The sequence below is a fragment of the Vibrio splendidus genome, assembly GCF_024347615.1.
In the GTDB taxonomy this organism is placed as follows: Bacteria; Pseudomonadota; Gammaproteobacteria; order Enterobacterales; family Vibrionaceae; genus Vibrio; species Vibrio splendidus.
In genome coordinates, this window is the sequence record NZ_AP025509.1 from 1,441,787 (window position 1) to 1,672,472 (window position 230,686).

Here is a 230,686-nt window from a genome sequence, read left to right on the forward strand (position 1 = left end):
ATCTTCTTTTAAAAGAGGTACGACGGCGTACTCCATCACCAAAGCATCTTGAACAAACACGTTCGGTAATAGCTTTTTCAGTTTTTGGTTTATTAACTTATTAGACGCTTCGATCAAACTCGTCGCGGAATCACACTGTTCCAATGCATCCAATAATTCATCTTGCAACAAAATATCAATTACCTCATGAAGCAGTGGTGGCTGACTCGCCACCACAATAATGAACCATATTAAACGGTTAAGCTCACATCATAACATTCAAGTAGCGCTTTTTCTGCCAATTCATTCCAAACGTAATTATTGGCTTTCAAAATTTCATCAAGCTCCAGAAAGAATGGAGACTGCTCTGCCAGTGTATGGAATTGGTCAATCGCTGTCAGCGGTAAGTCGATATGTGGGTAAATCAATTTCTTGCCACCCGGAATATCTAACTGATTGAGAATAGTATGCGGTACCGCTTCTAGACCACCAACGTGTGTCAGCATAAATGAAGGGTTGATTCTATTCGCTTCTGAAAGCTCAATAGACTCGACCATATCACCCGTAGAGCCACCAGAAGTGCCAACAATGTGAGTCGCTTCGTAGTGAACGTTATAGAAGTTGAATGGTACTTTGAACTGCTTGTCCGTTGGGCCAGCAAAGAAATTTAAGCAACCATCATTGCCTAGCAACTCATCCGCTTGCTCAAGCACTTGTGCAACCGCGGCATACACCATGACATCATCATACCCCTTACCATCATTCAACTGCTTAAGGTGTGAGACAGGATCTTCTAACTTAGCGGTATTCACATAGAACAGTTCGATACCGTTTTCTGCTGCTTTTGATACAGAAATTAGGCTCTCAGCTCGCTCTAGGCGCGCTTCGTCAATATCGGTGACAACGATTCGACTTGGTTTGACTGGACCATTAATCGCGTAGTCAATTGCACCAATTCCCATAGGACCTGCACATGCTAACAATGCAAGAGAGCCGCCCTCTTTGATGCCCATTTGATGTTCATATACATAAGGCGTTGTATGGTAGCTTGCGTGGAACGCACCAATGATGCATGACATAGGTTCAGCTAAAGAGGCATTAGCGTAGTACGAACTCTTGTAAGGCAATACACAGTCCAAGTCGATTGCTACTTTAGGGATAATTGAGTACGTCGCATTGCCTCCGAACGTTTCATAGCTGTAGCCTGCTGAGTAGCCTGTTGGCAAACCCATTGCTGGCTGCAGTACAAATGGTTCGCCCGGCTTAAAACGGTCTTGTAAGTTAGCACCTACTTCTACAATTACACCTGCGTATTCATGGCCTGTCATTACAGGTACTTCAGCAATATTTCCCGGTACACGTTTATGGTTGCTGCCTAACAGTGCTGCTTTGTAAGTAGAAAGACAGATGCTGTTTGAGATATTTTTAACTAATAGTTCATCATCAGAAATTTTTGGAAGATCGAACGTTCTAAGTTGAACATCTTTTTCACCACGGATAACAGCAGCAGTTGTTTGAGTCATGATTTTCTCTCCGAAACTGGGACCACTTAGTGACCCCCAAAATTTAAATTAAGCTTGTTGACCTATGGTGTTCATTAGGTTGTCTAATGCAGGGTCATGTAAGAAGTTCTTGATAGTGACCACAGGTAAACCCGTTGCTTTAATCGCTCTATTCTCTAGGCTCTCGTGAGTCACCACCACATCGGCATCAGTTGGGACTTTTTCGATAGCAAAGTTTTTAACTTGAACATCGTAACCGGCTTTTTCTAGTTTGCGTTTGAAAGTCGATGCTCCCATAGCGCTTGAGCCCATTCCCGCATCACATGCAAAGGCAATAAATTTGATGTTCTTTACTTCTTTTGGCTGTTCTGTTGAAGCCTGAGCTGATGCTTTTGCTACCACACCTTCTGCTTTCATATCTTTCATGTCGGTTATCGACTGTTCAAACTCGTCTTCTGATTGTTCTTTCTTGCTCACTTTCAGGATTGCACTTGCGACAAGGAAAGACACAACCGTTGCTGAAGCCACACCTGCGATGGTTGCGAAGAAGCTTCCTTTTGGTGTGAGTGCTAAGTAAGAGAAAATCGAACCCGGACTAGGGCCAGCAACCAGACCACCATCAAGTAAGTTGAACGTTGCAATACCTGTCGCTGCACCAGCAATCATCGCAACAATCATGATTGGCTTCATTAGCACGTATGGGAAGTACAGCTCATGGATACCACCGAAAAAGTGAATGATGATTGCACTTGGTGCTGATTTCTTACTTAGACCTTGACCAAATTTCGCGTAAGCCAAAAGCATACCTAGACCAGGACCTGGGTTTGACGCCACCATAAAGAAGATCGATTTGCCCGTTTCCGCCGCCGCTTGTAGACCTAGTGGGTAGTAAATACCTTGGTCGATAGCGTTGTTTAGGAACAGTACTTTTGCGGGTTCATTAATAATGGCAAGTAACGGAAGAAAACCAGTTGCCACAAGCGCTTCGATACCCGACTTAACGAATAGGTTCGCAGCAGTCACAGCAGGACCAACAATCGCGTAAGCAAATAGACACATCAACATGCCGAAAATGCCTAGCGAGAAGTTGTTTACCACCATCTCAAAACCTGAAGGGATCTTGTCTTGTAAGCGTTTATCGATTTGAACGATCACCCAGCCACTCAATGGACCCATGATCATTGCGCCAACAAACATTGGAATCTCAGCGCCAGCGATAACACCCATAGTACCTATCGCACCAGCAACTGCACCACGCTTATCCCCGACAATTTGTCCACCGGTATAACCAATAAGCAGAGGAAGTAAATAAGTGATCATCGGACCAACTAATTCACCAAAATATTCGTTAGGCATCCAACCTGTTGGAATAAATAATGCAGTAATAAAGCCCCATGCAATGAAGGCTCCAATATTTGGCAATACCATCGCGGTCAGATGACCACCAAAAGATTGCACTCTTGCTCTTATATTTGTAGACACTGTATATTCCTTATTTTCAAAGGTTATTCTTAGTAGCTTTTAATAATTTCAAGTACGTCAGCTTTTGAAGATGAAGCCGCCAGCTTGGCAATATTTTCTTCATCAACTAACATTTCACTAAGTGCTTGAATAACCTCGATGTGTGTATCTGAATCCTTTGCAGCTAATGTTAATAAAACATTCGCTGGTCCCATTTCTGAACCGAAATCAACTGGGGTTGAAAAAACGTGGATACCCAACCCAGTCTTTAGTACACCTGCTTCTGGACGGGCATGAGGCATAGCAATACCTGGACAAAGAACATAATAAGGTCCATTATCATGCGTTGACTGAATGATCGCGTCTGCGTAGTTATTGGTAACGTAACCTTTATCTTGCAAATAACGAGTTGTTTCTTTAACTGCATCTTCCCACTTATATTCAGAGTGGTTAATGACATCAATTAAGTCGTGGTCAATAAGGTCATAAAGCATAATATATCCCAGTTATTCTTGTTCGTTGTTGTTGGGATTATTATCAATGGAAGTTGCCGAATAGAGAAATGGCAAAGAAACGTGACTTTAGTCACCTATAAATAACTGTCAATCGGATATTTCTGCGTTACCCCTCAAATTTAACCTGTAACTAAATAACAAATTTATAATTAAAAACAAGTCAATAGTTTAAGTTTGACATTGAACTCAATAACTAAAATTAATTTAAAACAACAAAATGAGATGTGAGTTCAATTTGGCCAGTTGACCATAAATTAATTGTGATAATGGTTATGTTTGCATTCGTAAAGCAAGGCATGTAACACGCTAAAATCAGTGACCGAGATCGCGTATGAAATCCAAGCACCATTCAACTGAAATTTTACGACATGACAAGCTGCTAACTCACTCATCCAGCCTCACGACATACAAACGACCTGCATAAAAAGTCAGACGAAACTCCAAATACGGAAAAGCCCAAAGTTATTAGCTTTGGGCTTTTCTTCTAGCGACTGTGGTTGATTACAACCGAGTGATACGACAACCGAGTCTTACAGCGTCAGATGCATAATTGGAAATGGTTTTCCCATGTCATCAATTGGAGATCGTGATTCAATTTTGAACCCCATGTGCTGATAGAAACCTACCGCTTGTGGGTTTTGCTCATTAACGTCAACTTTAGTGGCTGCTAACTGCTTAATGGCATGTTGCAACAACACCGTACCTACGCCTTGCCCTCGAACTTCATTTAAAACGAAAAGCATCTCTACTTTTGCATCATGGACACCCACGAAGCCAACAATCGAACCTCTTTCATTTTTAACGCATTTCAAAGAAACCGCAGGGAACGCATGTTCCATGATGATAGGTTTAAAAAACTCAATATCTTCTTCTGTAATAAAGTCATGAGTTGCTCGGACCGAATTCTCCCAAACCTTAAGCATTTCTGCATAATCTTCAGGAAGCACATTTTCTATAGTCATAATTTTCTCTAGATTAAACTGAATATAAACATGTGCAGCCGCGAGCCAGTAGTTTATCAATGGTTAGAAAAACAATACAACCGCATTCTCTATACCATTTACTCGCTTCGCTAGCCCTATCAATCAGGCATGACCACAATACCCATGGTTTCAAGCAGTTGCTCTTGTTGCCAAGCGACAATTTTAATCCCCGACGTGTCTACCTTGCGAGGGTCTAACCCTTCTAATTCAGCATGGCATAAATTAGCACCTTGCATACTGAATTGCCCCCATACGTCTTCCGAGAACACTCCTCGGCTGAGATCAGACTCTTTCAGAGACGCGCCGCCAAGGTAAGTGCCTATCCAACGGTTCTCAAACAGCTCGCACTTCTCTAAACAAGCTTGTTCAAAATTAGCGTAAGACAGGTTGCAACCCGTGATGTATGCCGAACAAAAATACATGCGATTGCTTACCTGATTGGCAAAATTCGCACGAGTGAAGTTCGCCCCTTTCAAATCGCATTCACGTAGCTCAATACCATAGCAATTCGCGTTACTAAAATTCGCCATCGCCAACTGGCAATTCTGGAAGCTTGCATCTCGTAAGTCGGCAATATCAAAGTGGCATCCCTCAATATCGCCTTGTTCGATGAACTTACAGTTAATAAACGTCGCATCACGCAAGTTCGAACGTCTGAAATCACAACGGATAAACGTGCAGGCTGTAAATGTAAGCTCTGATAAGTCTTGCTGAGCAAAACTGTGGTGATGATAAGTGCTGTTATTGGTGTCCATTTAGCCCCCTAAAGAAATTAAGCTAAGACTACCATTGCGATCTTAAGAAAACACCAAATTAAAAACCAACAAAAACAGCAACTTAAAACACCCTAATTTAGCCATTTTAAGGCACCAAACAAGCCCTTTAAGGTTGTTATTTTCGATTTATAGGATGTGCTTATCTTGAAAAAAGTTTTGTCGCTTAGAAGTACCAATAAGAGAAAAAGTTACTTTGACGAAACGAGTCAATTATTGACCGCGTCCTAACGCGCTAGACTGGACGGTTGGTATGTTGCTCGTTACACTATTCCTCATTCTCAGCATAAAGAGTAAGAACAATGAAAGACATGCGACAAGCTATGCTCGATGCAGGGTTTAGCCTTATCAATGAACACGGGTTTGCTGGTGTTGGCCTGATGAAAATCATCAACCAAGCGGAAGGCACGAAGGGTTCTTTTTACCATTACTTCAAATCCAAAGAACACTTTGGTGAGATCCTTCTTACTAACTACTTTGATGAGCATCTCGCTAAGCTAGACGACTTTTTAAGTGATGAGTCGCTTTCTCGTCGTGACCGCGTAAAAGCCTATTTCGAGTTTTGGTGTGCATCGAAACTGACTGAAGACTTCAATATCCAATGTCTTGTCGTAAAACTGGCGGGAGAAGTATCTGGGTCTGCTAACCCGTTACAGTCCACAATGGCAGTAGGCGCAGAAAAGATCATCCTGCGTATGGCGAAGCTATTTGAAGAAGGCAATGAGACCGGTGACTTCACGATCGCAGAGCCCGAATCGCTGTCTCGAATGCTTTATGGCCTATGGCTAGGCTCAACGCTCATGGCCGCTATGCAGCGTAACCGTTCGATTCTAAACAATGCCATGGATGAAACCATTCTTGCCATGAGCCCAGCCCAAGAATCGGCTGACTAGATATACCCGTTACCAGAAACCAAAAACCAAAAACCAAAAGGCTCGCATAATTTAGCGAGCCTTCTACTTATTGTAAATCTTGATTGAATTCATTCACGCCTACTCCGCTACCCCAGACGAGACGCAATATTATTGGCTTTGAGTAAGCCCTTAATAACCGGGTCGATATGCTTGAAGAAGCTCAGCCATCCTTCACAGAGATAATTTAACCCTGCCTCACCATCGCGGCTTTTGATGATGCGGTTTTTGGGGCACTCCCCATGGCATGCGAATTTAAACTCACAGGCTTGGCATTGTTTCGGCAGAGACTTCTGTTTGGCGAAGCCAAAACTCTGCTGCTTTGACGAAAAGGCTAAAGTTGAAAGTGCTTGTCCCTGAATATTACCCAGCTGAAATTCAGGAAAGACATAATGGTCACATGAATACACATCGCCATTGGGCTCAACCGCTAACCCTTTGCCGCAGATCTCACTCAAGGTGCACATGGTGCTTTCTCTGCCCATCCACACTCCGACAAAATTTTCAAAGTACGGCACTAATATTTGTCCAAAATCATGTTCGAACCACTCGTCAAAAATGGTAGTGAGGAATTCTCCCCATTGCACTGAATCGACACTCCAAGCTTCAACCTCGCCTGATACGGGAATGATCGCTTGTTGGTTGCTCAACCATTTATTGTTGGTGTGAGCTTCGCGCTTATCAACCACAGGAATAAACTGCAACTGCTTCGAACCCACTTCATCGCGTAGAAAGCGATAAACCTCTAGTGGATATTTACCTGTCACATCATTCACGCAGCTTAGGGTCGCGAACTCGACGTTATGTTGCTTCAAGTAGCGAATGCCACGCATTGTTTGAGAAAAAGTGCCTTTGCCTGCACGGTTGGTTCGGTAGTGATTATGTAAGTGCTCTGGTCCATCAATACTCACGCCAATGATAAAGTCATTGTTCTTGAAGAACTCACACCACGCATCATTCAATAAAGTGCCATTGGTTTGAAGGTCATTGCTGATCTTACTGTGGCTAGGGCAATATTTTTTCTGCAGGGCGACGACCTTTTGAAAGTACTCAATCCCCAACAAGGTAGGCTCTCCACCATGCCAAGAAAAGATGATTTCAGGTGTATTCTGCCCTTCTATATATTGCTTGATATAACGCTCTAACAGAGCTTCATCCATCGTATATTGAGAGCCTTTTGGGTATTCAAGCAGCTGTTGTTTTTCTAAGTAATAACAGTAGGTGCAACTGATATTACACACCGCACCAATCGGTTTTGCTAACGCCTGAAGTTTGCTGTGTGCTTTGCCATTGAACTGCGGAACTGAACTCAAATTTGATAGCGATAATGTCGTCATGAAGAGTGCCTCGATGTAAAAGTTATTGTATTAGCTAAAACAATTCGTAATTCCTTTACACGGTGTTCATCGGCCAACCAAGCTTGATGGCATTAGGTTGGCCGAGTGGTTTTTCCTCTATTTCACGTTTTCAAACGGGTTCCACGCTTCGTCAACCGGGACGATATTTTGCGCTTTTTCGTATTCTTGATATTCAGCGACCATTTCAAGGAACAGATCTGGCATTTCATTTCTCAAGTCATGTTGCTCAGCTGGATCTTTCTTGGTGTTGTATAAATGCCACTCACTGTCGCCGCCCATTCCCGTAGAAATTCGGATAATCTTATGATCACCTTTAAGCAGAATTCCGCTACCAAACAATTCAAATGGAATCGCATTGTTGGCACTGTGCACGTCTGCCGTTTCCCCTTTGAAGTAAGGCAACAAGCTCACACCACTCATCGGCGCTACTTCTCGACCTTGATATTCCGTTCCTGGATGCTCGACCTCTGCAATCTCAAGAATCGTGGCTGCAATGTCCTTCACTTGGGATAAGTCGTCTGTCTGAGTTCCCGGTTGCAACGCATCTTCACCGTCTAAAAGCGCTTTGACTGGCTTAACGATAAACGGCACACGGATACCGCCCTCTGCTGTATAAGCTTTGTACCAAGATAGGCCGCCAGTTGAAGCGCTTGCCCACTCAGGACCAAGTGACACACTGGAGTTCGCCTTACCCAAATTTTCAGTCGAATTATCGAAATGATGAGCAGTCCACGTTCGGATCAAATCACTGATATTTTCACCGGTAATATCCGCCGCTTCTGGGCCGTTATCCGCTAGGTACATGATGTAAGTATTATCGTATTCCCCGATTTCTTTCAGGTAATCGACTATCTGACCGACTTGTTGGTCCTGCATTTCCATCATGCCCATCGCGACAGCCATTTTCTTTCCGTACCACTTTTGTTCTTTCTCAGAGAGCGAGTCCCAAGGTCGGCTTAATGAGTTACGTTCTGAAATATCGGCGTCTTTTGGAATCACACCCATCTCTTTCATGCGTTCGAAACGGCCTTCTCGAACCGAGTCCCAACCATGCTCAACGTAGTAATCGACTTTATCTTGATAGGCAGACTCAGGCGCTTGCAGTGGCAGGTGAATACCGGTGAATGGGACGTAGGCGAAGAAAGGCTTGCCGTCGTCTTTTTTGCTGTCGATCATCTTGATGATCTCGTTGGTGTAAACTTGGTCTGAGTACTCGCCTTTGTATTTATCCTCAACCACCTCGCCGTTGCGGTAAGTTGGCTCAACTTCGACGCCGGGAATATCCCCTTTTTGCAGCGCATCCGCTGTCGCGGCATTTTTGGCCGGGAACATCATATCTCGATTAAAGTGATTAGAGCCGCCCGCTAATATACCGTAACTCTCACCAAAACCTCGATCGTCAGGTAAGAAGCCATCGTCGTGCCCCAAGTGCCATTTACCAGAGAGGTAAGTGTTATAGCCGCTCTCTTCAAGCAGCGTGGCGACCGTAACACCTTTCTTGGTGAGGTAACCTTCATAACCCGGCTTGCCAATCGCACCCGGATAGACAGCATAGTCGAAGGTGCCTAGCCCAACCTCGTGGCTATTTGCTCCGGTTAACATCATAGAGCGCGTTACCGATGAAGTTGGTGACGCGTGAAAATTAGTAAACTTAACCCCCTCTTCAGCCAGCGCCATTAGGTTTGGTGTATTGGCTTCTGAGCCATAAGGCTGAGTATCGGCAAAGCCAACATCATCGCCAACAATAACAACAATATTCGGTTTTTCTGATTCAGCCGCCAGAGCAGCACTGCTTGCCGCAGCCATTGCAGTGAAGACTAAAGATTTCTTGAATGTCTGCATAAGACGTTCTCCAATTTCTGTGATTAACTTGTTTCAGTAATTAACTTTTCTGCGAGTAACTTTTCTGCGAATAACTTTTTCTGAGGTTAACCTTTCTGTGATTAACCTGAGTTAGGATTTGAATTAATGCGCGGCTTGCGACATCCAATGTAATAAGTCGAGCGCAGGGTCATACTCTTGAGCTGCTGCCATGCCAATCCAGGTGACAGCCTCCGCTTGGCTGGCTTGAACGCCACTTCCAGAGATATACATCAACCCAAGCTGTGTTTGAGCTTCAGGGCTACCGTTATTGGCTGCGGTGACGAACCACTCCGCGGCTTTTTCATCATCCTGTTCTACGCCCTCTCCGCTCAGATATAAGTAAGCGACAGAGAGCTGGGCATCCAATTGCCCTTGATAAGCTTCATCCAACAGTTGCACGACGTCTTGATGCTGCTGCGATTGATCCATGGTGGCTTCATTCTCAAAGCTCTCGCTTCCAAAGCTTGCCTTGGCAAAAAACAGAACAACCAAAACACCCGCCAAAATCACGGTAGTTAAACGTTTATTGAGCATTTATTTCCTCCTCGGGAATAAAGGTCTCGACGTCCCTGTTGAATGAATTAGGTGAAAAGTAGGAATGGCGCGATGATGCACAAGCTTGATAGCAATACGTTTTCGATTTTCATAATTGGCTCTCGAGTAATGATTGTTGAGTGAATCAGGGACTGAATCATCGACTGAATTAAATGGTCATAAGATTCAGTCGATTAAGACAGAGACTTAAATCGCTTTCTCTATGATGGTTTCAATCGTCTGTTTCGAGATTGGGTAGAACTGAAAACAGATGTCTTTTTCAATCGCTTCTGCAATGTTGCTCTTCTCTTGCGCATCAAAGTCCCAGCTGCTGAAACGCTTCATCGCACCGACACTGGTTTGGAAGTTGTTTAAGAAATCCAACACTCTCTGGTAAACCATCTCATCGGTTCCCGTAGTGTCGACAGAGAAAGCTTGAGCTAACTTCCCCGCATTCGGCATATAGAATTCAGGCAGCGCTTCAATCACAACCGGCATCAGCACCGTGTTGGCATCGCCATGTGGAATGTGGCTAATCGCACCAAAGGCATGAGCACAGTTGTGAATCGGAATACCGCCCAAAGACGAATAAAATGCAGAGATCGCCATGGTGCTTGCTTGAAGAAGATTGCCACGTGCGGTTAGGTTTTCTGGCTCTTTCAATGCCAAGGGTAAGTTTTCAATAATCAGTTTTGCTGCCTGAATGCCGTAAGCGTCAGTGAATGCATTACTCATCGGTGACACAATCGCTTCAACAGCGTGTGTTAACGCATCCATGGCTGTAGAACGAGTAAGGTGAGCTGGCAGCTTAGTGGTCACCGTTGGATCAAGGATCGCGATATCGGCTTCCAATCCAGACGCGACTAGACTTGCTTTGATGTTTTCATGTTCATTGTAAAAAACAGCAATCGGAGAGGCTTCTGCGCCCGTACCAGCCGTTGTCGGAACCGCAATGTGGGGCACTCGAATATCTTCATTGTTTGGCCACACATCCATATGACCGCCACCCGCAATCACGGTGCGAATGTCATCTAGCTTCTTATGAAATGCGTATTTCACACCTTTAGAAGCATCAATTACGCTGCCGCCGCCAACAGACAAGATCGCATCAGCATTGACGCTGTTTGCAAACTCAATTGCTGCGTTGATGTTGTCGCAAGTCGCGTCTGGCGCGATATCGGTGTACACACCAACAAGCTGAACCGCTTGTTCATTGCCTGGCTGGTTCACCTTTTCGTTTACAAACAACGCCGAGAACTGCTCAACAAAGCCAAGAGACTCCAAGCCTTTATCAGAAAAGAGCACGACTCTTTGCGCACCTAAGCGACCAAAAAGAGAAGGGATATTTTCAATGCCATTCTCTTGAGCATGAACAATGGTTTTAAGTTGAAAGTTAAAATTATTGGTTGTCATGGTATTTACCTCATTTCTAGTTGATGACTAAACAATAACCAATACAAACCGGTCGGTCTAGAGTGTTAATGTCAAAGATATGTCAATTAAGATCTTTATGGATCATTGCCCCAAAACGAAAAAGCCCGCAAATGCGGGCTGTAGTAATAAGTGAGTGATCATTGAATAAGTGTCATTGAGTCACCATGAGCAACTTATTAACTATTAACTATTAACTATTAACTATTAACGAAGATGAGCTGGCACCTTGCTTTTGTCTCTAGTGAGGTAGTAATACAGGTAAACTAAAGAGTAGACAGTCACAAATCCATCGAGCGCAAACACACCGCTCCAACCATAAAACCACTCATAATCGTTGATACACACGTTGTATAAGAATATGCCCACAAACATCGACTTCTCAAATGCACTGTAAATCATGGTCGAAGTACGCAGCGATTTGTACTTCGCCGAGAACATCAACAACACACCAATACAGCCAACCATGACTCCCCAGTGTTGATAGGTACCCATAAGATACTCTTTGTTCACCATCATCGTATCGTTGTACGAGAACAGCGTTTGCATACTCCAATCAGGCGCAAGGAAAGTAGAGAAAGCGGTTGCGGTTAAGAATCCTGTAACCATCAAATACGCTTTCATCGTTCGTTCAAAAAATCGTTCCAACATAAAAATAACCTCTTAAAATAACGTCGTAAAAATAATTTCTTATAAATAACTTCTTGTAGATAAATTGGGTAATGACAGAAATGATTTACTTGCCAAGCATGCTCATCACTGCGGTCTTTAATTCGTTGTCTTCTTTTGAAAACAGATGCTTAACTCGATGATCTAAGCCCGTTTCCAAGACGGTTTTGGCATGGGAGAAAGTAAGGAAACCTTCTTTACCGTGATAATTGCCCTGCCCTGATTCACCAATGCCACCAAACGGTGCGTCATCAACCGCTAAATGGAAAACACAGTCATTGATACACATTCCGCCGGAATGAACTTGGTGTTTAACCTGAGCTTGTAAGCTCAAATCAAAGCTCATTAGATAAAGCGCTAACGGCCTTGGTTTGCTATTGATGACTTGGAACGCCTCTTCGATATTGCGATACGTAATCAAGGGTAATAGTGGGCCGAAAATCTCTTCGTTCATCACCTTGGATGACAGGCTTGGTTCAACAATCAGATGTGTCACCAGTCGTTGGCAATCTAAGTCCATCGCTTCGTCATGGCAGGCCACTGTTCGCGTTCCAGCTTGTCGTTCTTCATTCAACAAACCAACTATGCGGTCGCATTGACGAGGATTGATTAGGGACGTCAAACTCTCGGAATACACCCCTTCATCGAACAGCAATTGGTACTGTTTTTTATACTCTTGAATGAAAGATTCAACTTTCCCTTCAGGTAGCAATACATAGTCAGGAGCCACACACACCTGCCCGTTATTGAGGCTCTTACCATAAATGATTCGCTCAACCGCGATATCAATTGGCATGTCTTCTGCAACGATAACCGGTGACTTACCGCCTAGCTCTAGCGTGACTGGAGTTAGCGTGTCAGCCGCTGACCTCATCACTTGGCGACCCACTTGGGTTGACCCCGTAAACAGAAGATGATCAAACGGCAACGCCGAAAATGCGGCTGCGATTTCTACCTCACCTTCGACCAAGCACACCTCATCGGATTGAAAGACTTCCGCCAATAGCGCTCTTAATACTTGGTTCGTCGCTGGGGTAAATTCACTCATCTTGATCATGGCGCGATTGCCCGCAGCCAACGCCGAAATAAGCGGGCCGACGGATAACATAATCGGAAAGTTCCACGGAGCAATGATCCCGACAACGCCTTTGGGTTGATAAACCACTTCAACACGAGAGGTTGAAAGCAAAGGGCCGGAATGACGAATCGAAGATGTCGACCAATGAGGTAAACACTCAATGCTGTGATCAATATTTCCGATACAAGGCAATATGTCGGCCATCAAAGTGTCTTGTCGGCTGCGGTGACCATAGTCCTCACTCACGGCTGAACACAAACGATCTGTGTAATCGATAAGCGCAGATTTAAGTGCAAGCAACTGCTCAATTCTCACCGATACCGCTGGCATCGGGTTCTGTGCAAAAGCTCCCTGCATGTTGTTCAACGTCATGGTCATTTGTGTTGGCGTCAATTCGTATTTCATACATCACCTCGTGGTTAAGATGAGCACACAATAATACAAATCAGACCGGTCGGTCTACATCTTTATTGTCAGAGAATCGTCAATGCATTTTTGAATACAAATAAATAGGGTGATTACAACGTAGGGTTAAAACCCAGGGAGATTTAAAATAAAAGGGCGTAACGAACAGGCGGTATAACGAGAAATCTCACATGGTGAGATCAAAAATGGCCGCTTAATGCGACCATTTAATAACTCTTTAAATTTTTGTTTTAAATAGATAATTTAAAAATAACGTTAGCTTTTGGCTACGTTTGCAATGCCTTCAAGCTGAAGCACTGGAGCAGCGTCGATGTCTTCTGCGTTCATCATTGCTGATACACGCTGCATCGAAGAAAGCAGTAAGCTTTGCTCCCACGTCTCTAGGTTTTGGAATTTTTTCACGAAGTTATCTTGCAGCGGCGGTGGCGCATTGTTTAGCAACTCTTGACCTTTTTCAGTCAGGTTCGCGTGTACTTTGCGACGGTCCGATGAACTGCGTACTCGTTGTACATAGCCATTTAACTCTAGACGGTCGATGATCGTCGTCGTCGTTGCTTGGCTTACATTGGTCTGATTAGACAATTCTTTGATTGTCACATTACCCATTTCTTGGATTGCTCTCATTAAGATTAATTGAGGGCCAGTCAAACCATACTCTTTACTCAGCTTCTTCGAGTGTAAATCGATAGCGCGAATAATTTGGCGAATAGCGACCAGGATTTCGTCATGTTTGTCCAAGATGCAGACCTTTGTACTAATATACTGTGAATGGTTTTACAGCGTCGAAGCGATGAAATGTCTCGAGTGATTACGTCACGCGCGCTCGAATTACACTGTAAATTGATAAATTACTTCATTGATTTTTCCGCATTGTACTGATGTTCATACTATTCTCAATCTTTTCTATACCACTAAACTTGCGTGGTACGGCACTTTTGCTTAATGAAGGGGGAATGAAAGCTTCAATGAAGACAAAAATAATGAACCAGAGAATACAAACTCAAAGAATAATATATTTTAATAATCATAGAGGTAGAGAGATTTAATCCTCTCCACCCAATAAAAAACCAGCCTCAATAGCTAAGCTGAAAAACGAAATTTTACGCAGCGGTATTCATCTGAAAGTTACCCGTTAGCGCGTTGTAAAACTCGCTGTTATCCAAAATCCCTACCAATTGATTATTTTCAACCAACAGAATTGGGTGGTTACTGATCTGCTTAAGCTTAATCGCATCACGCATACCAATCTCCGGGCTTGTCACTACCACACTAGACGCGTTAATCGCGGTTAGGTCGTCAGACTCGCTCCACTCAACAAGCGCCAAGGTAGATTCACCTTTCACCGATAAAGCACCTTCATTCTGTTCAATCCAGAGATCTTTAGAATCGCAGATCTTCCAGCTTTCATTCTCTTGCGTCAGTGAATCAAGAGGCTGCATTAAAGAACGACCTTTAAGCACATTCAATGGATTGGTGTGAGCAACGAAGTCTTTTACGTATTCGGTTTTTGGCGTCAGTACGATCTCTTCAGGCTTACCGTGTTGAATCAGTTTGCCTGACTCCATGATCGCAATGTTATTACCAATCTTCAGCGCTTCGTCTAAATCATGACTCACGAACAAAATCGTTTTGTTAAGCTTGTTTTGCAATAAAATTAGCTCATCTTGCAACTGCGCACGAATCAGCGGATCAAGCGCTGAAAACGGTTCATCCATAAGAAGAATGTCGGTATCCATCGCAAAGGCACGCGCTAGACCAACACGTTGCTGCATACCGCCAGAAAGCTCATGCGGATACTTGGTTTCCCACTCTGCCAAACCCACCATTTCAAGTTGTTCACGCGCTTTAGCACGACGAACATCTTTGGCTACGCCTTGCATTTCTAGACCAAACGCCACGTTATCTAACACGTTTAACCAAGGCATTAGGGCAAATTTTTGGAACACCATAGAAACGCGGTGAGTACGAAGATGACGCAAGGTCGCTTCGTCGCACTGTTCACCTAAATCAACCTGCTTGTCTCCATCTTTGATCGCCAATGAGCCACGGCTGATCTCATTCAGGCCGTTAACTGCGCGAAGCAAAGATGATTTACCAGAACCAGACAACCCCATCAGCACACAAATCTCGCCTTCTTCAACGGTCAGCGACACATTGTCTACGCCGACAACTTGACCAGTTTCATCAATGATCTCTTGGCGAGTTTTACCTTGGTCGAGTAGCTCAAGCGCTTGTTTCGATTTATTACCAAACACAACATCGAGATTCTTAATGGTAATCGCGTCCATTGTCTTTTTTTCCTGAGAGTTAGACATGATTAAGCTTCCTTCTGGTTTGGTGTTTTGCACAAGCGGTCAAGGATGATTGCGACTAATACAATCGCTAATCCAGCTTCAAAACCTTGTGAGATGTTCACTGTGTTCAATGCACGAACAACAGGTTTACCAAGTCCGTCAGCACCGACAAGAGCGGCGATAACCACCATCGAAAGCGACAACATAATACATTGGGTTACACCCGCCATGATACTTGGTAGAGCCGCCGGTAATTCGACCTTCATCAGCAATTTCATGCGGCTGGCACCAAACGCTTTACCCGCTTCAATCAACTCTTCCGGCACTTTAGTGACGCCTAAGTAGGTTAAACGAATCGGTGCAGCTATCGCGAAAATAATGGTCGAGATTAAGCCAGGAACAATACCCAAGCCGAATAGAACCAGAGTTGGAATCAGATAAACGAAAGTTGGGACTGTCTGCATCAAATCAAGGATTGGACGCAAAACTGTATAGAGCCAAGGACGGTGAGCAGCCATGATGCCAACCGGTACGCCAATTAATACGGAAATCGTTGTCGCCGCAAAGACGAGAACAAAGGTTTCCAGCATTTCTTGCCAGTAGCCGAGGTTAAGAATAGTCAGCAGTGCCGCGACCACAAAGATCACTAGCGAAGGTTTACGGTGTAAGTACCATGCAATCGCAGCAGTCATCACGATTGGCAGTGCAGGCGGCATCCACTTAAATACATCGACTAAAAACATAATGACGGTTTCTAGAAAAATCGAAATAGCGTCAAAGAATCCTGCTGCATTGATTGTTAGCCAATCAACACCCGCTTCCATCCATTGTCCGACAGGGATTTTGTTTTCCGTAATAAAATTCACAATATTGCCTTTTATTATGGGTGGGCTACTTCAAACCAATCGATAAATTGGCAAGCCCACCTTTATTATTTATGTAGCTGTTGAGATAGGTAGAACTAAGCTTTAACTTGCTTTAGGTATTCAGTAACGGCTTGAGTCGCTGATTCACCTTTATGCGTTTTTACATTGTCTAACCAAGCTTCCACTTGTTGAGGGTTCTTGTTCAACCATTGTTGAGCCGCTTTTTCTGGCTTCACTTTTTGGTTAAGAATCTCTTCCATCAACTGGTTTTCCATCTCTAGAGTGAATTCTAGGTTTTGTAGAAGTTGACCGACATTTGCACACTCAGACAGGTAGTTTGAACGAACGTTAGTGTAAACATTCGCGCCACCGTAGTTAGGGCCAAAGAAGTCGTCACCACCTGATAGGTATTCCATTTCAACATTGCTGTTCATTGGGTGCAGAGCCCAACCAAGGTAAACGATCCACTGGCTACGACGAGCAGCGCGAGATACTTGCGATACCATGCCCGCTTCACTTGATTCCACTAGGCTGAAATCTTTCAAGCCAAACGCGTCAGAATCAATCATTGATTGGATTAAGCGGTTACCGTCGTTACCCGGCTCGATGCCGTAGATGCGGTCTTTAAATTTGTCGGCATGTTTTGCTAGGTCTGCGAAGCTTTTTACGCCAGAGTCGTACACGTATTTTGGTACGGCTAGCGTGTATTTTGCGCCTTCAAGGTTGGCACGAACGGTTTCAACCGTGCCCGCTTCACGGTACTTAGCAATATCGCCTTCCATGGTTGGCATCCAGTTACCTAGGAATACATCAATATCGCCGTTCGCCATTGAAGAGTAAGTCACCGGTACTGAAAGTAGGTCGGTTTTGGTTTTGTAACCAAGGCCTTTTAATAGTTCAGAAGTAACGGCGGTTGTTGCGGTAATGTCAGTCCAGCCTACATCAGCGAAGCGAACGTTTTCACATTGCTGTGGTTCAATAGAAGCGTTAGCACCAAATGCAAATGAACTAATGGCTAGTGCTGTTAACGTTTTTGTCGTCACGTTCTGAATATTTAGAGTCGTCATAATGGTTCCTTTTTATCTTTCCTTTTTCTGCTCGATATCAACACCGATAGAGAGCAGTTCTTCTGACTTTTGACTAATTTTTGTTGTTACTTTTTGCTTTTTCTATTTTTGAAATATTTTCTATTTTTTAACTAATAACAGAGGCTTACGCTTCTCTTACTGGTTTATTTATTCTTTGCTTCTCTTGCCACTCAGGTGCAATCCACACTGAAACGCCCTGCTCTTTGAGCATCGGCTTACCTAAAATCAAATCGGAAGCACGCTCAGCAACCATAATGGTCGGGGCGTTCAAATTACCGTTTGGAATGGTTGGGAAAACCGATGAGTCGACAACACGTAAATTATCGACACCGCGAACGCGACACTCTTCATCAAGCACTGCCATTGGATCATCATCTGAACCCATTTTGCAGCCACATGAAGGGTGATAAGCACTTTCAACGTTCTGCTTAACCCATTCATCAATTGCTTCATCGGAAGTAATATTTAGACCCGGCTGAATCTCTTTTCCTCGATACACATCCATCGCAGGTTGAGACAAAATCTCACGCGTCAGACGAATACAATCGCGCCAATCTTGGCGATCTTGTTCAGTCGAGATGTAGTTGAAAATGATCTCTGGCTTGGCATGCGGATCAGCAGAAGTGATCGCAACCGTACCGCGACTCTCTGGCTTGTTAGGCCCAACGTGTACTTGGAAACCGTGACCATCAAAGGCCGCTTGTCCGTCGTAACGCATCGCTGCTGGTAGGAAGTGATATTGAATGTTTGGCCACTTCAATCCTTTGCGAGAACGAATAAACGCGCACGATTCAAAGTGGTTAGTGGCACCAAGGCCTTTACGAGTCAAAATCCATTCTGCACCAATCATGCCTTTGCTGACTAAACCAAGCTTGCTGTTGAGCGTGATGGGTTCGTTGCAGTGATATTGGAAGTACACTTCTAGGTGATCTTGAAGGTTTTCACCTACGCCATTCAGCTCGTGTTTAAGCTCAACGCCTGCCTTTTCAAGCACGGCTTTCGGGCCGATACCAGAAAGCTGAAGCAGTTGAACAGAACCGATAGAACCCGCAGAAGAGATCACTTCTTTGTTCGCCACAGCCACTTGAGTATTGCCTGACTTTTCAAACTCGACACCGACGGCTTTCAAGCCTGATTGACCTTTTGATGACTGGTCTTTTACGTCGAGTGCTTCAAGTAAGAAACGACGCGCCACGATACCTTTCTTCAAGGTTAGGTTTGAACGCTTCAATGCTCGACGTAGATAAGCGTTAGAGGTTGAGGCTCTAACACCCTTGTCTACCGTCATATGCATGGTGCCGAAGCCTTCTTGCTGGTAGCCGTTGTAATCTTGTGTTTCTGGGTAACCGGCGTCTTTACCTGCATCGATGAACGCTTGGTAAAGCGGGTTAAGCTCCATATCGTTACCGTTACAAGTGCCGACAGGACCATTGTCACCACGGTATTCATCACCGCCTTTGTTCCATGATTCAGCGCGGCGGAAATAAGGCAGACATGCTTGGTAGTTCCAACCCGCAGCGCCCTCTTCTTCCCATTGGTCAAAATCACACGCGTGGCCACGAACATAAACCATGCCGTTAATTGATGAGCTGCCGCCTAAAACTTTGCCACGTGGGCAGTGCAGTTCACGTCCATCAAGGCCCGGTTCTTTCTCTGTTTCAAATTGCCAAGCGTACTTTTCAGTATTCATTGGGTAAGAAAGCGCGGTTGGCATTTGGATAAAAATACTCTTGTCCGTGCCACCAGCTTCCAGTAATAAAACGCTATGTTCACCGCTTTCCGTTAGCCTATCCGCTAACACACAGCCGGCCGAACCCGCGCCGACGATAATATAATCGTAGCGTTGTTCCATGTTTTGATTTCCCTGAGATGAGTCAGTAGGGCTAGCTCTGTTAAGCTAACCCATAAAATTGAGTGTTACGCGTTAGGCATAAGGGCTGGCGTAGTCGCCAAGTTCAATAAGAATGCTCTTAGTCTGCGTATAGTGAAGTAGGGTTTCTGGTCCATTTTCACGGCCAATACCTGAAAGCTTGTAACCACCAACAGGCATTTCTGCCGGTGAGTCGCCCCACGTGTTCACCCAACAAATACCTGCCTGCATTTGATGAATAACACGGTGAGCACGAGAAAGGTTTTGCGTGAACACGCCAGCCGCTAGGCCATATTTGGTGTCGTTAGCGCGGCGAATCACATCGTCTTCGTCCGTAAACTTCAACACTGACATTACAGGGCCGAAGATCTCTTGTTGAACGTGAGGCATGTTGTCTTCGCAATCCACAAACACGGTTGGGATAACAAAGTTGCCGTTCGCTAAGCCGTTGTCTGTCACTCGATAGCCGCCAGTCAGCAGAGTTGCCCCTGACTGTTTTGCCAGCTCAATCGCTTCGAGAACTTTTGAAAGGTGTTCTTTAGAAATCAACGCGCCGATCTGAGTCTCCATGTCCATTGGGTTACCAATGATCAGTTTCTCAGTGCGTATTTTAAGTTGGTCGATGAATGCGTTGTAGATGTTTTCGTGTACATAAACACGGGTACCGTTAGTACACACTTCGCCTTGGGTGTAGAAGTTAGCAACCATCGAAGCGGAAACTGCATCATCCAATTTCGCATCATCAAACACGATCATCGGTGACTTGCCGCCAAGTTCCATGGTGACTGATTTCAGCGTCTTAGCGCTGTCTGCCATTACCGCTTTACCGGTACCGGTTTCGCCCGTGAACGACACTTTCGCGATGTCTGGGTGCGCCGTTAGCATCTGACCAACACGGTAATCGCCCTGAACCACGTTAAACACGCCATCAGGAAGACCAGCTTCAGTAAAGATTTCTGCAAGCTTGAGCGCCGTTAGCGGCGTTTCTTCTGAAGGTTTGAAAATCATCGCGTTACCCGCGGCTAATGCCGGAGCCGATTTCCACATCGCGATTTGAATTGGGTAGTTCCACGCGCCAATGCCCGCACAAATGCCTAGCGGCTCGCGGCGAGTGTAGAAGAACTGAGATTCGCTCAGCGGTTGTTGGTCGCCTTGTAGCGTTGGAGCCAAGCCTGCAAAGTATTCAATAACATCAGCGCCAGACGCCACATCCACTTCAATCGCTTCTTGCAGCGGCTTGCCTGTATCAACAACCTCAAGGTTTGCAAGGTCATCATTTCGAGCTCTAAGTATTTCCACTGCCTTCAAAAGAATACGGCTGCGTTCCACAGCGGTCATTGCAGACCATACCGCAAATCCGCGTTTCGCAGATTCAATAGCACTGTCGACATCCGCTGAAGATGCTTGGCCTAACGTCGCGATAGGTTCACCGTTCGCAGGGTTAATGCTATCAAAGGTTTCACCAGAGGTTGCTTTAACCGCTGCGCCATCGATGTATAACGAGTTCATTTCCATTTGAGATTCTGACTTAATTATTGTTATTAGACTCTACTGGTCTATATGTGAGTATTGGGTGCGAATAGTGGTCGTTCTAGCTCTTGCTCTAGGTTTAGGTCTAGGTCTAGGTCTAACGCTACCACTGCGATCTATTTGCTGTGACACGAGTAGAACGTAAGTTGTTTATCTAGATAATCATTGATGATGGCACGCGCCTTTTGAGCATCGATACCATCTGGGTTTAATGTGCCTCTCAGCCACAAACCATCAATCAGAGACGCAATCCCGTGAGCAACGAGATCCGCTTGTTCATGATTCAAAATACCTTTCAACTCAAGACGTAAGTGTGAAATCAAACGTTTTTCATTCACACGTTGCAGTCTTTTCAGCTGCTCGTCATGCATTGAATATGACCAAAATGCCAACCACGCCTTCGCGACCTTATTTTCTGCTTGATAACCTTCGAAGTTGCCATCGATGATCGCGTTAATTCTCTGTTGGTGAGCATCAACAGGAAGTGCTTTTAGTGACGTGGTGATGGTATTGGAAAGTTGGCGAAGGATTTCACGCATGGTCTCTTCGAGCAGCCCATGCTTTCCACCAAAATAGTGATTAATAATGCCAGTGGAGACTCCCGCTTCTTTGCTGATCAACGCAATACTCGCGGCATGCAAACCCACTCGATCAATCACCGTCATGGTGGCTTGAACAAGCTGTGGTTTACGTATATCAGGCATCCCAACCTTCGGCATTTCTTAGTCCTTTTATTTTATATTGAACGTTCAGTTAAATATAAAATGACAGAAATTTAGTTAGGGTTCAAATGATTATTTAAAACAAACTCGTAACAATACAGCATTCAAAACAACAAAAACTATTATAAAACAATGAATTAAATATCATTTAGAGCACTAACGAAAACAATTAAAGATTTGAGGTGTGATAGTTATTGGTCAAATGTTTTTGCTCAACAAGGACAATATTTGAACAGAAAGAGAGATTCTTGAAACAAAGAGGCATTCGGAAATTAGAGGTATTTAAGTGTAAAAGATGACGAGGTATAGCGAAGTGAAAAAGAAAACCGAGCGTCCAACAAAGTGCTTGAACGCCCTCCTCTACCAGGATTCAAAATTATGACTAGATTCTAAGCGCAATTAGCCAATAATCGGCATCAACTGCCAAGATCTTTGATGCAGCATTTCGCAGCCAGATTCGGTGATGACGATGTTTTCCTCGTGTACCATCATGCGGTTTTTCGCAAACGCCATACCGGGCTCTAACGTTAACACCATGCCGGGTTTTAATATCACGTCACCATTTGGTACATGTGATGGCCACTCTGTTAGCTGCATGCCTAATCCATGCCCCATACGACCCACATCGTTGCCAAGCGCGCCGTTCTTTTCGAGCACCGACCACATGGCTTGCCACACGTCTCCGGTTGTTCGTCCCGGCTCTGCCATCGCGAGCCCCGCTTCTGTCGATTGATATACTGCGTCATAAGCCGCTATCGTATCTGGCTGCGCATGCCCAAACGCATAGTTCCGGTCAAAATCACTGAAATAGCCATCAAAGTTAGCCCCCGTATCGATGATCAGTACATCTCCTTCAGAGAGCATACGATCGGTTGGCCCCATGATGATGTTGTCATAGCCACCTTGGCCGGATGCCGAAATCAGATAAGGACACGCATCGGCGCCCAAACGCAGCATCTCCAAATGCATGGCTTTACACGCCTGTCGTTCCGTCATCCCTATCGCGAGGTTATGACGAAGATACTCAAAGCCCGCCGCTGTCACTTGGCAAGCGAAGCGTACTTTATCGATCTCCGCTTGAGACTTAACACTGCGCAGATCGCGAACCATGAATGACACATCAACCACACTATGTTGGCTCAACTTCTGCTGTAACAACGCATAGTTAGTGGCAGGCATACGTAGGTGTGTTTCCGGGCCAATCATCGAACCGATTCTGCGAGAACCTTTAGAGACTTCAGATAGCGTAGAAGCTAACAAAGAGATACCGTCATCTTCTGGCCTTGGCGACGGCCAACTGCGCACATCTTCAATCCATGTATCGTCGAAACCAGCCACACCGATCTCTGGTACTACCGCTATGGGCTTACCAACCGCTGGCACCACCAAAAACCACGGACGCGTTGGGCTTTCCCAAAACTGCGATTTGAAGCCACTGAAATACCGAAATTCTGGTTCGGTCGTAAAAAACGCAGCATCGATGTTTTGCGCGCGAAGACGTTGTTGCAACTCGACAGTACGTTGCTCGAGTTCTGCTGATTCAAACCCTCTCTGCGGAGGTGTTAACGGCAATATACTCATATCTCTATCCTTGATTGAATAAGGGTAACTCGACGGGTTAATTGAATAAGATGTCTCTTGGCAACAGAGCGATGCTTGGGAAGAAAATCAGCAACGCAGACATCAGCACCAAGATCAGGAAGAACGGCAGCGTCCCGCGAATCACTTCCATATAAGGCTTTTCAAAGATGGCGATAGCAGTAAAGATGTCGCACCCAAAAGGTGGTGTCGCTGAGCCAATGGCCATTTGCAATGTCACCATCACACCCACCAATATCGGGTCGATGCCTGCTGCATCAACAATCGGCATGAAAATCGGCGTCAAGATCAGCAAGACCACTAACGAATCCACAAACATACAGCCGACAAAGAAAGTCAGTGCGATGACAAACAATATGTACTCTGGAGAGGCACTCTCTAAGTCCAAAGGTGCTAATAGTTCTTGAGGGATTTGTTCGAAAGAGATGTACCAAGAAAAAGCCTGACCAACACCCACCAGCACAAATACAACTGCGGTAATCAAGCCAGTATTTAACGCCGCATCGCAGATGTCTTTAACGCCAAGTTTGCGATAGAAAATGCACTCAACTATGATCGCATACAGCACCGCAAACGAAGCGGCTTCTGTTGGCGTCACGACCCCAGAGTAGATACCGCCGATAATTAAAGCAGGGAAACCGAGAGGAAGAATCGCTTTCTTGATCGCTTCAATGCGTTCTGCGGTGTTGGCTTTTTCAACCAAAGTGATGGTATCGCTGTGTTTGACGCTGTAGGCATAGCTGTATAACGAGAACAAGCTCGCGAGCACTAAACCTGGGCCAATACCAGCAATGAACAATTCGCCCACACTGGCGTTGGCTAAGGTGCCATAAAGAATCAAACCAATACTTGGCGGAATAAGAAACGCGATGTCACTGGCATTGATGATCAGCGCCATCACAAAGCTGTCTTTGTACCCTGCTTGCAGCAACTTCGGGCGCATGATTTGGCCAACCGACACCACGGTCGCCTGAGTCGAACCGGAAACAGAACCGAATAAAGTACAGCTGATACACGTAGTAATCGGTAATCCACCACGCAGATGTCCGACAAACGCTTGAATCAGACCCAGCAAGTTATAGGCCGTGTGACCACGCGTCATAATATCCGCAGCTAAGATGAACATCGGCACCGCAATCAAGGCGTTCGGCGAAATGCCTGTCACCATTTGCTGAATCAGCACTCCCGGCTCAACCTGAGAGAAATGAATCAAGCCGATTAACGCGCCAACCGCTAACGGCACGATCATTGGGAAGCTCAAAAAGAGCAGAATCACCATCACAGAGACCAAAGTAAAAGTGATGACATAAATATCAAGTTCGCCGGCAATAATGTCCGAGAAAAATTGTGCAATATCACTCATTCGAATTCACCCACGTTGTTATGTTTATTCTCTATGACATCGAATGACACGTAGATTTCTTTATGCAGCAAGTTCATCAAAAAACTCATGCTGTATTGCAGCCCTGCTATGGCAAAGCCGATTGGAATAATGGAGTAGACCCAATACACCGGAAACTGCAGCGCTGGGCTAAGTCGGTTGATTGACTTCAACTCTTGGACATACAGGAAGGCGTGATAAGCGAGGTAAAACATCAACATCCCAGTCAACAATGCAATCACGGTGGTGAGCACCTTCTGGGCTTTGAAACTCAGTGAATCGTACACCGCAGTCATGCGGATATTTCGACCTTGGCGGACGGCATAGGCGAAGCCAATAAAGGTCACTGAGACAATAACAAATTGGTTAAGCTCTTCTGAGAAGAACAGGCTTTTATTGAAGGCATATCGCCCAATCGCATTGGCGGTGGAGTTGATCATCATCGCGAGAATAGCGGCTGTGATCAAAAAGCGTTCTAGCTTTTCTGTCGCGACGCTTATTTTATGTAGCAGTTTTTTCATAACAGGCAGTGCTCCATACTTCGTTCAGTGACAGGGGTCCATTGCCACAATTTGGAGAAGGTGGGGATAAGCTAACCGCTGCCAATAAACAGCGGATAGCATTCATCCTGACAACGCTTTCTATTGCGTCGCTGAAGCAGCCTTCACTTCATCTAGGATTTCTTCGAGAATGGTTTTCGCACCCTCACGCGCTTCACTTTGCTCACCGGCAGGGTAGGCATTTGCTACCACGTCATAGTAAGTCGTGTGCAGCTTTTGACTGAGGACCTTGAAGCGTTCACGCTCTTCCTCAGTTAACACAACCACTTGCATGTCTGGACGCTCTTTTAAGATCTTGTCCATGTTCTCTTTGTTGATGCGTACCTGATAGTCGTAAGCCGCTTGGTCTGCCGCTGTAATTGCTTTGTCGACCATCGCTTGCTTCTCTTTCGACAGGCCGTTGTACCACTTGCTATTGGTCGAAACCGTGCTCACATAGGGTTGCTGACCTGGGAACATTAGGTAGTCTTGAACCTCATGCCACTTCGCGTTGTAGATGAAGTAAATCGGGTTAACCATGCTATCGATGGTCTTAAGTTGTAATGAACCGTACACTTCACCCCAAGAAAGAGGAGTAGGTGTTGCACCAAACGCTTTGTAGGTTTCAACAGGAATGGTTGAAGTGAAAGTACGGATTTTCTGGTTCGCAAAATCTTCAGGTGTACGGATAGGTTTATTGCCGCCCCAAACCATTTCGCCTTCAGACATCATCGACAACAGCTTTAAGTTTACGCTCTCAAACTTAGGTGCCAGCTTGTTGTAGATGGTTGGACTTTCCGTTAAGACCTTATGCGTGATCGCTTCGTTAGTACCAAGAACATACGGTAAGCTCACCGCTTGAACTTCAGGTACGTAAGACCCTAAGTGACCCGCGCCTACCGACACAAATTGAATCGTGCCCTTAGCAGCCAGCTCTACGATGTCGTTTTCTGTACCCAGTTGACCGTAGTAATAGATGCGAACACGGATGTCGCCATCAGATTCCTTCTTGATTACTTCCGCAAATTTTTGCGCATAGATGTCTTGAACGTCTGTTTTGTCCTCTTCTGAAGCAAACTTCCATGTTTCGGCATGAACGCCAAAAACCATGCTCAAACTTAGCAGTGCTACGCCTAATCGTTTCATCCTGTCTTTCCTTTTATTATCCTAATTACACGCTGATGACCTTGGTCACTTCACGCGCTTCAGTTTTGGCTGTGTCGACAATAAACTCCGTTTAAAGTCAGCCATCTTGCAGTGCCAAATACGTCACTGCTGAATCTGTTTCTATACTTGTTACTTCAAATTGAGTTATTGCTTCTAATTGAGTTGTTACTTCTCATTGATTTACTTCTAATTCATTGTTTCTAAATAAGAATTTCTAAATTGGCCTTGCTAAACGATCGTTCACCAACTGAATCCAGTAACTCGCACCGAGATTTAAGATGCCGTCATTAAAGTCGTATTTCGGGTTATGCAGTGCGCAACCACCGACCGATTCCGTGCCATTACCCAACAGCACATAGCAGCCCGGTTTAACGCGCAACATGCTTGAGAAATCTTCCGAAATTGTCAGTGGGTCACAGGCCTCATTAACGTTCTCTACACCAAGCACCTTCTGCGCGGCGGCAACCGAATATTGGGTTTGTTGCTCGCTGTTGATGGTTGGGTAGAAGGTATTGATAAACTCGAAGTCGTAAGTCGCGCCTGCTGCCTGACAAATGCCCGCCACGATTCGCTCCATGCTTTGCTTGATTCGATCGAGGGAAGATTCAGTGAAGCAGCGACAATCGCCTTTAATGACTACTTGAGTCGGGATGACGTTGACCGTGCCATCGGTAATAAATTCGGTGGCAGAGACTACAGCCGTGTCGTGAATCGCACTGAGATTACGAGACACGATGGTTTGCAGACCAAGAATGACTTGCGAGCCAACGACGAGAGGATCGACCCCTTGATGCGGCAGAGCAGCATGTCCACCCACACCATTGATGGTGATCTCAAAGCTACTCTCACTGGCCATTAATGATCCGGGGCGAACCATCAATTCACCTTCCGCTAGACCGGGGAAGTTGTGAACCCCATACACCTCATCAATCGAGAATCGCTCAAACAAGCCATCGTCTATCATCGCTTGCGCGCCACAACCGTGCTCTTCATCGGGTTGAAAAATGAAATACACCGTGCCATCAAAAGTTGGGTTCTCGGCTAGATAACTTGCCGCACCAAGCAGCATTGCAGAGTGCCCATCGTGGCCACAAGCGTGCATCTTTCCGTCGTGTTGTGAGCAATGCGCAAAGCTGTTTTGTTCATGAATGTGCAAAGCATCCATGTCAGCTCTTAGGCCAATACTTGCCTCACTTGATCCGGAACGAAGTATCCCTACTAATCCTGTTTTACCGATGTTACGCACCACTTCAATGCCAAAGCTCTCAAGCTTACTGGCGATGAAATCAGAGGTGAGGTTGACGTCAAAGCCACACTCAGGGAAACGGTGTAAGTGTTGACGCCACTCCGTCATGCTTTGAATAAGCTGCGAAGACAGTTGGTCTGGTTTGATCGAGAAAGTAGACGGCATAGTAGTGATCCCAAAGTGTAATTCTTTGTATTAACGTTAAATGTAGAGTTAGCTTGGCTGCTGAAGTTAAACGCAAAGCGAGCAGCTTTAATCAAAGGTCGTTACAACGACTGCGACCTTCGGCAATTATCTGAGGATGGTTGGAGATGGTGCTCTAGCAGTGCACCAAACCCTTTAATGGGTATGGGGTAGTTCATCAACTGAAGCGAGTGCCAAGCCAACACCTGATTGCTGCTGACAACGGGCTTATCTAATTCCGCTTCAATGGATTCAATCACCGATGCTGCTCGCAACGCAGTGCAAGAGATAAACAGAAGATCCGCTTCAGGGTCACAGACTTGTATCGCGGCTTGTTTGATGTCCATTGGAGAAATAAACGTCATCGCAGTGTCATCTTCAAAACCAAAGCCTGCGATGCTCAACACCTCAATGCCTTGTGATTCAAAAAATGCCGCGACATCTTTATTCACGGCTTCGGTATAAGGCGTTAATACCGAGATGCGCTTAGCTTTAAAACTGTCGAAAGCCGCCAAGGCAGCGGTCACCGGATTCGTAACCGCAGCGTTTGGGCGAGACTGATGAATGAGCTGCGTAATGCGCTCGCTGCCAATCGCCACAGTGCCGGAGGTGCAAGCGTAAATCACCACATCCAATTCAGTGCCCGGTAGGATGGTATCGGCACAAGCGGCGATTCCCGGTTCCATCTTACGCAGGTTTTCTATCGTCAATGGATTGTAGTTTCTTAGGCGGCTGGTGAACGATTGCACATCGTTTGGATACAGGGCGTTTAAATCACGCTCAATATTGAAATCTGTCGCTAACGCAATCACACCGACGCGTCCTGCTGGTGCCAATTTTTCTAATTCAAACTGTAAAGTAGCGGTTGCAGATTTCATACTTTCCAACTCCTTGAGCGAGAGTTAACATCGCCCAAAGGATGTTAACAACATGTTTCATATAATTTTCAAACCCTGTCAATTTGATCTTTACATTTCGTTCACAAGATTAATAATGCACCGATAACTTTAAGGATTATCATTAAATAATTACCTTGTTGTGCAGAAATTCCGCATTTTTTCTGCGTTATAGTGGTTTTTTGTTCTCGTTCATTGAGGTCTAAATGTTAAGGCTAAATACCTTTAACTCGATCACACACTGGTTCAAAAGAAACAATTAATTTACAAACAGATATTGGGAAGTATGGGTATGACACAGCAACCTGCATTGGTGGTCGACAGTTTCGACAAGAAGATCCTCAACATCGTACAAGACTCAAACAGAGCTACCTCAGACAAGATTGCAGAAAAGGTCGGGCTCTCTCCTGCTGCTGTTCAGCGCCGTTTAAAACGCATGAGAGCGCAAGGTGTCATTCAAGCTGATGTCTCCGTTATCAACCCAAAGGCAGTCGGCCACGGAATGACGTTTATCGTTCAGGTAACGCTAGAGCGTGAGCGTGTGGATTTGATGCACAATTTCAAAAAAGAGATGAGTTCAAACCGCTCAGTACAGCAATGCTATTACGTAACCGGCAGTTCAGATTTCATCATGATTGTCACAGCAGCGGATATGGAGGGTTACGACAACTTTACTCGTGAAGCCTTCTTCGACAATGCCAATATCAAGAGCTTTCAAACCAATGTGGTGATGGATAACGTCAAGGTTGGGCTGACGATTCCAATTGATGAGCAGCGTGATTGATGACCAGCGCGATTAGAAAGCAAGGCGTGTCGTGAAATGAAGTCAGAAAAGAGAGGAAAAAAGACGGTATGAAGAAACCTTACATACCGCCAACCTTGGGGCTTACTTTATTATTCGTTGTTCGCGATTAGCTATTAACTATTAACTGCTAACTGCTAACTATGTACTTTTCGCTATTAGATTTTGTTGTCGATGATCTGTTGGTAGAGATCCGGGTCGGTTGCCCCTTCAGTACCAATCACTAGCACTCGACTGTCTTGAGTCAAATTCAATTTTTCAGCGAAGTTCGGATCTTGCTTGGCGATGATCGCTGCGGCAAATCCAGGAACTGCAGATTCCCCGCCCTCTATCGCTACTTCCGTTTGTTCGCCACTTGCCAACATGCGCATCGCTTGCGGAATGGCTTCTTCGCTCAACGTCATAAAGTCATCAGCACCATTTTGTAGAATCGTCCACGCTAAGCTTGAAACTTCACCACATGCCAAACCGGCCATCAGCGTCTCTAAGTCGCCCGTAACCACGATAGGTTTTCCAGCTTGAGCACTCTTCTGTAAGCAGTTAGCCTGCTCAGGTTCTATGATTACAAAACGTGGACGATCGACGCCCCATAGATCCCAGAAGTAACCACAGACAGCAGATGCCAAACCACCCACTCCCCCTTGTACAAAGACATGGGTTGGAATCTCGCCATTCAATTGCTCTACAATTTCAGCCAACATCACGGTATAGCCTAGAGCAACGTCTTTAGGGATTTCCATGTAGCCTTCGTAAGAGGTGTCCGAAACAATCACGCGATTTTGCGCTTTAGCTTCTGAGTCGGCCAAACGAACGGATTCATCGTAGTTACCAGTAATGCGTACTACTTCTGCACCGAACGCTTCCATCGCTTGCTTGCGGCCTTCCGAGACGTCACGGTGAATGTAGATAACACAACCACAACCAAACATTTGTGCGCCCCATGCGACGGAGCGACCATGATTTCCGTCTGTCGCACAGCTGACAACGATTTCAGCAACTTCTGATTTCCACTCCCCGTTGAGCAGCTCACTGATGGTAGGGTTCTTCCCATAGCGATTGGCGATTTCAATCTGAAGCTGACGAGCAACGGCATAAGCGCCGCCCAGTGCTTTAAAACTCTTCAGGCCAAAACGTTGCGATTCATCTTTGTACCAAAACTTGTTTACGCCGATCTCAGCAGAGATTGCATTCAGCTCGTGTAGAGGAGTAACAGAGTAGCCTGGCCATTGAGAGATATCTTTAATCGCCTGTTGAGAGTTCGCGACACTTAAAATGTCACGCTGCCCACTCGAGTATTCCAATTCAGGGCGTGCTTGAGGGTTAGCGTAGTGGGTCAGAGTGCCTGCCAGTAACTGCATAAATGATCGTCCTTATTAGTCATTCACATGCTCCTTACATCGTTAGATTATAGAAACCTAACGGCCCGTAAGGCTGCGGATAATAAATTCTATCGATAAAAAAGTGCCGTGATTACACATTCTTATCACACGATCTGCGGGAATTAATTGTTACATGAGTGTTAAATGAAGAATTTATTCACCAACGAACATCGGTACTCGACGACTCAATATGCCAGTACACTAAACAACAGATGCTCAAAGGGTTGGTGACAACAACGTCATCACCAACCCTTTCAAGTCGTTTCTAATTTTAATCCGAGCTTAAGCTACTCAATGCGAGTGATGAAGCCGTATTTATCTGAGTCGGTCTTAGTCACCCAGTGTTCACCATCAGATGGCGCAGAGTCTAAAGTGAAGATGTAAAAATCAATCCCTGTATCTCCCATCACCTTCTTAAAATACGTCGCTTGCTTACGGTGGCTCTCCTCAGTATACGGGAAATCTTTTGCGGTCTTATCGCCCGTCCCCCAACTGTGCACGCCGATTTGTTTGTTTAATTCAATGGCCTGCTTGGTGTTAGAGCGCTGTAAGATACGTGGATTACCAGCAGCAAATAGATCCGTACCACCCGAGAAAACCGAGCCCGTTGGAGTCACGATTGTCGTCATCTTGTTGTTCTTAATCATGCGCCCGGTGTACATGTTGATTTCATCATCAGCACTGCCACCGATATGGTTAGTGAACTTCAACGTCATCTCACTGCCTCGGTATAACTTCACGATATCAAAAAGCTGAGAATAGGTTGATGCGCCTAGAGTGGAAGTAATGCGCTCAACAGCGCCAGTCTCGTTGAGCACATCGCGGTAAAAAACGTTGAAGGCAAACGATGTGGTGATGGTGACTTTATTACCATTTTTGGATTTACTCAGAATCGTCGAACCTAGGCTCGTCACGTATTGCGACAACTCATTTTGGTATTCAAGCTTAACAGCAAGCTTTCTACCATTCGTTGTCGCTTGGATTAACGTCGTATCATTGCCAATTGAACGTTGAGCCGTACCACAATCAAACGAATCATAGTAATTGCCTTCGCTGTAAATACCGCAGTCATCGACGCCTGCATCAGGAAGATACAGATCAACACTCTGACCTAAGCGACTTGCTAGCCTAACCACCTTTTGCTCATCACTGAGCTCTTCAGCAAACAGAATTGTTTCATATTGCACACCATCGTAATCAAGCTTCATTGACTCTTGAAGCTCTTCTCGCTCTTGATACAACTTGCCTAATTTCACTGATGAGAATACATAATCCGCCTTAGGTTTCACTTGCGCTTTAGTGGCAGCGTTACCTGCCGATTTACCCGAGTTGGAGCTTGAGTTACAGCCAGCTAAAAGAATCAAAGGTAATGCCAATAACGTTTTTCTATAGCTATTCATATGGTAATTCCCAAAAATGTTTGATGGGAAAATTCTATTATTTAAAGAAGAAAACATCTGTCGTGCGAATGTATGAGAATGTATGTCTTTTTGAACATTGTTTTTTATTTTCGCACAAATTCAAAATCATCATTGAACTGGCGTGGAAAGTGTTTAATCATTCATGTCAGGTATTTTACGTAAAGCATGCAATTTAGAGATGCCACAATAGCTAACCACTAGGTAAGGCTCCCTCACGTAATCTCAATAAATGAAACGCACGACAAGGCTGATAATGGAATGACAAAACCTAAAATGATCATCGTGGAAGACGATTTGAAACTTCAGAAAATGCTGCAAGACTACTTTGTCGCGCAAGATTTTGATGTCACCGTATTGGACGATGGCAGCGATGCCGCACAGACCATCCTCGCGGAGCAACCTGACATCGTGCTATTGGATTTGATGCTTCCTGTAACTGATGGGCTTACAATCTGCCGACAGACGCGTACGCACTATAAAGGTAAAATCTTGATGCTCACCGCTAGCGATGACGACTTTGATCACGTCGCTGGTTTAGAGACAGGGGCTGATGACTATGTCACCAAGCCAATCAAACCAAGAGTTCTGCTGGCCAGAGTTCGTTCGCTATTACGCCGCCAAGACGCCAACACAGCTTCAGTCGATGACTCAGAAAACCTTCAGTTCGATCAACTCGTTCTGAAAAACACCTATAAGAAGTGTGAACTTTCAGGTGCAGTTTTGTCACTCACCGACAGTGAATTTGACCTACTTTGGTTGTTAGCGAGCAACCCTGATACGCCGTTATCACGTGACTATTTGACGCAAACATTACGTGGCATTGAGTACGACGGGATCGATCGGACGATAGACAACAAAGTCGTGCGTCTAAGAAAAATACTGGGCGACGACCACACACCAGCAGAAAAAATTCAGACCATTCGCGGTAAAGGCTATTTATTTGTTTCAACCGCCTGGCACTAACCTCGCTCAATACGAGCGTAATGAAAGAGATCAATTATGCGACGTATCTATTTGGAGTCCTTGTTAGGGCTATTAGTTTGCTTTATGACCGGCCTTGTCGCCTACGAGATCTGTGTCTATCAGCTCAACACCGACTACGAATATGTACTGCAAGATTACGAAGCGACGGCCCACCAGCAACTGATAGAAAACATCGCTAAGAATCAAGGTCTTGAAGCCGCTCATCAAGCGATAAACCAGTTTGTAGAAACCACACGAAATAAACTGGTCACATTCAGCCCAGACGATGAAATACCAGACCCAGTTTCAGAATTTTTCAGTACCAACCCAAATACCTTTATCTTTCACGATGATGAACGTGACCTATGGTTTCGATTAGCCAGCAGTGACGATACCTATCACTACCTACCCAACAGTGAAGCGTTCGTTAGGCAAAAGATAGAGCTAGAGGATGACCTCATTTGGTTGTTCTTTTTAGCAAGCTTTATCTTGTACGGCTTATGCCACCTGTTAATTATCTTCCGCCGAGTTAAAAAACTTGAATCTGCCACTCTGCGTTTTGCTGAAGGGGATCTCTCCTCGCGAGCCGAGACTTCAAGCGGCATTGCGATTGGTTCACTCAACAAATCCTTCAACCTAATGGCCGACCGAATTCACCGCTTAATCGAAAGTAATCGTTCACTCACTAATGCCGTCGCCCATGAACTGCGCACGCCAATATTCCGTATTCAATGGCAAGCTGAAATGCTCAAAGACACCCAGCTAAACGAAGATCAAGAGAGAACGATTGAGAGTATTGTCGAAGACACAGAAGAAATGGAAAAAATGGTTGATGAGCTATTGTATTACGCCAAACTCGATAGCACTGACCTAGAAAACTTACAAAAACCATTAGAGATTCGAGATTTTCTCGACCACGCAATGGCGCGTTGGAACAAAGACACTCAGCTCAACATCGACCTATCGCTACCAGAGCAACCTAGCTCAATAATGGCGGATGAAACGCTACTTAACCGAGCACTAGATAACCTAGTGCGTAACGCAATGAAATTCGCACGCTCACAAGTGTCGATTGCAGCGACCGTGCATCAAGATCAGCTACAAATCGCGGTACACGATGATGGTGATGGTGTGGCAAAGGAGCATCAAGCTCGCCTGTTTGAACCGTTTTACGTTGGCGACAAAGCGCGTAACAAAGCCAAAAGCGGCCATGGTTTAGGGCTTTCTATCGTCGAGAAGATCTGTGCTCAACACAACGCAACCGTGGAGGTAGGTCAGAGCCAAGCCTTAAAGGGTGCGGTATTCACCATTACCATTCAGCTGTGTAATGATTCAACTGACAAACCCATACAGTAACTACAAAACACCTCTGGAATAATGTTCAACATCGGTCGGGAGATGCTGTCTCCCATGAACTTATTGAATCTAGATAATCACGACACTGCCTTTATGGCTTGCCATCTCGATTCCAATCATTCTTAAGGTATTTTTATGAAAAAGTTATTAGTTGTTTTAGGCATTGTTTCTCTAGCCGGTTGTTCAGGTATTAACCACAATGAAGAAGTTTACACAGCGCACGCTGAGAGCTTCAACATTGTAGGCTTCCAAGTTCCGGGCAACACTCAAGATCGTGCAATGGAATTGGTTCCTGAAGGCGCAACCGTCGATACCGTTACATCAACAAATTCTGATACGACCTCTGTTTTGGGTGTTATCAACCGTATTATTGGTATTGAATATGTTCAAGTTGGCGGTAAAAAGCAGTAATTCGCTTTAGTCGCAAACCATAGCTAAGTGTATTAGTTACGTACCTTTAATCAGTAGCCTGCACAAACTAAGTTAATCTAAGCCAGTGACCCGTCGCTGGCTTTTTTCATCCAGCCGTTTTTGTGCTCTGTGCCAAATAAAGCCCCATTTGGCTAACTCTCTTGTAACTAACAATTCAGAAAATAAGCCCCAAAATCGTCAATTTATTATCAAAATTGCCTTTAAACTCGCTTAATAGTCTTTCGCTCAAACTGACACTTCCAAATCGTTGATCCTTCTATCAACCCAGAGCCCGCTAATTGAGGCACAGATCAATTTACCTAGAAATCTTAATTTCCAATAAAAAATAACACCTAATAAAATTGTCATGATTTTATAAATAAAACCTATGAGTGCGTTCAAAAATAAACAGAAACGATAACTATCTGTAAATACGAGAAATATAAGTTTCATGAATAAAAGAGATCATTGCCATGCTACTAATTAATCAGATCGAATGATGTAAATTCGTTGTGATAATTTTGTTACTTTTTCATGGATTTTACATGGAAAGAGAAAATAACAATGAAAATGAAAAAGCGTTTAGTTGCCGTTGCTATAGCGAGTGCTATGTCTTTATCAGTACATGCAAGTGAATCCGTTAACATCGATCAACCGATCAACTTTACTAGCTTTTCTGGGTTGAACTCTCAGTTAGGTGTCAGTAACGCCTCTAGCTTTAAGATGGTAAAGGAAGTTAACCTCAAAAAGCGTGGTATCTACAAAGTTAAGATCCAACAGAACATCTGGGGAACACCCGTTTGGGGGCATTACCTAAATGCCACCCAAAGTGTACAAGGTGGCGCACTTAAGTCTGTTCAAGGCAGCTACCTTAAAACGACAACCCTAGAGCGATCTTTTGTTAAGCCATCGATTAACAGCTCTCAAGCGGTTGAGCTTGCTAGTAAAGATCTCAAAGTTCAGGGCTTAACCAGCAAATCTTTAGACAACGTACAACATCAGCTGTTTATTTATCAGGGCGCATCTAAGCAAGGAGCTGATAAACAAGGCATTGGCTCACAAGGTGCAGATAAAACACGCCTAGTGTACGTTATCTCTTATCTTGTCGAAGGCAGCGAACAGCCGACTCGACCATTCACCATGCTAGACGCGCACACCGGCGAAGTCATCGACCGCTGGGAAGGTATTGCTCACGCACAGATCGGTACAGGCCCCGGTGGCAACGAAAAAACAGGCATGTACGAATACGGCACCGACTACCACTACCTTGATGTGGTAGAAAATGGCACAGAGTGCGTGATGGAGTCTGAAAATGTCGTTACCGTTGACCTGAATGGTGCGACAGACGGCGACACCACTTACAGCTACGAATGTCCTCGTAACGAGTACAAAGAAGTCAACGGCGCATTCTCACCACTCAACGATGCGCACTACTTCGGTAACATCGTATTCGACATGTATAAGAACTGGTTCGACACTGCGCCACTCTCTTTCAAACTCATGATGCGTGTTCACTACGGTAACAACTACGAGAATGCATTCTGGGATGGCAAGGCAATGACATTCGGCGATGGTGAAAGCTTCTTCTATCCACTTGTTAGCCTAGACGTATCAGCGCATGAAGTGAGCCACGGTTTCACTGAGCAAAACTCAGGTTTGGTTTACGCAAACCAATCCGGTGGTATGAACGAAGCTTTCTCTGATATGGCAGGTGAAGCGGCAGAATACTACATGAAAGGCACCAACGACTGGATGGTCGGCCGTAATATCTTTAAAGGCGACGGAGCTCTACGTTACATGGACGATCCATCACGTGATGGTTCTTCAATCAACAACGCATCTGAATACTACGATGGCTTGAACGTGCACTACAGCTCTGGTGTGTTTAACAAGGCCTTCTACCATCTTGCAACCACGCAAGGCTGGGATACTAAAAAAGCGTTCGAGCTTTTCGTGCTATCCAACCAAATCTACTGGTCAGAAAACAGTGACTTCTGGCAAGGTGCTTGTGGCGTGAAAAACTCGGCAACCGACCTTGGCTACAATGCCGATGACGTTGTTTCTGCGTTCGGTCTTGTGGGTGTTACCCCATGTGCAGAGCCACCACTGCCGCCAGAACCGGAATATCAACGCCTTGAAAACGGTGTTGAAGCCGCAGTTGCTGGTGAAACAGGCTCAAAAACTTACTTCGATATCGAAGTACCAGAAGGCCAAGACAAGCTAACGATTGATCTTGCTGTCTCTACTGGTGATCCGGATATGTATGTCGGTCTAGATTATGCGCCAAGCTCTCAAGAGAATATCTGTAAGAGTGAAAGCGTAACCGATGAAGTATGTGTAATTGAAAACCCAACAGCTGGTCGCTACACGGTGAACATTCTGGGTTACTCAGATTACGCAGGTGCAAACCTAAAAGCATCATACGAATCAGGCAACGCTAACGTACCGCCAGTCTCTTCTTTCGAACACACCATTGTCGGCAAAGAAGTAGAACTGCGCAGCACAAGTTCGGACAGCGATGGTCAGATCGTTTCTTACCAATGGAACCTAGGCGATGGCAACACACAAACAGGTGAAGTGACTCGCTATACCTACGCTGAAGCTGGCGACTACGTGGTTACTCTAACCGTGACAGACGATGCAGGCGTTGCAACATCAACAAGCAAGTCGATTACGATTGAAGGGGACTCAGCGGAAGGCTTCCCATTAAAACTGAAGTTTGGTAACAAAAACCCGAATGGCAAAGCTCGCGTTAAGCTGGCATGGGATTACGACACCAATGACTACTTCGTGATTAAGCGTAATGGCAAGAATGTTGGTGCTACAGACTTTAACTCATACGTCGACAAGTTCCGTCACAACGGCACAGTAGATGTTGAGTACCAAGTGTGTACCTCAAGCGATATCTGTTCAGAAACCAAGCACTACCGTTTCATTAAAACTCAATAATCGAAAGTAGATTCAGGGCTCCTTATGGGAGCCCTTTTCGCGATTGAGCTACTTGGCTAATGAGCTAATGAAACGCCTACATGAAAAAACCACGTATTACACAAAAATCACCCCCATCAACATAACAAGACTCACCATAAAAAGGACGACAAATGGCTATTCAAAAAAGCATGCTAGCTTTGGCTGTACTCGGAGGTTCTTTAGCCTTAATCAACAGTACTTCGGCTTACGCATCACTAGGCATCACACCACCAGCGAACGAAGAAGTTTGGATCACCACCGATGCTGACGCACAGCATATAATGACTCAGCATGGCGCAACGGTTTATCCAAGCGTGACTGGAAACAAGCATTCCATCGTCGCGAAAATCAACCAGAAAGAGCTGGCGAAACTCTCTAGCCACATGCACGAAGAAACCCACCGTTGTGGCGGCTACATGGTGCACGAAGACAAAGTAAGCGCACTCAAAGCCGCAGCGATGCCACTGACAATGAGCACCTTCGAAAAGCCGGTGATCAGCCATCAAGACACAGTGAACGACCTACTCGCTCAGGTCGAGCCGAACAACATGGTCACGACCATCGAAAATCTAACCAACTTCACCAACCGTTTTTATACTACTTCTACTGGTGTCGCTGCTTCAGATTGGCTTTTAGAACGTTGGGAGACGGAAATTAAAGATGTGCCTTATGCGTCTGCACGCCAGATCACGCATGCCGAATATCCGCAAAAATCCGTTGAAGTGACACTGCTTGGCGCTAAATATCCTGAAGAGATCGTCGTTGTTGGTGGACACCTTGATTCGACCGTTGGATCTTGGACAAGCGAAGGCACCATCTCACCGGGAGCCGATGATGATGCGTCTGGTATTGCGACCGTAACTGAGTCGCTTCGCCTGATGATCGCCAGTGGCATTCAGCCAGACAAGACCATCAAGTTTTATGGTTATGCGGCAGAAGAAGTGGGCCTACGTGGTTCTCAAGATGTCGCTAACGCTTTAAGAGATGAGCAAGCCAACGTTGTGTCGGTATTGCAATTAGACATGACCAACTACAACGGTTCGGCGCACGATATCACCTTCATCACAGACTATACCGACAGTAACCTCACCGCCTACTTAAGCGAGCTGATCGACACTTACGCTAGTGAGATCAGTTACGGCTTTGATGATTGTGGTTATGCCTGTTCTGATCACGCCTCTTGGCACAATGTTGGCTACCCAGCAGCCATGCCATTCGAGAGCATGTTCAATGATTACAACCCAAGTATTCATACAGAACACGACACGCTTGAGAATTCCGATCCAACGGCGACACACGCGACCAAGTTCGCCAAACTGGCGATTGCTTACCTTGTCGAAACCAGCCTTGACTCACCGGTTGCAGGCCCTAAAGAGCTGCAAAATGACGTGCCTGTTGAAGGACTTACTGCAGGATATGGTGAAGAGCAGTTCTTCACATTTACAACGGAAAGTGCAGGTCAGTTAACGGTAACATTAACAGGCCCTCGTAGTGGCGATGCCGATCTTTACGTGAAACACAACGGCACCGTATCGAAAGCGAGCTACGATTGCCGTCCATATCAGAACAGCAGCAACGAACAGTGTGTATTAGACATGCCTGCGGGGGAATTCAACATCATGGTGCGCGGCTACCGTAACTTTAACGATGTCACCATCGTCGCTAACTTTGTGCCGGGTTTGCAGTAACTAATCACTAGCAACTGGCAACCCAACGAGCCTTGGTGGTAGGTTTCAATTGAGCATCCACTAGGTTTACTCGGCCAACCAATTGGCTAACCACTTAGGCAAAAAACATAACGCAGCTTAACTGGCTGCGTTTTTTTCAGTGATAACGTAAGTGTATATGTAGATGAAAATAGTTACTTCACCAAAAGCTAATTAAGCATCCATGAATATAAATAAGAGATTATATTTTAATTAAGTAATTTGACCACCTTACCCCAATACGCCCACCTTATATTCAATTCTATAAATAACCAACACGAATAATAAAGCGATCACTTAATTAGTTAATGCTTATTCTATTGCTCTCTAACCACGAGAATATAATACCCACCACCTAAGTCTATAAACAATTTAAATATAATTACACAAACTTTCATTTAATGATTTATTTAAAGTAAGTCAACGCTATACACCTATTATAAATAAGGGTAAAACCAAGAAGTGAACTCAAGACAACAAATAAATAACCAATAAAAACAACAAGTAAGACCAGTTTAATTACGAGACACCGGTTCAATTAACATAGGCACTACATACGCTAAATAAATAGGACCTCAATGCATTTAATAAATATTGCATATATTAACTAGATGTATATTATCTATAAATAATCCAAACTTATATGTGCATTTTATAAGTGTTATATTATTCACATTCAGGAATAACCCTGAATTATAAAAATAATCAAACACTGCTTATATTGGAACTAGTTATGAGTGCTAAACTAAAAATAATGCTTTCTATTATGGGGCTGACTGTCATTTTGATCATGACGACAAGTTTCTTAAGCTGGAAGAACTTCGAAACATCATCGACGATAAGTTACAAAAAACAGTTAGGGTACAAGTCTCAACTTATCGCAGACACTATTGGACAGAAAATCAATCGTTACTTTGATGTTCTAACTTTGGTAAGCAATGAACTTTCGTTCACTGAGGATGGTCAAGTCGATACTTCGCGTGCAGTCAGAACACTCCAAAGCGCAATGCACTCAACAAATGTCATCAACGTCTACTTTTCATTAGTAGACGGAACCTCTTACTCATCAAAAACCAATGGCATCATCGAAAACTTTAATGCCAAAACCAAACAACGTGAATGGTTTTTGAAAGGTATGAGCGGCCAAGACAAGATCATTACTCGCCCTTATCTAGCGACAACAGGTGATCAGGTGATGTCCCTCGCCATGCCGATCTACAAACAAGGCAAAATTGTGGGTGTTGTCGCGCTTAACATCTTGGTTGAAGATCTCAGCAAGTTCACAGAACACCTCACCACGAACAACAAAATCTTTGTCACTCGTGAAGATGGTTTTATCTTAGCGGCACAAAGCTCATCCGTGGTAGGCAAAAACATCTTCAACGAAATTCCATCTTTCAAAAATCGAGATACCTCTCGTGAAGAAAGCTTTGAATATGTTTATCAAAACACTGAGTTCTTGGCATCAGCCGCTAACATCAAAGGCCTTGGTTGGAGTGTATGGGCGTGGGATAAAGAGACCAATGTTAATCAAGACTCACAAGATAACCTCACTGAAACGCTGATCACCTCTTTGACGCTATTGCTTATTTGCGCAGGCTGCGTTTACTACGTTGTCGAAGTATTGGTTTACCGCCCATTAGGGGGAGAGCCAAGCGAGATAGAAGCAACGGTTGCCAAGGTGGCTTCAGGTGATTTTACCGCGATTAACCAGCAACAAGGGAAAGCGATAGGTATCAATGCCGCAGTTAACGATATGGTCAATGAGCTGAGCACCACGATCGACATGATTCGTAGTTCATCAAACGACTTGTTTAAGTTTGCAGAAGGCATCACGACCGCCGCAGACAGTGTGAATTCGAGTTCCGCTTCCCAAATGGAGCAATTGGAACAAACCTCAACGGCAATGAATGAAATGTCGGTCGCCGTCGATGAAGTTGCACAGAACGCTCACCGAGCTTCAGAAGCTGCGATGCAAGCTGCTCAAGAGGCACAATCGGGCAACCAAACCTTCGATACTGTGAATATCAGTATTGTGAGCCTCTCTCAAGGGATTCAAGAAGTTTCCGACGTCATCAACACCGTAGGTGAGAAAACCTCAAGTATTGGCACCGTATTGGACGTGATCAAAGACATTGCAGACCAAACCAACCTGCTTGCCCTTAACGCTGCCATTGAAGCTGCACGAGCAGGTGAGCAAGGCCGAGGTTTCGCGGTTGTTGCTGACGAGGTTCGTAACCTAGCCAACCGCACTCAACAGAGCACCAATGAGATTCAAGAGGTGATTACTTCATTGCAGCATGAAGCCAATAGCTCTATCGATATGATGCAGATGAACCGAGAAGCATCAAATGTCACCATGGAGAATGCGAAACGAGCGCAGGCTTCACTCAATGAAATCTCGAGCTCTATCACCGTCATTGAAGACATGAATACACAGATAGCCACAGCGACTGAAGAGCAAACCCTTGTCGCAGGCGAAATCAACCAGAGTATCGTTGACGTCAATGACAAAGCCCGTGAGACACACAGCTTGTCTGCATCGAACCAAGAGAAAGCGTCGGAGCTTATTGCACTGTCTGAGAAGCTCACGCAAGCAGTCAGTACCTTTAAGCTAAACCATTAATCTCAGCAAGATTCAATAAAGACTGATTAGGGGAAACGGCTCCCCTAATCACAACACCATAGCTAAACCTCAAATCACCACCTGGGTGATTTGAGTAAACGATTTTTCGAAGTACCCCACACAACAACCTCTAGTTATCTCTTTTCCATCTCGGCAAGGAGAGGCTTTTTGCTTTCTAAATTAAGCATATAACTTCGCTAACAATAAGGATAAACCTATGAAGTTAAAAAGATTAGCACTCATTACTGCTATGATTTCATCAAACGTCAATGCCTTTCAGGTCTGTAACATCGGAGACGAATATAACGTCTTGGACAGCGAAAGCTTTCATCAGATCCGACAGAAAAACTATGATGCCTTCGGTGAAGGCATTACTCCTGAAAACCTGTTTCCATCATCGCCAGAGCACATTGTCGACTTAAAACCCTCTCTCTCTGAAGCCAGTGATGTTTTCCCAGAAACTGCCACATTGCTAGAAACAGGACCCGCCTCAGCTGTTACGCTAGCACCTGAGGAAGCAGCAAGGCTGATGGACACCTTGGGCCGTTCAACGACAGGGCTAGCGCAAGGAGCATTAGAAGCTCTGGGACCGATTGGCGACGCAGTTGCCGTTGGACTTTGGGCAAATGAGGTCGCAACTAGCTTCCAAGATGAATCACGTACCTCTTACGATCGATTTGCCACAGTAATGGGGCTCGTCGATTGGTTTGGCGTTTTAAAACTTCCCGCGAGGGAGATCGACCGCCAAATTTTGAGTAGTCGCTGGGATAGAATTGCAGCAGGTAACCATTACAGTTATCACGTTCATGAGGATCTCGTCACCCAGCAAGATTTAAGAGACAAAATTTATTGGGCCGAACTCGCCTCAGACCAGCAAGCAATGTGGAACGCCGTAGCACGCGGCTTTGCCACCGATCTTGCCCTCAAATACCAGCAGCATTATCAAGAAGTGGTAAAGGCTCAGACCATTATGGCGGAAGAGCTCATCACCGCGGTCGACCACGAGCTACGCAAAGCCATCTTTAGCCAACTGGCTCTCGACCATAAAGACTCTCGTCTGTTTGCATCAGATATTGCCGCTAGCTGTAACGAGGAAACTCGAGTGCTGGCAGACCTTTATCCTGAGCATGATGCTGAAGAGAGTAATTCCCTACCACCAGCATTACCTTCAAAACGCCAAGCGAACCGCGCACTGGCCAAACTTCAGCATTGTCAGCAGAATCTTCTAGATCAAGCAATTGCCAAACTGAATGAGTTACGAACAGGTCAAATTGAAGGACTTGACCAAGCTGCAGTTCAACAGCTTTATACACGCACACTTGCAGCCAAAACCCAGATCATTGAAACCGCGGACAACCATGTCAATTTGCTCAAGAGTAAGTTGCAAAAAGAGATGTTCACACAAGGTGAAATCGCCGTTGAACGACTATTCCGCTCAGGCTCTGTAGAGACCATGCATAATTTCTTCAAGGGACAAGCCGAGCGCAATGCCATTGACGAAATGACACGCAGTATTCTTGGCCGTCCTGCGACCACACAAGAAATACGCAACAAAGAGATTATTCTCCAAAGCGGCTACAGAAAGTGCGTTCGTATTGGTATTCTCGGAGGAGACCCGAATTTTCGTGGCTGTGTCGAATATGCTTGGATACCAGCGGAAACTCGCCCGTTTAATCCGTCTGAAGATACGGTTATTGCGCAAATCTACCCGCCGAATAAAGAAGCGGTGAAGCGAGTTCTTTTCGATACGTTAAGCACCTTAATTGCCGATGGCTGGAACTCAGAAGACGAGGAGCATTGGTTAGAGCAACAGATCTTGAATTTTTCTGCACAGCAGCGCCTAAAACAACAAGCCGAATTCGATAAACAACAGGTTTATCACTGGTTACTGGACTCAAGCGCAATGCTTGAAGGTGAATGTGGTGGCGGTAGCGCATGTGCTGGGTGGAGCTTGTCTTACCTTCAAAAAGAGAATCTTTCACGACAAGCGTCGCTGCATTACATCAACAATTGGCACGCAAACTACTCAGGCAAAGGCGCCTATGTGCACTCAAAGCGCTATCAAAAGCTTGGTGGCTTGATTACCGCTGCGCTAGAAAGCGAATGGCAAGCTAAGAGAGCTGTCGAATTTTATAGCTTCACTTACCCAGGTAGCATTGATCTTCAAAAAAATGCACCACTGATTTATTCCGCACTGAAATCATCCTCACTGGATCTTGCTCATCTGGAAGGCAACACGCTGCAACTCGCGAAAGGAATCGTAAAAACTCGTCTTGCTGAAGCGATCAGTGTCTCAGACAGCAACGGTGTTGAGTGGCTACATTCACAAGTGGCCCAATTCCAGCGCTATACGTCGATCATCCACTCTCAACATATCTCTACTGGGCACTACGCCTCTGGGGAAGGTGAAGTCACCGCTCTGTTTTCAGAGATGCTGCCTGCGCACCTGATGCGCTACCTGATTTCAGACATCATCCCTGATAGCTACGATGCCCGTATCGAGCGCTCTATTGACGCCATCTTTAACCCAACGTCTGAACTCAATCAACAGCTCGATAAATTAAGTAACACCAACGAAAACTTTACCGATAAACCGGGTCGCAGCTGCATAATTTACTACCCATACCTTAAGAGTGCACTGCTTGATGTTGCGGCTGATGATGACCTGTATTGGATTTCACCTATCTCAGAATGGTACGACGCAGTCACTCGACAACAACTCAATATGTTTGGTGCTCTGAAGTATGCCGTGATCAATCAGAACACTTTCGGCATTCCATGTGATTTAAGCCCTAACAGCTACCAATACCAATAAAGGGCGGACACTATGAATACTCGTTTTTTATTACTGCTCTGTTGTCTGAGCTTTACTGCCTTCTCTCAACCGTTTGATGCGATCAAACAGCCAAACCGTTCAGAGGAAGAGGTCACCCAGCTAGCAGAAGACTTCAACGACTGGTCAAAGGCTTCCAATGGTTGGCGCTACTCCTTCATAACTGCCAATGAAAAGGAAGCTGTGGAAGACTTTTCAATTTCCGGCTATCAGACCGCTAATGATTACCTAAGAGCAACTGACACCTCAACATGGGGTGTCGCGGGGGCGGATGCGAGGCAGTACATTCGCACGGTTAAATCGGCTCTCAACAAGCTGCCAAAATACAAAGGGACCGCCTATCGAGGGACTTGGGTAAAACTATCTCTGCTTAACAAGCTCGAAGAGGGGGACGTGTTGGTCGAGCCAGCATTTACTTCAACCTCTACTCTCCCAGAAGTCGCTAAGCGCTTTTCGGTAGTGCATCCCAACTCCCCACAAAGGCTCAAGCGAGTGCTGTTTGAAGTAAAGATCAATCAAGGGGGTCACACCATTGCAGGGCTTTCGGAATACAGCAAAGAAGCAGAGGTTCTATTTGCGCCAAATGCACACTTTCGAATCACCCAGATAGAGCGAACTTCTAACCATACCTACATCGGCGTTGAGACAGTGAAGGCGTCTGCCGTCAAAAATACTCAGAAATATAACCTCTATTCAGGCGAAGAAGTAGAAGCATCATTTTGGCACTCTCTCGTTTGCACATAAACTAAGGATCAAGCAATGAAAAAATTTATTGGAGTGCTTTGTCTCTCTTTAATGACAAGTTTTTCGGCACAAAGTGAGGAGTTTCCTGAGTTTAAAGGGCGTTCACTCTCCTATCAGGCGCAACAACAAATTGCGGATGACTTGATGGATTGGGCAACGACGCACCATGTAAAAGCAGAAAAAAAGATGGTGCCAGAAGAGTATTCCGCAATCAAAAACTATGGCCGAGTGGATCACGACGTGGTCAATGAATACATGAGGGCGGGAGAACCTGAAGGGTATTTGTCAGAAATGTTTGGTCGTACATTAAAGTCGCGAGTCTTTCATATGCGGAATGTGATGAATAAATTACCCAACTACAAGGGTACCGTTTATCGAGGTTCATCAATCAAGAACTCGCTACTGGAAAAGCTCAACATCGGTGACATTCTGCACGAGAAAGCGTTTTTATCGACTTCGACATTACCGAGTGTTGCCAAGAACTTTTCGTCTGCTGGCGTTTACGAAGGCGCCTCTGCAGCTCAATTCAAAATTGAGTTAAAGTCAGCAGGTCGAGCGATCAATGCTTACACGTTCAAACCGGATGAAGCTGAAATACTCGCTAAGCCCAACACTTACTATCGAGTAGAAGCGATTGAAAAAATATCGCCACACAGAAACTACATCAAGATGAGAGAGGTAAAAAACCCTAGTCGTTATCTGAAGGCTGAACCCGATATCCATATATACGACAGCTTTAATGGTGAAGAAGTCTCCCTTCGAAATCGCAGTTCCCTCTATTGCCTGTAGTGTGATGCACCGTCTTCTCAGGTTATGTTCTTAATGAACGATTAAATACAAAAAGACCATCATTATGATGGTCTTTTTTATTACTGAGATTCGCTAATCTAGCGCTATTAACTGGCGGTTTTACGCATCACCTTGCCACAAATATACTCACCAATCGGCATTGCCGAAGTCGCTGCTGGCGATGGCGCGTTACATACATGCAAGCTTCTTGGGCTTTCGGCAAACAGAAAATCATGCACCAAGGTGCCATCTTTGAGTACCGCTTGGGCACGAATGCCTGCTGGGTAAGGTTTGAAATCTGACACCGTAATGCTTGGGCAGTACTTATTAACCAACTTTAGATAGCCCGGCTTCCACCACGAGTTTTTAAACTCGACCAAACCGGTTTTTAGATTATTCGCAGTCACTTTCCAAAAGCCCGCAAAGCTCAGCATCTGCCAAGTGTCTTTGAAACTAAAGTTAAGCTTGCCATAACCTTCTCGCTTCCAGCCTTGAACTGCATTTGGCCCTACTGTTACGGAGCCATCAATCATGCGTGTTAAATGCACGCCCAAGAAAGGCAGTTCTGGGTCAGGGATAGGATAGATAAGATGATTCACCACTTGGTTGTGTTTAGCATCCAACTGATAATATTCACCGCGATATGGGACGATTTGGAAGTCGGTTTCAATGCCAAGCATGCTGGTCATTCTGTCGGCCATCAAACCAGAGCAAGTGATCAAGAATCGGCTGTTCAGTTGTAGAGTTTGACCATCTACTTTGCACGTTAACTGCACCTCATCTTCTTGCTCATCTGCCATAATCACCTCAGTACCAAGGCTAAGTTTGCCACCCGCTTCAACAAACTCTTGGGCCATCACTTCGGTGACTTTTTTGTAGTCGACGATACTGGTGGTTTTGACATAAATCGCGCCCAAGCCCGTAATGTTCGGCTCGGCAAGTTTCAGCTGCGCTTGATCTAAGAGGTCGACATCAATGTCGTTATCATGACAACGTTGATAGAGCTTGTTCATGCGCTCCACTTCCTGCTCATTGGTCGCGACCAACAGCTTGCCACAGTTTTCGACAGGGATATCGTGCTGACTGCAAAAGGCGATGGTGCGCTCTACGCCACGCTTACAAAAATCCGCCTTTAAACTGCCCGGAGCGTAGTAAACGCCAGCGTGAATCACACCACTGTTATGGCCCGTTTGGTGCTGCGCGAAGCCACGCTCCTTTTCGACTAAAAGGATACTTTTATCAGGGTGAGCTTGCTGTAATTGCCATGCCGTCGACACACCAACAATGCCACCACCAACGATAATATAGTCGTATGTTGAGTTCATAATATTCCTACATTCAATCCTTTTAATTATAGGGAAGACGCGACAGTGTCAGGTTCGGTTTGAGGCAAAGATTCTTGCTCATCTTCCGATTCCTTCTTCACTTGATTAGCATCGTATTGACGAGCCGTGTGAATAAAGAGACCAACGAAAAGTGCAACGCACACTAGGCGAATCACGACTGAAATATCAGGCCAAACTAATGCCACACCCAGCACGATTAACACAGCACGAGTCAGCAGATTAATTTTATTTTCTAGATAGCCTTCAATCGCAGCAACAAACGCGTAAGTACCAATAATAGCAAAACCACCCGTGACCAAAACGGAGGTCACATCCCAACTTACTAAGTTGGTGTAGGCAATCAACAATGGCACTAAGTACAAGCCTTTTGCGATCTTCCATGCCATTAAACCGGTTCTCATTGGTGGCGTTTTAGCAATGGTCGCGGCAGCAAATGCGGTTAAGCAAACTGGCGGGGTTACGTTGCTGTCTTGCGATAGCCAGAAAATGATCAAGTGTGCAGAAAGCAGTGCAAGGCTGATCGCTTCTAAGCCCAAGCTTTGCTCAAGCAGAGTTTCGACAAAATCAGCAGGGACTAACGCAATCATCTCTTTGGCGGTTTCGAGTGCCATTGGCGCATTCAGTAAATCTAATTTTTCTGGCGCCGCCAACATGAAGATAGCTTTCGCCTGTTCAGGTAACTGACCCGAAACCAACAAGTCTAGCAACTGGCTTTCAGCAATCAGTTTGTATAAGGCAGGAGCCGACAGAGTACCCAACACGATGTAAGCCGCGGTTACCGGTAAGCCCATACCCAGAATCAAAGATGCCAGTGCGATTAAGGCTATCATCACCAACAAATCACCGTTCGCCCAGCTGTTGATCATCAATGAGAAGGTGTTACCAATACCCGTCGTGCTGATCACGTTGATAACGAGGCCAATGCCCACCAACAACACCGCCGTGGTCGCCATGTTTTTCGCGCCTTGAGAAAGCGCTTCGATGATCGCCTTTGGACCCATTTTGTGATTTTTAGAGAACCATGAAGCCACGACGACAGACAGAATCGAGATACCCGCTGCGTAAGTCGGTGTGAAGCCCTTCACCAACAAAGTCACCAACACCGCTAATGGGATCAAGTTATGCCAGCCCGACAGCAAGACCTTCAATAGAGGTTCACAGCCAGAAGTGACTTTTTGCACGCCACTGCGTTTTGCTTCAATACGCACAAAAAAGGCCACCGACAAAAAGTAGATAAGCGCAGGTAAGAAGGATACTGCAATGATGTCGACATAAGGGATCTGCGTGTAAGACGCCATGATAAACGCACCTGCACCCATCACTGGTGGCATCAACTGCCCGCCCGTCGATGCGGCCGCTTCAACACCGGCCGCGAAACGCGAAGGGAAGCCGGCCTTTTGCATCAAAGGAATACTGATCACGCCCGTCGATACGGTGTTTGCTACGCTCGAACCGGACACCGAGCCCATCAAGCCTGAGCCAATTACCGCGATGAAGCCCGGGCCACCAATAACTTTGCCAGCCGCTGCGCGAGACACATCAATGATGTAATCACCGACACCCGAACGCACTAAGAATGCGCCAAATAGGATGAACATGAACACGAAGGTCCAGCTGATTCTTGAGATAGAACCGAACATCCCTTCTGATGAGTAAAAGCTTCGATAAAGCAGTGTTTCAAGGCTTAGACCCGGGAAGTGGAAGATGCCGCTAGTCCATTGCCCCCACAGCACCACATAGCTCAAACACACCAAGATAAGCACCGGAATAAACCAGCCCATGGTGCGGCGAATCAGCTCAATAACGATGGCAATCGCCAAGATAGAGAAGAACCAATCACTGGCGATAAACTTCACGCCTCGCTCATACAAAGCATCTTCCGCAAAGGGAATGTAGATAAGACAAGCCAGCGCTGCCAAGGCGATCCCAATATCGACCGCCAGCGCTATCTTGCTCTTTTTCAGCGAAATATGAGCGGGATACCAAAGCGCACAAATGATCGCAAAGCCAGCAAAGTGGGTCGCCGAGATCCAAAGCTCTGGCAAAGTTGATAAGGTGTTAAACCAAATGTGTAACAACGAGAGGATCACTCCCATTGTCGTTATCGCTTTGCCTACCCACGGAAAATCCGTTCGGGTCGGCAGTTCAAATTTTTTCAGTTCCTGCTGCAGCGAATCGCTCATAGAAAACTCCTGCTCTCCGCAGCAAACACGAAGAGAAAATCCATAAAGTGAGGAGGTGCACGAACACATTCTTGAGCGAACGTGCACCAAGCAATTAAGTCACGAAGGGGTTAGTTGATGGCAACAAACAGTTAGTTCACAGACCAATAGTTAGTTCACGAACCAATAATTAGTTAGCGACAAATCATTAGCTCACGAACCAATAGTCACCTGACAACAGATAAGCTAGTTAACGATCAACTCAGAAGGAACATCGATGCCCACTTCTTGGTAGTAACGTGCAGCGCCCGGGTGAAGTGGAACAGGCAGACCTGCGATCCCTTTCTCGAGAGCCATTGCTTTGGTTGCTTTGTGGATACCTTGTAGGAAAGGTAGGTTTTCATAGATAGCTTTGGTCAGCTGATACACGTCTTCTTCAGAAATGTCTTCACGAACCGCTAGGAAGTTGGGTTGAGCGATAGTGGTGATCGGCTTATCAACACCTGGATAAGTGTTTGCAGGGATCTCATATTTAGTCCAGATATTGTAATCGCCGTTCGCTTGTTTGATCTGCGCATCAGTAAACGACAGGATTTGAATGTCTTCACCCAAGGCTGCAAAGGCTTGAGTTACCGCACCAACAGGCACGCCAGCGGGCGTATTCATGCCATCGATAGTGCCATTTTGTAGTGCGCTGGCACTGCCGCCGTAACCCATAAAGGCGAGTTTAAATTGTTCTGGGTCAACCGACAGGCCTTGCATGATCTGGCGTCCTGAATTCTCTGTACCTGAGTTCTTCTTACCGATAGAGAATTTTTTGCCGTTTAGATTTTCTAAATCACTCATGGTGCCCGTTTCTGTCAGATCAGAGCGCACAATAAAGTGTTCAACGTTTTGCCATAGCATAGAGACTGAACGCAGTTGTTTTTGACTGCCTGACTTCTCATATGGACCAAGCCCTTGCCACGCCCACGCGCCATACAAACCTTGCAGAATGGCAAACTGTGCTTCGTTCTCATTGAGAAGTTTCACGTTCTCGCCCGATCCTGCAGAGCTGATAGCCGCCAAAGAAAAGTGCTGCTTTGGCGCAAGCTTAACTTTACTCAATGTCGCTAGAGCAACACCTACCGGATAGTAAGTCCCACCCGTTGAGGCCGTCGCTAAAATGTAGCTGCGGTCTTCTTGAGCTGAGGCGTTACTGATAAGGCCAATAGAGGCCATTGCGATTGCTAAAGTTTTAACTAGCTTGTTGTATTTCATTATTACTCTCCATGTAGAGTTATTCACGTTATATTTTTGTTAACAACAATTGCTAGATAGCAAGCACAATGCCAATTTTTAAATGACTGTTTTTATTGATATTTATTTCAAAATCCACCTAAAGTAAGCCATTTCTTGCTTATTTGACTACGAATCAATGAGCTATTTTTTGCTTATCCCAAACCGCGAATAACATCGGTTTAAAGGTAGCCAAGTCACACTGTGTTACATTTGCGTGATCAATGTTTATAAAATGATAAATATCTAATGAGCCATTTTTTGCTCATTGATTCCAGACAACACTTCTAATCTCATCATCAATTACGAATCGACATAATCGCTTCGGTTCAACGCATAACGCACCATCTTTTGGTTTAATGTTCGACGAGGTAAATCCAAATCTTGCATAACATCATTGATGCGCCCCTGATAACGCACTAGCGCATCATGAATCACTTTCCGCTCAAAGCTCTGCACTTGAACCGCCAACGGGATGCCTGCCGTTGTGGACTCTGTGACAGAGTTGGGGCGACACGCCAAGATATCGCCAACAGTCAGGCTTTCATCCAGTGCGAAACGAATCGCGACATTGCGCAGTTCACGCACATTGCCCGGCCATGCATACGACAACAACGCATAACGATCGGCCTCACTGGCAACTCGGGTTTCATTGTTCGCTTCTTGAGTGAAGTGTTCAAAAAGGATCAAAGCATCGTCTTCTCGTTCATTAAGGGGAGGTAAATGCAGTTGGGCAACGTTCAAGCGATAGAAAAGGTCTTGGCGAAAATCGGGGTGATTCAGTAGATCGCTTTTCGAGGCAGAGACCACTCGTAGATCAACATGTTGTTGCTGATTACCCCCTACGCGTTCGACGACATTATCTTGCAAGGTACGCAGCACTTTGACCTGCATCGACAGTGGCATGCTCTCTATTTCATCGAGAAACACCGTGCCTTTGTCGGCAAATTCAAGCTTACCAATACGTCGCTTGGCGGCACCAGTAAACGCACCTGCTTCGTGTCCAAACAGTTCGCTTTCAAAGAGATTTTCTGGAATCGCGCCACAGTTTAGCGGTACAAACGGATGGGTTTTACGCAAGCTAAACTCGTGCAAACAAGAAGCGACCAGCTCTTTACCGCAGCCGGTTTCACCATAAATGATCACATTAGTATCAATCGAGGCGACTTTTTGTATTTGCTCTCGCAATTCACACATCACTTTACTGCGCCCAATCAGCACCTGCTCAATGCCTTTCAGGTTATCCAGATAGTTCTGACGACTGTTTCTGTCTTGGCCACTTTGATGTTTGTCGACCGCTTCCGATACCGTTTGAGACAAACGTTCTGGGTCGAATGGCTTTTCAATGAAATCATACGCGCCTTGCTGTAACGCTTTCACCGCCATATCGACATCACCATGACCCGTGATCAAGATGACAGGCACGTCTGGCACAAGATGTTTAAAGCGCCCTAGCAGTTTAACACCATCAATATCTGGTAAACGCACATCACTAATGATGGTTTGGAAGTCACCCTGCTCTACCGCGTTTAACGCATCTTGCCCAACCTCAAATGCGGTGACATCGAAGCCCGCTAATTGTAACCACTGGCTGGTTGCTTGACGCACAATTGCATCATCTTCAATCAAAGCTATACGCTGCATAGTTTGGTTCCGCCACTTACATCAGAATAATATCGCCCACGGTATGTAAAAAATCCGCAGACGAAAAGGAGCTAGCTCCCACTTTGAATAACACTCCTTTAACAGTTTTATAATGTTTGTTAGCTTCAACTTGTCTCACTCTCCATTCGCTTAAAAAGCAAACATAAAACCTTCTCAAGTCACTAGTTTTAAAAGGATTTGATCAGCAATGATGAATAACAATCGATATTGGTTGTTCCTATGTGCCTGTTTATTAATTGGCTTGGTTCAGGTAACCACCAAAAGTGGCATAAGCCAATGGAAGCTCGAACAAGCCCAACGCTATGCAGAACAGCGCTTCCTCGGATACATTGCTGAAGCAAGGCGAACCCTGAAACGCTTCTATTATCTGCCCTACCTAGTGACGAACGATGAAACCAGTGTTCGTTTCATTGATGGTGAAGCCCGCCTAGAAAAACGCATTAAGAAACAGCTGATTCAATTGGATAAAGCCGCTAATACCAAAGGTTGGTATCTGCTTTCTGGCGAAGGTGATTTGTTGGTATCGAGTGTTGAAAGAAGCAAACTGAGCAAAAAGAACGCCAGCACGATTGTCTCTAAGATCCACCAGCAAGGCGGTGCGATTTCGGTAGTGACCAAAAATAAAGGCGTGACACCCGATTACTTTATTGCCGCGCCCGTTTATCGAGCCTCCGATGTGGTCGGTATTGTCGCGGTGCAAATCGATTTGTCATTGTTAACCGATCAATGGTTTGCTGATGGTGAAGCGGTCCTGTTCCAGAACCCTCGCGATCAGTTTTTTCTGTCGAGTGATAAACGACTGAGCGCAGACTGGTTCAACGACACCTTCAACTCACAACCAAGCACAACAAAACGCGAGCTGTACGACCAAACCCATATTCGCGTGTGGCGACTCCAGGATAAAGACTACCTTATCCAATCCATAAAGTTAGATGACCTCAATTGGCGTTTAACCTATCTAACACCATTAACCAGCCTCAACCAAACCACTAGCTGGATCAGCTGGAGTGTGGCGGTTGGCTGTCTTTTCATTCTGCTGTTGCTGGTTATTCTTTATCAAAGACGTCAGAAAAAGCTCAGTAATCTACGAATCCAAAAGCTCATCGAAGAGTCAGAAAAACGACTGTCTGGAATGATCAATAAAACCCATGTTGGGTTAATACTGATCGATGAACACGGTCGCATCCACGACATCAACCTGATGGCGAAGAACTACTTTTCTCTATCTGATTCAATGATCAGCAATATCAAGGCGTGGCAGCTATTTGAAGCAGGTAACCCTAATTCGACTACCTTGCAGCTTCTTAAGAACTTAGAACAGCACCAGGAACTGGCCGAGATAACCAGCGTCGAAACCATGGCAAGGCGCAGTGATGGCAGTTACTTCCCTGTTTTGTTCTCTATTAGCTCGTTCCCTTGGCATGCAACGCCTTATTACCTATGTACAGTGATCGACATCAGCAAGCGTAAGAAAGCGGAAATTGCGGTACAAAACGCCAATAAAACACTGCAACTTCGGGTAGAAGAGCGAACACAAGATCTCAAAGACGCGCAGCAAGAACTGGTGGAATCAAGTAAACTTGCCGCATTAGGGCGTATGTCGAGTGCGATCACTCATGAGCTCAATCAACCGCTTACTGGTCTAAAAACCCTGCTTTCAAGTAATCAATTGCTGATGGAAAGAGGCGAGACCAAGATGTTGAAAGCGAACATGGACTTAGTCATGAGCCTCATCGACAGAATGGCCAACATGACCAGTCAATTGAAGTCCTTCGCCTTTAAAAGGCTTGAGAAGCCCTATCCAGTTTCACTCACCGAGGCACTGCAAGAAACCCTACGAATTCACCAAGCCGAATTAGACAACGTCGATATTCGCGTGCGTGTCGCCTCTAATATTTCGATGGTGATGGGAGAAGAAGCACGACTTCGCCAAGTGCTTGGCAACCTAATCAGAAACGCCGTAGATGCGACTCAAAATCAAACACCCGCGACCATTGTTATCAGCGCACATACCGATCAACAACGTGTGATCATCAAGGTGCAAGATAATGGCTGTGGCGTGTCAGAAGACCAACTCGAAACCATTTTTGAACCCTTCCATACCAACAAAAAAATGGGCGAAGGTTTGGGTCTCGGCTTGGCCATCACAGCAAACAATGTACGGGATATGCAAGGTACCTTGATAGCCAAGAACAACCCAGACCAAGGTATGACATTCACGTTAACACTACAGAGTAATGATAGTGAGTAATCGCTTACATAGAGTTTAGAAAACACACTCTATTGAGAAGCTAAAACTAAAAAACCGCCCACAGAGGGCGGTTTTGATTCACTTATTGGCGTGTGACTTATTCGCTAATCCGTTAACGGCTTACTCCGCCACTGCTTCAACAAGAGCTCTGTCGGGCGAACAATCGCGATGATCGATTCGTCGTAGATCTTCGCTGAATCAGACAGTATCGCTTGATAGGCGTTTGCATCTGATGCTCGAACTTTTTCACCCGCTTGTGCTTTAGCAATCAAGGTTAACGCCAAGTCTGCGACTTCCGCGGTTTTCTCTGCGACAACCACAGTCTCTACCGAAGACACATTACCTGCGAAGACAGTCTCAGCAGCGAGTGCAGCCGCTTTTGCTTGTTGATAATGCTGAGCGAGTTGCTCAAGCGCTTGTTGATTACCCGTCGCAACTTCGTTGACCAAATCTTGCATCTCATACACGGCGTAGCTTTCGACTGGTAGTGCATCAACAAAGCGGTTTAAGCGCTCATATTGGCTGTATAAAGTGCCCTTAGGTTCAGTAGAGTTCCACTTCTCCCAGTTACGCGCGTAGTACTGTGCTGGCTCAGTGTATTTAGCAAGCACGCGTAGGTCGTGGATATCTTGTCCTTTCGCAATACGTTTTAACAGCATGTCCGCATCCGCATGATGACGTAGGCCAACCGACACTTCAGACCATATATCCATCGCTTTCATACGCTTGTACATGCTGCGCTCGTCAGTCAATTCAGCATCAGACCAAAAACGCTCTGCAATCGCATAGCTGCGTGGCCATAGATAGTTTTCAACGGTGTGGCTGTCTTTATTTTCTAGCCACATAGTGATTTCGCCACCTAGGATAAGTTCTTTTTCTTTGTCGGTTAATTCTGCTGGGTAACCGCCATTCGGTTCTGGAATCACACTGCCTTCAACATCGCTGCTCGCAATCACTTTACCTGTGGTTGGCCAACGCACGTTACCCACCAGTTGGTAACTGCCTTCTGCAAAACCCTTTGGATTTAGGTTTAGGTTGAATTCGGTGTACGACATGAAGTTATCGAAGTGGCCGACAAAGGTTTTGCCCGGCACGTAATCAAGGATGAAGATCTCTTCACGAGACTTACCGTTGTAATCACTGAATGCACGGAAAGTGCCGTCTTTAGCTTCAATGATAGTCAGTGTTCCCTTACGCGGGCCACCTTTTGAACGAGGCTTCTGCCATTGATAAGTGACAAACTTTTCGCCACTGTGCAGCTTATCGTCAACTGTGATGCCAGTTGGCATTGGGTCATTGCGATAGTGGTAGCTAGTCGGCTGAGGCTGGTCTAGGTAATAACCCGTAGAAAGAATACCTGGGTAGCCCTCTTTCGCCGCGCGACCAATGCTGTCGTGCCCTTGCCAGCTTTGAATCACGATTGAAGTCGGTAGGTCTTTATGCCAAATCTCATCCCAACCGGTCATCTTCTTACCGCGCTCTTCGAGCATCTTCTCAACTTTTACATTGAGGTAAGACTGCAGACCACGCTCGCCATCGATATTGTTTTCTTCAATGAACTGTTGGTGCTTTTCACTGTTTTTCCACTGTGCATAATTCGGCTCATCGCCACCAATGTGGAAGTACTCATCAGGGAACAGCTCGGTCACTTCATCAAACACATCACCAAGCATCTCATAGACTTCTGGGTTCAGTGGATCCATGAGCGGTTCAAACACACCCCACCCTCTTTCTTGCTCGTAGTTTTGCCCTTCACCGCCAGACATCAAGCGTGGGTAAGCGTGAGCAACCGCAGAAGAGTGACCCGGAAGAGACACCTCTGGAATCACACGAATACCAAGGTTACGGGCATATTCAACTAAGTAGCGAACTTGGTCTTTGGTGTAGTAATTACCATCAGCGGTTTCAGACCACAGACGTGGCCATGATTCGGTTTGAATACGAATGCCTTGGTCGTCCCAGAAGTGCCAATGGAACACATTCATCTTCGCCGACGCCATCGCATCTAACTGACGAATCAGCACATCGAATTCAATGAAGTGACGTGAAGTATCGTAAGAAACACCACGCCAGCGGAAGCGAGGCTCATCGACAATGGTTACGGCAGCGATATGGTAGCCAGTCGCCGTGGTTTCAACGAGCTGTAAAAGGGTTTCGATGCCGTGAATAGTGCCGTATGGGCTTGGAGAACTCAGCGTGATTTGTTCACCCTGAGTGGTAATTTTGTAGGACTCTACAGAGTCGATGTTCTGTACTTCAGACTTTGGCGCCGCGTCGATATCAATGATCAGGTTCGCTTGGTCTGCACTATCCACCTGCCAATTTAGAATCGGTACACCCGTCTGACGCTCAAGGCGATCAATAAAACGTTTCGCCGTGTACTCAACGCGATCAGAATTAAAGCCTTTGATGTAAACCTTGAAGTTACCGTCGACCTTCACTTGCCCAGCTTGCAGCTCGACCGTTTGTGGGTACGGCATTAAATTTAGATCGGTATTTGGAGCCATTGCTAACGCCATTGGGGACACTACTGAACCTGAAATCAATAGGGATAATATAGTTTTTTTCATTATTAGTTTTCCTATATAACGGGCGTTCTGTTTTGTTTATCGGAGGCAATTCACAAAACAGAACCATCAACCACTGCTGTTGTTTATCTTTATTCCAAACGCTTCTCGTTAGTTCACAAGAGCGACCGCTTCTCGAACTAACTCCGCGATCTCGTCCCACTGTTCGTTCTCGATCATCTTTGGAGAAACCATCCAAGTACCACCACAGCACACCACGCGATCCACTGCTAAGTAGTCATTGACGTTGTGTTTACCGATACCGCCTGTTGGCATTAAAGACACATCAACGTATGGCGCTAGCAGAGACTTCACCATGTTGATGCCACCAGACGCTTCTGCAGGGAAGAACTTCAAGAAGTTAAGGCCAAGCTCTAGCGCTTGCTCTACTTGGCTTGGGTTGTTTACGCCCGGAACGATCGGCATGCCGATTTCTTGGCAACGTTTTACGGTGTTTGGATTCAGGCCCGGAGCTACGATGAATTCGCTGCCCGACTCTTTCGCAAGGTCGATCTGCGCTGGCGTTAATACTGTGCCAGCACCGATACACATCTCTGGGTACGCATCGCGCATCGCACGAATCGCGTCTGCTGCCGCTTCAGTACGGAATGTTACTTCAGCAACTGGCAGGCCGTTTTCTACCAACACTTTTGCCAGTGGAATCGCGTGTTCAACCTTGTTGATTTGGATAACAGGGATAACTTTGAATTGCTTAAGTTTGTTGATCATTTCTTGAGACATAATAATTCCGCTTTTATTTTATTTTTTAATCAGTTGACTCATAGCGCTCACGGGGATGATTGCGCCAGAGTATTGAATAACGATGGAGGCCAGTTGGTGGCCAAGTTCGGCTGCGTCGGTGCCGATCTCACCTGTAAGGCGCGCGGCTAAATAACCCGCAGCGAATGAGTCGCCCGCAGCGCAGGTATCAACCACGTTAGAAACACGAGTCGCTGAGACATAATTCTCAACAATGTTGCCCTGTTCAACTTGAACAATCTTGCATGGCTCGCAGCCACGTTTGATAACGATCTCTTGGCAACCCAAACGAAGGCAGCGTTGTTGAACACTCTCGGAGTTCCCCCATACAAGCAGGTCGTCGTCTTCGGTAATCAAGGCGATGTCTACCAATGGCAGTAACTTGGCGTACCAATGTCGAGCTTGCTCAGTGCTCCAAAGTTGCGGGCGATAGTTGTTATCAAAAATCACCTTACCGCCTTGGTTTGAGAACACGCTCATGGCTTTGAATAAACGCTCGCGAGAGGCATCATCCAAGATCGCGATACTGATACCGCTAATGTAAACCGCGTCGACTTGCTTCTCTGTCAGAGCGATTTCAAGCTTATTCAGGTCATCAGCTTGCTTGTTTAAGTTATCGATTTGAAAGTAAGATTTTACTGCCGCATCGTTGCGCCAATAGTGAAAATGTCGCTCGCCTGTCTCGTCGGTTTCGACCATGTACAAACCGGGTAGCTTGTTTGGGATTCGTTCGACGAAATTGGTTTGAATACCTTCTAACTGCCAGCTATCAATCATATTTTGAGACAGTTCATCGCTACCAAGGCCCGTCGCATAGTGCACAGAGAGGTTTTGATGCTGGGTTAAGCGTGAAAGGTAAAGTGCGGTATTGAGCGTGTCACCGCCGAATTTTTTGGTTAATGGAGAGCCGCTGATTTCGACCATGCACTCGCCAAAGAACGCAATATTGAAGTTAGAAGATGCAGGCATAGCCGATCCTAAAATAGAGAGATAAATGGGGAAGAAGGCCCTACCGAGAAGCAGAGCCTGAGCTAGCTAAATCACTCCACAACTTGTTGTACTGAATTTGTTGTACTAACTAGCTGTGGAGCGTTTTAGATTAGCTTGTTTGATTAGCAGGACGTTGAGAAGACGCTTCTTCTTCAAGCACACCAGAGTCTGACAATTCCATTTCCATCAGAGCGCGCTCGTCATCAAGAATTGCTTTTGCCATTTCAGGTGTCACTTGGTTAGCCGGAGTACATAGGCTTACCAGCACACCAGCCGTTAGAGCCACTAGACAAGAAGGAATCACAGGGTTACCCCAGAAAGCAGTGTAGTCTGCGTTTAGCATTACAACAAATGAAGCCACAGATGCACCCGCTAGCGTAGCAAGCGCACCCTGCCAGTTGTAACGTTTCCAGAATCGACCCAACATACCGCACACAAACATGCCCGACATTACGGTTGAAATCATTTTCGTGATGTAGCCAATGATGTCGTTTGACGTTAGTGCGAACAACAGTGCAAAACCAATCACCACAATCAGTGCCAAGCGAGAATAGTTCACCATTGACTCTTTGTTTGGTACGCGGCCAGTGAACATCACGTAAACATCACGAAGTAGGATAGAAACACCGGCTATCGCATCTGAACTTGCGCTCGACATCGTTGCAGAAAGACCCGCGATAAGAACAATCATGCCAACGCCAACCGGAAGAACCGTTGCAGCAACATAAGGGAACGAGTAGTTCGCATTATCCAATGTTGGGTCAATGGCATGTGCTGCCATACCAATGATTGCAGGGATGATGGAGAAGAAAAGGTACAACACACCCGATGCAACAAATGAGCGACGAACGGTTGATACGTCTTTACCCGAGTAGATACGTTGACGGAATGAAGGCGTCGCAAGAACACCCACACCGATAACTACAGCCAGAGACACAGCAGGCAGAAGGCCCAGTTTATCGATTGCTAAAAAGCTTGTAGCAGCAGGGTCCATCGCAGCGTAAAGGTTATCCATGCCGCCGATGTAATCGACTGACATTACTGCCATCAAGATGAAGCCAGCAAAAAGAATGATCGCTTGAATGGTATCGGTCCACACAACCGCGGTGTAACCACCGATCACCACGTAAATAGTGAATGCTGCAGCAATAATGATTTTCGCTAGGTTGAGATCGATGTCTGCAATCCATGCTAAGTACATGCCGCCACCTAGAATGTGGGCGCCTAACCAACCAATTGAAGCGACAAAGATCAGTACACCTACAACGTTTTTCACGATGCGGTTAGCGCCAACATAGTAAGCCAGCTCTTCACTCATGGTCATGAAGTTCAATTTACGAACCGGAGCAAACCAAAGTGCAAGTAATAGGATGCCTATCGCACCACCAATGCCGTACAGAGCACCTGCCCAGCCATTTGCGTAGCCGAAGCCAACCGCCCCCATACTTGAACCCGTACCGACCATCGTCGCTACTGTTGTGCCAAGTACTAAGAACATAGGTAGGCCACGGCCACCTAATAAGAAATCTTCGCCAGATTTTTGATTACGCGAGACAAACCAGCCTAACCAAATTAAAAATAATACGTACACGCCGAAGCCTGTAAGAAAAAGTGTGCTGTTCATTTGACACCTCTCAGTGAAATATTGAGTTCATTCCTGAACTTTATTTATGATTCATTCATTTTATATTTCATATAATTACTTTATTGATTTTATCTTTTTAATTAAAGTAATTTTTATAAATGTAGGGTGAGAGTATTAAAGGATAATAACAGGGATGACTAACCCCTAATACTCTCTAAGTAGGTAATTGTGATTAGGTTATTACTATCCGCGATCGGCGCGGTAGCAAGTCACATCTACTTCAACCTTCACGTCTACAACTAAGTCGCAGACCATGCAGATTCGAGCCGGTGGGTTAGCACCGAAGAACTCTTTGAATACCTTATTAAAAGATTGGAAGTAACGAGAATCCGTTAGCACAACCTTTACGTGCATTACGTCTTCTAGGCCGTAGCCCGCTTCAGTCATGATATCGACACAGTTTTGGATCGCTAGGCGAGACTGGTCAACAATGCCACCCTCAACCACTTCACCATCTGTCATCGGTGTCTGGCCAGAAACGTATAGGAAACCACCTGCTTCAGTTGCACGTGCAAATGGTAAATGTTGTCCGCCTGTACCTGTACCGCCTTCAACACCGTAACGTTTAATAGTCATTTTTTAACTCCACTTATTTATAGATAATATTGGGTTTATAGATAACATTGGCTTTATAGATAAAACAGTTTCTATTCCAATATATTTAAATTAATTCGCCGTCTTTATAATTACCTGAATTTAATAAAAAATTTAAACTCTAGTTTCGGTAAATAAAAACGCCGGAACGATTATTTCTTACTTTTCCTTGCTGGTAAGTTAACTCACCATTTACAAATACACTTTCTATTCCTTCAGCAACTGAAATAGGATTTTCAAATGTTGCTGTGTCTTTAATATTCTTTGGATCAAATAAAACTAAATCGGCACAGGCACCACAGCGAACTTCGCCTCGGCCCGCTAAGTTGTAACGCTGAGCCGACATTCCAGTCATCTTGTGAATCGCTTCTGGCAACGAGAACAGTTTTTCGTCTCGGCAATAGTGACCTAGCACTTTCGGGAAGGTGCCCCACAATCTTGGGTGTGGATGCGGGTCATTAGGTAAACCGTCTGAACCGACCATGGTCAGTTTGTATTTCAATACGCGCTTTACGTCGTTCTCATCCATGCAGTGATAAACCGCGCCCGCTGGTTGAAGCGCTTTTGCTGCGTCCATCAGGGGGAGATTCATTTCATCAGCAATCTGCTTAAGCGTTTTGCCTGCATGTTCTGGTTTTGCTTCAGACCAAGTGATGAAGATGTCGAAATCGTCAGTCACTTGTTTCAAATCTAATGTTGAAGAGCTCGCTGAGTATGGGTAGCAGTCGCAAGACACATCTTGGTGCTCAGAAACCTTGTCCATTAAGTCGAGTACTTCAACGGTTCTACCCCAGTTCCCCGCACCTGCACATTTAAGGTGGGAGATAACAACAGGCACTTTCGCGTATTGTCCTGTCTCAAACGCCTCTTCCATCGCGCTTAAGATCTCTTCAAATTCGGTACGCATATGCGTGGTATAGATGCCGCCGTGACCAGAAAGCACTTTCGCTAACTGCATCACTTCGTTGGCATTCGCTTGTTTAGCGCTTGCGTAAGCCAAACCCGAGCTCAAACCTAATGCGCCTTGTTCCATCGCCAAATCAAGGTTGGTTTGCATCGCTGCGATTTCGTCTTCGCTTGCAGTGCGCTGCAGGTCGTCCATCACTTGGTTGCGCAATGTGGTATGGCCGACTAACGCTGCAACGTTTACTGCAGGTTGAGCTTGCTCCACCGCTTGTGCATACGCGGCGAAAGTTGGGTATTTGAAATCAGCCTGAGCGCCTAAAAGATTCATTGGGTCAGGTGGATCGCCAGCCAAAACGGTTGGTGATGCGCTGATACCACAGTTACCAACAATCACGGTTGTGACACCTTGGCTGATCTTAGGCAGGCAGTCTGGGTAACGAATTACATTGGTATCGTCATGTGTGTGTACATCGATAAATCCAGGAGCCAATGCTAAGCCTGCTCCCTCAACCAACTGGCCACAATCTTCGTGATCGATTTGACCAATTTCGGCTATTTTTCCATCTCGGATTGCTACATCGGCACAAAACGATTGTTCGCCGGTGCCATCAAACACCTCTACATTTTTAATTATCGTATCGAACAACATTTTTCACTCTCTCAATCCACTGTGTTGATGGAGCTATATTAGAAATTCAGCCGATTATTTTCAGTGACAAAACACACATAATATTTTAATTTGTGTGATAGTTTCTACCACAAAACAGATTGTGGATATATTTAGACATTAAATAACAATGACTTAAATCATGTTAGGAATCAGCAATGAAACATAACCCTGCACATAAAGATGTTATAAAGTATCAAAAAGATAGTTTTATCTTGACTGAAAAAGGCCAAAAAGGGAGAGCAATATCACAATCTGAGAACGGTATTTACCGACTGGTTGATGAAGATATTTCGCTCCCGGTAGCAATTATCAAACAATCCGCCTTAACCAATAACCTGAATTGGATGCAATCATTCGCCGATCACCATCAGGTTAAATTGTCGCCACATGGCAAAACCTCCATGACACCTGCTTTTTTCCGCCAACAGCTAGAAAATGGCGCTTGGGGCATAACAGTAGCCACGCCTGCACAGGCAGAAGTTGCCGCAATGGCGGGTGCGAAACGAATCATCATGGCCAACCAATTGGTGGGTAAAACCAACATGGCGATCGTTGAACAGCTGATCAGTGAGTTTGATATCGACTTTTACTGTTGTGTGGATTCTTCGGTAAACGTGCAGCAACTTAACCAATATTTCTCTAATACAAAACAGACACTAAAAGTACTGATCGAATTTGGTGTACCGGGCGGTCGCTGTGGTTGTCGTTCACCACAAGAAGTTCTAGAACTGGCTCAAACCATACAAGACACACCTGCCCTTTCGCTGGCAGGTATTGAGGTATATGAAGGTGTGATTCACGGTGACAATGCAGAACAAGACATTCGTACCTTCTTAAATCACGCGCTCACCTCGGTCGAAAGCCTCGCGTCAGATGGCCTAATTGCAGGGCAACCTATCATCACGGGCGCTGGTTCTGCTTGGTATGACGTGGTTGCAGAATGTTTGGCGAACCTAACTGATTACTTGGCGATCATCCGCCCGGGCTGTTATGCCATTCACGACACAGGTATTTACCTAGACGCTCAAAGCAAGGTGTTGCAACGCGCCCAAGTAAACCAAGGTTACGCGTGTGAATTGGGTGGCGATTTAGAATCGGCACTTGAGGTGTGGGCTTATGTAATCTCTCGTCCGGAACCAACGAAGTTAGTGGTTGGGCTAGGCAAGCGTGATGTGGCCTTTGATGCGGGTTTACCGATTGCCGAGCGCGGCTATCGCAATGGCAAAGCTATATCAGTGAAAGGCTTAACCTCTACTGCGGTGATGGATCAACATACCTTTGTGGAAACCGACGGTTCTTCTGAGATTGAAGTGGGCGACATGATTGCTTTCTCCACCTCACATCCGTGTTTAACCTTCGACAAATGGCGCTACATTGCCATCACCGATGACGACCATCAGGTAACAAACTGGGTGGAAACCTGTTTCTAGGTCGATTTTTCAATAAGCTAGAATCAACGAAACAATAAGATATACTAACGGGGCTAAGCTTTAGCGACCAATGACTAGGTATTAGCAAATAGCCCCATCAACAAAGGATCAGGATTCTTGAGTTTAGAAGTAGATATCATTTCACAGATAACAGAGCGTTTCCCTGTTCTTCGTGATGCAGAAAAGAAAGTCGCCAAGTTGATCATGGACGACATTGATTTTGCTGCCAATGCCAGCATTACAGAACTTGCTGAGGGTGCTCAAGTCAGTGAAGCCACCATCACACGTTTTGCTAAAGCGATCGGCTGTAACAACGTGCGTGATATGAAGATTAAGTTGGCTCAGACACTAACCGTTGGCCAGCGCTTTATCCTCGAACCTGTTGACCAAACTGGCTATCAAGGTATCTACGAATCGATCAAGCAGAGCCTAGACATCAACCGCACTCTGTTCAAAGAGCAAGACGTTGAAACCGCAGTCAGTTGGCTGCATAACGCCAGGCAGATCATTGCTATCGGCATGGGTGGCGGTTCAACCATTGCTTCTCAAGAGCTGCAACATCGACTGTTTCGTTTAGGCTACCCAGTGGTGTCGTACAACGATGGCTTGATGTCACGTATGGTAGCCGCCACGGCAGATGCCAATGACGTGATGGTGATGATTTCAGCGACAGGCTTTACGCCAGTGATCACCGAAACCGCCGAATTAGCCAAGCAGTACGGACTTAAGATCATCGCGATTACGCCACAAGACACGCCGTTAGCAAATATTGCGGATATCTTGTTACCCATCAAGCATATGGAAACCGATTTCATCTACAAACCATCGGCTTCTCGTTACGCAATGTTGGCACTAGTAGATGTGCTTTCGATGGGAATCGCAGTCAATCACAAGAACCGTTCGCGCGACAAACTGCGTCGCTTGAAAGTTGCGCTCGATTCTTACCGAGGCGGTGGCGACCGACAGCCTCTCGGTGATTAACGAATCAAGGATAGAATGAGCTTAAATTCACGCGCGCGGCAGTCCTTTACCAGTTCGTATAAGCTCATTTCCAATCCTGTGATTTCGATACCAGCATCCATTAGTCGACGGATTGCCAGATCTTTGTTGAGTGCCGTTCGTGAGCTAATACAGTCACCAACTACCTGAACCTTGTACCCAAGTTCCAACAACCCCATTGTGGTTTGATAAACACAAATGTGAGCCTCAATACCACACACTAACCAAGTATCCACGTCCTTGGCTTGCACCGCCTCAACAAACTTAGGCTCGTTACACGCGTTGAACGTAAATTTTGGTATCGGCTTAGCATCGCTCAGCAGGTCATTCAGCTCGTCGACCGTAGCACCTAACTTCTCAGGGTTCTGCTCCAAGCTAACAATTGGCAGACCCAAAACCTGCGCTCCTTGAGCTAACTTTCCGCAATTAGCAATCAGCGTATCGCTCTCATCAACAAGGCGTGCGAGCTTGCCTTGTACGTCCACAACCACCAAACCTGTATTTGCTCGGTTTAACATCCAACTCTCCTTGTCATGATTAGAATCAGCGTACTGCTTTGCTCTCAATAAATACCGAAATAAATACTACAATAGAACAAATGCAATATTTATTATGTTTTATTTTTCAATCAGTTAGATAAAACCAATTTCACTTCAATTTTAAAAAACATCGTTTTATTTAGCAAATTTAACCATTTGTCAATATATGAATTTTATTTATAAACAATATAACCAACAAATATTTCGTTAGCTCTTGATAAATCAAGGGGCGCAGGTAATCACGTTATCAATGAAAAAATAGGTTTCATTTGTGAGGGTTTTATAAATCAATCATCAGCGATACCGTGATTTGCATCACAGGATGAGTAAACAAGGTATTATCATGAAAAAATCAGCATTAGCACTCGGCTTAATCGGTTTAGTTTCACTTCCAACTTTTGCAGCAGGTATCGATGGTGGCGCATACGTAGGTGGCGGACTTAGTGCCTATCAAGGTTCCGATACGGATGGAGCACCAAGTCTGGATTCAGACGGAATGGGCTACAACCTATACGGCGGTTACCAATTCAACCGTATCGTTGGCGTGGAACTTGGCTACAACGACTATGCAGACTACAAGAACAGCACAGACAAACTTTCACCAACGTCTATCTCTGTATCAGCAAATGTCGGTTATACGTTCGACAACACCATTCGTCCATTTGTACTTGCTGGTTTGAGTTCCGTAGACCTCAATGCAAACAGCGGCGCTGGATACAATGATGATAGCGGCACCGGCTTCCACTTTGGTGTTGGTGTTGAATACACACCAGTTGAGCACTTAACACTTCGCCTAATTTCGCAAGCTGATGCGGTTAGTGTAGATGATTACTACATTGGAAATAATAGTTCATTCAAAACCGACGACCACACACTAGCGTTTAACAGTGTTAGCTTCGGTGGTTCATACGACTTCTAATATTCACCCCAAACGACTAAATCGTAAGTAAGTAAGTAGCTCAAATTCACTTTGCTACTCTGCCCTGTGATAAGGCAGCACAGTAAAGTGAATTTTTGTATCTATGTAACGATTCAGCTTACAAAGCCATACAGTAATGAGCAAAAGACTCAGGGATAATTGTCAACAACGGTCGAGAGGCCAAAAACCAACAACGATTAAAAATCGACAGTGACCGACAATCACATTTGAAGACATGACAGAGTGAGTAACAAAGATGAACAAGTTAACAAAATCAGCATTAGCACTGGGTTTAATCAGCGCAGTTTCTCTTCCTGCTTTAGCAGCAGGTACTGACGGCGGTGCGTACATTGGTGGCGGTCTTGGCATATACCAAGATTCTGACACCGATGGTCAAGGCAGTTTAGATTCAGACGGTATGGGCTACAACTTATATGGCGGCTATCAATTCAACCGCATCGTAGGTGTTGAACTTGGCTACAACGATTACGCAGACTACAAAAAAGGGACTGAAAAACTGTCTCCAACGTCTGTTTCTTTGTCAGCAAATCTTGGTTACACATTCGACAACACAATCCGCCCATTCGTTTTGGCTGGTTTAAGCTCTGTTGACCTAAACGCAAATACCGCAGCTCAGTATGCAGACGATAGCGGTACGGGTTTCCACTTTGGTGTTGGTGTAGAATACACGCCAATCGAACACCTAACATTGCGTCTGATTTCGCAAGCAGATGCAGTAAGCGTAGAGAACGATTACGGATCTAAGAAAGAAGACAAAACACTAGCATTCAGCAGCATTAGCTTCGGTGGCTCATACAACTTCTAATGTGATTGAACCAAATAAAATAAGCTGAACATACTAATTCACTTTGCTGTTCCACCTTGTCATGAAGGTCTCTCAGTAAAGTGAATTTTTTGTATCTACACACTTTAGCGTCATTTCACTTTAGCCAGTTTATCGCTCAGCGCCTTCTATTTGAGCTTTATGCATTGATATTAGAGCTTTCTTGGTAGCGAGACTAAAATAAAGGGATAAGTGACACAGGAAGACAAGACCTATGAATCTACCACGCTTAAACATGTCGATAAACAAACTCCCTTTCGTTTTGGCAGTGTATTACCTGCTTGTCATTAACTTGCCTATCTCACGCGAACTGTTCAATATTCTTAGTGCCTCACAAGCCGAAAGCATTGGGTTTATCATCTCGATCCCATTTTTCTTTCTCGCCGCATTCAACTTTATCTTTCAAGTATTCAACTGGCCGATATTCGCCAAAGCTTTTTTTATCTTGTTACTACTTACTTCCTCTTTAGTCAGCTACAGCATGTTCAACTACGGCATTTTTGTAGACTATGGAATGATAGAAAACGTCTTCGAAACCAACAGCGGAGAGGCTGCTAGCTACCTAAGCAGCTATTCTATTTTATGGTTTGTTCTGATGGGAGGAGTCCCGTCACTGCTGCTTTTATTTACGGATCTTGAAAGAGAATCGTGGAAAGATTTTGCTATTTGGAAGGCGATTGGATTGCTCTCTTCGCTGATTGTCATAGCGATTATTGCTGGACTGTTTTACAAAGATTATGTGTCGATTGGTCGTAATAACTCTCATCTTAAAAAGATGATCATTCCGACCGAATACGTCGCTTCAACCGCAAAATACATCAACAATACTTACATCAAAGAACCGATTCCTTACCAAGAAATCGGCTTAGATGCGCAGCTAAAACCAGAAGCTAAACAAGCTGAAAAACCAACCTTATTGGTGTTTGTTCTTGGTGAAACAGCACGTGTATATAACTACCAATATTATGGCTATGAGAAAGAAACCAATGCTCATACCAAACCCTATAATCCGATCTTTTTCTCTGATGTTCAGTCATGCGGAACAGCCACTGCGGTTTCTGTGCCGTGTATGTTTTCTAACATGAACCGAAGCAACTACGATCGCGACAAAGCCTACAACCAAGATAACGTGGTCGACATTATGAACCGCGCGGGCATTCACTCTATCTGGCGAGAGCACGATGGTGGAGACAAGGCGGTCGCACATCGAATCAAAGAGATGACTCTCGTCGCCAAAGACAGCGACCCGCTGTGTAATAAAGATGTGTGCTATGACACAGCCATGCTAGAGAACTTCGAACAAGATACTCAAGATCTTAAACAAGATAGCATCATTTTCTATCATATCTCCGGATCTCACGGCCCAACTTACTTTGAGCGATACCCAGAAGATCATAAGAAGTTTGTGCCAGACTGCCCACGTTCTGATATCGAAAACTGCACCAAAGAGCAAGTGGTCAACACCTACGACAACACCATCTTGTACACAGATTTCTTTCTATCACAGGCTATTCAGAAGCTAGAGAAACTCACCGATAAGTACAATGTCGCGCTGATGTACATTTCCGATCACGGAGAATCATTGGGAGAAAATGGCGTCTACTTACACGGCATGCCTTATTCATTGGCACCGAAAGAGCAAACCCATGTGCCTATGATCATGTGGATGTCTGATGGTTTCGCCGAGCAGAAAGGGATAAACCAGACCTGCTTAAGAAAGGCAGGCAAAGAACAGAGCTTCTCCCAAGATAACCTGTTCGACTCTTTACTCGGCCTAATGGATGTACAAACCAAAGAATACCGAGAAAACCAAGACATTTTTGCTGCGTGTCGGTAGCTTCAAAGGCCGACTCGCAAATATTCCAACCAAAGGGGCTCATTTATGAGTCCCTTTTTTGTACCTTTCAAAACTGTCGTTTTTATTCAATACCGGCCTCAAGCCGTCGCCTACAATTGCTGTTATTGAAACGTGGCTCAGCTAATCAATTACCTCATCGTCAATTGACGTACCTGAGAACAAGATGACGACCACGCACTCTACCGAATCAAAACAGCAGGAATTCAAGCGATGTTAGACATCAAGAAAATCTCAACACTTAGTGACTTAAGCGAACTTAAAACGGCTTACTTTGCTGAGTCAACAGCGCCACTTGATGGCATGTGGCACTTTGGCTTTGTGCCAATGTCTGACCATTTTGGTTTTTACGAAAACGGTAATCTTGTCGGTTATTGCGTATTAAATGGCGAAGGCTACTTACTTCAGTTCTATCTAGCACCAACAGCCAGCACTCATATTGAACACTTGTTCCCCTTAATCGTAGAGAACAACAGCTCTGTGATTGGTGAGGTGAAAGGCGCATTCGTGAGCACCGCTGAACCACAATATTTATCACTGTGTGTCGACAACTCAGAATCATTTAAAGTGAATACGATGATGTACCGCCAAAACTCTCAAGCCAGATCTGATTGTGATTCAGACCGCATTGAAGAGGTAGAGATGAGCCTCGCGACAGAAGAACAACTGGAGCAGTTCGTTGAGTTTGCTTCATCAGCGATTGGCGCGCCAAAAGAGTGGCTCACCGGTTACTACAGCAACTTAATTGCTCGCCAAGAGCTATGGGGCTACATGGAAAATAACCATGTTCTAGCAACCGGAGAGTGTCGTAAGTTCGATGAGCATCAAACACAGTTTGCCGACCTAGGTATGATTGTCGCACAACAAGAACGCGGTAAAGGCTTAGCGACGCGTGTTATTCACTTTCTAAAGCAACACGCTAATAGCCAAGGGTTAGAAGCTATGTGCTCTACAGAAAGCAGTAATATTGGCGCACAAAAGGCCATCACACGCGCTGGATTATCATCAAAGCATCGTATCTTGCAGTTTGATTTTAGCGAATTAAAGGAAACTGATTAGCCTTGATTCGGATTAACAAACATCAAGACTAAGTTCTAACAATTGATACTGATAAAAACTGTCACCTCCAACGATATCCACATATAGTTGGAGATGACAATCATCTGAAATAGAAGGTCTAATGATCAATTGGTTACAGTCTCCAAAATCCCCTGTAGTTGCTCAGTTCATTGATTGCTACTGGCTGATTGAAAAGACGCCCGACGCTCAAACTCATCAATTTCCGATACTCAATCCCGATCCATCGGCGCACCTGATCTTATCGCCAAGCGAGCAGGTATATCACTACACGATTGAGCAACAGGTCGATCAAGGCGTTGGCAGCCATCTGCTGTTACCACACCATAAAGCCATCGAATTGGATCACTCGAAGCCCTTTGTTCACTTGGGCATTAAATTCCATGTCGGTGCCTTGTATTCACTGGTTATCCCAGATTGCCCTCACCCTAGCTTGGACAGGGTTAGTCCAGTCAATCTCGCAGGTTTGCTAAACAATCCAAACGCCGATGCAACGCTACTGCTCAAGCTCGCTCAAACCGATGTTGAGGCCTGCTCTCAGCAGTTAGATGATTTGCTACTTCCTTGGCTATCGACAGCTAAAACGGATAGGCACAGCGAACTGACACGTAAGGTGTTGGGTGTGCTTGGTTCGACACCGATTGCAGAGCTTGGCGACAAGCTGTTTTGCTCGCAAAGAACACTGGAAAGAAGCTTCAACAAGGTAACTGGGCTGACATTAAAACAGTGCCAATCGATGAACAAACTCGAAGCGATACTGGAATACTTGTATAAGCGAAGTTTGGATGACATCGACTGGATGGACGTCGCCTTTCAATTTGGGTTTAGCGACCAACCGCACCTGATTCGTTACCTAAAGAAAACCATCGGTCTAACACCCAATACTTACGCTAAACAAGGCGGTTTAACTATTGATGTTTATGGTGGAGTGAGATCGGACTAACCCACCCTTTACCTTTACCTTTACCTTTACCTTTACCCATCAAGCACTCTCTGCCTTTTGTGTCCCATTAGTAGCAAGTTTTATTGAGTTTAGATTTGCGACTAAATATACTGGGGACATCATCAGACGGGGGACAAAAATGAATAATAAAAACAAACATATAGTTTTAATTCATGGTCTATATATGCCTGCGTTGATCATGCAATATCTGGATAGAAACTTTAAAAAACGCGGCTTTACAACGCACAAATTTGCCTACAACTCGCTGCGCTTCCCTTCGGCCGCCAAACGCCTCAATCGCTTCGTGAATGCTCGCTTTAATGAATACGATGAGGTCTATTTCTTCGGTCACTCACTCGGTGGCTTGCTGATTCGCCACTACTTTAAGTTCTACCAGCCCGACTTTGCAGACACCTGCATCATTACCGCAGGTACGCCGCACAATGGGGCAACCATCGCCAAAACGCTTTCGAATCATGGACTTGGATTTATATTTGGTTCGAGCAAAATGATCTTAAGCGATGGCCTGGGTGACTACGACATTGATGTGCCGATTGGCGTGATTACAGGCACTTACGACGCCGGAGTTGGACGTATTGTACTGGGAAAAAATCCGGGGGATGGCACGGTAACACTCGAAGACGCAAACCTGAGAGGGGCAACGGATACTTACGCTCTCAAACTCAACCACACGGCGCTTGTCTATTCCAAGGAAGTCGTGGCACTGTCAGCTCAATTCATCGAACACAGAGCTTTTAAGGACGCTTCATAGCTTTCGCGTTAGCTGTTTTCCGTTAACTTTTGTGCGCGTTAGCTTGTGTATTTAGCTCTGGTTCTCTTATTGCCGTTTTCTTACTTCTGGTAGACCGATACAAAGATAGATAAAAACAAAAATACCACTCTGCGATGAGAGTGGTATTCAAAGATTCATTGCTAAAGTGAGTGCTTGTTATACTTTCTATACTTGTTACAGACGATTCACTCGCGTTGGTAAAAACACCTCACCCAACATGCATCGCACCGAACCACCACCAATGTCTTCAATCGTTTTCACGTTAAATGGCAGCAACTTTCCGTGTGTCGAAAGCTGAGCTAATTGAGCTGGAGAAAATGCATCGTAAGCCGACTGAGACATCGCGATTACCTTATCGCCATTCACGGTTTCCAATTGCAGAATGTTGCCGCAGAATCGGTTCATCTGATCGATCGAGATCGAGATAACTTGCTTGTCTTTGGCAAGAGATTTCACCACAAAGCGGCGTTCAAACTCAGGAATCACTTCATCACAGATCACGCAGAAGTTATCACCAATCGCCATCATCACATTGGTGTGATAAATCGGCTGACCAGACGGTAATGCCGTTTGGAACGAAACCACGCGAGAATAACCAATACGCTTCGCATAATCTTCTAATACTTCACGGTCGCAACGCTGAGAAAGCGCCGCATAGATCGTCTTATTGATGTGATCGATAACCATCACACCGGTGCTCTCTAGATAAGAACCTTGAGCAACGTACGACTCCATAGACTCACTGTGGTTAACAATGCGACCAGACGCTTCCAACACTTCAATAAGAGCAGTAGGCTTAACTTCATGCTGACGGTTTTCACAGGCCATAGGGAAAGTGAATAAACTTCCATCACTACAAGTACTGAACCAGTTGTTTGGGAACACTGCGTCAGGGGTTTCGACACCCAACTCTGGGTAATCAAACTCTACAACTTGCACACCTTCTTTACGCAACGAAGCCACCATAGCCTTAAATTCGGCCATCGTTTCTAGCTTCACCTCAGCTTCGGTCAGGTTGACTCTGTGCTGAAACTCGTTATCACGTGCTGTTTCTTCGTTAAATCGAAACTCTTTTGGCGGAACCATAACAACGCAATTGGCGTTTTGAACATTAGTAATATGAAGTGATTTTTTGTGTAGGTTTAACATCTCAACCGTCCCTATCTTTTATTTACCTCAGAATTGTAAACAACTTGTTACGACAAGATTCACTGAAAATAATAATGATTTGAATATTTATCCCAAACAATCACTGCAGATCTTAGATTAATCGGTAATTTTTACTGCGAGATAACAGCACATCAGAAAGAACCAACTGTATGCATATTCGTTAAGTCGCTTTATGGATAAATATTCCGATTTCATTTTCTCGCTCACCACGAGTTTTGGTTACAATTCAATCCATTTAACGTTAGGATTATCATCGTTGCATAACCATCAATTACGTTTGAAATAAGCTTAACTTTTCCTGTCTAATTCAATCTAAAATAAGCGTCATGAAAGACACTCTTTGGATCTTTCCTTCGTCACTTAAACTAAGTAATTAACGTTAAAACTAAGCATTAACGTTGAAACTAAGCATTTAACGTTAAAACCAAGTGATTAAAGCCAAGTAGCTAAAGCTAAGCGCTTAAACCAAGTACTTAGATAAGAGCTAGAACAACACCCATCGAATGACTCAATGCTTATAAGAACCCATGGGCGCTTATATAATTTCAAACTAAGACGGTAAAATTTCAAATCAAGACTATAAAAACAAAGCTGCACCAACGATGCAGTCGCTTATAGATGCACTAGTTTATAAAGGGAAATCTATGTACAAGAAATTTGAAGGCTTTACTGAAGCCTTTCCAAAGGGAGAGCCGATACAACCTCCTACTGGAATACTGGCATTCTGCCGCCATTACACTCGAGGTTTCGAAAAGCCGTTGATCTTGCTCGGGTTGATGAGCATGACCATTGCGATCATCGAAGTCGCGCTGTTCGGCTACATGGGACAACTGGTTGACTGGCTATCAACAAGCAATCCCGAAACCTTCCTTGCTGATAATAAATCAACACTGATGGGGCTCGGCGTTCTACTGTTGGTCGTGATGCCAATCTTGATCAGCGTCTACTCGCTATTGCTTCACCAAACTTTGCTAGGCAACTACCCAATGTCGATTCGTTGGTTAGCGCACCGCTACCTTTTGAAGCAAAGCTTGTCGTTCTATCAAGATGACTTTGCCGGACGTGTCGCTACCAAGGTGATGCAAACCTCGCTCGCAGTACGTGAAACCGTGACAAAAATGGTCGATGTATTCGTCTATGTGACGGTCTACTTTACGGCAATGTTATTCATACTCGCAGAATCAGATTGGCGCTTGATGGCTCCGATGCTGGTTTGGTTGTTCATTTACGTCAGCATTCAGCTGCACTTCGTACCGAAACTCAAAGATGTGTCTTCTGAGCAAGCCGATGCTCGCTCGTTGATGACGGGTCGTATTGTGGATAGCTACACCAACATCGCAACGGTCAAACTGTTCTCACACAGCAAAAGAGAAACAGAATACGCCGAAGAAGGCATGGAAGGCTTCTTAGATACCGTCCATCGCCAAATGCGCTTAGTGACCGGCTTCAACATCTGCGTTGAGTTCGCTAACTACTTGTTGGTGTTCAGTATTGCCGGCATCTCTATCTACTTATGGCTAGACAACGCAATCACTGTTGGTGCAATTGCCATCGCAGTCAGCTTGGCTTTGCGTATTAACGGTATGTCGAAATGGATCATGTGGGAAATTGGTGGCTTGTTTGAAAACCTAGGCACCGTGATTGATGGCATTAAAACGCTGTCTAAGCCCATCGCTATTGAAGACAAAAAAGACGCTAAGCCTTTGGATGTGCCACAAGGTGGCATCAACTTCGATAACGTGAGCTTTAACTACGGCGAGAATAAGGGTGTAATTAACAACCTAAACCTCAACATCAAACCGGGTGAAAAAGTCGGCTTGGTTGGCCGTTCAGGTGCAGGTAAATCAACCTTGGTTAACTTGCTACTGCGCTTCCACGATGTAGAAAGCGGCCGCATCCTGATTGATGACCAAGTGATCTCAGATGTCACCCAAGACTCACTGCGCAGCAACATCGGCATGGTGACTCAAGACACCTCACTGCTTCATCGTTCAATCAAAGAGAACATCCTTTACGGTCGACCTGACGCGACAGATGAAGAAGTGTATGCCGCAACCCAACAAGCGCACGCGCACGAGTTCATTGAAACGCTCACCGACCCGTTTGGTAACATTGGTTACGATGCTCAAGTTGGTGAGAGAGGCGTTAAGCTTTCGGGTGGTCAGCGCCAACGTGTTGCTATCTCACGCGTACTTCTGAAGAATGCACCGCTGTTGGTTCTGGATGAAGCAACATCAGCACTTGATTCAGAAGTAGAAGCTGCAATTCAAGAAAGCTTAATAGAGTTGATGGAAGGTAAAACGGTTATTGCAATTGCACACCGTTTATCGACGATTGCAGCAATGGATCGCTTAATCGTACTCGACCAAGGCAATATCGTCGAAGAAGGCACTCACCAAGAGCTGATTACACAAAATGGCATCTATGCTCAATTGTGGAATCACCAGACCGGAGGCTTCATTGCCGATAATCTTGACCAAGCGTCGAGTGCTTAATTTATGTGCTACTTTAAAAGTGCGGCGTAATTCACACCAATTTGTTAATTAATGGTAAATTACACGTGGCAGAATGTTATGTCGTAATTATATAATGACATTAACACCAAAGACGCCTCGCTTGCGCGTTCTGGAATAAGGCTAGACTTCGGGGGGAGGCTAGCCTTTTTTATACCTGTTATTCTTCGCCCCTTTCTCATCTATTTTCGTCTGCCCCATAAACTTCATCGATCCTTTTGTTTTTTTCTTGGCGTTTTTTTCTTAAAATGCGCGCAGTATTCTTTCTAGAGATCAACCATGAACAAAAGTGTCTTAACTAACGTAATCGCGTTAGCACTGCTTGCTGGCGGCTATGCGACAGCAAACCAATACTTACTTTATGCAGGCCTATTCGCCTTTTCTGGTGCCATCACCAACTGGCTTGCGATTCACATGTTGTTCGAAAAAGTACCCGGCTTATACGGTTCTGGCGTTATTCCAGCTCGTTTCGAAGAGTTCAAGGCGGCTATTAAACAACTGATGATGGAACAATTCTTTACCGAAGGTAATATCGACCGCTTCCTAAGCAGCGAGATGAGCGGTAAGTCGCTCAACCTAGAACCCGTGATTAAGAAGATCGACTTCAACCCTGCATTCGATTCACTGGTGCATGTTATCGAGAACTCACAATTTGGTGGCATGTTAGCGATGGTTGGCGGCACAGAAGCATTACAGCCAATGAAAGCGCCATTCGTGGAGAAGATGCAAGAGTCTGTGATTGAAATCAGCAAGAGTGATTCTGTAAAAAATGCCATCAAGGATGAACTTGAATCGCCTGCAATGATGGATGAAATCAAAGAGAATATTGAAGCGATCATCGATCAGCGCTTGAATGAACTGACACCAAAGCTGGTTAAAGAGATGGTTCAAGCCATGATCAAGAAGCACCTTGGTTGGTTAGTGGTTTGGGGCGGAGTATTCGGTGGTGTGATTGGCTTAATTTCTGCGGCAATTACGCTGTAAGCGGTTTATCTGTTCTCACTCTAACTGATCTAACTTAATCTGATTGACCTTTTCTCGGGCACTCAATAAAAAATGGAAGCTTATCGGCTTCCATTTTTTATATCTAAATAACCTTGGTAAGGCGAAAGCAGGCACTATTTTAGGGTGGCCAACAACTCAGGGTTAACACCAAAGCCCTTCTTGTGCTCTTCAATCACCACTTCGCTGCGAGTCTGAATCACGCCCGGCAGTGTACCCAGCTTGGTTGACATAAACGCTTGGTATGCCTTCATGTCTTTCACTCGAACCTTGATCATGGTGTCAAAATCACCCGACAGCGAATAACACTCTTCCACCTCAGGCATCATTTCAACCGCTTGGGCGAATTTATCGAAAATCGAAAAGCTGGTCTGGTCGAGACGAATATGGATAAAGACCTGGACATCGAGTCCCAGCTTTTCTGAACAGAGCTCGGCATGGTAGCCCGTTATGTAGCCTTCTTTCTCCAATCGCTTCAATCTATCAGAACAAGGGGACGTCGTTAGGTTGACCTGCTTTGCCAACTCAACAACAGGCAAACGCCCTTTCATATGCAGAATTCTTAGTATCTCTTTATCGATACGATCGAGTTGATGCTGAGACATAACATTCCTTAAACATTCTAAATTCCGCTCAGTATATTCCATACCACGAACAATCGAAGAAAACCTCGCTCACACATTTAAAAAACTAAATATGCCTTTAGCATTCACATCAAATATAAATCAATATGGAACGATAAGACCCCTTATAAATCAATCTTTGACTATTAACAAATTATTATAGAAATGACCCAGATAACAAATAAGTTGAGCCAGAAACGAAAGAAAGGATATAGGCCAAAGTGAATAATGGGATTATCAAAGAGAAAGGATAACTCTATTATGAAGACACAAGAACTCGCGTACAAACCATACGGTATTGGCTCATGGACACACGTAACAGTATCAAAAGATGTTGCTGAAGCACTCGCAAGTGAATACTCGAACTATGGATGGGAAGTGAAGATTGATGGCAACGCCATTGACACAAAACTTGCACTCAAAGCCGCATAGAAACGAAAAAACCTCCATAAAGGAGGTTTTTTTATCTAGGTTGGTAAGCACTTACTATAAGTTAAGCCATTCCAACTTGGGGAACTGTACTTCCTGTTTCACAACGACAATTACACGTTCGACAGAAGTGCTGAGTTTCCATATCGTAATACAAGTTTCCACTAAATAGCTTTGACGTCCATTGCATCATACGGCCAGAGGTTGTCTCGGGCTCAGATTCACAACGTTTCATTATAGACTTATGTAGTGTTGTTTTTTTACATCCTTTGCAATAGAGATCAGGCATACCTTTGTCCTATAGGTCTTTAGTGGTTACTGACAATTGACACATCATGTCGAATTTGGTTGCACTATTCACCGAGCTAATCACAAAAGTGAGCGCCAAGTTCAAAAAATAGCCATTTTTCTCTTTCGTTTTTTGACATCAAACGCCATCAAGATCCTTCTTCTTCCATTTATCCTCCCTCGTTCATGCGGTTTCGATTTACATTGTAAAACCCCATAACGACAGTACTTCCCCCGTCTTAGCCACCAAATTGATCGATAAAAAAACGGCACTTCCTCTGAGAAAGTACCGCTTAAGCAAACCATGTTTGGTTAAATTTAGCTCACATTTTAAAAGCCAAATTTACCATTGGCATTTTTCCACTCTGAACGAGCAGGAATGGTTTCAATGGTATCCCAGTGCTCTACTATTTTTCCGTTATCAACACGGAATAGATCATAAAAAGCAACGTGATTATTCATGAACTGGCCTTCACTGATCGACAACACAAAGTTACCTTGACCCAAGATCTTATGGCTAGCGGTATAAACCATTGGCATGCCCGCTTCCGCTAACGCACCCAAAGCTTCACCCAAACCGCTTAGACCATCGGCTACTCCTGGGTTGTGCTGTAAGTAAGCACTGTCTTCATTATCGATATAGTTATTAATCTTCGCCATATCACCGCCGATCAGGATGTCTTTAACGAAACCACTGACCAACTGCTTATTTTTGTCCGTTTGATCGAGATCTACGACTTTAGTCGTGCCATCTAATTGAGTTCGTCCACTTGCGTTTGGCTTGGCAATTTCTTGCAGGTTGTCCCAATGCTCAACTATCTGTCCATCTTCAAAGCGGAACACATCAAAGCCGACTTTCGGGCCAAAGAAGTTATATTCGGTATGAGTGACAACATAGTCGCCATCTTGAAATGAGCGCGTCACTTGCGCTTTCGCCGAGCCTTCAGGCAGCATTTGTAGCACTTCACCAAAGCCCGCTAAGCCATCGCCAACTGCTAGGTTATGTTGAATGTACTTTTCAGGGTTAATGTAGCTCACCGCTTTTGCGTCGCCCGTTTCAATGCTCGAAATAACCGCTACCGCTTTTTCTTGAATTGACAGCTCTTGTGCTGCAACCGTGCCGGTAATCATAGAGGCTGCGAGTACGCTTGCCGTGAGTAGTGTTGATTTGAATGTGTTAGTTATTGTTTTCATTATTAAGTCCTCTCGTTGGCTTGGAAACTATATTAGTCAACGAGAGAGGCTCACGACAGAGTGGATTTAGGCAGAAAAATGGTAGATATCGAACCTTAGATGATTCATGCCGACCCATTCACTATTCAGAGAGGGAAGGCTTGGAATATTTCTTTTGAAACTCGCTAGGCGTCATTTGAGTATGATTTTTAAAGTACTTAACGAAATTACTGGCGTCTTCAAAACCAAAATCCGACGCCATTTTTTGAGACGTAATATTGGTTACCACCAGCTGACGCTTCATTTCTAAAACGGTAAAAGAATCGATGATCTGCTTGGCAGTTAACCCCGTTGCGACTTTGCACGCTTGGTTCAACGTCTTGTAGGTGGTGTTAATTTGATTGGCGTACCAGTTTGCATCACGCACGCGCAGGTAGTTGTTTTGAAGAGGCTCGAAGTAACGAGCAAACTTGATATTCTGCTGCAAGCTCAAGGCATCCTGCTTCACTTCAGGTCGAAGACGATGAAGAATCAGCGCCAATGCCGAGAACAGATACATCACGATCAAGGGATCAGATTCGGGTTGATTCAGTTCCATCGTAATTTGCTGTAACAGGCTCTGCGTTCGATCTTGGTGGGATTCGTCTAGTGACAACAGTGCCGAATGTGCCTTGTTCAAATGAGTAGGCGTGTAGTTCGGCAACTTCATGTTAGCGTGAATGCTGTCTAAGAACGCTTGAGTAAACAAAACCGCAGTGCCTTGTGGCTTGTTACTAAAATCAAAGGCGTGCACCTGCTCTCTTTGAATGAACAACACGCTCCCTTGGCTAAAAGGGTAGTCCTCAAAGTCGACCATGTGTGTGCCTGAGCCTTGCTCGATAAACAGAATCAGGAAGAAGCTGACACGATGTGGCAGTTGAGGGTCGTGACTAATATTGCTTTCTGAATAGAGCCGAGACAAGGGCACCAACTCCAGCTCAGCTTGCGCCGTTTTTTCATGGTTAAAGCCAATATTCGGGATTACTTGAGGCACTACTACCTTCCTATTCATTTACTTAACTGCGCTTAGCAAGAGTAATGTATCCCAGTGGGAACTGAAATGTTCCGAGCCTAGAAGTATGACTTAGCCAGCGTCACCAACAAGGTAAACATGCTCAATACACTCAACTTGCCAGATGCAACAAAGGTCGAAAGGTCAAAGCATTGGGGTATAGTCAAAAAAATAGAGCCACCGAAGTGACTCTATTATTTTTATTTTTCAATTTCTTTTTACAATTGCTTTTTAGCTAATGTTCTTTGCTAATTCACATATGTTTTACAATGTAAATTAGTCTAGCTCAACTAGGTTCTTCTCGAACTCAGCGTGTTGCTTCTTAACTTCGTCTTCAGGCTCGCCAGTAATTAGGCTCACGATAACGATAGAAAGAGTCGATAGGATGATTCCCGGTACGATTTCGTACACATCGAACCAACCGCCCGTGAACTGCTTCCAAAGAACAATCGTAACACCACCAACCACGATACCCGCTAGAGCGCCGTTACGGTTCATACGAGGCCAGTAAAGGCTCAATACGATAGCTGGACCAAACGCAGCACCGAAACCAGCCCATGCGTAAGATACAAGGCCAAGAACTGAACTGTCCGGCGTCATCGCTAGCACAAGAGCAATCAGAGAAATTAGGATAACCGCGAAACGGCCAACACGAACAATCTCTTCTGACGTTGCGTCTTTCTTCAGAATTTGCTTGTACAAGTCTTCTGCCATTGCAGATGAAGAAACAAGAAGTTGTGAATCAGCAGTACTCATGATTGCCGCTAGGATTGCAGCAAGTAGGATACCGGCGATGACTGGGTGGAACATTGCGTTAACAAGAAGCATGAAGATCTTCTCGCCATCGTCTAGTTTAGGCGCGCCAGAGTTAGTCACGTAGATTAGACCAACAAGACCCACTAGCATTGCACCAACCATAGACAATGCAGTCCAGATAACCGCAATGCGGCGTGCTGTCACAAGATCTTTGTTTGAACGAGTTGCTTTAAAACGAGCCAAGATGTGTGGTTGACCGAAGTAACCCAAGCCCCATGCCGCTAGCGAGATGATCGCAATAGCAGACAGTGGTTCACCTTTCGCATCATTCCATAGCGTTAGAAGTTCTGGGTTGATGTTGTGCAGGTCGCTAGATAGCTGACCAAGGCCACCGTTCATTGCCGCGATTGGTACAATCAATAGCGCAGCAGACATTAGCAGGCCTTGAACTAAGTCAGTCCAAGATACCGCTAGGAAGCCACCAAACAGGGTGTACGAAACCACACATACCGTGCCGATGATTACCGCAGTTGTGTAATCTAGGCCGAATACCGTTTCAAACAATTTACCACCTGCTACCAAGCCTGAACTTGTGTAGAAAAGGAAGAATAAAAGGATAAAGAAAGCAGAAATTGTTTGGATCAGCTTAGAATTATCGTTGAAGCGACGAGATAGGAATTCAGGCAGCGTCAGTGATTCAGTCGTAATGCTGTAAGTACGTAGACGTTTTGCACTGATTAACCAGTTTGCCCAAGTACCAACAAGTAGGCCACCAGCAAGCCAAAATGCTTCAAAGCCAGCAGCGTAAGCGTAACCAGGCAGGCCAAGTAGCAACCAACCACTCATGTCTGATGCACCAGCAGAAAGTGCAGCAGGCCATGGGCCTAACGAACGACCACCTAGGAAGTAGTCAGTTGAGTTAGATGTACGTTTGTAAGCAATAACACCGATCGCTAGCATCATAATTAGATACGCAATGAACGTCGTCGTTATTGCAAAACTGTTTTCTATCATTTGATAGTCCTCATTTTGTAGAAAGCCTTCCATGCCTAATTCAATGCAAGGTACTCACCGTAAAGGCAAGCAAGTGCATTGAGTTAGGTATTGAGGCTCCAAAGCACTCAGGGAGTAAACCAAAAATGGGAAAACCCAAAAATGGAGAAAACCAAAAGTCTTTAGAGCCAATTTTACTGAAGGTTAGTGAGCTTCGCTTCCAAGTTCGAGCAAGGTCGCGTTACCGCCCACGGCTGTTATATTTATAGTTCGCGTACGCTCGGTAATGAAGCGCAGCGATAGGTGTGGATCATTGGCAACATTCATTGTCGCCAGATCCGTTTCAGCTACTAAACCGACGATTGCACCGTCACGCTTAGCAAGCTGTAAATTGATAGCTTGTGCCGTTTGTGAATTACCTACGTAACCCGCGCTTCGCACATCGCAAGACAACAACTGTTGAGCAGCGTCGTACGAGGCAACCTGCACCAGGTTGGTTGGTAGATTCGCTTGTTTCGCGGCATCTGCAATTAAGGTATTGAACTGCACGTCATCACTGCACAATTGAACGCTGTTACCTGCCAATAGTGCTGCAGTAATCATCGCTGTTGCGGTTTGCAGTGCGGGCACTTTCTCTTCGCAATCATCAACAATCACCAAAGCCACACCGCGGCCTGCGGCATACAACTCATTGGTTTCGCCCGTAGGACCTGCCATTAAGTGATGTTCAGAAAGCAGCACAGACGCTTGCTCTAGATGATAAGTTGCCACTGCAGCCAAAGGCACAGATTGACTTTCGATCTCTGATTTCAGCGCAAGTACCTGAGCACTCTTGTAATCAAAGTCGGTAAGATTCCATTGTTCCCACGCTAGCAAAGCATCAGAAAAACCTGTCACTTGATGAACCATGATACTGCTCCTTATGCCTTGTCTTGTGATTGAGAGAAATGAACATCTGTAAAACGGTATAGGTAGTGAGGACCACCCGCTTTAGGGCCAGTACCTGACAAGCCTTGACCACCAAATGGTTGAACCCCAACAACGGCGCCCACTTGGTCACGGTTGATGTAGCAGTTACCCACACGAACGTGTTTTTCGATCCAACGGTAAGTTGTCTCGTTACGGCTGTGGATACCCATGGTTAGGCCAAAGCCCGTTTGGTTAATTTGATCGACCACTTGCGCCAACTCACTCGCTTTGAAGCGAACAATGTGCAGCACAGGGCCAAACTGTTCTTCTTTCAAGCAGCTGATGTCATCAATTTCAAAAGCACTTGGTGGAACAAAATCACCATGTTCACAATCCGTACCTAGAGAAAGTTGAGCCACCTTCTTCTGGGTATTGGTCATGTTTTCTAAGTGCGCCAACAACTTCTGTTTCGCATTTTGGTCGATAACAGGGCCAACATCCGTTTTATGAAGATGTGGGATACCCACACTCAATTCGTCCATTGCACCGTGAATCAATGCAACCACGCGGTCTGCGATGTCTTCTTGAATGTAAAGCACACGCAGCGCAGAACAACGTTGACCTGCTGAAGCGAATGCAGAACGAATAACATCACGAACTACCTGTTCAGGCAGTGCGGTACTGTCGACGATCATCGCGTTTTGGCCACCTGTTTCCGCAATAAACGGAACAGGCTTAGCGTTACGACTTGCCAATGAAACGTTGATGCGTTGTGCCGTTGGTGTTGAACCCGTAAAAGCAACGCCAGCAATTGCATCATGGCTGGTTAGTGCACTGCCGATCTCAGCGCCACGACCCGGTAGTAACTGAATGGTACCAGCAGGGAAACCCGCTTCATTCATCAGTTCCACTGCGCGAGCTGCAATCAAGCTTGTTTGCTCGGCTGGCTTAGCCACAACCGTGTTACCCGCAACCAAAGCTGCTGTAATTTGGCCAAGGAAGATAGCTAGAGGGAAGTTCCAAGGGCTAATACAAACGAACACACCACGACCTTGTCGTGAAGCGATTCGTGTTTGGCCATCAAAACCTTTTAGTTCGAAACCTTGTAGGTTATCCGCTTGTTTTGCGTAGTAACGACAGAAGTCGACCGCTTCACGCACTTCATCAACGCTGTCGTGAATCGTTTTACCTGCTTCTTGATGACAAATTGCCACCAGCTCAGCAAGGTTGTCTTCCATCAGGTCAGCCAACTTATCAAGCGCCGCCGCTTTGGTTTCAACTGAGGTTGCGTTCCAATCAGCGAATGCAGCATCCGCGCCAGTGATCGCTGCGGAAACATGATCAAGGTTAGCGAAAGCCACCTGACCGACATTAATACGACGATCGTAAGGTGCAGTCACTTGCTCAACATTCTGATCAGCCTTGATCATGCTTTCGGCAAGAGATTCACCGTTGATCACAGGGCCCGCAGTCCATTGATTGTTAAGGAAAGCTTTAACCTGCTCTTCAAACTGATGCGCTTCACTTTCAATATCGATGTTCACACCGTAAGAGTTTTTACGCTCAGGGAATACCGCTGGAGGCAGAGGAATCTTAGTGTTGTGCAGCGTATCGAATGCAAGAAGCATATCGACAGGGTGTTGTGTCAGCTCTTCCACAGGGCAACGAGCATCAACTAAACGGTGTACAAACGAGCTGTTTGCGCCGTTTTCTAGCAAGCGACGTACTAGGTATGGCAGTAAGTCTTTATGGCTACCAACCGGTGCGTAGATACGTACCGACTGTTGGTAAGCTTCCATCGCGTGGTTGTACAGAGAATCACCCATGCCGTGTAAGCGTTGGAATTCAAAGTCTTTATGCTCTGTCATTACGGCAATAGCTGAAACCGTATGAGCATTGTGGCTCGCAAACTGCGGGAAGATATTGCCGCGAACACTTGGGCTCAATAGATAACGCGCACAAGCAAGGTAAGCTACGTCAGTCGCTTCTTTACGAGTGTAAACTGGGTAATCAGTGAAACCAGCCTGCTGTGACCATTTGATTTCGCTGTCCCAGTACGCGCCCTTCACTAGGCGAAGCGGGATTAAATCACCCTGCTCTTTCGCTAGGCGGTTTAGCCATACTAAAACCGGTAGTGCACGCTTTGAGTATGCTTGAATAACCAGACCAAATTTACCCCAACCTTTTACAAGGTCAGTGCGGTACAGTTTTTCGAATAATTTAAGAGAAAGCTCTAGGCGATCCGCTTCTTCCGCATCAATCGTAATTGCAACATCGAGCTCTACTGCACGGCGCAATAGCTGCTCTAGCGTGTCGCAAAGTTCCGTCAATACGCGGTCTTCGTTCGCCACTTCATAACGTGGGTGAAGCGCAGAAAGCTTGATAGATACCGATGGCGCAGGGCTCGATTTTGAAGAGACATATGTGTCTCGACCTACGGCTTCAATCGCCATTAGGTAATCTTTGAAGTATTTGTTTGCGTCTGCAGTAGTCAGTGCCGCTTCACCTAGCATGTCGTATGAGTAGGTAAAGCCTTTATCACGCATAGACTTACCGTTCTTTTGAGCTTCAGCAATGCTGCGGCCAAGAACGAATTGGTGACCCATCACCTTCATTGCTTGGTGCATCGCTTTACGAATCACCGGCTCAGAAAGCTTGTTCACTAAGCGATTAACGGCTTGACCCGCACTCTGCTCGTTAGATGAAAGTCCAACAACCTTGCCTGTTAGCATTAGGCCCCAAGTGGATGCGTTAACAAACACTGAGTCAGAATTCTTTAGGTGAGATTTCCAATCCGCAACGCTGAGTTTGTCACGAATCAGTGCATCAGCGGTTGCTGAATCAGGAATACGCATCAAGGCTTCCGCCAGACACATCAGCAAGATGCCCTCTTGAGTATCTAGACTGTATTCAAGCAACAGTGCATCGATCATCTGGATAGAAGTCTTATCCGCGCGGATAGCTTCAATCAATGATGTCGTTTTGTCTGTGATTTGCTGCTTTTCAGACTCAGAAGGGGTAGCTAGCGGCAGAAGTTGCTCTAGCCATTGGGTTTCATCCACCATATATAATGGTGAGATAAGCGTCCAAAGATCAGCAAGCGACTGCTCGTTGAATTCTGGCTTTAACACATCAGTAGCTGTAAACATGCGTTTTCCTTAATCTCACACCCGAAAAGAGTTCGGGATCTCTACAATGGCTGCAGTGTATTTAGAGTATATAAGGATTACTTGTCAAAAACTCCGAGTTTTTTGCTAAAAACTCGCTTTATTAACAAAACAAACACAAGGTCACATATGAAACTTTAATATAATATGCCGTTTTGTTTTTTTATTTAACAGAAATTTGCTTTTTGTATTGAGATGGTGACATGCCTTGAAGGCGAGAAAAGGTGTGAGTAAAGGAGGATTGACCGGAAAAACCAGCAAGTTCTGCGACCTGACCAAGGCTTAGATTACCTTGTTCAATAAGGCGTCGAGAGCGGTCGATACGCTTTCCTAAAACATATTGGTGAGGGGTAATGCCCATTTGATCTTTGAATAGCATGTGGAATTGGCTTTCGCCCAAGAACACACTGCCTGCAAGCTGCGCGACTGAGATCTTATTAGCCAAGTGTTGTTCGATGTAGCGATCCAACGACTCAAGATCGAAACGCGAATCTTTAATCGAGGTTTCAAATGCCGAGATGTGTCTTTGCATCAACGCAATCACCGTGTCATTACAAGCTCGACTCAACAACAGATCATCAGGACTGGCCTGCATCTCTTGCACCAACATATGGATAAGCTTTTGAATTTGCGCATCTAATTGGAAGTAGACGTTCGAGGATTCTAACTGGTTAATCTTCTCTAGCATCAGAGGGTCATCATCGGTTGGCATAGGCATGTTGAGTACGAGAATATCCGACTGACCAACCACTCCACCGAAAGCATGATCAGAGCGAGCCGTGACTACACAGCCTTGCCCTGGACCGACAAGATTACCTTTACCGCTCACTTCAAATTCCGCCTGACCTTTTAAACCAATGACTACCTGCGAATAATGGTGATCGTGACAATCCATATGCGAAGGCAAAGTAATGATCTCCGCAGGGCGAGGGCCAGTAAGGCTTAGCGGGGACAAGTCAAAGTTCGGAAAGGGTAACGGTTTAGGCATAACATCAAAATACTCAGGTCGACATAGTAAGAATAATACTCTGAAATCTGCATAAGATGAATTTGTAAATGATCATGAGAGTCATTTCCTCGCCTTAAACAAAAGATCATTATCGAGATCGTCTTGATCATGCCTCCGGAAAGATGATCAAGAGTGCACAAACTACGGGCATTGTAAAACCAATCGTTCCGGTGAGTTTAGGGGCTTCACAAGCAATCACACCGACAAGCAAACCATGCCACCAATAAATACTTTGTCGCCCCAACATAATGAATAAATTTTCTTATATAGCTCAAATAATTGGCGATAAACCTGCAAAAAGTGTATCCGAAGTACCGAAACTTGGCTTTTGAGTAGATTGGATAGCAATAAAACGGTATAAAGACGGGTACTGTGTTAATTGCTAATAACTAGTGACTCACAACTAGGAAGTAGACACTTTATTAACGAGCCAATTTTCAATCTACAAGTTGCAGGGACCTATGACTAACTTTCGAATTTCAGCGCTTTTACTCGCGCTATCCCCACTTTGGGTATCTGCATCGGTATCCGCTGAAGAACTGAATCAAGTCGATCCCGTTTCAGCTATCGATGCAAAGCTAACAGAGAAAAACTCAGATATTGAGCGTATTTCAGCAACCAAAGTATCGGCGACTGAAAACCTAAAACAACTTCAAAATAAGAACAGCAAGTTGTTACGCGAAGGTGAAGAACTTAAGGCAAAACGTAACAGAGCCAAGTCTGTACTCGACAAACAGTACAGTCGCTTGCTTGAAGATCCAGAAACGGATTTGGTCTCTTTCCAGAAAAGTTACCAAGACGCTTGGGCTGCGGTTAAAGAGAATCAATCGTCTCAGCTAGATAACGAACAAGCGATGAACGAGAGCGAAATTCACCTTTCTCAAATCAAGCAAAAGCAAGCTCGCCTGAATAATGAGCTAGCTAACTTGAGAGAGTCGAAAGTTGAAGCTCGCGTTAAACGTATTGCATCAGAACTTCGCGAAAGTGCCGTTCTTGAAACCAGCTACACCACCACATGTTCATCAACGATGACATTGGGTGAATGTACTGCTCAAGGTAAACACCTGACCAATCAAAAAGCGGTGAAAACGTTCAAGAGCCAATTACTTGAGCAGCTCACGGAAAGTTCATTAGCAAAACAGAACTTGCAAGGTGTTCAACTGAACATCCATGTTCAAGACAGCCAAGCGATCAAGAGTGGCTTTTCTGGTAACAACTCTTACTTCATGCAGATGCAGGCTCAGCTTCAAGCAAAACCTGAAGCGGTTGCAGCATGTAACTTATTGAACGTTTCAACGCGCTACTGTTTAACGGGCAGTGACGCGGCAGTCGTTAAGAAGAGTGACAAACAATGGGCTAACGTGACGGTACGTTCTGATCAGTACAATGACTCAGTGACCATCAACGGCATTAAGTATGGCAGCACCCCTCTTGAGGTTGCGCTACCAAGTGGTCGTCACCAAGTAACCATTTCAAAACAAGGTTACGAGTCTTACAACCGCACAGTTACCATCAACGGTAGCGACACTATTTGGGTTAAGCTTCTTCCTAGCAAGGAAAGCTAAGTCCAGTATGAATAGCTCAGCGCTCTAATTAAGATAGCCGTGCCTATTTCACAAAGCTGAATGAAAACTCGCCATTTTGTTGATAGTTATAAACTGTATGATCGTTATAAACAGTAGCTGCAGACGAAATGGCGTTTTCGTTTAGAATATTCGATTAACCTAAATTACGATTGAAGTAGCCCATCATGCGCCAAGGTCTTCCTACTCTATTATTTGCACTTGCTCCCTGCTTAATGACGCCAGCTGTTTTTGCTGAGGCAACACCACCAGCGATCGCGTCTTCTGTCACCGACATTGAAAGCTCACTTTTCGAAAAGCATGCCGACTTAACGGCTGTTGAGAAGAAATTGGCTGACAAACAAAACGAAGTCGACAATCAGGCGCAGCAAACGGCACGTCTAGCTGAGTTATCGGCTCAAGCAGAGCAAACACTCGCAAAGGCAAAAGCCAGCCTAGAGCAAGATTACTCGCGCATGATTGATGAGCCCGATTTCGATATCTCGCCTGCTCAAAACCGCTTCCAAGACGCTTGGAAAACCGTAAAAGAGGGCAAGCTTGCGATTTCAGACTCAGAGCTGAAGCAACAAGGCTTGGTGATGGAGCTTGAGGCTATCCAAGCCGAGAAAGCAGCGGCAGAAGCTTCAATCGCTAATCTGAACCAAAATAAGCTAAGAGCAAGAGCTGAGCGACTCAGAAACGAGATCACTCAGACGGAAGAGCAAACCGTTAGCTTTACGAACCGTTGCAGCAGCGATATGACACTGGCGCAATGTTCAGAGCAAACGGTGACCTTGGCACTTCAAAAAGCGGTAAAACAATTCCAGCATAGCCTTGTAGACAACGCGACCGAATCGAAAACAGTGAAAGAGCACCTTGCGTCTGCTTCATTGAATATTCACGTTCTGCAACACAAAGTGAAATCCTCGGGCTTCTCTGAAGATAACCGTTACCGAGCGGTGATTGCGGCGAACCTAGAAACTCGTCCAGATAAGAACACACCTTGTCGTCTGCTTGGTATTCAGTCATCAAACTGTTTCATTCAAAGCGAGCAACAAGCCAACGACCAGCAAAAAGAAGTCGCTTGGGTTAACTTGGTGGTTCGTTCAAATCAATACAACGACAAGGTTTCTATCAACGGCGTGAACTATGGCAGCACACCCGTTGAAGTGATGTTACCAACAGGCCAGCACATGGTCACGATTGAGAAAGAGGGTTACCTTTCTTTCCACCAAGAGCTGAAGATAGCCCGCGATCACAACCTACGAGCCGTATTACAGGCCAAGCAGAACTCATTGAATGTCGGTACCAAGTTTGCAGACCCGATGGGAAACAACATTCAGAGCCCTGAAATGATTGTTGTCGGCTCAGGTCGCTACCTACTCGGTGAAAACAACGCACAACAAGTGACGATCAAACAGCCGTTTGCATTAGCCGCAACACCAACCCGTGTTCAAGACTTCAAAGCATTCGTAAAAAGCACAGGCTACCAGACAGACGCTGAGCTGATGAACACCTGCGATACGTTCGTGAATGCAGAGATCACAACCGTTTCAGACAATGACTGGCAGAGCCCTGGCTTTGAACAAGCAGATAACTCACCCGTTGTATGTGTCAGCCAAAATGATGCAAAAGCGTATACTCGTTGGTTATCTCAAAATACAGGCTTCACTTACCGTTTACCTACACCACAAGAGTGGGAAGCTGCAGCAAGAGCAGGTCAAGACACCAACTTCTGGTGGGGTAACGAGTTCCGCTCAGGTAAGGCCAACACTGGCTGGGCGGGTACGCCTTGGTCAAACGTTAGCACATCTCCAGTTAAATCATTCCTGCCAACACCAACAGGCTTCTACGACATGGTGGGTAACGTATGGGAATGGACAACCATTCAGAAAGGTTTAGCGAAAGGTGGTGCGTGGAGCTTCTCTCCAGAAGAGGCAAAAGTGTTTAACGAACTGTACGTACCGCCTTCAACGGCAGCGAACTATCTAGGATTCCGAGTCGTGCGAGAGCTGTAGGCTTTCAATCACTGACTCAGCATCTCAAATATTTACTCTAAGTTCTCAATTATCACATTGAGCAGCATTTATAGGGGAATTCCCCCCTTATGCATAAGCATTCCTAGGAGTAGATTCGTCGATAGAGTAGTAAGTCACTCTGGGTATCAAATTGATGCCTCAGTTTAATTTACCTGACCCTCGTAAATTAAGCTGAAAATCTTCTACATGTCGACAAGGCATATCTTGTCTTTAGCCAGCCCCTCTTCAGGCTGGCTTTTTTTTGCCTGTTTATCATCCTTTCTGACCACCTATTCCCCGTGATTGAAGCAGTTAATCAACAATCCGTTTAACTGTCATTCACCGCCCTAATTTTCGAGCAGAGTACAAACTCTAATTGCCATTGCAGCGCTATAAGAAACTGATATTATTGCTATACCTCTGCTTACGAGATAAAACCTTGCCAGATTCATTCAACTCCATACATCGTTCTTTATTTGAACAACTTCCAGGTTGCTGGGGCTGCAAAGATACTGATTCGGTCTTCGTGTACGCAAACCTTGCCTACAACAAACTGATTGGCTTAAAACCCGATGAGACTTGTACTGGTTTGACCGACTTCGACATGCCCAGTCAAACCATTGAGTGCGCGCAAGATTTCAGAGCTCAAGACAAACATGTGATGGATACACGCAGTACCCTTAAAATCCTCGATATTCACCCCTATCCAGACGGACGCTGGCACGCCCATATCTTTACCAAAACCCCTTGGCTTGATGATAACGACAATGTCCAAGGCACTATCTTCTATGGGCAAGAGCTCACTGATACTGCGATCTTAGAAGTCGGCCACTGGGTTTGTCAGGCAACAGGAGCGAAAGGTAATCAAGCATCACTTGCGGGATCAGAGCCGCGCGTGTCTAAGCTGCAAAAGCGGCTGACTTCGCGAGAATCAGAGGTGTTGTTCTTACTGCTTTTCGGCAAGAAGCCTCAATACATTGCGTCTACGTTAGACATTTCAATCAAAACGGTCGAAGGTCATGTCGCAAGATTGAAACAGAAGTTCGATGCGCGCAGCAAAAGTCAATTAATTGAGTATGCACTGGACTCGGGCTTAGGCTCCGTGATCCCAGAAACTCTGCTCAATAAACAGATCTCCGTTGTGCTGCACAGTGATAAATGAGTTGAATGACCAACTCGTCGATGAATCTGGGAATGCACAGATAAAAAAATACCGCTGCTTGATGTTTCTAATCACTAAGTCAGCGGTATTTTTGTATGTTCTATTCGGTGTAGACCACTTAAGATCCGTAAGCCTAAGGCGCTAGGCGATCAATATCCCAGCTGTTGTCTTGTCGTGAGAACAAGAAACGGTCATGCAAGCGGTGTTCACCACCCTGCCAAAACTCAATGCTATCCACGCGAACTCGGAAGCCACCCCAGAAAGAAGGCACCGGAATCTCTCCTTTAGCAAACTTCTGTTTAAGCTCTAGGTACTTACCTTCTAAAATGCCACGAGCTGAGATACGGCTACTCTGCTTACTTGCAATCGCGGCCAATTGGCTCTCTTTTGGGCGTGACGAGAAGTACTTCATGTTTTCCATTGCTGTCAGCTTTTCAGCGGTGCCAGTAATGTGAACTTGTCGCTCTAGAGGATGCCAAGGGAAATGCAGGCTTATCTTACTGTTGTGCTCAAGTTGGTGCGCTTTACGGCTACCTAAGTTGGTGTAAAAAACGAAACCGTCTTTATCAACATTCTTTAGCAAAACAATTCGTTGGAATGGCTGACCATTTTCATCAACCGTGGCAACTGTCATGGCAGTAGGGTCAGTCATCTTAGCTTCGATGGCTTGTTCTAACCATAGATTGAATTGCTCAATAGGGTCTGCGGCTAAGTCTTTACGTCTCAATCCACCCTTAGCGTATTCACGACGAATATCTGTCAGTTCCATTTCGTTGCTCCTTTCAATTTTTTGTGATTTTGCGCTGTAATCCTTTGAAACACAAGTCTAAGCCATGGTTTTGTCTCACAGAAGGTGTTCGGTGTTAACAAGATCTCGGTACTCAATCAATCATATTGATAATCTTTATACAAACCGATTACACGCTGAGATCCAAGTGACCAAGATACTGCCTAACCTAATGACGCCCTTTGTTTTATTCTCATTGTTACTGGGAGCTTCAGGGCTGACTGCAACCCACTTTATGGCAGTACAATTCCAAGAAAAAATCGTCACTCAGCAACTCAATGAAGCGGCTAATAAAGCCAATCTACAAATCGATTCTGAACTGGATAAGTTCAAACAGATCCCGGATTTACTCAGCCATGACCCGCGTCTGCTCTCTTATTTTGACTCATCACCACAAACAGACAAGATTTCCGCTGCGCAGCTCAATCAATTGCTGTTTGAATGGTCAAACCAAAGCCAAGCCGACACCATCTATATTCATGACCCGAGCGGCACTGTGGTCGCTTCCAGCAATTACCAAAAGCCTCGTACTTTTGTGGGTGAGAACTTCTCGTTTCGTCCCTACTTTGCTTCAGCCATTCAAGGCAACAATACACAATATGTCGCGCTAGGCGCTCGCTCGAATGTACGCGGTTATTTTTTATCTTCACCACTGTATGTTGAGAATGACATTGTTGGTGTTATCACCGTAAAGGTGAGTTTAGAGAACCTCGAAAACATCCTAACCAGCGACGACTTCGAGATCGTGGTACTCGATTCAAACCAAGTAGTCTTTCTATCAAGCCAAGCTCCATGGCTTTACCATTCATTATTGCCATTAACTCAGCAACAACAAACGGATATCGCACTTCAACGCCAATACGGTCAAAGCGAAATTTCGATCATCGAAGCCTTTCGTTCTTCAAGCTCTCAGTCAGAAGCGAGCAACGCCAATCAATCTAAGAACCTTCAATCCAATGAAATCCGAAAAGAACTCACCGCTAACCAGCTATTCAAGCTTGGTGCTTTTAATCTTTACCCTGCAACGGTCAGCAACAACCAGTACCAAGTCGTCGCCCTAAAAGAGACCAGAGCTGAGCTTATAAAAGTTTTGCAGATCGATGTCATCTTCGTGGTGATTTACAGCTTGGTGGTGCTCATCGCTTGGTCGTGGCGCCAGACTTATCTCGCGAAAGTGGCGTTGACCCGACTCAACCAAAACCTAGAGCAAACCGTTGATAAACGCACTCACTACTTGAAGCAATCCAATCAACAGCTGCAACAAACCCTTTTTCAATACCAAGAGTCGCAGTCGAAGTTGAAACAGACAGAACAAGAGCTGACACAAACCGCAAAATTAGCGGTACTCGGTGAGCTGTCAGCCAGCATTAACCACGAAATCAACCAACCACTTGCAGCGCTACGAACATACAGTGAGAACAGCTTAAAGCTGCTTGAAATGGAACGGACTGACTTGGTCAAAAGCAATCTCGATAAAATGATTGCTTTGAATACCTCAATTACCGACATCATCGCGCGTCTTAAAGTCTTCACTCGCAAGGTCACCAAGCAAGAACATCACGTCGCAAACCTGCATCAATCGATCAACAACGCGACCAGTATTCTTAGTGCGCTAATGATCAAACAAGGCATCACGCTAAGGTTAAGCACAGTGCCAGACGACATTAACATTGCGATTCACCCAACCGAGCTGGAACAAGTACTGGTTAACCTGATTCACAACGCGACTCAAGCGCTTCAACAACAAGTTCTTGAACAGAAAGTCTTGCAGGAGCAACAAAACCTGGAAAACGTAGACCAACAGGCTAGCCCCCAGATAGGCATCGAATGGCAACTGCATCATGACTCTTGTCAGGTGATCATTTGGGATAACGGAATTGGCATGCAGGACGACAAATTAGAAAAATTGTTCGACCCGTTTTTTACCACTAAACCGGAAGGCTTAGGGCTAGGGCTCTCAATATCGAAACGGATTATTGAGGCGTATCACGGCACGATCAGCGCGAACCGATTAGAGCCTTCAGGCATGGTATTCTCGCTAAACATCCCGTTATATAACGATAAGGGCTAACGTGCCGTTGTTATTGTTGATTAGAAAACGAATGTTACATACTGCTAATGTTACATATTGCTAATCTGACATACAGCAAATCACATACTGTTAAGGACTCGACTTTTGCACTCTATGCCTAAACTCTATTTTGTCGACGATGAACCCGCAATCCGAGACTCCGTAGAACAAGCCATGCTCATTGAAGGCATCGATATCGTCTGCTTTCCTAATGCTATTGAGGCTGTCCCGTCCTGAAATGTGTTTACACATTGAGGACTAATGATGACCATTCCAAATAAACACTACGTTAAGCGCACTCAGCGTGATTACACACTAGGCTTTAAATTGCAGGTTGTAGACGCCATCGAAAAAGGCGACATGACCTATAAACAAGCCCAATCAATTTACGGCATACAAGGTCGTTCGACTGTTCTTACTTGGTTAAGAAAGCATGGCAAAATGGATTGGACTACCAACCCAAGGAAGAACACGATGCCTAAATCACCGAGAGCGAATGAAACGCCTGCCCAAAAAATAAAACGACTTGAACAAGAGCTCGAAGATGAACGTCTCAGATGCCTTCTTCTCAATAGGGTTGTTGATATTCTTGATGCTGAGCACGGGATGTCGCTAAGAAAAAAGTATATAGCGAAGGAGCAAGAAGCCTTCAAAAAGAGAAGAAAGTAAGCTTAAGTAAAGCTTGTTCATTGCTCAATATATCTCGTCAGTGTGTCTATCAGAGAGAAAAGCGTGAGACCACTCGTCAGGCTGAGCTTGCTCCTGTGAAAGGGATGGTGCTTGAGCTAAGACGATTCATGCCTCGGCTGGGAGCTCGTAAGCTCTATTTCTTACTGAAGCCGAAGTTGATAGCTAAGGGAATAAAACTTGGCCGTGATGCTTTGTTTAATTACCTCAGAGAAGAGCGCTTACTCGTTAAGCCGAAACGAAGTTACACCAAAACAACGAACAGCAGACACTGGATGAAAAAACATCCGAACTTGCTAAAAGAAGTCGTTCCGTCAAAACCAGAAGAAGTTCTGGTGAGCGACATCACTTATGTTCAGTCAAACGAGGGCGTTCACTACTTGTCATTGGTTACCGATGCCTTCAGCCGTAAAATCATGGGGTATGAAGTTAGCAATGAAATGAAAGCGAGCGATGTTGTGAAGGCTTTAGATATGACGGTAAAAACTCGATGTTATTGTCATGCGACAATCCATCACTCAGATAGAGGGCTTCAGTATTGCTCAAACCTCTATCAAGAGAAACTTAAAAAGCATGGTATAACTCCATCAATGACGGATGGTTATGACTGTTACCAAAACGCGTTAGCTGAGCGGGTCAATGGTATCCTCAAGCAAGAGTTCTTGCTTACTCAGTGCAAAGATCTTCGCGAGTTGAAAACACTTGTTGAAGAGTCAATATATACGTACAACGAAATGAGGCCACATCTCAGCCTAGGTATGAATACGCCAAATAAGATGCATGAAAAAAGCCAGCAACTTGCGTTACTGGCTAACTAAAATCGTCAACGTATTTTAGGACGAGACAGGCATTAAAGAAAATAGATACCGCGCAAGCTGGAATTGTCATCACCGATATTCACATGCCAGTGATGGATGGCATTCAATTGACACAAAAGTTGCTGAGCCAAAATCCTCATTTTCAGATCATCGTCCTTACTGGGCATGGTGACGTGCAAACAGCGGTGTCGGCAATGAAAGCCGGCGCTTACGATTTTCTGGAAAAGCCATTTGTGGTCGATGCCCTACTCACCGCGGTAAAAAAAGCCGCAGATAAACTCGCACTGGTTGAAGAGAACAACTTATTACGTAAAGAGTTGGCGATGCAGAATCAGGTGGGACCAAAACTGATTGGTCAATCGCCATCCATGCAGGCATTACGCCGAGAACTGATCACCTTAGATACCAAAACTCACCCTCTTCTACTGTTTGTCGGCGCTCTAGGGACAGGTAAAAGGGTCACGGCGCAGTACACGCACGATCTACACAGCCATCAATCCGGAGAACTTTGCCCTGTCGCTGCGTTCAATTTACCACGCAATGACCAAGCTACGTTTGATCAGTTTGTCGTGCAATTATTCAGGAAACATCAGGGCGGAACACTTTATATCCATGAAACAGAAGCATTAACTTCACAACAATGGCGTTGGTTGGCGGCTCTAAAACCCACTCTACTTCGTGAAAACTCATGCAAGACCAATGCAACTTGTATCATTATCGCAACCACAATAGTTCCAACTACAATTGTAGGTGAGTTCCGCCGATTTGATTTGCTAACCTTGGCGCAACGAACCGAAGATATTGGCTCCTTGTTTAAGCATTTTGCTCGTGGTGCGGCAAGTCGATATCAGCTGCCGCCACCCGTCATTACAGAAAAAGAGATTCAACGACTCATTGCGACTCATTGGACGGAAAACATTCGTCAGCTTCGCCAACATGCCGAACTCAGAGTGCTGACTCAAATTAAGCAGCCGTCGCTCGACGGTGATATTGGTGAGCAAAGTGACGCGGATGAGCGTGACGTGAGCATTGAGGAGCAGCAACAGTCGTTGAACCAACGCACTGATAGCTTTGAACAAATTATCTTAATTGAGGCACTACATCGCCATCAAGGACGTTTAAAAGAAGTACAACAAGAGCTGCAAGTGTCGCGAAAGACACTGTATGACAAGCTGAGAAAACACCAATTGGATAAAACAGATTTCAAGAACCGATAAGTCTTAAAAAATATATAAATTCAAAGATTTAAAGGAGCAAAATCTTAACATTTATCAAAAGTAAGAATACACTCAATAGGCTTGCACTTTTATTTAGCAAACAAGGACTGTCATGAGCCAGAAGAATTACAGCAAATTGAACGAAACCGAACTTGAGTACGTCGATGATAAAACAGCGGCACTACTACTCAATACGCCCACCAGTGCGCGTATTATGTTATGGGTGATCGTTCTGTTTTTTATTGCTGCTATAGGGTGGTCCGCTTGGGCTGAGATCGATAAAGTCACCGTTGGCCAAGGCAAAGTCATTCCCTCTTCCCAAATCCAAGTAGTGCAAAACCTTGAAGGCGGCCTCGTAAAAGAGATATTAGTAAGGGAAGGTCAACGCGTTCAAAAAGGTCAACAGCTGCTGTTGATCGATGACACTCGATTCCGTTCTGACTTCCGAGAGCGCGAACAACAAGTGGCAAACTTAACTGCCAGCGTGTTGATGCTTTCAGCTTCCTTTAACAGCGTGGTCATCAACGAAGAGTTCTCCGTCGAAAACTGGAAACAAAGTGTGTTACTCGACTACGGCAAACTCGCCTTCCCACCAAAGCTATACGAACTTCAACCTAAACTGGTTAATCGCCAAAAAGCCGAATATCGTCAAGACCTAAACAACCTAAGAAACCAACTTTCCGTTTTTGATCAACAAGTTGAACAGAAGCAACAAGACCTTGTTGAAATAAAATCGCGCGTCAATAACTTAAGACAAAGTTACAAATTCGCCCGCCAAGAGTTAGATATAACAAAACCGCTTGCCGATGAAGGCGTTGTGCCAAGAATTGAACTCCTCAAGCTTCAAAGACAAGTGAATGACACTCGCCGAGAAATGACCTCGAGCGAACTCAAAATCCCTCTCCTTCGTTCCGCAATCAAAGAATCTATGTTAAGCCGTATTGATGCTGCATTGAGCTTCCGCTCGGAACAACAAGAAAAGCTGAACCAAGCACAAGACAAGCTCTCTGCAATGACCGAATCTTCGGTTGGCCTTGAAGACAGAGTAAACCGTACCATCGTGGTCTCTCCCGTAACGGGCACAGTCAAAACGCTCGGTATTAATACCGTGGGTGGTGTTATTCAGCCGGGTATGGACATTGTTGAGATTGTACCGACTGAAGACTCGCTATTGGTTGAAGCTAAAATCGCTCCGCAAGATATCGCATTCCTACGCCCAGAACTGACCGCCATTGTTAAATTTAGTGCCTATGACTTCACAAAATATGGCGGTTTGGAAGGTGTGTTAGAACACATCAGCGCCGATACCACTCAAGATGAAGAAGGCAATAGCTTCTACATCGTGCGTGTACGTACCGATAAATACAGTTTTGGACACAACGAAGAGTTGCCGATCATTCCTGGTATGACAGCCTCTGTCGATATCATCACGGGCAAGAGAACCGTACTTGAGTACATGTTGAAGCCACTATTAAGCGCTCAAAACAACGCATTAAAAGAATAAGGACGCTTGATGCTTGATAGCGCCTTTCAATACACAGTGAACAGACAAGAGCAGAGGCTATGAAATCTCGGATTTCGTTATTGTTGCTGGTCCTCACCTCTTTTACCTCAGTGGCGCTCAACAAGAGCGACCAAAGATGGATAGACGCGGTTACTGCAACTTATGGGGAAAGAGCCGGAAAACGAGTGGCAACATGGCGCTCCAGTATGACGTCGTACGAAGGGCTAAGTGAAACGGAAAAGCTCAATTCGGTAAACCAATTCTTTAACCAAATGTACTTTGTCGATGACAACATACTGTGGGGAAAGAATGACTACTGGGCGACACCACTGGAGTTTTTAGGCAGCAACGCGGGTGATTGCGAAGACTTCACTATCGCAAAATACTTCTCTTTACTTGAACTCGGCGTCCCAGATAAAAAATTACGATTGGTGTACGTAAAAGCACTTGAGCTAAACCAATTCCATATGGTGTTGGCGTACTACTCAACACCCAGTGCAGAACCACTAATTTTGGATAACTTAAACCCTGAAATAAAACGCGGTTCTAAACGCGGAGACCTGCGACCGATATACAGTTTCAATGGTAAAAACCTTTGGTTAATTAAGTCGGCAGCAGGCAGCGGTAAGTTGGCAGGGAAATCTTCAAGATTGAGCTTATGGAACGACCTACGTTCTCGTGAGCGCTCTCTCAATTTAAACAAACCCATTATCAATTACGATGAGTAGGTACAATGACTTTATATAAACAGCTTGTGGTCGGGATGGTTGCGGTATTCATACTGCTGATGACGTCAGTTTTTATGATCGAATTCAATACCACCCGTGGATACTTAGAGGAGCAGCAACGCTCTGAGGTAAGTAATACCATTAATACTGTTGGACTGGCTCTCGCCCCTTACCTAGAAGAAAAGGACAAGGTGGCAGTGGAGTCTGTTATCAACGCCCTATTTGATGGCAGTTCTTATTCCGTCGTGCGATTGATTTTCCTAGACACCGGAGATGACATTCTCCGTTCATACCCTGTAAAGCCAACCGGCGTACCAGAGTGGTTTACTAACCTTAACCTATTTGAGCCTGTTCATGACCGCCGCGTAATTACCAGTGGCTGGATGCAACTGGCAGAAGTCGAGATCGTAAGTCACCCTGGTCCTGCCTACGATCAGCTTTGGCAAGCGTTCATCCGCTTACTGAGCATCTTTGGCACGATCTTCTTGCTCGGTTTAGTGTCTATCTCTTGGATCCTTAAGCGTGCTTTACGCCCGCTCTCGTTGATCATTACCAAGATGGATCAGATCGCCAAGAATCAGTTTGGAGAACCACTGGCTCGTCCAAAGACAAAAGATCTCACCTTGGTTGTCGATGGTATCAACCACATGTCGACCCAAGTTGAACTGGCCTTTAAAAACCAAGCGAAAGAAGCTCAAAAGCTGCGTGAAAGAGCGTATATCGACCCTGTATCTCAGCTAGGCAACCGCGCTTACTACATGTCTCAATTAACTCAATGGTTAGAAGAGTCGAGTTTAGGTGGTTTAGCGGTACTTAAAGCTGAGTTTATTAGTGAAGAGTACGACGAAAAAGGCTATCAAGAAGGTGATGCCTTGGTTCATCAACTGGCTGAACAGCTGCAAGCTTCAATCTCATCGCCAGATATCACCATTGCTCGTATTTCTAGTGACGAATTCGGTTTCATCATGCCGAACATTGATGAAAGCGAACTTAAACTTGTTGCTGGCAGCATCGTAAACTGCATTCAAAACCTAGGTTCAGACCCAACAGGTACGGCGAATCCACACATCGCGCTAGGTGTTACATACAGCAACACGCGAAAAACCAGTACCGAAATTATGTCGTTGGTCGATAACGCACTCTCAAGTGCGAAGGCGAACCGTGAACTGACTTACGGCTACGTAACGGCAGACGATCATGGTGCTGTAATGGGCAAACAACAATGGCGTATGTTGGTTGAAGAAGCGATCATCAACGACCTTGTCACCTTCCGTCTGCAAGCTGCAAACAATAGCTTTGGCAAAACGTATCACCAAGAAGTGTTCTCTGCGATTGAAAAAGAGGGAGTTCGTTACGGTGCAAACCAATATCTATACGCACTAGAACAGTTAGAAATGAGCCACATTCTCGACCAATACGTTATCGAGAAGATGATTGAGAAACTGAATGCGAAAGAAGTCACGAGCCCCGTTGCTATCAATATTTCGCCAAGCAGTATTTCTCAGCCAAGCTTCATCCGTTGGATTGGTAAAACTCTTGAACACAATGCCTCAATTGCTCACCTGTTACATTTTGAGATTCCAGAAAATTGTTTCATCAATGTTCCGCACTACACGGCGCTGCTGTGTAACACCATTCGTAACGCTGAGTCCGTATTCGGGGTTGATAACTACGGACGTAATTTCCAATCATTGGATTACATCAACGAGTACCGCCCAAGCTATGTGAAGTTGGATTACTTGTTTACGCACAACCTTGATGATGAAAAACAGAAATTCACCTTAACGTCGATCTCTAGAACCGCTCACAACCTAGGCATAACCACCATTGCGTCTCGAATAGAAACTCAGACTCAGCTAGATATCCTGTCTGATAACTACGTAGAAGTGTTCCAAGGCTTCATTGTTGATAAATAGTTGTAAGGGTTATATCGCATGCAAGATCCACTATTAAACTCACTGATCTACGTTAGTCGGTATTACGGGTTAGCTAACTCGCCCGAAGCGTTGATCAATGGGCTACCACTATCCGATGGAAAGCTAACCCCTTTCCTATTCCCTCGTTCTGCTGAACGAGCGGGATTAGTGGCGAAAGAAAACCGTTCCGAGTTAGAAAGTATTCCTCACCTAATTCTGCCTGCTATTCTACTTCTCAAACAGGGCGAAGCATGTGTTCTAAATAGTATCGATTTAGAAAAACAAGAAGCAGAGATCATCACCGCAGAAAGCGGGATGGTGCCTATCGTCATTACAATCGATGAACTCAAAGAACAATTCATCGGCCGCTACTTCTTGGTAAAAAAACAATTCCGTTATGATGAACGTTCACCAGAGGTTCTAAAAACACGCAAAGGTCACTGGTTTTGGAGCACCATTTGGGAATCTAAAAACATCTATCGTGATGTGTTGATTGCATCCATTCTGATCAATATCTTCGCCATTGCCGCGCCAATGTTTACTCGTTTGGTGTACGACAAAGTAGTCCCCAACCTCGCTTTTGAAACCCTGTGGGTGTTGGCGAGTGGTATTTTCGTTGTCTTCCTGTTCGATCTGCTTCTCAAGTTAATGCGCAGTTACTTCATTGATGTCGCGGGGAAAAAATCCGATATCCTCATTTCCTCTAAATTGTTCAGTAAAGTTCTGGGGATTCGCATGGAAGCAAAGCCTGCCTCTGTAGGCGCTTTCGCGAAAAACCTGCAAGAATTTGAATCAATCCGAGAGTTCTTTACCTCAGCAACCATTGGCTCGTTAATCGACTTACCATTCGCGCTGATGTTCTTGGCGTTAATTTGGCTGATGGCCGGAAACCTTGTGTTTGTTCCTGTCGTCGGAGTGGTCATTTTGATCATCTATGCACTGTTAATCCAAGGGCCACTACGTCGTACGATTGAAGAAGGCTCTCGACTTGCTTCTCAGAAGTATGCGAACTTAATTGAGAGTTTGGCTGGGTTAGAGACAGTTAAATTGTTCAGCGCGCAAAGTCAGTTCCAATTCCGTTGGGAAGAAGCGGTTGCGCACATGGCAAACTGGAATATCAAAAGTCGCCGCATCACCGACAGCATCCAAAACACAGCAGGCTTTGTTCAACAAAGTACCAATGTAGGTATGATCATTTTTGGTGTATACCTCATCGCAGAAGGTGAACTCACTATGGGTGGCTTGATTGCCGCGACCATGTTGAGCGGCCGTGCAATTGGCCCTCTTGTTCAACTGTCTTTGCTTTCTACACGTTACAACCAAGCAAAGTCTTCGATGACCTTGATTGAACAAGTAATGTCGATGCCTGATGAACAGGAAGAAGGTAAGCGCTACATCCACCGTCCGATTATTCAGGGTCATATTGCGCTAGATAAAGTGACGTTCCACTACCCAGACTCGCCTGTCGCTTCTATCAGAGACCTAACCCTTAATATCAAACCCGGAGAAAAAGTAGCGATCATTGGCCGGATTGGTTCAGGCAAGACCACGCTAGAACGTTTGATTATGGGCCTATACAAGCCCACAGAAGGTCATGTGCGCATTGATGACACTGACATGGAACAACTGCATCATGTCGACGTACGACGCAATATAGGCTGTGTACCGCAAGACAGTAACCTGTTCTACGGCTCAGTAAGAGACAACATTACCTTAGGTCGCCCGTTGGTCGATGACCGTGATGTGATGGACGCAGCCAACCGTGCAGGAGTGACCGCTTTTACTCAGCAAGATCCAGCAGGCTTAGAACGCCAAGTGGGCGAAGGTGGTGCTTTGCTATCTGGTGGTCAACGTCAGTCGATTGCCATAGCGAGAGCCTTCTTAGGACGTCCACCCGTGCTTTTGATGGATGAACCGACCAGTGCGATGGATAATCGCTCAGAGATGCACATCAAACATCAACTCAACCAGTTATTGCCAAGCGAGACATTGATTCTTATCACCCACAAAACATCGATGTTGGATATTGTAGATAGAGTGATTGTGATGGAGAGAGGCAGCATTATTGCCGACGGCCCGAAAGCACAAGTTCTGTCAGACTTGAAGCAAGGCAAGGTAAGAGCAGCAAGTTAAAGCGCTCATGTGACTTAAAGAATCTAACTAAATCAATATCAGCAAAAGCAAAGGGGGAGCATCAGCTCCCCCTTTTTTTGTTTGTTCTAATGAGTAGAAAATAGCCCGAGCCGCTCTATTCAGAGTCGGTCAATTTCAAAGTATTTCAATTACAACGAGATATCTTCTTGTTCCATTTTGAATGAACATTGAATCTCGTATTGGTTGAACGAGAAAACACTGCCGCCATGAGTTCGCTTGGTGGTGACTGTCTCATCACCAAATTGAATCGTCACTCGGGTATACACCTTTTCATGCGCCTCAACTGTGCACTCGGCAAGGTTGGTTTCAAATTCAGCTTCGAGTGTATCCAACTGCGACTTAGTATTTTCAATCGCGAGATTGTTCTTTTCTCTTTGCTGCTCAATTTCTAGCGCTTGCTCTTCGCTGCGTTCCGCTTTTGGTCGCTTCTTAAATTCGAGCTCTTGGCGAATCACATCCATGGTCTGCTCTTGAGCGTGCTTATAAGTTTCTTTCAGATCGGCTATCTTTTGTCGGTAACCATCGTAACGTGCAAATCCGTGTACCTTGGTTGCGGTATCTCCTTCTACGCCTAAAAAGACACACTCCACTTTCCCACCGACTCTAGCTTCGCCGCCACTGAGCGTACCGTGCTTCTTCAAACTATCCATCACGATAAGGTTGTTACCACAACGAATATCATTACTCATGCTGTGCACACCCAGTCGAAGGTCGGTGGCGGTTTGGAGTTCGGCGTTCTGCGCGTAGCTTGCTGTGATAGAACCTTTGCTAAACACCTTGCAGCTTTTCGGCTCACCCTCTTTAGTCGTATGACCGATAATCCCCTTCGCGACTTTTATGTCACCCTGAGCTTGGACTTCTGCCGATTCAATAAAGCCACCAACCGTGACACTTCCAGTCGCCTTGACGATCATCCCCGGCTCGATGTTGCCAGAGACAAATACATTGCCTTTGAATTTAACGTGTCCGGTTGATACATCTACGTTGCTAACACACAAGGCGTCATCTACTTCAATAGTTCTATCTTTGATTATGGGTAATCCAGGAAATGAAGCGAGTAATAAATTGGGGTCGTCAGGGGAGATGTAGGTGCCCTTTCCAGGCTTAATTAAACTGTCTTGTCCAGGAAGCGGTGGGATAATTCGACCTTGGACGGTAAAGCCAGCGATGCCTTTGGTCGCGGGAGTACGCTTCATCAAGTGATCATTTTGACCAACAGTAATGGTTTGCCCCAAGTCTCGCATATCAATCTTGCCTTCGTCTTTACTGCGAGGCTTCAAGACTTGGCGAGTAATGTCTTCAACCAAGGCGGCAAACTTAGCATCTTTGCCCTTTACTGGCTGCGTCCCTTTCGCGACGGGTTGAGTAAACTTTTCACCGGGTTTAAGCTTGTTACTCATCATCAGCACTTTTCTGAGCGCTAACTTATTAATTCCCTTTGTTATGTGGGCTTGGGCTAAACAGTGAATAATGTCGCTCCCGCGCAGTGCGTGTCCATGATGTGGTCCCGTCACCACCAGACTCGCGAGCATCTCGTCATCAGACAGTTCGACAGCAACGCTTGCGTTACGAACTTCGGCAATCAAGACTCCTTCGTAAGCTTCCCCTTTACCTTCTTTGGCAAGAGTGACGAAGCGCAACACCTCTTCTTCAAAAAGAAAATAGTTTGATGCGTCCAAAGCTTCCAAGGTTGGTGGCAACGTCGTGTTATCAAAGCTTGCTTCAACCACAAACCCCGACGGCAGACATGCCATCACTTGTTGCTTGTCTTCTGACAATGTAACAATGTTATCCCACATTCGAATTGAGTATCCCTAATGACTCAGTTGTTATTCAGTCTATATAATTCGTTCTGCGCTGAGTATCACATTATTAGAATAATCAGCGTCACATCACTTACTTTCGATTCTGCAAACATGACTCATAAATAAGACTTACACATTTTATGATCTACTTCGCCTTTACAAATACATAGGGAAATTTTTCAGAATATTTCGTGTGATTGAATGTCGATTCGATATTAGAGCAAGATAGTAAAGGCGAATAGCTTTAGATGATTAAAGGCTGTTGTGGAGAGGTGGAACAGAAGTGATGAAGCTGATAATCAGGGTAAAAACGGATTTCAATATGGAGCTTCAGTTTACAGTGTAAATCCAAGATTCTAATTTACACTGTAAATCTAATTTGTAACGGTCAGTCTATTTAAATGATGGCTTGTCTATTTACACTGTAAATTTGCTAGCAAAACATCGACGTCTTTACGAAACTGAATCTCTGCTTGTTTGCGACCAACAAGATTAAACTGTTCAACACAAGTCCCCCACTCTTTCTGCTGAACGACCTTTGCGATGAGTAAGTCAGAAATACCTATGTTTCGATCGTTACCAAGTAGAATCAAGTTCAGTACGCTGAAGCTAATCGCATCGTAACTGTTGCCACCGTTCGCGTAATTTCTAACTATCTGAGTTTCAAACTCGCTAACGGTATCGACACTCTTTGGCAGCAGTACGCGCGCCATTTCGGTTTCAAGTGAAACCAAAGAACCTGAAACAAGAAAGCAGTAGCTACGCTCGAAGTGACTTAGAGCTTGGTTAATCCAGCTTTGGGAGTTTGAGGTAAGCGCCTTAACCATCAATACCGAGTGGCAACCACTTGCCTGATCCCGCTGGTGGCCAATATGGACAGGTACAAAATCGTTATCGCGCCAGAATGAAATCAACTCACTAGTCGCACCGAAGCTTGTCGCCAGATAATCCGCTTGGCTGGTTTGCTCTGATAACTTAGCCAACATCCAACCACCAATGCCCAAACCTTGATGACGAGTTGAAACTGCAATGCGCATCACTCGAAGGCAGCGACTGGTCGCCGCTTCTGTACAGCCAAGTTGGTTTGCCAGTAACACAGGAGCAAGGTGTCCTTGAGGTCTGCGTTTTCCAATTTGAATCTGAGCAATCAAATCTTTATCTAAGCCACCCTCTTCAATGACCAACATACAACCTAAGCATTCATCTTGATTCCAGGCGGCGTACAAACGGATTGCTGAATTGTTGAGGAACTGCATTAAATCGTTGGGTGACGTCTGATAATGAGCATCGACAAGTAGAGAAAAACATCGTTGTAACTTGTTTGGATTAGCCAAGCAATCTGCTTTTGACAGTTCAACTAAATTCAATTGATTGATTGTCTGATCAGAAAAGTTATCTAACTCATGAATCGCCGAGTCACTTAGCGACGCATCGTTACCAAGCAGGAAGCAATCAAACAACCAAGCTTCTAGTGGGTCGTTGTTGTTCCAACGAATCGGTTGTTCGAGCTTAAAGCCTTTCCAACCGGGGCGGTGTACAGAAAGCCAAGATTCAAACTTAATACCAAACCCTCGTCCACTGCCCTCGTAACCGTGTACCGTGGTTGAAAAAACCAAACGATGATAAATGCCGACCATGGACTTGAGCATAGGGATTGGAATAGCAGCCGCTTCATCAACCAATAGCAGGTCGCAATCAGGCTTAGATTTAAGTAAGTCATCCGGAGCTACGAATCTTAAACTTCCCCCTTGATGGCGAATGTGTGTAGCGTTAACCACTTCGATGACTTCGAGTCGCTGTATTGCATGGAAAAATACAGGCACGATTGCTTTCACTGAAGGCGCAGTCACAATAATATCTAATCCATGACGTTCAACCAGAAGCTGTGCTGCGGCAATCCCCAACGTCGAGCTTTTACCGCGACCTCTATCTGCGGTGAGAATCAAAGGACGTTTGCGATGCCCAGACAACACCTTTTTGACCAACTCAACTGCCACGTTTTGCTGTTCAAATCTATCCAATCCGATTTCAGCATTTTGTTTTGGGGGGAATGCGTTACTCGCTTGAGTAACATCGCCAGCTTCATTAGCTTGCGAAACAGAAATGAGTTTATCGAAATGCCCCTTTAACCAACGTTGGCCAAAGCCAGAACTCCCCCCCTCTTCAGCTTCATTGACGTTTGGCGGCAACACCAACAACAAACCGCCACCGACTAACGACCCCAGTGCTGCACTGAAACAATTCGCGTCAAACTGATCTCTAAAATCACAAACAAGAATCTGGCATTCACGACCCAGAAGTTGCTGCCCCTTCTTGACCGGTGCATGCGTCACATCGTCGAATGGGACACCGCCAATCTGAAAAATGGATTTAACGTTCTTATCTTGAAGGAAGGTTGAAATAACCTTGTTTTGCCAATCGACATCACCGTTAAAAACCACGCCGTAACGGTGATCATTATGTTGAGCAACATCAGAAAGTGTATGCAGAAAAGTGTTGGTTGGGTTTGTCATAGTTAGCGTCCAGATTCATCTAGACACAGTTTATCACAGCCAAATAAAAAGCCGCATAATGCGGCTTTAGAGTCGTAATGGAAAGTTGTCGACTTAGTCGAGCTTCGATTGAACGAAGGCTAAAATCTCTTCCATTGTCGCATCATCCACTTTCTTAAGGTTCAACGCCAAGTTTGAACCCTTACGGCTGTATGAAGCGCGGCCTTTAATAAGCTCAACTTTTGGAGAAGCTTTCTTCGCTGGCGCAGGTGCCAATTCAAGAATCCAACCTTCCAAAGTTTCAGTAACGTCTTTAGTTAAACGCGTAACACCTTGTGCTTCGCTACGCTGCCATACAAAACCTTCAGAAGCATCACACTTAGTCAGTAATGTTTGCTGTTGTTCGCCAGTCAGGCCACCAAATTGTTTGTGTAGCTTAACAATGGTTGGGCGACCAAGATCGCTCACATTTGGGTAAGCTTGTAGCAGTTCAAGAGGCAAAGCCGCCGCTTTCAACGCGCCACTCACCAAAGCTTCACTGCACTGGAACATTTTCGCTAGTGCTTTCTGGTCTTCAGCTTCGCCTTTATCTAGCTTCGCTTGCATCTCTTTACCCTTCTCGTAAAGAGAAAGCGGTTTATGAGCGTTAGCGACATCAGATAGGAACTTAGCATGTTCGCCGTTGATGTTTTCAGCAACATAGATAAGGAACTCTTTGTCAGCCAAAATACACGACATACGACGACGGCTACCATCGAGAACTTCAATCTTACCGTCTTTGTTTTTACGACCAACCGCTGGGTATTGCTGGCCACGTTCTTTCAATGTTGTAAGAACATCAGAAAGCGCGTGCTCGTTTAAGAAAGATTGCTCACGAGCATTTTCTTCGAAAACAACCGTTTGAGTTGCTACGTCAGCCGCCGGGATTCGAACTAGTTCAAATGAAACCAATTCTTCGCCTGCAACAGAAAGCTCGATCACTTGAGCCTGTTCTTTAGCCGCTGTTTGAGCTTCTTGTGGCGTAGCTACGCGACGTTTGTTTGCTTTACCAAATAGCTTTGCATTTAAGTCAGATGTTTTAATTGCCATTCTTGTTATCCCTGATTAAGTGAAGGCCAGTTGCTATGTAATACACGCTCTAATTCTAGAGCACTTTTTTGTACTGCGTCTTGAGCGACAGCCAGAGTTTTCTTACCACCCTCAAAGTCGCTCACCGTTAGATCGAAAACCGTGCTGTAAGTATCTGCACAGGTTTCAAAAGCGCGGCTTCTTGGAATAGTTGCCATCATTACTTGGTCATTCAACAGGTAGTTCATCTCAGTTAATACTGATACCTGCTTCTTGTTGTCGTCTTCAAACATGGTTGGCATTAGACGAACAAATTCGAGCCCTTTCCAGTCGTCCGGGAACATCTCGTACACGGTTGGTAAATGCTGGAAGAAGTTAACCGTTGAAGCCCAATCCAAACGCTTGGCAGCACATGGAATCAGAAGAGCGTTCGATGCGTACATTGCGTTCCACACTAGAGGGTCTACGTGCGGGCCGGTATCAATCATAATCACATCAAAATCATCAGCAATTTTGTCGATAAGCTTCTCTTTTAAAAGACGAACAATATCAAGTGACTGATCTTGAGATAGGCTTTGCCACGCTTCAGCGTTAAACATCGCGTCTTCTGGGAACGCCGAAATCGTCTTTAGATTCGGATACTGTGTTGGTAAAAGTACGTTCTTACGCAAGAATTCAAGATCAACATCTTGGCCTTCTGGCACGTTGTCCAACATGATATCAACAGCAGAATAGATACTGTCGTGCTCTGCACCACTAATTTGTGGGTTCAAGAACAGACGCAAAGAACCTTGTGGATCCAAGTCAATTAAGCAGATACGGTAGCGCTTATCTAAGTTCAAAGACAGACAAGCCGCTAGGTGAACCGCAGTCATTGATTTACCCGTACCGCCCTTTTGGTTCTGTACGTTAATAACCCATGGCTTATTGTCTACATGCTGCTTACGTTGGTGGAACTTCGGCACTTCAGCTGCGTCCATCAGCATGTGAGCTTCAGTCAATGAAATCGAGTAATGATTGGCGTTGTTCTTTGTAAACTGATGACCATCCGCTTCAAGCTTGTTGATAGCCTCATCCAATTTTCGACGAGTTAAGCCTGAACGCGTCTCCATCATAGCTTTAGACATTGGAGGGAAATGTTCATCACTTCGCTCTTCCAGAATAATCTCAATTCGGTCAGCCTGAACTTGTTGAGTTTGTTCGGCTAGCTGATAGAGCTTATCAATCGTTTGTTCTCTTTTCATTGCCAGTTTCCGTAATGATTAACCTAGAACAAATTGTACAGCGATTAACAACAAACACAACAAAAACATGAACATACATTTATGAGTAAAATCACATAAAATAGACTGTATTTTTACAGTTTGATGAAAAATAGGCTTAGATGAACACAAAAACGTCTATTTTTATCACCGCTAACGGTGCTATTTCCGGCTTACTTTTTAAATGTTACATCGTCACTTATTTACAATGTAAATGTAATTACAGAAAATAAACTTCGGAACGATTGAAATACAACCATAGATTACGGTTGGTGTGATTTGCATTCGAATTTGTCAGATTTTCAATAGAAAGTAACCAAACAGACTAAATAGACAAAAAATTCAAAGTCGAAGTAAAAATCGAGTGTAATAAAACAAAAGAGAATTGGAACCTATCCGGAAGAATGATCATGGAGTACATCGACAGTTAGATAATTGATAAGGCCAAATTATGAAGCATGATCAAGGCCTAAACTCACCAATATTGATCGGAGTAAGTGCATGTTAGAAATGATCAACTCACGGAAAAATGATCAAGTAAATATCGTTCCGGAAGCATATAAATATAGAGCTAACTTACGGACAAATGCTTTTGCAATGGGGATTCAAGCTCTATAAGGCCTCATTGCTTGGAAATTCAATCGACACGGATTACAAATACAGAAACATGACAATTTCATGATCATGCTTCCTGATTTATGATGTATCGAGCTAAAAGCCCCCAACCAGTGATTATGGAACCAATACCGATTGAATTTTGAACGCCAAAGGGGGAGAACGATGTAAAAGGGGCATTACTTGATCATTGTTCCGATGAATTGGCTGTCAAAAATATCCACATCGGTGACTTAGAAGCCGCTTAATACAACTTGATCAATTACGGACTGTGGATAAGCTGTATAAGCATAATGATCATGCTTTCGAACCGATAATGATCATGCTTACAATGACTTAATGATCATCGTTCTGAGGTTCTGTGATCATGCTTTCTTTAATTTAATGATCATCGTTTCGAGTTCTTTATGATCATGCTTTCCAATCGAATTTTTTTTAACACTTATAATTCATGCACTTAAAAGCAAACTCACAGCCAGATCATTAGATCACTTAATCATTTAAGATCATATTAATCAAAAAGATCAGTTATTTAAAAGCCAATAAATTCTCTTTATTTATGATCATTCTTTCTTTATCATTCAGGAACTATAGTGAAATTACGGTTAGTGTGATACGGATCAAAAATGAAACCAGAAGAGAAATTGTTAATTAAGGCACGAAGCCACAAAGATGGTCATTTATTTGAGGTATCTGAAACAGCCGTTGAATGGATAGAACAATATCAACACTTCAAAGGGGTCACCAAAAGCATCGTTGAGCTTCTTAACCTAATTTCACTACGTGGGTTTAGCAGCAAAGATGGATACGTCTCCACCACCGAGATTATTGAATCAACTGATGGTCAAGTGACTCGCGCCGCCTTGCAACAAAGGCTGAGAGCCGCTGTAAGTATTGGTCTGTTCAAACAAATCCCAGTTCGTTTTGAAGAAGGCCTTGCGGGTAAAACCATGTTGCATCGCTTTGTGAACCCAAACCAATTGATATCGGTACTGGGTGCCACCAGTTTAGTGACAGAAAGCGTCAAGCAAAATGAAAAGCAGAAGCGTTCTAAAGCACTAGCTCAAACCAAAGTAAACAAGCGCTTACTGAATGAACACGGACTGAATACACCACCGACGATGAAAGACGAAGCGGATCAATTCATTGTTTCTCCAACCAATTGGGCGGGGATTATTGATCAAGCGTTGGCGCCACCTAGAACACGTAAGAGCTACCAGAAATCTATGGTTTCGATCTCTGGCACTCGAGCGGTGATCGAGACACGATCTTCTAAAAACATCATGACGGTTGACGATCTGATGACGCTGTTCGCGTTATTCACGCTTACTGTTCAATATCATGATCACCACCAAGATGATTATCATCTCGACGCGAAACACACACCGAACAAAACACCACTCTACATCACTGATATTTTGTCTTTGCGTGGCAAGAAAGACAGCGGTCCTGCACGCGATTCGATCCGTGACAGTATTGATCGTATCGAATTTACGGATTTCCAACTGCACGAGCTCACGGGCCGTTGGCTTAGCGAGAACATGCCAGAAGGCTTCAAGAGTGATCGTTTCCGATTCTTAGCTAGAACCATTACGGCATCAGAAGAAGCGCCTACAGAGGGCTCTGATGGCGAAATTCGCATTAAACCGAACCTGTATATCCTTGTCTGGGAACCTTCGTTCTACGAAGAGCTGCTGACGCGTGATTATTTCTTCCTATTTCCGCCAGAAATCCTGAAACAACATACCTTGGTCTTCCAAATGTATTCGTACTTTAGAAGCCGTATGGCACGTCGCCACTCAGATTGTATGTTACTGAGCGAGCTGAACCAGAAGTTGGCTCGTAATATCGATTGGCGTCGCTTCTCGATGGATTTGATCCGCGAACTCAGAAAATTGGGCGAAGTAGGGGATCAAGAAGATACTTTCCTGGTAAATCTTTGGGGTTATCACTTGACGATCACGGCGTTGATCGAAAAAGGCAAAACCACCGATTATCAGGTTGATATTAAATGTAATGTCGAAGAGGTGTTGCGTTATTCAAGAGCGCGTACCACCAACGCCGGTAAGCGTAATATGGCACCGACGTTACCGAACCCGCTGCGTAACGAGATGGTGTCTAAGCAGAAGCTGGAAGAGCTGTCTGAGATTATCGATGGTGAGTTTGAGCCAATTCAGCGTAAAGCTCCGTCGCCAAGAGGCAAATTGGGACGTCGAGTTAAGCAGCGTAAACACTCTGTTGAGATCAACGCTGATGAGATCATGATTACTCTCTCTAAATATACCTCCACAGAGGCTCTAGAACGCAGTATAACGGCTTTATCTGCTATGACCGGGCACTCACATGCCTCAATCAAAGAAGAGTGCTCAGAGCTCATTGAGAAGCTTGATTGGTTGAGAGTAGGGGAGGATGTTATCCCATACGAAACACTGAGTCGCTTAATTGAGCTGTACAACGACCGTGACAGCACCAGCAATCGACACCTGTCCATTGAACGTTTGATTTCTGGTTTGGCTGTGCGTCGTAAAGTGTGTAAACAAGTTCACGAAGGTCATTTGGACGAGAATGTGTTTCTAGCGCTCGATGAAATGGCGATTGGCCATTAATCACGAGGGCGTGTTGATCTTTCGAGCTGATTTTTGCAATAGAAATACCCAGTACCAAGAAGCCCGAATTTACGGTCGATGAATGGATAGTTTGAACACATTAGGTGCTGATTAAAATCGCACCTAACGCTGACAAAGTTCTGACAATGTAACGCATCCAGTTGATTATTATTTATCCCGAATAGACAACCTTTGTCCTTTCTTATGATTAATAGATTGGCTCATATTTTGTTACATCATACTGAATAGATTTTTGCGAGTTCCTAAGGGACTCGCTTTTTTTTTGCCTGAAATTCGTATAATTATTAAAATTCAATAACTTATATGTAACTAGTAACTGCTGACCCTGAAGCATGATCAAGGCTAGATCATGCTTTTTACGGATCCTATTTGTGAAGGGATTCTGCTTTGGTGTTTGATCGTTCAGGGTTAAATCGTGGAGTGGATCAGTGGCGTTGACGTAGAGCTGCACCTTGATCATCGTTCTGGTGTTGGCTTGCCATAAAACGCACATGCGATTCGATCAATTTTTCTGATTCTTCTTTCCAGCGAGGTTCTTGTTGTTGGTTAGTAAATTCCAAAGCCAGTACACATAAATGCTGGAGCCGCTGTGTGCACCACTCTTGCAAGTCAGGCTCTGATTTTGGGTTGCATGACACGGCCTGCAGCTTGCTATAAGCAAACATCAGGTATTGATAGGCCTTTTCTTGATTGTGCGAACCACCAGCCTCGTTTGAGAGCGATGATACGCTTGGTGCTGCAAACTTTGTCGATGTCGTCAGCGTTACGTCTTTATGTCGATAAAACGTAAAGATTCTCAGGCATCCGTCTAGCCAACATGCGATGCCTTTGCTCTGCTCATCCGTGATCAATGGCCCCCAGAGCGCGTCTGGAGGCGTTAAGATCAAAGGTTCTAACCGGTCCACTTGATCATGCTTTCGGTCTTTGTACCAATCTCCGATCCGCTCTAACCAAGTGTCTAGTTCATTCATGCAACGTTATTCCACTGTTTTACAAAGTGATTATCAGAAACTTGCTTGATTGCATGCTGTATTTCACAGCTCTGCTCTCGAATTCGATCTGCGTTTATTGAATAGTTTGGCTCATTTTTGACGAGTTCGCCAAATGGCAGATCGGGATCGGGAACGGCAGAGATCAACAGCTTAGTGTACGGGTGTTGTGGATTGGTTAAGATCGACTGTGTTGATCCCCATTCGACGATCTGCCCTTTGTACATCACCGCCGTCTCTTCCGCGATGTAATGTGCAGTGGCAAGATCGTGGGTTATGTACAAAAATCCAATCCCCAATTCTTTCTTCATTTTTTGCATCAGGTTTAACACGCCAAGTCGTATTGAAACATCCAACATTGAGGTAGGTTCATCGGCAAGGATAACCTCAGCACCCACTGCGAGCGCTCTTGCTAAATTAACCCGCTGTCTTTGGCCACCACTGAGCTCATGAGGGTATTTGGTGAGAGTTTCAATGGGTAACTCCACCAGCGTTAATAACTCTTTGAGACGCTCTGTGAGAGCCTGTTTCGTGGCTACTTGCTTATGGATTTTAAGCGGGCGCGTTAAGTGGTGCTCAATGGTGTGAGTTGGATTAAGTGAGCCAAATGGGTCTTGAAATATCATTTGTACACGGCTGCGGTAATCCAAGATATCTTTGCGGCTTTTTAGGGTAGAAATCTCTCTGCCATTGAACAGTATCTCTCCCTCTGTCGCAGGGTAAACCTTGGTCATCAATCGTGCGCAGGTGCTTTTCCCGCAGCCAGATTCGCCAACCAGTGCCAGTGTTTTGCCTGCATGTAAGTCAAAACTCACACCATGCAGTGCTCTAAAGATCGCTTCTTTGCCAAATCCACCGCTAACGGTGAACTCTTTAACGAGGTTTTTCACTTGAAAAATAGGTTGTGACATAGAGCTCTCCTAGCACGTAGTCGCGTGCGCATGTTCGTGAATGTTAGGGAAAGAACTCCATAGCTTTTGGGTGTAGGAGTGCTGAGGGTTGTTACGAATCTCATAGGCTTGGTTGATTTCAACGATCTGGCCGTGGCGCATGATGGCAATGCGGTCACATAGCTGGCTCATTAGTGCGAGGTCATGGGTGATGAACAATATCGAAAACCCAAACTCTTCTCTGAGTTGGTGTATTTGCTGCAGAATTTCGCGTTGTACAACCACATCAAGCGCCGTTGTCGGCTCGTCCATGATGATCAATTTGGGATTGAGGGCGAGCGCGATGGCGATGACTAAGCGTTGACGCATCCCTCCGCTGAACTGATGCGGATATTCGGTGAGGCGGTTACGAGGAATGTTTACAAGGTCGAGGAGCTTCTCTGCGCGGTCTTTAGCTTGTTCGTTGGTCATCCCTTTGTGGTGACGTAAAACATCAGCGAACTGCTCTTCAATGGTCAGTACGGGATTGAGTGAGTTCATCGCACTTTGGAATACCATGGCGATTTCGCTCCAACGCAAGGTGTTCAAGTGGTCGTCAGATAAACCGAGCAGATCTTGCCCGTCGAACAGTATCTTCCCTCCAGAGATGAAAGCAGGCGGCTTGTGTAAACGGTTAATGGCAAACGCGATGGTACTTTTTCCGCACCCTGATTCGCCAGCCAAACCAAAAATCTCGCCTTGGCCTATGCTAAAGCTTACGGATTTTACAGCATTAAAATCGCCGTCATCGGTGATGTAATCGACACATAGATTCTTCACTTCGAGAAGTGGTTTATCTGAATTTTCCCTAGACATGATAAATCCTCAGTTATGATATTGATAACTATTATCATTAACATGAAGTGAATTTAGTGAAAGCGATGAGCACAAAAAGAATGAAGTGCCTCGAAATTTATCTTGGGTTATTTCACGAAGTTTCAGTGGGGAAACAAGAAATGAGAACGGGGAAAATGAGAGGTGGATCAAACCACATTTCTTATGGGGAATCTTGTAAATGTAATTGCAGAAAATGGCTTTGGCAAAGTTTAAATGAGGCATTTATTAATTAGCTTTGTGAAGCGTCGGAATCATCACATTTCAGTACAGAATGTCTTAACAAGTGAAATAGCATTTGCTACAGATTACCTGTCCATTACATGGTGCTTTTCGGAGGAAAACATGTCCATTAATTCTATCAACCATGATGAAATGACAAATATTGCAAACAAGTGGGATGCTGAAGAAGAAGTATCTTTCAAGCCAGAAAAGAAAATGAAGTCCGCTGAAGCTCGTCGTCGTATTGAAGCTCTAAGAGAAATTAGAGAAAGCGGTTTTAGTCTGGAAGAAGCGAGGGAACTAGGTCTTATTCACTAAGGACCCCTATTGCATTTAAGAGGGTGGCGCACCGCCACCCTTTGATTTATATAACTTTTTAAAAGGGCTATGAGTTTTTTATAAGTAAACCATGTTCCTTGTCTCCCACCATTTAAATCCATTGTCCTGCCTTTAGATTACTTGTTCCCGACTAAAAACATGCTCATGGCATACTCTTGAACTAAGTTGTTTGACAGTAATATGCAACGCCACTAATTTTAAAGTTAAAGCAAAAATATGAGATGTCGTTGGTAAGGAGAAGGCTATGTCTAATTCTGTGGCGAAAGCCAAAGAAGTGCTGTTTTATGAACCTGAAGATCCAAACGGATACCTGTCAAATTTTGCAGCTTGTCCCATTAAGGTTAACGATCAAGTTTGGGCAACCAGCGAACATTATTATCAAGCGATGAAATTTGCTTCTGAAGCGTTACGCAATACTATTTTGGAAGCCAGTACCCCTGCTGAAGCGTTCTCTTTAAGTCGTGATTATGAAGACCAAGTTCGAGAAGATTGGTATGACATTCGTGTTGAAGTGATGCAGTTCATTGTGACTGAGAAGTTCAGACAGAACCCGCAGTTTGCGCTGTTTCTGACTAACACCGGAGATTCGGTGATCAAAGAGCATTCTCATAAAGACCATTTTTGGGGCGATGGTGGTGATGGAACTGGTGAGAACCGTTTAGGTGAAATTTTGATGGCGGTGCGACAACAGCTTCGTAATCAACAACTGCATTTGATTGCTTCGCACTAACCTATCGAGTACAAGTTCAAAGATAGTTTCCCTAAACGTTAAATTTTAAAGGCCGCTCTGCAATTTAGTATTAAGCAGAGCGGCCTTTTCGTTGCAAGTCGAGCTAAGGTGACTAAGAGTAGAAAAGTGCTCTACAACGTCAACTAGGCGCTATTACAGATAAACGAAGGGTCTATAAGTACCCTTGCACGATGTCATCGATCTGACCATCGTCTTTCATTTGGTCGAGACGTTGGTTGATGAAGCTTTGCAGCTTAGGATCCATCTCAGGGTCAAACGCCAAATGGATAGGGTAGTTATTGATCACTGAACCAAACTCTTGCATCTGGTAATCATCAATACTTAACTTCTGCTCATTTAGGTTGTATTTGATTCTCGATTCCATCTCAACAAAAACGGTATCACCAGGCGTTCGGTTTAATACACGAAAAGCCGCGCTGTAATCTTTAACTCGAATCTCGTTGAGCTTACCTTGTTTGATGTAAGGCTCTAGGTTTGGATATTCGAACCCCACCAGCAAGACCACCGCTTTTCCGTTTAAATCGTCGATAGTATTGAACTCAAATGGTTCCTTGCCACTGCTGAGTAACACGTGTTTTACATTGTAAATCGGATCTTTAGACAGGTTTACAGATTGGATATTTCCCCAACTAGGACTGCCGTAGGTTATCCAGTTTGGATTCTCTCTCGCGTCGAGCTTGTCAATCATACGGTTGAAAGGGTAGGTGTGGTAATCGATCTCGTATTGGCTGTCATCAAATACGGCCTCAACAATATCCGAAACCATTCCTCTGTGAGATGACCCGTCAGTTTCGATCTGAAAAGGTTGCGCTTGGCTCGCAATAATGTAGTAGTGAACAGGTTCGCTTGCAAAAGCATAACTGCTTGAAAACAAACTGACTATGGATGCAAATATAAGATGTTTTTTCATAACCTTCCCTAGTTATTTGATGAATGACTACTATTATACTAGTTGAGTAATTGTAGTTTGCTAGGATAACAATAATGGTAATTTGTGTATGGTGACAAAAGGAAAACGCTATATTGGACTCTCCCGACAGTTGATCGGGACTATCATAGCAATCAGCACCTTATTCACGGTTATAGTGACAGGTCTAGGGTTGTATGTGGAGTACCAAAGTCGAGTTTCTTTTATCAGTTCTCAAATCGAACAGGTTAAGGCTGGCTATCTTTCGGGTTTAACGTCCAGTTTGTGGGTTGAAGATCGAGAGCAACTGTTTGTGCAAGCCGAAGGTATCTCCCGCCTACCCTCGGTTAGTTACCTTCTTATCGAAAGTCCCGATGAAAAAATTCTAGAATTAGGTCAAAAGACCTCAGGTCAGTCTTATTCCCAGTCTTGGGAAATGGTGCACCAGATGGGGGGGACAGATTTCCCATTAGCGACGCTCACGGTGCAATCTGATTTGAGCATGATCCTCAACGACTTTGAAGAACGAGTTGTACTATTACTCGCCTTCGAAGCCGTTAAAATCTTCTTATTGTCTCTGGTTTGCTTAACGATCGTCTATCGCCTCGTGGTCAAACGCTTAATGACTATGTCTTCCCAGATCAACCAGCAACAGGTCGAAGACAACAAACCACGCTTCATAACGCCAACCGATTCTACTTACAAAGACGAGATCTCGACACTAGAGAGTAGCTATAACCAGTCGGTTGAACGTATTCGTCAACAATACCAAGAACTGGAAAAAGCCAAAGATGTCGCTGAGGTTGCCAACCGCAACAAAAGTGAATTTCTTGCCAACATGAGCCACGAGATCCGCACCCCGATGAACGGGATTATCGGACTGTCGTCTCTGCTCTCAGAAATGGATATGCCGAAAGAGCAAAAAGAGTATGTCGATATGCTCAATACCTCTTCGCTTACTCTACTCGACTTAATCAATGACATTCTCGACTACTCGAAGATAGAAGCGGGTCGTCTAGAACTGCAACAAGAACCAATGAAGATGATGGGTATTGCTGCCGATGTTGAATCGACGTTTAGAGTTAAAGCCGAACAGAAAGGGCTCAGATTCCAACTGGCGATTGATCCTAAGATCCCAACCATGGTGATTGGCGATGGCACCCAGCTAAGACAAGTGCTGAATAACCTAGTCGGCAACGCCATCAAATTTACCGATCATGGTCATGTCACACTCTCACTTCGCTTGGAAGAAGTCATAGAGCCAGAACAAAAGCTCAGAGTGAAATTTGAGGTGACTGACAGCGGTATTGGTATTGCTGAAGACAAGCAACAATCGGTGTTCGATAAGTTTCAACAAGCCGACGGCAGCACCACCCGTATTTACGGAGGCACCGGGCTTGGTCTGACGATATGCGATAAGATCGTGACCTTAATGGGCAGCAAGCTTGAGCTAACCAGTGTCGTAGGCAAGGGGAGTACATTCTACTTTACCGCTGACTTTGACCCGAGCCTGGACGTTGACGAAAGCAATATCGATTTTAATAAAGTCTCGGTGCTTCTGGTTGATGATAGTCAGCTGAATATGCGTATTACCTCAACACAGCTTCAATCATTCGGCGTTAAGTCCGAGTGTTGTGAAACCGCCACCCAAGCGTTAGAGCTTGTTTCGGAGTCTGTGGCGAAGTCATCGCCTTATGATCTGGTGCTGATTGATAAAGTGATGCCGTCTATTGATGGGTTCCAGTTAGCAAGAAGTTTGATTGAGCGTTTTGACAAAGCGTGTCCTAAGCTGGTGATGATCTCTGCCGACCTACGCAAGCAAGATGAAGCGCGCGCTAAACAAGTGGGTTTTGTTGCCTACATAGCTCGTCCTTATCAAGATAACCAACTTAAATGGACGTTGAGTGAAGTCCTCGCGAGAGCTGCTGATACCTCGACCTTTACCTATCCGAACAGAGGCGAGGTTGCGTTCAAAGATAATGAACCAGTACCATTAACCAACCCCGCGGGTTCTGTTGAAGCTACACCAACGGCTTCTGTCACAACCACACAAACGGACAAACAAGCTCCAATCAAAGAAGAGCTAAAACCAGTGGCCGCTTCGTTTAGTGGCAAAGTATTGGTCGTTGAAGACTCTCGAGTAAACCAGCAAGTTGCCAAGATGATGCTCAAGAAGCTTGGCTTTGAGGTTGATATTGCCGACAACGGTGAAATTGGTGTCGAGAAATTCCAGGCCAACGAATACGAGATGATTTTTATGGATTGCCAGATGCCGGTTCTTGATGGCTTCGAAGCCACTAAACAGATCAGAGCGTTAGAAGAGGGCTCTTCACAACATATTCCAATCGTCGCACTGACGGCCAACGTCGTGCAACGAGACAAGCATTTGTGTTTTGATGTGGGTATGGATGAGTTTTTACCAAAACCGGTTAATCAAGGAAAGCTTAGAGAGATCGTTGCCAGTTTTTTATCTAAAGAAACCGATTCGACCAAAGAAGAAGATGAGCAAAAGATTGTTTAGTTAGTGCCTCATTAAACGTAACCGTTGAAAATAAAAACTCCGACTGAATCAGTCGGAGTTTTTGTATGTGCTCGCTTTTTCTTCCTAAGCCAAAGCTTAAACCTAGGCCTAGGCAAATGGTTACGTGACGCTAACCAATACTATCAATATGAATCACTACAGAATCGGGTCGCCAGTATTCCAACTCGCAATCCATTAGTTCACCGTCCTGTTTGTAGTTCACTCGGCAGATCTTAAGAACAGGCTGCCCCTCTGCCAAATTCAGCGCCTTGGCGACATGCGCAGGGGCAGAGGTGGGTATCACATCAAAGCGCGATCGTTGGGTCTCGTAGCCGTATTTTTCTCGGTAGATGCCTGTCAGCGACATGGTGAGGTTTTCTGACAACACCTTCTCAAACAACGGCGCTTTTAAGACGTTTTCAACAAACAGCACCGCTCTGCCATCAATAAAGCGTAATCGCTCAATCACGTGTATCGGCGTTATCTGTTCTATCTCTAATGCTTTGGCGTAATCGCCCGCGGCCATCTCTGTACGGGTGCTCAGCAGCCTTGTTTCTGCTATGCGGTGTTGTTCGCGAATCATTTGATGAAAGTGAGAACGAGACAGCGGGTTGTAGCGGATACGTTCGGGTGACACATACCAGCCACGGCGCTCTTCTCGGTATATCAAACCTTCGGTTTCCAGAGACACCAACGCATCTTTGAGCGTGATTCGTGTGGTGGAAAACAGTTCGCTCAGGTTTCTTTCTGATGGCAGTTTTTGCCCTTCAATGAAGATACCTGATTGAAGCTGCTCTCGAATACTCGCCTTAATTCTTCCTAACTGTGTCCCTGATTGCCCGGTGCCCAATGTTCTCATTACTGATCTAGTCCATAAGTTCGTGTGCTTAATAAGGTAAACCATGGAGTTAACAGGAATGTGACAGTAAACAATGGCTTATTGTCATATGAGTGAAATATAACTGCCACGTAAATGCACTCGAACTGTCAAATAACTTACGGTAAACCGTCACATTCCGGCTATAGCATACAAAACGAACTTACTGACCTAGTCCAGAAGGATAGAGACAATGAAAACTTTGCTTAGCCGTTCAACTGTATCGCCAAGAAAATTGATGGGTTCACCTACAAAGCTAATAGGCACAACCGCTAAATTGATTGGTGTAACAGGACTTACGGCAACACTTTCAATGCCAGCGATGGCGAAGGATGCTGATCTTGAGTCACTGATTGAAGCCGCTCAAAAAGAGGGTGCTGTTTACAGTGTGGGTATGCCAGACAGTTGGGCAAACTGGAAAGGCACATGGACTGACCTGAAAGCAAACTACGGTTTGAAGCATCAGGATACCGATATGAGCTCGGCGCAAGAGATCTCGAAATTTGAAGCAGAGAAGAAAAACGCAACCGCTGATATTGGTGATGTGGGTTTTGCATTTGCACGTGTCGCTGTGAAGAAAAACGTCACTCAGCCATACAAACCAACCACTTGGAATGACATTCCAGACTGGGCAAAAGACAAAGATGGTCACTGGGCTCTGGCTTACACAGGTACTATCTCGTTCATTTCAAACAATAACCTTGTTGAAGATGCACCAAAATCTTGGAGTGACCTACTAGAAGGTGACTACAAAGTCACAGTCGGTGATGTAGGTGTAGCAGCACAAGCAAACAACGCAATTCTAGCGGCTGCATTTGCTAACGGCGGTGACGAGTCGAACCTAAAACCAGCGATTAAATTCTTTGGTGAATTAGCGAAGCAAGGCCGTCTGTCTTACACTGACCCAAGCATCGCTAACCTTGAAAAAGGCGAAGTGGAAGTGGCAATCATGTGGGATTTCAACGCACTGAACTACCGCGACAAGATCGACCGTGAGCGCTTTACCGTCAGCATTCCACAAGATGGCTCAGTGATTTCTGGTTACACCACCATCATTAACAAATACGCACAAAACCCGAACGCGGCGAAGTTGGCTCGTGAATACATCTTCAGCGACCAAGGCCAAATCAACCTAGCAGAAGGTTACGCACGTCCAATCCGCAGCAACATTACGCTACCTCAATCAGTACAAGACAAGCTGATCTCGAACGATGAATACAGCAATGTTCACCCAGTGACTGACTTCTCAGCATGGGAAAAATCAGCACGTCGCCTGCCACGTCAATGGCAAGAAAGCGTATTGATTCACCAGCAATAACCCCGCTTAACACGCCACCTTCAATAGGTGGCTTTTAGAAACAAGCAATAGAGAATAGACCATGAGCAATAAGGTTATCCTTGTTGTTCTAGATGGACTGAACTATCAGGTAGCCCGTGATTGTATGGGCTACCTGAACGGTCTTCTAGAACTAAGTGATATGCAGACAAAACAGGGCGATTCGTACAGTAAACAGGGCACTTCGCAGAGCACGCAAAAAAATAAGCTGCGCGCCACGCTTTACCCTGTGCAGTGCGAGCTGCCGTCTATGTCACGTCCACTGTATGAGTGCATCCTGACCGGTGTTCGCCCTGTTGAGAGTGGCATCGTCAACAACCAAATCGTGCGTTTGTCGAATCACGAGTCGGTATTTAGCTTGGCGAAGTCGCAGAACAAAGTGACGGCAGCTGCGGCTTACCATTGGGTGAGCGAGTTATATAACCGAGCGCCATTTGATGCAGTACGCGACCGTTTCACCAACGATGAGACCATGAACATTCAACACGGTTGTTTCTACCACTGGGATCACTACCCAGATGAAGCCTTGTTCTTGGATGCAGAGCACTTGCGCGTGACTCATCAGCCTGATTTCTTGCTGATTCACCCAATGAACATTGACGACATGGGACACAAGCATGGGCTGGATTCTCGCCAGTACCGTAATAGTGCTCGTGGCGCGGATATCTACCTATCGAACTACCTTGAGAAATGGGTAAATGATGGTTATCAAGTGATCATCACCAGTGATCATGGCATGAACAATGACTTGTCTCATGGTGGCATTCTGCCTGAAGAGCGTGAAGTGCCTTTCTTTGTGATTGGCGATAAGTTTACACACCAAGAATGTTCAGTGAAACAGACCGACATCTGCGGCAGCGTGTGTCAGCTACTCAACCTTGAACACGATAAATCTTACACTCAGGAATTGTTGGCCCTATGAGCAGTTCTGTAATCACGCAGACCGATGGCTCTGCGCTTAAACCCAAAACCAAATCTTTTTTTCAACGCTTCAAGCCCGCTTTGTGGCTTGCGCCTTTCGCGCTGTTCTTCTACCTATTCCAACTGGCACCTATGGTTTGGGTGCTGATCAACAGCTTCTTCTATGACGATGAGCTCTCTCTCGAAAACTATTCTGAAATATTCGATTCTGCTTTCATGATGCAGGCTTTTGGCAACAGTTTATGGTTGTCGATTTGGTCGAGCATTGTTGGCTTGGCGATTGCGACTCTGTTGGTCTCTTCATTGCGCCGTGTTGATTCTAAAATCCGCGATGCGGTGATCGCATTTACCAATATGAGCAGCAATTTCTCTGGTGTGCCTCTGTCGTTCGCATTCATCATCATCCTTGGTACTAATGGTGCGATCACCTTATTGCTTAAGCAGTACGGTTTACTGGGCGATTTTGACTTGTACGGCAAGTGGGGTTTGCTGGCGATTTACATCTACTTCCAGATCCCATTAGCGGTGTTGTTGCTGTATCCAGCGTTCGATGCCTTGAGTGACGACTGGCAAGCCGCCTCAGCACTGCTTGGTGCAAAAACCTGGCAGTACTGGACCAAAATCGCGCTGCCTGTGCTATCTCCGGCTTTGTTCGGCACCTTCATCATCTTGATTGCCAATGCGATTGGTGCGTATGCGAGCGTGTATGCGTTGACCTCGGGCAACTACAACGTGATTACGATTCGAATTGCGAGCTTGGTATCGGGCGACCTGTTCCTAGAACCCAACCTAGCTGCCGCAATTTCCGTGATTCTGATGGCGATGCTGGCCTTCATCACCGTGATTAACCAATGGCTGATCAGTAAAAGCTACGCAGGGAAGAGAAAGTAATGAACACCGTAAATACTCGCTTTCATAAAACGGTTGTCTATTCGATTGTCGGCATCATGATGATTCCGATCTTAGCGACCTTTATCTACTCGATCTCCTCGCGTTGGGGCGCCACTATCCTGCCGGATGGCTTCACGTTAGATTGGTACATCAACCTGCTGACGGATCCTCGCTTCTTGCAAGCCTTTGGTCGCTCACTGTTTATCTGTGTGGCAGCGCTGTCATTGAGTGTGGTGTTGGTTCTGCCTGCGATTTTCGTGGTGTTTTACTATTTCCCGAAACTCGACAAAGTGATGAATATCCTGATTTTATTGCCGTTCGCAGTACCGCCAGTAGTTTCGTCAGTCGGCTTACTTCAGTTGTATGCCGATAGTGAGATTTCTTTGATAGGCACACCGTGGATCTTGATTGGTACTTACTTCACCATCGCGCTGCCATTCATGTACCGCGCGATTGCCAACAGCTTTGAAGCAATCAACCTGCATGACCTGATGGACGCGGCACACCTGCTTGGCGCGAGTACCACCAAGGCATTCTTGCTGATTATTTTGCCAAACCTTAAGAAAGGCTTAATGGCGTCACTGTTCTTGTCGTTCTCGTTCCTATTGGGCGAGTTCGTGTTCGCCAACATCTTGGTAGGAACACGCTACGAGACACTGCAAATCTACCTATACAACATGCGTCAAACCAGCGGCCACTTCACGTCAGCCCTTGTGATGACGTACTTCCTGTTTATTTTCTTACTGACTTGGTTGGCAAGTCGTTTCAGCCAGGGAACAAAATAATGAGCTATGTAAATGCGAAAAACCTCACCAAGCGCTTTGGTGACAACACAGTGTTTGAAGACATTGAATTTTCCATCGAGAAGGGCGAATTCATTACTCTGCTTGGCCCGAGTGGCTGTGGTAAATCGACTCTGCTGCGCAGCTTGGCTGGCCTGAATCCTGTCGATGGTGGCGAGATCTGGGTCAACGGTGAAGAGATTACTCACCAAGTGCCACAACAGCGTGGCATCGGCATGGTGTTTCAATCTTATGCGCTGTTCCCAAACATGACGGTTGAAGGCAACATTGCGTTTGGCCTTAAGATGAAAAAGCTTGCCGCCGATGAGATTAAGCGCGAAGTCGCGAAAGTGATTGGGCTGGTGGACTTAACGGGCAAAGAAAAGTTCTACCCGCATCAGTTATCGGGCGGTCAACGCCAGCGTGTGGCCTTGGCAAGAGCCTTGGTGGTCAAGCCGCGTATTCTATTGCTCGATGAACCGCTTTCGGCGCTGGATGCGAAGATCCGAAAGCACCTACGCCAACAGATCCGAGATATTCAGAAAGAGATGAACCTGACCACGATCTTCGTGACTCATGATCAAGAAGAAGCGATGATCATGTCTGACCGCATCTTCTTGATGAATAAAGGTGAGATCGTCCAAGCAGGCACACCCGAAGAGATCTACACTCAACCTGCCAATGAGTTTGTTGCTGGGTTCATGGGGCACTACAATCTGGTGCAAGCGAACAAGGCCAAGCAACTTTTCAACATTGAAACCGAGTGGAAGGTGGCGATTCGTCCTGAATCTATCTACGTTAAAGAGCAAGGCCGACAGTATGGCGAGCATATCTCCGCGCCGAAAACGGGCACCATTCGCAACCACCAGCTGCTGGGTAACGTGATTCGATACCAAGTGGACGTTGATGAATGTGAATTAACGGTCGACTTGTTAAACCGTTCCTCTGAGCGACTGTTGGCAAACGGCAGCCAACTTGAACTCCTGTTTAACCTTAACGAAATTCAACCAGTGAGAGCCTAAGATGTTCAAACCTTTGTATGTATTTGATATGGATGAAACGCTGATCAATGCTGATGCAGCAATGCTTTGGAATGAGTTCTTGGTTGAAAAGGGCATTGTCACCGCGCCCAACTTTATTGAAGAAGATAAGCGCTTAATGGGCTTGTATTCGGAAGGCAAATTGAACATGGAAGATTACCTCACGTTCGCTATGCAGCCACTCGCGGACATGCCAATAGAGCAAGTCACAGCATTGGTCGAAGAGTGTGTTGAACAGCATATTTTGCCTAAACAGTTCAAGCAGTCGAAACCTTTGATTGAGCAGCTTGAGAATGATGATATCGATATGTTGATCATCTCTGCCAGCGTGACTTTCTTAGTGGAAGCGGTGGGTCGTAAGATTGGTATCGAGAATGCACTCGGTATTGATTTGATTGAAAACCAAGGCCGTTTTACGTCTCAAATATCAGGCGTACCAAGCTATCGTGAAGGCAAAGTGACGCGTTTAAAAGAGTGGTTAGACAATCAAGAAACTAACTACTCAGACATTCACTTTTATACGGATTCAATCAACGACTTACCTTTGTGTGAACACGCCGATTTTGCCTATCTGGTGAACCCATGTCCGCGTTTAAAAGCGTTAGCCGATCAACCGAACTGGTCGATTCTCGACTGGGATTAACGCGAATCTTATATTCGAATTAGGTTCTTTCTAGAGCTCATCAAGCCGCTGACTACAGCGGCTTTTTTGTACATCAGGCTAATGTTTGATTTATCATCTTAGCTGACAAAAGCACGCATGTAACAATTCAATAACATCTATTCCTCGGCTGTAAATCAAACCACCATCTTTCAATCCCTTGATAGCACTCACTTTCCTGTTTTAGTGATTTGCGTGTAACAAATATTTTACAATTTGACGGGTTTTTAGCGTTATTGCCCATTTCCTTCCATCCATTCCATTATTTCCGCTTGTGGGCCAAATTTAATTAAGGACAAAAACCACGTAATACAAAACCAATAGGTACAAGGAGAAAGTTCATGGTGGATACATACAACCCGCTTGGTACGGATGGATTCGAGTTTGTTGAATACACGGCCGTTGACCACAAGGGAATTGAGCAACTTAAAGCACTGTTTGTGTCACTTGGTTTTGCTGAGGTCGCCAAGCATCGCTCAAAAGAGGCTTGGCTGTATCGACAAGGTGACATCAACTTCATCGTTAATGAACAGCCGCACAGCCAAGCGGAAGCGTTCGCCAAGGTGCATGGGCCATCGGTGTGCGGCATGGCTTTTCGTGTCAACGAAGCGACAGCTGCAATGGAGCAAGCATTCAAGGGCGGTGGTGAGGAGTACAAAACAGAAATAGGGCCGATGGAGCTGAGCATTCCTGCCATTTACGGCATCGGTGAAAGCCTGCTCTATTTTGTGGATCGTTATGGCAAGCAGAGCATCTACGATGTCGATTTCCGATTCTATGACGATGCGGAACAGCGCATGGCCGAAGCCAATGTTGGCTTGTATGAAATCGATCACCTCACGCACAACGTGAAACAAGGCAATATGGATGTATGGTCTGGTTTTTATGAGCGTATCGGTAACTTCCGTGAGATTCGCTACTTCGATATCGAAGGTAAGCTGACAGGCCTTGTGAGCCGCGCCATGACCTCACCATGTGGCAAGATTCGCATCCCAATCAATGAGTCTTCCGACGACAAATCACAAATCGAAGAGTTCATTCGCGAATACAACGGCGAAGGCATCCAACATATCGCACTCGCTACGGATGACATCTACAAAACGGTGAAAACCCTGCGTGATCGCGGTATGGACTTTATGCCAACTCCTGACACCTACTATGAGAAAGTTGACGATCGTGTGAAAGGCCACGGGGAAGATACCGATTTGCTGCGTGACCTACGCGTTCTGATTGATGGCGCGCCGACCAAAGACGGCATCTTGCTGCAAATTTTCACACAGACAGTAATCGGGCCTGTGTTCTTTGAAATCATTCAGCGTAAAGGCAACGAAGGCTTTGGTGAAGGTAACTTCAAGGCGCTGTTTGAATCGATTGAAGAGGACCAGATTCGTCGAGGAGTATTAGACGATGCATAAATGGATCTCGTTTCCTCATCGGGAGGGGGTGTGTTCTAAACAAGCGCACGCCGATTTTCCCGAAGAGGCAATTTATGAGCGAGAAGCTGGCCGGAGTGGTTTCTTCGGCCCTGCGGCTCACTTTCATCACCAACACGCCCCAACAGGTTGGTCGGAGTGGGAGGGCGATCTGCGCCCTCGCGCTTTTGATTTTACGCTGGTGGAAAAAGCCAGCCAGATAACCCCTTGGGCGGTGCCTCATCTTTTACACAATGCGGACTGCAAAATCCGCGTGTGGCGAATGGATGAGAAGATGGATTTCTTGGTGCGTAATTCTGATGGTGATGAGCTGCTGTTCATTCATCAAGGCAGCGCCGATCTCTATTGTGACTATGGTCATCTAGAGGTGAGTGAAGGGGATTACGTGATGATCCCGCGCTCGACCAACTGGCGTTTAGAGCCAAGCGAGCCGATGTTTATCTTGATGATTGAGAACACAGACGCGGCTTACTCCTTGCCAGAGAAAGGCATGGTCGGTAATCACGCGGTGTTTGATCCGGCGGTGCTCGACATCCCTTCAATCAACGATCAATTCCGCGCTCAGTATTCAGAAAGCCAGACTCAGGTTCAGGTAAAACGTCACGACAAAGTCAGTGTGATCACCTATCCGTTCAATCCATTGGATGCAATTGGCTGGCATGGCGACTTAGCGGTGGTGAAAGTGAATTGGCGAGATATCAGACCGCTGATGTCACATCGCTACCACTTGCCACCTTCTGCGCATACGACGTTTGTTGGCGCAGGCTTTGTGGTGTGCACCTTTGTACCGCGCCCGATTGAGAGCGATCCAGGTGCATTGAAAGTGCCGTTCTACCACAACAATGACGATTATGACGAAGTGCTGTTCTATCACGCAGGTGACTTCTTTAGCCGCGATAATATTGAAGCGGGTATGGTGACTTTCCACCCGGCGGGCTTCACTCATGGGCCTCATCCTAAAGCCTTTAAGGCTGGGCAAGCGCATAAGAAAAAGTTCACCGATGAAGTCGCGGTGATGATCGATACTCGCCATGCGCTGCAGTTCTCTGATGAACTCGATAGCGTTGAGAACAAAGAATATGTCTACAGTTGGCAAGACACGGGTTTGCAAGAGACAGGTTCTCAAACCATGGCTGACGATAAGAAGTAAGGGACAAGGATGAAATTAGCAACCAAGAAAAATGGCACTCGCGACGGTCTATTGATGGTCGTAAGTAAAGATCTTAAACAATGTGTATCTGCCACCGAAATCTTCCATGCGATGCATCTGGCGCCAACCATGCAGGTAGCATTGGATAACTGGGACAGCGTGGCTTCTCAGTTAGAAGAGTTATACACCTCGTTAAACAACGGGCATGTGACTGGCAGTGAAGTGTTTGCACCTCAGTACTGTGAATCACCTCTACCACGCGCATATCAATGGGCTGATGGCAGCGCGTATGTAAACCACGTTGAACTGGTGCGTAAAGCGCGTGGTGCTGAAATGCCAGAAAGCTTCTGGGTCGATCCACTCATGTATCAAGGCGGCTCAGACGCGTTTATCGGTCCTCGTGACAACATCGAATTTGCCAGCGACGAGTGGGGCATCGATTTCGAAGGTGAGGTCGCGATTGTGACCGGTGATGTGCCTATGGGTGCCAGTGCTAAACAAGCGCACGATTCGATTCGCTTGCTGATGTTGGTGAATGATGTGTCGCTGCGTGGTTTGATTCCGGCTGAACTCGCTAAGGGTTTTGGTTTCTTCCAGTCTAAACCGTCTTCGGCGTTCTCTCCGGTTGCCGTTACACCTGATGAGCTAGGTGAACAGTGGAAAGGCAGCAAGGTGCATCTGCCACTGACTTCAACCTACAACGACCAGCCTTTTGGTTGTCCGAATGCTGGCGTAGATATGACTTTCAACTTTGCTGAACTAGTAGTCCATGCTGCGAAAACTCGCCCACTATCGGCGGGTGCAATCATAGGTTCAGGTACGGTATCGAATAAGCAAGGCACTGACCATGGCACCTCAATTGCCGAGGGCGGAGTGGGTTATTCATGTATTGCCGAAGTGCGAATGATTGAGACGATTCGTGATGGTAAACCGTCGACTCAATTCATGTCGTTTGGCGATTCGATCAAGCTTGAGATGTTTGATGCAGCTGGTGACTCCATTTTTGGTGCGATTGACCAAAAAGTGAGCCAGTATCGAGCGCTATAATCCACGTAATAGGATTTCTGTATGAGCGAGAACATCGTGAACAAGAACATTATACTTTACGGTTATTGGCGCTCTTCGGCTGCCTATCGAGTACGTATTGGGTTGAACCTAAAACAACTCAACTATGAGTCTAAATCGGTGCACTTGGTGCGTAATGGCGGCGAGCAGCATGACCCACAATATCGTGAGCTCAACGCCAGTGAATTAGTGCCGGTGCTGGTGGATGGTGAAGTTCAACTCAATCAGTCACTGGCTATTCTTCAATATCTCGATGAACACTATTTGTGTGAGAGCAGCCCTGACTCCTCGCTCATTCCAGAGCAAACACCACTGCGCTATCAAGCACTGGCGATGGCTCAGGATATTGCGATGGAAATTCATCCTCTTAATAACCTGCGCGTGTTGCAATATTTGGAGAGAGAATTATCTTGCGAACAAGAGGTGAAAATGGATTGGCTTCACTATTGGATGAGCCAAGGTTTCTGTGCTCTAGAAGAGAAGTTGGCAAAGCACAGAAAAGCACATGGCGACTCGATGTATAGCCTCACGGATTCACCATGCATTGTCGATATCTGCTTGGTGCCGCAGGTGTATAACGCGCTGCGCTTTGGCGTTGATATGTCACCTTATCCGCTGATTAACTCGATAGTCGAAGCGTGTAACCAGTTGCCCGCTTTTATTGAGGCGATGCCAGAGAACCAAGCGGATGCGAATGCACCGATGTGAACGTATTGAATTCTTTTCAATGAACTGGAAACGTTATTTGGATTAAATCACGTTATAATTACGATTTGGTATATTTAAAGATATTATGTATTCATTATTTTCAGGTTTAATTTCCAATTTTATGAATATTTATCTCGTCTAGTATTAAACGGTCCGAATAAAATAAGCCTCATTATTATTAAATAAGAGGCCTGTTTAATGGATTTATATTAGTGATGGTTATCTCTCGATAACTTTAGTAATAAACAATACCTTCGCCTTTTGTAATCAGAGTACCAGCTTCATTGGTAATTATTTTATCTAAATCAAATAATGAACCAATCGCCGCATTACCCAATCCAGCTTCAACGAACTTACAAACGGCATCAATTTTTGGGCCCATAGAACCAGCAGGGAATGAAAATTCTGCTAAACCAGCAGGTGTTGCTTGCTTCATTTCTGCTTGGTCTTCTTTACCATAGTTACGGAAAATTGAACCATCGGTTAAGATAATAAATAGGTCAGCATGGATTTTTTCAGCCAGTAATTCAGCCGTAAGATCTTTGTCAATGACGCACTCTACGCCAGTACTCTTACCCTGTTCAATACTCACGGGAACACCGCCGCCGCCACAAGCGATAACAAGATTTTCTGTATCTAGAAGAGTTTCAATTTGCTGAATTTCAACAATACTTTTTGGCATAGGAGAAGGCACAACGCGTCGGTAGTACTCGCCATCAGCTTTAAACTGCATTGTGCTTTGAGCCATCAACTCTTTAGCTCGTTGCTCTGTATATACAGGGCCAACAAATTTAGTTGGGTTAGCAAACGCCGGGTCTTTTTTGCATACTTCAGTTTGCGTGACTAGCGTCGCTACGTCTAATTCAGGGTCAATGTTTCTGAGCTCTTGTTGTAACATGTAGCCCACCATGCCACAGGTTTGAGAGCCGAGTACATCCATTGGGTATGGTGTCGTCTCTGGCGAATATTCGCTATAAGCCGCGTTTTGTTCCATCAACAAACCTACTTGTGGGCCATTACCATGAACGATAACAATCTCATGCTCGTGTGCTATCGCAGCAATACTCGCCGCTGATTTGATTATATTTTCACGTTGGTTCTCAGCCGTTAATGCTTGGCCTCTTGCTAAAAGAGCGTTACCGCCTAAAGCTAATACTATGCGCATGATAATGTCTCCGATCATTTAATAATGATTTTATTTATTTTACGTAGGGATTAACCGCTTGTTTCTAATTAAATTCAAGCTTATTAATAACAATGACTAGGTTTTTAATTACTCTTAAGTAATTAACATGCCGAGATAGTATGGGAAAATAACCGTCCTAAATGTGATAGCTATCAAATTATTATTTCACTAGAAATGGAGCTGTGGAAATGGGAGTTATTGCAATTCGATTAAATATCCATAAGCTTGGATACAATCCAGTGGTGGACTCTTTTTTCGTATAAATGATTCGTCTTTAGTGAATATTATCTCTGGCTATAAAATGATTAATTTTCAAATTTTGTTCTAAATATGACGTTCAGATCGCATTAAGATCTTTAGAAAAGGTACCGGGCCAAACTGATGAGAGGGTTCATGAGCTTAAATAGTGGCTTCGATTCGGTTTTCAATCGGCTGCCTTTACTCCAGATGTTATCTGACAGCCAAGTGAAAAGTGGAGATAGCTTGCTACGTTCTAGGCCTAATAGCTAAAGCGAAACAACGCGCTTTATCTCTTCCAAGACCTCGGCGTTAGCGATTGCTCCGAGGTTTTCTACATCTTTGCCATTCACGACCTGTTTCACTGCTAGCTCCACAAGCTTGCCCGACCGTGTTTTTGGCACATCGCTGATCGCAAATATCTGGCTTGGCACATGCCTTGGTGAACAAGATGACTTGAGTTTACTCTTGATGGCGGCCAATAGCGTTTCATTTAGAATCACACCTTGCTGCAGTTGAACAAACAGCCAAATCTGCTCATTGCGGTCGACATCTTTACCGACTGCGATGGAATCGATGATGCCCTCAATGGTGTTCACTTGCTGATAGATCTCGGCAGTACCAATTCGCACACCACCAGGGTTGAGCGTGGTGTCGCCTCGCCCGTAGAACAGGTAGCCACAATGCACGCTCTGTGCGACTTCATCACCGTGATGCCACACATTATCGAACTTGTCCCAGTAAGTGCTGTGGTAGCGCTCTCCGGTGTCATTCCAGAAGCCAACAGGGAAGTTGGGTAGGGAGTTTGTACACACCAGTTCGCCACGTTCTTGGTTGACCTTGTTGCCAGACGAATTGAACACCTTGATGTCGACGCCAAGCCCGGCCTGTTGGCACTCGCCGCGATACACTGGCGAGATAGGATTACCCAACACAAAACAGCCACAAATATCCGTACCACCAGAAATAGACGCTAAATGCAGGTCTTGTTTGATGTGCTTGTAGACATAATCGAACTGCTCCGGGTAAAGCACAGAACCCGTCGAGCACAGTGTTCTTAAGTGAGGAAGAGAGTGACTGTCGATCGGCGAGAGTTCTGCCTTCTCAATCGCTTCTAGATACTTGGCTGAGGTGCCAAATGTCGATACATCAGCTCGCTGCGCTAAATCCCACAGAACGTTAGGTTGCGGATAAACTGGGCTGCCATCAAAGATGACCAAACAAGCCCCACTGGCGAGCGCAGAGACGTGCCAGTTCCACATCATCCAACCACAAGTGGTGTAGTAGAACACGCGATCTTTCGGTTTAATATCGCAGTGAAGTTGATGCTCTTTTAGGTGATTGATGATGGTGCCGCCAACAGAATGCACAATGCACTTTGGCTTGCCTGTCGTACCGGAAGAGTAGAGCACAAACAGTGGTTCATTGAAGCCGACACGAATGAATCGAAGAGGTTTTGGCTGATAGTGATTAATGATGCTTTGCCAGCTTTGGAGCGACACATCATGTTCAACTTTGTTTTTCTTTAAATCGCTCTTCTCTAAATCGCTCTTATCTAAATCATTGTTCGGTTTCAAATAACCGATCTCACACACCTGTTTTAATTCGTTTAAGTGCTCGATGATTTGACGGTTCTTGTCCGTCATATCGAACGTTTTTCCATTGAAGGTATAACCGTCACAGGTGAAAAGCACCTTAGGTTTCACTTGGCCAAATCGCTCAATCACACTCTCTACGCCAAAATCAGGCGAAGTCGATGTCCAAATCGCACCTAAGCTGGTGGTCGCCAACATCGCTATCACGGTTTGCGGTAGATAAGGGGTATAAGCAGCAACCACATCACCTTGTTGAACGCCGCTATCGACAAGCCATTGTTGAACGCTAGAGACTGCTTCACACAGGGTTTTCCATGTATAACTCTGTTGTTCGCCACGCTCGTTCTCAAACCAAATTGCACGTTCATCCGGCATCTCTTGCGCCAAACGCAGTAAGTTCTCGGCGTAGTTAACTTGAGCATTCGGGAACCACACCGCATCGCGATTTGATTTCGGCTGTTGCCAGCGGCTCTCACCTTGGGTTTTGATGAGCTCGCCTTGTGCCTTATCAAGACTGTCCTGCGAGCCCACCATTCCACAAAACTGCCATACGTTTTGCCAAAACGACTCGGGATGTTCCACAGACCATTGATGAAGCTCCGCGTAGTTTTTCAATTCCCGCTCGAGTATGCCCTGTTGATCAAGGCTATCCATGAATCGGGTCATGTTGGCTTGTGCTATACGCTGCTCACTAGGTTGCCAAATTGGCTTATTGCTTTCGTGCATTCCTTTACCTTTAACAAAAAGTTAACGATTTCAGTCTGGTATTTAGGTTTTACAAAGTCAAAAGATCAGCAAAATAAGGGGTTGTCGGAATTGTGTAAATAAAATGTTACACGATTGCCTGTTTCGAAAAATCGCGCAAATTGGCGGATATAAGGAGTGGAGATAGGCTTAAAGGGAGACATTCGAAAGGAGGTATGTAATGACTCAATATCATTCTAAGCCCGTGAGCCAAGAGGGATGGGTTGAGTGGAGCCTCGAAGAAGACGCCATTTGGCACGACTTAGTGAAAAGGCAACTGGACGTCATTAATGACCGCGCATGCGATGCCTATTTACACGGTTTGACCCTGCTGGATTTGCCATTAGACAGAGTTCCCCAGCTTCCAGAGATAAACAAAGTGCTAATGGAAACAACAGGTTGGCAGGTACAGCCTGTGCCTGCGCTGATCGATTTCGACCGTTTCTTTGATTTACTCGCCAATAAGAAATTCCCAGTGGCGACATTTCTGAGAACGCGAGACGAGTTCGATTATTTACAAGAACCTGATTTCTTTCATGAAATTTTCGGTCACTGTGCCATGCTCACCAATACCGATTTTGCGACATTCACTGAGCACTACGGAAAACTAGGCCAAGCAGCCACACCTAAACAACGCGCGTATCTTGCCCGTTTGTATTGGTTTACGGTCGAGTTCGGTTTAGTAAAAGAAGGTCATAGACTGAAAATCTATGGCGGTGGCATTCTTTCGTCTCCGGCGGAAACCATGTATGCGTTGGGAGGGGATTTGGCCGTTCGTGAGCGGTTCGATCTGCAAACGGTTTTAAGAACCCCTTATCGCATCGACATCATACAACCGAAATATTACGTGATTGATGAGCTGTCTGAGCTCTTCAAAATCAGTCAGGAAAACCTATTGCAGCAAGCTGATCTCGCGATAGACGAGGGATTACTACCACCACTTTTTGAACCTAAGGAACCAACACATGTTGAATGAACAAAAATGCGAAGCCTGCAGTATCGATGCAATTTCGCTTAATAAAGATGACCAACAATCTTTACTGTTGGAGTTGTCTGATTGGCAGATCATCGAAAGAGACGGCATCCCACAACTTGAGAAGGTGTTTAAGTTTAAGAACTACAAACAAGCATGGGCATTCAGCAATAAAGTGTCAGAGTTGGCAGAAGAAGAATTCCACCACCCTTCGATTTTATTGGAGTGGGGTAAAGTCACCGTCACTTGGTGGAGCCACTCAATCAAAGGCCTACACAAGAATGACTTCATCTGCGCCTCACGTTGCGATGTGTTCGTGGTGAGTGAATAGTCTTTCTGGCTGGAGAGGTACTTCTCCAGCCTCTGTGATTCGAACATCTCATTATTCGACTCATATTATGATTTGAATAATGAGATTAAACGGCTCATAATGTGATTAGAATAAGTGTAACTTTCGCATCATGAGGCGTATTATGTGGATTTGGCAACAAGATAATTGGCCAAACTTTGTTTGGGATAATCAGAAAATAGGCGTGAGGTTAAGAGAAGTACGGCTTAATCAAGGCATCCTATTGGGCAAGATAACCTCTCAATCCGCAGACCAAACGCAAACAATGCTCGATACTTTGCTAGCGAACATTGTCCATTCTAGTGCGATCGAAGGAGAAAAACTCAACGCCTTCTCGGTTCGTTCTTCTTTAGCCAACAAGCTTGGCGTGAGTGAAGAGCGCGCTTTTCCTACGACAGAACAAACCGATGGCCTAGCCGAAATTATGTTGGATGCCGTGCAGAACCTCACTGAGCCACTAGCGCTTGATAGGGTTTTGCATTGGCACGATAGGCTGTTTCCTCAAGGTTACACCATGTTTAACCCTGTGATCGGAGGTCAGCTAAGAGGTGATGCTCCCATGCAAGTGGTATCGGGAAGAATTGACCGCCCGACCGTACATTTTGAAGCGCCTAGCCGAGATATTCTTGATGCTGAGTTAGATGCGTTTATCACATGGTTTAATGGTTCACTTACCGATGAGTCACTCGATCCTTTACTTAGAGCTGCGATAACTCACCTTTGGTTTATCACCTTACACCCATTAGATGACGGTAATGGCCGTATTACTCGATTGTTGACTGACTTGGCATTAGCACAGGCAGAAAAGCAGTCGGTACGTTTCTATGCGATGTCGGTGGGGATTCTCGCTAACCGTAAGCATTACTACGAGATATTGGAGCGAACCCAGAAAGGGGGACTCGATATTAGCGAATGGTTGATGTGGTTCTTAGATACGTTAGACGAGACGTTTACAGGTGTTTTTGCTGAGGTCGATCAAACGGTTTATAAGACCAATTATTGGCGATGTGTTGATCAAACCAAGCTTACGGCAGAGCAAGTAAAAGTGTTGAATAGGATGCTCGATGGTGATTTTTCAGAAGGTATAAATGCTAGTCAATATAAAAAGGTAGCAAAGGTAAGTAGTGCCACTGCAACACGTCATTTGAACGCTTTGATTGAGTATGGCTGCTTAGTCAAATCTGGTTCTGGTGGCAGAAGCACGCGCTATCTGTTGCCGGAGTAGGGTTTATACACTCATACTTCAACTTATATGCCTCTAGTGACCGGATTTCAGTGGTATTCTAATCTTCAATTACAAACCAACATTCAGTCAACTAAACATACATGAACCGAGACAGTAGGACTTTGATGAAAGCACCTTTAAAATCGAGTGGCGAAAAAGGTATCTTCAATAAATTTGATTGGGTTAAAGAGGCAGATAGCAAACTCATTAGTGCGAAATTACTTAGAGAAAGCGGCAATCAGAAAACATTAGAACTTGAATCATTAATGAAGACTACCTCTTACACATCAAGTGATGTTTTTGAGGTCTTAACTATCAAAGATGCTGCTTACAAATCGAGTGTTTTGATGTTGGGATATGCACTTGAGTTGTTACTTAAATCAGGGGTTGTGTCATTACTCATATCTGCGCCTAAAGATTTACTTGAAAAAAAGGTCAGAGCTTATAGCCATAACCTAGTAAGTGTTGCTTTGGACTTAGGTATGAAACTGTCTAAGAGCGAGACTGAGCTGTTAAAAACTTTAAGTAGTTACATTATTAATGAGACACGGTATCCAGTTACTCCTGAATCAGTTGAGGATTATTGTAATAAAACTAACGAAATCAATGGTTTTATTGCTAATGATAAATGTTTTTGTGATGGACTAGAGTTTTATAGCAAGCTTAAGAAGATTATAAATGATATTGATGGAACTCCTGACAATATGAAAATCTACTCTCGTATGGAATTGGAACGAGATGGATACATCATATTTCGAGTTGGTGGCTCTCTTCCTCCTGTCATTATTGTTAAATACTGTCAGACTCAGATTGATGCCAACACAAACACATTGGGCACGATTAAAGAGTTACTTATAAATAAGAATAAACAAAATATGTCTATCTATTCTCATTTGATGGAGTCTTCGTGGGATGCCGCTTTGTTTTTCTATGTGAGTAATAAGCAGGGCTTAACGCGCGTTCCCACTGGTAGTGAGAAATAAACAGGAGCAAAGTCATTGAGGCTCAGTGTTCTCCTGATTCATTTTATATTTAGCTTTCGAAAATATAACCTTTCGGTTTTTATATGAGATCTGGCTCATAGCGTGCAAACTTGTTGGTGCTTTGAGCTAAACGTACTTTCCCAAACTAGCTTGACCTGCATCAGCGACTTGCTGCTTTCTCGTCCGACAGCCCTCACTATTGCTCATAGTATTGGTTTTATGAGGCTGCTCTATGATATATTTCTTGGCCAAGCGTATTACAGACGAAGGCTAATAATGTCTATCAACCTTTCACTCCTTCCACCCAGTGAGAAAAATAAAATCGAACTGGATAAGCAAGCATCGTTTCTTGTATGGAAACTGAAGCAAGCGAAATGTGGCCCTGAAGCCATTGTTGAAGAAGCAATGAAGCTAGGTGATCCAGAAGAAAAGGCTTGGTTTGATCAGTCTGTTGAAAAATACAAACGAGTAATGGGTGTCGCATAAACGCAGACAAACCTTACCCAGCAAAGCTGTTGAATTGAAATGACGCAGTAATTTGCTAGAATTTGCACCGTTAATTGAATCAGAGAGAAGATCCCGATGGGAAGAAGTTTTGAAGTGCGCAAGGCCTCAATGGCGAAAACTGCAGGCGCAAAAATTAAAGTTTATTCTAAATACGGTAAAGAGATTTACGTACTGGCTAAGAACGGTAGCTCTGACCCAGACATGAACTTACCTCTTAAGCACCTGATTGCTAAAGCGAAGAAAGACCAAGTACCCGCTCACGTTATTGACAAAGCGATCGATAAAGCGAACGGCGGCGGCGGTGAAGACTTCCAACCAGCTCGTTACGAAGGTTTTGGCCCAGGTGGCACAAGCGTAATCGTTGACTGTTTAACAGATAACGGCAACCGTACTTTCCAAGACGTTCGCCAATGTTTCGTTAAAACTGGCGCGAAAATCGGTGTTGAAGGTACTGTTTCTCACATGTTCGCTCACCAAGCTGTATTCCAGTTTGCTGGTGAAGATGACGAGATCATCCTAGAAACGCTAATGATGGAAGATGTAGACGTGACTGACGTTGAGCTAGAAGACGGTGTTATCACTGTATTCGCTCCAACGACTGAGTTCTTCAAAACGAAGACTGCATTACACACTGCGTTCCCTGAGCTAACGCTAGACGTTGAGGAAATCACTTTCGTTCCTCAAACAACTACGCCAGTAGCTGAAGAAGATTCTGAGAAGTTCCAGAAGTTCTTAGACATGCTTGACGACTGTGATGACGTTCAGCAGGTTTACCACAACGCTGAGCTGTAATATCAATCAATAATTGATAGCTTTGCTCTTGTGAGTAGAATGTAGAATACAAAAAACCGAGCCTAGTGCTCGGTTTTTTTATGGGGGTAATTCAGGCATTTATCTGTGAACATAGCTTTTTTATCGTAGCGCTTTGATCGCAGCTTCTAGATCATAAGCCCTTGATCATCGTTCCGTGATCTCTGGTACGCAAAGCGTTCTCGGGCGACAAATCCATGCTGAGAGTTTTCTGATCAAAGGGAGCACGGTGAGGTTGAGCGTGATGGCACACGGCCAAGCAATCAAAAAGCTTTGCAGCCAGATTGGCGGCCATTCGTGGCTGAATCCCATTTTGTAGCCAGAAATTAACCCAGACATGATGGTCGCCATGGTCAGGGAGGATAAAATCGCGGTTACCCAAAATTGTTTGTTGTTCATACAGTGTTCTCCCGTGATTTTCTGTTGTTGATGAGATAAGGTTACATCTATCCATTAGTGAGAAAAATAGGCACATATAGAAGCATGAATTCCATATTTGGAAACATTGATGATCTGTTCTTATTCTGTGCAGTGGTTGAAGAGGGCTCTTTGCTATCGGCCTCTAAACGGCTGCAATTGCCTGTGTCGACCATGTCGCGTCGGTTAACCGCATTGGAAGATCGCCTGAATATCCGACTTTTAGAAAAGAAAGGTCGTGAGCTGGTGGCCACTAAAGACGGTGAGGCGGCCTTTGCTGCACTGAGCAGTGGCATGGAGTCTATCCATCAAGGCTTTAATAGCTTGTTGGAAGAGCGTGATGCTATCCAAGGTAAGATTAAGCTCGCAGTGCCTCATAACTTCTATAGTGGCTTTCTAGGGGCGACAGTAGAGCAATTCCTCACTCAATATCCGAACGTTCAGCTCGACCTAACCCTGAGCCAGCAGCAGCTTATTCCTCAGACCGATCGTGACTTACTGATTACGTTTAAGATCTCGGATATGGAAGGCATGATTGCTCGGCCACTTTTCAAAGCCAAGCACGGATTTTTCGCAAGCCAAGAATATTTAGATTCGCGTGAGACAATTGAAAAACCGGACGACTTAGAGCATCAAGACTGGATTAACGTCGACGATGTGTTTGATATGCCGCTCTACAAGTCCGACCGCTTAGAACAGATGATCACGATTAAACCCAAGTTCATCGTCAACGATATTCATGCGGTGGCGGCCGCAGCGCAAAAAGGCTTGGGGCTCGCTTCATTGCCTTTTCGTCATGTATCCCCTGAGATGAATTTGATTCAAGTGCTCCCTGAGTATCATCGGGGTGATCGCCAAGCGTATTTAGTGTACAAAGAAAGAAAATATCAGCCAAAGGCTTTGACCCTGCTTATTGATGCATTGATTGAGAGTGTTCGATCTTTTCATAGCGATGACTTGGTCAAATAAAAGGAGAAAGAAATGAAAGTAAGTTTTATCGGGCTAGGCGTTATGGGCTTCCCAATGGCAGGCCACCTAGTCAAAGCCGGTTTTGAAGTAACGGTATTTAACCGCACTCACAGCAAAGCGCTAGACTGGGCTGATAAACACCAAGGTAAAGCGGCAGAATCTGTGTCTGAGTGTGTCGTGGAAGCTGACGTGGTATTAGTTTGTGTGGGCAACGATGACGATGTACGCAGCATGACAACCAGCGAAACAGGCGCACTGGCTGCAATGAAGCCAAACGCGATTCTTGTCGACCACACCACAACGTCTGCTGTTCTGTCTGAAGAGTTTGAAGTGGCAGCTAAGCAAGCCGGTATTCGCTTTATGGATGCACCTGTGTCTGGTGGCCAAGCGGGCGCAGAAAACGGCGTGTTAACCATCATGTGTGGTGGCGAACAAGCGCTTTTCAACGACCTCCAACCTGTGTTCGAAGCTTACGGAAAATCGTCAGTTCTGATGGGTAAAGTCGGTCAAGGCCAACGCGCGAAAATGGTTAACCAGATCTGCATTGCAGGTGTATTGAACGGTTTATCTGAAGGCTTGGTACTTGCTGAAAAATCAGGTTTGGATATCCCAACTCTGGTTGATTGCCTTAAAAACGGCGCAGCAGGTTCATGGCAGATGGAAAACCGCGCGACCACAATGGCGCAAGACAAGTTCGATTTCGGCTTCGCCATTGATTGGATGATCAAAGACTTAGGCTTCTGTCTAGATGAAGCAGAGCGCCAAGGCATCCAACTTCCTTTGACGGAAAAAACCAACAACGCATACAAGGCACTGTCTGCCCAAGGACAAGGCCGTATGGATACCTCGGTATTGATGAAAGCCGTGGTTGAAGAGACAAAGAAGTAGAAAGAGTAATAGAAACTTCGTTTAGATAATTAAAAATAGCCGCTCACTAGCGGCTATTTTTGTTTGGCTTGTGTTAGCTAACTTTATTTAGAACTTTCAGGTGTGTTGGTGGCTTTAATCCCCAAATGTGCCAAAGGCAGCAGTAGCTCATTTGACATCACGTTGTGATAGTTACCTTTATGAACCAAATCTTCATCACTCTCATCAAGAACCAGTTCGATATTGCTTGCTAGATCCGGAAGTAATAAACGATATGTGTATTCCTTTACACGACTTAAGAAATCAGCCCCTAATTGCGTCAGTTCATCACCAATCACCACTAAATCAGGGTTTAATTGGTTAATGTTATTCACTAAGCCATGTGCCAAGCACTTAGCTAAGTAATCAACCGCGTTTATCGCAGCAGATTCTCTGTCATGAAATGCATTAACTACCATTTCAAAGTCCGCGGATACTAGTGACGCCTCTTGCTTGTAGCGTTCCACTAAAGCCGTCGTCGAGCTATACAGCTCAAGGCAACCTAGATTGCCACACTTACATTGCGGCCCTTGAAAATTGATCGATGTGTGGCCAATCTCCCCAGCAGTACCTAAACTGCCGTGATAAACCTGCCCTTCAATCACTAAGCCCGAACCTACACCCTGCCCAAGAGAGACATACAGTAAAACGCTTGCTTCATAGGTGCTTTGTAGCTGGCGCCAAACCGCGAGTGCTGCCAGTTTTGCATCATGGCCAGCATAAATTGGATAGTCTGGAAATTGTTCTCGCATGTGGGAAATGAAATCAATATCTTGCCAATTTTTAGCATCAGTCATCAGCATGATTTTATTATCTTGCTCTAAGAATGGACCGGGCATCGCCACTGCAATCCCCAAAACATCACATTCCTGCTCTTTCAGAACATCGCTCACTTGCTTAGTCAAATACTCGATCAGCTCTTCTGGGCTATTATCAGTATTAATGGGTTTGACTACGTTGGTTAGCGAAACACCATTGAGATCGTAGGTATCAATTGAGAAGTTAGTACGCTGTATTCGAACGGACACAATTCGTAGATGTTGGGTATTGAACCCCAGATAGATAGAGCTTCGACCACGTGCCGCTTTTCGCACACCCGTTTCAACAATAAGCCCTTGTTCTATTAAAGGTTTTATCGCTCTCGTCACCGTCGCTTGGTCAAGTCCAACCAATTGGCTGATCTCTTTTCTGGAGCAACTACCACTATTGTGAAGTGCATTAAGAATGACGCGCTTATTATGATTTTGTACATCATCTAACGAAACGCCCAGTCCGCTTCTCATAGGCTTATTCATAGTTCTCCCGACCAATTTGATCTGCAATAACGTTCCAATGGATCTACACAATATATAGAAAAAGTTAAGATTCAATAAAATCATATAGTTAGAAATTGAGCCTACTTTACTTATGTGAGCGCAATCTCAAGTTCATCATACTATATTTGTTAGCTGCAATTAAATGAAATATATTTGATTGCAGGTTGCAATTAAATATATTTCGATAACATTGGAGGTCCTTGTGGTATTCGATAAGAAGAAGCATCAGGCAATTATTGATCAAGTTGAAGAATACATCGCTGAGCATAAAGATACGGTTAAGCAGCACCATTGGCGTGAGCATTACCATTACCAAGCACCGGTAGGCTGGATTAATGACCCGCATGGATTGATTCAATATCAGGGTAAATATCACCTTTTCTATCAACACCATCCTTTCACTGGCAAGTGGGGAACCATGCACTGGGGACACGCAGTCAGCGAAGATCTCATTCACTGGGAAACACTGCCAGAAGCTTTAGCACCAAGTGAAGAATATGACGGCTGGGATGGCGGAGGTATTTTTACTGGTAGTGCTGTGAACAATGATGGTGTGATGACACTTTTCTACACTGGGTGTGCTCAAGCTCGCCAAGTTCAATGCATGGCAACATCGACTGATGGCATTAACTTTGACAAGTACGACGGTAATCCAATCTTATCTGATCCGCCAGAGGGAATTAACCTGCATGACTTCCGCGATCCAAAGGTTTGGAAACACGATGGGTCATGGTACATGGTGACGGGTGTTACAGATGGCGTGAGCGATCTAATTAACCCATCAAACTACGAGACCAACGGTTTCGGTAAAGTATGTCTACACCGCTCGGAAAACTTAACCGATTGGGAATTCGTAGGGTACTGTGTAGAGAGTATGGGTGAATTAGGCACAATGCTTGAGTGTCCAAATATTTTCAAATTGGGTGACAAGCACGTACTCATGTATTCACCTATGGGTATGCAGCAACGTCAGGTGGTCTACCTTGTTGGTGACCTTGATTACCAAACAGGCAAATTCCATTGGTCAACAATGGGCTCATTAGATTGGGGCTTTGACTACTATGCACCACAAGTATTCGATGATGAAAATGGGCGTACTCTAATCCAAGCATGGATTGGTTCATGGCCGTTCATGCCATGGTGTGATGGAACTTACGACACCAGTGAACTTGGTTGGTACGGGAGCATCTCTCTGGCTCGTGAAGTATCTTTATGTCATGACGGAAAACTGAAATTCACACCTGTACAAGAAGTTGAAAAATTGCGTCATTCACCAAAAAGGCATACTGAACTCAAGTTAAACGATGGTGAAAAATTCGCATTTGAAGCAGGTGATAATGTTCACTGTGAAATCATTGCTGACATCGATCTAGCCGCAAGCGACTGTGATAGCATTGTATTTGAAATTCGCAGTAAAGGTGAGCAGAAAACACTGATTGAGTTGGATCTAAAGAAAGGCGAACTGGCCTTTGATCGTACTCAATCGGGCAGTCGTTCAGCCTTACGTAGAACATGCCCACTAGAGTGTGCGAGTAAAGATCGAGCAAACATCCGTATCTTTATGGACAGTATTTCTGTGGAAGTCTTTACCGATGGAGGTCGTACTGTGATGACCAATAACATCTTCTCTGATGAAGACAGTGCAGGTCTCTATGTATACGCTAAGAACGGCAATGCTAGAATTGAGACACTAAAAACATTCGGTATGAAAAGTGTTGCCGAATAACTGATTCAGCTTTCCCCTTCTTCTTTTTAGCCCAGCTTATTGCTGGGCTTTTTTGTTCATCAAAAAGTATCCCCATGAAAAAAAGTCCTTTTTATCCAACTCAAATAACGATCCTCAAAACAAAAACACGATCCTTTTCACATTCTACATTTCATTTAATTGCCAGCTGCAATTAAATGAAATAGATTTAATTGCAAGAAACAATTAAACCTAAATTGGAGAAGAAAATGGCTATCGTTACACTAAGACAACTACTGGATCACGCAGCAGAAAATGGTTATGCAGTTCCAGCTTTCAACATCAGCAACATGGAGCAAGGACTTGCCATTGTTCGCGCTGCAGCAAAATGTAATTCAGGTGTCATCCTACAGGCGAGTATCAATGCTCGTAAAAGCTACGCAGGTGATGTGATGCTTTACAAGATGGTTTGTGCACTTGCTGAAATGTTCCCGAAAACACCAATCGTTCTTCATCAAGATCATGGCAATAGCGAAGAAACATGTCTGTCAGCAATTCGCCACGGCTTTACATCGGTCATGATGGATGGCTCATTGGAGCGTGATGCATCAACACCAAGCAGCTACGACTACAATGTAGATATTACTTCTCGTATCGCTCAATCTGCGCACTGGGTTGGTGCTTCAGTTGAAGGTGAGTTGGGTTGTATTGGCTCTTTAGAAACCGGTGAAGCTGAAGCTGAAGATGGCGTTGGTGCTGTTGGTATCCTTGAAAAGAGCCAGCTGCTAACAGACCCAGATCAAGCCGTTGATTTTGTTAAAAGAACAAAGGTTGACGCATTAGCGATCGCTTGTGGCACAAGCCATGGTGCTTACAAGTTCACTCGCAAACCTGATGGCGATATCTTAGCGATGAACGTAATCGAAGAAATTCACTCGAAGCTCCCAACGACTCACCTAGTTATGCATGGAGCTTCATCGGTTCCTCAATACTTACAAGATATGATCAATGAGAATGGCGGTGAAATGCCTCAAACATATGGTGTGCCAATCGAAGAAATCGAGCGCGGTATCAAACATGGTGTTCGCAAGGTAAACATCGATACTGATTGCCGTATGGCGATGTCTGGTCGCTTCCGAGAATTAGCGATGAAAAATCCGCAAGAGTTTGACCCTCGTAAGTTCCTATTAGCAGGAATGGATGAACTAACGACACTTTGTTTAAACCGATTTGAACGATTTGGTTGTGCTGGTCACGGTGACAAGATTACACCAATTTCTATGGATGATATGGCTGCACGCTACGCTAGCGGTGAGCTGTAATTCAAAGGAGTTCTATGTATGGGAAATTGTGTATTTATAGGCAGAAGCACGATTGATTTGATGAGCTTTGTTGAAGTGATGCCTGATCCTGATCAAAAGGTGAATGCGATTGCTGATTTTATTGGTGGTGGTGGGTCTGCACTCAATGCTGCCATTGCATGCAACGCATTAGGCTCTGATGTACACCTTTGGACATGTTTAGGTAAAGAGCACCTCTATAAATCGATAGTGACAGCAGAGCTTAATGAACACGAAATTTCGGTTGTGGATTTAAGTTTAGACGATGAATACCAGCTACCACTATCGAACATTATCTCTGCAAAGCAAACTGCATCTAGGCTCATCGTTAACGCCAGTCAGCCTGATTGCGAAAAGGTGATGAGTTTAGACCCTAAGTGGCTAGATAATGCAAAGCTCGTATTACTTGATCAATATGAGCATCCGTTTATTAGCGCAAACGTGCAAGCTTTGGCTGAGTTTACTGGGGATATTGTGTTAGACGCTGGTACTTGGAAATCGCACAGCGAACAGTTTTTATCTCTCTGTACTATTCCTATTGTTTCGGAGGAATTCACCAATGGTGACAAAGATAAAATGCAGGCACTTTGCGACCAATACGGGATCAAAAAGTGGGCAATGACGCTGGGTGACAAAGGTGTTTTTTATAGTGATGAGTCAAGTAGCGGGGTAATTCCTGCACCTAAAGTTGACGCTATCGATACGCTAGGTGCCGGGGATATTTTCCATGGAGCTTTTTGTCACTACTACTCGGAGAGTCAAGATTTTCGTGACTCTCTAAAGAAAGCCAGTCACATAGCGGCATTATCATGTACCGAATTAGGAACCAGATCATGGCTAAAACATATTCGCTAACGGGTGATGACATTGCAAGCGTTCCTCAACTGGTCGCCAACACCTACCAAGAGTCTGGGAAACAGGTTCTTGTCATTGGTATCTCTGGTGCACCAGCGACGGGTAAATCAACGTTGTCTGAATCCCTACTATCTGGACTGTCACAGTTAGGATTTAAAGCCCAACTGTGTCCAATGGACGGCTTTCACTACCCCAACTCAGTACTGAAAGAGAAAGGACTGACGTCAGTCAAAGGTAGCATCGAAACATTTGATGTAACCTCGTTGGCACATTTGCTTTCCGAAGCGGTGACGCCAAACACTGACGCATTCTTTTGGCCGAAATACTGTCGTGAGTTACACGATCCAATTGTTGAAGGTTTTTTAATTGAGCCGGACACTCAAATTATTTTACTCGAAGGCAATTACATCTACTCAACCGATGAAGACTGGCGACCTGTCAGTGATTTAATTGACTTAAAGATCTTTCTCACAGCAAGTGAGGAAGTACTCAGAGAGCGATTAATCTCAAGACACTTGGCTGGTGGAAAGTCGAAACAAGAGGCGCTCGATAAAACCGAGCGCGTGGATCTAGTCAATGCGTTAAAAATAAAACAATACGAATCAAACGCAGACTACGTAATCCAGACGCACTAGAACAGCGTCCCATGTACCCTACAATTCTCATGGAGAGATCAAATGATTCTTAGTGAAAGCAATAAGAAAATGTTCTTTTTGACATTCATTTGCGCCGCGGCAACGATTGGTGGATTCCTATTTGGAATGGACACCATAGTTATTGGCGGCACGATTACACAAATCACACAACAGTTTGAGTTATCGTCCTTACAACAGGGCTGGTATGTATCTTCAGCGCTCGTTGGCTGCCTATTTGGTAGTATAATTGCTGGCCCTATTGCGGACTATGCTGGGCGTAAAAAACCTCTGATGCTAGGTGCTATATTAGCTATCGTATCAGTGCTTGGTTGTATGTACGCAGACTCATTCAACTTACTGATCTGGGCTCGTATCATAGGTGGCTTTGGTATTGGTATCGCAACTGTAGTTTGCCCGATGTACATTGCAGAAGTTGCTCCAGCAAGACATAGAGGAAAACTCAGTAACTTATTTCAAGTTGCCATCGTTATCGGTTTAACGTGTTCGGTTGTTACCAACACACTTATTGTTGATTACAGCCAATCTGCCGTTGTCACTGGTCATTACCTGGATCACTTCTTTATTACTGAAAATTGGCGTGGCATGTTCTCTGTTGAGTTTTTGCCAGCAGTCATCTTCCTTGCTTTGGTCGTGTTTTTTCCAGAGTCCCCTCGTTGGTTGATATCTAAATCGAGAGAGAAAGAAGCCGCTAACATTCTCAAAAAACTCCTAACCAAAGGTGAAGCGGAAGAAGCGATCATTGAATGTCGACAGGTAATTCGCTCTGAAAAAGCAGGTTCGTACAAACAATTAGTAAAAAATCCTGTAATGCGCTTTGGCTTGATGACCGGTGTACTACTGGCCATCTGGTCTGAATGGTCTGGTGTGACTGTTGTTATGTACTACGGTCCAGTCATGCTAGAAGAAATTATGGGAAGTCAGGGGTCAGCACTTGGCGGATTTGGTTGGATTTGTCTAGTAAGTGTCATCTTCACCTCACTTTCAATGGTATTCATTGATAAAGTAGGCCGCAGAAAAATGCTGATAACTTCTGCACTTGGTTGTTTCGTTTGTCTTATCGGCCTAGCGATATTCTTCGACAGACCGGATACTCCACCGATGTTGATTGTTGGACTAATGGCGTTCTTTGTTGCTTTCACAGCACTAGGTTTAGGTCCTCTGAAGTTCACGATTTCAGCTGAGATTTTACCAACTTCAGTCCGTGGCCGCGCGGTCTCAATAACAACGGCAGCAATCTGGATTCAAGGTGTTATCTTGAACTCATTTACACCAGCTTTTAGAGAATCATTTGGAACATCGGCACTGTTCATCATGTTCGCGATTATCTTGCTTGGCCAAGTTTGGTTTGCCATCAAAATCCTTCCTGAGACAGCAAATCGCAGTTTAGAAAGCATCGAGAAAGAGTTAAAGCAACGATTTGATATAAAAGAGGTCGAAGGTAAAGAACTTCAACCAAAGCAAGTATAGCGATTTAATTAATACTGTTATGAGTAGAGCCTCCACCATATAGGGGGCTCTTTATTTTCAAAAAACTCACCACATACATTCCCCACTCCCGTCCCAACTCCAACATTCACTCCTCATTATTACCATTCGTCATATTGATAAAACGGCGTGACAGTTTGTGGCTAACCTCTCAACTTCAACCTTTGAAAGGGATTAGAAATCGCGAGTATTTGGGCTGTTATTTTCCTCATCCCAATCACACTTAATTGTTCCATCGTTTTCACCTATTGAATCTATCGTTATTTCCCATTAAACAAATGTAAACATTGAAGTTATATTCTTGGTGGGCAGAAAAGAGCTTTTGAATATCCATTAACCACTCGACTGGTTTAATGGTTAGCACGCATTGGAGAGCAACCATGCAGATGTCAAAAAGCTTTTTATTAATTACAGTTGGCTTAGCCAGCACATCTCTACAGGCTCAAACCCTGACCAGAGACAACGGCGCACCAGTAGGTGATAACCAAAATTCCATAACAGCAGGTGAGAATGGCGGTGTATTGCTGCAAGACGTCCATCTGATCCAAAAATTGCAGCGTTTTGCCAGAGAGCGTATTCCTGAGCGTGTTGTTCATGCTCGTGGTACGGGCGCACATGGTGAATTCGTCGCTTCTGGTAATTTTAGTGATTTAACGGTTTCCGACCCTTTTACTAATAAAGGTAAGGTGACTCCTGTTTTCGTTCGTTTTTCGACCGTTATTCACTCTAAAGGATCACCAGAAACACTTCGCGACCCGCGTGGTTTCGCCACCAAATTTTATACTGAACAGGGTAACTGGGATCTGGTAGGGAATAATCTGCCTGTGTTCTTTATCCGTGATTCGATTAAGTTTCCGGATATGGTGCACTCTCTAAAACCGTCTCCAGTCACCAACGTTCAGGATCCAAACCGATTCTTCGACTTCTTTAGCAGTGAGCCGGGTGCGACCAACATGTTGACTTGGGTGTACAGCAATTTAGGTACGCCTGCGAGCTATCGCACCATGGATGGCTTTGGGGTTCATGCTTATAAGTGGATCAATAAGCAAGGCGACGTGAACTATGTGAAGTTCCAATGGAAGAGTCAGCAAGGCGTTAAAAGCCTTCGCCCAGATCAAGTCACTGATATACAAGGTAAAGAGTTCAACCATCTTACCAATGACCTTTATGCTGAAATTGGCTTAGGGAATTACCCTAAATGGGACCTTTACGTGAAGGTATTGTCTCCTGAGGCATTGAGAAAACTTGACTACAACGGACTCGATGCAACCAAAGTATGGCTGAATGTGCCAGATCAAAAAGTCGGCACTATGACGCTGAATCGTCTACCTGAAAACTTCTTTTTAGACACCGAACAGTCGGCATTTTCGCCTTCGAATCTGATTCCTGGTATCGAGCCGTCGGAAGACCGTTTGTTGCAAGGTCGTTTGTTTGCTTATTCAGATACGCAGCTTTACCGTTTGGGCGCTAACCTGTTTCAACTGCCAGTAAATCGTCCGTTAACGCCAGTGAGCAATCATAACCAAAATGGCTTTAGTAATAATGCATCGTTAACAAACGGTGATATTAACTATGAGCCAAGCCGAAAACTAGAGTTGGCAGAAGATGTTCAATTCAAAGCCGTAGAAACCAAGCTTGTTGGTACGGTGCAACAAAAAGCGATCAGCAATCCACGAAATTTCTATCAAGCGGGTGTGCAGTACCGCAGCATGAATGAACAAGACAAAAGTGATTTGATTGCTAACCTCGCTGGTGACTTGAATAAGGTTATGGATAAAGACGTTAAGGAAATAATGGTGAGCTACTTCTATCGTGCAGACAAACAGTATGGAACGCGTTTGGCCAAAGCAACTGGCATAAGTATGTCACGAGTGGAAAAACTCTCGCAAGTGAACAATTAAGCAGCAATGTAAGACGTAAAGTTTTGGCCTGCAGGAGATTTATCTGCTCTTTTCTGCCCGAAAATCAGGGCTCCTGTAGGCCATTCTCTAATCACGTTAGTTAGGGGGAATAAATGAAAATCGTATTTTTACTCAGCTCCGTTTTTTTCTCTTTGCTCTTCTCGCTCAGCTTATTGGCTGCTGACGACAAACTGGAAGAGGAATACCAATCTCTGGTTGGGTTGTTCTTTGATGCCGCTCGTCTTGGTAACAATGAAGTGGTCGATGCATTTGTTTCTCAAGGCTTCCCCGTTGATCAACGCAATAACCAAAGTTACACCGCACTCATGGTGGCCGCTTATCAAGGAAACAGAGAAACCGTGGGGCTTTTACTCGATTCGGGTGCCAATGCTTGCCTGCAAGACAAACGTGGAAACACCGCTTTGATGGGAGCATTGATTAAACGTGAAATCAGTATTGCGAAAGACTTGTACCAAGCGGAGTGTTCCCCAGAATTGCGTAATAAAGCAGGACTTAATTTGAAAGAATTTGCCGAAATCTATGGTCAATCCAATGTGCTGAAATCCCTTTCGCACTAAATGAAGTGTGCTAATAACAATAAAAAGGACGTAATAATATGAACAAAACAACATGGCTTGCTGCACTCGCCCTTATCTCTTCTCCTGTTTTTGCTGAAGTAGTGAATGTTGAAATGATCGATCTTGGCTCGGGTCAGTCAACCGGAACTGTAATGATAAGCTCAAGTGAATACGGAGCTGTTTTTACGCCGGAATTGAAAGACTTACCCGTTGGTACGCATGGCTTCCATGTGCATGCGAACGGTTCGTGCGATAGCATCACCAAAGATGGCAAAATCATACTCGGTGGAGCCGCTGGCGGACATTATGACCCAGAGAAAACGGGCAAGCATGGTTTCCTTTGGACGGATGATAATCACCTTGGCGATTTACCACCGCTTTACGTCAATGCTCATGGTGTAGCTGACCAGCCAGTAATGGCGCCAAGAGTGACGTTAGATGACGTGAAAGGTAGAGCGTTGATGATCCACGCTGGCGGTGACAACCATTCAGACCATCCGGCTAAACTTGGCGGCGGTGGTGCACGCATTGTCTGTGGGGTGATTAAGTAATCTCTTCTTTAAGAGTTACAAAAAGCGCTCCAACTTATTTGGGGCGCTTTTTGTATTTAGGGATGACACTTATCTCTAACGCAGAACTCTCATTAATCACTTAGGCTTTTGTTGGCTAAAACAGAGCGTTAAGGCATTTACTTCCACTGACTGAAAAGGCCAGTAACGTTGACTAGGCACTGTCTGCATCGAAATCGAAGCAGATTGCTAGCTCTGAGGTTCTCAATTGGGCAAACATGCTTACTTAAGGTTTGTCGGCATTACAATTCAGAGACATCCGCAAAGATTTTATATTGATGTATCAACCCCTGCTTAAAAGATAAGAAAGTCGCGAACTTAGCGGCATGCGCGCTGCCATTTAGGCGCACGTAATCCACCTGACCCTCACACGCAACCGTATCATCGTTTACGTAGATCCCAGAAAACGTATGTGTCATTGATTCAATTGATCCAAAGAACGCTGCGTTGACCGCTTCGACCGCTGGCTTTCCTACTACTGGTGCGGCGTTCGAAAAATGAAACGACACGTCATCATGCAGTAGTGCCATTAGGGCGTAGACATCCTTTTGGTCGACGATTTGATATAGATGTTTTGTCTGTTCGATTAATGGTGACATAGCAATTGCTCCTTTGAATTTGAACTAATTTGGATTTGAACGAGATTAAGATTTAGCGTGATTAAATAAGTACAGGCTTATCAGCAACAGTATTACGGCTGCGATCAATTGCAGCGTTAATGGCTCGCCATACCACGTGATCCCAATGGAAACGCCGACGACGGTCACCACATTTCCCACTTGGCTAAAGCCCAGCCCATCGGTGATTCGCTGAAAACGAAACGTCAGTAAGTAACTGAGTGCTGATAAGCTTGCCATGAGCGCGAGTACGCCAGCTCCGTTTGGAATGAATTCACCATCGACCGCATGAGTAAACGGAAGCCATATCATGCTCTGTAGTGTCAGCATGCCAGCGGCTAGAACTATTGGATTGGCAAGAGGGGGGAACGCGCGACTGCGATAGACATTGCCAGCAGCCAAAAATATGGGTACGAGTAGCGCAATGGCTAGTGCTGACCAAGGGGATGAAGTGTTCATTTGTGGTGACAAAGTCACAGAGAGTGCGGCAACGACCCCAACCATGATCCCGAGTACTTTTCGCCAGGTTAACGAGGAGCCTTGGAAAGGTAAGGTGAATAACAAGGTAAAGATGGGCGACAAAGTGACGAGTACACTGAACGTACTGGTATTGAGAGATTGTAGGGCATAGGTTGACGCCAGATTAGGGATTGCGACGCCCAGTAAACCAGCCCAAAGATAATAACGGTAATGCACCAATGCCGTTCGGTTGAGCTGACCTTGTATTACCAATAACGTCATCAACAATAAAGCTGCACCTGCCATCGGTATAATCGCGACATCAATCGGTGGAATGCCAATGGTCACAGCATATTTGGCTAACGCAAAATTCACGGCGACAAGACTGCCAATGCTGACCACGTATAGCGGAGACTGGAATTGCCGACCGATACCATTAACGTGCCTTTTTTCCGATGCCGGTTTTATCAATGATTTCATGTCTTACTCTATTGTTGAAGTCGATGAAATCAGCATAAAAGACCTAGATTGATTAGAGAATAGGCTCTACACTCTCCACACTGTATCCAAATTGGCGACAATCATGCAGCACTTAGACGCTATTCCTTATTTCCTTGCGGTGGTAAAACAATCGAGCTTTGCGGGCGCAGCGCGTGAACTGGGCGTGTCACGTTCGGCGGTTAACAAGCGGGTGATCCAACTAGAGTCGAGCCTTGGAGTGCGTTTGCTGCATCGTACTACGCGCCAAGTATCGCTTACTGAATCTGGTGAGCAGTTTTATGATCACCTCACCAAAGCCAATTATTGGCTGCAGAAAGCTGAAGATGCAGCAACCAGTCAGCAAAATCAGGCAATTGGCACATTGCGGGTTAGTGCGCCAATGTCTTTTGGTCGTCTGGTATTAGCCCCTCTCATCCCACAATTTCTTAAACGCTACCCTCATATTCACATCGACATGACGATGGACGATGGTTACGTCGATATTGTCGAAGGAGGATATGACGTTGCGATTCGAGCTGGGGATTTAAATGACTCGAGTTTAGTGGCGAAGCGGTTAACCAGCGTCCGTAGCGTTATCTGCGCCTCGCCTACGTATTTTGATGAGAATGGTTTGTCGATCCCAACCGAGATCTGCGAACTCAGTGCACACAACGCTTTGCTCTATCGTCATACATCTGAGAGCGCCGAGTGGTTTTTTGGTCACCAAGATCAGGTGACCAGCGTTGTAGTGAAAGGCAATTACCGAGTCAACAACAGCGAAGCATTACTGTGTGCGACTATGGCAGGGCTTGGGATCGCTAGGCTTCCCGACTTTATTGCTAATGCACCCATTCAGTCTGGGGAATTGCTGCCCTTGCTACCTAGCTATCTGATGCCAGAGAAGAATGTCTATGCATTGTTTCCTGAGCGAGATCCAATGCCACTCAAACTACGATTGTTTATCGATTTCCTTGCAGATTCGCTCAATGATCGTTAAAAGTTTATGAAGTTGATAAGAGGCTTTAGGCGTACCTAGCCTTTTTATTCTTTGCACTACTCGTGGTTTTTCCTCACCTCACGCCCTAACTCAACCATTCACGCCTTGTTATTACCATTCGTCGCATTGATGAACGCGCTTCAAAGGTTCTAACTTCTCAACTAAGAAATTAATAAACAAACGGATATGAGGTCTTGGGTATTGAGTATTTTTATATATAGCGAATATTTCACCACTCCCTTGCTCATTGTGCATTGATGTCCACTGAGGAAGTAACTCCCGTAGCTGTCCATTTTCCAAGTACGGCTTTAACATCCAGTCAGACAACAAAAGCACGCCAACCCCGTTAAGTGCGGCATGTAAAAGAGGTGAGCCACCTTTTGATATCAAATTGCCTGTGACTAGCACTTTTTTGTTAACTGCACTCTTCTTAAAGTACCAATAGTTTCTTTGCCGTTCATGGCTTATCAACAAACAGTTGTGATCTTGTAACCCTTCGGGTTTATCGATAGTTCCGTACTTTTCAATATACGACGGAGCTGCAACCAATGATGTGTTATTTGTGAGTAGGTGACGAGCTTTGAGTCGACTGTCTTGTGGTGTACCAATGCGGATAGCGACATCAATATTCTCACTATTTAAATCGACCACGTTGTTATCCAGCTCTAACTCAACTTGTATCTTAGGGTATCGCTCAAGGAACTCTGGAATTAATGGAGTAAGACACAAATTACCAAAGCTTTCAAAAACCGAAACTCGCAGTAACCCTTCTGGAATACCTTGATTTCCTTGCATTTCTTCTAAAAGGCTATTGCTATCTTGTAAGATTTTGGCTGATTTTTGGTAAAAATATTGACCTTCTTCAGTCAGTATTAACTGTCGTGTACTGCGTTTAAAAAGCGAAGATTTAATCTTACTTTCGAGGTTATCTATATTTCTTGCGACCGAAGATGGAGCCATATTGAGAGCCTGAGCTGCCTTAGAAAAACTTCCAGATTCCACGACTTGGTCAAATATTTTGATTAGATCTAACACATGCTCACCTTTGCGTTTTGTGCATAACTGATTCATATAATATGTGTATTCTGCTTATATTTCGAATTGTGCACAATAACGTTGTCGCATTGATAGCGATATCCATCAATCAAATTAGGGTGCCCAAATGTTAAAACGTATCGATCTCGCGCAAGTTCAACCTGACGCTTTAAATGCAATGCTGTCTATCGAAGGTTATTTATCTGACGTGGAGTTATCTAGTGAGCTAAAAGAGATGATCAAAATCAGAGCATCTATTATCAACAAATGTGCTTACTGTATTCAAATGCACACAGATGAAGCATTTAAGATCGATATTTCACAGCAGAAACTGTTTGCTCTTTCAGCATGGCAAGAGTCACCATTATTTAGTGACACTGAGCGGGCCATCTTGACCCTAACGGATGAAATGACGCTGATTTCGAATGCGGGGGTTTCGGATGCTACTTATCAGCAATGTCTAAGCCTATTAGGAGAAGAGTTACTCGCACAGTCTATGATGCAAATAATCATGATTAATGCTTGGAATCGATTTGCACTTGCAACAAAGATGACCCATGGATAAAAACTAAAAGCAGAGCAAATCTATATCACTATAATGTCAAAAGGTTACAGGCTCTTTGAGCTTGTAATCTTCTTATTTAGGTCGATTCTTCGTGATTTGTAGTTGGCATTAGGATTCAAAAGCCTTTAATCGACAACTGACTTGCGTCCTGATTTATCTGTTTTCTGGATATCGCTTGTTGCCGTAAACAAGCTCTTTATTCTCTCTAGACTTCTGTTCCCCATTCACACCTCAACTCAACCATTCACTCCTCGTAATTACCATTCGTCGCATTGGTAAAACTGCATGACAAATTCTAGTTAACCTTTCAACGTCAACATTTGAAAGGGATTAGAAATCATGACTACTTCACACTCATTTAATTCAGGCTCTACCACTTCTGTGCTTAAGCGTTCATTGCTGATTGCTCTTGTTTCATTCGCACCCACTTTGGCGCAGGCCAACCCAAGTTCAGACGTTCTTGATATCTACAATCAAGCCGCGCAAGGCAATGAAGATCTGGTTGAGGTGGCTTATGAACGCCTTAATGACACGCTGCAACAAGACGGTGCGACACCACTGACCTTGGTTTACCTCGGAAGCACAGAAACCCTGATGGGGCGTGATGCGTTCTTACCTTGGAACAAGATGAAGTATGTGGAAAAGGGCTTATCCACCATTAATAAATCACTGGTGCTGCTTAAAGACGAAGACCAACCGATTCATGAGCAACCTCGTGTTCAAGGGCTGCCAGATTCTTACCTAACTCGCGCAATGGCCGCCGTTACTTACACCTCTCTGCCAGACATGTTTAACCATTTCGATCGTGGTTATGACCTGTTCCTCTCGTTACTTGCGGAAGATGATTTCCAGCAACAACATTTCGCTGCAACCTCGTGGATTTACCGTTATGCCATTACCGCATCGATTCGTGCTGAAGACTTCGAGCAAGCGCAGGTGTGGCTTGAAAAAATGGAAAGTACCGATGCTGGCAACATCGAGACCATGACGGCGAAAGCCCTAATAGCGAAAGCCAAATAACAGCTGCGAATGCTAAATAGCGTTTTACTAAAGCTAATTAACAACAGCGAACGCTTAAAAATTATGGGTCAGCGGAGGACAAAGGAATGATTGAATTTAAAGATATCGGCAAAGCATATGTCACGGGCGGTCAACGTGTTGATGCATTAAACGGGGTCGATGGACATATCCAACGTGGTGAAATGGTGGCGTTATGTGGGCCATCAGGTTCTGGCAAAAGCACACTTTTGAATATTTTGGGTTTGTTGGATATGGACTATCGAGGGCAGATCAACATTGATGGCCAGCCGTATCCGACAGAGCAAATCGCCGCTGCACGTTTTCGTCGTCAGTCGTTGGGTTTTGTCTTTCAGCGCTTCAATCTAGTTCCTGTGATGACAGCGCTTGAAAACGTCGCTTATCCATTGATGTTGAACCAATGCTCTAAGCAAGAACAGCAGACCAGAGCACAAGACATGTTAGAGCGTGTTGGGCTAGGGGATTACGTTCATCACCGCCCAGACAATCTTTCAGGCGGTCAGCAGCAACGTGTTGCGATAGCCAGAGCCCTTATCCATAACCCAAGCTTGGTGATTGCCGATGAGCCGACCGCTAGCTTAGACAGCCACACCGCCAACCTTGTGATCGACATTATGAAAGAGCTCGGCCACGAAATGGGCACGACTTTTATTGTCGCAACGCATGATCCAAGAATGGCGCAGCGTTGTGACCGAGTGATTGAGTTAATCGATGGTCAACTGGCGCCACAAGCTGCAATCACGGAGGCGATCTCATGGGCAAGTTAACACAAAGAATGAGCACGTTTTTACTTCCTACTTCGGTGCGTTTGGCGTGGCTCAATTTACTAAGAAACGGTCGACGCAGCCTGCTTTCGGTGTTGATCATCGCCATTGCGGTATTTGCACTCACCAGTGCGGGTGGTTATGGGCTTTACACCTACGAATCCTTAAGGGAATCGACCGCGCGCGATACTGGTCATCTCACTTTGAGCACGCCGGGCTATTTTGAACAAGACGAAGACATGCCATTGAGCAATGGTCTAGACAACGTTCAAGCGCTAACCAAGAGCATCATTGGTGACAGTGACGTGCGTGGCGTACAGCCGCGAGTCTATTTTAGTGGCTTGGTGTCTAACGGCAGCAAATCGACCATCTTTATGGGAACGGGCGTCAATGAGCGTGAGTTCGACATGAAAGGGCCGTTTCTTGATGTGCGCAGCGGGCAAACTCTGTCGGATGTGAAATCCCCAAGATACGACAGCCAAGAACCACAAGTCATGCTGGGAACTGATCTGGCTCGTAACCTCAAAGTTGTGGTTGGCGATTGGGTGACACTGCTTGCAACCACCAGTGACGGTGCTTTGAACGCGTTTGATTTTAAGGTGCAGGGTATCTATTCGACGGGTGTGCCTGAGCTGGATAAGCGTCAGCTGTATGTTCATATCACGACCGCTCAAGAGCTTTTGGCTTCAGACAAAGTGAGCACCTTGTCGGTATTCCTTTTTGAAACCAGCAAGACCTCGACCGTTCAACAGCGTATTCAAACGGCTTTGGATCGAAATAGCGCGAGCCAAAGCGAACAAGGTACAGAGATCACCCCATGGTAAGATCGTGCGTTTTTCTACACCAAGGTTAAAGATCTTTACGACCGGATCTTCGGCATCATGGGCGCAGTGATGGCGTTGGTGGTGTTCGTGTCTTTGTTTAACACCATGACCATGTCGGTGACGGAGCGCACTCGTGAAATTGGTACCTTGTCGGCACTCGGGAGTTACCCCTCTGAAATCGTAGCGAGCTTCTTAAAAGAGGCGGGATTGCTGGCTGTGATTGGCAGCGCGATCGGTGCGTTAGTGAGTGGTTTAGTGTCGCTGTTATTGCTGGTCGTTGATATACAGATGCCGCCACCTCCCGGCAGAACCGAGGGTTACCCACTCAACATTTACTTCTCATTGGAATTGGTTGGTTACGCCACTTTGGGTGTGCTGACGATATGTTTGCTGGCTGCTTATTTCTCTGCTCGCAAGGGCGTGAATAAGCCAATCACGGAGGCGCTGGTTTATGTATAAATTTACTCGTTTACTCACTGTTTTAGGTTCTGTATTGGTTCTGGTTTTAGTATCGACACCAAGCTGGTCGGTTGATTCACAACAAGTCACTGAGATGATTGCCAAGGCAGACAGCTATCGTTTGAACAGCGCACAAGCCTCTAAGGTAGTGTCTTTGGTGGCGCTGTATCAAGACGAGCAACTGGACAAAACCCGTGAATACAACGTCTACACAAGGCCAAACCGAGAGTCATTAGTGGTCTTTAAATCAGCCGTTGAGGCTGGTCAAAAGATGCTGATGATAGAAGATAATTATTGGCTACTGATGCCGAAATCTCGTCGCCCAATTCGTATCACACCGATGCAAAAGCTATTGGGTGAAGCTTCTGTGGGGGATATCTCGACGCTCACTTGGAGCGAAGATTACCAAGGTGAGTGGGTTGCCGAGCAACAAGTTGAGATGCCGACGGGCGAGACACTCGATACCCATCACTTAAAGCTCGCGGCGAAAACCAAGGGTGCGAGTTATCAGTCGATTGATCTGTGGTTAACAGCAGACCGAGCGTTTCCAGTTAAAGCGGATCTGTATCTGCGTTCAGGAAAACTGGCGAAACAAGCATGGTTTACCGAAGGCGTGCGAGATGGATTACCAACCGTTGTGTCGATGACCCTGCTCGATAAGATTCAACCAAGCAAGAAAACCGTGATTGAGTACCGCGAAGTGATTGAACAAAGCTTGGAAGACAAATACTACAACCCTGCCTACCTATCGCGTAACAGCGTGTCTGGACTTTAGGTGAGCGTCATGAAAGCTTCCAATCGCCGATTCCACATCAAGTATTCAGCCGTTACTTTGCTTGCTTTGTCTTGTGTGAGTAACACGATTCAAGCGGACGATCTGAACTTGGCGTGGGATTGGCAACTCAGTGCAGAAGCCGTTGAATCGCGAGAGTCGCCATTCAGCCCCTTACCATCTGATAATCGTCAGTCATTCAATGGCTTGCTGGATCTTGAGGTTGGATATGGCAATTGGCTTGGTCTGTTCGCAGTGAAAGCCAACGATATTCTAAGCAATAACCCTCAACAACAAGACGCGAGCTTTGAGTCTGAATTCATTGTGCGTGAGTTGTTTTGGCAAGGTGGGATTGAACTGTCCAATTCACTCGTTGGTGATCACTACCTCGATGTGACACTCGGCAAGGTTCGTTTGGATTGGGGCGTGGGTTATGGCTATCGACCGTTAGACATCATCAAGCCTTATCGACAAAACCCGGTGGGCATTGTCGCAGAAGAGGGCGCGGGTGTGGCCTCGGCGTCACTGTTCGATATGACGGGAGAATGGACACTGCTTTACAGCGATTCGTCATGGACTTCTCAAGACGTAAATGAATTCGAAAAGCAGAACCAACAACAAGGCTTTGGGCTGCGTCGTTATAACCTGGTGGGCGATCACGAATATCAATGGGTCGCTTATTATGACGATGTACGTCACGGCTTGCTTGGGGCGAGTTTAGTGTCGGTGTTGAACCTCGCTTGGGAGTTTCATGGCTCGGTGGTCTATCAACGACAAAGCCTTGGCTATAGTCAGCCTAACTTACTGCTTAAACCGGTTTATCTTGAAGAGCAGGGCGAAGCTTATCAAGCGTTGGCAGGACTAACATGGGCCAATGACACGGGTCACAATGTGGTCTTGGAATATTGGTTTGATAGCCGCGCTTGGAGCAATTCTGAATGGCAAAGTGCAATAGAAAGTGCTGAGTCTTTGTCGGTTAATTCGATGACATCTTCGTTGGCCGGTTCTTATGCTCAAGGTTATCAGCACGCCAATTTGGTTCAACACAACATCATGTTTCATTGGTCTCTGGATTCGACACATGGCTGGCTTGAAGATATCACGCCAACATTCGATGTGATGTTGTCTCCTCAAGACGGCGGCTTTATTGCGACCCAGTGGCTCAACTATCAGGCTTTAGATAATGGCAATTCATCGTTGGATTTGGAACTTGCTGCACGCTTTCTAGGCGGTAAAAGTGATTCTGCTTACGCCAACTTACCCGATAGTCATATGATTCTCTTAAATATCAAAGGACGATTTTAATGGACACTTTTTCAAACAGTCAGTTTCCATGGATTAAAAGCTTCACGCTGACCACTCTGTTTTGTTTCGTCATCGCCATCACCACTCAAACGATTTGGGGCGGAGACCTTGTGGTCAATCTCGCGATAAGCTTTGGTTTTGGTTACAGCGCGGTGGGTTCTTCTTTCATCTTAGTGAAGTTGTTTAAGAGGACATCCCGAACGCTTGAAGTGGGTATCTCAATGGTGATCGCGATGACCTTTGGTACCTTGAACGCGCACTATTGGTTGAACGGGTATTTTGGGGCCAATATCTCGGACCTTAAATCTGTCGTGTTGCTCGGTGTGATCTTCTGTTCGGTTTGCTATTACTATTTCTACTCAAGAGAGAAGCAGCTCCGTGCCGATAATGAATTGGAAGTGGCCAAGCGTCGTCAGGCCGACCAAGAAAAGGTGGTGGTGCTCAGTCAGCTTAAACAACTGCAAAGCCAAATTGAACCGCACTTCTTGTTCAACACGCTTGCGACCATCAATGTATTGATTGAGAGTGACAGCGCGAAAGCCAAGTTGATGCTCGAAAAACTCACCGACTTGCTGCGTGTGACTTTGAAAAACAGCCGCACCGAGCAATCGACCATCGCACAAGAGGTCGACTTGTTAGACGCTTATCTTAATATCCAAAAGATACGTTTGGGTGAGCGCTTAGCGTTTTCGATTGAAACACACGAAATTAGCGATTTGCAGGTGATTCCACCGTTCTTGATTCAACCCTTGGTCGAGAATGCACTTACACACGGCATCGAGCCCAAAGCGGCGGGTGGCCAAGTGAATATTCGTATTACTCAACAAGCCCAGCAGCTAAAAATTGAAGTGGCTGATAATGGCGCAGGGCTGAAAATGCCTTCTGCGAATACGGGTCACGGTGTTGGGTTAAGCAATATTCGTCAAAGAATTGAAACCCTTTATGGTGATAAGGCGAGCCTAACGATTACTGAACAAGCTAAAGGCGGGGTAGTCTCGACGATTTTGTTACCGCTGACTGACGCAGCCGCTTAGAATTACAGACCAGAAAGCACAGAACAGTGACGAAAAATAGACGATTTACAGTGTGAATTTAAAGGACTAACCATGAACAACCCAGCAGTACAGCCGAGCGTAACGGCGATTATCGCAGACGATGAAGCACTGTTAAGGCACCACTTAGACAAGAGCCTTGCTGAGGTTTGGCCGGAACTCGAGATCGTTAGCAAGGCACAAAACGGTTTGGAGGCAATGCAGAGTATTCAGCAGCTTAAGCCCGACGTGGCTTTTCTCGATATCCGTATGCCAGAGCTGGATGGTATCTCACTAGCGAAACAACTCAACAAGCTAGATTCACCGCCATTGATTGTGTTCATTACGGCTTATGACGAATACGCAGTCAAAGCTTTTGAACATAATGCGATGGATTACCTACTTAAGCCAATCAACGAAGAGCGCTTACTGGCCACATGTCAGAAGGTGCAAGCGCGTTTGTCGAGCAGCCAAACGCAAACAGGTAATCCCCTTGAACAACCTGATATCACGGCGTTAATGGCTCAGCTTCAACAGCTATCACAATCGACGTCACAGCAAACGCAGCCTCCTTATCTATCGCAGCCCCTTTATCAACAGCAGAAGAAACATCTCACGTGGCTCAAAGCCAGTGTCGGAGAAGACATTCACTTAATCGCAGTCGATGATGTGGCTTACTTCAAAGCGGAAGACAAGTACGTGTCTATATTCAAAAAAGGCCAAGGCAGTTTGCTAGAGGAATTTATTCTTCGCGTGTCTCTAAAAGAGCTGATTGCGCAGCTTAACCCAGATGAGTTTTGGCAGATCCATCGCTCGGTGGTGGTTAAAGTGTCGGCCATTGATAAGGTGAAGAAAGGGCTCTCAGGTCAGATGTCGGCGTATGTTTCTGGAGAAAAATTACCGATCAGCCGTGCTTCGCAAGCGCTCTTTAAGGGGATGTAGCGAACAAGCTTAAAGGTATGTAGCCATTGATTTTAAATGGATGTAGTTAGCGAGTTTAAAAGGATGTATTAGGCTCTATCAAAACGCTGCTTTAAACGAGCACAGTCGATCTTACATAACGTATGGTGATTTATAAAATAAAGATCTAGATCACAAAGGTACTCATCCGGTTCAATATTAAATAATAATCGTTAACTCAATCTGTATATTGTCGATGAATGACATTAAGAGGTTGTTATGAAAACATATTATTTAGCGGCGGCTGTATGCCTCACCTTGGTTGGCTGTAGTTCAACATCAAGTATCACCGAAACCTTAATCCAGCCGGATCCGGCATGGACATCAGGCCAGCTAGAAAATGGCCTTACCTACCATGTTTATCCAGATCATGAAGAATCCGTATCTGTTCGTTTAGTCGTGCACGCGGGTTCGTTCCAAGAGACTGACCAACAAGAAGGTTATGCGCACTTTTTGGAGCACATGGCATTCAATGGCAGTAAAAATTTCTCTCAAAATGACGTGATTCGTCTATTCGAAGATGCAGGCGCTAGCTTTGGTGCTGATATCAATGCCTACACTTCTTACCAAGAAACTGTGTATCAATTAGATTTACCTGACAATGTCCAATTACAGTCTGCCCTGACGTGGATGCGAGACATTGGTGATGCTCTGGATCTATCAAGTTCAGAAGTCGAAAAAGAGAAAGGTGTGATTCTTGGTGAGTTCCGTTATGCACGCTTAGACGACAAGCCATTCGCAGAACAGTTTTTAGACCACTTCATTGAGGGTGGTCAGTATGAAGGCCAAGATGCACTTGGTACTAAAGAGTCTGTACTCAGCGCGACTTCCCAAGGGCTAAATAACTTTTATCAGACTTGGTATCAACCTCAGAACGTTGAGGTGATTGTCTCCGGTGACATTGACATAAAAACCGTCATTCCATTAATTGAACAGAAGTTTTCAGATTGGCAGCGAGGACAAACTCCCAAGCCAGTAAAACAAAGAATTACCACCTTTAATGAAGGTGATTATATTGAGTATGCAGAATCGGAAGCGCCAAGTATCTCTTTGATGATCAACCGAGGGGCAAGTGCGGTAGACACTCGCGCGCAACAGCATCAACTTTGGCTTGATGAGACAGCACAGCAACTGATCAGGCAGCGACTTAATACCAAGTTCAATGATGCGGCTTTGCCAACTCAATGGATAAGTTCCAAACATTATTCTATGGAATATCAGCGCTATTCATTGGTGGATGTTGGCTTTCCTGTCGGCGCTCGTGAGGTGACTCAAAAGGAGCTAATCGCGACATTGGCATCTCTGCGTGATTATGGCGTATCTGAAAATGAGATAATTAGCGAACAGCATTATTATCAAGACTTACTCGATAATGTTGAGATCGATTGGGACAATATGGACAGCGTACAGCACGCTAACCAGAAAGCGACGGCTTTAGTGAACGAACAAATCGTGCAATCACAACGAGACTATGAAGCGAGCCTTGAAGAGTTTGTCGCAAACCTCGATCTTGATGCGATTAATGCCAATATTAAGGCTTTGCTTTCTAGCGACTATTTCGTAGTGGTTGGTATGAATGAAAGTGAAGATAAAGTTGCGGTTACCCAAGCCATCGAGAACTTGAAAGCAACTTATAGCGAAAAGGGTGCCAAACCGTTGTTTTCGGTGACCAGCAGTGCTTTTGCTGTTCCTAGTTCGCAAGGCGATATTGAGTTAGTGGAACAGATGTATGTAGACCCATATGTTCAAAAGTGGACGCTTAGCAATGGTATCGATATGTGGTATATGCGTGACTATCTTGCAGGCGATGACATAGGTATTTATTACACAAGCTTAGGTGGTAAGGCAGCACTCGATCCTAAGTTATATCCAGCGTCAGAGTTAGCTCTTGCTGCTATCGGTAGAAGTGGTGTTGGCAGTTTTTCAGGAACGGAGCTTAATGCGCATTTGGATCGTGAAGATATTCAGGTTTATCCGTTTATCGATTTTACTCACCATGGCGTCGAATTTAAGCTCACCAGTAATGGCTTAGCGGAAACTTTTGCTGCACTCAACGCGATCGTTACATCAGTCAAGGTATCGCCAGAGCAACTGGAGGCGGTTAAGCTAGAATTCATTCAAAATCGAGATTCTTACTTAGCAAGCCCTACTGGTCAGTTCGGATATGCAATGAACCAAAATACCTATCAAGCGGACAGTGATCATGTGTTGCTCGATAGTAAAAGTGTGGAAACGGTTTCTGTTGAAGAGATAAAGAGCGTTCATCAGCAGTTGTTTGGTCAATTCCGAAATAATCAGCTGGTTATTGTGGGCGACATTGATCCAAGTGAACTGAAACCTCTGGTTCGCCAGTACTTGGCTTCTATTCCATTGGAAAAAGCCGTTGTGCCTGACTTTAACGTCGCGTACAAGCATCCATCTAAAGCGCGTATTGATTTGTCGGTCAACACGGCTAATAGCACTGAGTACATGCTAAGAGTCATTGCGGAGCCTTCCGAGCAAACTGGAATAGTAAGAGGGCAAACGGCGAAAGATATCTTTATGGAAGACATGCTGCAACGCCTGCTTGTTACTCGTTTAGACGCGTACATACGTGAAGATTTAAGTCTAGATTACTCACCTTATGCTTACTATGCATCTCAAGATGGTGATACAAGCCATGACTGGTTTATTGGTGCGATGATCGACCCTAAAAATGCCGATAAGATAGAAATCGCGATTGATAAAGTGATTGGAGACCTTCTGAAGGGCGTCTCAAATGATGAGATTAGAGCGGCAGGCAAGCAACTAGAAGCGGACTTTACGCCTTTAGATACTAGCGTTGTGGACCAAGCATGGTTCGTATCTCGTTATCTTCTACACGACTATGGTGTAGAAGCCTTGTTTAACGTGAAAGCGACGGTTAACTCGATTTCTCGTGAAGACATGAATCAACTTGTCCAACGCATCTTTGGTGAAAATAGCCGTAAGGTTAAGAACATCATGCGTCCTAAAGCCTAAAGCCTAAAGCCTAAAGCCTAAAGCAGACATAAACACTTAACCCAAAGCCAAGCGCACACCGCTTGGCTTTCTTGTTTTTACACCATTCATAATATCTATGCACCAAGCTTTGTTGAGCTCTTTTGGAGGTATATAAATCTAAATGTCGTGAGTGCCTAATCGGTTGCATCGTATCATTTTCTAAAAAAATGTTTTAAATCAAGACAGCGTTTCATTTGTATTGTAGATTGACGATCTACGAGAATGTTGTTTGGATATTAGATTGCTTAAATTAGGTACCCGATTAGTCTTAATGTTGTTTTTACTGAGCTTTGGCTTAGTGAACTCTAACGGCTATTCGTTCCCTTCTAAGCCATTTCAAATATACTCTGCTCAAGAGCAATCTTCGCAGACTAATCTTTGTAAACAGGTAACTGCGGATAATCCGTCGAGCTACTTAGAGTGCGATAAGGCTCAGTTTGGCACCGATCCTTCTGGTGACAGTTCCAACTATCACGACACAGAGTCGAGCCTCCAAGCTGCAAACTTCAGACGTATGCTCAGTAACGAGCAAGAAAGCGTGGCCGATCTTGAGCCTGCTTATCATCTACTGATTGACTTCTCTCCCCCCTCAATACTGGCTTCCCTGCTCTTCAACACGCCGTTGTTGGATTCCAAGCTGCACTGGACCAGTATTGTGAGTTCTCCGTCTTCCCGGCTTTCGGGGTGGAAAGAGGGCAACATCCAATACTCGCATTTCCGAGAACTTCTTAGCTAATCGTTTGACCCTAAATTGGTCGTATCGATGGTCGCCTAGTGCCCATTGAACTCGCCAGTTAACCAAGACAAACATAGCGACATCAGCTTTAGCATCACTACCGTTCAATCAGCTTGTTCTGGTTCCAGCTATCGATCGTGTTCGCAAAACATTAGTTATACCAATCGTAGTAAATAACTGGTCAACCTAGCCGGTTAAAATGCTCGTTCACTGCTTTTTTCCGGTGCTATTTTTGAGCACGTATTTACGGTGATTGGTAAAAAGAAGAGATCTTGACTGTGAAAAAACGCATTCCAAGAAAACAAATCAACCACTATTCAAAGTGGAAATACGCGGTGCTTATCGCCACCATTATCATCATGGTTCTGAGTGCTTTACCTTCTTGGTATGGCGAGAATGCATCGGTTCAAATCAGCAATCGCTCTGAGCAGACAATCGATGCGACTCAAATTACTCAATACCTTGCGAGCGAAGGCATCCAAGCCAAATCTGCATTTCAAAAAGACAAACGTTTAGTCGTGATCTTAGAAGATGCTGAACAACAAGCGAAAGCCAAAGAGGTGCTGAATGAGCGCCTATTGGATAACGCGACGGTTGCGCTAGCGATGGAACCAGCAGCCCCAAAATGGTTGACTGACATGGGTTTTGCGCCGATTCAGTTAGGCCTTGATTTGCGTGGTGGTGTGCAGTTCTTATTAGAAGTGGATATGGAGCCGGTTTATCACGCGCAAGCTCAAGCGATGGTCGACGAGATCACCAGCGAAGTGCGTTACGCGCGCGGTAAAGTGGTGAACAACCAAGTTCAGTTTGATTTCCGTACCGACGCCGATTTCGAAAAAGCACAGAAGCTGATTCGTCAAGAGTTCCCACAATGGCTGCGTAACCGCTCAGACAAGTCGCTAACTTTAACTCAGTCTGAAGAAGAACAAAGAACGCTACGCAACCTTACGGTTCAACAAAACCTGCAAATCATGCGCAGCCGTATTGAAGAGCTAGGCATCACTGAGGCATCGATTCAACGCCAAGGTGAAAGCCGTATCCGTATTGAGTTGCCGGGTGTACAAGACCCTGCAGCAGCGAAAGACGTGATTGGTGCTACTGCTTCATTGGCGTTCTATTCGGTGTACGACAATGCCACTCGCAGTACTCAAACCCTGAAAGATTCAGACGGCAACCGTGTGGTCGTCGACCGCAAGGCTGTGTTGAGTGGCGAACACATTATTGATGCTCGCAGTGGCATTGGTGAGATGGGCAGTGCAGAAGTCAACATTACGCTGGATTCTTCTGGTGGTAAGAAAATGTCCGAGTTCTCACGTCATAACATCGGTAAGCCAATGGCAACGGTGTACAGCGAATACAGCCGTGATAGAGCGGGCAACAGCAAGCAAGACAGCGAAGTGATTAGTGTGGCAAACATCCAATCTCAACTGGGTAGCCGCTTCAGAATCACTGGCGCAGGCAGTTTGGCAGACGCACAAGAGCTTGCGTTACTGTTGCGTGCGGGGTCATTGACTGCGCCTGTGACCATCATTGAAGAACGTACTATTGGCCCATCTTTGGGGGCTGAAAATGTAACCAACGGCTTTGCTGCTTTGGCACTTGGTCTTGGCCTTACGCTAACGTTTATGGCGCTATGGTACCGCCGCTTAGGTTGGGTCGCGAACTGTGCATTGGTGGTTAACATGACCACATTGTTTGGTTTGATTGCGCTGCTACCGGGTGCGGTATTAACTCTGCCGGGTATTGCGGGTCTAGTACTGACCGTTGGTATGGCGGTGGACACTAACGTGCTTATCTTCGAGCGTATTCGAGACAAGATGAAAGAAGGGCGCAGCTTTGCTAGCTCTATCGATCGTGGTTTCGATAGCGCATTCTCGTCAATTTTCGATGCTAACGTCACTACCATGATCGTTGCTGTGGCTCTATATACCATTGGTAATGGACCGATTCAGGGCTTCGCTCTGACACTGGGCTTAGGTCTTCTAACCAGTATGTTTACGGGCATTTTTGCTTCACGAGCGATCATCAATTTGGTTTGGGGGCGTGACCAACGCCACGATGTAAGGATTTAAGCATGAGTACTTCAAAAATGACTATTTCAAACAGCAATATTTCAGACCGCTATTTTTCAAATAGCAATATGACTCGCCTTCGTAAGGTGATGTCTGTGATTTCTATTGTGCTGTTCATGAGCTCTGTGATGCTGGTGGCAGTGAAAGGTTTTAACTGGGGTTTGGACTTTACTGGCGGTGTGGTTGCCGAGGTTCAACTCTCTGATCAAGTAACCAAAGATGCGTTAAAAACCAAGCTCGATACGGCTTTTCAACAAGACGTTCAAGTGGTTGGTATGGCAGAGCAGGATCGCTGGACGATTCGTTACAGCCAACTGACAGACGCTCCACAGCCAAACTTAGTGGATGCTTTGTCTTCTGTAAGTGACCAAGTAAAAGTGCTGAACAGCAGCGTGGTTGGCCCTCAGGTGGGTCAAGACATGGTTGATCAAGGTGGCTTGGCGGTATTGGTGTGTTTCTTGATGATCATGCTGTACCTGAGTGTGCGATTTGAATGGCGTTTGGCTCTGGGTGCGCTTGCCGCGATCATCTATGACGTGACGCTTATCTTGGGTCTGTTCGCTTTTACTCAGTTTGAGTTCAACCTGACCGTATTGGCGGCCGTGCTAGCGATTCTCGGTTACTCATTGAATGACTCGATCATCATCGCCGACCGTGTACGCGAAATGCTGCGCGGCAATCCAAACGGTGATACTGATAACCTGCTTAACGAATCGGTTAAAGCGACCTTCTCACGCACCATGGTGACTTCAGGAACAACGCTAATCACCGTATCAGCGCTTTGGCTACTGGGTGGCGCTGCGCTGCAAGGTTTCGCTATTGCACTGGTTGTAGGTATTGTCAGCGGTACGTGGTCTTCAGTGTCTGTCGGCATCACACTGCCTAAGTTACTTGGCTTACAGCCTTGTCACTACCAAGTGAAAGCGCCAGTAGAAGTTGAGGGTGAGTACCTTTAGTCAAGCTAAGCTAGCGTATGCACGATAGGCCGATTTACTTACGCTATTAACCTAAACCAATAATGAAAGCCCTTGAACTCACTTAGCCCCCTAAGTAAGTTCAGGGGCTTTATTTTTTATAAGAGTCAACTGGTTAGAGAAAAGAGAGCCTATTTCAAAAAACGATGGATTGAGCAGGCAAGCACTCATGATATGAAGTATGTTTAGATGACGTTAGTAGAAATGAGGCAAGGGAATGGAATATCGACATCAATGTCATGTAGGCGACCATGGTGATGCACTGAAGCATCCAGTATTGAGTGCACTTGTTCAGTCATTAATGCAGCAGCATTCACGCCTCAACGTTATCGACACGCACTCAGGTACAGGGTGTTATGACCTCACCACCGCACCAAGTAATCACGCCGGTGAGTTTGCTGAAGGGGTCGGGTACTTGTGGCGCAATAAGGCTTATCTTCCTCCGGCATTCGCTTCTTTTATGTCGGTACTGGAATACTACAATCCGAATCAACTTATCTCTTTGTATCCGGGTTCTGCCGCCATCACTTACCAACAAGGTCGCAGCCAAGATAGCTTCTATTTTTCAGACATTCAGCAAGATGAAGCTGATTTACTGCAAACCAATATTGAGAAGTTACAATGTAACCTGGATATTTCAAGCAAGCTTACGATTAGCGCAGGTGATGGGCTTAAAGCGTTACCTGATGACGTTGCTAAACATGACAACCACCATCTGATTGTTATCGATCCACCCTATGAAACCGATTCAGAATATCTCGCGGTGATTGATGCCTTAGTTAAGGCGTATCAGCAATCTGAGAAGGTATCTGCACTAATTTGGTACCCGCTCTACACGGATGACAAGAGCTCACTGATTTTGAACCACTGTGTGACCGCAGTGAAAGATGGTTTGCTGCCAAGTCCGATTAAGTCGGAGCTTCGCCTTCGAGATCCTAAGGGTGATGATCGCCTGATCGGTAGTGGTTTACTGTTGTTCAATCCACCACAAGGCATTGCTGGAACGGTCGCGGATACGCTTGATTATTTACACAGCCAACTCGCGACTAACGGTGAAGGGTATTGGCAAATGAGAAGTCTATAAATCTGATTTCTATGGATTTTATGATGATTTTCTAGACGTCGTTCACTAAATCACTGTTATTTATGTGGTTTAAATTGACCAAACGCTAACTTTTATCGATTGATTAATTGCAGTGAATCATTTAAAAATAGAATATCAATGCGCACAAGTGCATAATGGCTCATAAGTTAAATAATTAATCTTAAGATTAAACTAGATTGTGGTTTACCCCCTAAACTGCATAAGGCTCGCACTAGTCATGCGAGCCTTTCTTTTGCCTGTCGGAAATTTTTACAACAGTTGCTCTTCAATCTTTAGTGCTTTCTCGATGAGTTTTGCATTGAAATCGGCAGCTCCCACTGAGTAGTGCGCTTCACGATGACAAGTCGGACAAAGTGCAATCACATTTTCGGGGCAATCAGCGCCGCCATCAGCTAACCGTGTCAGGTGATGCACTTCTAGGTAAGGGCCTGACTTGGTCTCAAAAGGTGAGGGTACTCCACAACCTTCACAGATACCATTTGCCCTCTTTTTTGCGTAGAGCTTAATGGCTTCACTACGATACTTCACGTGAGTGAGTTGTTCTTTAGGGTCAGCTTGAAGTGGCGTTGAAGCTAAAGCGATGTCTCGTAATTGCTTCAAGGATTTACTTTTAGTTGGCTTCGTTAGATATGAAGCTTTTGGTGTTTGAATGGTATTGCTGACACTTTGTGGGACGATATCTAGATGGAAAACTATTGCATCACGAAGTTGATCGTTCTTGTCGGGGCGTTGCTCAATGTGATGACAGATGTAGTTGCAAACTCCGACGAATCTAACAAAACCAGTTGAGACAGATTCAAACAAGAGAATCTCTTTAAGGTTGTTTTGGTGTTTAAAGATGGCCAAGTTTCCTTTAACCATTTTCATATCACCTTCTTGGCCTTCTCCTGTATATCGGAAAGTGCCGTCTGCACTAAAACCATCAGAGTAGCCAAATTCTTCACCAGCATCGCTAGTGAAGATAAATACATATGGGTGGGCTGCAGGCGTAGCTATACCACCATATTGCTGACCTTTGTAGCGACCGTGTATATCTGTGCGTCGATTGTAAACCTGTCCTACGTTGAACAATGGAGAGTCCTCGTTTCAATTCTAATTATTATTGATATTTTTATAATTTAAATTTGATTTAAAGTTCAAATATAACAGTGGTTTAGGTTAAAATATGCAAGTGAATTTTTGAGTGTGAAAAGGTATCGAATCGGTCACGTTTCTAAAGAGGCAAGCCTGCGGGACTCATGCAGGCTTGGTGTTTATTTAATGTTTTACCACTACAATGCCGGATAATCGGTATAGCCTTTTTCGTTGCCGCCGAACAGAGTGGCGCCATCAAGATCGGATAGTTCACTGCCGCTTTGTAAGCGTGATACGAGATCTGGGTTTGCTACAAATGGGCGACCAAATGCGACAAGGTCAGCGTAGCCTTTGCTTAACACTTCTTCGGCGCGTTCTGGTGTGTAGCTGCCAGCGACGATGATTGTGTTGGAGAATAGTTCTCTTAGCTCTACACGGAAGCTTTCAGGTATCACAGGTGCGTCATCCCAATCGGCTTCTGATAGATGCAGATAAGCGATATTACGAGCTTGCAGTTCCTTTGACGCTTCTAAAATCGTTGGCACGATGTCTGGGCAGTTCATGTCTTTGAAGGTGATGAACGGAGCTAAACGAACGCCCACCTTATCGGCACCAATTGCATCAATCACTGCATCCACCACTTCGATTAGAAAGCGAAGTCGGTTCTCACGACTGCCACCATAGTTGTCGGTACGCTTGTTTGAGTTGGTTCTTAGGAACTGGTCAATCAGGTAACCATTGCCGCCATGGATTTCCACGCCATTGAACCCTGCCTCGACCGCTTTTTTTGCTGATTCAGCAAAATCTTGAACCACACGATCAATATCGGCTTGGGTCATTTCTCTTGGTTGGATGCAATCCACCATGTTGCCGTTTCCATTCTCATCAGAGATCCAAACCTGAGTTTCTACCGGAGCCAGTGCCGAAGGCGCGATTGGTAGTTCACCTTTTTGGAAGGTTGGATGAGACACGCGCCCCACATGCCATAGTTGGCAGAATATCGCTGCGCCTTGTTCTTTAGCGGCAGAGGTGACACCTTGCCAACCTTCCACTTGTTCGCTTGTGTAAACGCCGGGTGTGAATGAGTACCCTTGAGAGTCATCTGAGATTTGTGTCGCTTCAGTGATGATGAGTCCTGCACTTGCTCGTTGTTGGTAGTAAGTCGCCATCATTTCATTTGGCACGTTTCCAGGCTGGCTTGTACGAGCGCGCGTCATGGGAGCCATAACCACACGGTTTTGTAGTTCTAGATCTTTGAGTTCTGCTGTTTCGAATAATTTGCTCATGGTATTTACCTTGTGTCGGTCATGTGTTGATTGATTTAGCGTGCGGTGGTCATTACTTCGATTCCGCAGGGCTGAAGATAGAGTCGTTTTGTGGCTTTTCAGCTCGGTTGGCTTTCGTAATAAGCAGCAACCCAATCACAGGGACAACAACGGCCGCGAATGGAATCATGCCTGCGCCTAGTTGGCTGTCGAGTACCATGCCGCCTAGGAAACCACCGAAAGCATTGGCTAAATTAAAGGCTGAGATATTCGCGGTTGCTGCTAGTTCTTGGCCTTCGCCACCGTGGTTCATTACTCGAAGCTGCATAGCAGGAACGTTCGCAAATGATGCAATACCAAAGACAAATGCAGCTGCAACGAAGAGGATTTTGTTGTCTACCACAAGGCCAACCACCACCAATGACACGATCATTGCGACAGCCCAAAACATTGAAGCTTTGCCTAGGTTTTTATCTGAAGAGCGTCCGCCCAAGGTGTTACCGATGATTAAGCCGACACCAACAATCACTAAGATCCAAGTTACTGATTCTTGACCGTAACCCGTGATGTGCATGGCGATTGGCGCAAGGTAGCCGTAAAGCGTCATGAAGCCAGACCAAGCAAAAGCGGTGATTGCTAAGCTGATCAGTAACATTGGATTTTTGAACGCTAGAAGCTGAGTTTTGATGTCCTTCGCTTCACTGTGACCGGTCGATTTAATCGAAGTCAGAATGGCAAGCATCGCGATAGTGCCAAGTGCTGCCACGGTAAAGAAAGTAGTGTGCCAGCCGAATTGTAAGCTGACCCATGTACCCGCTGGAACGCCAAGAACGTTAGCGAGTGTTAAGCCTGCGAACATTTGGCCAACGGCACGACCTGCCATTTTTTCAGACACTAAGTTGGTTGCAACAACCGCACCGATACCATAAAAAGGGCCTTGCACTAAACCTGCGATAACACGGCTGGCAAGTAGAAGTGGGTAGCTAGGAGCAAGGGCTGATAAGACATTACCGATGATGAACAGTGCCATTAAGCCAATAAGCACCATCTTCTTGTTAAAGCGAGCAAGGTAGATGGTTAAGATCGGTCCACCGATAACGATAGCCAACGCGTAAGCACTGATAAGGTAGCCAGCTTGGCCTTCTGTGATTGAAAGTGATGTGGCGATCTGTGGAAGAATGCCTGCGATAACAAACTCAGCCGTGCCGATTGCAAATGCAGCGAGTGTCAGTATCCAAACTTGGAATGGAATCTTTTCTTTATGGGTAGTTTCTTTATGGATAGTTTCTTGGTTGACGGTTTCTTGTTTCATGATGATCTACCTATGTAAATTCTTGTTTGTTAGGACGTGAGATACACGCCCTAACGATTGTTCTTTATGTCTTTGCTTCTTTGCTTCTTTGCGGAGTGTTAGCCGAGTAGAGCGCCGCCATCGATGTCGATGATTGACCCTGTGACGTATGGGTTATTAATTGCGAACAGGTAACCCATGGCTATCTCTGAAGGCTCGCCAACCTTACCTGCGGGTAGGTTGTTTTTGGCGTTGTCGTACATGTTTGCACGAGCGGAATCGTCCATGTTTTTGTAGGCTTCTGTCATGGTCAGGCCGGGGCTAACTGCATTGACTCGAATGGGGGATAGCTCTTTCGCCAGTATTTTGGTTACGCTTTCTAGTGCGGCGTTGATGGCGGTTTTTACGTAAGTGCCTGCCACAACCTTGCGTGACAACATGCCAGTTGTGAAGGTGATAGACCCGTTTGGTGTCATGTAACGAGCGGCATGTTTGGCTACGTTTAAGCTGCCCCAAAACTTAGTGTTAAAAGCTGTCTTAGCGTCTGCGGTTGCTACGTCTGTTACTTTTCCTGCGGGAGCGGATGAGCCAGCGGTTACGACTAAGTGGTCAAACACGCCAATCGATTCGAAGTATTCACAAATCGACTTTTCATCGGTGATATCAACGCCTGTGTGTCGGCTGGCAATATGTACCGTGTTGTTCTCGTTTCTTAGTTGCATCGCTAGTGCTTTGCCGATACCTGATGTGCCACCAATGATGACGAAAGTGTGTTTCTCTTGTTTAGTCGATTCGTTAGTCATGCTCTGAATTCCTGCGTTGTTCTGTTGATGTTTGCCATTATATTTATTCGACTAAATTTGATAATTGGTTAAAATATAAATTCATTATTCGGTTAATCTGAATAGTGTGACTGAGTATTCAAATCGAGCATTAAGATCGAGAAGTAAGACGAAGAGGTGGAAGCGAGAATCGTATGGATAAGTTTTCAGATATGGCGATGTTCGTCAGTATTGTTAAGCATCACGGGTTAGCGGCGGCGGGGCGAGAGTTAGGGCTTTCTCCTGCGACCATGACAGCAAGGCTTCAGGCGTTGGAAGAGCGTTATGGTGTGAAGCTGCTGAATCGAAGCACAAGACATGTGTCTTTAACTGACTCTGGGGAGCTGTATCACAAGGCGTGTCTGGAGATATTGGATAACGTCAGTGAGGCCGAAAATCTGATTCAAAATGGCGTCAAAGAGGTCAAAGGCTCGTTAAAAATCGCCGCGCCAAAAGACATCGGAAAACAGTACATTCTTCCTATTCTTTCGGAATTTTGTCAGCAGTATCCGGACGTTATTCCTTACCTATATTTGAACGATAACCTCTCGAACATTGCCGAATCTGGCATGGATATCGTGATTCGTTATGGTGAACTGGTCGACAGTAGTTTGATATCCAGACGTTTGTCGCCAAGCCGCCGTGTGCTGTGTGCTTCCCCTGAATACCTCGCTAAACATGGAACACCGTTAACACCACAAGACTTGGTTGAGCACGACTGCTTGGCGATGCTGCGCAGTAATGAAGAGCTCAAGACATGGCACTTCCAAGATAATGATATGAAGAAGTCGGTGACGGTTGTGCCGAAGCGATTTTCAGATGATGGTGAAGTGATTCGGTACTGGGCATTAAAAGGTGAGGGTATTGCGCTTAAATCGGTGCTGGATGTACAAGACGACATCAATAACCAACGCCTTGTGACTCTGCTTAATGGCTACATGAAAAACTTCAATACCGCGATGTCGGTGTCGAGTGCCGACTTGAATGTGGTGTACATCAGCAAGAAATATCAGCCGAAGCGTATCCGACTGTTTTTGGATTATCTTCTTGAGCACTTCAGTGGTTTGGTCGAGAGGTCAGGCTGAGAACAATTATTGTTAATTTATCAATAGTGAAGCCCCAATGATGGCCAGCTTTGTCTGGCGGCAAATGTTTATGATGAGAGGTCTGTCAGTGAAAAGACCTCTTCATCGTAGATGACACCATTCTTCTCTGTTCGTCACGCGATCGTGTTTCATCCACATTGAACACAGTAGCGCATGTATGCCCCCTTTTAACCGCTGAAAATTGAAGTTGGAAGGAAAGGTCAAGTTGTCTTCTCTCAAGTTTAGGTGAGAGATCGCCCTGCTTTATAAAATATTAATAATCAATATGTTAGTAAGGCAGCCTTTGAATCGTTATTTGAGCTTTTTATGATTTAAAGCGTATGTAATTACTTAGGTTTATCAATCCCCTCATCCAGAACCTAAATAAATCACGATATCAAATAAATTCGCGTAGCTCTCTTTTTCTACCCAACTGGTCATTTGTTGTCTTTTTTATCTATTTAACCCTCTAATATTTATCAGTTTTTTATTTTTCGACGCCTTTCCTATCAATGGTGCATCTCTCACAGAATTAAAATACATAAGCCAATAGTTGTGACATCGAATTTGAGATAGATTCTCGTTTGGGAACATTCCCGCTAATAAATATAATAATGGAGAAATATAATGAAAAACGTTCTTGGCTTCGTGACCCTTCTTGCTGCTTCTTTTGTTCACGCCGAAGACGCTATAACTTTCCCAACTCAACAAGCTACTGAGGTGAATGAGGCGATTGTCTTTCCGACCGTTCAGCATCCAATCGCGTTAGTTGGTGGGTACGAAATAGAAAATGGTATTTTGCATTCTCGCACTTACGATTGCGGAATTAATATCAGTGATCTAAACCTATCGGCACAACTTGTCTGGGAGGGGGCGACACCGAAAGTGATGATTGTTGGGGATGATCTAATTATGTGTCGTTCACTGGCTAATAGTCCGTTTGAGTTAGACATCAACCCGGTATTAAATCAGCTTCCGAATCACGACCTATATCGTTTAGAACTCGCGAATCATGTCATCTTTAACCGATAGTTTAAGGAGAAAACATGACCTGTCATTATGTAAATGAGAGTGAAAGTGAGGTCGGTGCTAGCACCGGCCCCACGCGGGCCAAAGTTGCCATTTTCGGTGCTGGGATTTCTGGCTTAGCAGTGGCTCATAATTGTGTAAAACAAGGCTTCGATGTGGCTGTTTACGATAAGGAGCTCTACACCGGAGGAAAATGTGTCGGAACGGTGGATGAGGGAGGCGTGGTTCATGAGCTTACTCATCGACAGTTTTTCGCCAAAAACTACAACTTGATAAACTTCCTTAAAGAGGTTCCTAGTGAGTCTGGCAATTGTTTAGATTCACTATATCCCCAGAATATGGTTCAGTTTTCTTGGGCGCAAAATAATAAGACGATACAGTTTCAACGCGGGTACTTTTCCCGTTTTGAAAAGCTATGGGACGACGCAAAGTCTGCTTATTCAATGCTTTATGCTCAAGTACCCATAAAGGACACGCTTTGGTTCAAGCAAAGGCTACAGAAACCGTATTCTATGGAGGAGTTGCTGGGGGTTCCTGTTAGTGAGTTTTTTGCTTATGAGTCTAGGCCTAGACTTGCCGATTTCCTTCGTTCGGTCTTATTAGGTTGGATTGGAGCTACCGATGATACGCCAGCATTGGCAATTTTGGATTTGCTCAACAATAAAGATGGAGGACTGCATGCCTCTGCCCCCGACGCGTACAGTTTGGGAATGAAAGAACCGATTAGTGATGCGCTTATTAATCCGTTGACTCACCATCTTAAAAAGCAAGGCGTTAAATTTCACTTAGGCTACAAAGTCAAAGCCATTTATCCCAATAAAAAACGAACTCGGATTGATAGTGTGCAGCTACATAATGATTGTCGTGTCTTAGCTGATTATTACGTCTTCGCGCTTCCCGCTCACGTTATCAAATCTTTATTCTCAGAGATCAGTTCAGTATTAAATTATGAGTATGTACTGAGCCACGGGTTTCAGTTCTATTTCTCTCAAGTCCCTTCGGTATTGAAGAATAGGACGGTGGGATTAGTTCTCGATTCTCCTTGGGGATTGAGTTATCACGTGACGACTCGAAGTACGTCTGAAGGAGAGGTGACATGCCTATCGGTAACAGCGACCGATCTTGATAAGGCGCTCGGCCTCCTTTACCAAAAGCCGATGTTGTCTTGTACAGAGAAGCAGGTAAAAGATGAATTACTGTTCCAGCTTTTTGGGCAATTAGATTTACTCGATCATTCTGCTTATCAAGGTTTCAGAGTTGGCCTTGGTGCGAAAATGGTGACACCTCAAGAATTGGAAACCTTATATTCTGATTACTTTTGTGGTGATGTGGTGACCAATGAGCGTGGGCAATCCCGTTATTGGATCCTGCAACACGCATTAACTCAGCCAACAGCTCAGAATTCGCTATCAACAACGATGAATAACTTTTCTAACGTCTTTTTTAGCGGTGAGTATCTGTCTGATCCAAGACAAACTTGGCGAGTCCCCGTCACGCTGGAACGATGCATTGAAACTGCCAATCTATGTGCTGCAGATCTGGTTGAGCGTGTCTCTTCTGAACGCGAGGAGCGTCGATGAAATCAAGTGTCTATTCACCTTTATCATCCGGGCTATTTTTACTTATTTTCCTAGTGTACGGCAGTGGCTTCTATCTGCTTGTGCAAAGCTCGATTTGGCTTGCACTAGCTCTGACTTTAGTTTTGCCTGTGTTGTTCTGGCCGTTGACAAAACCAGTCGAAAACGCCAGTGAGATAAAGCGAATCCTTGGTCTCGAAATGGGGTTTAACCTACTGTGTTTTATGGTGGTGAGTCAGTGGGTGAGTGTCGAGTATGTCGATAAAGGTTTGGTCGTGTTTTTTGGCGTCCAGTCTGTTGGTTTTGTATTGGTGCAACTCAAAAAACAGGCCTACCTGTCGATGTTTATCTCGATGGTGCTTACGGCGACAATTGCGTATTGGGTATATACGGGTGAACAAACCTTGCTGTTAGGAGAGGGCAAGATTCTCTTATTTGGTGAAGTGGTTCCTTGGCAATTAAAAGTGATTTATGGCTTTTGGTTAATTCAATTGCTGTTGGTGGAGTATCGCTCAGTTTTGCCGAAACTTACTCTCGCTATCTGCCATATTGCATCCTTTATGATAGCGATGGGTGCGGAGGATTTTTTCCATGCTCGTATCGTGACAGCCTGCCACCTTCTGTTTCTCAGCTTATGTTTCGATTTTAAGCGTTTAGATTGGGGAGGGAGGGACTTTGCTGTATCAAATCGATTGAGCGGATTTATTCAATTGCCAATAATTAGTAAGACGCTCTCTGGACTGATTCTGGGTGTCGTTGTTATCACTTATCTCGGAATTTTCTTTATGTAAATTGGTTCCGTTTTTCAATATGGAATGACGTGGGTGTTTAACTTGCCTCAAACTCTCCACGCCATTCCGAGGCACCTCTCTCAACCCATGACGTATCTCTCGAACTCAACACCCGGCTACGGACAGAGAACATTGAACTGGTTATGATACGACCAACATAAGGATGTGATTGGAGATAGAAATGAAAGTCGTCGGTAACACGGTTATCAAACCTTTTCACAAGGCAACCTGCCATTGTGGTGCAGTTGAATTAGAGCTCAGCTTACCTAACGGGATAGAAAAACCACGTCGTTGTGATTGTTCTATTTGCCGTCGTAGAGGGGCGATTGTGGGCTCTGTTGCGCTGGATGGCATCAAGATCCTCAAAGGTGCGGAGCATCTTAAGCTTTATCAATTCAATACCAACACCGCGAAGCATTACTTCTGCTCAAACTGCGGTATCTATACCCATCACCAACGCCGCTCAAGTCCAAATGAATACGGTTTTAACATCGGTTGCTTGGAAGGGGTGAACCCGTTTGATATTGGCGATGTGGTGACCAATGATGGCGTTAATCACCCTGCTGATCGCTAAGTCGTTACACAATATAAAAGGGATTAATTATGTCTGAATATGGAGCGGTCATTCGCTGGCAAAAAGCGGAAGATGAAGCCTTTAGCGACAACCAATACAGTCGCGGTCATACGTGGGAGTTCGATGGTGGTGTCACTGTACCTGCTTCGTCTTCTCCTCATGTTGTGCCACTGCCGTTTTCGGTGGAAGCGAATGTTGACCCGGAAGAAGCCTTTATCGCGGCACTTTCTAGCTGCCATATGCTGACGTTTTTGGGCATTGCTGCAAAGCAGAAGTACGTGATCGACTCTTACGTGGATGATGCGATTGGTGTACTGGAAGAAGATGAATCCGGTCGCTCATCTGTCACTAAGGTGACTCTGCGACCTGACATTGTGTTTTCGGGCATTAAGATACCAACTGCTAAACAACTCGACAAACTGCATCATTTGGCGCACAAAAACTGCTTTATCGCGAACTCGGTCAAGACTGAGATAAAGGTCGAGATGCGAGATTAATTTAAATTAGTCACAAGATTTCTTTGGAAGCTTCGTCTTTTGAGCCTTGTCATCGTCTTAAGGGTATTCAGGCAATCCAGTTGATTGCAAAAGAACCAAGCACACTATTTGAGGAACCCTCCATGACAGCGTTTAACAGTGCATCGAATTACGGTGAACATGCGTTTATCAAAAGCAAACCAGAGATGCTAGAGAGCATTTACAATACTGTCGATGTATTTCCTTACTGGGTAGCCGACATGGATTTTCAGGTAGCCGAACCGATCACTCAAGAGCTGAGTCGTTTGGTTGAGCGTGGAGTGTACTCGTATGAGTTCAATGAACAGGCGGTGTTTGAGGCGCTATCTCAATGGTATTCAAAGCGTCATGGTTTAAGCCTGTCTTCTGACAAGTTCGTACAGGTTCCGGGAGTGTTACCAGGCATCGCGTTGTTACTGCGCCAGTTTACTAATGAGGGTGATGGTGTGCTTATTCATACGCCGGCTTACCATCAGTTCGCTAATTTGGTGAACAAAGCAGGTCGTCAGGTCGTGAATAGCCCGTTGATTAATGACGGACAGAGTTATCAGATTGATTTTGCTGGTATGGAGCAACAGATCATCGACCAACAAGTGAAGACGATGATTTTCTGCAATCCGCACAACCCAACTGGACGAGTGTGGACACCTCAAGAAATTGAACAAGTCATCGAAATCGCCAAGCGCCACGATGTGTTGATCATCAGCGACGAAGTCCACTCCGACATTATTTTTGAAGGTCATTCTTTTACGAGCTTAACCAGCTTTGATTACGACAAGGTCATTGCCTTGATTGGCTCTCCGGCGAAAACCTTCGGTATGCACAGCATCTCAAATGGCTATGTGTACACCAACGATCATGAGTTATTTGAAGCGTTCAAAACCAATGTGGTGGCGATGTATCTGGATCATGGTAATGCGTTCAGTACGTTTGCAACCGTGGCGGCCTTTGAGAAAGGTGGAGAGTGGCTAGATGGCATGTTGGTGTATTTGCAAGACACGGTGAAATGGATCACTGAGTTTGCGGAGCAGCGCATTCCTCAGTTAAAAGTCTTCCAGCCGCAAGGCACTTACCAAGTGTGGTTTGATTTCTCAGGCTTGGATTTTTCGGAAGAAGAGCTAAAAAATGTGGTGTTTGAGCAGGCTAAAATGGGCTTAACCCCAGGAGGTTGGTTTGGTGCGCAAAGCCCTAACTTCATGCGAATGAACATCGCGACGTCACGCGATAATATCGAGCAATCATTTACGGCTTTAGCGGACGCGATTGATGGTTTTGAGCGAGGAAGTCAGACTCGTTCAGCTTGTTGTGATAGCGGCGCTTCAAAAAGCTGCTGCTGATATCGAGCGTTAGGCTCTAAAGAACGAAAAACCGCGAGGCTGCTTAGTGCATCACTGGCGGTTTTTTTATGTCTGTGTAATCCTACGTATGGTTTTATTGAGTGACAGTTAGAAAGTACTGAGAGATAGGTAGCGATCTCTTGAATGGTAGGAATAGATTGGTTAGCAGAGAGTTATGTTTAGCGTCCCACTGAATAGTTTTGTACATCGTGTGAGTGATAAAAGCCAAGTGATGGCGCATGCTGCAGAATGTGGATGCCAGTTGAAGCGAGTTCGTCGTTCGCGCAATTGGCTGTTGGTCGCTCAAGAGCATCAACTCGTTGAATTTAAAACGATGTTAACTCACGAAAAAGACGGTTGGATAGCAATCGCAATCGACAAAGTGCTGCCTAAACCTGTGGTGTGTTTGGCATCTCTGCTGGCCGCGACACCCTCCATGACCGTCGCTCAACTGGTGATGGAATCTGGATGTTCAATGGTAGAGGCAAGGTGTGCCATTGATGAGCATGAAGGGTTGTAAGTGTAAACTATAAGTGAGTCGGTCGTGTTGTGAAAAGAGAATCGCGAGCAGCAAAAAACCCGTAACGATATTACGTTTTTCAGCGCAATATCGTTACGGGCTTTATCATCTGTGCTTGTGCTGCTTAAGCTAAGCCATGTGGCTTATAAAGCGTTTACTCGATTAAGAGTTAGCTACTTTTACACGAATCGTGTTTTTGCCAAGCTTTGACAAGTTCAGCTTGTTTAGTGCCGCTTTAGCTTCTTCGTGCTCTGGCATTTCAACAAATGCAAAGCCTTTAGATTCGCCAGTTTCTTGGTCTAAAACTAGGCTGCACTCTTTTACTGAGCCGAACTCAGAAAATAGAACACGGATGTCTTGCTCTGCAGTAGAGCGCGATAGGTTACGAACTAGAAGTTTCATAATAAACCTTGAATATGAATTTACGCTGAGCATTGTCGCACACTTTCGTGCTCACCCTCACAAATAATTAGCGGAATAGCTCGGTTTACCTGTTCGCTGCTCTCATTAGCCGTTAACCGCGGTTTATCGTGATATCTGACACATATCCATGCTCGGTGCTGGTTAACGCCTGCTGCAGCATTTGAGCGGCTTCTTGAGCGGTCATAAAGCTTGAAGTATCCATTGCTTTGCCGCTGGTTCCCCAAAACTCGGTTGCCATTCCTCCGGGATAAACCGCAACGATTTTCATCGGGTGACCTTTGAGCTCCAACCTGACCGATTCGATAAAGCCTTTTACTGCCCATTTGGCTGCGCAGTAAGTAGACTCTTCTGCTTTAGCGCCTTGAGCCGCGGTCGACATCACAACAGCAATGGTGACGGGTTGATCTTTGTAGCGCTGCACAAGCTCGCGAATCAAAAAGATGGAAGACTCGATGTTGTTTTTCAGCATGTAGCTGATGGCGGCGGGATCTTGTTGTTCAATTTTACCGAAGTACCCACTGCCTGCGCTATGAACCACCAGCTTTGGTGTTTCAGGCAACGCATCCAATAACTCGCTCACTGATTGTGGATCACACAAGTCACAGGCTTGGCTAACAGTATTCGCTGGCAGGCTTTTTGCTAATTCAGCTAAACGTTGGGAGCTGCGGCCAGTGATCATTAAGCGCTGACGGCTGTTCGATGTGTTCGCATATTGCTTGGCTAAAGCTGCGCCTAAACCGCTGCTTGATCCGGTGATTAAAATCATGGTGACTCGGAATTATTGAATTGAATCGAGATAGTAAGGCTTTGAATACCTGTTTGCTGAGATCTAAGACCAAGATGCAGAGATCCATGAGCAAGATCGATAAAACAGAGGTTTGAGAAAGTCGTAGGAAGATAGGAAGATAACAAGATAACAAGATAAGCAGAAAGGAAAAAATGCCTAAAGGTAAAGCGCATAAAGGTAAAAGCGCCGGCATAGAGCCAGCGCTTTTGAAATCAGATTACTCTTCGTCGAACTGTTTGGTCGTGAATGAGTCTTCGATTCTGTTGAGTTCTTCTTGATCTTTCACTCGCTGTTCTTCTTGGCGAATGACTTTTGCTTCATTGAAGCGTTTCTTTTCCGACTTAGTCAGAAATTTTACAGCTTTCTTGTTAGTCAGTGCGTAAGCAACTACGTCTTCGCCTTTTTCTCTGCGGTCGTTTACACGTTGTGAGAAACGTTCATTGTCGCGAGCTTTACGCTCCGCTGAGGTCAACTTGCTCATGCTTTAAAGCCTTTTCAATTATTCATGGTAGGGAATCTACGCTTAGCGAAACAACGGGGAAGTGCTCTGAATTGGTGGAACTGTGTATCACATCCGCTCAACTGAGTTTAGCCCATTTGTATGCTGGTGGCGCATCTTAGCACAAAGGCTTGAGCATGCAGGTATGCTATTCGAGGGATTAAGCAGAGCAACCCACAATTTTCTGTTGTGGGTTGAGATTGCATTGTGGGCTGAGATTGTTTGCGGGATGAGATTATATGGTGGGCTGAAAGTGTCTTTCGGGGTAACGGTTACCGCTGATGAAAATGGGAACAGGAAAGAGAGGTTAAATTAAATCTTCTCGATATATAAGATCACTTCGCCTACTTTAAACCCAAATTTAGACATCTCAGTTTTGTTGAACAAGCGTTTGTCGTCCATCAAGAACATCCAGTCGTCTAATACGACCTCATAGGTGCTGCCGTCGACTTCGATTTCTAAGTCATATTTCCAATACAGAGCAGAACCTAGAGTCTCGCCATAAGCGGTACCGACTACATCATTAGCTGTGCCCGAATAGGTGTTTTCGCCGGTTTTTATTAGGTTCCAAACACGTGTTGAGCGCTCGCCATCAGCAAAAGAGAACCACTCTTTGATTTCTCCTTTGTCACCGTCCCAAGTCGCGACAAGCTTAGCGTCAAAACGGCGTAATAGGTTACCAGAGCGGTCGAGTACCATCCCGTAAGCCATTAGCTCGCCATTGAAAAAGGTTTCAAGCTTGAGCTCTGGCGTAGTATCTACGTGGTTTTCTAAACTTGCAGAGCCACAACCCGCTAGCCAAGTGAGTGAAAACAGTGCCAAAGCAAATTTTGTTATTGTTGTTTTTGGATTCATTTGTTCAAACCTAATAGTTGTTTGCGTAGACCGGGCTCAGATGTGTTTTCAGATAACCAAATCGCGAGAAAGGCTTCACCAAATTGCTTGTCTTGGATGGTGCCGATGGGTTGCTCATCGAAATAGAAGCGACTTACGTTGTCTTCAGCAACTCGGATAGTCAGCGTGCTGCCTTCCTCAACGTTGGGCCACATTGCGTACAAAGGCTTCAACCAACGCTGGATATTGTTGTTGGAGTAACCAAGTTTGCTCCACTGGTCTTTGGTTGCGTCTACAAGGTCTTTGCTGTCAATTGCTCGGTAGTACTCAAGTTTCAAAGCACGCTCAGAGTTAGATGGAGTGGTGTAGAACTCTGCAGAATACAAAGTCCAAAATAAGTAACTCATCTCACCTTGGCCACGCTTGTTTAAATCATCGACAGCAGAAGCGTTGGCATTCCCGGTAAAAAGGAGTGCTGCGCAAATAAGGGTTAGGGTGACTAAGCTAAATAGTCGGTTTCTTGATTGCTCGCTTGTTTGAGTGCGAACGCGACTAACATCGCTCTCAGATTTGAACGCTTGCGTAGGGTTGCGTGGAAAAGCCATAAGTCACCTCGTTGTTGCCATTTTGGGTTGTACTAAGTTGGAGTAAGCGGCCACCAGTAAGGGCAACAAAATCCCCCAACTTATTGCAAGGGCAGCTAACACCGATGCGTCTGGCCAAGTTGTCAGAAGGGCGCCTGCTTTGATGCCTCCCCAATAACTACTAGTACCTGCTACGAACCCTATGACAAACAAGATCACTTTCGAGCATTTTAAAAGCCAATTTAGGCTGTGGTTAAAACTGATTAAGAACATGATCCACAGGCAAACAAGCCACACCGGGAACCACGATTGATTAGCAATTTCAGAGTCGGCGGCAAACACGCCGAAGTGCAGTAAGAGGCTATCAAGCAATAGCCCCAAAGGTAATAAAATGAGTATTTTCAGATCGCTACTGCGAGTAGGGGAGAGAAGGAAGTGAACGGCCACAATCAGTGGCGCCACGAACGGGGCTTGCGCGGTAAAGAACGCGCTGCAAACCCAGGTCGCTTGAAACAGAACGAGATTAATAATCCAAAACCGTTTCATCTTTTGCTCCAAAGTAACGAGGTTTTCTAGCAACTAAGTGATGAGTACTGATCACGCGCTCTTTGAATGCACCTTCACAGTAGCAGAAATAAAAGATCCACAAGCGCTTAAACTCTTCTGAATAGCCGAGAGACTCTAACTCTTCCCAACTGTTTTCAAAGGCAACGTTCCAGTCGTTAAGAGTACGAGCATAGTGTAGACCGATGTCATCGATTTCTTGAACCACAAGGTCAGTGCTGGTGGCAAGGTGTTGAGTCATCACGGCTACCGAAGGTAAACAACCACCGGGGAAGATGTACTTCTGAATAAAGTCGACGCCTTTGCGGTATTTATCATAACGACTGTCGGCAATGGTAATCGCTTGAATCAGCATTTTGCCTGATGGTTTCAACAGTGAAGAACATTTCTCAAAGAAGGTCTGTAGATACTCATGCCCAACCGCTTCTATCATCTCGATAGACACCAACTTGTCGTATTGGCCTGACAGATTTCGGTAATCTTCTTTAAGCAAAGTGATCTTGTCGGTTAAGCCGAGCGCTTTGACTCGCTGTTCTGCCAGCTCGTGCTGAGCATCTGAAATGGTCGTGGTCGTAACGTGGCACCCGTAGTGCTGTGCCATGAATATCGCTAATCCGCCCCAGCCTGTGCCTATCTCGACCACGTTATCGTTCTCTGACAACTCTAATCGCTCACAGATGGTTTTCATTTTGTTTTGCTGAGCTTTGGATAGGGTTTCTGCTTCTTCGCTGTAGATAGCGGAAGAGTATTGCATCGAGCTGTCTAAGAAGCGCTCGTACAGTTCGTTGCCAATATCGTAGTGAGCAAGAATATTTCGCTTAGAGCCTTGCTCGGTGTTGGCATTCTTACGACGCAGCAATAGGTTTTTGATGCGAGAAATCCATTGTGTTTTATCGTCAAGCTCGTCGAGTTGAGATTGATTTCGAGCCATTATTTGAATCACTTTGGTGAGGTCTGGGCTTGTCCATTTGCCGTCAATGTAGGCTTCGGAAGCTCCAATACTGCCGTCAATCACGACATCTCTAAAAAAGGTTGCATCGTGAATCACGATTCTACCTTTCAAGTCTGCTTCTCGATCGCCGAACACCGAATGCTGATCGCGCTCAATAATCTCAAGCGTCGCGAATTGCAGGCTTTCTAGAACCTTAAAGATTAAAGCTCGATATTTACAGTTGCTTGAAACAGCAACGGATTTAGCTTGTTGTTCAATGTTGTTGTTTTGTTTGGCAAGCTGTTCCATGTAAACCTCGCTGATAACTCATTCTAATATTTTGTGCCAACTAAGCTGGGTTGTGCCCCTTAGTTGGAGCGAACCCAAGCTTGGGTCGAGTTCTATTATTTAGTTGCTGTGAAGACACTTAAGATGTTGAGTCTGGATGCCCCACAAACGGTACTTTTTTCAGGAATAATTTGAGAGCCTGATAATAAATGCCCATCACGACTTTCATCGTCATCGCCGGAATCTTAAATACCGTTCGTCTAATGTTTGTCTTGGTTACTGACTGTTTCGTCAGAGCCAGTGTCGCATCGAAAAGCTTGTCGTCTCGGCGGCTTTCGATATGAACTAACGTGCGTTTCGCTGGTGGCTTAATCTTCCAAAAATAAGTCATATTCAAATCCATGAATGGCGAAACGTGAAACTCTTTCTTAACCTTTAATTCTTGGTGCATGTCGATCAGGTAGTAATGTCGTTGGCGCCAAGGCGTGTTACTCACTTCTGCCAACATGTACTTACAATCTCCAGTTTCGTCGTAACAGAAGAAACAGTTGATTGGGCTGAAGTAGATGCCTAAACAGCGGCACTGAGCCAGCATCATCACACGGTTTGAATCAGGCCAAACCCCACCAAGTTGTTGCACTTTGGAAGCTATACGTTGCTTAAGTGATTTTGGTTCATACGTGGTGACATTTTCTTTTTTTTCAGCGAGATAATCCGATTCGACAAACCGAATCGGGTTGTACCATCGAGTTCCGAACAGCGCACTACGCGCTGTGGTTTGGGGCAGTTCATCAAGATCCAACCCCATCATATACAGCTGATAGCTAAACTCATGAGTGATGTCGCCAAAGCGGCGGTGTCTGACGTTGCCCCAATAGATACCGCTGAGCTCTTCACTCTTTTCGGATGCGATCTCCATTTCGGATGTCAGGGTTTGACTGTTCATAGCGCTGAACTCGTACTCAAATCTAAACCGAAGCGTTTGGTCACATCGAGTGCACTGTGGACACCGTCTTCATGGAAGCCGTTGTACCAGTACGCGCCGGCGAAGTGCGTCTGGTTTTTGCCACAAATCTGCTCACGCTTGTGCTGAGCTTCGACTGTGTTCGAGTCAAGTACCGGGTGATGATAAACAAAGCTGCGAATGATTTTTTCTGGGTCGATGGCTTCGCTTTGATTCAAGGTGACACAGAAGGTGTCTTGGCTTTCGATGCCTTGCAGAATGTTCATGTTGTAAGTCACACAGGCAGGTCGTTTACTGTCGCCATCCAACATGTAGTTCCAACTTGCCCATGCAAGCTTTCTGTCTGGTAACAATCGGGTATCAGTGTGCAGAACCACTTCATTGCGGCTGTATGGGATTTCGCCTAGAACCTGTTGCTCTTGCTCGGTCGCATCGCCGAGTAAACGTAACGCTTGGTCTGAGTGACAAGCAAATATCACTTCGTCGAAGTCTTGTGTAGCGCCATCTTCAAATTCAATCGTGATGCCCGCTTCATGGCGAGTGACTTGTTTGATCGATGTGTTCAAAGCGACGGATTTGTTCAAACCTGAAAGGATAATTTCAACGTAAGAACGCGACCCTTTAGGAATTACATACCATTGTGGACGGTTCGCGATGTCGAGTAGCCCGTGGTTGTAGAAGAATTGAATAAAGAATTTAAGCTCAAATTCTTCCATCTCCTCTAGGCTTGTCGACCAAATTGCTGCGCCCATCGGTAGGATGTAATGCTGGCTGAAAAAGTCGGAAAACTGGTTTTCACGTAGGAAATTGCCAAGGGTTACGTCTGGTGTGAATTCATTACTTTCAAACTGAGCCTTACACAGTTTGTTGAACTTTAGAATGTCAGAGACTAAAGACCAAAATTGAGGTTTGAAAATATTACTTCGTTGAGCAAACAGAGAGTTGATGCTGTGGCCGTTGTATTCGAATTTAGTGGTGGTGTTGTGGACGCTGAAACTCATCTCAGTCGGTTGCCTTTCGACACCGAGTTGTTCTAGAAGCTGATTGAAATTCGGGTAGGTTCGATCGTTGAATACGATGAAACCTGTATCTATCGAAAACGCCGAGCCTTGATGTTCAATATCAACGGTGGCGGTGTGCCCCCCAACATAATCGTTCTTTTCGAATACGGTCACGTCGTGGTGCTTATCTAATATGTGTGCGCAAGTGAGTCCAGAGATACCTGACCCAATAATGGCGATTTTCTTCATTGTTATACCATCCTTGAAGCGAGTTTTTGCCAAACTGGAGTTGGAAGCATTCTTAGTAGCTTCATCAACATGATGAATCGTCTTGGGAAATCGATTTCACTCTTTCCTTGAGCAATCCCGTTTACGATTCGCTGAGTTGCGGCCTCACTACTAATAATCATAGGCATAGAGAAAGTATTTCGCTCGGTTAATGGCGTTTCAACAAAGCCTGGGTGCACAATTGAGACATGAATATTGTGCTCGGCCAGATCAACCGACAGTGTTCTGCCCAAGTAGGTGAGGGCTGCCTTTGAAGCGCCATAAGCCTCGGCTCTTGGCAAAGGTAAAAAGCTGGCGCTGGAGCTTACTAAAACCAAACGGCCGCCGGGCTTGATGTTTTTTAGCCAGGCTTTAAGGGCGTAGCCAATTGAAATTAGATTGATGTTGATGACGCGCTCGAAAAGCTCAGCATCAAAATTCACTGGGTCGTTGATGTATTCACAATCACCCGCATTTAAAATCAGCAGATCGAGCGGCTTGTCTTGGTCGAGCTCTGGGAAGTTGTGGTAATCGGTTAAGTCGAAACAGAGCGGCGTAATGGATGAATGCGCGATGTCTGTCTCGTGAGAATCAACCAAGGCTTGCAGTTTGTCTGGGTTACGGCCACACGCAATTACCTGATGCCCTTGTTGAGCGTAATCGATAGCGAGTGATTGGCCGATACCTGAGGTCGCGCCTGTGATCATAATACGCATTATTGGCTCGCTCTCTTTTTGATGGATTTGATGGCGCAGCCCAGAACTGGAATGTGTTCGTACAACATAGAGCCGACATCAAGATAGTCTCTGTGATAGACCACTTGACCGTCGAGCATCTTGAGGTGGCTGTGTCCTTGCACTTCGATCGGCTTTTGACCGTTCAGCTGCTTATGAGAAAATTGCATCGTCCAATACACCGAAGCTTCGTCTTTCACTTCGAAAGTGTGCTCGATATGGAAGTAACAGCTCGTTACCTGGGTGTAGAGGTTCTCAAAGTAGTGCGTAAGCGCCGAAATACCGCTGACATGATGCAGCGGGTCTTGGAATTCAATATCAGGGTGATAAACCGTCTTAAGCACGTCGAAATTGTCGGTTCCGAGTTCTCGATACATGTTGAGAAAGTTATCAAGCCATAGAGAGTTATCCATAATATTCACTCTAATTATTTGAAGAAGGCTAAGGCTCTCAATCGTGCTTCTTTGTGCTCAACGATGGGTTGCCAGTATTCGCTGTCTATTCCGTTTTTAGCGATAAAGTCATGTGGGAAATGAACATGTTTATCTGGGATGTTTTGCAGCTCTGGTATGTACTTACGAATAAAAATTCCTTTTGGATCAAACTTTTCACTCTGAGTGATTGGATTGAAAATTCGAAAGTAAGGTTGAGCATCACAGCCAGTACTTGAGGCCCACTGCCAGCCACCATTATTCGCGCTGAAATCACCATCGATAAGGTGCGACATAAAGAAACGCTCACCCCAACGCCAATCGATCAGCAGGTGCTTGGTTAGGAAGCTTGCCACCACCATTCTTAGCCTGTTGTGCATCCAGCCTGTCTCAACCAATTGACGCATTGCTGCATCAACCAATGGATATCCGGTTTTTCCTTCGCACCACGCCTTGAAGCTAGGGTTGTCGTGATACCAATCTAAGCCGTTGTATTTCTGCTGAAAGTTCGCACCTTTAACCAGTTTAGGATGATGGAACATCAAATGCTTATAAAAATCTCGCCAAATCAATTCATTAAGCCAAGAAAAGGCTGGCAGTTGTGTGTCAAACAACAAATCGGGTTGTTGCTGTATCAACTGAATCGCTAACCAACGTGGGCTTACAGCGCCAATCGCCAAATAAGGGGATAGTCCAGACGTGCCTTTTATCGAGGGAATGTCTCTAAGGCGAGAATAATCGTTAACTTTATTGGCTAAGAAATTGGGGATCACGCTCTCAAGGACGTCTTGGCTTAGTGGCCAACGCTCTGAATCGGTACGCGGAAAGTCGAAATCGTACTCGCCAGAAAAACCACTTAACGATTGATTCAGTGGTGACGGGTTCTGAGGTGATAGGTTCTGAAGCGAATCCGTTTCAGATGAACCTGCTTGCGCTGATCCTATTGAATGCACTGGAGCGTGGCTGCAAATGATACCTTTCACCTGAACTTCTTTTAACCATGCGTTTTTGAAAGGTGTGAAAACCTTGAACATCTCACCTTGTTTATTCAGCACGCTACCTAATGGCAGAATCGTATCGCAGTCGGTTATCTTCAGTTTTATACCGCTAGCGATTAAGCGTTTGTCTCTTAACTGCTCATCCACTTCAGGCTCAGAATTAGCGTAAACACACGTCGCATCAAGCTGTTTGTATAGATGAGTGAGTTGTGCGGCTTGGTCGTCAAAATCGCGGGCTTTGAGGTGCAAAAGATTGATCCCAAATTCAGCGAGTTGGGATTCAAGTTGCTGCAGGTGACGATAGATTAAATCGGCTTTGATTGGCGCAAGGTGGTGTTGCTGCCATTGCTGTGGCGTTGAAATAAAAACGGCGATAGAGACGCCGTTTTCAACTGCCGCGACGAGCGCTGGGTTATCGTGAATCCTCAGGTCTCGTCTTATCCATAGAATGTCGCTCAATATCCGTATCTCAGCTTAAGTTCTTGTGGGTGCGGGTTTAGGTAAACCTGTGATTCAAGGTACTCGTTTGGATATTCCATCAAGTAGTGGTTAATCAGTGTTAGTGGAACTAACAGAGGAACAAGACCTTCTCTGAATGATGAAATCTGATTGGTAAGCTCTTGCTTGTGCGCGCTACTCAATTGTTTCTTAAAGTAACCTTGCAAATGATGCAGAGTATTGGCGTGGCTACCACGGTTCGCGTGGTGAGATAATGCCGTCATCAAGCCTTCAATATATTGTTTTGCCAACTCATCGATTTCAAGATCGTTGCTTGCTAATAATTTCCCAAGTTTCTTATAGCCTTCAATGTGGTGACACATTACCAAGTACTTGTGAGCGCTGTGGAATTGAATCAGCTTGTGTTTAGTTACGCCTTCGTCAACAAGGTTTAGCCACTTCTGATAAGTGAAGACACGTGTCATGAAGTTTTCGCGCAAAATAGGGTCATTGAGGCGACCATTCTCTTCAACAGGAAGTAATGGGTTGCCTTCCATCACTTGTTTGGTGAACAAGCCAACGCCTGTCGATTCAGAGCCACGTCCATGGTGGTGGTAAATTTTTACTCGCTCCATGCCACAGGTTGGGCTTTTCTGACACACAATAAAGCCAGCGATGTGTTGGTTGTTCTTTGAATAATTTTGACCGAACTCGATCAGTTCATCGGTGACATCGCCAGAACCATCTGGGCGAGAAACATGGATGATATCGTCTAACATTCTTGTTTGACGGATGGTTGGTCGAGGCGTTGGAAGACCAATGCCCATCTCTGGGCAAACAGGTTCCAACTCTACGTAATCTGCAAGATCGTCGGTGCAGAAGCGCGAACGTTTATGACCAGTATCGAACCGAACTTTATGACCGGCGACACATGCACTAATGCCTATTTTTATTTTTTTATCCATTGGTCAATTCCTTACGCTCATTGCTCGTTGTTATTCTTATGTTGTGTGTTTTGTTGCTTATTAAACATTACTTTAGTTCGGTTTTTACTTTGCTTACTAGCCAACTCTATGAGTCTTGTGAGGTACCCGGTAAATCTTTTCAATCTAATAAATGTATTTACCCAGTGGGTTGAATAACTGGCTCACACCTTTTGTGAAGTAAAGCGCATCACTTGAAACAGTTAAACACACACAACCTTCTTTGGTGGCTGGTTGGTGGGTGTGGTCACCATCTAACCAGATGAAGTCGCCTTTGTTGTAGACGCCCATTTCGTCTTCGAAACTGCCTTCTAAAAGAAGCGTAATCTCAAAGCCTTTGTGGGTGTGGCAAGGCACTTGTCCATCTTTGTCGATGTGCAGCAAGCTGGTGTGATGAGCTTCGTCATCAAAATCGAGTCGCGCTCGCGAAATTTTGCCTAAGTTCATCCAGTCTTTTCTCGCCACTGAGTTCAACGCGCGAGGAATAGTGAACGTGGTGTCTGCAACCGTAACTTGCTGAACTTCGGGTGTCACTTCGATAGCTTGAGATGAATCAGCAGTGATCTGGTCGATAGCGTCAAAATCAAATTCTTCGTCATCGGATAGGAGCGCATCCATTTCGCTGTCAGACAGTTTTAGCCTTGCTGTGTCGTTTTCAAAGGCAGATGTATCGCTTTCAAAGACAGTGTCAGCAGCTTGCGCCGTCAGCATGCTTACTTGTTGTTGGCAGTGTTCACACAGTTCTACATGGCTAGAGACAATCAAAGAAACTGAGTCTGCAAGTGTGCCATCGACAAAATCTTTCAAAATTGCGGCATTTGGGTGGTGTTTAATCATGATCTTGTTCCCCCATGTGAACCTTAAGTTTGGCTAAAGCGAGTCTTAGACGTGATTTCACGGTTCCAAGTGGGACGCCAAGTTGTTGAGCGAGTTGCTCTTGTGACAACTCCTGAAAGTAAACGCCTTTAACAATCGTTTTCTGAGCCAAAGGCAACTTCTCTATTTGAGTCATTACATGGCGGCTCATCAAATGATCACCAAACGGTAATTCATCACTTTGAGATTCCGCGACCATTGCATCTATTGGCCAAATGTCGTCAGCGATGGTTTGCTCTGCTTTAGCTTTTACCTTTCTTAGCATGTCGAAAGCAGCGTTTCGCATCACGGTGTAGACCCAAGTAGTCCCAGCGCCTTTCTCTTCGTTGTAGAGATGCGCTTTCTTCCAAACGTTAGTCATTGTGTCTTGAACTAGCTCGTTTGCAGCAGCCTCGCTGCCCAATTTGCTGATTCCAAAACGCTTGATCTTAGGTGCGAAGAACTTGAACAAACAGGTGAAGGCTTGTTTGTCTCGGTCTGAACCAACCAAAATCAACCAGCTTGAGAGCTCTGTAGGTACCTTAATTTCATTAGGTAGTTTGTTGTCGGGGATAATGACATGCTCCTTGCCGTTCCCTGAACTTCTGCTTTCGACTTGCATAGTACTTAACCATCATGCGAATTTGAGTGGCACTACGTGAAAGGAGAAGGTCGGGATCACTTTAATTTAAATTAATTTCCACTATACAAAATTATAGTGAAGAAAAGTGCTTATTGCCCCGTAATGATTTGATTCAAAAAAGGAACTAAAGAAGGAAAGCTAGCGGGTTCGGTAAATTCTGTTTTCTTTTCCAATGGGATAGGCATCATTTCGAGTAATCGCGCACAGATCCATCGTGGGCTTTCGAAGTCTGGAGTGGGGTAGAGCGTTCTGATTGAATCGTGGTCTTGAAACAGCTGTACTAAGAATGCAGTAAATACGTTCGGTACTTTGCATTCTAGATCTGGCCAATGAGGTAATAACCTGAACTGGCTTTTTATCAGGTCATCGTCGTCTCGAAATGATCCGTGAAGCTGAACCAGTTGTTGACCTTCGACATCGATTTCCAAAATTTGGTCGTCAGACATGTTGAAATCAACGATGGACACTTTGGTTCCCCAAGAACTGAGATGTTCAGAGTTGGTGCTGTCTTGGGTGGCAATAATGAACCCATCTCCTTGGGCCGCATGTGCAACCATAGCAAGATATTTTGGTTCAAAGATGCGTAGCCTCTGGCGACCTCCGGGCAGAAGAAATATCGGAAGGGGAAATACGGCGAGCTCGAGAGAAGACTCTACGAGTGTCTCTGGTTCGGCGTCTGTCCGTGTGGTCTGGCTCGATGAATTCGGCACATAGCACTCCTTAGTTCAAATGTAATTTGAGAAGATATACGCGGAGTCGGTGGTGTTCGATCAATTGATTGTGGTTGTTGTTATTGGGTGATGAGCTCCAGACATGAGCCAAAGCAGATGATTTTTTGTTGCACATGCTCATAAATTCATTGTTTTTACCTTCTTTCATACGCGTCATTAGGTAATATATGTACGAATAGTAAGCGGATGGGTAGTCGCCAGACGATGCTTCTATCTAACCTTCTTCTTTACCTGACATCGCATCAAAGGAATGGTCATGATTGTTATATATGGTATCAAAGAGTGCTTGAATCCAATTAAGTTGCAGCTCTCTAATGTGTTGCAACAGTGCTTAAACAGTGAAATGGGTTTACCCGATGACAAGCGAGCGCATCGATTTGTACCATTGGAGCGGGACGATTTCTTTTATCCAGAAGGACGAACAGAAGCCTACACCGTTATAGAGATCAATATGATGGAAGGTCGAGCGGTCAACACCAAGAAGCGCTTAATTAAGAAGATATTTTCTGAGATAGAGAAGCAGTTAGCTATCTCTCCTATTGATATCGAAATAACCATCAAGGAACAACCTGCACACTGTTGGGGATTTCGAGGTATGACCGGTGATGAAGCGCAAGACCTGAAGTATAAAGTGAAGGTCTAAGTTCTAAGTTCTAAGTTCTAAGTTCTAAGGTCTCAGGACTAAGATATATTCCACTTCAAACATTAGATTTAAAGATTACTGAGAGCGGCTTTAGAAAAACACTAAGCCGCTTGTTATTGAACAAGACCAATCGAGAAGGTTAAACCATTAGCTCTCGTCGTTCTCTTTTAGGTAACGGTGCCAGTTGGCATTGATGACATCAAAGTACTCCACACAGAACTCTTTCCTATCTTTCAAATAGTCGTTTTCCACTTCATCGAGCAAGTTCTTGTAGGCTTCAGGATCGCTGCCATACACCAAGCATAACGTGGAGAAGTAACGCTGTAGATCAAAGCTGTGCTCATCAATGTATTCACCCAAGTCGTAATACTCAGGGCGGTCTTCTGACTCGAAAGCGAACATGTCAGCGGCGCTGATTGCGGCATCACCTCCATGTTCTACATAGTTAAGTAAAAGCACGGTCGCGAGGTTATCAACGGCATCTTCCTCTTTTCCCAGTATGGCAATATTCTGGTCTTCGATATAAGCGTGCCCAGCTTCGTGCAGTAGAGTATGAAGCAAGGTATCGATAGCACCAGTTTGCGCGGTCTTTCCATACTCTTTTTCGTATTGATTCTTTTCAAAGTAATTAAGCGACTCAGAGTAGAAGCTATACGGGATAAGCACTTGATGCGTTTGTGGATCGTAGAGTGGACCCTCTTCCCCGCCGTATTGAATGGTTAATGGCTTTTCAAACATGAAGAGTTGGTTTGACAGGTCAATCACAGTGTCATTGACGCCACTGTTTTGAATTTCACGTTTGAGCTGCTCTTCTTCAGTATTTTGTGGTGAAGAGAACTCAACGATCAGGTTATTTTGGGTTGTTTGTTCACTAGATGCATAAGTCGGGGCAAACACTGAGCTAAGGGCTAGGCTGTAGGTCAGTGTTCGTTTCAATAATGTCATCGGCTATCCTTGTGATTATGCTGCGATTCAGGCTCGGTGTTAAGGTGATCCCCCTAAGTCATGTAACTCAAGTTACGCGATCCAAGTTATGTACCTTACGCTGTTTAAGCTGTTTAAGCTGTTTAAGCTGTTTAAGTTAATTGAGTTAATTACGGTGGTTAGATTACAAGTTTAGACTGAATTTTGAAGCATCGAGGACAGCAATTTTTGAAGTCGACACTCGCTGATTAATGAGTGACCCGCTTTGAGGTTCGGCTACAAAGAATTGGCGAGCTGAATGACCAGCGTTGATGTGATTCGTTTCTGTTGGTAATTGATAGATAAATTTCGGTTCAAGTGAACCCTTGTGCTATACTCCGCGCCCCAATCCGAATTGGCTTGTTAAATCTTAGGAAATTATTATGAGTGTTAAAAACGAACTTCAACAAATTAACAACCGTCTAGACAAATGTCGCAACAAGTTAGCGGCTGCTAAAACTCGTAATGATCGTCCTGTTGTTCGTCAATTTGAAGACGAGATTAAGAAGCTAACCAAGAAAATTGCTCAGTTGAAACACAAAGAAAGCTTCGATGTAAATCAAGAGCGTAAGTCTTTGGTTGATATGCCATTTAGCCGTGAGATTACAAAAGCTGAGCAAGCGGATATGGGTAAACTTAAGAAGTCTGTAAAAGGGCTCGTAATTGTTCACCCAATGACGAAGATCGGTAAAGAGCTTCGCATTGAGGTTATGACTGGTTACGCACCGAAAAAATTCTAATTACCAGTGATGGTGATGAAAGAGGAGCTAGTAATAGCTCCTTTTTGCTTTTTTAGGTATTAAAAAAGCAGAGTCAGCGGCAAGGATACTCACGCCGTTATCAACTTTTTGGAGGTGATTGTTGTCACAAATCCTTTTATCTCCTATAAAAGTTAACGTGTCACTAACATGGCACTAAGTGAACGCAGTAATGTGTTCGCTTTTCGAATCTACAATTTCTCTCCAGTTTGTATAAATATAGGTAGAGCAGCACAGATAATTACAGATAAAACTAGACTCATTAAGGAAGATGAGAACGTAAAAAAATAGAGGTTATATGAATCAATTAATTTCAATTGGACCACTAGAATCCTTCCTAATCGCGATTAGTGTTTTGTTTCTAGGTCATTTCGTCAATGCAAAGCTTCCGGTTCTCAAAAAGTACAATATTCCAGAGCCCATTGTCGGCGGCTTGATTGTCGCTTTTGCTATTACAGCCCTGCACTTTAACGGCCTTGATCTTGAGTTTTCCTTGCCCCTGCAGAACACGTTTATGTTGATGTTCTTTGCAACGGTCGGCCTTGCGGCTAACTACACGCAGCTGATAAAAGGTGGTGCTAAGGTATTCCTATTCTTAGGGGTGGCTTCGGTTTACATCATTATCCAAAACGGTGTAGGCGTAACACTTGCGACGGCATTAGGCCTTGAACCCTTAATGGGTTTGATTGCTGGATCTATCACGCTTTCGGGTGGTCACGGCACGGGCGCAGCTTGGTCTCAAACTTTTTCAGACACGTTTGGCATTGCCAATACTCTAGAAATCGCGATGGCTTCAGCGACGTTTGGTTTGATTATCGGTGGTATTATCGGTAGCCCAGTAGCACAAAAGCTGATTGATAAAAACCAGCTTGAATCTGAGTACGGCACTGGCACACAAACCCACGAACGTTTTCCTGAGCTTGTTACTTACAACGAGTATGAAGAAGACAAAGTAACAGCGAAGAAGGTGATTGAAGTATTGTTCATTCTTCTTATCTGTATCTCGGGGGCGAAATACCTAGAAGAGTGGGTGGCGACTTTTGAAATTTCTTGGTTGATGATTCCTGACTTCGTTTACGCGTTGTTTATCGGTGTGTTCATCACTAACGTTTTTGAAGTGACTAAGCTGCATAAAACCGACAGTGAAACGGTCGATATTCTTGGTACGGTGTCATTGTCGCTGTTCCTAGCGATGGCGCTAATGAGCCTTAAGCTTTGGAACATCTTTGACCTTGCGATTCCGTTTTTGGTTATCCTTGCGGTTCAGGCTGTGGTGTTGGGTATCTTCTCTTACTTTGTGACGTTCAAAGTAATGGGTTCTAACTATGACGCAGCGGTTATGGCGGGTGGTCACTGTGGTTTCGGCCTAGGTGCAACACCAACAGCGGTAATGAACATGGGTTCTTTGGTGAACCGATTCGGTCCGTCGCCACAAGCCTTCATGGTTGTGCCAATCGTTGGTGCCTTCTTTATCGATATCGTTAACCTGATCATCCTTCAAGGTTACATCTCGTTTATCGGTTAATGTTCGCCTGTGCTTAAATGCGATGAGCTCATCGCACTAAGATGAATACAAGAAAGCCAGTCTGTTGACTGGCTTTTTTTGTATTAGCGCCTCTAGAACTTATGCGGGTGAGCTTGCTTGTAGCTCTTTAAGAAGAGGGAACGCGGCTTTGGTGTGTTCTCCAGTGACGATGAATCCAACCAACTGGTTATCTTCATTGAAGCCTTTGGCGACAATGCCTTTAGGATCGAATCGAGTTTCCCAGCTCTGAGCAGTGTGAATATCGCGCCCTGCGAGCTGAATAGGGTAACTCGGTGTTTTCACCTTGGTGATCATATGAGGCAAGCTGAGCTTTGCTTCGCCCACTTTGATCTCTCCTTTATCCTTAGTCAGCTGCTTCGCCAACACGTTTGCCGACAAGATTGCTGGCTGTAAATAGGCCATCACACGACCTTCAATTTCAGCGCAATCACCAATCGCATACACATTGCTGGCGCTGGTTTTCATGGTGTCATCGACCACAATCCCTTTGTTTACTTCTATTCCCGCTTGCGTGGCTAACTGCGCGTTTGGTCTTAGCCCTGCTGCGGCAATCACGATATCTGTTCGTATCAATCGAGAAGAAGTGGTTTGCAACCTCACTCCATCAGACAGGTAAGTCGCTCGACAAATCGCAGAGTCGGTTTCGACGGTAACCCCTGCTTTTGTCAGCTCCCTTTCCAACTCAAGCGAAACGAAAGGTGGCACAAGGCTATTCAACAGATAACTTGCAGGTTCGATAATCGTGACATCTTTGCCCGCAGTTTGAAGGTCGAATGCGAGCTCTACCCCAATCAAGCCTCCACCCATTACGGTGATGCGTTGAGCGTCATCGATCTGAGCTTTGTGTTTCTCGAACTCTTCCAAACTATTTAACGTAATGGTCGCGCTGCGTTTAAGCCCTTCCGCTGGTGGTATAAAAGGCGTCGCGCCCGTTGCTAATACCAACTTCGAATAATGGATAGTTTGTCCATCAACACGAACACACTGCTGCTTGGTATCGATTTCGCTGACTAAAGCTCCGGTTTTGATGACCACGTTGTACTGCTCAGCCAATTGCTGAGCGTTATTAACGGCTAAGGCTTGTGGTGTTTGAGCCTGGCTGAATACGTGTGAAAGATTCGGCTTACTGTACTCAACCCCTGCATCTGCAGTGATCATGGTTATCGCGATATCTTGGTCAATTTTACGTACCATCTTTATGGTTTGTAGGGCGGCGAAACCACCACCCACAATCACAATGTTCGACATGCTACTTCTCCATAAATACTTCTTTGCCTAAATGGCATTCTGGGCAAAGGAAGTCATCCGGCACTTGTGCCCAAGGTGTTCCTGGCTCAACGCCTTGGTAAGGTTCACCCAACTGTGGGTCATATACCCATTCACACACAGTACAGCGCCAGCAAGTACAGTCTGCGCTGTGGTTTGACTTATCTTGAGCTACTTCTGTTTCCTGCTCTGTCGTGTCTTTGAGCTCGGCAGTGGTGTTTGCCGGTGCTGGTGTGGCTTCAAGCGGTGTAACATTGCGTGATACTTGCTTTGGTGCGCTGACTTCGTCTGGATTCACACGCCAAACCTCGGCCAGTGTCATACCGTAATCAATACATTGACGAAGTGCGTCTGTATCTGGTTTCCAGTGGATATGCTGAGGTGCGCTCACCTCGAAGTTGGCTTCACGTAGGCGAGCGTCGATACGTTTTACTGCGCCACCTGTCCAACCTGAAGAACCAAATGCCGCGGCTCTTTTACCTGCAAAACGTAAGCCGTGGATCTCTTCTAGTAGTGCAGCGATTTGCGGCATCATCACATTGTTCATGGTCGATGAACCAACAAGCACACCCTTTGAACGGAAGATATTGGCAAGGATGTCATTCTTGTCGTGCTTTGAAATGTTGAAGACCTTGATTGCTGTTTCCGGGCTGCCTTTACGGATACCTTTTGCGATTGCGTCAGCCATCATGCGAGTGTTGTTCGACATGGTGTCGTAAACAATGGTGATACGATCTTCTTTGTACGCTTTAGACCACTCGTAGTATTGCTCAACAATTTGCGTCGCGTTGTCGCGCCAAATACAGCCATGAGAGGTTGCGATAACATCGATAGGCACACCTAAGCTCAATACTTCTTCTATCTTCGCTTTCACCAAAGGTGCGAAAGGTGTGAGGATGTTCGAGAAGTAACGCAGACATTGATCGTGCAGCTCTACTTGGTCTAGCTGATCGTTGAATAGGTTTTCATCACAGTAGTGCTGACCGAACGCATCGTTGCTGAACAGGATCTCGTCACCAGTGAGGTATGTTGCCATTGAGTCTGGCCAGTGCAGCATTTTCATCTCAACAAAGATGAGTTGCTTACCGTTACCGACATCGAGCGTGTCGCCTGTTTTAACGGTTCGGAAGTTCCAGTCAGGCTGATGGTGATGGCCAACAATCGAGTTAACGCCAGCTTCTGTGCAGTAGACGGGTGTGTTTGGAATTTTGGCTAATAGTGCCGAAAGGGCACCTGAGTGGTCTTCTTCAGCATGCTGACAAATGATGTAGTCGATCTCATTGATGTCGATTTCCATCTCAAGGTTTGCAAGGAATTGTTCAGTAAAGCGATGATCAACGGTATCAACAAGCACCGTTTTCTCTTCACGAATCAGGTACGAGTTATAGCTGGTACCTTTGTTCATGTGGTATTCCTTACCATGGAAGTGTTCTGTTTCCCAATCATGGACGCCGACCCAATGAACATTTGATTTAACGTGAATAGTCATAATGATAATACCTTATTTAAATATCTAAGGCTCTCATTGCACTAGTTGTGCCATGTTTTTAAGTGTCTGTTTTAAATGTGTTTACTTGGTGTTTATGTTGTTTGGTGAGTCATTTTGACGTGCTACATTTTGTGGTTAAAATGAATCTTAGGTGTCTTTATGACTTTGTGGATTTGTAGCGGTTTGGCAAGAAAATTAATGATGTTTGCTCAGAAAGAGCAGGGTGAGGAACCTGTTTCAACAACGGGGATTATAGCGTAACTCCTGCGCTTCGCGAATTAGAACACGTGGATTGATCAAGTATTGGTGGCCTAAAAAGCGGCTGGAATGGCTAAAGCTGAGATAGACAAGATGGATGCGAAATACATAAATGAAAAAGGCCAGACGAGTGTCTGGCCAAAACAAGGCAGTGTAATTTAACAGTCTGAAGTGCTGTTGAAACTATATTTTGTAAAACGAAAAAGCGTTTTAAAAATTAAAGCGTTGTAGCAGTTAAGCGTTGTAACTGTTTAACGTGTTATAGCTGTTGATTCATTCGTCATCTTAATCAACGCGTTAAAGCGTCGTCACGATTTCATCAAGCGCTAGACGCGCTTTTGGTTTACCGTGGTTGTAGTCTTCGCCGTCTTTGTGGAAGCCGATAGCCAGTGCTACATCAACAACGTGACCTTCCAGTTCGTCAGCAAACTCTTCACCGATCATAGCGGCATCTACGCCTTCCATCGGTGTTGAAGCAATACCAAGACGAGCCAGTGTGTGCATTGTGTTACCTAGTGCGATGTACACCTGAGACTTAGTCCAGTTACCGTTGAAACCTGTTTCGTCTGTGTTCATTTCTGCGAATGCGTAAGCCCCTAAGAACTGCTCGTACATTTCAGCGGGTAGGTGACCAGAGCTTACTTCTGTGTCAGCACGCTTTGCGAATTTCTCTTTAGTGTACTTAGGATCGTGAGCAAACAGGATCGTATGTGACGCTTCTTTCGCATGCGGTTGGTTAAACTGGAACATGTTCTCGAAAGTATTGTGGAAGCGTTGTTTTGCTGCGTCACTCTCAATGATGATGAATTTCCAAGGCTGAGAGTTGATAGAAGAAGCTGACAAACGAAGTGCTTCTTTGATTACTTCCATGTCTTCCGCAGAGATGCGCTTTTCTGCATCGTATTTTTTAGCTGTGTAGCGAGTGTTTAGATCTGAAATGATTGGATGAGTCATGTTGAATCCTAATATCTATCAATATAAATGTTGTAGGGTTTTATGTTCGGTAACGTCAACAATAAACGGATAACGCATTTAGGCTATATCTCTATAGAAGTCGTTTCTAGAACAGTCAGCCTCTAAAAGGCTGAACGCTTAAATGGCTATCGAACATGCCCCAATAAATCGAGTATCTGCGGTAGCTCAAGTCGATGGGTGTAAGATAATAGAAGATTGGCTTGGGAAAAATAGCGAACACATCAAATCACTATGGTTAATAATGTCCATAATGATTTGATTAGTGTGATCTGGATGTGTGTTGGTTTTCGAAAATCAGCCAGTTAGTACGCTTTGATTCCATATTGGCGTAATAAAGAGGGAAGTACGCTGTCGAGGTTTGGGATATCTTCAGGGTTAAGTTCAATCAAGCTAAAACCGTGCTCTTGGTAAACTTTCTTGGTCGCATTTCGTTTGTCTTCTTCTATAGGGCCTGAATCTGTTCCCCAGAACTGAATGTATATCTTGCCGCTTGGCAGGTAGAAATCGCTCATTACTTCTTTTGATATCGGGAGCGGACGTTCATAGGCATGAACCACTCCCGCCATATAAAGCCAGTTATCGATGATCAGCTCTCCCTTTGAACGCACATAATGTCCGTCTAAGGTTCGGTGTTTCGCCTCAAATTTCTGACGAAAGCTAGAAAACGAGACATCGGTAGAGTGGCTTTCAGCATCATGCCCTAGAAATTCGACAACAGACTGCTTCAAACGTTTATTGCGAACCAATGAATCGTGCCATACCACAAATAGGTTTTGAGTCGCTTTATCTTCCCTTTGCTCACCGCCTGCTTGTAAGCCTGTAGAGGTGACGTGCCAGCCGTCGTCTTCTTTTGTTATCCAGCCAAGCTCATTGAGCAATAAGTTGATTTTCTTTGCGCTGAGTTGAAAGGCACCGCCGAGCTGAGTGGCGGTCAATGTGTTTCCTGAGAATGAATCCAAATCGATAAGCAGTTTCTCTGGCCAGACAATAAAGACACCGAACTTCTTATGTTCGACATATTCCCCACCAAAGCTTTCTCCTCGTTCTGTAAGAACCCAGCGCTCTTGTGAGCGCACGATATAACCCGCTGTTTTTAGATCGCTAAATAAAGTTTTAGCTTCTACGCCTTTTTGTTTAGCGAGTGCGGATGTGGAAATTTTGTCTGACATAGTCTTTTCTCAAATAGCAGAGTGATCCGCTGATGGGTTTTGGAGAGATACATGATGTGATAGCACTGATGAATACCATATCACATCTACTAATGGCAACTGCTGCTCACTGGTCTATGTTTTTAGTCGAAAGTCATGTCTGATTTTGATTTTGTGGGAAATGTGGTTCTTTTTGTAATTAAATTACATGATTAGCGATTTTACTCATCTGGGTGCATATTTTCTATACGTGATACGATGTTCTTTTATACGGTTTATATAGATCTTAGATGCTATATTTTATTTAGTGTGATTCTTATCACTATTTATTTTTAAGTATTACAAAACAAAGCGTGATCTAGATCTTGTGTTAATGGTATTTATTCTCATCAATTTGGCTTTGTAATTTAAATTCATGGTGTTTTTGTGATCTAAAGTGCTCTTGTTAACCCTAAAGTGTTTTTTGTGTGTGATGTTTGTCACGAAAGTTGGGCTAAGGTGCATTTTGGAAATGTTGTGATACATTTTAATCGACTTTTGAGTACACACTTTCGGTCATTTGACCAACCAATACATTACGGGGTTCTACCTATGTTATCACCAGAAGCAAAGATTAAGGTTCAAAACTTTGGTCGTTTCTTATCCAATATGGTAATGCCAAACATCGGCGCATTTATTGCGTGGGGTTTCATTACTGCACTATTCATCCCAACCGGTTGGTGGCCTAACGAAACGTTAGCATCAATGGTTGGCCCTATGATTACATACCTATTGCCACTATTGATTGGTTACACCGGTGGTAAAATGGTTGGTGGTGACCGCGGTGCGGTAGTCGGCGCTATCACAACAATGGGTGTTATCGTTGGTACTGATATCCCAATGTTCATGGGTGCAATGATTGTAGGTCCACTGGGTGGTATCGCAATTAAGAAATTCGATGAAGCTGTTCACGGTAAAGTGAAGAGTGGTTTCGAAATGCTAGTGAACAACTTCTCGGCTGGTATCATCGGCATGATCTGCGCGATCATTGCGTTCATCGTGATTGGTCCTGCAGTTAAAGTTCTATCTTCTGGCTTGGCGGCTGGCGTTAACGTGATGGTTGAAGCGGGTGCATTACCTCTTGCTTCTATCTTTGTTGAACCTGCGAAAATCCTATTCCTAAACAACGCAATCAACCACGGTATCTTCTCTCCACTAGGTATCCAGCAATCTGAAGAGATTGGTCGCTCAATCTTCTTCCTAATCGAAGCTAACCCAGGTCCGGGTCTTGGTCTTCTACTTGCTTACATGGTGTTTGGTAAAGGTAGCGCGAAGCAGTCTGCTGCTGGTGCATCTATCATCCATTTCCTAGGTGGTATCCACGAAATTTACTTCCCTTACGTTCTAATGAACCCACGTCTAATCCTTGCTGTAATCGCAGGTGGTATGGCGGGTGTATTCACTAACGTAGTGTTCGATTCTGGCCTTATCTCTCCAGCATCACCAGGTTCTATCTTCGCTATCTTGTTGATGACACCTAAAGGCTCTTACATCGGTGTTGTACTTTCTGTAATCGCTGCAACGGCTGTGTCTTTCATCGTAGCTTCAATCCTACTTAAGACTTCAGCTCAAGGTGACGACGAAGATTCACTAGAAAAAGCCTCAGCTCAAATGAAAGACATGAAAGCGTCTTCTAAAGGTGCAGCATCAGGCGCTGATGTAAACCTAGCGGATGTTAAAGCTGTTTATGTAGCGTGTGATGCGGGTATGGGTTCAAGTGCAATGGGTGCAGGTCTACTACGTAAGAAAGTAGCAACAGCTGGCCTAGACATTGAAGTGACCAACTACGCAATCAACAACCTACCGGCTGATTCGCAAATCGTTATTACGCATAAAGACCTAACAGACCGTGCTCGTAGCACTGTGCCAGGTGCGATGCATATGTCTCTAAGCAACTTCCTAGACGGCGGCGTATACGACCAACTAGTTGCTGAGCTTGTCGATGCTCAAAGTGGTGAAGCGAAAGTAGAAGCTCCGGCGCCTGCTGCCGCTCCAGCACAAGAAGGCAACAAGCTTGCACTCACTGACGACAGCATCTTCCTTGGCCTAAAAGCGACTCAGAAAGAAGACGCAATCAAGTTTGCTGGCGAACAATTAGTAAAACTTGGCAACGTATCACCGGAATACGTAGACGGCATGTTTGCTCGTGAAGAGCTTGTGTCTACTTACCTAGGTGAGTCTATCGCTGTGCCACACGGCACAATCGAAGCAAAACAATATGTACAAAAAACCGGCATTGTTTTCTGTCAGTACCCTGAAGGTATTCAGTGGGGTGAAGATGAAGATGATATCGCGAAGATGGTTATCGGTATTGCCGCACAAGGCGATGAGCACAACATGGTGCTGATGGCTATTACCAATTCACTCGATGATGAAGAGGCTGTGGAATGCTTACAGAACACAACAAACCCTGCTGATGTTCTACGTATTCTCAACGGAAACTAAAAAGCTCTAGTCAAGCTCCTGAGTGAAGGAGGCCAGTATCCCCCTACTGGCCTCATTTCGGTCTTAATCTTTCTTACAAGATTCAGTCTGAATAGCTTACTGCTTAATGCCTAAGGCACATCGTCAAGGTATGTTGTTGAGCCGTTAGCTATCTAGATTCAAATATTTATAAGGTCAAAATTATGAAAGCGTTACATTTTGGTGCAGGTAATATCGGTCGTGGTTTCATTGGTAAGCTTCTTTCTGATGCAGGTATGAAGGTTACGTTTGCTGACGTAAATGAAACGGTTGTAAATGCGTTAATTGAACGCCAAGAATACCCAGTTAAGATTGTTGGCGAAGAGTGTGTTGTAGAAGTGGTTAAGAACGTGACAGCAGTAAACTCAGCGACAAGCGCTGTAGTAGATTGCATCGCTGAGTCTGATCTTGTGACGACAGCCGTTGGCCCTACTGTTCTTAAAATCATCTCTAAATCTATCGCTCAAGGCATTGAAAAGCGTGCAGCAGCAAACAACACGGCACCAATGAACATTATCGCGGCAGAGAACATGGTTCGCGGTACTAGCCAATTAAAAGCAGCAGTGTTAGAGCACCTTTCTGATGAAATGAAAGCCTTCACTGAAGAGCACATTGGCTTTGTTGATTCAGCGGTCGACCGTATTGTGCCACCGGCAGAAGCGGGCGAAACAGACCCTCTAGCCGTAACCGTTGAAACGTTCAGCGAGTGGATCGTAGATCAAACACAATTTAAGGGTGAGATTCCGAACATCCCAGGTATGGAATGCACTGACAACCTAATGGCTTTCGTTGAGCGTAAATTGTTCACGCTAAATACGGGTCACTTGGTAACGGCATACCTTGGTGTACTTGCGGGTCACGAGACAATCAAAGACTCTATCGAAGATGACGTAATCCGAGCTGAAGTAACAGCAACGATGGAAGAGAGTGGTGCGGTTCTGATTAAGCGTTACGGCTTTGATCCAGAAGCTCACGCTGCCTACATCCAAAAGATTCTTGGTCGTTTTGCTAACCCGTTCCTGCGTGATGAAGTAGACCGTGTTGGTCGTCAGCCAATTCGTAAACTGAGCCCACAAGACCGCCTAGTTAAGCCTCTGAATGGCACATTAGAGTACGGCCTACCGAATGTTCACTTAGTAAAAGCAATCGCAGCTGCGTTCCATTACAAGAATGAAGACGACCCACAAGCGGTTGAACTTCAAGCAATGTTCGCAGAAAAAGGGTTTGCTGAGACATTAGAGCATTATTCTGAGCTGAATAGTGACTCAGAAGTTGTTAAACTAGCGGAAGAAGCTTATCTAGCATTGAAATGATAAACCATCAAAGTGCCACACCAGTGGCACTTTCTTATTGTCGAGCCGTTATGCCAATACAAACTAGCCACGAAACTGAATTACTCGAAGCCCTATCTGAAGCTGAGAGCGCTAGCGCCTGTCTAATGGCGGCTTACGATGCATTGGACGACACGGTAGATGCCGTATTAAAAAACATTTTCAAGAAAGACGACACGGCAATTAAATTTGTTGTTGAACCACTTCTCAACAGTGGCGGTCCGTTGGGCGAGATTATGATCCGCGCTAAGCTGCTATTAGGGCTTGGTGTGATCAGTAAAGAGCTCTACGATGATTTAGAGATTTTCGTTACCTTGAAAGAGTGGGCGAAAATACAAGGTGAAGACACTAGCTTCACAGAAGTCGACGTTATATTTGAGCTCAACAAGGTGCAGGCGATTCAACGCATAATGCCTATCGAATATGACTCGGAGATGGTGGAAACCATGTCGGGCCCAATGCTTCAAATGTTCTTGGGTCGACACAATCAGAAAGTGAAGTCGACGATCGTTTTGGCTATCACTGACATTATCACGACCTTATGCCGAGATAACGCACTGAGTTCTTAGTTCTAGTTTGCAGTCCTGCTTATCTTGTTTCACATCCTACATATCTTGTAGCTGTTCGTTCGTTTCAATCCAAAGCTTAAAATGATGGCGGTTTCTCTCGTTGGAGAAATCGCTTTGTTGTTTTTGTGTCTATCAAAAACTCTCGACACTTTCCCCCGCTTATCAAATACAAAAGTAGCAGGCACAAAAAAAGCCACGTTCAGTGGCTTTTTCTATTCAAGACGCTCTCTTTATTAAAAACGCCCTGCTATTCAAGACTATGGGGATTATAGGTCTTGGATGTTTTCAGCTTCTAGCTCTTGGAAGTAGCGTAGAGTCTTAACTTTAAGCTCTTGTTGAGCTGGCTCATCAGCAACGATGATAGCTTTACGGTGCATCTGTAGAGCTGTAACAGTCCACATGTGGTTTACAGAACCTTCGATAGCCATTTGAAGCGCTTGCGCTTTGTTGTGGCCTAGAGAAAGGATCATTACTTCTTCAGAATCTAGAAGAGTAGCAACACCGATAGTTAGTGCGTATTTAGGAACTTGGTTGATGTCGCCATCGAAGAAACGAGAGTTCGCGATACGAGTGTCTTCAGTCAACGTTTTGATACGAGTGCGTGAAGATAGAGAAGAACCTGGCTCATTGAATGCGATGTGACCGTCGATGCCTACGCCGCCCATGAACAGGTTGATTTTGCCGTATGAACGGATTTTCTCTTCGTATGCTGCACAGTGAGCATCGATGTCTTCAGCTTTGCCGTCTAGCAGGTTGATGTTTTCTGCTTGAATATCAACGTGGTTGAAGAAGTTCTCGTGCATGAATGTGCGGTAAGACTCTGGGTGGTTCGGGTCGATACCAACGTACTCATCCATGTTGAATGTTACAACGTGCTTGAAGCTTACTTCGCCCGCTTTGTAAAGTTCAATTAGCTCAGCATAAGTAGTTAGAGGTGTGCTACCAGTAGGAAGACCTAGAACAAATGGACGCTCAGCAGTTGGAGCGAATTTTTTGATAGAATCTGCGATGTGACGAGCAGCCCATTTACCTACTTTTGCTTTGTTGCTTAAAGGAATAAGTCTCATTGATTTTGCCCCTAGAAATTAAATTTTATAGTGTTCTGAAACATTAATTCGCATTATAAAATAAGTTACCCACTTCCGCTATTGTTTTAGGTCAAGTTTTTACTTTTTTAATGATATCTGTGACTAGAACTCTCAAGATTGCACATTTTTTGTATGGATATTTGGTGTCGTTAAACAAGATTAATACGTTTGTCATATATCGTCAGATGGGTTTGATTCAGGGTCTGAAAGATCAACAAGCTTTGTTGAGTGGATGAGTGGATGAGTGGATGAGTGGATGGTCAGGAGTGCAATGGACGTATGATCAAAGAGTGATACTTATGTGGCACTGCCGCGCAAAAAAGAGGAGAAAAAGTGAGGAAGTATCACCGACAGGCGTGAATGAGCATGGGTATATTTAAGAATAGTGATTATTCAAAGCTATCACTATGAATTTTCTATAAATATTGGTAAAACTGGACAGGTTGGCTAAACTTACTCATTACGAAGAAGATGCGTTTTTTTTAAGTTGCCGTTAATATGCTATGAAAAAAAGCCCAAAGTGATTAGGTATCACTTTGAGCAGTTTTACTAATCTTCTAACACTAACTCTCTGTCGTATTCTTCCCTAGGCACTTCACCGCGTTTGCAGCCGTTTAGGGTATGAAAGCGACGGCGTCCACGAGCCAGTTGAATGTACTTCAACCAAACACGGTCTAACTTGGACTTAGCCTTATGAGGGTGAGCCAATACTTTGATGAAATGTCTTTCTTCAGCATTGGTCGGTGTTAGTTCACCAGTCTCAAGTGCAAGCATAGTGTCACCAAACAAGGTTAGGATTTCTTCTTCTGAAAGAGTAAAATCACCTGACTTAGCGAACCCTCGTGGGAATTTAATGGTGTCATAAAAACGTTTTTTTCCGTGTCGGAATTCGGTCTCAGACATATCAGCCTCAGTAATGTGGTTAGATAGAAATTAGTGTTTATTGCTCACGCGAAAATATTGTTAAAAGGCTAAAATAGGAAACAAAACGTTTTTGCCTTTACGATAAACAATCCTAGATCGGCTAGTTAGCAGATTTATTACAGAGATGTATTTTTGATGGATGTGAAAGTATTTAGAACCTTTCTTGAGGTTGCAAGGGTGCGCCACTTTGGGCGCGCAGCTGAAAACTTGTATTTAACACAAGCAGCGGTGAGTGCGCGGATCAAACAGCTTGAAGGCTATTTTGATACTCAGCTCTTCATTCGTGACCGCAATAACATCAAGCTTACCTCTTCCGGTGAGCGTTTGATTGGTTATGCTGAAGTGATGGTATCCACCTTACAACAAGCTAAGTTTGAGCTGTCGTTAGAGAGTGGAAAAGCCTTGCAGTTAACACTAGGTGGCACTCCGAATATTTGGGATGCGTATCTGCAAAACTGTTTAAGCGTAGTGACCGATTCTTTTGGTGGTTATGGCTTCATGGCTGAGGTGATGGGGCGCGAGCAACTGAACCGTAATTTGCTAGAGCGAACCTTAGATATGGCTTTCGCCTTCGATCAAATTAAAGCGGAAGAGCTAAACTGTAAAAAAGTCGCTGATTTGGTTTTGGTGTTGGTATCAACGCAGCAAGATGATCTGGAATCTGTGTTCCAACATAAGTATGTGTATGTCGATTGGGGAACGCGCTTCGGTTCAGAACACGCAGAACGTCACCCTAAAGTTCCAGCTCCGTATTTACGTACCTCTACGGCTCGTATTGCCCTCGATTTCATTTTAGAGAAAGGTGGCAGTGCGTATTTACCTGTTTCTATGGTTGAACCTTTTATCGACTCAGGTCAGCTGCATAAGGTGAAAGGTGTTGAAGATTGGTATCGCCCAATTTATCTCAGCTACCGCAAAAGCAGCACCTCGGTTGATGCGATCATGCAGGTCGAGAAGTTGGTTAACGAAATTGATCCATCGACCGCTTATACGTTGCAACAAGCCGCTGAACAAGCACCAGAGTAGCGGCATTCGCGGTAAGCAACGGCTTTGTTGATTAGATTCAATAAAAAATGGCTCCTAACTAATTGTATAGTTGGGAGCCATTTTTGTTTTAAACCAGAGATGATTTTCTTTTCCAAATCAGAGATAACCCTAACTCGGATAAAACCGTTTAAGCCTGGTATGCGTAACCTTTTTTAAAAGCCCTATTCTTCGAAAATTCTAGAGATTCATTAGATTCTCAATAGACTCTTCAAGAGAGTGTGACAGGTATGAATGGATTTGATTGCCATCCGTTGCGTCAATCTCAATTTTAGAAATCCCCTTACTCGCTTCTTCTTCAAGAAAGCTGAGAGACTGCTCGACTGATTGACTGGTGAGAACCTGTTGGTTTGATAAAACAATACGACACGTGTGAAGAACCATAGCCTTTTCCTTTTTATATTCGACAGGTCTCTGCATCTTAGTGTGCTAAGTACCTATCGTTGACGTTGTGAGAAGAGTTTCTTCTCAAGGTTAAATTTAGTCGAATTGCGTAAAAAGAAAACCCTTTTTTGTGATTTATCTAACCTTCAGTTCCGAAAGTGGCTAGCGACAATGACAGTTCACGGTAAACTTTTAGGTATCGGAGTAAAAGTTATGGCAAATGGGAAGAGCACAGCATGTCGAGAAATATTCATCACAACAGTACGTTAACGAGTGAGCAGTGCCATTTGGCTCGATATGCGCGAGACGCTCGCTTTGATGGGATGTTTTTTACGGCAGTAAAAACCACCGGAATTTTTTGTCGTCCGATTTGCCCAGCAAGCCCGCCCAAAGAAGAAAATGTCGAGTATTTTTCTCATCAAGCTCAAGCCTTGAAGGCTGGGTATCGCCCATGCTTACGTTGCCGGCCAGACAGCGCACCTTTTTCTCCAGCTTGGAAAGGTGTTGAAACGACTTTCTTGCGTGCTTTACAGTTGATTGATCATGGTGCGCTGAACTCAGGGTCAATCGTCGACCTTGCCACTCGATTAGGCATTTCAGACCGCTATTTACGAACCTTATTCGACAATTACATCGGCGTGTCGCCGAAGCAATATAGCCTTTATAGCCAATTGATGTTTGCCAAGCAGTTGCTGCACACCAGTAGCATGAGCATTACCGATGTTGGCTTTGCGAGTGGTTTTAATAGCACGCGTCGTTTCAATGATGCCTTTCTAAAAGAGCTTCAGCTCTCGCCAAGCCAAATCCGACGAACAAAGCTAAGTGAAAACCTGAGCAATCATATTCAGCTAGTCTTTCACGGCCCATTAGACTGGAACCATTTGCTGGGTTTCTATCGACGAAGAATGATTGAAGGTGTAGAGGACGTTGGCGAAGATTATTACAAACGCACAGTGAATGTTAATGGGTCAAAGGGTTGGTTCAAGGCTACTTTGGCCAAAGAGAACCGCTTAGATATTGAATTTGAGTTGGACGATATAAGCCAGTTAAGAAGCTTGATTACCAACATTCGACGTATGTTCGACCTTGACGTCGATATCGCCAAGGTCGAGGCCTTCTTTACGACTATCGATCCTAACTTGGTGGCTAAGAGTGGCATCCGCATTCCTGGCGTGTGGAGTGCTTGGGAAGCAGGAGTAAGAGCGATTCTCGGACAGCAAGTCTCGGTAACCGCGGCCATTGGTCAGCTTAACTTGTTGGTGCGAGAGATTTCTGGAACGCATTCGGCATCTTCTTTAGAAGATCCTGCTAATTCACAAGAGTCGTCTGTAATCCAAGAGAAAGCCTACTTCCCAACTCCTAAACAGATAGCGGAGGCTGATGTCAGCTTCTTAAGAATGCCGGGAAGTCGCAAAGAGACCTTAAAGCGCTTTGCCGAATACATGGTCGACAATGAAGCCGAACATCCTTCTAAGTGGATTGAGCTAAAGGGCATTGGGCCTTGGACGATTCAATACGCGCTACTTCGCGGGTTAAGTGAACCTAATCATCTGTTGGTTGGCGACCTGGTGGTGAAGAAGTTCATTGAGCATCGCCCAGCCATCAATACAGAGAGTGTTTCGCCTTGGGGAAGTTATGCCACGTTCCATTGTTGGAATCAGTCTTAATAGAAAGAGCGCCCAAAAACATCTGCAACCCACAAACATATGCAATAGCAGGCTAGGAGATATTATGGCTAACCGTTTTACTTATTATGAGAGCCCGTTGGGCACGGTGACTTTACAGGCGAACGATGAAGGGCTGCTCGGCCTTTGGTTTGAAACATACACCACCAAGCCAGAACAGTTAGGCGTTCAAGATGATGGCTTTCCGATCTTTGAATTGGTCGCCGACCAGCTCAATCGTTATTTTTCTGGTGAATCAATCCAGTTTTCTGTGCCGATCGCCGCAAAGGGCACGCCATTTCAGCAATCGGTTTGGCAGGCTCTTACTACCATTCCTTATGGAGAAACATGGAGCTATGCACAATTGGCCGACGCGATTGGTAACCCCAAAGCGGTGCGAGCCGTGGGTTTAGCGAATGGAAAAAATCCGGTGTCAGTGATTGTGCCGTGTCACCGTGTGATTGGTAAAAATGGCAAGCTGACCGGGTATGCGGGTGGTGTAGAACGTAAACAGCGCTTATTGGTGATTGAGGGAAGAGAAGAAGATTAAAGAGTCTTTTTCGGAATGTTTGTTGAAAATTGCGTATCAATTATTGGTGAACGTTAAGGGTTCTTAAAGTGTGACTTTGCAATAAAACTGCCACTTGCTGGAAAATACTTATTTGGTTGCATATCCTTTAACCATGTTCTCTAGGCAAGGATGCCCAAATGAATAGCCATCATTCACTTATACTCTGCTGCAGTAGCGCACTATTGCTGACGGGCTGTTTAACCGACACCACTCGACCCTTCGAAGTACCACAACTTGCTCTGTTCAAAGGTATGTATGAGAACGCAGATAATGACAGCTATCTACTTTTTGAATCCGGGCAAGTGACTTATCAAACAACGGATAATTCCATTACTCGAACCTATCGTGTTGATGATGACTTGATCACCATTGAATTTAATTCTGGAAGCAGTCGAACTGACTCTAGACTAGTGATGCGCATTCAACAACAGGGTGAGATGCTAACTTGCAACCAATGCCCAGCGATACAATTGAGTAACGTCTGGACACTTATTGAGAAGCCTTTGAAAGACAGTTCGAATTAGAAAAGATCTCCGAATTAAAAAAGATCGCCATTCAGCCATAGGTGAGCGGCGATACTGACGGCATAGCCAATCATGATCACTGGCATCCATTTTAAGTGTCCAAAGAAGGTGTATTTTCCATGCGCCGCCCCCATCAATGCCACACCTGCTGCACTGCCTATAGATAGCAAGCTACCACCGACGCCCGCGGTTAAGGTGATCAGTAGCCAGTTGCCCATCGACATTTGGGGTTCCATGGATAACACGGCAAACATCACTGGAATGTTATCGACAATAGCCGATAAGATTCCCACCATGACGTTGGCCCAAATTGGATCCCATTGGCTATACATCACGCCCGAGGCTAATTCCAAGTATCCAAGTAAACTCAAGCCACCGACACACATTACGACGCCGTAGAAGAACAGCAACGTGTCCCATTCGGCATGCGAAACTCTTCGAAATACATCGAATGGCACAACAGAACCGAGTCGTTTCAGGGCGCCTTCATCGTTATTGGCGATCGCCACCGCTTTTTTCTTCGCGAGTGAGTTGGGTAAAGTCTTACGTAAGTAATAACCAAAGAACTGCAGGTAGGCGAGCCCCATCATCATCCCCATCACAGGAGGGAAGTGGAGTACGGCATGGAAAGCAACTGCGGTCGCTATTGTCATGATGAACAAGAATACGATTCGTCTTGCACCACGTTTTAATTCAACGTGTTGATGAACTGTGTCGGGCTGAGTCGTGGGTACAAAATAAGACATGATCAACGCAGGGACGAGGTAATTCATCACCGAAGGGATAAACAAAGGAATGAACTCACTAAAACTCACATAACCAGCCTGCCATACCATGAGCGTTGTGATGTCGCCGAATGGACTGAACGCGCCGCCAGCATTGGCGGCTATCACGATATTCACACAAGCTAGGTTAACGAATTTAGGATTAGAGCCAGCAACCTTTAGAACAACGGCGCACATCAATAGAGCTGTCGTGAGGTTGTCGGCAATAGGCGAGATAAAGAAGGCCAGAATACCGGTTATCCAGAACAGAGAGCGGAAATTAAAGCCTTTGCCTACCATCCACGCTTGCAGCGCATCAAACAGTCTTCTCTCTTCCATAGCACTAATGTATGTCATGGCGACGAGCAGAAAGAGTAATAGCTCGGCGTATTCCAGAAGGTTGTGCTCGAGCGCTTGTTTGGCGACTTCAACAAGGTTGTGTTCTTGGTAGGTAAAACCAATGATTATCCAGATCAGGCCCGCTGCAAGTAGAACCGGCTTGGATTTTCGGAGTTTTAGGTATTCTTCCATCATCACCACGATGTAGGCGACAACGAAAATAGTCAGCGATAGGTAGCCAGCAAATGAATTGGTTAGCTTAAGTGGCTCTCCCAACTGAGAAGTGGCAGCGCCTGCTACCGTAGAAAAAAATAATAAAGAGAGAACAGCAGAAAGCTGGATACCTAACATGGATTACGCTCCGAAGTTAATAAGTTATTAACACGGGTAAAAGCGTAGACCTAAATAACCATGTGCAGTGTGATAGATATCTTAATAATTCAATAGATTATATAGAAAACAGTAGATTGGGTGAAAACGTGAGGTCACAGTGAAAGCCGTTGATTATAGGAACCTTGTCGTTCATAGGAAAACGGTCGATCATCGGCAACTCGTTAATCATAGAGAAATAGAGAAATAGAGAAATAGAGATTATAGAGATTATAGAGGTTAGGGAAAAAGCCCTACCGGGTTTAGTACCGATAGAGCTTATTCGACATTGCCAATATTATGCAGCATTGAGATCAAACGTCAGTGTTTGTTCTGCGGCACATACTTCAACAGGCCAGCCGTAGGATTGATATTCCAGCGCAAGTTTGTCTGCTACTGCGCGAGATACCGTTGCAGTGATCCACATGCCTTTGCCCATTACTTGATATTTAAGCGTTCTCATTTCCATCATCATCACCACCGTTCTCCTTCGATATTGGCAGCGCGAAGTCTATAGCACCTCTAAGGGCTGAAATTTCGAATTAAGCTCAAATTCTTTATAAAATGGCTCACGGTTTAGCCACGGTTCAAAACTCAACCTACAATAGGTGAACGATTGCATTTTAGAAGCGTAACCATGATTTAAGCCGCTGTATTATAATCGAATTAAAATTGAACAAAAAAAGCATGTAAGAGATCACTTACATCATTATCAGAGATCAGACTAGGTAAAAACCTGTCATTTGAAACCTTACTTGTGTGGTGATTGTGTGCGTTTTTGGTTGCGCTGTTGAAGCGAATTTTGTTTAGTTTTGTATGTGAAATATTCTAATTATTTTAGCGTATGTCTCTGCTTTTAAATCTAAATCACAGTTTTATATGTTGCTGTGGTTCTTTTGTTCAAACCGATACGCTATTTGATTTTGGTCATTAACCTATTGCTCATTAGTTTGCACTATCTATACGTGTTCTGTTCCACATAAACGAGATGTATAGAGGTCCTTATGACTAATCCAACTAAAACCGATCGTAAAGTCACGATCGGCAGCTATATCGCACTCGCATTCGCGATTGTGTTCTTTTCAGGCTTAATGCAGTCCAATGAATGGTATGGAGTGCTCGATTTTACAACGCTCAACGGTTCATTCGGTAAGGTCGCTTACGATGTCAGTGAAACGGCCGATGGTATCCAAGCGGCAACGACGTCACTGCGTGGTAAAGGCGGTAGTGGTGCTCGCGACGGTTTCATTTTTGCTTTGACACTTATTCCGACCGTGATGTTTGCACTGGGTATGATCAACGTACTTGAGCACTACGGTGCACTGGACGCGGCTCGTAAACTACTGACACCTCTGCTTCGCCCTCTAATGGGTATTCCGGGTAACTCAGGCTTGGCACTGATTGCTTCTTTGCAAAGTACCGATGCGGGTGCAGCGATGACGAGGCAGCTGAAAGATGAAGGGCATCTGACTAAGCGTGAAACCGATGTCTTCACCATGTTCCAGTTTACGGCGGGCGCGGCGATCGTTAACTTTTTCTCTTCAGGTGCGGTTCTGTTCACTCTAACGGCGATAGATGGTTCTTTGGCGGTAACATCGTCAATTGGTTTGGCTGTGGCTGTGATGTTCATCTTCAAGTTTGTCGGTGCGAACCTGTTCCGTATTTACCTCAACATTACTGAAGGCAAAGAAGACAAACCAAAATCAGACAAAGAACAAAAATTGGCAGAGGAAGTAGCATAATGAGCGAAGTTAAAGCAAAGAAACCAATGGTTACTGATATTTTCGTTGAAGGTGCTAAGAAAGGCTGGGTTATTGCGACTACCTCTACGGTACCGAATGTTCTGATGGCGTTTGTGATCATCAAGGCATTGCAGATCACCGGTGCGCTGGATTTGATGGGCAGTGTCTTTGCTCCAATCATGGCGGTAATTGGTTTACCTGGCGAAGCGGCAGCAGTATTGATTGGCGCTTGGATGTCGATGGGTGGTGCTGTGGGTGTGGTTATCACGCTGTTTGACCAAGGCATTCTGAACGGCAACCATATCGCTATCTTGGCGCCAGCTATCTACTTGATGGGCTCTCAGGTTCAATACATGGGTCGTATTATGGGACCAATTGGTACTGAAGGTCGTTATATCCCGGTGATGATCGCGATTTCGGTATTGAATGCCTTTGGTGCAATGTTCTTGATGAACATTATTTTGTAACGTGACTATTAACGGTTAGCTGCTTTTAACGGTTAGCTGCTATCAACGGTTAGCTGCTAACAGCTTTTAGACGTTACAAAAAAGGAAACCCCCGTTTGGCTTTCACCAAACGGGGTCTATTCTTTTCGTAGCCATCCTGCTACTGCGCGTTACTTATCTTTCAATAGGTAACTGGTGCTCCCTGCATCGTTCCTTGACGTGGCTAAATCCTTTAACCTATCCAATTCATCGCCTTCCTAGCGGTGTCCTTGCTAACTCATCATCCTGACAAGCGACTCTATCCTAGAGCAAAACTTCCTTGCTGATAACTCATCCTAAGCCATCAAATCTTCATCCTGAAGATACCTAATCCGTTAGGCTTTTTCCTGTTCCTGCCAACTCCCTGTCGACATGTGTATTAAACACTGCAGAGGCTTTACTCACAATCCACCTCAAGAAATAAATGTACTCACTAGCCGAAAGAAATATGCGTGGATTCATACAAAACAAGGGGTTGGGTTTGTATTTTAGGAATTTTCTGCGAAGCTTGATTGTGATCTCTTACGTTCGGTGTGAGAGATCTCTTACAAGTGCTCGGGCGTGATTATCATTTTATCTTGGCGGTTAATGTCGAAAAGATAGAAAAGAACACTGAGTTAAGACAAAACAATAGGGAAATATGATGGTTACAGCACTTTACGCAGCTCTGCTGACGGTCGTAATGATTTGGTTGGCGGTTGAAGTTATTAAACAAAGACGAATCAATCTTGTTGCTCATGCCGATGGCGGTGTTGAGTCGTTACAGATAGCACGTTCGGCACAAAGTAACGCGATGGATTACATCCCAATCACGGTGATTTTGATGGGGTTGCTAGAGATGAATGGGGCTGGTGTGTGGCTTATTCATGTCATTGGTGTGGCGTTTATTCTGGGGCGAGTGATTCACGCTAAAGGGATCTTAGCGAAAAACTTCAAAGGCAGAAAAGTGGGTATGGTGTTAACGCTTATCTGCATGATCTCTTTGATTGTCCTAAACTTAGCCTACCTACCTTTTGATAAAATGTTCTAGGGAGCATTATGGCATTGCGCCTTCCTCCTGCTTGGGCGATTGTCCTTGCAGGGCTAATACTCAACATCATGGCGATTGTCATGTCGAGCTTGGTGTTGGACAAAATTGAAGCGGAGAAATCGGAATACAACGATCGTAAATACGGCAATGTGTACTCTATACAACTGTCCTGGAATACGATCGAAACCTTAGAGCGTAAGCGTGAAGCGATTCTGATTCACCTTGATAAGCTATCCTCAGAAATCGCTCAACCTGCCACTGTTCTTGATGAAGCGCTTCGCGGACAACTTCGGAGTTGGGTGAGTGACGAGGTGCCGGCCATCTCGTTGGCTAATTTACCTAAGCTTATGATGCTGATAAACAATGCCCAAGAAGCGCAACGATCACGAATTGATGACTACTATTTGGATAATCTGACCTTGGTTGAGTTGATCCAAAGGCTTGATGAGAAAATGGCTTTCTATAAGAACATCGCCCTGTTTCTTCAGGTGTTTGGTTTAGCGCTTATCTTAGCTCGCGACCTAGCAAGAAGACCTTAGTCTTTAACCTTATTTACCTATTTACTTGTACCGCTAACGAGACTCACTTGGCAGGTTGGGGTGCTGCTGGCCTTGGTATTTTGGTAGCTGTTCTTTCAGCCCCTTAAACGTGCTCAGCGCACTGCCTATCGATAACTTATTCATCAACCAATTGGGCAAGATGCCACCTGCGTTCGCATATGCGGTGTAGGTGATGTAAGTATTGCCATTAGTGAGCGGTTGCAGCGTCCAAAGTGCGTCCACATCGTAAATTCGAATATACCCCGATTCTTTCGCCAAATAGTTAGACGCATCCTTTATCGACAAGACAAACTGCCCATCCTCGATGCTGTACTTTGAATAGGTCACCATATCGCGATCTCTAGCAGGCCAAGGCGCTTTGAATTGGGTATAGACGATGTTTTCTGCCTCAGATATCTGCATCAAGACACGGCTTTGCGACACATTGTCTATCCAGTTTGGCACGTTCTCGCTGTCTTCCAGCAACAGTAAAAAACCGGAGTAAGTGGTGGGCGTTTGCATTTGTGCTCGTATCTCTACTAAGCCTTCACTGTGAGGTCTCTTATCAATGATGATGCCGTTTTCACTTTTGACGAACTGCCATGGAGCTGCATAAGTCAGTGTTGATAAGGCGCAGAGCCCAAGTGCAAAAATCCTAGGTAATATCATTATTCTTCCATAAAAAGAAAAGCTTATCTTCTAGGAGTATAGAATAGAAATGGGTTTGATTCGTGCTAAAGGCTGACGGGTTTTCCTGATTTGAGCAGCGCATCGCCATTTATTGTGGTGATACCAATAGCTGGAGGCTTATTAAGATTTGGAACGTCGAAATGAAAACGGAAGCGTTCGGTCGCTTCCGTTTTTATTAATGGGCAATGGATAAAGGTTAAAGTTACTAGGCTAAAGCTTGTAGGTTAAAGCTTATAGACTAAAGCTTATAGGCTTCTACGGTTTTGATCGTCGTCCAGTTGCTGTTGGCGTCTTGGATGAACTCTTGCGTACCTTCCAACCATCGTTTTTGTACTGATTTGTCTAAGTTCAGATACAGCTTTCCATCTTCGACTTTCCATGCGTTAGGGTCGGTCTCAAATTTCTTACCCATAGCCACACCAAAGGCACAATAGCCACCGTATTGAGGCGCATAAGCTTCAGGATTGGTGCGGAACTGATCTCGGTTGTCACTGTTTGCGAATTGATAAATAGCGTTCTTATAAGTAGCCGTGAATTCTGATGAACCTTGAACGGCACCAGAATCAGTAAAGTAAGCCACTGGGTCATAGCCTTTGATCGCGATGTCATTGCTATCAACGCTCATGTCGATGTCTGCTGCCATCAGTGAAAAGCTGGTTCCTAGTAACGCGGCCAATAGAGTGATTTTTTGACTGGTCGATTTCATGTGTGACATATCAAGTTCCTTGTCAGTGTTGGTTATCTTGTTTGAAATAATTTAGCCCACTCGTCCGGTCTATAGAGGGACAAAAGAACTTAAAAGTAAGCGAATCGTTCGGAGGATGCATGGATCTGCTTTCACAACTAATGGAACACTTCTCGATACGTACCGGTGTTTTCTATTCTGGCAATTTGTGCGGAGTGTCGTCATTTAAGCCGCAGCAGGGTAAAGAAGGGCATCTTCATGTATTGAGAGCGGGTGAGTTGACCTTGTCTAGTGCGCACACGGAGTACAGGCAACTGTCACAGCCCTGCATTGTTTATCTGCCGAATAGCACACCACATGTGATAGAAGGCGTGGGAGACGGTGCTGAGGTCGTATGTGCGAATGTCGAATATCGTTCAGGGCAGATGAATCCTTTATTGTCTGCTCTGCCTGACGTGATAGTGATTCCGTTTGCGGGTGCACCTAACTTAATGCCAGTGATTGAGGTGCTATTTCGAGAGTCGGGGCAAGCATCTTCAGGACAACAATCGTCAGGGCAACAATATCTAATGGATAAGTTAAGTGATGCCTTGATGGCTTTGATTTTTCGTCATCTCATTGAACAGCAGCAAATTGATCAAGGGGTATTCTCAGCCCTAGCTCATCCACGATTGGCTTCGGTGGTTACGGCCGTTCACCTACTGCCTGCTCGTCATTTTTCGATTGCGGAAATGGCTTCACTGGCCGCGATGTCTCGAACTCAGTTTATTGAAGCGTTCAAACGAGAAGTCGGTGAGACGCCCGGAGATTATGTGCAAAAGTGGCGAGTCTCAGTGGCTCAATCCCTGTTATTGCAAAATAAGCCCATCAACTGGGTCGCTGATGAAGTGGGTTACAGCAGCTATTCGGGATTTTCACGCGCTTTTCAGCATGTTGCTGGGGTGTCACCGCGCCTTTGGCTAAAGCAAAATGTATCGTAAAACGCTCGGCAACCTTACCCAAGATATGGCTATTCGCATTGGGCTGGTCTATGTTTTAGCGGAAATTGTGCAGAGTTTGTTCTTTTCTCAAAAGAGGGTCTAAAAAGGTGGACTTTTTAAGCTTGTCGTAACATCCTGCTCGTCCTATTTTATCTAGACACCAATGAGACGAAGTGCCTGCTGGACATTATTCAGCCTCCCGTATCTCATTAAAGTATTAAGGAGTTCAACTTGAACCTATTTGTAAGAGACCTTACCGTTATCGATTCTTCATACATCTGTGAACACAGAGGGGTCGTAGGAGATAGTTGGATTTTAGATGTCACCATGTCTGGTGAACTTAATGAAATGAGCATGGTGCTGGATTTTAGTAAGGTCAAAAAGCAGATCAAACAGCTTGTCGATGAGCACGTTGATCACCGTTTGCTGCTGCCAATGCAAAGCGCTGCAATTGTTCTTCAAGCGAGCAAAGCGGGCTACTCTAAGGTTGATGTGTTGCGTGGTGACAAGAGTCTTCATCTACATTGCCCTGATGAAGCATATTGCCTGATTGATGCAGAAGCGATCACCATCGAGAGTGTGACCGCACACGTTTACAATATCCTTCGCGATAACCTACCAAGTAACGTCACCGGGTTAGAGATCACCCTTCGTCATGAGAACATTAATGGCGCGTTCTACCACTATACCCATGGTTTGAAAAAGCATGATGGTAATTGCCAACGCATCGCCCATGGTCACCGTTCTCCAGTAGAAATCGTGGTTGATGGTCAGCGTGACGAGCAACGCGAACAAGCATTTGCTCAGCGTTGGGAAGACATTTATTTAGGGTCTAAAGAAGACCAAGTTTCAGTTTCATCACTTAACCTGAGTGAACACGCGAATAGCGTTAATGATGAAAGCCACTATGGCTTCCGCTACACGGCGCCTCAAGGTGAATTTGAGCTAGCGATTGCTAAGAGTGAAACAGAGATTTTGCCGACAGATACCACAGTAGAATTACTGGCAGGCTATATTGCGGATCAAGTTGAGCCGAGCCTAGCAGAGAACCAATCACTACAAATCGTCGCTTATGAAGGTGTTGGCAAGGGCGCAATGGCGTTCCGATAACACTTCAACGAATGACACAGTCTCGTTGCTGACATGATGAAATAAAGGCAAGATAATCCGTTATCTTGCCTTTATTTTTTGTGGCTCTTTAAAGCTGGTTTAGCGGATAGTTTTAGATATAAACACTAACGAAGTAGCACGCGTCGCAGTGGCGTTTTCTCGATCCCAACGACCAACAAGAAACTCAGAATAAAGGTACCGAAGAATACGATGCTATCTTTGGCTAATTCGGTGATGCCCAGTATGCCGCAGACATTGAACAGTATGATAATGATCAGTAAATGACTTACGTAGATACCCAGCATACGATTCGAAATGGCACGAACCCAAGCGTAGTTACCCATGTTTGGATTTGCTAAAAGCCACATGAACACGCCCATCCCCCATAGCGCCGTGCCAAACAAGAAATCATTCATGTTGAATCCGACGTCGAACGTGGTGAGCCATGCCGCCTCAGCAAAGTGAATCAACATGCCTAACGCTAATAACCCCAACGCTTTAGTTGATGACACCTTCCATTGATTCTGACGAATAAGGAAACCTAAGGTCACCATTAAAGTGCCAAAGAACGGACCATTACGCGTGAAGAAGGGTGCTTCTAACCCGGTTAGCGTTGCGTAGCTTCCTGCCAAAACACCATAGCCATAGAGCGCTATGGCTATCGGTAATAGAAGTTTGTTGAGCTTCAACTCAACCAATAAAGCAATGATCAACACTGCGCAAACAAGGGCTGGAATGAACCACAAATGCACCAGACCTCCCTCTAAGAATGAGTTAAGAGGAGTGCTCATTAAGAAACCCCAATAGCCTTCACGTTCACCTAGATAGCCAAACTCTTCTACCTTCGCGAGATTGAATGGCATTACTAAGCAAATGATGCTCCATGCCAACCAAACCTTAAGCAGTGGTTTAGAGTAATTAATGACGGTTTCCCATGGCGATGCAGCCAACTTAGGCTGAATAAGATAGCCAGAAATCAGGAAGAACAGAGGTACCGCAAAACGAGCGGTTTGGTTGAGCACATAACCGATCCAAGGCACTTCATCTATTTGCCAATAAGTGAGTGCCATTTGGCCGTGTAAACCAATGATCGCCAAGATAGCAATCACTCGGCCTAACTCGATACTGGCGATGTGTTGTGAAGGCGTATGTTGAACGGAAGACATATCAGATCTCTTAGTAAAATTTTTACGAAATCTAGCAGCCTTTATGCCCAACCAGTTAGTCCTAAATCAAGGCTTATGACCTTTATTTCAGGGCTTGTGTCGGTTTTTTGAAGCCTGTCGCAGCTATATTAAACCCATTGCGGTGAGTGCAAAAATACCTAGCGTGCAAGTGATAAGAGAAACAACGGTCGTGAGCGCGATGATGTTAGCCGCCAAGGTTGAATTCCCTCCCATCGCACGAGCCATAACATAGCTCGCTGCTGCCGTTGGTGCCGCGCTCATCAAAAAGATAAGCCCGAGGTCGAGCCCTTCAAACCCTAAGTACCCAGCAGCCAATGTAATCAGTAACGGTGAGGCAATTAACTTGTAGCTAGAGGCGAACCACGTCGACAACTTTTCTTGTTTGAGCGAGCTAATATCCAGCGACCCGCCAGTACAGAGCAGGGCCAAAGGTAGTGTCATATTGGCAAAGTATTGCCCAGCGTCAGCCACCATTTTTGGAATAGGAATTGAAAGCGCATAGAAGACGACCGCTAAGAAAATAGCGATGATCAACGGGTTTTTGGTGATGGACTTGACGATTACTTTAATGGCTTTAGCGCCGGTGTCTTTGCCTTTGGGTGTTAGTGCAATCACGGCTTGAATGTTATACAGCACGGTCAGGGATGCGACATAGATAGCCGCCAATGCCACGCCTTGGTTGCCATAGATATTAGCCACATAGGCGAGGCCAATGATCGCGGTATTAGCGCGGAATCCACCCTGGACAATCACACCTTGATCTTTCGAGTCTTTGAATACCAATTTGGTTGAGAAAATCGTGAATAAGAAAAAGATAAAGTTAGCGATGACGCCAAAGGCAACTAACGTACTACTGGCTGAAAAATTGTGATTTGATTGAACAATACTAAGAAATAGCATTGCTGGTAAGGTGACTTGAAATACGACCTTAGATGCGACATCAATGAAATTGTCATTGATCAAGCCGATTCGCTTGAGTATCACACCGAGAAACAGCATTAAACAGATAGGGCCTGTTACTGACGCCGAAAACGCAAACTGTTCCCAAAGTGTGTTCATTCTTTTTCCTTTATTAGTCGATTTCAATTTCCTTTGAATACTGTCGCATTTTTCCACAATTCTTTGATAAGACAAAATGAATACCAAGGGTTAAGTAAAAAACTTGAAAAAAAGTACGAACGTGCTAAAAATAAAGCATCAGATTTATTATTGGTGAATGATGAGCAAAGGAAAGATAACCAAAGAGTATATTTTGAGCCATGCATTTGCACTTGCAAGTGAGAATGGTCTCGAGAGTTTGACGATTGGCGAATTAGCCAAGCAGTGTGGTATGTCTAAGAGTGGATTGTTTGCGCACTTCAACTCTAAAGAGAATCTGCAACTCTCTGTACTCGAATATTCCAACGCCATATTCACTGAAAGAGTCATCATTCCGGCGAGAGAGTTGGGCGACGGTGATATTGAAGCCAAGCTTAAACAACTGCTCGATAACTGGCTGGGCTGGAACCACTCGTTCCAAGGCAGCTGCATGTTCATTGATGCATGGAAAGATGCGGGCAGTGAAACCTCTGTGATTCAGAAGGCACTGCAGAAAACGATTTCAGTGTGGATTGATTACTTGACGATTCAGGTAGCAAAAGCGGTTGAAAGCAAACAATTCAGAACTGATTTAGACCCGAAACAGGCAACCTTCGAGTTGTACGGTCTCTACTTAAGTGCGAACTTGTTCTACTCATTACGAGGCCAACAAGCGAGCCACACTCATTTTTGGAGTGGTGTCGAGCGCTTGGTAGCCAGTTGGAAAGCGGTTTAATACATACAGCAGGTTAACTCGCAAATCATGTGAGTCTTGTTGAAGTAAGGTTTACAACAAAATTTTAGAGAAGTGGCGGCAAGCAGTCATAAAAAGCGCTATCGCCATTTTTTATACTAACAAATAGCACGGTCGTTCGATTTTTGGGCCGAGCTCTATCCGCCAAGATTTATGGCGAAACAAGGACAGGTCATGAGTGACAAAATCTATTTCAATACATCGAACAAATTCAGTTTCAAGCGTAGCTTGATTGGCGCTACAACCAATCTGCACTACATTTTAGCGCCGAGCCACGCAAAGAAAACGGCACGTAAACTGCTGCTCACTCCGATGCGTACCGAGCAAAAGAATGCCGATCCAAAAGGTTTGATTAAAAGTGAAATCAAAGGTCGTGACGGTGTATTGAAGACATACTCTCTGGGTACGGGCCCCGTTTGGGTGCTGACCCATGGTTGGTCTGGCACCGCGAGTCAGTTTTTCCCTCTGATGGAGCATATTGCTGCTAATGGTTTTACGGCCTTGGCTTACGATCATCCTGCTCATGGTGGCAGTGATGGCGTACATGGTCATATCCCAGCGTTTGTGAATGGTTTGGAAGCTGTTCTAGATTCGGTGGGGGAAGTGGCAGGTTTGGTCGGTCACAGTATGGGTACCGCTTCTGCGTTGGAGTGTAAGCACGTTAAACTAGAAAACAAACCTTTGTTGCTCATTGCACCTGTGTTGGATTATCTAGAAAACCTATTTGGTAGCGTTGCGCGTTCTGGTTACTCAATGAAGTTGTTTGAGGCGGTCGTGGGTGAAGTGGAAGAGCAGTTTAACTACCCAATTCAGTCTGTTGATCCCTATGGAAAGCTAGCGCTTCGTGAGTCTCAGACGATCATTGTTCATGACGAGCAAGACAAGTTTACTAAGTTTGATGTGTCTCAGCGTGCTGCTAATGAAATG

198 protein-coding genes and 3 pseudogenes (2 of these 201 cut by a window edge) are annotated in these 230,686 nt (G+C 45.0%); 103 read left to right on the forward strand and 98 right to left on the reverse strand.

The genetic code is table 11. The annotated features are described in order from the left end of the window. The 6 genes from OCU90_RS23585 to OCU90_RS23610 form a co-directional block, all read right to left on the reverse strand. On the reverse strand, window positions 1-174 hold the start of the coding sequence (locus OCU90_RS23585; protein WP_162267336.1) for an MltR family transcriptional regulator. The gene continues 345 nt to the left of window position 1, outside the view; 174 of the gene's 519 nt are visible here — the first part of the coding sequence; the start codon lies at window positions 172-174; its stop codon lies off the left edge, out of view. 56 nt (window positions 175-230) lie between these two features. After that, window positions 231-1,502, reverse strand: coding sequence for a zinc-binding dehydrogenase (locus tag OCU90_RS23590; RefSeq protein ID WP_061020999.1), 1,272 nt, complete (start codon window positions 1,500-1,502; stop codon window positions 231-233). Window positions 1,503-1,550: 48 nt separating this feature from the next. Next, window positions 1,551-2,963, reverse strand: a complete 1,413-nt coding sequence (locus OCU90_RS23595; RefSeq protein ID WP_081089938.1) for a PTS mannitol transporter subunit IICB — start codon at window positions 2,961-2,963, stop codon at window positions 1,551-1,553. Window positions 2,964-2,992: 29 nt separating this feature from the next. After that, on the reverse strand, window positions 2,993-3,436 hold the full coding sequence (locus tag OCU90_RS23600) for a PTS sugar transporter subunit IIA (RefSeq protein ID WP_061021001.1): 444 nt from the start codon (window positions 3,434-3,436) through the stop codon (window positions 2,993-2,995). Window positions 3,437-3,987: 551 nt separating this feature from the next. Further along, on the reverse strand, window positions 3,988-4,419 hold the full coding sequence (locus tag OCU90_RS23605) for a GNAT family N-acetyltransferase (protein ID WP_061021003.1): 432 nt from the start codon (window positions 4,417-4,419) through the stop codon (window positions 3,988-3,990). 119 nt (window positions 4,420-4,538) lie between these two features. Then, complete coding sequence (locus tag OCU90_RS23610; RefSeq protein ID WP_017078472.1) at window positions 4,539-5,195, reverse strand: QnrS family quinolone resistance pentapeptide repeat protein; 657 nt, start codon at window positions 5,193-5,195, stop codon at window positions 4,539-4,541. A 320-nt stretch (window positions 5,196-5,515) separates the two neighbouring features. Here OCU90_RS23610 and OCU90_RS23615 point away from each other — a divergent pair, with 320 nt between their 5' ends. After that, a complete protein-coding gene (locus OCU90_RS23615; RefSeq protein ID WP_061021005.1) occupies window positions 5,516-6,106 on the forward strand; it encodes a TetR/AcrR family transcriptional regulator in 591 nt (196 codons plus the stop codon). A 107-nt stretch (window positions 6,107-6,213) separates the two neighbouring features. On the opposite strand, the gene OCU90_RS23620 is transcribed toward OCU90_RS23615, so the two are convergent. From OCU90_RS23620 to OCU90_RS23710, 19 genes are all read right to left on the reverse strand, one after another. Beyond that, the gene (locus OCU90_RS23620) at window positions 6,214-7,461 is read right to left on the reverse strand and encodes an anaerobic sulfatase maturase (protein ID WP_061021007.1); all 1,248 of its coding nucleotides are present in this window, start codon (window positions 7,459-7,461) and stop codon (window positions 6,214-6,216) included. A 117-nt stretch (window positions 7,462-7,578) separates the two neighbouring features. Beyond that, window positions 7,579-9,324 (reverse strand): arylsulfatase, encoded by a 1,746-nt coding sequence (locus tag OCU90_RS23625; RefSeq protein ID WP_061021014.1) that lies wholly within the window; start codon window positions 9,322-9,324, stop codon window positions 7,579-7,581. A 123-nt stretch (window positions 9,325-9,447) separates the two neighbouring features. Then, window positions 9,448-9,879: a tetratricopeptide repeat protein gene (locus OCU90_RS23630; protein WP_017081369.1), complete on the reverse strand. Its 432-nt coding sequence runs from the start codon at window positions 9,877-9,879 to the stop codon at window positions 9,448-9,450. Window positions 9,880-10,086: 207 nt separating this feature from the next. Further along, window positions 10,087-11,292: an iron-containing alcohol dehydrogenase gene (locus OCU90_RS23635; RefSeq protein ID WP_061021016.1), complete on the reverse strand. Its 1,206-nt coding sequence runs from the start codon at window positions 11,290-11,292 to the stop codon at window positions 10,087-10,089. A 225-nt stretch (window positions 11,293-11,517) separates the two neighbouring features. Further along, the gene (locus tag OCU90_RS23640) at window positions 11,518-11,961 is read right to left on the reverse strand and encodes a hypothetical protein (protein ID WP_004732424.1); all 444 of its coding nucleotides are present in this window, start codon (window positions 11,959-11,961) and stop codon (window positions 11,518-11,520) included. Between the two features lie 85 nt (window positions 11,962-12,046). Further along, the gene (locus OCU90_RS23645; protein WP_061021017.1) at window positions 12,047-13,462 is read right to left on the reverse strand and encodes a coniferyl aldehyde dehydrogenase; all 1,416 of its coding nucleotides are present in this window, start codon (window positions 13,460-13,462) and stop codon (window positions 12,047-12,049) included. 276 nt (window positions 13,463-13,738) lie between these two features. Then, window positions 13,739-14,221, reverse strand: coding sequence for a MarR family winged helix-turn-helix transcriptional regulator (locus tag OCU90_RS23650; RefSeq protein WP_004732429.1), 483 nt, complete (start codon window positions 14,219-14,221; stop codon window positions 13,739-13,741). Between the two features lie 362 nt (window positions 14,222-14,583). Then, window positions 14,584-15,798 carry a choline ABC transporter ATP-binding protein gene (choV, locus tag OCU90_RS23655; protein WP_017078464.1) on the reverse strand — a complete coding sequence of 405 codons (1,215 nt, stop codon included), beginning with the start codon at window positions 15,796-15,798 and terminating at the stop codon, window positions 14,584-14,586. A 2-nt stretch (window positions 15,799-15,800) separates the two neighbouring features. Continuing rightward, window positions 15,801-16,643: a choline ABC transporter permease subunit gene (choW, locus tag OCU90_RS23660; protein WP_009845976.1), complete on the reverse strand. Its 843-nt coding sequence runs from the start codon at window positions 16,641-16,643 to the stop codon at window positions 15,801-15,803. A gap of 95 nt (window positions 16,644-16,738) precedes the next feature. Beyond that, a complete protein-coding gene (locus tag OCU90_RS23665) occupies window positions 16,739-17,710 on the reverse strand; it encodes a choline ABC transporter substrate-binding protein (RefSeq protein WP_061021019.1) in 972 nt (323 codons plus the stop codon). A 145-nt stretch (window positions 17,711-17,855) separates the two neighbouring features. Beyond that, on the reverse strand, window positions 17,856-19,583 hold the full coding sequence (betA, locus tag OCU90_RS23670; RefSeq protein ID WP_061021021.1) for a choline dehydrogenase: 1,728 nt from the start codon (window positions 19,581-19,583) through the stop codon (window positions 17,856-17,858). A 72-nt stretch (window positions 19,584-19,655) separates the two neighbouring features. Then, on the reverse strand, window positions 19,656-21,116 hold the full coding sequence (gene betB, locus OCU90_RS23675; protein ID WP_061021022.1) for a betaine-aldehyde dehydrogenase: 1,461 nt from the start codon (window positions 21,114-21,116) through the stop codon (window positions 19,656-19,658). 131 nt (window positions 21,117-21,247) lie between these two features. Next, window positions 21,248-21,850 (reverse strand): transcriptional regulator BetI, encoded by a 603-nt coding sequence (gene betI, locus OCU90_RS23680; protein WP_004732441.1) that lies wholly within the window; start codon window positions 21,848-21,850, stop codon window positions 21,248-21,250. A gap of 402 nt (window positions 21,851-22,252) precedes the next feature. Beyond that, complete coding sequence (locus tag OCU90_RS23685) at window positions 22,253-23,434, reverse strand: M24 family metallopeptidase (RefSeq protein WP_061021024.1); 1,182 nt, start codon at window positions 23,432-23,434, stop codon at window positions 22,253-22,255. Window positions 23,435-23,471: 37 nt separating this feature from the next. Further along, window positions 23,472-24,815 (reverse strand): TRAP transporter large permease, encoded by a 1,344-nt coding sequence (locus OCU90_RS23690; protein WP_061021025.1) that lies wholly within the window; start codon window positions 24,813-24,815, stop codon window positions 23,472-23,474. Next, complete coding sequence (locus OCU90_RS23695) at window positions 24,812-25,354, reverse strand: TRAP transporter small permease (RefSeq protein WP_061021027.1); 543 nt, start codon at window positions 25,352-25,354, stop codon at window positions 24,812-24,814. The genes OCU90_RS23690 and OCU90_RS23695 overlap by 4 nt, the downstream gene beginning before the upstream one ends. Window positions 25,355-25,474: 120 nt before the next feature. Then, a complete protein-coding gene (locus OCU90_RS23700) occupies window positions 25,475-26,518 on the reverse strand; it encodes a TRAP transporter substrate-binding protein (protein ID WP_004732448.1) in 1,044 nt (347 codons plus the stop codon). A gap of 235 nt (window positions 26,519-26,753) precedes the next feature. Next, on the reverse strand, window positions 26,754-27,950 hold the full coding sequence (locus tag OCU90_RS23705) for a M20 aminoacylase family protein (protein ID WP_061021029.1): 1,197 nt from the start codon (window positions 27,948-27,950) through the stop codon (window positions 26,754-26,756). A 101-nt stretch (window positions 27,951-28,051) separates the two neighbouring features. Beyond that, window positions 28,052-28,846 (reverse strand): maleate cis-trans isomerase family protein, encoded by a 795-nt coding sequence (locus OCU90_RS23710; RefSeq protein ID WP_061021031.1) that lies wholly within the window; start codon window positions 28,844-28,846, stop codon window positions 28,052-28,054. A 310-nt stretch (window positions 28,847-29,156) separates the two neighbouring features. On the opposite strand from OCU90_RS23710, the gene OCU90_RS23715 reads away from it, so the two are divergent. Then, a complete protein-coding gene (locus OCU90_RS23715; RefSeq protein WP_004732456.1) occupies window positions 29,157-29,648 on the forward strand; it encodes an Lrp/AsnC family transcriptional regulator in 492 nt (163 codons plus the stop codon). Window positions 29,649-29,824: 176 nt separating this feature from the next. Here the strand turns inward: OCU90_RS23715 and OCU90_RS23720 are convergent, their stop codons facing one another. Then, window positions 29,825-31,024, reverse strand: coding sequence for a diaminopropionate ammonia-lyase (locus tag OCU90_RS23720; RefSeq protein ID WP_061021032.1), 1,200 nt, complete (start codon window positions 31,022-31,024; stop codon window positions 29,825-29,827). Between the two features lie 308 nt (window positions 31,025-31,332). Next, entirely contained in the window at window positions 31,333-32,445 is a 1,113-nt protein-coding gene (locus OCU90_RS23725) for a hypothetical protein (protein ID WP_061021034.1), read from the reverse strand. Between the two features lie 279 nt (window positions 32,446-32,724). On the opposite strand from OCU90_RS23725, the gene OCU90_RS23730 reads away from it, so the two are divergent. The 9 genes from OCU90_RS23730 to OCU90_RS23770 all read left to right on the forward strand — a co-directional run bounded on the left by OCU90_RS23730 (window position 32,725) and on the right by OCU90_RS23770 (window position 46,864). Continuing rightward, complete coding sequence (locus OCU90_RS23730) at window positions 32,725-33,429, forward strand: response regulator (protein ID WP_017105425.1); 705 nt, start codon at window positions 32,725-32,727, stop codon at window positions 33,427-33,429. 36 nt (window positions 33,430-33,465) lie between these two features. After that, window positions 33,466-34,785 carry a sensor histidine kinase gene (locus OCU90_RS23735; RefSeq protein WP_061021036.1) on the forward strand — a complete coding sequence of 440 codons (1,320 nt, stop codon included), beginning with the start codon at window positions 33,466-33,468 and terminating at the stop codon, window positions 34,783-34,785. 135 nt (window positions 34,786-34,920) lie between these two features. Then, window positions 34,921-35,196 (forward strand): hypothetical protein, encoded by a 276-nt coding sequence (locus tag OCU90_RS23740; protein ID WP_004732471.1) that lies wholly within the window; start codon window positions 34,921-34,923, stop codon window positions 35,194-35,196. Between the two features lie 564 nt (window positions 35,197-35,760). After that, entirely contained in the window at window positions 35,761-38,145 is a 2,385-nt protein-coding gene (locus OCU90_RS23745; RefSeq protein WP_061021038.1) for a M4 family metallopeptidase, read from the forward strand. 152 nt (window positions 38,146-38,297) lie between these two features. Further along, window positions 38,298-39,854 (forward strand): M28 family metallopeptidase, encoded by a 1,557-nt coding sequence (locus OCU90_RS23750; RefSeq protein WP_061021040.1) that lies wholly within the window; start codon window positions 38,298-38,300, stop codon window positions 39,852-39,854. Between the two features lie 751 nt (window positions 39,855-40,605). Further along, window positions 40,606-42,498 (forward strand): methyl-accepting chemotaxis protein, encoded by a 1,893-nt coding sequence (locus OCU90_RS23755; RefSeq protein WP_061021041.1) that lies wholly within the window; start codon window positions 40,606-40,608, stop codon window positions 42,496-42,498. A 217-nt stretch (window positions 42,499-42,715) separates the two neighbouring features. Beyond that, window positions 42,716-45,313: a hypothetical protein gene (locus OCU90_RS23760; protein WP_061021042.1), complete on the forward strand. Its 2,598-nt coding sequence runs from the start codon at window positions 42,716-42,718 to the stop codon at window positions 45,311-45,313. Window positions 45,314-45,325: 12 nt separating this feature from the next. Further along, the gene (locus OCU90_RS23765; protein WP_061021043.1) at window positions 45,326-46,075 is read left to right on the forward strand and encodes an ADP-ribosyltransferase; all 750 of its coding nucleotides are present in this window, start codon (window positions 45,326-45,328) and stop codon (window positions 46,073-46,075) included. 15 nt (window positions 46,076-46,090) lie between these two features. Beyond that, window positions 46,091-46,864: an ADP-ribosyltransferase gene (locus OCU90_RS23770; protein WP_061021044.1), complete on the forward strand. Its 774-nt coding sequence runs from the start codon at window positions 46,091-46,093 to the stop codon at window positions 46,862-46,864. Window positions 46,865-46,971: 107 nt separating this feature from the next. Here the strand turns inward: OCU90_RS23770 and lhgO are convergent, their stop codons facing one another. From lhgO to OCU90_RS23790, 4 genes are all read right to left on the reverse strand, one after another. Beyond that, window positions 46,972-48,189: an L-2-hydroxyglutarate oxidase gene (gene lhgO, locus OCU90_RS23775; RefSeq protein WP_061021045.1), complete on the reverse strand. Its 1,218-nt coding sequence runs from the start codon at window positions 48,187-48,189 to the stop codon at window positions 46,972-46,974. A 26-nt stretch (window positions 48,190-48,215) separates the two neighbouring features. Then, the gene (locus tag OCU90_RS23780) at window positions 48,216-50,393 is read right to left on the reverse strand and encodes a TRAP transporter permease (RefSeq protein ID WP_061021047.1); all 2,178 of its coding nucleotides are present in this window, start codon (window positions 50,391-50,393) and stop codon (window positions 48,216-48,218) included. A 225-nt stretch (window positions 50,394-50,618) separates the two neighbouring features. Continuing rightward, window positions 50,619-51,632: a TAXI family TRAP transporter solute-binding subunit gene (locus OCU90_RS23785; RefSeq protein WP_061021049.1), complete on the reverse strand. Its 1,014-nt coding sequence runs from the start codon at window positions 51,630-51,632 to the stop codon at window positions 50,619-50,621. Window positions 51,633-51,953: 321 nt separating this feature from the next. After that, window positions 51,954-53,294, reverse strand: a complete 1,341-nt coding sequence (locus OCU90_RS23790) for a sigma-54-dependent transcriptional regulator (protein WP_061021051.1) — start codon at window positions 53,292-53,294, stop codon at window positions 51,954-51,956. Window positions 53,295-53,502: 208 nt separating this feature from the next. On the opposite strand from OCU90_RS23790, the gene OCU90_RS23795 reads away from it, so the two are divergent. Next, window positions 53,503-55,566, forward strand: a complete 2,064-nt coding sequence (locus tag OCU90_RS23795) for a sensor histidine kinase (protein ID WP_004732486.1) — start codon at window positions 53,503-53,505, stop codon at window positions 55,564-55,566. 104 nt (window positions 55,567-55,670) lie between these two features. On the opposite strand, the gene OCU90_RS23800 is transcribed toward OCU90_RS23795, so the two are convergent. The 6 genes from OCU90_RS23800 to OCU90_RS23825 all read right to left on the reverse strand — a co-directional run bounded on the left by OCU90_RS23800 (window position 55,671) and on the right by OCU90_RS23825 (window position 63,676). Further along, window positions 55,671-58,136, reverse strand: coding sequence for a family 20 glycosylhydrolase (locus OCU90_RS23800; RefSeq protein ID WP_061021053.1), 2,466 nt, complete (start codon window positions 58,134-58,136; stop codon window positions 55,671-55,673). Between the two features lie 108 nt (window positions 58,137-58,244). Further along, complete coding sequence (locus OCU90_RS23805) at window positions 58,245-58,874, reverse strand: bifunctional 4-hydroxy-2-oxoglutarate aldolase/2-dehydro-3-deoxy-phosphogluconate aldolase (protein WP_017082873.1); 630 nt, start codon at window positions 58,872-58,874, stop codon at window positions 58,245-58,247. 18 nt (window positions 58,875-58,892) lie between these two features. After that, a complete protein-coding gene (locus OCU90_RS23810; protein ID WP_017082874.1) occupies window positions 58,893-59,861 on the reverse strand; it encodes a sugar kinase in 969 nt (322 codons plus the stop codon). Window positions 59,862-59,991: 130 nt separating this feature from the next. Beyond that, on the reverse strand, window positions 59,992-61,506 hold the full coding sequence (locus OCU90_RS23815) for a sodium:solute symporter family protein (protein WP_004732495.1): 1,515 nt from the start codon (window positions 61,504-61,506) through the stop codon (window positions 59,992-59,994). Window positions 61,507-61,710: 204 nt separating this feature from the next. Further along, complete coding sequence (locus tag OCU90_RS23820) at window positions 61,711-62,103, reverse strand: RidA family protein (protein ID WP_004732497.1); 393 nt, start codon at window positions 62,101-62,103, stop codon at window positions 61,711-61,713. Window positions 62,104-62,242: 139 nt separating this feature from the next. Continuing rightward, entirely contained in the window at window positions 62,243-63,676 is a 1,434-nt protein-coding gene (locus OCU90_RS23825) for an N-acyl-D-amino-acid deacylase family protein (RefSeq protein WP_061021054.1), read from the reverse strand. 176 nt (window positions 63,677-63,852) lie between these two features. Between OCU90_RS23825 and OCU90_RS23830 the strand changes: the two genes are divergently transcribed. Both OCU90_RS23830 and OCU90_RS23835 read left to right on the forward strand, forming a co-directional pair. Continuing rightward, window positions 63,853-65,127: an amino acid deaminase gene (locus OCU90_RS23830; protein ID WP_061021055.1), complete on the forward strand. Its 1,275-nt coding sequence runs from the start codon at window positions 63,853-63,855 to the stop codon at window positions 65,125-65,127. Between the two features lie 117 nt (window positions 65,128-65,244). Then, window positions 65,245-66,108, forward strand: coding sequence for a MurR/RpiR family transcriptional regulator (locus OCU90_RS23835; protein WP_061021056.1), 864 nt, complete (start codon window positions 65,245-65,247; stop codon window positions 66,106-66,108). Here the strand turns inward: OCU90_RS23835 and OCU90_RS23840 are convergent. Continuing rightward, entirely contained in the window at window positions 66,105-66,644 is a 540-nt protein-coding gene (locus OCU90_RS23840; protein ID WP_017081335.1) for a hydrolase, read from the reverse strand. The genes OCU90_RS23835 and OCU90_RS23840 overlap by 4 nt on opposite strands. A gap of 364 nt (window positions 66,645-67,008) precedes the next feature. Between OCU90_RS23840 and OCU90_RS23845 the strand changes: the two genes are divergently transcribed. The 6 genes from OCU90_RS23845 (at window position 67,009) to OCU90_RS23870 (ending at window position 73,075) form a co-directional block, all read left to right on the forward strand. After that, window positions 67,009-67,584, forward strand: a complete 576-nt coding sequence (locus OCU90_RS23845) for a porin family protein (RefSeq protein ID WP_370590924.1) — start codon at window positions 67,009-67,011, stop codon at window positions 67,582-67,584. A gap of 256 nt (window positions 67,585-67,840) precedes the next feature. Next, window positions 67,841-68,410 carry a porin family protein gene (locus OCU90_RS23850; protein WP_017095821.1) on the forward strand — a complete coding sequence of 190 codons (570 nt, stop codon included), beginning with the start codon at window positions 67,841-67,843 and terminating at the stop codon, window positions 68,408-68,410. Between the two features lie 232 nt (window positions 68,411-68,642). Then, window positions 68,643-70,265, forward strand: a complete 1,623-nt coding sequence (locus OCU90_RS23855) for a phosphoethanolamine transferase (RefSeq protein ID WP_061021058.1) — start codon at window positions 68,643-68,645, stop codon at window positions 70,263-70,265. Window positions 70,266-70,496: 231 nt separating this feature from the next. Next, the gene (locus tag OCU90_RS23860; RefSeq protein ID WP_061021059.1) at window positions 70,497-71,342 is read left to right on the forward strand and encodes a GNAT family N-acetyltransferase; all 846 of its coding nucleotides are present in this window, start codon (window positions 70,497-70,499) and stop codon (window positions 71,340-71,342) included. 121 nt (window positions 71,343-71,463) lie between these two features. Then, window positions 71,464-72,303, forward strand: a complete 840-nt coding sequence (locus OCU90_RS23865) for a helix-turn-helix domain-containing protein (RefSeq protein WP_061021060.1) — start codon at window positions 71,464-71,466, stop codon at window positions 72,301-72,303. 139 nt (window positions 72,304-72,442) lie between these two features. After that, window positions 72,443-73,075: an esterase/lipase family protein gene (locus OCU90_RS23870; protein ID WP_017091975.1), complete on the forward strand. Its 633-nt coding sequence runs from the start codon at window positions 72,443-72,445 to the stop codon at window positions 73,073-73,075. 195 nt (window positions 73,076-73,270) lie between these two features. Here the strand turns inward: OCU90_RS23870 and OCU90_RS23875 are convergent, their stop codons facing one another. Further along, the gene (locus OCU90_RS23875; RefSeq protein ID WP_004732521.1) at window positions 73,271-74,245 is read right to left on the reverse strand and encodes an arginine deiminase-related protein; all 975 of its coding nucleotides are present in this window, start codon (window positions 74,243-74,245) and stop codon (window positions 73,271-73,273) included. A 665-nt stretch (window positions 74,246-74,910) separates the two neighbouring features. Between OCU90_RS23875 and OCU90_RS23880 the strand changes: the two genes are divergently transcribed. Together OCU90_RS23880 and OCU90_RS23885 are read left to right on the forward strand one after the other, a co-directional pair. Further along, window positions 74,911-76,761, forward strand: a complete 1,851-nt coding sequence (locus tag OCU90_RS23880) for an ABC transporter ATP-binding protein (RefSeq protein WP_017078427.1) — start codon at window positions 74,911-74,913, stop codon at window positions 76,759-76,761. A 297-nt stretch (window positions 76,762-77,058) separates the two neighbouring features. Continuing rightward, entirely contained in the window at window positions 77,059-77,763 is a 705-nt protein-coding gene (locus tag OCU90_RS23885; RefSeq protein WP_017078426.1) for a hypothetical protein, read from the forward strand. Window positions 77,764-77,897: 134 nt separating this feature from the next. Here OCU90_RS23885 and OCU90_RS23890 read toward each other — a convergent pair whose 3' ends face one another. Continuing rightward, window positions 77,898-78,386: an Lrp/AsnC family transcriptional regulator gene (locus OCU90_RS23890; protein ID WP_017089360.1), complete on the reverse strand. Its 489-nt coding sequence runs from the start codon at window positions 78,384-78,386 to the stop codon at window positions 77,898-77,900. Window positions 78,387-78,665: 279 nt separating this feature from the next. Between OCU90_RS23890 and OCU90_RS23895 the strand changes: the two genes are divergently transcribed. Then, window positions 78,666-78,836, forward strand: coding sequence for a hypothetical protein (locus OCU90_RS23895; protein ID WP_017078425.1), 171 nt, complete (start codon window positions 78,666-78,668; stop codon window positions 78,834-78,836). Window positions 78,837-79,451: 615 nt separating this feature from the next. On the opposite strand, the gene OCU90_RS23905 is transcribed toward OCU90_RS23895, so the two are convergent. The 6 genes from OCU90_RS23905 to OCU90_RS23930 form a co-directional block, all read right to left on the reverse strand. After that, window positions 79,452-80,315, reverse strand: a complete 864-nt coding sequence (locus OCU90_RS23905; protein WP_061021062.1) for a nuclear transport factor 2 family protein — start codon at window positions 80,313-80,315, stop codon at window positions 79,452-79,454. A 121-nt stretch (window positions 80,316-80,436) separates the two neighbouring features. Then, window positions 80,437-81,327 carry a helix-turn-helix domain-containing protein gene (locus OCU90_RS23910; RefSeq protein ID WP_081089939.1) on the reverse strand — a complete coding sequence of 297 codons (891 nt, stop codon included), beginning with the start codon at window positions 81,325-81,327 and terminating at the stop codon, window positions 80,437-80,439. A gap of 294 nt (window positions 81,328-81,621) precedes the next feature. Then, window positions 81,622-83,112: a sodium/proline symporter PutP gene (gene putP / locus OCU90_RS23915; protein ID WP_026012326.1), complete on the reverse strand. Its 1,491-nt coding sequence runs from the start codon at window positions 83,110-83,112 to the stop codon at window positions 81,622-81,624. Between the two features lie 186 nt (window positions 83,113-83,298). Continuing rightward, the gene (locus OCU90_RS23920) at window positions 83,299-84,003 is read right to left on the reverse strand and encodes a 1-pyrroline-5-carboxylate dehydrogenase (protein WP_017078421.1); all 705 of its coding nucleotides are present in this window, start codon (window positions 84,001-84,003) and stop codon (window positions 83,299-83,301) included. An 11-nt stretch (window positions 84,004-84,014) separates the two neighbouring features. Further along, window positions 84,015-87,152, reverse strand: a complete 3,138-nt coding sequence (gene putA / locus OCU90_RS23925) for a bifunctional proline dehydrogenase/L-glutamate gamma-semialdehyde dehydrogenase PutA (RefSeq protein ID WP_061021064.1) — start codon at window positions 87,150-87,152, stop codon at window positions 84,015-84,017. Window positions 87,153-87,333: 181 nt separating this feature from the next. Continuing rightward, window positions 87,334-88,158 (reverse strand): AraC family transcriptional regulator, encoded by an 825-nt coding sequence (locus OCU90_RS23930; protein ID WP_017075637.1) that lies wholly within the window; start codon window positions 88,156-88,158, stop codon window positions 87,334-87,336. A 482-nt stretch (window positions 88,159-88,640) separates the two neighbouring features. On the opposite strand from OCU90_RS23930, the gene OCU90_RS23935 reads away from it, so the two are divergent. The 3 genes from OCU90_RS23935 to OCU90_RS23945 all read left to right on the forward strand — a co-directional run bounded on the left by OCU90_RS23935 (window position 88,641) and on the right by OCU90_RS23945 (window position 92,921). Continuing rightward, entirely contained in the window at window positions 88,641-89,744 is a 1,104-nt protein-coding gene (locus OCU90_RS23935; RefSeq protein ID WP_004732542.1) for a PEGA domain-containing protein, read from the forward strand. Between the two features lie 185 nt (window positions 89,745-89,929). After that, window positions 89,930-91,759 (forward strand): SUMF1/EgtB/PvdO family nonheme iron enzyme, encoded by a 1,830-nt coding sequence (locus OCU90_RS23940; protein ID WP_061021065.1) that lies wholly within the window; start codon window positions 89,930-89,932, stop codon window positions 91,757-91,759. Window positions 91,760-92,135: 376 nt separating this feature from the next. Then, complete coding sequence (locus OCU90_RS23945) at window positions 92,136-92,921, forward strand: helix-turn-helix transcriptional regulator (protein WP_261809215.1); 786 nt, start codon at window positions 92,136-92,138, stop codon at window positions 92,919-92,921. Window positions 92,922-93,054: 133 nt separating this feature from the next. On the opposite strand, the gene pdxH is transcribed toward OCU90_RS23945, so the two are convergent. Continuing rightward, on the reverse strand, window positions 93,055-93,690 hold the full coding sequence (gene pdxH / locus OCU90_RS23950) for a pyridoxamine 5'-phosphate oxidase (protein ID WP_004732548.1): 636 nt from the start codon (window positions 93,688-93,690) through the stop codon (window positions 93,055-93,057). 166 nt (window positions 93,691-93,856) lie between these two features. On the opposite strand from pdxH, the gene OCU90_RS23955 reads away from it, so the two are divergent. From OCU90_RS23955 to OCU90_RS23985, 7 genes and pseudogenes are all read left to right on the forward strand, one after another. Then, window positions 93,857-95,779: a sensor histidine kinase gene (locus OCU90_RS23955; RefSeq protein WP_061021487.1), complete on the forward strand. Its 1,923-nt coding sequence runs from the start codon at window positions 93,857-93,859 to the stop codon at window positions 95,777-95,779. Window positions 95,780-96,043: 264 nt separating this feature from the next. Then, a protein-coding gene (locus tag OCU90_RS23960) for an IS3 family transposase (RefSeq protein WP_372114074.1) occupies window positions 96,044-97,284 on the forward strand; the annotation gives its coding sequence in 2 pieces (ribosomal slippage) (window positions 96,044-96,416 and window positions 96,416-97,284; 1,242 coding nt in all). Window positions 97,285-97,310: 26 nt separating this feature from the next. After that, window positions 97,311-98,501: pseudogene (locus tag OCU90_RS23965) on the forward strand (sigma-54-dependent transcriptional regulator); the annotation flags it as partial. A 112-nt stretch (window positions 98,502-98,613) separates the two neighbouring features. After that, a complete protein-coding gene (locus OCU90_RS23970) occupies window positions 98,614-100,005 on the forward strand; it encodes an HlyD family type I secretion periplasmic adaptor subunit (RefSeq protein WP_004732554.1) in 1,392 nt (463 codons plus the stop codon). A gap of 59 nt (window positions 100,006-100,064) precedes the next feature. Beyond that, window positions 100,065-100,733, forward strand: a complete 669-nt coding sequence (locus OCU90_RS23975) for a transglutaminase-like cysteine peptidase (RefSeq protein WP_061021068.1) — start codon at window positions 100,065-100,067, stop codon at window positions 100,731-100,733. A gap of 5 nt (window positions 100,734-100,738) precedes the next feature. Next, entirely contained in the window at window positions 100,739-102,649 is a 1,911-nt protein-coding gene (locus tag OCU90_RS23980) for a bifunctional diguanylate cyclase/phosphodiesterase (RefSeq protein ID WP_054542859.1), read from the forward strand. An 18-nt stretch (window positions 102,650-102,667) separates the two neighbouring features. Continuing rightward, entirely contained in the window at window positions 102,668-104,782 is a 2,115-nt protein-coding gene (locus tag OCU90_RS23985; RefSeq protein WP_017084947.1) for a type I secretion system permease/ATPase, read from the forward strand. A 149-nt stretch (window positions 104,783-104,931) separates the two neighbouring features. On the opposite strand, the gene OCU90_RS23990 is transcribed toward OCU90_RS23985, so the two are convergent. The 4 genes from OCU90_RS23990 to OCU90_RS24005 all read right to left on the reverse strand — a co-directional run bounded on the left by OCU90_RS23990 (window position 104,932) and on the right by OCU90_RS24005 (window position 111,412). Next, a complete protein-coding gene (locus tag OCU90_RS23990) occupies window positions 104,932-106,602 on the reverse strand; it encodes a DUF342 domain-containing protein (protein ID WP_061021070.1) in 1,671 nt (556 codons plus the stop codon). Between the two features lie 419 nt (window positions 106,603-107,021). After that, window positions 107,022-109,121, reverse strand: a complete 2,100-nt coding sequence (locus tag OCU90_RS23995) for a GNAT family N-acetyltransferase (RefSeq protein ID WP_061021072.1) — start codon at window positions 109,119-109,121, stop codon at window positions 107,022-107,024. A gap of 93 nt (window positions 109,122-109,214) precedes the next feature. Then, the gene (locus OCU90_RS24000) at window positions 109,215-110,189 is read right to left on the reverse strand and encodes a ParB/RepB/Spo0J family partition protein (RefSeq protein WP_004732564.1); all 975 of its coding nucleotides are present in this window, start codon (window positions 110,187-110,189) and stop codon (window positions 109,215-109,217) included. 5 nt (window positions 110,190-110,194) lie between these two features. Next, window positions 110,195-111,412, reverse strand: coding sequence for a ParA family protein (locus OCU90_RS24005; RefSeq protein WP_004732566.1), 1,218 nt, complete (start codon window positions 111,410-111,412; stop codon window positions 110,195-110,197). A 1,259-nt stretch (window positions 111,413-112,671) separates the two neighbouring features. On the opposite strand from OCU90_RS24005, the gene OCU90_RS24010 reads away from it, so the two are divergent. Continuing rightward, window positions 112,672-114,651 (forward strand): replication initiator protein RctB domain-containing protein, encoded by a 1,980-nt coding sequence (locus tag OCU90_RS24010; RefSeq protein ID WP_004732568.1) that lies wholly within the window; start codon window positions 112,672-112,674, stop codon window positions 114,649-114,651. 446 nt (window positions 114,652-115,097) lie between these two features. Here the strand turns inward: OCU90_RS24010 and OCU90_RS24015 are convergent, their stop codons facing one another. From OCU90_RS24015 to OCU90_RS24025, 3 genes are read right to left on the reverse strand one after another with little or no spacing between them, the layout of a single operon-like run. After that, window positions 115,098-115,643, reverse strand: a complete 546-nt coding sequence (locus tag OCU90_RS24015) for a hypothetical protein (RefSeq protein WP_061021074.1) — start codon at window positions 115,641-115,643, stop codon at window positions 115,098-115,100. Then, window positions 115,640-116,572, reverse strand: a complete 933-nt coding sequence (locus OCU90_RS24020; RefSeq protein WP_061021076.1) for an ATP-binding cassette domain-containing protein — start codon at window positions 116,570-116,572, stop codon at window positions 115,640-115,642. Before OCU90_RS24020 ends, OCU90_RS24015 begins: the two co-directional genes overlap by 4 nt. 9 nt (window positions 116,573-116,581) lie before the next feature. After that, window positions 116,582-117,406 (reverse strand): ABC transporter ATP-binding protein, encoded by an 825-nt coding sequence (locus OCU90_RS24025; RefSeq protein WP_061021078.1) that lies wholly within the window; start codon window positions 117,404-117,406, stop codon window positions 116,582-116,584. Window positions 117,407-117,769: 363 nt separating this feature from the next. On the opposite strand from OCU90_RS24025, the gene OCU90_RS24030 reads away from it, so the two are divergent. After that, window positions 117,770-117,964, forward strand: a complete 195-nt coding sequence (locus OCU90_RS24030) for a PA3496 family putative envelope integrity protein (protein WP_004732575.1) — start codon at window positions 117,770-117,772, stop codon at window positions 117,962-117,964. A gap of 265 nt (window positions 117,965-118,229) precedes the next feature. After that, entirely contained in the window at window positions 118,230-118,715 is a 486-nt protein-coding gene (locus OCU90_RS24035; RefSeq protein WP_004732576.1) for an NADAR family protein, read from the forward strand. 172 nt (window positions 118,716-118,887) lie between these two features. On the opposite strand, the gene OCU90_RS24040 is transcribed toward OCU90_RS24035, so the two are convergent. Beyond that, complete coding sequence (locus tag OCU90_RS24040; protein ID WP_061021080.1) at window positions 118,888-119,646, reverse strand: substrate-binding periplasmic protein; 759 nt, start codon at window positions 119,644-119,646, stop codon at window positions 118,888-118,890. 88 nt (window positions 119,647-119,734) lie between these two features. On the opposite strand from OCU90_RS24040, the gene OCU90_RS24045 reads away from it, so the two are divergent. Next, window positions 119,735-122,164 carry a hybrid sensor histidine kinase/response regulator gene (locus OCU90_RS24045; protein ID WP_061021082.1) on the forward strand — a complete coding sequence of 810 codons (2,430 nt, stop codon included), beginning with the start codon at window positions 119,735-119,737 and terminating at the stop codon, window positions 122,162-122,164. Window positions 122,165-122,294: 130 nt separating this feature from the next. Here the strand turns inward: OCU90_RS24045 and OCU90_RS24050 are convergent, their stop codons facing one another. Continuing rightward, window positions 122,295-123,023, reverse strand: a complete 729-nt coding sequence (locus tag OCU90_RS24050) for a UTRA domain-containing protein (protein ID WP_004732583.1) — start codon at window positions 123,021-123,023, stop codon at window positions 122,295-122,297. A 211-nt stretch (window positions 123,024-123,234) separates the two neighbouring features. Here OCU90_RS24050 and OCU90_RS24055 point away from each other — a divergent pair, with 211 nt between their 5' ends. The 6 genes from OCU90_RS24055 (at window position 123,235) to OCU90_RS24080 (ending at window position 128,654) form a co-directional block, all read left to right on the forward strand. After that, on the forward strand, window positions 123,235-124,359 hold the full coding sequence (locus OCU90_RS24055) for an ABC transporter substrate-binding protein (RefSeq protein ID WP_017084958.1): 1,125 nt from the start codon (window positions 123,235-123,237) through the stop codon (window positions 124,357-124,359). 61 nt (window positions 124,360-124,420) lie between these two features. Next, window positions 124,421-125,299 (forward strand): alkaline phosphatase family protein, encoded by an 879-nt coding sequence (locus OCU90_RS24060; protein WP_061021084.1) that lies wholly within the window; start codon window positions 124,421-124,423, stop codon window positions 125,297-125,299. Continuing rightward, complete coding sequence (locus OCU90_RS24065; RefSeq protein ID WP_017082910.1) at window positions 125,296-126,189, forward strand: ABC transporter permease; 894 nt, start codon at window positions 125,296-125,298, stop codon at window positions 126,187-126,189. Before OCU90_RS24060 ends, OCU90_RS24065 begins: the two co-directional genes overlap by 4 nt. Next, window positions 126,189-126,974 (forward strand): ABC transporter permease, encoded by a 786-nt coding sequence (locus tag OCU90_RS24070; RefSeq protein ID WP_004732591.1) that lies wholly within the window; start codon window positions 126,189-126,191, stop codon window positions 126,972-126,974. Before OCU90_RS24065 ends, OCU90_RS24070 begins: the two co-directional genes overlap by 1 nt. Next, window positions 126,974-127,993, forward strand: a complete 1,020-nt coding sequence (locus tag OCU90_RS24075; RefSeq protein ID WP_004732593.1) for an ABC transporter ATP-binding protein — start codon at window positions 126,974-126,976, stop codon at window positions 127,991-127,993. Before OCU90_RS24070 ends, OCU90_RS24075 begins: the two co-directional genes overlap by 1 nt. 1 nt (window position 127,994) lies before the next feature. Further along, a complete protein-coding gene (locus tag OCU90_RS24080; RefSeq protein WP_061021086.1) occupies window positions 127,995-128,654 on the forward strand; it encodes an HAD family hydrolase in 660 nt (219 codons plus the stop codon). Window positions 128,655-128,747: 93 nt separating this feature from the next. On the opposite strand, the pseudogene OCU90_RS24085 reads toward OCU90_RS24080, so the two are convergent. After that, window positions 128,748-128,930 (reverse strand): annotated as a pseudogene (locus tag OCU90_RS24085) (hypothetical protein). A gap of 83 nt (window positions 128,931-129,013) precedes the next feature. Here OCU90_RS24085 and hppD point away from each other — a divergent pair. The 4 genes from hppD to maiA are packed head-to-tail and all read left to right on the forward strand — an operon-like array spanning window position 129,014 to window position 133,028. Next, window positions 129,014-130,087, forward strand: a complete 1,074-nt coding sequence (gene hppD / locus OCU90_RS24090) for a 4-hydroxyphenylpyruvate dioxygenase (protein WP_061021088.1) — start codon at window positions 129,014-129,016, stop codon at window positions 130,085-130,087. Then, the gene (locus tag OCU90_RS24095; protein WP_061021089.1) at window positions 130,080-131,255 is read left to right on the forward strand and encodes a homogentisate 1,2-dioxygenase; all 1,176 of its coding nucleotides are present in this window, start codon (window positions 130,080-130,082) and stop codon (window positions 131,253-131,255) included. Before hppD ends, OCU90_RS24095 begins: the two co-directional genes overlap by 8 nt. Before the next feature lie 9 nt (window positions 131,256-131,264). Beyond that, on the forward strand, window positions 131,265-132,302 hold the full coding sequence (locus OCU90_RS24100) for a fumarylacetoacetate hydrolase family protein (RefSeq protein ID WP_061021092.1): 1,038 nt from the start codon (window positions 131,265-131,267) through the stop codon (window positions 132,300-132,302). A gap of 21 nt (window positions 132,303-132,323) precedes the next feature. Continuing rightward, on the forward strand, window positions 132,324-133,028 hold the full coding sequence (gene maiA, locus OCU90_RS24105; protein WP_061021093.1) for a maleylacetoacetate isomerase: 705 nt from the start codon (window positions 132,324-132,326) through the stop codon (window positions 133,026-133,028). 235 nt (window positions 133,029-133,263) lie between these two features. On the opposite strand, the gene OCU90_RS24110 is transcribed toward maiA, so the two are convergent. Both OCU90_RS24110 and OCU90_RS24115 read right to left on the reverse strand, forming a co-directional pair. Next, complete coding sequence (locus OCU90_RS24110; RefSeq protein WP_061021097.1) at window positions 133,264-134,193, reverse strand: carbamate kinase; 930 nt, start codon at window positions 134,191-134,193, stop codon at window positions 133,264-133,266. 527 nt (window positions 134,194-134,720) lie between these two features. Then, entirely contained in the window at window positions 134,721-136,772 is a 2,052-nt protein-coding gene (locus OCU90_RS24115; RefSeq protein WP_061021104.1) for an acetoacetate--CoA ligase, read from the reverse strand. A 199-nt stretch (window positions 136,773-136,971) separates the two neighbouring features. On the opposite strand from OCU90_RS24115, the gene phhA reads away from it, so the two are divergent. The 6 genes from phhA to OCU90_RS24145 all read left to right on the forward strand — a co-directional run bounded on the left by phhA (window position 136,972) and on the right by OCU90_RS24145 (window position 141,619). Next, a complete protein-coding gene (gene phhA / locus OCU90_RS24120; protein ID WP_061021107.1) occupies window positions 136,972-137,766 on the forward strand; it encodes a phenylalanine 4-monooxygenase in 795 nt (264 codons plus the stop codon). Continuing rightward, complete coding sequence (locus OCU90_RS24125; protein WP_061021109.1) at window positions 137,756-138,094, forward strand: 4a-hydroxytetrahydrobiopterin dehydratase; 339 nt, start codon at window positions 137,756-137,758, stop codon at window positions 138,092-138,094. The genes phhA and OCU90_RS24125 overlap by 11 nt, the downstream gene beginning before the upstream one ends. Before the next feature lie 142 nt (window positions 138,095-138,236). After that, complete coding sequence (locus tag OCU90_RS24130; protein ID WP_061021111.1) at window positions 138,237-139,337, forward strand: Fic family protein; 1,101 nt, start codon at window positions 138,237-138,239, stop codon at window positions 139,335-139,337. 125 nt (window positions 139,338-139,462) lie between these two features. Next, complete coding sequence (locus OCU90_RS24135) at window positions 139,463-140,320, forward strand: hypothetical protein (RefSeq protein WP_061021113.1); 858 nt, start codon at window positions 139,463-139,465, stop codon at window positions 140,318-140,320. Between the two features lie 276 nt (window positions 140,321-140,596). Further along, window positions 140,597-140,806: a DUF3283 family protein gene (locus tag OCU90_RS24140; RefSeq protein ID WP_004732615.1), complete on the forward strand. Its 210-nt coding sequence runs from the start codon at window positions 140,597-140,599 to the stop codon at window positions 140,804-140,806. 96 nt (window positions 140,807-140,902) lie between these two features. Further along, window positions 140,903-141,619, forward strand: coding sequence for a YebC/PmpR family DNA-binding transcriptional regulator (locus OCU90_RS24145; protein ID WP_004732617.1), 717 nt, complete (start codon window positions 140,903-140,905; stop codon window positions 141,617-141,619). A 165-nt stretch (window positions 141,620-141,784) separates the two neighbouring features. Here the strand turns inward: OCU90_RS24145 and OCU90_RS24150 are convergent, their stop codons facing one another. Continuing rightward, window positions 141,785-142,036 (reverse strand): DUF2798 domain-containing protein, encoded by a 252-nt coding sequence (locus tag OCU90_RS24150; protein ID WP_017084971.1) that lies wholly within the window; start codon window positions 142,034-142,036, stop codon window positions 141,785-141,787. An 84-nt stretch (window positions 142,037-142,120) separates the two neighbouring features. Here OCU90_RS24150 and OCU90_RS24155 point away from each other — a divergent pair, with 84 nt between their 5' ends. Next, window positions 142,121-143,023, forward strand: a complete 903-nt coding sequence (locus tag OCU90_RS24155) for a LysR family transcriptional regulator (protein ID WP_061021116.1) — start codon at window positions 142,121-142,123, stop codon at window positions 143,021-143,023. A gap of 12 nt (window positions 143,024-143,035) precedes the next feature. After that, window positions 143,036-143,911 (forward strand): NAD(P)-dependent oxidoreductase, encoded by an 876-nt coding sequence (locus OCU90_RS24160; protein WP_061021117.1) that lies wholly within the window; start codon window positions 143,036-143,038, stop codon window positions 143,909-143,911. 83 nt (window positions 143,912-143,994) lie between these two features. Here OCU90_RS24160 and OCU90_RS24165 read toward each other — a convergent pair whose 3' ends face one another. Continuing rightward, entirely contained in the window at window positions 143,995-145,224 is a 1,230-nt protein-coding gene (locus OCU90_RS24165) for an ROK family transcriptional regulator (RefSeq protein WP_019351022.1), read from the reverse strand. A 223-nt stretch (window positions 145,225-145,447) separates the two neighbouring features. On the opposite strand from OCU90_RS24165, the gene OCU90_RS24170 reads away from it, so the two are divergent. From OCU90_RS24170 to sodC, 8 genes are all read left to right on the forward strand, one after another. Beyond that, entirely contained in the window at window positions 145,448-146,971 is a 1,524-nt protein-coding gene (locus tag OCU90_RS24170; RefSeq protein WP_004732627.1) for a glycoside hydrolase family 32 protein, read from the forward strand. Window positions 146,972-147,198: 227 nt separating this feature from the next. Further along, window positions 147,199-148,251, forward strand: a complete 1,053-nt coding sequence (fba, locus tag OCU90_RS24175; protein WP_004732628.1) for a class II fructose-bisphosphate aldolase — start codon at window positions 147,199-147,201, stop codon at window positions 148,249-148,251. An 18-nt stretch (window positions 148,252-148,269) separates the two neighbouring features. Beyond that, entirely contained in the window at window positions 148,270-149,124 is an 855-nt protein-coding gene (locus OCU90_RS24180; protein ID WP_004732631.1) for a PfkB family carbohydrate kinase, read from the forward strand. Continuing rightward, window positions 149,103-149,759 (forward strand): nucleoside/nucleotide kinase family protein, encoded by a 657-nt coding sequence (locus OCU90_RS24185; RefSeq protein WP_004732633.1) that lies wholly within the window; start codon window positions 149,103-149,105, stop codon window positions 149,757-149,759. The genes OCU90_RS24180 and OCU90_RS24185 overlap by 22 nt, the downstream gene beginning before the upstream one ends. Window positions 149,760-149,801: 42 nt before the next feature. Continuing rightward, complete coding sequence (locus tag OCU90_RS24190) at window positions 149,802-151,247, forward strand: sugar porter family MFS transporter (protein ID WP_004732634.1); 1,446 nt, start codon at window positions 149,802-149,804, stop codon at window positions 151,245-151,247. A 398-nt stretch (window positions 151,248-151,645) separates the two neighbouring features. Then, complete coding sequence (locus OCU90_RS24195) at window positions 151,646-153,166, forward strand: catalase (protein ID WP_004732637.1); 1,521 nt, start codon at window positions 151,646-151,648, stop codon at window positions 153,164-153,166. 113 nt (window positions 153,167-153,279) lie between these two features. Then, window positions 153,280-153,744, forward strand: a complete 465-nt coding sequence (locus OCU90_RS24200) for an ankyrin repeat domain-containing protein (protein WP_004732639.1) — start codon at window positions 153,280-153,282, stop codon at window positions 153,742-153,744. 38 nt (window positions 153,745-153,782) lie between these two features. After that, on the forward strand, window positions 153,783-154,295 hold the full coding sequence (gene sodC / locus OCU90_RS24205; RefSeq protein WP_061021119.1) for a superoxide dismutase family protein: 513 nt from the start codon (window positions 153,783-153,785) through the stop codon (window positions 154,293-154,295). A 260-nt stretch (window positions 154,296-154,555) separates the two neighbouring features. On the opposite strand, the gene OCU90_RS24210 is transcribed toward sodC, so the two are convergent. Together OCU90_RS24210 and OCU90_RS24215 are read right to left on the reverse strand one after the other, a co-directional pair. Beyond that, the gene (locus OCU90_RS24210; RefSeq protein ID WP_017082937.1) at window positions 154,556-154,912 is read right to left on the reverse strand and encodes a nuclear transport factor 2 family protein; all 357 of its coding nucleotides are present in this window, start codon (window positions 154,910-154,912) and stop codon (window positions 154,556-154,558) included. A 45-nt stretch (window positions 154,913-154,957) separates the two neighbouring features. Beyond that, the gene (locus OCU90_RS24215) at window positions 154,958-155,764 is read right to left on the reverse strand and encodes a DMT family transporter (protein ID WP_240513370.1); all 807 of its coding nucleotides are present in this window, start codon (window positions 155,762-155,764) and stop codon (window positions 154,958-154,960) included. 208 nt (window positions 155,765-155,972) lie between these two features. On the opposite strand from OCU90_RS24215, the gene OCU90_RS24220 reads away from it, so the two are divergent. Continuing rightward, on the forward strand, window positions 155,973-156,866 hold the full coding sequence (locus OCU90_RS24220; protein WP_004732647.1) for a LysR family transcriptional regulator: 894 nt from the start codon (window positions 155,973-155,975) through the stop codon (window positions 156,864-156,866). Between the two features lie 111 nt (window positions 156,867-156,977). Here OCU90_RS24220 and OCU90_RS24225 read toward each other — a convergent pair whose 3' ends face one another. Further along, a complete protein-coding gene (locus OCU90_RS24225; protein ID WP_019351021.1) occupies window positions 156,978-157,901 on the reverse strand; it encodes a LysR family transcriptional regulator in 924 nt (307 codons plus the stop codon). Window positions 157,902-158,028: 127 nt separating this feature from the next. On the opposite strand from OCU90_RS24225, the gene OCU90_RS24230 reads away from it, so the two are divergent. The 13 genes and pseudogenes from OCU90_RS24230 to rlmJ all read left to right on the forward strand — a co-directional run bounded on the left by OCU90_RS24230 (window position 158,029) and on the right by rlmJ (window position 173,506). After that, entirely contained in the window at window positions 158,029-158,466 is a 438-nt protein-coding gene (locus OCU90_RS24230) for a carboxymuconolactone decarboxylase family protein (RefSeq protein ID WP_004732652.1), read from the forward strand. 339 nt (window positions 158,467-158,805) lie between these two features. Beyond that, window positions 158,806-159,486 carry a hypothetical protein gene (locus OCU90_RS24235; protein WP_017091928.1) on the forward strand — a complete coding sequence of 227 codons (681 nt, stop codon included), beginning with the start codon at window positions 158,806-158,808 and terminating at the stop codon, window positions 159,484-159,486. Window positions 159,487-159,572: 86 nt separating this feature from the next. Next, a complete protein-coding gene (locus OCU90_RS24240; RefSeq protein WP_061021122.1) occupies window positions 159,573-160,271 on the forward strand; it encodes an ABC transporter ATP-binding protein in 699 nt (232 codons plus the stop codon). Next, a pseudogene (locus tag OCU90_RS24245) lies at window positions 160,259-161,551 on the forward strand (ABC transporter permease). Before OCU90_RS24240 ends, OCU90_RS24245 begins: the two are co-directional and overlap by 13 nt. After that, window positions 161,544-162,326 carry an outer membrane lipoprotein-sorting protein gene (locus OCU90_RS24250; protein WP_061021124.1) on the forward strand — a complete coding sequence of 261 codons (783 nt, stop codon included), beginning with the start codon at window positions 161,544-161,546 and terminating at the stop codon, window positions 162,324-162,326. The pseudogene OCU90_RS24245 and the gene OCU90_RS24250 overlap by 8 nt, the downstream one beginning before the upstream one ends. 9 nt (window positions 162,327-162,335) lie before the next feature. After that, window positions 162,336-163,628 carry a hypothetical protein gene (locus tag OCU90_RS24255; RefSeq protein WP_061021126.1) on the forward strand — a complete coding sequence of 431 codons (1,293 nt, stop codon included), beginning with the start codon at window positions 162,336-162,338 and terminating at the stop codon, window positions 163,626-163,628. Next, window positions 163,628-164,662 (forward strand): sensor histidine kinase, encoded by a 1,035-nt coding sequence (locus OCU90_RS24260; RefSeq protein WP_099426117.1) that lies wholly within the window; start codon window positions 163,628-163,630, stop codon window positions 164,660-164,662. The genes OCU90_RS24255 and OCU90_RS24260 overlap by 1 nt, the downstream gene beginning before the upstream one ends. Window positions 164,663-164,734: 72 nt before the next feature. Then, on the forward strand, window positions 164,735-165,601 hold the full coding sequence (locus OCU90_RS24265; RefSeq protein ID WP_061021130.1) for a LytR/AlgR family response regulator transcription factor: 867 nt from the start codon (window positions 164,735-164,737) through the stop codon (window positions 165,599-165,601). A 237-nt stretch (window positions 165,602-165,838) separates the two neighbouring features. Beyond that, window positions 165,839-168,619, forward strand: a complete 2,781-nt coding sequence (locus OCU90_RS24270) for a M16 family metallopeptidase (RefSeq protein ID WP_061021132.1) — start codon at window positions 165,839-165,841, stop codon at window positions 168,617-168,619. Window positions 168,620-168,911: 292 nt separating this feature from the next. After that, complete coding sequence (locus OCU90_RS24275; RefSeq protein WP_061021134.1) at window positions 168,912-169,376, forward strand: hypothetical protein; 465 nt, start codon at window positions 168,912-168,914, stop codon at window positions 169,374-169,376. A gap of 272 nt (window positions 169,377-169,648) precedes the next feature. After that, window positions 169,649-171,448, forward strand: a complete 1,800-nt coding sequence (secD, locus tag OCU90_RS24280; RefSeq protein WP_004732670.1) for a protein translocase subunit SecD — start codon at window positions 169,649-169,651, stop codon at window positions 171,446-171,448. 2 nt (window positions 171,449-171,450) lie between these two features. Then, window positions 171,451-172,404, forward strand: a complete 954-nt coding sequence (gene secF, locus OCU90_RS24285) for a protein translocase subunit SecF (RefSeq protein ID WP_061021136.1) — start codon at window positions 171,451-171,453, stop codon at window positions 172,402-172,404. A gap of 235 nt (window positions 172,405-172,639) precedes the next feature. Then, window positions 172,640-173,506, forward strand: a complete 867-nt coding sequence (gene rlmJ / locus OCU90_RS24290; RefSeq protein WP_017077084.1) for a 23S rRNA (adenine(2030)-N(6))-methyltransferase RlmJ — start codon at window positions 172,640-172,642, stop codon at window positions 173,504-173,506. Between the two features lie 270 nt (window positions 173,507-173,776). Here the strand turns inward: rlmJ and OCU90_RS24295 are convergent, their stop codons facing one another. From OCU90_RS24295 to OCU90_RS24310, 4 genes are all read right to left on the reverse strand, one after another. Next, window positions 173,777-174,598, reverse strand: a complete 822-nt coding sequence (locus OCU90_RS24295) for an HNH endonuclease (RefSeq protein WP_004732676.1) — start codon at window positions 174,596-174,598, stop codon at window positions 173,777-173,779. Between the two features lie 200 nt (window positions 174,599-174,798). After that, a complete protein-coding gene (locus OCU90_RS24300) occupies window positions 174,799-175,887 on the reverse strand; it encodes an alkene reductase (protein ID WP_061021137.1) in 1,089 nt (362 codons plus the stop codon). 52 nt (window positions 175,888-175,939) lie between these two features. Beyond that, complete coding sequence (locus tag OCU90_RS24305) at window positions 175,940-177,178, reverse strand: MFS transporter (protein ID WP_061021142.1); 1,239 nt, start codon at window positions 177,176-177,178, stop codon at window positions 175,940-175,942. 98 nt (window positions 177,179-177,276) lie between these two features. Continuing rightward, complete coding sequence (locus tag OCU90_RS24310) at window positions 177,277-177,960, reverse strand: SDR family oxidoreductase (RefSeq protein ID WP_061021143.1); 684 nt, start codon at window positions 177,958-177,960, stop codon at window positions 177,277-177,279. A 173-nt stretch (window positions 177,961-178,133) separates the two neighbouring features. Between OCU90_RS24310 and OCU90_RS24315 the strand changes: the two genes are divergently transcribed. From OCU90_RS24315 to OCU90_RS24350, 8 genes are all read left to right on the forward strand, one after another. Then, a complete protein-coding gene (locus OCU90_RS24315) occupies window positions 178,134-179,063 on the forward strand; it encodes a LysR family transcriptional regulator (RefSeq protein ID WP_061021145.1) in 930 nt (309 codons plus the stop codon). Between the two features lie 627 nt (window positions 179,064-179,690). Further along, the gene (locus OCU90_RS24320; protein WP_004732686.1) at window positions 179,691-180,095 is read left to right on the forward strand and encodes a hypothetical protein; all 405 of its coding nucleotides are present in this window, start codon (window positions 179,691-179,693) and stop codon (window positions 180,093-180,095) included. Between the two features lie 14 nt (window positions 180,096-180,109). Continuing rightward, window positions 180,110-181,672, forward strand: coding sequence for an NAD(P)-binding protein (locus OCU90_RS24325; protein WP_061021147.1), 1,563 nt, complete (start codon window positions 180,110-180,112; stop codon window positions 181,670-181,672). Next, a complete protein-coding gene (locus OCU90_RS24330; protein WP_061021150.1) occupies window positions 181,669-182,460 on the forward strand; it encodes a hypothetical protein in 792 nt (263 codons plus the stop codon). The genes OCU90_RS24325 and OCU90_RS24330 overlap by 4 nt, the downstream gene beginning before the upstream one ends. Window positions 182,461-182,641: 181 nt before the next feature. Beyond that, entirely contained in the window at window positions 182,642-183,034 is a 393-nt protein-coding gene (locus OCU90_RS24335; protein ID WP_029226011.1) for a GFA family protein, read from the forward strand. Window positions 183,035-183,063: 29 nt separating this feature from the next. Beyond that, window positions 183,064-183,531, forward strand: coding sequence for an OsmC family protein (locus tag OCU90_RS24340; RefSeq protein WP_061021153.1), 468 nt, complete (start codon window positions 183,064-183,066; stop codon window positions 183,529-183,531). 122 nt (window positions 183,532-183,653) lie between these two features. Continuing rightward, window positions 183,654-184,886: a MalY/PatB family protein gene (locus OCU90_RS24345; protein ID WP_061021156.1), complete on the forward strand. Its 1,233-nt coding sequence runs from the start codon at window positions 183,654-183,656 to the stop codon at window positions 184,884-184,886. A gap of 175 nt (window positions 184,887-185,061) precedes the next feature. Further along, entirely contained in the window at window positions 185,062-185,406 is a 345-nt protein-coding gene (locus tag OCU90_RS24350; RefSeq protein ID WP_061021158.1) for a ribosome recycling factor family protein, read from the forward strand. Between the two features lie 162 nt (window positions 185,407-185,568). On the opposite strand, the gene OCU90_RS24355 is transcribed toward OCU90_RS24350, so the two are convergent. The 16 genes from OCU90_RS24355 to OCU90_RS24430 all read right to left on the reverse strand — a co-directional run bounded on the left by OCU90_RS24355 (window position 185,569) and on the right by OCU90_RS24430 (window position 198,340). After that, entirely contained in the window at window positions 185,569-185,808 is a 240-nt protein-coding gene (locus tag OCU90_RS24355) for an RNA recognition motif domain-containing protein (RefSeq protein WP_004732698.1), read from the reverse strand. 112 nt (window positions 185,809-185,920) lie between these two features. After that, window positions 185,921-186,595, reverse strand: coding sequence for an SDR family NAD(P)-dependent oxidoreductase (locus tag OCU90_RS24360; RefSeq protein WP_061021160.1), 675 nt, complete (start codon window positions 186,593-186,595; stop codon window positions 185,921-185,923). A gap of 238 nt (window positions 186,596-186,833) precedes the next feature. After that, the gene (locus tag OCU90_RS24365; protein WP_004732701.1) at window positions 186,834-187,097 is read right to left on the reverse strand and encodes a hypothetical protein; all 264 of its coding nucleotides are present in this window, start codon (window positions 187,095-187,097) and stop codon (window positions 186,834-186,836) included. 330 nt (window positions 187,098-187,427) lie between these two features. Then, window positions 187,428-187,970 (reverse strand): DUF3833 domain-containing protein, encoded by a 543-nt coding sequence (locus OCU90_RS24370; protein ID WP_061021164.1) that lies wholly within the window; start codon window positions 187,968-187,970, stop codon window positions 187,428-187,430. Then, window positions 187,967-188,554, reverse strand: coding sequence for a chalcone isomerase family protein (locus OCU90_RS24375; RefSeq protein ID WP_061021166.1), 588 nt, complete (start codon window positions 188,552-188,554; stop codon window positions 187,967-187,969). Before OCU90_RS24375 ends, OCU90_RS24370 begins: the two co-directional genes overlap by 4 nt. A gap of 3 nt (window positions 188,555-188,557) precedes the next feature. After that, the gene (locus tag OCU90_RS24380) at window positions 188,558-189,079 is read right to left on the reverse strand and encodes a DUF2878 domain-containing protein (protein WP_017077071.1); all 522 of its coding nucleotides are present in this window, start codon (window positions 189,077-189,079) and stop codon (window positions 188,558-188,560) included. After that, a complete protein-coding gene (locus tag OCU90_RS24385; RefSeq protein WP_061021168.1) occupies window positions 189,057-190,337 on the reverse strand; it encodes an SAM-dependent methyltransferase in 1,281 nt (426 codons plus the stop codon). The genes OCU90_RS24380 and OCU90_RS24385 overlap by 23 nt, the downstream gene beginning before the upstream one ends. Before the next feature lie 118 nt (window positions 190,338-190,455). Beyond that, window positions 190,456-191,262, reverse strand: a complete 807-nt coding sequence (locus OCU90_RS24390) for a DUF1365 domain-containing protein (protein ID WP_061021170.1) — start codon at window positions 191,260-191,262, stop codon at window positions 190,456-190,458. After that, window positions 191,259-192,530: an NAD(P)/FAD-dependent oxidoreductase gene (locus OCU90_RS24395; RefSeq protein ID WP_061021173.1), complete on the reverse strand. Its 1,272-nt coding sequence runs from the start codon at window positions 192,528-192,530 to the stop codon at window positions 191,259-191,261. The genes OCU90_RS24390 and OCU90_RS24395 overlap by 4 nt, the downstream gene beginning before the upstream one ends. Before the next feature lie 2 nt (window positions 192,531-192,532). Further along, window positions 192,533-193,264 carry an SDR family NAD(P)-dependent oxidoreductase gene (locus OCU90_RS24400; protein WP_054546096.1) on the reverse strand — a complete coding sequence of 244 codons (732 nt, stop codon included), beginning with the start codon at window positions 193,262-193,264 and terminating at the stop codon, window positions 192,533-192,535. Beyond that, window positions 193,264-193,695, reverse strand: a complete 432-nt coding sequence (locus tag OCU90_RS24405) for a nuclear transport factor 2 family protein (protein WP_061021174.1) — start codon at window positions 193,693-193,695, stop codon at window positions 193,264-193,266. Before OCU90_RS24405 ends, OCU90_RS24400 begins: the two co-directional genes overlap by 1 nt. A 14-nt stretch (window positions 193,696-193,709) precedes the next feature. Beyond that, complete coding sequence (gene phrB, locus OCU90_RS24410) at window positions 193,710-195,170, reverse strand: deoxyribodipyrimidine photo-lyase (RefSeq protein WP_061021176.1); 1,461 nt, start codon at window positions 195,168-195,170, stop codon at window positions 193,710-193,712. Continuing rightward, on the reverse strand, window positions 195,167-196,114 hold the full coding sequence (locus OCU90_RS24415) for a YbgA family protein (RefSeq protein ID WP_017077064.1): 948 nt from the start codon (window positions 196,112-196,114) through the stop codon (window positions 195,167-195,169). The genes phrB and OCU90_RS24415 overlap by 4 nt, the downstream gene beginning before the upstream one ends. 144 nt (window positions 196,115-196,258) lie before the next feature. Then, window positions 196,259-196,969, reverse strand: coding sequence for a ChrR family anti-sigma-E factor (locus OCU90_RS24420; RefSeq protein ID WP_061021179.1), 711 nt, complete (start codon window positions 196,967-196,969; stop codon window positions 196,259-196,261). Further along, entirely contained in the window at window positions 196,962-197,609 is a 648-nt protein-coding gene (locus tag OCU90_RS24425; protein ID WP_061021181.1) for a sigma-70 family RNA polymerase sigma factor, read from the reverse strand. Before OCU90_RS24425 ends, OCU90_RS24420 begins: the two co-directional genes overlap by 8 nt. Before the next feature lie 110 nt (window positions 197,610-197,719). Continuing rightward, window positions 197,720-198,340 carry an LON peptidase substrate-binding domain-containing protein gene (locus OCU90_RS24430; RefSeq protein WP_061021183.1) on the reverse strand — a complete coding sequence of 207 codons (621 nt, stop codon included), beginning with the start codon at window positions 198,338-198,340 and terminating at the stop codon, window positions 197,720-197,722. Between the two features lie 277 nt (window positions 198,341-198,617). Between OCU90_RS24430 and OCU90_RS24435 the strand changes: the two genes are divergently transcribed. Then, window positions 198,618-199,004, forward strand: a complete 387-nt coding sequence (locus OCU90_RS24435) for a tautomerase family protein (protein WP_004732720.1) — start codon at window positions 198,618-198,620, stop codon at window positions 199,002-199,004. Between the two features lie 147 nt (window positions 199,005-199,151). On the opposite strand, the gene OCU90_RS24440 is transcribed toward OCU90_RS24435, so the two are convergent. Continuing rightward, window positions 199,152-199,949 carry a DUF4344 domain-containing metallopeptidase gene (locus OCU90_RS24440; RefSeq protein WP_061021185.1) on the reverse strand — a complete coding sequence of 266 codons (798 nt, stop codon included), beginning with the start codon at window positions 199,947-199,949 and terminating at the stop codon, window positions 199,152-199,154. Window positions 199,950-200,350: 401 nt separating this feature from the next. Between OCU90_RS24440 and OCU90_RS24445 the strand changes: the two genes are divergently transcribed. Both OCU90_RS24445 and gltS read left to right on the forward strand, forming a co-directional pair. After that, window positions 200,351-200,707 carry a YibL family ribosome-associated protein gene (locus OCU90_RS24445; protein ID WP_004732722.1) on the forward strand — a complete coding sequence of 119 codons (357 nt, stop codon included), beginning with the start codon at window positions 200,351-200,353 and terminating at the stop codon, window positions 200,705-200,707. A gap of 316 nt (window positions 200,708-201,023) precedes the next feature. Further along, window positions 201,024-202,250: a sodium/glutamate symporter gene (gene gltS, locus OCU90_RS24450; RefSeq protein WP_004732723.1), complete on the forward strand. Its 1,227-nt coding sequence runs from the start codon at window positions 201,024-201,026 to the stop codon at window positions 202,248-202,250. A 99-nt stretch (window positions 202,251-202,349) separates the two neighbouring features. Here the strand turns inward: gltS and norW are convergent, their stop codons facing one another. The 4 genes from norW to OCU90_RS24470 all read right to left on the reverse strand — a co-directional run bounded on the left by norW (window position 202,350) and on the right by OCU90_RS24470 (window position 207,428). After that, window positions 202,350-203,519: an NADH:flavorubredoxin reductase NorW gene (norW, locus tag OCU90_RS24455; RefSeq protein ID WP_061021186.1), complete on the reverse strand. Its 1,170-nt coding sequence runs from the start codon at window positions 203,517-203,519 to the stop codon at window positions 202,350-202,352. Window position 203,520: 1 nt separating this feature from the next. Then, window positions 203,521-205,026 carry an anaerobic nitric oxide reductase flavorubredoxin gene (norV, locus tag OCU90_RS24460; protein ID WP_061021188.1) on the reverse strand — a complete coding sequence of 502 codons (1,506 nt, stop codon included), beginning with the start codon at window positions 205,024-205,026 and terminating at the stop codon, window positions 203,521-203,523. 555 nt (window positions 205,027-205,581) lie between these two features. Then, window positions 205,582-206,238 carry an NAD(P)H-dependent oxidoreductase gene (locus OCU90_RS24465; RefSeq protein WP_061021189.1) on the reverse strand — a complete coding sequence of 219 codons (657 nt, stop codon included), beginning with the start codon at window positions 206,236-206,238 and terminating at the stop codon, window positions 205,582-205,584. Between the two features lie 323 nt (window positions 206,239-206,561). Beyond that, window positions 206,562-207,428 (reverse strand): hypothetical protein, encoded by an 867-nt coding sequence (locus tag OCU90_RS24470; RefSeq protein ID WP_061021191.1) that lies wholly within the window; start codon window positions 207,426-207,428, stop codon window positions 206,562-206,564. 570 nt (window positions 207,429-207,998) lie between these two features. Here OCU90_RS24470 and OCU90_RS24475 point away from each other — a divergent pair. From OCU90_RS24475 to OCU90_RS24485, 3 genes are all read left to right on the forward strand, one after another. Beyond that, window positions 207,999-209,891, forward strand: coding sequence for a PTS mannitol transporter subunit IICBA (locus tag OCU90_RS24475; protein WP_061021192.1), 1,893 nt, complete (start codon window positions 207,999-208,001; stop codon window positions 209,889-209,891). Window positions 209,892-210,073: 182 nt separating this feature from the next. After that, window positions 210,074-211,222, forward strand: coding sequence for a mannitol-1-phosphate 5-dehydrogenase (locus tag OCU90_RS24480; RefSeq protein WP_061021194.1), 1,149 nt, complete (start codon window positions 210,074-210,076; stop codon window positions 211,220-211,222). 50 nt (window positions 211,223-211,272) lie between these two features. Next, the gene (locus OCU90_RS24485; RefSeq protein ID WP_193835446.1) at window positions 211,273-211,809 is read left to right on the forward strand and encodes an MltR family transcriptional regulator; all 537 of its coding nucleotides are present in this window, start codon (window positions 211,273-211,275) and stop codon (window positions 211,807-211,809) included. A 266-nt stretch (window positions 211,810-212,075) separates the two neighbouring features. Here OCU90_RS24485 and nagB read toward each other — a convergent pair whose 3' ends face one another. After that, the gene (nagB, locus tag OCU90_RS24490; protein WP_017111336.1) at window positions 212,076-212,876 is read right to left on the reverse strand and encodes a glucosamine-6-phosphate deaminase; all 801 of its coding nucleotides are present in this window, start codon (window positions 212,874-212,876) and stop codon (window positions 212,076-212,078) included. A 570-nt stretch (window positions 212,877-213,446) separates the two neighbouring features. Continuing rightward, complete coding sequence (locus tag OCU90_RS24495) at window positions 213,447-213,800, reverse strand: MaoP family protein (protein WP_017092459.1); 354 nt, start codon at window positions 213,798-213,800, stop codon at window positions 213,447-213,449. Between the two features lie 156 nt (window positions 213,801-213,956). Between OCU90_RS24495 and OCU90_RS24500 the strand changes: the two genes are divergently transcribed. Beyond that, complete coding sequence (locus tag OCU90_RS24500) at window positions 213,957-214,847, forward strand: LysR family transcriptional regulator (RefSeq protein ID WP_004732733.1); 891 nt, start codon at window positions 213,957-213,959, stop codon at window positions 214,845-214,847. Between the two features lie 198 nt (window positions 214,848-215,045). Here the strand turns inward: OCU90_RS24500 and OCU90_RS24505 are convergent, their stop codons facing one another. Beyond that, window positions 215,046-215,249, reverse strand: coding sequence for a hypothetical protein (locus OCU90_RS24505; RefSeq protein WP_017082971.1), 204 nt, complete (start codon window positions 215,247-215,249; stop codon window positions 215,046-215,048). A 236-nt stretch (window positions 215,250-215,485) separates the two neighbouring features. On the opposite strand from OCU90_RS24505, the gene OCU90_RS24510 reads away from it, so the two are divergent. From OCU90_RS24510 to OCU90_RS24520, 3 genes are all read left to right on the forward strand, one after another. Further along, window positions 215,486-216,916, forward strand: coding sequence for a DNA-3-methyladenine glycosylase 2 family protein (locus OCU90_RS24510; RefSeq protein WP_017094214.1), 1,431 nt, complete (start codon window positions 215,486-215,488; stop codon window positions 216,914-216,916). Window positions 216,917-216,980: 64 nt separating this feature from the next. Beyond that, on the forward strand, window positions 216,981-217,463 hold the full coding sequence (locus OCU90_RS24515; RefSeq protein ID WP_061021196.1) for a methylated-DNA--[protein]-cysteine S-methyltransferase: 483 nt from the start codon (window positions 216,981-216,983) through the stop codon (window positions 217,461-217,463). 158 nt (window positions 217,464-217,621) lie between these two features. Beyond that, on the forward strand, window positions 217,622-218,008 hold the full coding sequence (locus OCU90_RS24520) for a hypothetical protein (protein WP_061021198.1): 387 nt from the start codon (window positions 217,622-217,624) through the stop codon (window positions 218,006-218,008). A gap of 14 nt (window positions 218,009-218,022) precedes the next feature. Here OCU90_RS24520 and nhaD read toward each other — a convergent pair whose 3' ends face one another. Beyond that, window positions 218,023-219,462, reverse strand: a complete 1,440-nt coding sequence (gene nhaD, locus OCU90_RS24525; RefSeq protein WP_017082975.1) for a sodium:proton antiporter NhaD — start codon at window positions 219,460-219,462, stop codon at window positions 218,023-218,025. Window positions 219,463-219,778: 316 nt separating this feature from the next. Next, window positions 219,779-219,955 carry a hypothetical protein gene (locus OCU90_RS24530; RefSeq protein WP_004732739.1) on the reverse strand — a complete coding sequence of 59 codons (177 nt, stop codon included), beginning with the start codon at window positions 219,953-219,955 and terminating at the stop codon, window positions 219,779-219,781. Window positions 219,956-220,484: 529 nt separating this feature from the next. Here OCU90_RS24530 and OCU90_RS24535 point away from each other — a divergent pair. From OCU90_RS24535 to OCU90_RS24550, 4 genes are all read left to right on the forward strand, one after another. Continuing rightward, complete coding sequence (locus tag OCU90_RS24535; RefSeq protein WP_061021200.1) at window positions 220,485-221,222, forward strand: nucleoside recognition domain-containing protein; 738 nt, start codon at window positions 220,485-220,487, stop codon at window positions 221,220-221,222. Next, on the forward strand, window positions 221,222-221,689 hold the full coding sequence (locus OCU90_RS24540) for a YjiG family protein (RefSeq protein WP_061021202.1): 468 nt from the start codon (window positions 221,222-221,224) through the stop codon (window positions 221,687-221,689). Before OCU90_RS24535 ends, OCU90_RS24540 begins: the two co-directional genes overlap by 1 nt. 661 nt (window positions 221,690-222,350) lie before the next feature. Then, the gene (locus OCU90_RS24545; protein WP_017081300.1) at window positions 222,351-222,737 is read left to right on the forward strand and encodes an MAPEG family protein; all 387 of its coding nucleotides are present in this window, start codon (window positions 222,351-222,353) and stop codon (window positions 222,735-222,737) included. An 8-nt stretch (window positions 222,738-222,745) separates the two neighbouring features. Then, a complete protein-coding gene (locus tag OCU90_RS24550; RefSeq protein ID WP_061021205.1) occupies window positions 222,746-223,276 on the forward strand; it encodes a hypothetical protein in 531 nt (176 codons plus the stop codon). A gap of 33 nt (window positions 223,277-223,309) precedes the next feature. Here the strand turns inward: OCU90_RS24550 and OCU90_RS24555 are convergent, their stop codons facing one another. Both OCU90_RS24555 and OCU90_RS24560 read right to left on the reverse strand, forming a co-directional pair. Beyond that, entirely contained in the window at window positions 223,310-223,945 is a 636-nt protein-coding gene (locus tag OCU90_RS24555) for an START domain-containing protein (protein ID WP_061021207.1), read from the reverse strand. Between the two features lie 259 nt (window positions 223,946-224,204). After that, entirely contained in the window at window positions 224,205-224,681 is a 477-nt protein-coding gene (locus tag OCU90_RS24560; RefSeq protein WP_061021208.1) for a YHS domain-containing (seleno)protein, read from the reverse strand. Between the two features lie 110 nt (window positions 224,682-224,791). On the opposite strand from OCU90_RS24560, the gene OCU90_RS24565 reads away from it, so the two are divergent. Further along, a complete protein-coding gene (locus OCU90_RS24565; RefSeq protein WP_061021211.1) occupies window positions 224,792-225,631 on the forward strand; it encodes an AraC family transcriptional regulator in 840 nt (279 codons plus the stop codon). 231 nt (window positions 225,632-225,862) lie between these two features. Continuing rightward, window positions 225,863-226,741, forward strand: a complete 879-nt coding sequence (locus OCU90_RS24570) for a 6-pyruvoyl trahydropterin synthase family protein (RefSeq protein ID WP_061021213.1) — start codon at window positions 225,863-225,865, stop codon at window positions 226,739-226,741. 125 nt (window positions 226,742-226,866) lie between these two features. Here the strand turns inward: OCU90_RS24570 and OCU90_RS24575 are convergent, their stop codons facing one another. Further along, the gene (locus tag OCU90_RS24575; RefSeq protein ID WP_061021216.1) at window positions 226,867-227,907 is read right to left on the reverse strand and encodes an acyltransferase; all 1,041 of its coding nucleotides are present in this window, start codon (window positions 227,905-227,907) and stop codon (window positions 226,867-226,869) included. 123 nt (window positions 227,908-228,030) lie between these two features. Continuing rightward, entirely contained in the window at window positions 228,031-228,987 is a 957-nt protein-coding gene (locus tag OCU90_RS24580; RefSeq protein ID WP_061021217.1) for an AEC family transporter, read from the reverse strand. Between the two features lie 160 nt (window positions 228,988-229,147). Here OCU90_RS24580 and OCU90_RS24585 point away from each other — a divergent pair, with 160 nt between their 5' ends. Both OCU90_RS24585 and OCU90_RS24590 read left to right on the forward strand, forming a co-directional pair. Next, window positions 229,148-229,741: a TetR/AcrR family transcriptional regulator gene (locus OCU90_RS24585; RefSeq protein ID WP_009846121.1), complete on the forward strand. Its 594-nt coding sequence runs from the start codon at window positions 229,148-229,150 to the stop codon at window positions 229,739-229,741. A 192-nt stretch (window positions 229,742-229,933) separates the two neighbouring features. Then, window positions 229,934-230,686, forward strand: partial view of an alpha/beta hydrolase gene (locus OCU90_RS24590; RefSeq protein ID WP_017067239.1) — the 5' portion only. 96 nt of this gene lie beyond the right edge of the window; the window shows 753 of its 849 coding nt (coding positions 1-753); it begins with the start codon at window positions 229,934-229,936; its stop codon lies beyond the right edge, outside the window.

Bases quoted from the DNA above. Each gene is read 5' to 3' on its own strand.
- OCU90_RS23590 (WP_061020999.1), bottom strand. From the start codon at position 1,502: ATGACTCAAACAACTGCTGCTGTTATCCGTGGTGAAAAAGATGTTCAA.
- OCU90_RS23600 (WP_061021001.1), bottom strand. From the start codon at position 3,436: ATGCTTTATGACCTTATTGACCACGACTTAATTGATGTCATTAACCAC.
- OCU90_RS23605 (WP_061021003.1), bottom strand. From the start codon at position 4,419: ATGACTATAGAAAATGTGCTTCCTGAAGATTATGCAGAAATGCTTAAG.
- OCU90_RS23610 (WP_017078472.1), bottom strand. From the start codon at position 5,195: ATGGACACCAATAACAGCACTTATCATCACCACAGTTTTGCTCAGCAA.
- OCU90_RS23615 (WP_061021005.1), top strand. From the start codon at position 5,516: ATGAAAGACATGCGACAAGCTATGCTCGATGCAGGGTTTAGCCTTATC.
- OCU90_RS23620 (WP_061021007.1), bottom strand. From the start codon at position 7,461: ATGACGACATTATCGCTATCAAATTTGAGTTCAGTTCCGCAGTTCAAT.
- OCU90_RS23625 (WP_061021014.1), bottom strand. From the start codon at position 9,324: ATGCAGACATTCAAGAAATCTTTAGTCTTCACTGCAATGGCTGCGGCA.
- OCU90_RS23630 (WP_017081369.1), bottom strand. From the start codon at position 9,879: ATGCTCAATAAACGTTTAACTACCGTGATTTTGGCGGGTGTTTTGGTT.
- OCU90_RS23635 (WP_061021016.1), bottom strand. From the start codon at position 11,292: ATGACAACCAATAATTTTAACTTTCAACTTAAAACCATTGTTCATGCT.
- OCU90_RS23640 (WP_004732424.1), bottom strand. From the start codon at position 11,961: ATGTTGGAACGATTTTTTGAACGAACGATGAAAGCGTATTTGATGGTT.
- OCU90_RS23645 (WP_061021017.1), bottom strand. From the start codon at position 13,462: ATGAAATACGAATTGACGCCAACACAAATGACCATGACGTTGAACAAC.
- choV (WP_017078464.1), bottom strand. From the start codon at position 15,798: ATGTCTAACTCTCAGGAAAAAAAGACAATGGACGCGATTACCATTAAG.
- OCU90_RS23665 (WP_061021019.1), bottom strand. From the start codon at position 17,710: ATGACGACTCTAAATATTCAGAACGTGACGACAAAAACGTTAACAGCA.
- betA (WP_061021021.1), bottom strand. From the start codon at position 19,583: ATGGAACAACGCTACGATTATATTATCGTCGGCGCGGGTTCGGCCGGC.
- betB (WP_061021022.1), bottom strand. From the start codon at position 21,116: ATGGAAATGAACTCGTTATACATCGATGGCGCAGCGGTTAAAGCAACC.
- betI (WP_004732441.1), bottom strand. From the start codon at position 21,850: ATGCCGAAGGTTGGGATGCCTGATATACGTAAACCACAGCTTGTTCAA.
- OCU90_RS23685 (WP_061021024.1), bottom strand. From the start codon at position 23,434: ATGAGTATATTGCCGTTAACACCTCCGCAGAGAGGGTTTGAATCAGCA.
- OCU90_RS23690 (WP_061021025.1), bottom strand. From the start codon at position 24,815: ATGAGTGATATTGCACAATTTTTCTCGGACATTATTGCCGGCGAACTT.
- OCU90_RS23695 (WP_061021027.1), bottom strand. From the start codon at position 25,354: ATGAAAAAACTGCTACATAAAATAAGCGTCGCGACAGAAAAGCTAGAA.
- OCU90_RS23700 (WP_004732448.1), bottom strand. From the start codon at position 26,518: ATGAAACGATTAGGCGTAGCACTGCTAAGTTTGAGCATGGTTTTTGGC.
- OCU90_RS23705 (WP_061021029.1), bottom strand. From the start codon at position 27,950: ATGCCGTCTACTTTCTCGATCAAACCAGACCAACTGTCTTCGCAGCTT.
- OCU90_RS23710 (WP_061021031.1), bottom strand. From the start codon at position 28,846: ATGAAATCTGCAACCGCTACTTTACAGTTTGAATTAGAAAAATTGGCA.
- OCU90_RS23715 (WP_004732456.1), top strand. From the start codon at position 29,157: ATGACACAGCAACCTGCATTGGTGGTCGACAGTTTCGACAAGAAGATC.
- OCU90_RS23720 (WP_061021032.1), bottom strand. From the start codon at position 31,024: ATGCAGTTACTGGCAGGCACTCTGACCCACTACGCTAACCCTCAAGCA.
- OCU90_RS23725 (WP_061021034.1), bottom strand. From the start codon at position 32,445: ATGAATAGCTATAGAAAAACGTTATTGGCATTACCTTTGATTCTTTTA.
- OCU90_RS23730 (WP_017105425.1), top strand. From the start codon at position 32,725: ATGACAAAACCTAAAATGATCATCGTGGAAGACGATTTGAAACTTCAG.
- OCU90_RS23735 (WP_061021036.1), top strand. From the start codon at position 33,466: ATGCGACGTATCTATTTGGAGTCCTTGTTAGGGCTATTAGTTTGCTTT.
- OCU90_RS23740 (WP_004732471.1), top strand. From the start codon at position 34,921: ATGAAAAAGTTATTAGTTGTTTTAGGCATTGTTTCTCTAGCCGGTTGT.
- OCU90_RS23745 (WP_061021038.1), top strand. From the start codon at position 35,761: ATGAAAATGAAAAAGCGTTTAGTTGCCGTTGCTATAGCGAGTGCTATG.
- OCU90_RS23750 (WP_061021040.1), top strand. From the start codon at position 38,298: ATGGCTATTCAAAAAAGCATGCTAGCTTTGGCTGTACTCGGAGGTTCT.
- OCU90_RS23755 (WP_061021041.1), top strand. From the start codon at position 40,606: ATGAGTGCTAAACTAAAAATAATGCTTTCTATTATGGGGCTGACTGTC.
- OCU90_RS23760 (WP_061021042.1), top strand. From the start codon at position 42,716: ATGAAGTTAAAAAGATTAGCACTCATTACTGCTATGATTTCATCAAAC.
- OCU90_RS23765 (WP_061021043.1), top strand. From the start codon at position 45,326: ATGAATACTCGTTTTTTATTACTGCTCTGTTGTCTGAGCTTTACTGCC.
- OCU90_RS23770 (WP_061021044.1), top strand. From the start codon at position 46,091: ATGAAAAAATTTATTGGAGTGCTTTGTCTCTCTTTAATGACAAGTTTT.
- lhgO (WP_061021045.1), bottom strand. From the start codon at position 48,189: ATGAACTCAACATACGACTATATTATCGTTGGTGGTGGCATTGTTGGT.
- OCU90_RS23780 (WP_061021047.1), bottom strand. From the start codon at position 50,393: ATGAGCGATTCGCTGCAGCAGGAACTGAAAAAATTTGAACTGCCGACC.
- OCU90_RS23785 (WP_061021049.1), bottom strand. From the start codon at position 51,632: ATGAAATACAACAAGCTAGTTAAAACTTTAGCAATCGCAATGGCCTCT.
- OCU90_RS23790 (WP_061021051.1), bottom strand. From the start codon at position 53,294: ATGCAGCGTATAGCTTTGATTGAAGATGATGCAATTGTGCGTCAAGCA.
- OCU90_RS23795 (WP_004732486.1), top strand. From the start codon at position 53,503: ATGATGAATAACAATCGATATTGGTTGTTCCTATGTGCCTGTTTATTA.
- OCU90_RS23800 (WP_061021053.1), bottom strand. From the start codon at position 58,136: ATGAAAAAAACTATATTATCCCTATTGATTTCAGGTTCAGTAGTGTCC.
- OCU90_RS23805 (WP_017082873.1), bottom strand. From the start codon at position 58,874: ATGTCTCAAGAAATGATCAACAAACTTAAGCAATTCAAAGTTATCCCT.
- OCU90_RS23810 (WP_017082874.1), bottom strand. From the start codon at position 59,861: ATGCCTGCATCTTCTAACTTCAATATTGCGTTCTTTGGCGAGTGCATG.
- OCU90_RS23815 (WP_004732495.1), bottom strand. From the start codon at position 61,506: ATGAACAGCACACTTTTTCTTACAGGCTTCGGCGTGTACGTATTATTT.
- OCU90_RS23820 (WP_004732497.1), bottom strand. From the start codon at position 62,103: ATGACTATTAAACGTTACGGTGTTGAAGGCGGTACAGGTACAGGCGGA.
- OCU90_RS23825 (WP_061021054.1), bottom strand. From the start codon at position 63,676: ATGTTGTTCGATACGATAATTAAAAATGTAGAGGTGTTTGATGGCACC.
- OCU90_RS23830 (WP_061021055.1), top strand. From the start codon at position 63,853: ATGAAACATAACCCTGCACATAAAGATGTTATAAAGTATCAAAAAGAT.
- OCU90_RS23840 (WP_017081335.1), bottom strand. From the start codon at position 66,644: ATGTTAAACCGAGCAAATACAGGTTTGGTGGTTGTGGACGTACAAGGC.
- OCU90_RS23845 (WP_370590924.1), top strand. From the start codon at position 67,009: ATGAAAAAATCAGCATTAGCACTCGGCTTAATCGGTTTAGTTTCACTT.
- OCU90_RS23850 (WP_017095821.1), top strand. From the start codon at position 67,841: ATGAACAAGTTAACAAAATCAGCATTAGCACTGGGTTTAATCAGCGCA.
- OCU90_RS23855 (WP_061021058.1), top strand. From the start codon at position 68,643: ATGAATCTACCACGCTTAAACATGTCGATAAACAAACTCCCTTTCGTT.
- OCU90_RS23860 (WP_061021059.1), top strand. From the start codon at position 70,497: ATGTTAGACATCAAGAAAATCTCAACACTTAGTGACTTAAGCGAACTT.
- OCU90_RS23865 (WP_061021060.1), top strand. From the start codon at position 71,464: ATGATCAATTGGTTACAGTCTCCAAAATCCCCTGTAGTTGCTCAGTTC.
- OCU90_RS23870 (WP_017091975.1), top strand. From the start codon at position 72,443: ATGAATAATAAAAACAAACATATAGTTTTAATTCATGGTCTATATATG.
- OCU90_RS23875 (WP_004732521.1), bottom strand. From the start codon at position 74,245: ATGTTAAACCTACACAAAAAATCACTTCATATTACTAATGTTCAAAAC.
- OCU90_RS23880 (WP_017078427.1), top strand. From the start codon at position 74,911: ATGTACAAGAAATTTGAAGGCTTTACTGAAGCCTTTCCAAAGGGAGAG.
- OCU90_RS23885 (WP_017078426.1), top strand. From the start codon at position 77,059: ATGAACAAAAGTGTCTTAACTAACGTAATCGCGTTAGCACTGCTTGCT.
- OCU90_RS23890 (WP_017089360.1), bottom strand. From the start codon at position 78,386: ATGTCTCAGCATCAACTCGATCGTATCGATAAAGAGATACTAAGAATT.
- OCU90_RS23895 (WP_017078425.1), top strand. From the start codon at position 78,666: ATGAAGACACAAGAACTCGCGTACAAACCATACGGTATTGGCTCATGG.
- OCU90_RS23905 (WP_061021062.1), bottom strand. From the start codon at position 80,315: ATGAAAACAATAACTAACACATTCAAATCAACACTACTCACGGCAAGC.
- OCU90_RS23920 (WP_017078421.1), bottom strand. From the start codon at position 84,003: ATGGTTCATCAAGTGACAGGTTTTTCTGATGCTTTGCTAGCGTGGGAA.
- putA (WP_061021064.1), bottom strand. From the start codon at position 87,152: ATGTTTACAGCTACTGATGTGTTAAAGCCAGAATTCAACGAGCAGTCG.
- OCU90_RS23930 (WP_017075637.1), bottom strand. From the start codon at position 88,158: ATGCCTAAACCGTTACCCTTTCCGAACTTTGACTTGTCCCCGCTAAGC.
- OCU90_RS23935 (WP_004732542.1), top strand. From the start codon at position 88,641: ATGACTAACTTTCGAATTTCAGCGCTTTTACTCGCGCTATCCCCACTT.
- OCU90_RS23940 (WP_061021065.1), top strand. From the start codon at position 89,930: ATGCGCCAAGGTCTTCCTACTCTATTATTTGCACTTGCTCCCTGCTTA.
- pdxH (WP_004732548.1), bottom strand. From the start codon at position 93,690: ATGGAACTGACAGATATTCGTCGTGAATACGCTAAGGGTGGATTGAGA.
- OCU90_RS23970 (WP_004732554.1), top strand. From the start codon at position 98,614: ATGAGCCAGAAGAATTACAGCAAATTGAACGAAACCGAACTTGAGTAC.
- OCU90_RS23975 (WP_061021068.1), top strand. From the start codon at position 100,065: ATGAAATCTCGGATTTCGTTATTGTTGCTGGTCCTCACCTCTTTTACC.
- OCU90_RS23980 (WP_054542859.1), top strand. From the start codon at position 100,739: ATGACTTTATATAAACAGCTTGTGGTCGGGATGGTTGCGGTATTCATA.
- OCU90_RS23985 (WP_017084947.1), top strand. From the start codon at position 102,668: ATGCAAGATCCACTATTAAACTCACTGATCTACGTTAGTCGGTATTAC.
- OCU90_RS23990 (WP_061021070.1), bottom strand. From the start codon at position 106,602: ATGTGGGATAACATTGTTACATTGTCAGAAGACAAGCAACAAGTGATG.
- OCU90_RS23995 (WP_061021072.1), bottom strand. From the start codon at position 109,121: ATGACAAACCCAACCAACACTTTTCTGCATACACTTTCTGATGTTGCT.
- OCU90_RS24000 (WP_004732564.1), bottom strand. From the start codon at position 110,189: ATGGCAATTAAAACATCTGACTTAAATGCAAAGCTATTTGGTAAAGCA.
- OCU90_RS24005 (WP_004732566.1), bottom strand. From the start codon at position 111,412: ATGAAAAGAGAACAAACGATTGATAAGCTCTATCAGCTAGCCGAACAA.
- OCU90_RS24010 (WP_004732568.1), top strand. From the start codon at position 112,672: ATGAAACCAGAAGAGAAATTGTTAATTAAGGCACGAAGCCACAAAGAT.
- OCU90_RS24015 (WP_061021074.1), bottom strand. From the start codon at position 115,643: ATGAATGAACTAGACACTTGGTTAGAGCGGATCGGAGATTGGTACAAA.
- OCU90_RS24020 (WP_061021076.1), bottom strand. From the start codon at position 116,572: ATGTCACAACCTATTTTTCAAGTGAAAAACCTCGTTAAAGAGTTCACC.
- OCU90_RS24025 (WP_061021078.1), bottom strand. From the start codon at position 117,406: ATGTCTAGGGAAAATTCAGATAAACCACTTCTCGAAGTGAAGAATCTA.
- OCU90_RS24030 (WP_004732575.1), top strand. From the start codon at position 117,770: ATGTCCATTAATTCTATCAACCATGATGAAATGACAAATATTGCAAAC.
- OCU90_RS24035 (WP_004732576.1), top strand. From the start codon at position 118,230: ATGTCTAATTCTGTGGCGAAAGCCAAAGAAGTGCTGTTTTATGAACCT.
- OCU90_RS24040 (WP_061021080.1), bottom strand. From the start codon at position 119,646: ATGAAAAAACATCTTATATTTGCATCCATAGTCAGTTTGTTTTCAAGC.
- OCU90_RS24045 (WP_061021082.1), top strand. From the start codon at position 119,735: ATGGTGACAAAAGGAAAACGCTATATTGGACTCTCCCGACAGTTGATC.
- OCU90_RS24050 (WP_004732583.1), bottom strand. From the start codon at position 123,023: ATGAGAACATTGGGCACCGGGCAATCAGGGACACAGTTAGGAAGAATT.
- OCU90_RS24055 (WP_017084958.1), top strand. From the start codon at position 123,235: ATGAAAACTTTGCTTAGCCGTTCAACTGTATCGCCAAGAAAATTGATG.
- OCU90_RS24060 (WP_061021084.1), top strand. From the start codon at position 124,421: ATGAGCAATAAGGTTATCCTTGTTGTTCTAGATGGACTGAACTATCAG.
- OCU90_RS24065 (WP_017082910.1), top strand. From the start codon at position 125,296: ATGAGCAGTTCTGTAATCACGCAGACCGATGGCTCTGCGCTTAAACCC.
- OCU90_RS24070 (WP_004732591.1), top strand. From the start codon at position 126,189: ATGAACACCGTAAATACTCGCTTTCATAAAACGGTTGTCTATTCGATT.
- OCU90_RS24075 (WP_004732593.1), top strand. From the start codon at position 126,974: ATGAGCTATGTAAATGCGAAAAACCTCACCAAGCGCTTTGGTGACAAC.
- OCU90_RS24080 (WP_061021086.1), top strand. From the start codon at position 127,995: ATGTTCAAACCTTTGTATGTATTTGATATGGATGAAACGCTGATCAAT.
- hppD (WP_061021088.1), top strand. From the start codon at position 129,014: ATGGTGGATACATACAACCCGCTTGGTACGGATGGATTCGAGTTTGTT.
- OCU90_RS24095 (WP_061021089.1), top strand. From the start codon at position 130,080: ATGCATAAATGGATCTCGTTTCCTCATCGGGAGGGGGTGTGTTCTAAA.
- OCU90_RS24100 (WP_061021092.1), top strand. From the start codon at position 131,265: ATGAAATTAGCAACCAAGAAAAATGGCACTCGCGACGGTCTATTGATG.
- maiA (WP_061021093.1), top strand. From the start codon at position 132,324: ATGAGCGAGAACATCGTGAACAAGAACATTATACTTTACGGTTATTGG.
- OCU90_RS24110 (WP_061021097.1), bottom strand. From the start codon at position 134,193: ATGCGCATAGTATTAGCTTTAGGCGGTAACGCTCTTTTAGCAAGAGGC.
- OCU90_RS24115 (WP_061021104.1), bottom strand. From the start codon at position 136,772: ATGCACGAAAGCAATAAGCCAATTTGGCAACCTAGTGAGCAGCGTATA.
- phhA (WP_061021107.1), top strand. From the start codon at position 136,972: ATGACTCAATATCATTCTAAGCCCGTGAGCCAAGAGGGATGGGTTGAG.
- OCU90_RS24125 (WP_061021109.1), top strand. From the start codon at position 137,756: ATGTTGAATGAACAAAAATGCGAAGCCTGCAGTATCGATGCAATTTCG.
- OCU90_RS24130 (WP_061021111.1), top strand. From the start codon at position 138,237: ATGTGGATTTGGCAACAAGATAATTGGCCAAACTTTGTTTGGGATAAT.
- OCU90_RS24135 (WP_061021113.1), top strand. From the start codon at position 139,463: ATGAAAGCACCTTTAAAATCGAGTGGCGAAAAAGGTATCTTCAATAAA.
- OCU90_RS24140 (WP_004732615.1), top strand. From the start codon at position 140,597: ATGTCTATCAACCTTTCACTCCTTCCACCCAGTGAGAAAAATAAAATC.
- OCU90_RS24145 (WP_004732617.1), top strand. From the start codon at position 140,903: ATGGGAAGAAGTTTTGAAGTGCGCAAGGCCTCAATGGCGAAAACTGCA.
- OCU90_RS24150 (WP_017084971.1), bottom strand. From the start codon at position 142,036: ATGAACAACAAACAATTTTGGGTAACCGCGATTTTATCCTCCCTGACC.
- OCU90_RS24155 (WP_061021116.1), top strand. From the start codon at position 142,121: ATGAATTCCATATTTGGAAACATTGATGATCTGTTCTTATTCTGTGCA.
- OCU90_RS24160 (WP_061021117.1), top strand. From the start codon at position 143,036: ATGAAAGTAAGTTTTATCGGGCTAGGCGTTATGGGCTTCCCAATGGCA.
- OCU90_RS24165 (WP_019351022.1), bottom strand. From the start codon at position 145,224: ATGAATAAGCCTATGAGAAGCGGACTGGGCGTTTCGTTAGATGATGTA.
- fba (WP_004732628.1), top strand. From the start codon at position 147,199: ATGGCTATCGTTACACTAAGACAACTACTGGATCACGCAGCAGAAAAT.
- OCU90_RS24180 (WP_004732631.1), top strand. From the start codon at position 148,270: ATGGGAAATTGTGTATTTATAGGCAGAAGCACGATTGATTTGATGAGC.
- OCU90_RS24185 (WP_004732633.1), top strand. From the start codon at position 149,103: ATGGCTAAAACATATTCGCTAACGGGTGATGACATTGCAAGCGTTCCT.
- OCU90_RS24190 (WP_004732634.1), top strand. From the start codon at position 149,802: ATGATTCTTAGTGAAAGCAATAAGAAAATGTTCTTTTTGACATTCATT.
- OCU90_RS24195 (WP_004732637.1), top strand. From the start codon at position 151,646: ATGCAGATGTCAAAAAGCTTTTTATTAATTACAGTTGGCTTAGCCAGC.
- OCU90_RS24200 (WP_004732639.1), top strand. From the start codon at position 153,280: ATGAAAATCGTATTTTTACTCAGCTCCGTTTTTTTCTCTTTGCTCTTC.
- sodC (WP_061021119.1), top strand. From the start codon at position 153,783: ATGAACAAAACAACATGGCTTGCTGCACTCGCCCTTATCTCTTCTCCT.
- OCU90_RS24210 (WP_017082937.1), bottom strand. From the start codon at position 154,912: ATGTCACCATTAATCGAACAGACAAAACATCTATATCAAATCGTCGAC.
- OCU90_RS24220 (WP_004732647.1), top strand. From the start codon at position 155,973: ATGCAGCACTTAGACGCTATTCCTTATTTCCTTGCGGTGGTAAAACAA.
- OCU90_RS24230 (WP_004732652.1), top strand. From the start codon at position 158,029: ATGTTAAAACGTATCGATCTCGCGCAAGTTCAACCTGACGCTTTAAAT.
- OCU90_RS24235 (WP_017091928.1), top strand. From the start codon at position 158,806: ATGACTACTTCACACTCATTTAATTCAGGCTCTACCACTTCTGTGCTT.
- OCU90_RS24240 (WP_061021122.1), top strand. From the start codon at position 159,573: ATGATTGAATTTAAAGATATCGGCAAAGCATATGTCACGGGCGGTCAA.
- OCU90_RS24250 (WP_061021124.1), top strand. From the start codon at position 161,544: ATGTATAAATTTACTCGTTTACTCACTGTTTTAGGTTCTGTATTGGTT.
- OCU90_RS24255 (WP_061021126.1), top strand. From the start codon at position 162,336: ATGAAAGCTTCCAATCGCCGATTCCACATCAAGTATTCAGCCGTTACT.
- OCU90_RS24260 (WP_099426117.1), top strand. From the start codon at position 163,628: ATGGACACTTTTTCAAACAGTCAGTTTCCATGGATTAAAAGCTTCACG.
- OCU90_RS24265 (WP_061021130.1), top strand. From the start codon at position 164,735: ATGAACAACCCAGCAGTACAGCCGAGCGTAACGGCGATTATCGCAGAC.
- OCU90_RS24270 (WP_061021132.1), top strand. From the start codon at position 165,839: ATGAAAACATATTATTTAGCGGCGGCTGTATGCCTCACCTTGGTTGGC.
- OCU90_RS24275 (WP_061021134.1), top strand. From the start codon at position 168,912: ATGTTGTTTTTACTGAGCTTTGGCTTAGTGAACTCTAACGGCTATTCG.
- secF (WP_061021136.1), top strand. From the start codon at position 171,451: ATGAGTACTTCAAAAATGACTATTTCAAACAGCAATATTTCAGACCGC.
- rlmJ (WP_017077084.1), top strand. From the start codon at position 172,640: ATGGAATATCGACATCAATGTCATGTAGGCGACCATGGTGATGCACTG.
- OCU90_RS24300 (WP_061021137.1), bottom strand. From the start codon at position 175,887: ATGAGCAAATTATTCGAAACAGCAGAACTCAAAGATCTAGAACTACAA.
- OCU90_RS24305 (WP_061021142.1), bottom strand. From the start codon at position 177,178: ATGAAACAAGAAACCGTCAACCAAGAAACTATCCATAAAGAAACTACC.
- OCU90_RS24310 (WP_061021143.1), bottom strand. From the start codon at position 177,960: ATGACTAACGAATCGACTAAACAAGAGAAACACACTTTCGTCATCATT.
- OCU90_RS24315 (WP_061021145.1), top strand. From the start codon at position 178,134: ATGGATAAGTTTTCAGATATGGCGATGTTCGTCAGTATTGTTAAGCAT.
- OCU90_RS24320 (WP_004732686.1), top strand. From the start codon at position 179,691: ATGAAAAACGTTCTTGGCTTCGTGACCCTTCTTGCTGCTTCTTTTGTT.
- OCU90_RS24325 (WP_061021147.1), top strand. From the start codon at position 180,110: ATGACCTGTCATTATGTAAATGAGAGTGAAAGTGAGGTCGGTGCTAGC.
- OCU90_RS24330 (WP_061021150.1), top strand. From the start codon at position 181,669: ATGAAATCAAGTGTCTATTCACCTTTATCATCCGGGCTATTTTTACTT.
- OCU90_RS24335 (WP_029226011.1), top strand. From the start codon at position 182,642: ATGAAAGTCGTCGGTAACACGGTTATCAAACCTTTTCACAAGGCAACC.
- OCU90_RS24340 (WP_061021153.1), top strand. From the start codon at position 183,064: ATGTCTGAATATGGAGCGGTCATTCGCTGGCAAAAAGCGGAAGATGAA.
- OCU90_RS24345 (WP_061021156.1), top strand. From the start codon at position 183,654: ATGACAGCGTTTAACAGTGCATCGAATTACGGTGAACATGCGTTTATC.
- OCU90_RS24350 (WP_061021158.1), top strand. From the start codon at position 185,062: ATGTTTAGCGTCCCACTGAATAGTTTTGTACATCGTGTGAGTGATAAA.
- OCU90_RS24355 (WP_004732698.1), bottom strand. From the start codon at position 185,808: ATGAAACTTCTAGTTCGTAACCTATCGCGCTCTACTGCAGAGCAAGAC.
- OCU90_RS24360 (WP_061021160.1), bottom strand. From the start codon at position 186,595: ATGATTTTAATCACCGGATCAAGCAGCGGTTTAGGCGCAGCTTTAGCC.
- OCU90_RS24365 (WP_004732701.1), bottom strand. From the start codon at position 187,097: ATGAGCAAGTTGACCTCAGCGGAGCGTAAAGCTCGCGACAATGAACGT.
- OCU90_RS24370 (WP_061021164.1), bottom strand. From the start codon at position 187,970: ATGAATCCAAAAACAACAATAACAAAATTTGCTTTGGCACTGTTTTCA.
- OCU90_RS24375 (WP_061021166.1), bottom strand. From the start codon at position 188,554: ATGGCTTTTCCACGCAACCCTACGCAAGCGTTCAAATCTGAGAGCGAT.
- OCU90_RS24380 (WP_017077071.1), bottom strand. From the start codon at position 189,079: ATGAAACGGTTTTGGATTATTAATCTCGTTCTGTTTCAAGCGACCTGG.
- OCU90_RS24385 (WP_061021168.1), bottom strand. From the start codon at position 190,337: ATGGAACAGCTTGCCAAACAAAACAACAACATTGAACAACAAGCTAAA.
- OCU90_RS24390 (WP_061021170.1), bottom strand. From the start codon at position 191,262: ATGAACAGTCAAACCCTGACATCCGAAATGGAGATCGCATCCGAAAAG.
- OCU90_RS24395 (WP_061021173.1), bottom strand. From the start codon at position 192,530: ATGAAGAAAATCGCCATTATTGGGTCAGGTATCTCTGGACTCACTTGC.
- OCU90_RS24400 (WP_054546096.1), bottom strand. From the start codon at position 193,264: ATGCGTATTATGATCACAGGCGCGACCTCAGGTATCGGCCAATCACTC.
- OCU90_RS24405 (WP_061021174.1), bottom strand. From the start codon at position 193,695: ATGGATAACTCTCTATGGCTTGATAACTTTCTCAACATGTATCGAGAA.
- OCU90_RS24415 (WP_017077064.1), bottom strand. From the start codon at position 196,114: ATGGATAAAAAAATAAAAATAGGCATTAGTGCATGTGTCGCCGGTCAT.
- OCU90_RS24420 (WP_061021179.1), bottom strand. From the start codon at position 196,969: ATGATTAAACACCACCCAAATGCCGCAATTTTGAAAGATTTTGTCGAT.
- OCU90_RS24425 (WP_061021181.1), bottom strand. From the start codon at position 197,609: ATGCAAGTCGAAAGCAGAAGTTCAGGGAACGGCAAGGAGCATGTCATT.
- OCU90_RS24435 (WP_004732720.1), top strand. From the start codon at position 198,618: ATGATTGTTATATATGGTATCAAAGAGTGCTTGAATCCAATTAAGTTG.
- OCU90_RS24440 (WP_061021185.1), bottom strand. From the start codon at position 199,949: ATGACATTATTGAAACGAACACTGACCTACAGCCTAGCCCTTAGCTCA.
- OCU90_RS24445 (WP_004732722.1), top strand. From the start codon at position 200,351: ATGAGTGTTAAAAACGAACTTCAACAAATTAACAACCGTCTAGACAAA.
- gltS (WP_004732723.1), top strand. From the start codon at position 201,024: ATGAATCAATTAATTTCAATTGGACCACTAGAATCCTTCCTAATCGCG.
- norW (WP_061021186.1), bottom strand. From the start codon at position 203,519: ATGTCGAACATTGTGATTGTGGGTGGTGGTTTCGCCGCCCTACAAACC.
- norV (WP_061021188.1), bottom strand. From the start codon at position 205,026: ATGACTATTCACGTTAAATCAAATGTTCATTGGGTCGGCGTCCATGAT.
- OCU90_RS24465 (WP_061021189.1), bottom strand. From the start codon at position 206,238: ATGACTCATCCAATCATTTCAGATCTAAACACTCGCTACACAGCTAAA.
- OCU90_RS24470 (WP_061021191.1), bottom strand. From the start codon at position 207,428: ATGTCAGACAAAATTTCCACATCCGCACTCGCTAAACAAAAAGGCGTA.
- OCU90_RS24475 (WP_061021192.1), top strand. From the start codon at position 207,999: ATGTTATCACCAGAAGCAAAGATTAAGGTTCAAAACTTTGGTCGTTTC.
- OCU90_RS24480 (WP_061021194.1), top strand. From the start codon at position 210,074: ATGAAAGCGTTACATTTTGGTGCAGGTAATATCGGTCGTGGTTTCATT.
- OCU90_RS24485 (WP_193835446.1), top strand. From the start codon at position 211,273: ATGCCAATACAAACTAGCCACGAAACTGAATTACTCGAAGCCCTATCT.
- nagB (WP_017111336.1), bottom strand. From the start codon at position 212,876: ATGAGACTTATTCCTTTAAGCAACAAAGCAAAAGTAGGTAAATGGGCT.
- OCU90_RS24495 (WP_017092459.1), bottom strand. From the start codon at position 213,800: ATGTCTGAGACCGAATTCCGACACGGAAAAAAACGTTTTTATGACACC.
- OCU90_RS24500 (WP_004732733.1), top strand. From the start codon at position 213,957: ATGGATGTGAAAGTATTTAGAACCTTTCTTGAGGTTGCAAGGGTGCGC.
- OCU90_RS24505 (WP_017082971.1), bottom strand. From the start codon at position 215,249: ATGGTTCTTCACACGTGTCGTATTGTTTTATCAAACCAACAGGTTCTC.
- OCU90_RS24510 (WP_017094214.1), top strand. From the start codon at position 215,486: ATGTCGAGAAATATTCATCACAACAGTACGTTAACGAGTGAGCAGTGC.
- OCU90_RS24515 (WP_061021196.1), top strand. From the start codon at position 216,981: ATGGCTAACCGTTTTACTTATTATGAGAGCCCGTTGGGCACGGTGACT.
- OCU90_RS24520 (WP_061021198.1), top strand. From the start codon at position 217,622: ATGAATAGCCATCATTCACTTATACTCTGCTGCAGTAGCGCACTATTG.
- nhaD (WP_017082975.1), bottom strand. From the start codon at position 219,462: ATGTTAGGTATCCAGCTTTCTGCTGTTCTCTCTTTATTATTTTTTTCT.
- OCU90_RS24530 (WP_004732739.1), bottom strand. From the start codon at position 219,955: ATGATGATGGAAATGAGAACGCTTAAATATCAAGTAATGGGCAAAGGC.
- OCU90_RS24535 (WP_061021200.1), top strand. From the start codon at position 220,485: ATGACTAATCCAACTAAAACCGATCGTAAAGTCACGATCGGCAGCTAT.
- OCU90_RS24540 (WP_061021202.1), top strand. From the start codon at position 221,222: ATGAGCGAAGTTAAAGCAAAGAAACCAATGGTTACTGATATTTTCGTT.
- OCU90_RS24545 (WP_017081300.1), top strand. From the start codon at position 222,351: ATGGTTACAGCACTTTACGCAGCTCTGCTGACGGTCGTAATGATTTGG.
- OCU90_RS24550 (WP_061021205.1), top strand. From the start codon at position 222,746: ATGGCATTGCGCCTTCCTCCTGCTTGGGCGATTGTCCTTGCAGGGCTA.
- OCU90_RS24555 (WP_061021207.1), bottom strand. From the start codon at position 223,945: ATGATATTACCTAGGATTTTTGCACTTGGGCTCTGCGCCTTATCAACA.
- OCU90_RS24560 (WP_061021208.1), bottom strand. From the start codon at position 224,681: ATGTCACACATGAAATCGACCAGTCAAAAAATCACTCTATTGGCCGCG.
- OCU90_RS24565 (WP_061021211.1), top strand. From the start codon at position 224,792: ATGGATCTGCTTTCACAACTAATGGAACACTTCTCGATACGTACCGGT.
- OCU90_RS24575 (WP_061021216.1), bottom strand. From the start codon at position 227,907: ATGTCTTCCGTTCAACATACGCCTTCACAACACATCGCCAGTATCGAG.
- OCU90_RS24580 (WP_061021217.1), bottom strand. From the start codon at position 228,987: ATGAACACACTTTGGGAACAGTTTGCGTTTTCGGCGTCAGTAACAGGC.
- OCU90_RS24585 (WP_009846121.1), top strand. From the start codon at position 229,148: ATGAGCAAAGGAAAGATAACCAAAGAGTATATTTTGAGCCATGCATTT.